This window comes from Saccharopolyspora flava, from assembly GCF_900116135.1.
GTDB lineage: Bacteria > Actinomycetota > Actinomycetes > Mycobacteriales > Pseudonocardiaceae > Saccharopolyspora > Saccharopolyspora flava.
The window spans coordinates 227,692-457,396 of sequence record NZ_FOZX01000001.1 but is presented as its reverse complement, the minus strand read 5'-3'; the positions used below and the strand labels follow the sequence as shown (position 1 = coordinate 457,396).

At 71.0% G+C, this 229,705-nt stretch carries 211 protein-coding genes and 3 riboswitches (2 of these 214 running past the window's edge); of the genes, 138 read left to right on the top strand and 73 right to left on the bottom strand.

Annotated features, from left to right (window positions below):
• The 4 genes from BM424_RS02015 to BM424_RS02000 all read left to right on the top strand — a co-directional run.
• Positions 1-1,430, top strand: partial view of a polyribonucleotide nucleotidyltransferase gene (locus BM424_RS02015; RefSeq protein ID WP_093413244.1) — the 3' portion only. It extends 811 nt beyond the left edge of the window; 1,430 of the gene's 2,241 nt are visible here — the last part of the coding sequence; the start codon falls outside the window, past its left edge; the stop codon is at positions 1,428-1,430.
• A gap of 100 nt (positions 1,431-1,530) precedes the next feature.
• The gene (locus BM424_RS02010) at positions 1,531-2,874 is read left to right on the top strand and encodes a M16 family metallopeptidase (RefSeq protein WP_093413242.1); all 1,344 of its coding nucleotides are present in this window, start codon (positions 1,531-1,533) and stop codon (positions 2,872-2,874) included.
• Positions 2,875-3,089: 215 nt separating this feature from the next.
• Positions 3,090-3,833, top strand: a complete 744-nt coding sequence (gene dapB, locus BM424_RS02005; protein ID WP_281248667.1) for a 4-hydroxy-tetrahydrodipicolinate reductase — start codon at positions 3,090-3,092, stop codon at positions 3,831-3,833.
• Between the two features lie 16 nt (positions 3,834-3,849).
• Positions 3,850-4,299: a hypothetical protein gene (locus BM424_RS02000; protein WP_093414556.1), complete on the top strand. Its 450-nt coding sequence runs from the start codon at positions 3,850-3,852 to the stop codon at positions 4,297-4,299.
• A 13-nt stretch (positions 4,300-4,312) separates the two neighbouring features.
• On the opposite strand, the gene BM424_RS01995 is transcribed toward BM424_RS02000, so the two are convergent.
• The gene (locus BM424_RS01995) at positions 4,313-5,482 is read right to left on the bottom strand and encodes an FAD-dependent monooxygenase (RefSeq protein ID WP_093413239.1); all 1,170 of its coding nucleotides are present in this window, start codon (positions 5,480-5,482) and stop codon (positions 4,313-4,315) included.
• Between the two features lie 69 nt (positions 5,483-5,551).
• On the opposite strand from BM424_RS01995, the gene BM424_RS01990 reads away from it, so the two are divergent.
• The 6 genes from BM424_RS01990 (at position 5,552) to BM424_RS01965 (ending at position 11,906) form a co-directional block, all read left to right on the top strand.
• On the top strand, positions 5,552-6,124 hold the full coding sequence (locus tag BM424_RS01990; protein ID WP_217649606.1) for a TetR/AcrR family transcriptional regulator: 573 nt from the start codon (positions 5,552-5,554) through the stop codon (positions 6,122-6,124).
• A gap of 362 nt (positions 6,125-6,486) precedes the next feature.
• A complete protein-coding gene (locus tag BM424_RS01985) occupies positions 6,487-8,307 on the top strand; it encodes a selenium-binding family protein (RefSeq protein ID WP_245775550.1) in 1,821 nt (606 codons plus the stop codon).
• Positions 8,308-8,433: 126 nt separating this feature from the next.
• On the top strand, positions 8,434-10,065 hold the full coding sequence (locus BM424_RS01980) for a hypothetical protein (protein ID WP_093414552.1): 1,632 nt from the start codon (positions 8,434-8,436) through the stop codon (positions 10,063-10,065).
• 8 nt (positions 10,066-10,073) lie between these two features.
• Positions 10,074-11,312 (top strand): YeeE/YedE family protein, encoded by a 1,239-nt coding sequence (locus BM424_RS01975; RefSeq protein WP_093413236.1) that lies wholly within the window; start codon positions 10,074-10,076, stop codon positions 11,310-11,312.
• A gap of 46 nt (positions 11,313-11,358) precedes the next feature.
• The gene (locus BM424_RS01970; RefSeq protein ID WP_093413234.1) at positions 11,359-11,550 is read left to right on the top strand and encodes a hypothetical protein; all 192 of its coding nucleotides are present in this window, start codon (positions 11,359-11,361) and stop codon (positions 11,548-11,550) included.
• Positions 11,551-11,624: 74 nt separating this feature from the next.
• Positions 11,625-11,906, top strand: coding sequence for a hypothetical protein (locus BM424_RS01965; protein ID WP_093413233.1), 282 nt, complete (start codon positions 11,625-11,627; stop codon positions 11,904-11,906).
• Between the two features lie 93 nt (positions 11,907-11,999).
• On the opposite strand, the gene BM424_RS01960 is transcribed toward BM424_RS01965, so the two are convergent.
• Together BM424_RS01960 and BM424_RS01955 are read right to left on the bottom strand one after the other, a co-directional pair.
• Positions 12,000-12,488 (bottom strand): VTT domain-containing protein, encoded by a 489-nt coding sequence (locus tag BM424_RS01960; protein WP_245775549.1) that lies wholly within the window; start codon positions 12,486-12,488, stop codon positions 12,000-12,002.
• Between the two features lie 25 nt (positions 12,489-12,513).
• Positions 12,514-13,077: a GNAT family N-acetyltransferase gene (locus BM424_RS01955; RefSeq protein WP_093413231.1), complete on the bottom strand. Its 564-nt coding sequence runs from the start codon at positions 13,075-13,077 to the stop codon at positions 12,514-12,516.
• 142 nt (positions 13,078-13,219) lie between these two features.
• On the opposite strand from BM424_RS01955, the gene BM424_RS01950 reads away from it, so the two are divergent.
• Positions 13,220-14,443, top strand: coding sequence for a winged helix-turn-helix domain-containing protein (locus BM424_RS01950; protein WP_093413230.1), 1,224 nt, complete (start codon positions 13,220-13,222; stop codon positions 14,441-14,443).
• A 225-nt stretch (positions 14,444-14,668) separates the two neighbouring features.
• Here the strand turns inward: BM424_RS01950 and BM424_RS01945 are convergent, their stop codons facing one another.
• On the bottom strand, positions 14,669-15,643 hold the full coding sequence (locus BM424_RS01945) for a DUF4097 family beta strand repeat-containing protein (protein ID WP_093413228.1): 975 nt from the start codon (positions 15,641-15,643) through the stop codon (positions 14,669-14,671).
• A 32-nt stretch (positions 15,644-15,675) separates the two neighbouring features.
• On the bottom strand, positions 15,676-16,281 hold the full coding sequence (locus BM424_RS01940; RefSeq protein ID WP_093413227.1) for a toxin-antitoxin system HicB family antitoxin: 606 nt from the start codon (positions 16,279-16,281) through the stop codon (positions 15,676-15,678).
• 135 nt (positions 16,282-16,416) lie between these two features.
• Here BM424_RS01940 and thyX point away from each other — a divergent pair, with 135 nt between their 5' ends.
• From thyX to BM424_RS01915, 5 genes are all read left to right on the top strand, one after another.
• Positions 16,417-17,169, top strand: coding sequence for an FAD-dependent thymidylate synthase (thyX, locus tag BM424_RS01935; RefSeq protein WP_093413225.1), 753 nt, complete (start codon positions 16,417-16,419; stop codon positions 17,167-17,169).
• A gap of 91 nt (positions 17,170-17,260) precedes the next feature.
• On the top strand, positions 17,261-17,887 hold the full coding sequence (locus tag BM424_RS01930; RefSeq protein WP_093413224.1) for a TIGR03085 family metal-binding protein: 627 nt from the start codon (positions 17,261-17,263) through the stop codon (positions 17,885-17,887).
• A 158-nt stretch (positions 17,888-18,045) separates the two neighbouring features.
• Positions 18,046-18,978 (top strand): 4-hydroxy-tetrahydrodipicolinate synthase, encoded by a 933-nt coding sequence (dapA, locus tag BM424_RS01925; protein WP_093413222.1) that lies wholly within the window; start codon positions 18,046-18,048, stop codon positions 18,976-18,978.
• 43 nt (positions 18,979-19,021) lie between these two features.
• Entirely contained in the window at positions 19,022-20,710 is a 1,689-nt protein-coding gene (locus tag BM424_RS01920; RefSeq protein WP_175547950.1) for a ribonuclease J, read from the top strand.
• Positions 20,711-21,091: 381 nt separating this feature from the next.
• Complete coding sequence (locus BM424_RS01915) at positions 21,092-21,280, top strand: hypothetical protein (RefSeq protein WP_093413219.1); 189 nt, start codon at positions 21,092-21,094, stop codon at positions 21,278-21,280.
• A gap of 55 nt (positions 21,281-21,335) precedes the next feature.
• On the opposite strand, the gene BM424_RS01910 is transcribed toward BM424_RS01915, so the two are convergent.
• From BM424_RS01910 to BM424_RS01890, 5 genes are all read right to left on the bottom strand, one after another.
• The gene (locus BM424_RS01910) at positions 21,336-22,160 is read right to left on the bottom strand and encodes an ESX secretion-associated protein EspG (RefSeq protein ID WP_093413218.1); all 825 of its coding nucleotides are present in this window, start codon (positions 22,158-22,160) and stop codon (positions 21,336-21,338) included.
• 3 nt (positions 22,161-22,163) lie between these two features.
• Positions 22,164-23,357 (bottom strand): hypothetical protein, encoded by a 1,194-nt coding sequence (locus tag BM424_RS01905; RefSeq protein WP_217649604.1) that lies wholly within the window; start codon positions 23,355-23,357, stop codon positions 22,164-22,166.
• A 30-nt stretch (positions 23,358-23,387) separates the two neighbouring features.
• On the bottom strand, positions 23,388-23,963 hold the full coding sequence (locus tag BM424_RS01900; protein ID WP_093413215.1) for a DUF3558 family protein: 576 nt from the start codon (positions 23,961-23,963) through the stop codon (positions 23,388-23,390).
• Positions 23,964-23,970: 7 nt separating this feature from the next.
• A complete protein-coding gene (locus BM424_RS01895; RefSeq protein WP_093413213.1) occupies positions 23,971-24,297 on the bottom strand; it encodes a hypothetical protein in 327 nt (108 codons plus the stop codon).
• Between the two features lie 333 nt (positions 24,298-24,630).
• Positions 24,631-25,611 (bottom strand): amidohydrolase family protein, encoded by a 981-nt coding sequence (locus BM424_RS01890; protein WP_093413212.1) that lies wholly within the window; start codon positions 25,609-25,611, stop codon positions 24,631-24,633.
• 69 nt (positions 25,612-25,680) lie between these two features.
• Here BM424_RS01890 and BM424_RS01885 point away from each other — a divergent pair, with 69 nt between their 5' ends.
• Positions 25,681-26,559 carry a LysR family transcriptional regulator gene (locus BM424_RS01885; protein ID WP_245775548.1) on the top strand — a complete coding sequence of 293 codons (879 nt, stop codon included), beginning with the start codon at positions 25,681-25,683 and terminating at the stop codon, positions 26,557-26,559.
• Positions 26,560-26,606: 47 nt separating this feature from the next.
• Here the strand turns inward: BM424_RS01885 and BM424_RS28675 are convergent, their stop codons facing one another.
• Positions 26,607-26,831, bottom strand: coding sequence for an HC3 family zinc finger protein (locus tag BM424_RS28675; RefSeq protein WP_093413210.1), 225 nt, complete (start codon positions 26,829-26,831; stop codon positions 26,607-26,609).
• A 163-nt stretch (positions 26,832-26,994) separates the two neighbouring features.
• On the opposite strand from BM424_RS28675, the gene BM424_RS01875 reads away from it, so the two are divergent.
• Entirely contained in the window at positions 26,995-27,831 is an 837-nt protein-coding gene (locus BM424_RS01875) for a helix-turn-helix domain-containing protein (protein WP_093413209.1), read from the top strand.
• 18 nt (positions 27,832-27,849) lie between these two features.
• Entirely contained in the window at positions 27,850-28,041 is a 192-nt protein-coding gene (locus BM424_RS01870) for a DUF397 domain-containing protein (protein WP_093413207.1), read from the top strand.
• Between the two features lie 57 nt (positions 28,042-28,098).
• Here BM424_RS01870 and BM424_RS01865 read toward each other — a convergent pair whose 3' ends face one another.
• Together BM424_RS01865 and BM424_RS01860 are read right to left on the bottom strand one after the other, a co-directional pair.
• Positions 28,099-29,673, bottom strand: a complete 1,575-nt coding sequence (locus BM424_RS01865) for an alpha/beta hydrolase (RefSeq protein WP_093413206.1) — start codon at positions 29,671-29,673, stop codon at positions 28,099-28,101.
• Positions 29,674-29,798: 125 nt separating this feature from the next.
• Positions 29,799-30,545 (bottom strand): lysophospholipid acyltransferase family protein, encoded by a 747-nt coding sequence (locus BM424_RS01860; RefSeq protein WP_093414547.1) that lies wholly within the window; start codon positions 30,543-30,545, stop codon positions 29,799-29,801.
• Positions 30,546-30,728: 183 nt separating this feature from the next.
• On the opposite strand from BM424_RS01860, the gene BM424_RS01850 reads away from it, so the two are divergent.
• Both BM424_RS01850 and BM424_RS01845 read left to right on the top strand, forming a co-directional pair.
• Positions 30,729-33,263 (top strand): FtsK/SpoIIIE family DNA translocase, encoded by a 2,535-nt coding sequence (locus BM424_RS01850; RefSeq protein ID WP_175547896.1) that lies wholly within the window; start codon positions 30,729-30,731, stop codon positions 33,261-33,263.
• 249 nt (positions 33,264-33,512) lie between these two features.
• On the top strand, positions 33,513-34,766 hold the full coding sequence (locus tag BM424_RS01845) for a sialidase family protein (RefSeq protein ID WP_245775645.1): 1,254 nt from the start codon (positions 33,513-33,515) through the stop codon (positions 34,764-34,766).
• Positions 34,767-34,973: 207 nt separating this feature from the next.
• Here the strand turns inward: BM424_RS01845 and BM424_RS01840 are convergent, their stop codons facing one another.
• From BM424_RS01840 to BM424_RS01830, 3 genes are all read right to left on the bottom strand, one after another.
• A complete protein-coding gene (locus BM424_RS01840) occupies positions 34,974-35,480 on the bottom strand; it encodes a phospholipase (protein ID WP_093413201.1) in 507 nt (168 codons plus the stop codon).
• Between the two features lie 111 nt (positions 35,481-35,591).
• Positions 35,592-36,110, bottom strand: a complete 519-nt coding sequence (locus BM424_RS01835; RefSeq protein ID WP_093413200.1) for an amino-acid N-acetyltransferase — start codon at positions 36,108-36,110, stop codon at positions 35,592-35,594.
• Positions 36,111-36,139: 29 nt separating this feature from the next.
• On the bottom strand, positions 36,140-36,640 hold the full coding sequence (locus BM424_RS01830; protein WP_245775547.1) for an amino-acid N-acetyltransferase: 501 nt from the start codon (positions 36,638-36,640) through the stop codon (positions 36,140-36,142).
• Positions 36,641-36,772: 132 nt separating this feature from the next.
• Between BM424_RS01830 and rimO the strand changes: the two genes are divergently transcribed.
• From rimO to BM424_RS01795, 7 genes are all read left to right on the top strand, one after another.
• Positions 36,773-38,203, top strand: a complete 1,431-nt coding sequence (gene rimO / locus BM424_RS01825; RefSeq protein ID WP_093413198.1) for a 30S ribosomal protein S12 methylthiotransferase RimO — start codon at positions 36,773-36,775, stop codon at positions 38,201-38,203.
• Positions 38,200-38,778 carry a CDP-diacylglycerol--glycerol-3-phosphate 3-phosphatidyltransferase gene (pgsA, locus tag BM424_RS01820; protein WP_093413197.1) on the top strand — a complete coding sequence of 193 codons (579 nt, stop codon included), beginning with the start codon at positions 38,200-38,202 and terminating at the stop codon, positions 38,776-38,778. Before rimO ends, pgsA begins: the two co-directional genes overlap by 4 nt.
• Positions 38,775-39,266: a CinA family protein gene (locus BM424_RS01815; RefSeq protein WP_093413195.1), complete on the top strand. Its 492-nt coding sequence runs from the start codon at positions 38,775-38,777 to the stop codon at positions 39,264-39,266. The genes pgsA and BM424_RS01815 overlap by 4 nt, the downstream gene beginning before the upstream one ends.
• Positions 39,267-39,471: 205 nt before the next feature.
• Complete coding sequence (locus BM424_RS01810) at positions 39,472-39,903, top strand: helix-turn-helix domain-containing protein (protein ID WP_093413194.1); 432 nt, start codon at positions 39,472-39,474, stop codon at positions 39,901-39,903.
• A 308-nt stretch (positions 39,904-40,211) separates the two neighbouring features.
• Complete coding sequence (locus BM424_RS01805) at positions 40,212-41,036, top strand: PspA/IM30 family protein (protein ID WP_093413193.1); 825 nt, start codon at positions 40,212-40,214, stop codon at positions 41,034-41,036.
• 18 nt (positions 41,037-41,054) lie between these two features.
• A complete protein-coding gene (gene pspM, locus BM424_RS01800) occupies positions 41,055-41,867 on the top strand; it encodes a phage shock envelope stress response protein PspM (RefSeq protein ID WP_093413191.1) in 813 nt (270 codons plus the stop codon).
• A 161-nt stretch (positions 41,868-42,028) separates the two neighbouring features.
• A complete protein-coding gene (locus BM424_RS01795; RefSeq protein ID WP_093413190.1) occupies positions 42,029-43,297 on the top strand; it encodes a uracil-xanthine permease family protein in 1,269 nt (422 codons plus the stop codon).
• Between the two features lie 152 nt (positions 43,298-43,449).
• On the opposite strand, the gene BM424_RS01790 is transcribed toward BM424_RS01795, so the two are convergent.
• Positions 43,450-44,229 (bottom strand): DNA-formamidopyrimidine glycosylase family protein, encoded by a 780-nt coding sequence (locus tag BM424_RS01790; protein ID WP_093413188.1) that lies wholly within the window; start codon positions 44,227-44,229, stop codon positions 43,450-43,452.
• 4 nt (positions 44,230-44,233) lie between these two features.
• Positions 44,234-45,070 (bottom strand): ParA family protein, encoded by an 837-nt coding sequence (locus tag BM424_RS01785; protein WP_093413187.1) that lies wholly within the window; start codon positions 45,068-45,070, stop codon positions 44,234-44,236.
• Between the two features lie 224 nt (positions 45,071-45,294).
• Between BM424_RS01785 and BM424_RS01780 the strand changes: the two genes are divergently transcribed.
• Together BM424_RS01780 and BM424_RS01775 are read left to right on the top strand one after the other, a co-directional pair.
• The gene (locus BM424_RS01780; RefSeq protein WP_093413185.1) at positions 45,295-46,023 is read left to right on the top strand and encodes a class I SAM-dependent methyltransferase; all 729 of its coding nucleotides are present in this window, start codon (positions 45,295-45,297) and stop codon (positions 46,021-46,023) included.
• A 292-nt stretch (positions 46,024-46,315) separates the two neighbouring features.
• Positions 46,316-46,735, top strand: coding sequence for a DUF3040 domain-containing protein (locus tag BM424_RS01775; protein ID WP_093413184.1), 420 nt, complete (start codon positions 46,316-46,318; stop codon positions 46,733-46,735).
• A gap of 88 nt (positions 46,736-46,823) precedes the next feature.
• Here the strand turns inward: BM424_RS01775 and BM424_RS01770 are convergent, their stop codons facing one another.
• From BM424_RS01770 to BM424_RS01760, 3 genes are read right to left on the bottom strand one after another with little or no spacing between them, the layout of a single operon-like run.
• Positions 46,824-49,076: a transglutaminase TgpA family protein gene (locus BM424_RS01770; protein WP_093413182.1), complete on the bottom strand. Its 2,253-nt coding sequence runs from the start codon at positions 49,074-49,076 to the stop codon at positions 46,824-46,826.
• Positions 49,073-50,320: a DUF58 domain-containing protein gene (locus BM424_RS01765; RefSeq protein WP_093413180.1), complete on the bottom strand. Its 1,248-nt coding sequence runs from the start codon at positions 50,318-50,320 to the stop codon at positions 49,073-49,075. Before BM424_RS01765 ends, BM424_RS01770 begins: the two co-directional genes overlap by 4 nt.
• Before the next feature lies 1 nt (position 50,321).
• Positions 50,322-51,353, bottom strand: a complete 1,032-nt coding sequence (locus tag BM424_RS01760) for an AAA family ATPase (RefSeq protein WP_093413179.1) — start codon at positions 51,351-51,353, stop codon at positions 50,322-50,324.
• Positions 51,354-51,862: 509 nt separating this feature from the next.
• Here BM424_RS01760 and mraZ point away from each other — a divergent pair.
• The 4 genes from mraZ (at position 51,863) to BM424_RS01740 (ending at position 56,111) form a co-directional block, all read left to right on the top strand.
• Positions 51,863-52,294 (top strand): division/cell wall cluster transcriptional repressor MraZ, encoded by a 432-nt coding sequence (mraZ, locus tag BM424_RS01755; protein ID WP_093413177.1) that lies wholly within the window; start codon positions 51,863-51,865, stop codon positions 52,292-52,294.
• Positions 52,295-52,468: 174 nt separating this feature from the next.
• The gene (rsmH, locus tag BM424_RS01750) at positions 52,469-53,503 is read left to right on the top strand and encodes a 16S rRNA (cytosine(1402)-N(4))-methyltransferase RsmH (RefSeq protein ID WP_093413176.1); all 1,035 of its coding nucleotides are present in this window, start codon (positions 52,469-52,471) and stop codon (positions 53,501-53,503) included.
• On the top strand, positions 53,500-54,270 hold the full coding sequence (ftsL, locus tag BM424_RS01745) for a cell division protein FtsL (RefSeq protein WP_093413174.1): 771 nt from the start codon (positions 53,500-53,502) through the stop codon (positions 54,268-54,270). The genes rsmH and ftsL overlap by 4 nt, the downstream gene beginning before the upstream one ends.
• Positions 54,270-56,111, top strand: coding sequence for a peptidoglycan D,D-transpeptidase FtsI family protein (locus tag BM424_RS01740; RefSeq protein WP_093413173.1), 1,842 nt, complete (start codon positions 54,270-54,272; stop codon positions 56,109-56,111). The genes ftsL and BM424_RS01740 overlap by 1 nt, the downstream gene beginning before the upstream one ends.
• A 218-nt stretch (positions 56,112-56,329) precedes the next feature.
• Here the strand turns inward: BM424_RS01740 and BM424_RS01735 are convergent, their stop codons facing one another.
• On the bottom strand, positions 56,330-57,679 hold the full coding sequence (locus BM424_RS01735; RefSeq protein ID WP_245775545.1) for an MFS transporter: 1,350 nt from the start codon (positions 57,677-57,679) through the stop codon (positions 56,330-56,332).
• 201 nt (positions 57,680-57,880) lie between these two features.
• On the opposite strand from BM424_RS01735, the gene BM424_RS01730 reads away from it, so the two are divergent.
• The 11 genes from BM424_RS01730 (at position 57,881) to BM424_RS01680 (ending at position 73,168) form a co-directional block, all read left to right on the top strand.
• Positions 57,881-59,599: an IlvD/Edd family dehydratase gene (locus tag BM424_RS01730; RefSeq protein ID WP_093413171.1), complete on the top strand. Its 1,719-nt coding sequence runs from the start codon at positions 57,881-57,883 to the stop codon at positions 59,597-59,599.
• A gap of 392 nt (positions 59,600-59,991) precedes the next feature.
• Positions 59,992-61,638 (top strand): UDP-N-acetylmuramoyl-L-alanyl-D-glutamate--2,6-diaminopimelate ligase, encoded by a 1,647-nt coding sequence (locus BM424_RS01725; RefSeq protein WP_175547949.1) that lies wholly within the window; start codon positions 59,992-59,994, stop codon positions 61,636-61,638.
• Positions 61,639-61,728: 90 nt separating this feature from the next.
• Positions 61,729-63,201: a UDP-N-acetylmuramoyl-tripeptide--D-alanyl-D-alanine ligase gene (locus tag BM424_RS01720; protein WP_093413168.1), complete on the top strand. Its 1,473-nt coding sequence runs from the start codon at positions 61,729-61,731 to the stop codon at positions 63,199-63,201.
• Positions 63,198-64,265, top strand: a complete 1,068-nt coding sequence (gene mraY / locus BM424_RS01715) for a phospho-N-acetylmuramoyl-pentapeptide-transferase (RefSeq protein WP_093413166.1) — start codon at positions 63,198-63,200, stop codon at positions 64,263-64,265. Before BM424_RS01720 ends, mraY begins: the two co-directional genes overlap by 4 nt.
• Before the next feature lie 38 nt (positions 64,266-64,303).
• Complete coding sequence (gene murD, locus BM424_RS01710; protein ID WP_139273987.1) at positions 64,304-65,701, top strand: UDP-N-acetylmuramoyl-L-alanine--D-glutamate ligase; 1,398 nt, start codon at positions 64,304-64,306, stop codon at positions 65,699-65,701.
• 5 nt (positions 65,702-65,706) lie between these two features.
• Positions 65,707-67,125 carry a putative lipid II flippase FtsW gene (gene ftsW, locus BM424_RS01705; protein WP_093414542.1) on the top strand — a complete coding sequence of 473 codons (1,419 nt, stop codon included), beginning with the start codon at positions 65,707-65,709 and terminating at the stop codon, positions 67,123-67,125.
• A gap of 53 nt (positions 67,126-67,178) precedes the next feature.
• The gene (gene murG / locus BM424_RS01700) at positions 67,179-68,270 is read left to right on the top strand and encodes an undecaprenyldiphospho-muramoylpentapeptide beta-N-acetylglucosaminyltransferase (RefSeq protein ID WP_093414541.1); all 1,092 of its coding nucleotides are present in this window, start codon (positions 67,179-67,181) and stop codon (positions 68,268-68,270) included.
• Entirely contained in the window at positions 68,267-69,724 is a 1,458-nt protein-coding gene (gene murC, locus BM424_RS01695; RefSeq protein WP_093413163.1) for a UDP-N-acetylmuramate--L-alanine ligase, read from the top strand. The genes murG and murC overlap by 4 nt, the downstream gene beginning before the upstream one ends.
• Positions 69,721-70,446 carry a cell division protein FtsQ/DivIB gene (locus tag BM424_RS01690; protein ID WP_245775544.1) on the top strand — a complete coding sequence of 242 codons (726 nt, stop codon included), beginning with the start codon at positions 69,721-69,723 and terminating at the stop codon, positions 70,444-70,446. The genes murC and BM424_RS01690 overlap by 4 nt, the downstream gene beginning before the upstream one ends.
• 59 nt (positions 70,447-70,505) lie before the next feature.
• A complete protein-coding gene (locus tag BM424_RS01685) occupies positions 70,506-71,738 on the top strand; it encodes a nitric oxide synthase oxygenase (protein ID WP_425441966.1) in 1,233 nt (410 codons plus the stop codon).
• A 401-nt stretch (positions 71,739-72,139) separates the two neighbouring features.
• Positions 72,140-73,168, top strand: coding sequence for an RNA-guided endonuclease InsQ/TnpB family protein (locus tag BM424_RS01680; RefSeq protein ID WP_245775543.1), 1,029 nt, complete (start codon positions 72,140-72,142; stop codon positions 73,166-73,168).
• A 124-nt stretch (positions 73,169-73,292) separates the two neighbouring features.
• On the opposite strand, the gene BM424_RS28285 is transcribed toward BM424_RS01680, so the two are convergent.
• A complete protein-coding gene (locus BM424_RS28285) occupies positions 73,293-73,574 on the bottom strand; it encodes a FitA-like ribbon-helix-helix domain-containing protein (RefSeq protein WP_139273986.1) in 282 nt (93 codons plus the stop codon).
• A 122-nt stretch (positions 73,575-73,696) separates the two neighbouring features.
• Between BM424_RS28285 and BM424_RS01670 the strand changes: the two genes are divergently transcribed.
• A complete protein-coding gene (locus tag BM424_RS01670; RefSeq protein ID WP_245775542.1) occupies positions 73,697-74,626 on the top strand; it encodes a helix-turn-helix transcriptional regulator in 930 nt (309 codons plus the stop codon).
• On the opposite strand, the gene BM424_RS01665 is transcribed toward BM424_RS01670, so the two are convergent.
• Positions 74,617-75,534, bottom strand: coding sequence for an SDR family oxidoreductase (locus BM424_RS01665; RefSeq protein WP_093413160.1), 918 nt, complete (start codon positions 75,532-75,534; stop codon positions 74,617-74,619). The genes BM424_RS01670 and BM424_RS01665 overlap by 10 nt on opposite strands.
• 490 nt (positions 75,535-76,024) lie before the next feature.
• Between BM424_RS01665 and ftsZ the strand changes: the two genes are divergently transcribed.
• From ftsZ to BM424_RS01605, 12 genes are all read left to right on the top strand, one after another.
• The gene (gene ftsZ, locus BM424_RS01660; RefSeq protein ID WP_093413159.1) at positions 76,025-77,485 is read left to right on the top strand and encodes a cell division protein FtsZ; all 1,461 of its coding nucleotides are present in this window, start codon (positions 76,025-76,027) and stop codon (positions 77,483-77,485) included.
• Positions 77,486-77,559: 74 nt separating this feature from the next.
• Positions 77,560-78,270 carry a peptidoglycan editing factor PgeF gene (pgeF, locus tag BM424_RS01655; protein ID WP_093414535.1) on the top strand — a complete coding sequence of 237 codons (711 nt, stop codon included), beginning with the start codon at positions 77,560-77,562 and terminating at the stop codon, positions 78,268-78,270.
• Complete coding sequence (locus BM424_RS01650) at positions 78,267-79,001, top strand: YggS family pyridoxal phosphate-dependent enzyme (RefSeq protein ID WP_093413157.1); 735 nt, start codon at positions 78,267-78,269, stop codon at positions 78,999-79,001. The genes pgeF and BM424_RS01650 overlap by 4 nt, the downstream gene beginning before the upstream one ends.
• Before the next feature lie 71 nt (positions 79,002-79,072).
• The gene (locus BM424_RS01645; RefSeq protein ID WP_093414536.1) at positions 79,073-79,729 is read left to right on the top strand and encodes a cell division protein SepF; all 657 of its coding nucleotides are present in this window, start codon (positions 79,073-79,075) and stop codon (positions 79,727-79,729) included.
• A 19-nt stretch (positions 79,730-79,748) separates the two neighbouring features.
• Positions 79,749-80,036 carry a YggT family protein gene (locus BM424_RS01640; RefSeq protein ID WP_093413156.1) on the top strand — a complete coding sequence of 96 codons (288 nt, stop codon included), beginning with the start codon at positions 79,749-79,751 and terminating at the stop codon, positions 80,034-80,036.
• Positions 80,037-80,087: 51 nt separating this feature from the next.
• A complete protein-coding gene (gene wag31, locus BM424_RS01635; protein WP_093413154.1) occupies positions 80,088-80,942 on the top strand; it encodes a DivIVA-like cell division protein Wag31 in 855 nt (284 codons plus the stop codon).
• A gap of 96 nt (positions 80,943-81,038) precedes the next feature.
• On the top strand, positions 81,039-81,470 hold the full coding sequence (locus BM424_RS01630) for a hypothetical protein (protein WP_093413153.1): 432 nt from the start codon (positions 81,039-81,041) through the stop codon (positions 81,468-81,470).
• Positions 81,471-81,724: 254 nt separating this feature from the next.
• Positions 81,725-84,877 (top strand): isoleucine--tRNA ligase, encoded by a 3,153-nt coding sequence (gene ileS / locus BM424_RS01625; protein WP_093413151.1) that lies wholly within the window; start codon positions 81,725-81,727, stop codon positions 84,875-84,877.
• A 289-nt stretch (positions 84,878-85,166) separates the two neighbouring features.
• A riboswitch (SAM riboswitch) is annotated at positions 85,167-85,282 on the top strand.
• A 34-nt stretch (positions 85,283-85,316) separates the two neighbouring features.
• Entirely contained in the window at positions 85,317-86,639 is a 1,323-nt protein-coding gene (locus tag BM424_RS01620; RefSeq protein ID WP_093413150.1) for an aminotransferase class V-fold PLP-dependent enzyme, read from the top strand.
• A 57-nt stretch (positions 86,640-86,696) separates the two neighbouring features.
• A complete protein-coding gene (lspA, locus tag BM424_RS01615) occupies positions 86,697-87,308 on the top strand; it encodes a signal peptidase II (protein WP_093413148.1) in 612 nt (203 codons plus the stop codon).
• A 41-nt stretch (positions 87,309-87,349) separates the two neighbouring features.
• Entirely contained in the window at positions 87,350-88,234 is an 885-nt protein-coding gene (locus BM424_RS01610) for an RluA family pseudouridine synthase (protein WP_093414533.1), read from the top strand.
• A gap of 246 nt (positions 88,235-88,480) precedes the next feature.
• Entirely contained in the window at positions 88,481-88,768 is a 288-nt protein-coding gene (locus BM424_RS01605; protein WP_093414532.1) for a hypothetical protein, read from the top strand.
• Here BM424_RS01605 and BM424_RS01600 read toward each other — a convergent pair.
• Positions 88,765-89,643, bottom strand: a complete 879-nt coding sequence (locus BM424_RS01600; protein ID WP_175547895.1) for an AsnC family protein — start codon at positions 89,641-89,643, stop codon at positions 88,765-88,767. The two genes, BM424_RS01605 and BM424_RS01600, sit on opposite strands and share 4 nt — an antisense overlap.
• 179 nt (positions 89,644-89,822) lie before the next feature.
• Between BM424_RS01600 and BM424_RS01595 the strand changes: the two genes are divergently transcribed.
• The 5 genes from BM424_RS01595 to BM424_RS01575 all read left to right on the top strand — a co-directional run bounded on the left by BM424_RS01595 (position 89,823) and on the right by BM424_RS01575 (position 95,252).
• On the top strand, positions 89,823-91,037 hold the full coding sequence (locus tag BM424_RS01595; RefSeq protein ID WP_093413145.1) for a cytochrome P450 family protein: 1,215 nt from the start codon (positions 89,823-89,825) through the stop codon (positions 91,035-91,037).
• A 96-nt stretch (positions 91,038-91,133) separates the two neighbouring features.
• Positions 91,134-92,378, top strand: a complete 1,245-nt coding sequence (locus BM424_RS01590) for a cytochrome P450 family protein (RefSeq protein WP_093413144.1) — start codon at positions 91,134-91,136, stop codon at positions 92,376-92,378.
• 40 nt (positions 92,379-92,418) lie between these two features.
• The gene (locus BM424_RS01585; protein ID WP_139273985.1) at positions 92,419-93,600 is read left to right on the top strand and encodes a sensor histidine kinase; all 1,182 of its coding nucleotides are present in this window, start codon (positions 92,419-92,421) and stop codon (positions 93,598-93,600) included.
• The gene (locus BM424_RS01580; protein ID WP_093413141.1) at positions 93,597-94,241 is read left to right on the top strand and encodes a response regulator; all 645 of its coding nucleotides are present in this window, start codon (positions 93,597-93,599) and stop codon (positions 94,239-94,241) included. The genes BM424_RS01585 and BM424_RS01580 overlap by 4 nt, the downstream gene beginning before the upstream one ends.
• A gap of 78 nt (positions 94,242-94,319) precedes the next feature.
• Positions 94,320-95,252, top strand: a complete 933-nt coding sequence (locus BM424_RS01575; RefSeq protein ID WP_093413139.1) for a hypothetical protein — start codon at positions 94,320-94,322, stop codon at positions 95,250-95,252.
• Between the two features lie 47 nt (positions 95,253-95,299).
• On the opposite strand, the gene BM424_RS01570 is transcribed toward BM424_RS01575, so the two are convergent.
• Positions 95,300-97,270, bottom strand: coding sequence for an arabinofuranosyltransferase (locus BM424_RS01570; protein ID WP_217649603.1), 1,971 nt, complete (start codon positions 97,268-97,270; stop codon positions 95,300-95,302).
• 194 nt (positions 97,271-97,464) lie between these two features.
• Here BM424_RS01570 and BM424_RS01565 point away from each other — a divergent pair, with 194 nt between their 5' ends.
• Positions 97,465-98,130 (top strand): DUF2567 domain-containing protein, encoded by a 666-nt coding sequence (locus tag BM424_RS01565; protein WP_245775541.1) that lies wholly within the window; start codon positions 97,465-97,467, stop codon positions 98,128-98,130.
• 60 nt (positions 98,131-98,190) lie between these two features.
• On the opposite strand, the gene BM424_RS01560 is transcribed toward BM424_RS01565, so the two are convergent.
• Positions 98,191-98,871 (bottom strand): LON peptidase substrate-binding domain-containing protein, encoded by a 681-nt coding sequence (locus BM424_RS01560; protein WP_342742579.1) that lies wholly within the window; start codon positions 98,869-98,871, stop codon positions 98,191-98,193.
• Positions 98,872-98,915: 44 nt separating this feature from the next.
• Entirely contained in the window at positions 98,916-99,566 is a 651-nt protein-coding gene (locus BM424_RS01555) for an NUDIX hydrolase (protein WP_093413135.1), read from the bottom strand.
• Positions 99,567-99,713: 147 nt separating this feature from the next.
• On the opposite strand from BM424_RS01555, the gene nadA reads away from it, so the two are divergent.
• Genes nadA through nadC form a run of 3 tightly spaced genes read left to right on the top strand, consistent with a single transcriptional unit; the run spans position 99,714 to position 103,167 of the window.
• Positions 99,714-100,727 (top strand): quinolinate synthase NadA, encoded by a 1,014-nt coding sequence (gene nadA, locus BM424_RS01550; RefSeq protein WP_093413133.1) that lies wholly within the window; start codon positions 99,714-99,716, stop codon positions 100,725-100,727.
• Complete coding sequence (locus BM424_RS01545; RefSeq protein WP_093413132.1) at positions 100,724-102,322, top strand: L-aspartate oxidase; 1,599 nt, start codon at positions 100,724-100,726, stop codon at positions 102,320-102,322. The genes nadA and BM424_RS01545 overlap by 4 nt, the downstream gene beginning before the upstream one ends.
• Complete coding sequence (gene nadC / locus BM424_RS01540; protein ID WP_093413130.1) at positions 102,319-103,167, top strand: carboxylating nicotinate-nucleotide diphosphorylase; 849 nt, start codon at positions 102,319-102,321, stop codon at positions 103,165-103,167. Before BM424_RS01545 ends, nadC begins: the two co-directional genes overlap by 4 nt.
• Before the next feature lie 200 nt (positions 103,168-103,367).
• Here the strand turns inward: nadC and BM424_RS01535 are convergent, their stop codons facing one another.
• Both BM424_RS01535 and BM424_RS01530 read right to left on the bottom strand, forming a co-directional pair.
• A complete protein-coding gene (locus tag BM424_RS01535; RefSeq protein WP_245775539.1) occupies positions 103,368-103,943 on the bottom strand; it encodes a Uma2 family endonuclease in 576 nt (191 codons plus the stop codon).
• Positions 103,944-104,080: 137 nt separating this feature from the next.
• Entirely contained in the window at positions 104,081-104,872 is a 792-nt protein-coding gene (locus tag BM424_RS01530; RefSeq protein ID WP_093413128.1) for a carbon-nitrogen hydrolase family protein, read from the bottom strand.
• A 70-nt stretch (positions 104,873-104,942) separates the two neighbouring features.
• Here BM424_RS01530 and BM424_RS01525 point away from each other — a divergent pair, with 70 nt between their 5' ends.
• Positions 104,943-105,566 carry a GntR family transcriptional regulator gene (locus BM424_RS01525; protein ID WP_093414527.1) on the top strand — a complete coding sequence of 208 codons (624 nt, stop codon included), beginning with the start codon at positions 104,943-104,945 and terminating at the stop codon, positions 105,564-105,566.
• Here the strand turns inward: BM424_RS01525 and BM424_RS01520 are convergent.
• The gene (locus BM424_RS01520) at positions 105,532-106,827 is read right to left on the bottom strand and encodes an MFS transporter (protein ID WP_093413127.1); all 1,296 of its coding nucleotides are present in this window, start codon (positions 106,825-106,827) and stop codon (positions 105,532-105,534) included. The genes BM424_RS01525 and BM424_RS01520 overlap by 35 nt on opposite strands.
• A gap of 81 nt (positions 106,828-106,908) precedes the next feature.
• Between BM424_RS01520 and BM424_RS01515 the strand changes: the two genes are divergently transcribed.
• The 7 genes from BM424_RS01515 to BM424_RS28670 all read left to right on the top strand — a co-directional run bounded on the left by BM424_RS01515 (position 106,909) and on the right by BM424_RS28670 (position 112,961).
• Positions 106,909-107,577 (top strand): DUF2848 domain-containing protein, encoded by a 669-nt coding sequence (locus tag BM424_RS01515; protein ID WP_093413125.1) that lies wholly within the window; start codon positions 106,909-106,911, stop codon positions 107,575-107,577.
• Positions 107,578-107,822: 245 nt separating this feature from the next.
• Positions 107,823-109,307: an ABC transporter substrate-binding protein gene (locus BM424_RS01510; RefSeq protein WP_245775538.1), complete on the top strand. Its 1,485-nt coding sequence runs from the start codon at positions 107,823-107,825 to the stop codon at positions 109,305-109,307.
• On the top strand, positions 109,304-110,278 hold the full coding sequence (locus tag BM424_RS01505) for an ABC transporter permease (protein ID WP_093413122.1): 975 nt from the start codon (positions 109,304-109,306) through the stop codon (positions 110,276-110,278). The genes BM424_RS01510 and BM424_RS01505 overlap by 4 nt, the downstream gene beginning before the upstream one ends.
• Positions 110,271-111,137 carry an ABC transporter permease gene (locus tag BM424_RS01500; protein ID WP_093413121.1) on the top strand — a complete coding sequence of 289 codons (867 nt, stop codon included), beginning with the start codon at positions 110,271-110,273 and terminating at the stop codon, positions 111,135-111,137. The genes BM424_RS01505 and BM424_RS01500 overlap by 8 nt, the downstream gene beginning before the upstream one ends.
• Positions 111,134-112,099, top strand: coding sequence for an ABC transporter ATP-binding protein (locus BM424_RS01495; protein ID WP_245775537.1), 966 nt, complete (start codon positions 111,134-111,136; stop codon positions 112,097-112,099). Before BM424_RS01500 ends, BM424_RS01495 begins: the two co-directional genes overlap by 4 nt.
• 14 nt (positions 112,100-112,113) lie before the next feature.
• Positions 112,114-112,734, top strand: a complete 621-nt coding sequence (locus BM424_RS01490; protein ID WP_245775536.1) for an ABC transporter ATP-binding protein — start codon at positions 112,114-112,116, stop codon at positions 112,732-112,734.
• A 68-nt stretch (positions 112,735-112,802) separates the two neighbouring features.
• Positions 112,803-112,961: a hypothetical protein gene (locus BM424_RS28670; RefSeq protein ID WP_175547894.1), complete on the top strand. Its 159-nt coding sequence runs from the start codon at positions 112,803-112,805 to the stop codon at positions 112,959-112,961.
• 193 nt (positions 112,962-113,154) lie between these two features.
• On the opposite strand, the gene BM424_RS01485 is transcribed toward BM424_RS28670, so the two are convergent.
• Positions 113,155-113,829 carry a YqeB family protein gene (locus BM424_RS01485; protein ID WP_093413118.1) on the bottom strand — a complete coding sequence of 225 codons (675 nt, stop codon included), beginning with the start codon at positions 113,827-113,829 and terminating at the stop codon, positions 113,155-113,157.
• Positions 113,830-113,902: 73 nt separating this feature from the next.
• On the bottom strand, positions 113,903-115,168 hold the full coding sequence (locus tag BM424_RS01480) for a M14 family metallopeptidase (RefSeq protein ID WP_093413116.1): 1,266 nt from the start codon (positions 115,166-115,168) through the stop codon (positions 113,903-113,905).
• A gap of 226 nt (positions 115,169-115,394) precedes the next feature.
• Between BM424_RS01480 and hisD the strand changes: the two genes are divergently transcribed.
• From hisD to BM424_RS01460, 4 genes are all read left to right on the top strand, one after another.
• A complete protein-coding gene (hisD, locus tag BM424_RS01475; RefSeq protein WP_093413115.1) occupies positions 115,395-116,705 on the top strand; it encodes a histidinol dehydrogenase in 1,311 nt (436 codons plus the stop codon).
• A 19-nt stretch (positions 116,706-116,724) separates the two neighbouring features.
• A complete protein-coding gene (locus BM424_RS01470) occupies positions 116,725-117,843 on the top strand; it encodes a histidinol-phosphate transaminase (protein ID WP_093413113.1) in 1,119 nt (372 codons plus the stop codon).
• Positions 117,840-118,460, top strand: a complete 621-nt coding sequence (gene hisB / locus BM424_RS01465) for an imidazoleglycerol-phosphate dehydratase HisB (RefSeq protein WP_093413112.1) — start codon at positions 117,840-117,842, stop codon at positions 118,458-118,460. The genes BM424_RS01470 and hisB overlap by 4 nt, the downstream gene beginning before the upstream one ends.
• A gap of 125 nt (positions 118,461-118,585) precedes the next feature.
• Entirely contained in the window at positions 118,586-119,149 is a 564-nt protein-coding gene (locus BM424_RS01460) for a phospholipase domain-containing protein (RefSeq protein WP_139273984.1), read from the top strand.
• A gap of 199 nt (positions 119,150-119,348) precedes the next feature.
• Here BM424_RS01460 and BM424_RS01455 read toward each other — a convergent pair whose 3' ends face one another.
• The gene (locus BM424_RS01455; RefSeq protein WP_093413109.1) at positions 119,349-120,713 is read right to left on the bottom strand and encodes a cation:dicarboxylate symporter family transporter; all 1,365 of its coding nucleotides are present in this window, start codon (positions 120,711-120,713) and stop codon (positions 119,349-119,351) included.
• A 156-nt stretch (positions 120,714-120,869) separates the two neighbouring features.
• Between BM424_RS01455 and BM424_RS01450 the strand changes: the two genes are divergently transcribed.
• Together BM424_RS01450 and BM424_RS01445 are read left to right on the top strand one after the other, a co-directional pair.
• A complete protein-coding gene (locus BM424_RS01450; protein ID WP_093413107.1) occupies positions 120,870-122,447 on the top strand; it encodes a sensor histidine kinase in 1,578 nt (525 codons plus the stop codon).
• Positions 122,444-123,124, top strand: coding sequence for a response regulator (locus BM424_RS01445; protein WP_093413106.1), 681 nt, complete (start codon positions 122,444-122,446; stop codon positions 123,122-123,124). Before BM424_RS01450 ends, BM424_RS01445 begins: the two co-directional genes overlap by 4 nt.
• Before the next feature lie 128 nt (positions 123,125-123,252).
• Here BM424_RS01445 and soxR read toward each other — a convergent pair whose 3' ends face one another.
• Complete coding sequence (soxR, locus tag BM424_RS01440) at positions 123,253-123,714, bottom strand: redox-sensitive transcriptional activator SoxR (protein WP_093413104.1); 462 nt, start codon at positions 123,712-123,714, stop codon at positions 123,253-123,255.
• A 144-nt stretch (positions 123,715-123,858) separates the two neighbouring features.
• Here soxR and hisH point away from each other — a divergent pair, with 144 nt between their 5' ends.
• From hisH to hisI, 5 genes are all read left to right on the top strand, one after another.
• Positions 123,859-124,488, top strand: coding sequence for an imidazole glycerol phosphate synthase subunit HisH (hisH, locus tag BM424_RS01435; RefSeq protein ID WP_093413103.1), 630 nt, complete (start codon positions 123,859-123,861; stop codon positions 124,486-124,488).
• The gene (locus BM424_RS01430; RefSeq protein WP_093413101.1) at positions 124,488-124,685 is read left to right on the top strand and encodes a hypothetical protein; all 198 of its coding nucleotides are present in this window, start codon (positions 124,488-124,490) and stop codon (positions 124,683-124,685) included. Before hisH ends, BM424_RS01430 begins: the two co-directional genes overlap by 1 nt.
• Before the next feature lie 64 nt (positions 124,686-124,749).
• Positions 124,750-125,481: a bifunctional 1-(5-phosphoribosyl)-5-((5-phosphoribosylamino)methylideneamino)imidazole-4-carboxamide isomerase/phosphoribosylanthranilate isomerase PriA gene (priA, locus tag BM424_RS01425; RefSeq protein WP_093413100.1), complete on the top strand. Its 732-nt coding sequence runs from the start codon at positions 124,750-124,752 to the stop codon at positions 125,479-125,481.
• Between the two features lie 22 nt (positions 125,482-125,503).
• Entirely contained in the window at positions 125,504-126,277 is a 774-nt protein-coding gene (hisF, locus tag BM424_RS01420) for an imidazole glycerol phosphate synthase subunit HisF (protein WP_093413099.1), read from the top strand.
• The gene (gene hisI / locus BM424_RS01415; RefSeq protein WP_093413097.1) at positions 126,274-126,621 is read left to right on the top strand and encodes a phosphoribosyl-AMP cyclohydrolase; all 348 of its coding nucleotides are present in this window, start codon (positions 126,274-126,276) and stop codon (positions 126,619-126,621) included. The genes hisF and hisI overlap by 4 nt, the downstream gene beginning before the upstream one ends.
• A gap of 15 nt (positions 126,622-126,636) precedes the next feature.
• Here hisI and BM424_RS01410 read toward each other — a convergent pair whose 3' ends face one another.
• Positions 126,637-127,242 carry a TetR/AcrR family transcriptional regulator gene (locus tag BM424_RS01410; protein ID WP_245775535.1) on the bottom strand — a complete coding sequence of 202 codons (606 nt, stop codon included), beginning with the start codon at positions 127,240-127,242 and terminating at the stop codon, positions 126,637-126,639.
• An 85-nt stretch (positions 127,243-127,327) separates the two neighbouring features.
• Between BM424_RS01410 and BM424_RS01405 the strand changes: the two genes are divergently transcribed.
• From BM424_RS01405 to lgt, 6 genes are all read left to right on the top strand, one after another.
• Entirely contained in the window at positions 127,328-128,890 is a 1,563-nt protein-coding gene (locus tag BM424_RS01405; protein ID WP_093414524.1) for an anthranilate synthase component I, read from the top strand.
• On the top strand, positions 128,874-129,473 hold the full coding sequence (locus BM424_RS01400; protein WP_245775534.1) for a Trp biosynthesis-associated membrane protein: 600 nt from the start codon (positions 128,874-128,876) through the stop codon (positions 129,471-129,473). Before BM424_RS01405 ends, BM424_RS01400 begins: the two co-directional genes overlap by 17 nt.
• Positions 129,474-129,739: 266 nt before the next feature.
• A complete protein-coding gene (gene trpC, locus BM424_RS01395; protein ID WP_093413093.1) occupies positions 129,740-130,552 on the top strand; it encodes an indole-3-glycerol phosphate synthase TrpC in 813 nt (270 codons plus the stop codon).
• 40 nt (positions 130,553-130,592) lie between these two features.
• Complete coding sequence (gene trpB, locus BM424_RS01390) at positions 130,593-131,852, top strand: tryptophan synthase subunit beta (protein ID WP_093413091.1); 1,260 nt, start codon at positions 130,593-130,595, stop codon at positions 131,850-131,852.
• The gene (trpA, locus tag BM424_RS01385; RefSeq protein ID WP_093413090.1) at positions 131,852-132,631 is read left to right on the top strand and encodes a tryptophan synthase subunit alpha; all 780 of its coding nucleotides are present in this window, start codon (positions 131,852-131,854) and stop codon (positions 132,629-132,631) included. Before trpB ends, trpA begins: the two co-directional genes overlap by 1 nt.
• Positions 132,632-132,736: 105 nt before the next feature.
• Positions 132,737-133,900: a prolipoprotein diacylglyceryl transferase gene (lgt, locus tag BM424_RS01380; protein WP_217649601.1), complete on the top strand. Its 1,164-nt coding sequence runs from the start codon at positions 132,737-132,739 to the stop codon at positions 133,898-133,900.
• 260 nt (positions 133,901-134,160) lie between these two features.
• On the opposite strand, the gene BM424_RS01375 is transcribed toward lgt, so the two are convergent.
• Positions 134,161-134,916 carry an IclR family transcriptional regulator gene (locus BM424_RS01375; RefSeq protein ID WP_093413089.1) on the bottom strand — a complete coding sequence of 252 codons (756 nt, stop codon included), beginning with the start codon at positions 134,914-134,916 and terminating at the stop codon, positions 134,161-134,163.
• Positions 134,917-134,994: 78 nt separating this feature from the next.
• On the opposite strand from BM424_RS01375, the gene asnB reads away from it, so the two are divergent.
• Positions 134,995-136,497, top strand: a complete 1,503-nt coding sequence (asnB, locus tag BM424_RS01370; protein ID WP_093413087.1) for an asparagine synthase (glutamine-hydrolyzing) — start codon at positions 134,995-134,997, stop codon at positions 136,495-136,497.
• Here asnB and BM424_RS01365 read toward each other — a convergent pair.
• The 3 genes from BM424_RS01365 to BM424_RS01355 are packed head-to-tail and all read right to left on the bottom strand — an operon-like array spanning position 136,494 to position 139,212.
• The gene (locus BM424_RS01365) at positions 136,494-137,264 is read right to left on the bottom strand and encodes an ABC transporter ATP-binding protein (protein ID WP_093413086.1); all 771 of its coding nucleotides are present in this window, start codon (positions 137,262-137,264) and stop codon (positions 136,494-136,496) included. The genes asnB and BM424_RS01365 overlap by 4 nt on opposite strands.
• A complete protein-coding gene (locus BM424_RS01360) occupies positions 137,261-138,274 on the bottom strand; it encodes a FecCD family ABC transporter permease (RefSeq protein WP_093413084.1) in 1,014 nt (337 codons plus the stop codon). Before BM424_RS01360 ends, BM424_RS01365 begins: the two co-directional genes overlap by 4 nt.
• Complete coding sequence (locus tag BM424_RS01355; RefSeq protein ID WP_093413082.1) at positions 138,271-139,212, bottom strand: ABC transporter substrate-binding protein; 942 nt, start codon at positions 139,210-139,212, stop codon at positions 138,271-138,273. The genes BM424_RS01360 and BM424_RS01355 overlap by 4 nt, the downstream gene beginning before the upstream one ends.
• A 532-nt stretch (positions 139,213-139,744) precedes the next feature.
• Between BM424_RS01355 and gltB the strand changes: the two genes are divergently transcribed.
• The 3 genes from gltB to BM424_RS01340 all read left to right on the top strand — a co-directional run bounded on the left by gltB (position 139,745) and on the right by BM424_RS01340 (position 146,667).
• The gene (gltB, locus tag BM424_RS01350; RefSeq protein ID WP_093413081.1) at positions 139,745-144,295 is read left to right on the top strand and encodes a glutamate synthase large subunit; all 4,551 of its coding nucleotides are present in this window, start codon (positions 139,745-139,747) and stop codon (positions 144,293-144,295) included.
• Positions 144,288-145,790, top strand: coding sequence for a glutamate synthase subunit beta (locus tag BM424_RS01345; protein ID WP_093413079.1), 1,503 nt, complete (start codon positions 144,288-144,290; stop codon positions 145,788-145,790). Before gltB ends, BM424_RS01345 begins: the two co-directional genes overlap by 8 nt.
• A gap of 376 nt (positions 145,791-146,166) precedes the next feature.
• Positions 146,167-146,667, top strand: coding sequence for a hypothetical protein (locus tag BM424_RS01340; RefSeq protein ID WP_093413078.1), 501 nt, complete (start codon positions 146,167-146,169; stop codon positions 146,665-146,667).
• Between the two features lie 3 nt (positions 146,668-146,670).
• Here the strand turns inward: BM424_RS01340 and BM424_RS01335 are convergent, their stop codons facing one another.
• The gene (locus BM424_RS01335; protein ID WP_093413076.1) at positions 146,671-148,965 is read right to left on the bottom strand and encodes a HelD family protein; all 2,295 of its coding nucleotides are present in this window, start codon (positions 148,963-148,965) and stop codon (positions 146,671-146,673) included.
• 215 nt (positions 148,966-149,180) lie between these two features.
• Positions 149,181-150,569, bottom strand: coding sequence for a GntT/GntP/DsdX family permease (locus BM424_RS01330; protein WP_093413074.1), 1,389 nt, complete (start codon positions 150,567-150,569; stop codon positions 149,181-149,183).
• Positions 150,570-150,739: 170 nt separating this feature from the next.
• Here BM424_RS01330 and BM424_RS01325 point away from each other — a divergent pair, with 170 nt between their 5' ends.
• Positions 150,740-151,432, top strand: coding sequence for a FadR/GntR family transcriptional regulator (locus tag BM424_RS01325; protein ID WP_093413072.1), 693 nt, complete (start codon positions 150,740-150,742; stop codon positions 151,430-151,432).
• Positions 151,433-151,496: 64 nt separating this feature from the next.
• On the opposite strand, the gene BM424_RS01320 is transcribed toward BM424_RS01325, so the two are convergent.
• Positions 151,497-152,294: a transglycosylase SLT domain-containing protein gene (locus BM424_RS01320; RefSeq protein ID WP_245775533.1), complete on the bottom strand. Its 798-nt coding sequence runs from the start codon at positions 152,292-152,294 to the stop codon at positions 151,497-151,499.
• Between the two features lie 129 nt (positions 152,295-152,423).
• Positions 152,424-154,796, bottom strand: a complete 2,373-nt coding sequence (locus BM424_RS01315) for a LuxR C-terminal-related transcriptional regulator (RefSeq protein WP_093413071.1) — start codon at positions 154,794-154,796, stop codon at positions 152,424-152,426.
• Between the two features lie 246 nt (positions 154,797-155,042).
• Between BM424_RS01315 and BM424_RS01310 the strand changes: the two genes are divergently transcribed.
• Together BM424_RS01310 and BM424_RS01305 are read left to right on the top strand one after the other, a co-directional pair.
• Positions 155,043-155,864, top strand: a complete 822-nt coding sequence (locus BM424_RS01310; RefSeq protein ID WP_093413069.1) for a bifunctional allantoicase/(S)-ureidoglycine aminohydrolase — start codon at positions 155,043-155,045, stop codon at positions 155,862-155,864.
• 127 nt (positions 155,865-155,991) lie between these two features.
• The gene (locus tag BM424_RS01305; protein WP_093413068.1) at positions 155,992-156,657 is read left to right on the top strand and encodes a DUF2461 domain-containing protein; all 666 of its coding nucleotides are present in this window, start codon (positions 155,992-155,994) and stop codon (positions 156,655-156,657) included.
• Here the strand turns inward: BM424_RS01305 and BM424_RS01300 are convergent.
• Entirely contained in the window at positions 156,635-156,919 is a 285-nt protein-coding gene (locus tag BM424_RS01300; RefSeq protein WP_245775532.1) for a VanZ family protein, read from the bottom strand. The genes BM424_RS01305 and BM424_RS01300 overlap by 23 nt on opposite strands.
• 140 nt (positions 156,920-157,059) lie before the next feature.
• Here BM424_RS01300 and pyk point away from each other — a divergent pair, with 140 nt between their 5' ends.
• Positions 157,060-158,481, top strand: a complete 1,422-nt coding sequence (gene pyk / locus BM424_RS01295; RefSeq protein WP_093413065.1) for a pyruvate kinase — start codon at positions 157,060-157,062, stop codon at positions 158,479-158,481.
• 67 nt (positions 158,482-158,548) lie between these two features.
• Positions 158,549-159,493, top strand: coding sequence for an acyl-CoA thioesterase (locus BM424_RS01290; RefSeq protein WP_093413063.1), 945 nt, complete (start codon positions 158,549-158,551; stop codon positions 159,491-159,493).
• A 175-nt stretch (positions 159,494-159,668) separates the two neighbouring features.
• On the opposite strand, the gene BM424_RS01285 is transcribed toward BM424_RS01290, so the two are convergent.
• Positions 159,669-160,172, bottom strand: a complete 504-nt coding sequence (locus tag BM424_RS01285) for an Lrp/AsnC family transcriptional regulator (RefSeq protein ID WP_093413062.1) — start codon at positions 160,170-160,172, stop codon at positions 159,669-159,671.
• 95 nt (positions 160,173-160,267) lie between these two features.
• Here BM424_RS01285 and BM424_RS01280 point away from each other — a divergent pair, with 95 nt between their 5' ends.
• The 5 genes from BM424_RS01280 (at position 160,268) to BM424_RS01260 (ending at position 164,726) form a co-directional block, all read left to right on the top strand.
• Positions 160,268-160,876, top strand: coding sequence for a LysE family translocator (locus BM424_RS01280; RefSeq protein ID WP_093414520.1), 609 nt, complete (start codon positions 160,268-160,270; stop codon positions 160,874-160,876).
• A gap of 376 nt (positions 160,877-161,252) precedes the next feature.
• Positions 161,253-162,824: a D-alanyl-D-alanine carboxypeptidase/D-alanyl-D-alanine endopeptidase gene (dacB, locus tag BM424_RS01275; RefSeq protein WP_093413060.1), complete on the top strand. Its 1,572-nt coding sequence runs from the start codon at positions 161,253-161,255 to the stop codon at positions 162,822-162,824.
• Between the two features lie 106 nt (positions 162,825-162,930).
• Complete coding sequence (locus BM424_RS01270) at positions 162,931-163,590, top strand: DedA family protein (RefSeq protein ID WP_093413059.1); 660 nt, start codon at positions 162,931-162,933, stop codon at positions 163,588-163,590.
• A gap of 213 nt (positions 163,591-163,803) precedes the next feature.
• Positions 163,804-164,181, top strand: a complete 378-nt coding sequence (locus BM424_RS01265; protein ID WP_175547892.1) for a helix-turn-helix domain-containing protein — start codon at positions 163,804-163,806, stop codon at positions 164,179-164,181.
• A 113-nt stretch (positions 164,182-164,294) separates the two neighbouring features.
• Positions 164,295-164,726: a hypothetical protein gene (locus BM424_RS01260; protein WP_093413056.1), complete on the top strand. Its 432-nt coding sequence runs from the start codon at positions 164,295-164,297 to the stop codon at positions 164,724-164,726.
• A gap of 9 nt (positions 164,727-164,735) precedes the next feature.
• Here BM424_RS01260 and BM424_RS01255 read toward each other — a convergent pair whose 3' ends face one another.
• The 3 genes from BM424_RS01255 to gcvT all read right to left on the bottom strand — a co-directional run bounded on the left by BM424_RS01255 (position 164,736) and on the right by gcvT (position 168,735).
• Positions 164,736-166,118, bottom strand: coding sequence for an amino acid permease (locus BM424_RS01255; protein ID WP_093413054.1), 1,383 nt, complete (start codon positions 166,116-166,118; stop codon positions 164,736-164,738).
• A gap of 208 nt (positions 166,119-166,326) precedes the next feature.
• On the bottom strand, positions 166,327-167,607 hold the full coding sequence (gene glyA, locus BM424_RS01250) for a serine hydroxymethyltransferase (protein ID WP_093413053.1): 1,281 nt from the start codon (positions 167,605-167,607) through the stop codon (positions 166,327-166,329).
• Between the two features lie 30 nt (positions 167,608-167,637).
• Complete coding sequence (gene gcvT / locus BM424_RS01245) at positions 167,638-168,735, bottom strand: glycine cleavage system aminomethyltransferase GcvT (protein ID WP_093413051.1); 1,098 nt, start codon at positions 168,733-168,735, stop codon at positions 167,638-167,640.
• Between the two features lie 137 nt (positions 168,736-168,872).
• Positions 168,873-168,973, bottom strand: a riboswitch (glycine riboswitch).
• A 1-nt stretch (position 168,974) separates the two neighbouring features.
• Positions 168,975-169,071: riboswitch (glycine riboswitch) on the bottom strand.
• 143 nt (positions 169,072-169,214) lie between these two features.
• On the opposite strand from gcvT, the gene BM424_RS01240 reads away from it, so the two are divergent.
• Complete coding sequence (locus tag BM424_RS01240) at positions 169,215-169,451, top strand: hypothetical protein (protein WP_139273983.1); 237 nt, start codon at positions 169,215-169,217, stop codon at positions 169,449-169,451.
• 10 nt (positions 169,452-169,461) lie between these two features.
• Here the strand turns inward: BM424_RS01240 and BM424_RS01235 are convergent, their stop codons facing one another.
• From BM424_RS01235 to BM424_RS01225, 3 genes are all read right to left on the bottom strand, one after another.
• Positions 169,462-169,776 carry a type II toxin-antitoxin system PemK/MazF family toxin gene (locus BM424_RS01235; protein WP_245775531.1) on the bottom strand — a complete coding sequence of 105 codons (315 nt, stop codon included), beginning with the start codon at positions 169,774-169,776 and terminating at the stop codon, positions 169,462-169,464.
• Between the two features lies 1 nt (position 169,777).
• Positions 169,778-170,011 (bottom strand): hypothetical protein, encoded by a 234-nt coding sequence (locus BM424_RS01230; RefSeq protein ID WP_093413047.1) that lies wholly within the window; start codon positions 170,009-170,011, stop codon positions 169,778-169,780.
• Positions 170,012-170,081: 70 nt separating this feature from the next.
• A complete protein-coding gene (locus BM424_RS01225) occupies positions 170,082-170,714 on the bottom strand; it encodes a TetR/AcrR family transcriptional regulator (RefSeq protein WP_093413045.1) in 633 nt (210 codons plus the stop codon).
• Between the two features lie 106 nt (positions 170,715-170,820).
• Here BM424_RS01225 and BM424_RS01220 point away from each other — a divergent pair, with 106 nt between their 5' ends.
• The 7 genes from BM424_RS01220 (at position 170,821) to BM424_RS01195 (ending at position 178,420) form a co-directional block, all read left to right on the top strand.
• Positions 170,821-171,999, top strand: coding sequence for an acyl-CoA dehydrogenase family protein (locus BM424_RS01220; RefSeq protein ID WP_093413044.1), 1,179 nt, complete (start codon positions 170,821-170,823; stop codon positions 171,997-171,999).
• Between the two features lie 306 nt (positions 172,000-172,305).
• A complete protein-coding gene (locus BM424_RS28665) occupies positions 172,306-172,476 on the top strand; it encodes a hypothetical protein (protein ID WP_175547891.1) in 171 nt (56 codons plus the stop codon).
• A 138-nt stretch (positions 172,477-172,614) separates the two neighbouring features.
• The gene (locus BM424_RS01215) at positions 172,615-173,796 is read left to right on the top strand and encodes a Tm-1-like ATP-binding domain-containing protein (protein ID WP_093413042.1); all 1,182 of its coding nucleotides are present in this window, start codon (positions 172,615-172,617) and stop codon (positions 173,794-173,796) included.
• 23 nt (positions 173,797-173,819) lie between these two features.
• Positions 173,820-174,650, top strand: a complete 831-nt coding sequence (locus BM424_RS01210) for a phosphoenolpyruvate hydrolase family protein (RefSeq protein WP_093413041.1) — start codon at positions 173,820-173,822, stop codon at positions 174,648-174,650.
• Between the two features lie 9 nt (positions 174,651-174,659).
• Positions 174,660-175,094, top strand: a complete 435-nt coding sequence (locus tag BM424_RS01205) for an SRPBCC family protein (RefSeq protein WP_093413039.1) — start codon at positions 174,660-174,662, stop codon at positions 175,092-175,094.
• Between the two features lie 147 nt (positions 175,095-175,241).
• Positions 175,242-176,141, top strand: a complete 900-nt coding sequence (locus BM424_RS01200; protein WP_093413037.1) for an NAD-dependent epimerase/dehydratase family protein — start codon at positions 175,242-175,244, stop codon at positions 176,139-176,141.
• Positions 176,138-178,420 (top strand): glycosyltransferase family 2 protein, encoded by a 2,283-nt coding sequence (locus BM424_RS01195; protein ID WP_093413036.1) that lies wholly within the window; start codon positions 176,138-176,140, stop codon positions 178,418-178,420. The genes BM424_RS01200 and BM424_RS01195 overlap by 4 nt, the downstream gene beginning before the upstream one ends.
• On the opposite strand, the gene BM424_RS01190 is transcribed toward BM424_RS01195, so the two are convergent.
• A complete protein-coding gene (locus BM424_RS01190; protein ID WP_245775530.1) occupies positions 178,389-178,847 on the bottom strand; it encodes a GtrA family protein in 459 nt (152 codons plus the stop codon). The genes BM424_RS01195 and BM424_RS01190 overlap by 32 nt on opposite strands.
• A gap of 142 nt (positions 178,848-178,989) precedes the next feature.
• On the opposite strand from BM424_RS01190, the gene BM424_RS01185 reads away from it, so the two are divergent.
• Positions 178,990-180,162, top strand: a complete 1,173-nt coding sequence (locus tag BM424_RS01185) for an NAD-dependent epimerase/dehydratase family protein (RefSeq protein ID WP_093413032.1) — start codon at positions 178,990-178,992, stop codon at positions 180,160-180,162.
• 339 nt (positions 180,163-180,501) lie between these two features.
• On the opposite strand, the gene BM424_RS01180 is transcribed toward BM424_RS01185, so the two are convergent.
• Positions 180,502-181,401 carry a sulfite exporter TauE/SafE family protein gene (locus BM424_RS01180; RefSeq protein ID WP_093413031.1) on the bottom strand — a complete coding sequence of 300 codons (900 nt, stop codon included), beginning with the start codon at positions 181,399-181,401 and terminating at the stop codon, positions 180,502-180,504.
• 703 nt (positions 181,402-182,104) lie between these two features.
• Here BM424_RS01180 and BM424_RS01175 point away from each other — a divergent pair.
• Positions 182,105-182,875, top strand: coding sequence for a M23 family metallopeptidase (locus BM424_RS01175; protein WP_093413029.1), 771 nt, complete (start codon positions 182,105-182,107; stop codon positions 182,873-182,875).
• Between the two features lie 109 nt (positions 182,876-182,984).
• Here BM424_RS01175 and BM424_RS28660 read toward each other — a convergent pair whose 3' ends face one another.
• From BM424_RS28660 to BM424_RS01155, 5 genes are all read right to left on the bottom strand, one after another.
• A complete protein-coding gene (locus tag BM424_RS28660) occupies positions 182,985-183,137 on the bottom strand; it encodes a hypothetical protein (protein ID WP_175547890.1) in 153 nt (50 codons plus the stop codon).
• A gap of 88 nt (positions 183,138-183,225) precedes the next feature.
• Complete coding sequence (locus BM424_RS01170) at positions 183,226-184,032, bottom strand: SigB/SigF/SigG family RNA polymerase sigma factor (RefSeq protein ID WP_093413028.1); 807 nt, start codon at positions 184,030-184,032, stop codon at positions 183,226-183,228.
• Positions 184,029-184,469 carry an ATP-binding protein gene (locus BM424_RS01165; RefSeq protein WP_093414518.1) on the bottom strand — a complete coding sequence of 147 codons (441 nt, stop codon included), beginning with the start codon at positions 184,467-184,469 and terminating at the stop codon, positions 184,029-184,031. The genes BM424_RS01170 and BM424_RS01165 overlap by 4 nt, the downstream gene beginning before the upstream one ends.
• A 100-nt stretch (positions 184,470-184,569) precedes the next feature.
• Positions 184,570-185,220 carry a vitamin K epoxide reductase family protein gene (locus tag BM424_RS01160; RefSeq protein ID WP_093413026.1) on the bottom strand — a complete coding sequence of 217 codons (651 nt, stop codon included), beginning with the start codon at positions 185,218-185,220 and terminating at the stop codon, positions 184,570-184,572.
• A complete protein-coding gene (locus BM424_RS01155) occupies positions 185,217-185,966 on the bottom strand; it encodes a DsbA family protein (protein WP_093413025.1) in 750 nt (249 codons plus the stop codon). Before BM424_RS01155 ends, BM424_RS01160 begins: the two co-directional genes overlap by 4 nt.
• 154 nt (positions 185,967-186,120) lie before the next feature.
• Between BM424_RS01155 and ligD the strand changes: the two genes are divergently transcribed.
• A complete protein-coding gene (gene ligD, locus BM424_RS01150; RefSeq protein ID WP_093414516.1) occupies positions 186,121-187,116 on the top strand; it encodes a non-homologous end-joining DNA ligase in 996 nt (331 codons plus the stop codon).
• Here ligD and BM424_RS28655 read toward each other — a convergent pair.
• On the bottom strand, positions 187,113-187,268 hold the full coding sequence (locus tag BM424_RS28655) for a hypothetical protein (protein WP_175547889.1): 156 nt from the start codon (positions 187,266-187,268) through the stop codon (positions 187,113-187,115). The two genes, ligD and BM424_RS28655, sit on opposite strands and share 4 nt — an antisense overlap.
• Positions 187,269-187,563: 295 nt before the next feature.
• On the opposite strand from BM424_RS28655, the gene BM424_RS01145 reads away from it, so the two are divergent.
• From BM424_RS01145 to BM424_RS01115, 7 genes are all read left to right on the top strand, one after another.
• Positions 187,564-188,772 (top strand): PucR family transcriptional regulator, encoded by a 1,209-nt coding sequence (locus BM424_RS01145; protein ID WP_093413023.1) that lies wholly within the window; start codon positions 187,564-187,566, stop codon positions 188,770-188,772.
• 483 nt (positions 188,773-189,255) lie between these two features.
• Positions 189,256-190,716 (top strand): dihydrolipoyl dehydrogenase, encoded by a 1,461-nt coding sequence (gene lpdA / locus BM424_RS01140; RefSeq protein WP_093413022.1) that lies wholly within the window; start codon positions 189,256-189,258, stop codon positions 190,714-190,716.
• 24 nt (positions 190,717-190,740) lie between these two features.
• Positions 190,741-191,856, top strand: a complete 1,116-nt coding sequence (pdhA, locus tag BM424_RS01135) for a pyruvate dehydrogenase (acetyl-transferring) E1 component subunit alpha (RefSeq protein WP_093413020.1) — start codon at positions 190,741-190,743, stop codon at positions 191,854-191,856.
• Between the two features lie 127 nt (positions 191,857-191,983).
• The gene (locus BM424_RS01130; protein WP_093413019.1) at positions 191,984-192,979 is read left to right on the top strand and encodes an alpha-ketoacid dehydrogenase subunit beta; all 996 of its coding nucleotides are present in this window, start codon (positions 191,984-191,986) and stop codon (positions 192,977-192,979) included.
• A 25-nt stretch (positions 192,980-193,004) separates the two neighbouring features.
• On the top strand, positions 193,005-194,258 hold the full coding sequence (locus BM424_RS01125) for a pyruvate dehydrogenase complex dihydrolipoamide acetyltransferase (protein WP_175547888.1): 1,254 nt from the start codon (positions 193,005-193,007) through the stop codon (positions 194,256-194,258).
• Between the two features lie 278 nt (positions 194,259-194,536).
• Positions 194,537-195,259 carry a DUF4232 domain-containing protein gene (locus BM424_RS01120; RefSeq protein WP_175547887.1) on the top strand — a complete coding sequence of 241 codons (723 nt, stop codon included), beginning with the start codon at positions 194,537-194,539 and terminating at the stop codon, positions 195,257-195,259.
• A gap of 42 nt (positions 195,260-195,301) precedes the next feature.
• A complete protein-coding gene (locus BM424_RS01115; RefSeq protein ID WP_093413014.1) occupies positions 195,302-197,398 on the top strand; it encodes a PLL family lectin in 2,097 nt (698 codons plus the stop codon).
• Between the two features lie 46 nt (positions 197,399-197,444).
• Here the strand turns inward: BM424_RS01115 and BM424_RS01110 are convergent, their stop codons facing one another.
• Positions 197,445-198,449, bottom strand: coding sequence for an iron-siderophore ABC transporter substrate-binding protein (locus BM424_RS01110; protein WP_093413012.1), 1,005 nt, complete (start codon positions 198,447-198,449; stop codon positions 197,445-197,447).
• A gap of 163 nt (positions 198,450-198,612) precedes the next feature.
• On the opposite strand from BM424_RS01110, the gene BM424_RS01105 reads away from it, so the two are divergent.
• The 5 genes from BM424_RS01105 (at position 198,613) to BM424_RS01085 (ending at position 204,667) form a co-directional block, all read left to right on the top strand.
• Positions 198,613-199,362 carry an EI24 domain-containing protein gene (locus BM424_RS01105; protein WP_093413011.1) on the top strand — a complete coding sequence of 250 codons (750 nt, stop codon included), beginning with the start codon at positions 198,613-198,615 and terminating at the stop codon, positions 199,360-199,362.
• Between the two features lie 34 nt (positions 199,363-199,396).
• On the top strand, positions 199,397-200,710 hold the full coding sequence (locus BM424_RS01100) for a M20 family metallopeptidase (RefSeq protein WP_093413009.1): 1,314 nt from the start codon (positions 199,397-199,399) through the stop codon (positions 200,708-200,710).
• Between the two features lie 59 nt (positions 200,711-200,769).
• Positions 200,770-201,465 (top strand): M50 family metallopeptidase, encoded by a 696-nt coding sequence (locus BM424_RS01095; protein ID WP_245775529.1) that lies wholly within the window; start codon positions 200,770-200,772, stop codon positions 201,463-201,465.
• A gap of 55 nt (positions 201,466-201,520) precedes the next feature.
• Positions 201,521-202,423 carry an oxidoreductase gene (locus BM424_RS01090; RefSeq protein WP_093413006.1) on the top strand — a complete coding sequence of 301 codons (903 nt, stop codon included), beginning with the start codon at positions 201,521-201,523 and terminating at the stop codon, positions 202,421-202,423.
• A 141-nt stretch (positions 202,424-202,564) separates the two neighbouring features.
• Positions 202,565-204,667: a putative bifunctional diguanylate cyclase/phosphodiesterase gene (locus tag BM424_RS01085; RefSeq protein ID WP_093413004.1), complete on the top strand. Its 2,103-nt coding sequence runs from the start codon at positions 202,565-202,567 to the stop codon at positions 204,665-204,667.
• 48 nt (positions 204,668-204,715) lie between these two features.
• Here BM424_RS01085 and BM424_RS01080 read toward each other — a convergent pair whose 3' ends face one another.
• On the bottom strand, positions 204,716-206,128 hold the full coding sequence (locus tag BM424_RS01080; RefSeq protein ID WP_245775528.1) for an LVIVD repeat-containing protein: 1,413 nt from the start codon (positions 206,126-206,128) through the stop codon (positions 204,716-204,718).
• Positions 206,129-206,315: 187 nt separating this feature from the next.
• Between BM424_RS01080 and BM424_RS01075 the strand changes: the two genes are divergently transcribed.
• On the top strand, positions 206,316-206,942 hold the full coding sequence (locus tag BM424_RS01075; RefSeq protein ID WP_139273982.1) for a DUF305 domain-containing protein: 627 nt from the start codon (positions 206,316-206,318) through the stop codon (positions 206,940-206,942).
• Here the strand turns inward: BM424_RS01075 and BM424_RS01070 are convergent.
• The 5 genes from BM424_RS01070 to BM424_RS01050 form a co-directional block, all read right to left on the bottom strand.
• The gene (locus BM424_RS01070; protein WP_093414514.1) at positions 206,939-207,295 is read right to left on the bottom strand and encodes a GntR family transcriptional regulator; all 357 of its coding nucleotides are present in this window, start codon (positions 207,293-207,295) and stop codon (positions 206,939-206,941) included. The genes BM424_RS01075 and BM424_RS01070 overlap by 4 nt on opposite strands.
• Before the next feature lie 232 nt (positions 207,296-207,527).
• Positions 207,528-208,514 carry a methylmalonyl Co-A mutase-associated GTPase MeaB gene (gene meaB, locus BM424_RS01065; protein ID WP_093413000.1) on the bottom strand — a complete coding sequence of 329 codons (987 nt, stop codon included), beginning with the start codon at positions 208,512-208,514 and terminating at the stop codon, positions 207,528-207,530.
• A complete protein-coding gene (scpA, locus tag BM424_RS01060) occupies positions 208,514-210,718 on the bottom strand; it encodes a methylmalonyl-CoA mutase (protein ID WP_093412999.1) in 2,205 nt (734 codons plus the stop codon). The genes meaB and scpA overlap by 1 nt, the downstream gene beginning before the upstream one ends.
• Positions 210,715-212,571 carry a methylmalonyl-CoA mutase small subunit gene (mutA, locus tag BM424_RS01055; protein ID WP_093412997.1) on the bottom strand — a complete coding sequence of 619 codons (1,857 nt, stop codon included), beginning with the start codon at positions 212,569-212,571 and terminating at the stop codon, positions 210,715-210,717. Before mutA ends, scpA begins: the two co-directional genes overlap by 4 nt.
• Before the next feature lie 326 nt (positions 212,572-212,897).
• Positions 212,898-213,095, bottom strand: coding sequence for a hypothetical protein (locus BM424_RS01050; protein WP_093412996.1), 198 nt, complete (start codon positions 213,093-213,095; stop codon positions 212,898-212,900).
• A gap of 152 nt (positions 213,096-213,247) precedes the next feature.
• Between BM424_RS01050 and BM424_RS01045 the strand changes: the two genes are divergently transcribed.
• The 3 genes from BM424_RS01045 to BM424_RS01035 all read left to right on the top strand — a co-directional run bounded on the left by BM424_RS01045 (position 213,248) and on the right by BM424_RS01035 (position 216,885).
• The gene (locus BM424_RS01045) at positions 213,248-215,758 is read left to right on the top strand and encodes a DEAD/DEAH box helicase (protein ID WP_093412994.1); all 2,511 of its coding nucleotides are present in this window, start codon (positions 213,248-213,250) and stop codon (positions 215,756-215,758) included.
• A 176-nt stretch (positions 215,759-215,934) separates the two neighbouring features.
• Positions 215,935-216,519, top strand: coding sequence for a DUF1349 domain-containing protein (locus BM424_RS01040; protein ID WP_093412993.1), 585 nt, complete (start codon positions 215,935-215,937; stop codon positions 216,517-216,519).
• A gap of 30 nt (positions 216,520-216,549) precedes the next feature.
• Positions 216,550-216,885: a YnfA family protein gene (locus BM424_RS01035; protein ID WP_093412991.1), complete on the top strand. Its 336-nt coding sequence runs from the start codon at positions 216,550-216,552 to the stop codon at positions 216,883-216,885.
• On the opposite strand, the gene BM424_RS01030 is transcribed toward BM424_RS01035, so the two are convergent.
• The 5 genes from BM424_RS01030 to BM424_RS01010 all read right to left on the bottom strand — a co-directional run bounded on the left by BM424_RS01030 (position 216,886) and on the right by BM424_RS01010 (position 223,913).
• On the bottom strand, positions 216,886-217,584 hold the full coding sequence (locus BM424_RS01030) for a copper homeostasis protein CutC (protein WP_093412990.1): 699 nt from the start codon (positions 217,582-217,584) through the stop codon (positions 216,886-216,888). It lies immediately after the preceding gene.
• A complete protein-coding gene (locus BM424_RS01025) occupies positions 217,581-219,278 on the bottom strand; it encodes a formate--tetrahydrofolate ligase (protein WP_093412988.1) in 1,698 nt (565 codons plus the stop codon). Before BM424_RS01025 ends, BM424_RS01030 begins: the two co-directional genes overlap by 4 nt.
• Before the next feature lie 25 nt (positions 219,279-219,303).
• Positions 219,304-220,140, bottom strand: a complete 837-nt coding sequence (locus BM424_RS01020; protein WP_093412987.1) for a methylenetetrahydrofolate reductase — start codon at positions 220,138-220,140, stop codon at positions 219,304-219,306.
• Between the two features lie 10 nt (positions 220,141-220,150).
• Positions 220,151-221,344 carry a glycine cleavage T C-terminal barrel domain-containing protein gene (locus BM424_RS01015; RefSeq protein ID WP_093412985.1) on the bottom strand — a complete coding sequence of 398 codons (1,194 nt, stop codon included), beginning with the start codon at positions 221,342-221,344 and terminating at the stop codon, positions 220,151-220,153.
• 133 nt (positions 221,345-221,477) lie between these two features.
• Entirely contained in the window at positions 221,478-223,913 is a 2,436-nt protein-coding gene (locus tag BM424_RS01010) for a GcvT family protein (RefSeq protein WP_093412984.1), read from the bottom strand.
• Positions 223,914-224,115: 202 nt separating this feature from the next.
• Here BM424_RS01010 and BM424_RS01005 point away from each other — a divergent pair, with 202 nt between their 5' ends.
• The 5 genes from BM424_RS01005 to BM424_RS00985 all read left to right on the top strand — a co-directional run bounded on the left by BM424_RS01005 (position 224,116) and on the right by BM424_RS00985 (position 229,639).
• Positions 224,116-225,330 carry a sarcosine oxidase subunit beta family protein gene (locus BM424_RS01005; protein WP_093412982.1) on the top strand — a complete coding sequence of 405 codons (1,215 nt, stop codon included), beginning with the start codon at positions 224,116-224,118 and terminating at the stop codon, positions 225,328-225,330.
• A gap of 16 nt (positions 225,331-225,346) precedes the next feature.
• Entirely contained in the window at positions 225,347-225,583 is a 237-nt protein-coding gene (locus BM424_RS01000; protein WP_093412981.1) for a sarcosine oxidase subunit delta, read from the top strand.
• Positions 225,583-228,288 carry a 2Fe-2S iron-sulfur cluster-binding protein gene (locus tag BM424_RS00995; protein WP_093414513.1) on the top strand — a complete coding sequence of 902 codons (2,706 nt, stop codon included), beginning with the start codon at positions 225,583-225,585 and terminating at the stop codon, positions 228,286-228,288. The genes BM424_RS01000 and BM424_RS00995 overlap by 1 nt, the downstream gene beginning before the upstream one ends.
• On the top strand, positions 228,272-228,766 hold the full coding sequence (locus BM424_RS00990; RefSeq protein ID WP_093412979.1) for a sarcosine oxidase subunit gamma: 495 nt from the start codon (positions 228,272-228,274) through the stop codon (positions 228,764-228,766). Before BM424_RS00995 ends, BM424_RS00990 begins: the two co-directional genes overlap by 17 nt.
• Before the next feature lie 114 nt (positions 228,767-228,880).
• The gene (locus tag BM424_RS00985; RefSeq protein ID WP_093412978.1) at positions 228,881-229,639 is read left to right on the top strand and encodes an IclR family transcriptional regulator; all 759 of its coding nucleotides are present in this window, start codon (positions 228,881-228,883) and stop codon (positions 229,637-229,639) included.
• On the opposite strand, the gene BM424_RS00980 is transcribed toward BM424_RS00985, so the two are convergent.
• A protein-coding gene (locus BM424_RS00980; protein ID WP_093412976.1) for a Na+/H+ antiporter crosses the window boundary here: on the bottom strand, positions 229,622-229,705 show its 3' portion. 1,482 nt of this gene lie beyond the right edge of the window; the window shows 84 of its 1,566 coding nt (coding positions 1,483-1,566); its start codon lies beyond the right edge, outside the window; its stop codon occupies positions 229,622-229,624. The genes BM424_RS00985 and BM424_RS00980 overlap by 18 nt on opposite strands.

The following is a 229,705-nucleotide window of genomic DNA, read 5'->3' as shown; positions in this document are numbered from 1 at the left end:
ACACCGCCGTCGAGTCGGCCGCCTCCACCGAGCTGGCCGAGGCGCTGAAGATCGCCGGCAAGCAGGAGCGCGAGACCCGTCTCGACGAGATCAAGGCGTCGCTGCTGGAGAAGGTCGGCACCGGCGAGGGCGAGGCCTTCGAGGGCCGCGAGAAGGAGATCGGCGCGGCGTTCCGCTCGCTGACCAAGAAGCTGGTCCGGCAGCGCATCATCCGCGACCAGGTCCGCATCGACGGCCGCAGCCTGACCGACATCCGCAGCCTGTCCGCCGAGGTCGGCGTGATCCCGCGGACCCACGGTTCGGCGCTGTTCGAGCGCGGCGAGACCCAGATCCTGGGCGTGTCCACGCTGAACATGCTGCGGCTGGAGCAGACCATCGACTCGCTCTCCCCGGAGACGACGAAGCGGTACATGCACCACTACAACTTCCCGCCGTACTCGACCGGTGAGACCGGCCGGGTGGGCAGCCCGAAGCGTCGCGAGATCGGCCACGGTGCGCTGGCCGAGCGCGCGCTGGTCCCGGTGCTGCCCTCGCGCGAGGAGTTCCCGTACGCCATCCGGCAGGTCTCCGAGGCCCTGGGCTCCAACGGTTCGACCTCGATGGGCTCGGTCTGCGCCTCGACGCTGTCCCTGCTCAACGCGGGTGTGCCGCTGAAGGCCCCGGTCGCGGGCATCGCGATGGGCCTGGTCTCCGACGAGGTCGACGGCAAGACCCACTACGTGGCGCTGACCGACATCCTCGGTGCCGAGGACGCCTTCGGCGACATGGACTTCAAGGTCGCGGGCACGAAGGACTTCGTGACCGCCCTGCAGCTGGACACCAAGCTGGACGGCATCCCGTCCGAGGTGCTGGCGCAGGCGCTGGGCCAGGCGCGCGACGCCCGGTTCACCATCCTGGAGGTCATGGCCGAGGCCATCGGCAAGCCCGACGAGATGAGCCCGCACGCCCCGCGCGTGACCTCGGTGAACATCCCGGTGGACAAGATCGGCGAGGTCATCGGCCCGAAGGGCAAGATGATCAACTCGATCACCGAGGAGACCGGCGCCGAGATCACCATCGAGGACGACGGCACCATCTACGTGGGTGCGGCCGACGGCCCGTCCGCGGAGGCGGCGATCGACAAGATCAACGCCATCGCCAACCCGCAGCTGCCGAAGGTCGGCGAGCGCTTCCTGGGCACCGTGGTCAAGACCGCGGCCTTCGGCGCGTTCGTCTCGCTGCTGCCGGGCAAGGACGGCCTGGTGCACATCTCCAAGCTGGGCAACGGCAAGCGCATCGGCAAGGTCGAGGACGTGGTCAACGTCGGCGACAAGCTGCGCGTGGAGATCGCCGACATCGACAACCGCGGCAAGATCAGCCTGATCGTGGTCAACGACGAGGAGGAGTCCTCGGAGGGCGCCGCGGCTCCGGCCGAGGCCGCGGCCGAGTGATCCGCTGAATTCCGCCGATACGGCCCGTCCCGGTCAGCCGGGGCGGGCCGTATTGTCGTGGGTGCGCGGGGTTCGCGCGCGGAGGCGACGAAACAGGGATATGAAGCAGCAGCACAAGCAGACAGCCGGACACCTGCAGCGTCCCGGGACGACCCGGGTTCTCGGGCACAACGGAGCCGCCGAAGTGCGGCGCACGGTCCTGCCGGGCGGGTTGCGGGTGGTCACCGAACCGGTCCCCGGCGTCCGCTCGGCGTCGGTGGGCATCTGGGTCGGCGTCGGGTCGCGCGACGAGACCCGCGCGCAGGCCGGGGCCGCGCACTACCTGGAGCACCTGCTGTTCAAGGGCACCGCGAAGCGGACCGCGGTGGGCATCGCGCAGGAGATCGACGCGGTCGGCGGTGAGCTCAACGCCTTCACCTCCAAGGAGCACACCTGCTACTACGCGCACGTCCTCGACGAGGACCTGCCGCTGGCGGTCGACATGCTCTGCGACGTGGTCTTCGACGCGATCAACGACGCCGCCGACGTCGACGTCGAGCGCAGCGTGGTGCTGGAGGAGATCGCGATGCGCGACGACGACCCCGAGGACCTGCTGCACGAGCTGTTCTCCACCGCCGTGCTGGGCGACAGTCCGCTGGGGCGCTCGGTGCTGGGCACCGAGGAGTCGATCACCGAGATGACCCGCAACCGGGTCCACGGCTTCTACCGGCGCAGCTACCGGATGCCGAAGATGGTCGTGGCCGTGGCGGGCAACGTCGAGCACGCCAAGGTCGTGCGGCTGGTCCGCAAGGCTCTGGGCGACCGGCTGACCGGCGACGAGCGCCCGGAGGAGCCGCGCGGCGGCCGGGCGCGGCTGCCCAAGCAGGAGCCGCTGGTGCTGCAGCCCGACGACACCGAGCAGACCCACCTGCTGCTGGGCTGCCGGGGCCTGGACCGCTACGACGAGCGGCGGTTCGCGCTCGGCGTGCTCAACGCGGCGCTGGGCGGCGGCATGAGTTCGCGGCTGTTCCAGGAGATCCGGGAGAGCCGGGGGCTGGCGTACTCGGTGTACTCGTCGAGCACGGCCTACTCGGACGCGGGCACCTTCTCGGTCTACGCGGGGTGCACGCCGGAGCGCCTGGGCGAGGTCGCGTCGGTGACGCGCTCGGTGCTGGCCGACGTCGCCGCGAACGGGCTGTCGCCGGAGGAGGTCGACCGCGGCCGCGGTCAGCTGCGCGGCGGTCTCGTCCTGGGGCTGGAGGACAGCGCGGCCCGGATGAGCCGGATCGGCAAGACCGAGCTCAACTACGGCCGCCACTACACCGTCGAGGAGACCCTCGCCAAGATCGAGGCGGTCACCCCCGAGGACGTCGCCGCGCTGGCCCGCGACCTCCTCAACCGCCCCTTCACCACCGCGGTCGTCGGGCCCTACAAGACTCCCGAGGACCTCCCGGAGGGCGTGTAGCGCACCCGGCGACAGTTTTAGCCATAATCACCCATGATCAACATCCGTTTTGTCCGGTCAGTTATGGCTAAAACTGCCTCGATGCTGGAGGGACGCGCGCACGCCGGCGCACGCGGGATGGTGTTGGTCACCGCGCGGGGTGGGGCGCCCGGCGCGCCCGGGGCGGGTGCCTAGACTCCGGGGCAGCAGCGTCGTTGCGGAGAGGTGTATCCACGGTGATCAAGGTTGGTGTGCTGGGCGCCCGCGGGCGGATGGGTTCCGAGGCCGTGCGAGCCGTCGGCGAGGCCGCCGACACCGAGGTCGTCGCCGAGGTCGACCACGACGACCCGATCGAGCGGCTCGTCGAGTCCGGCGCGCAGGTCGCCGTCGACCTCACCCACCCCGACGCCGTGCTGAACAACATCCGCTTCTGCGTCGACAACGGCATCAACGTCGTGGTCGGCACCAGCGGCCTCGGCCCCGCCGAGCTGGACTCCATCCGCTCCTGGCTGGCCGACAAGCCCGAGGTCGGCGTGATCGTGGCGCCGAACTTCGCCATCGGCGCGGTGCTGTCCATGCGGTTCGCCGAGCTGGCCGCCAAGTACTTCGACTCCGCCGAGATCGTCGAGCTGCACCACCCGAAGAAGGCCGACGCGCCCTCGGGCACCGCGGCCCGCACCGCGCACGTCATCGGCCAGGCCCGCCAGGAGGCCGGTCTCGGCGCGATGCCCGACGCCACCACCAAGGACCCCGACGGCGCGCGCGGCGCCGAGGTCGACGGCGTCCGGGTGCACGCGGTGCGGATGACCGGCCTGGTCGCGCACCAGGAGGTCCTCTTCGGCACCGAGGGCGAGACGCTGACCATCCGGCACGACTCCTACGACCGCCGCTCGTTCATGCCGGGCGTGCTGCTGGGCGTCCGCGAGGTCGGCGGCCGGCCGGGCCTGACCGTGGGGCTCGACGCGCTCATGGGGATCTGAGGTGGCCAAGCCGCTGATGACCGCGCGCACCGCGGCGTTCGTGGTCGCGCTGGTGCTGCTGGTCTACCTGGTGCTGATGGGCGGTCGCGCGATCACGATGATCGCCAGCGGCGAACCGGTGTTCATCGTGCTGGGGCTGGCGATCCTGGTGTTCCCGGTGCTGGGCGCGGTGCTGGTCGTCGACCAGCTGCGCTTCGGCGCCTCCACCGAGCGGCTGGCCCGCAGGCTCGACGACGAGGGCGCGCTGCCCGACGTCTCGCACCTGCCGCGCCGCCCGTCGGGCCGGGTCGAGCGCGAGGCGGCCGACGAGTGGTTCGACGCCAAGCAGGCCGAGCTGGAGTCCTCGCCGCAGGACTGGCGCCGCTGGTTCGCCCTCGCGCAGGCCTACGACCTGGCAGGTGACCGCAACCGCGGCCGCAAGGCCATGCGCAAGGCCATCGACCTGGAGCGCGACGACAACTCCTGAGCCGCAGGCGGATTCAGCCCAGCGCCGCGGCTTCGGCGTCGTGCTGGTGGATCCACCGCAGCGTGTCCGGGATCGCCGCGAGCCGCCGGTCGCGCTCGTCAGCGTCCGGCCCGTCGGCCAGGTGCAGCAGGACCGAGGCCACCCACGAGCTGCGCTGCACCGCGCGCGTGCGGGGGCGGCGCAGCCGTTCGTAGCGGGGCAGCGCCTCGTCCGGCGGGAAGCGGTGCAGCAGTGCGGCGAGGGTGGCCGCGTCCTCGATGGACTGGTTCGCGCCCTGACCGTGGTGCGGCAGCATCGCGTGCGCGGCGTCGCCGAGCAGCACCACGCCGCCCCGGTGCCAGCGGGGCAGCGGTTCCTGCCCGAACAGGGCCCACCGCTTGTGCAGCTCGGTCGCCGCGACCATCTCGCGCACGCCCGGGTGCCAGTCGTGGAACGGCGCGCGGAGCCGGTCGGCGGGGACGTCCTCCACCCAGCTGGAGCCGGTCCACGTCGGCGGATCGTCCACCACGGCCAGGAAGTTGATGAAGGAGCCGTCGCCGATCGGGTAGTGCAGCACGTGCGCGCCGGGCCCCATCCAGAACTGGATGGCCCCCGGATCGGGCAGCGAGAGCATCGCGTCGACGGGGATGAGTCCCCGGAAACCGCTGGTGCCCGAGTACCGCGCGGGTTCCTCGTCGGCGACCCACCGGCGCACCGTGGAGTGCACGCCGTCGGCGCCCACGACCAGATCGGCGTGCGCGGTGGAACCGTCGGCGAAAACCAGCTCGTAGCCCGAGTTCCGGGACGCGACGTCGACGAGCCGGTGGTCGAGGTGGAGCTCTCCGCAGGCCTCGGCCAGGGCGGCCTGGAGGTCCGCGCGGTGCACCCCGTAGTACGGCGCGCCGAACCGCGCTTCGTAGTCGTCTCCGGCGGTGAACGCGGCGACGCGCCGGCCTGAGCGCCAGTGCCGGTAGATCAGCTCGGCGGGCACGGCGCTGCGGGAGGCCAGCCGGTCGCGCAGGCCGAGGGCGTGCAGCACGCGCGTGCCGTTGGCCGACAGCGCCACGGCCGCGCCGACCTCCCGCAGCTCGCCGGCCCGCTCGTAGACCGCGGCGCGGATTCCCTTGCGCCGCAACGCGATCGCGAGCGTGAGCCCGCCGATCCCGGCGCCGATGATCGCCACCGATGGTGACTTCGTCGTCATGCGCACCCCCTCTTGTACCGATCGGTACAGAAATTGGACGGTAGTTGTACCGATCGGTACGGTCAAGGGGTGAGTCCCCGAGGCGACAAGCGCGCCCAGCTGCTGGCCAAGGCCGTCGACGACCTCGCCGAGCACGGCATCGCCGACCTGTCCCTCGCGCCGATGGCGGAGAGGCTGGGCACCAGCAAGCGCATGCTGATCTACTACTTCGGCAGTCGTGACGCGCTCATCGCCGAGGCGATCGCCGCGAGCCGGCCCGACGTCTCCGACCTGTTCCACGACGTCCGCGACACCGCCGACCTGGAGAAGGCGGCGTGGGTGCTGTGGGAGGCGATCACGCGCGGACGTCAGCGGAGGCCGATCCGGATCCTGTTCCAGGTGCTGAGCCTGGCTCCGACCCAGCCCGAGCGCTACGCCGCGCTCGCCGCCGACGCCGTCCGGGCGATGGTCGAGCCGCTCGTGCCCGTCTACCGCGCGCTCGGATTCGGCGAGCTGGAGGCGCGGTCGCGCGCGAGCCTGCTCATCTCGGGGCTGCGCGGGTTGTGCCAGGACCGGATCGTGACCGGTGACGACGAGCGGATCGAGGCGGCCGCCGACGTGCTGATCCGGGCCGCCGCGGCGGGGGAGAACCGGAAATCCTAAGCGCGGACCGAATTCGGCGGATACCGCCGTTCGGTCTACTGATCGCCTTTACCAGGCGATTCTCAGGAAGCTCGTGGGAGGGTTTCCCACAACGTGGTTGAAAGTTGACACTCCTCGGGACGTTCCCGACTATTACTGCCATGTCCAGGTTCGCCTGTCTGGTGGCTCGCCTGCATGTCGATCTCCGGCAGCAGGCCAGCGCGCTCTGTCACGCATAAGCGACCGCTTTCTCTCGCCGCTGCAAGGCGTTTCTCTCTCCGAGCAGTTCACGACGAAGCTCGCCCGGGAACTCGCGCATTTCCGGACGTGCTGATTCGTCGTGCCCGATTTCGGAATTCTCCACGAAAATGCGGAGCACACACATGAAGAAGAGTCTTCGAAGACTGCCCGTCGCGCTGACCGCGATAGCGCTGGCGCTCGGTGCGGTCACGTTACCGGTGCCGGACGCCTACGCCGATGTCGACGTGTCCACGCAGTCCGTGAAGGGTGCGGACGGCAAGGACTACACCGTCACCAACCACGTCGTGAAGAGCGCGCTGGACAAGTCCACATCGGACGGCAAGCCCAAGGAGTGGCTGGTCGTCTGGGCCGGTGACGAGAACATCGCCGACACCGCGGTGTCCGACGTCCGCAACCTGCCCGGCTCGCTCTCCGGCGGCACCGGCAAGGTCGCCAACGCCCTGCCCGGGCCGGACTTCCTGGCCGTCATCGACGCGACCAAGGGCTCGCCCGGCTACGGCCAGGTCGTCAACACCGTCACCGTCGGACCGCTGGTGGAGAACGAGCCGCACCACATGCAGTACGTGTGGCACAAGGGCAACACCATCTTCGCCGGTGCGCTCTTCGGCGCGGCGACCTACGCGTTCGACGTGACCTCGCTGCCCAACGTCAAGCTCAAGGGCATCAGCCTGCCCACGCAGACGCCCGGCGGATCCGTCCCCGACGCCTACTGGACGCTCAAGGACGGCACCGCCTACGGCACCTACATGGGCGGGCCGGTGGCTCCGGGCCCGTACCGCTACTCGGACGGATCGGTGCACCTGGGCAACGGTTTCGCCGGCAGCCCCGGCGAGGTCGTGCGGTTCGACCAGAACGCCAAGGTGCTCTCCGAATCCCCGGCCGCCACGCCGGGCGGGGACAACCCGAAGCTGTGCGACAACCTGCCGCGGATCGGCACGCCGACCTGCGCCAACCCGCACGGCATTCAGGCCCGCGAGGACCTCAACACGCTGGTCACCGCGGACTACACCGAGCCGCGCAACATCATCCTGGACCCGGTGAAGGCCCCGTCGCCGTACCTGCGGCGGCCCACCCTCCGGACTTGGGACATCGCCGACCGCAACCACCCGAAGCTCAAGTCGGTCTCGTACCTGCCGGACGGCCCGCGCGCCAACCCGAAGGACCCGCTGCACAACGAGAGCCGTGCCGTCATGGAGACCACGGTGACCAACCTGCCGGGCCACAAGGGAGCGTTCGCCGAAACCATGCAGGGCGGTGCGGTGTTCTACACGCCGGACATCACCGCGCCGGAACCCCACTGGCGCCAGGTGTTCGACGACGGCGCCGCGGTCGTGAACTTCGACAAGGCCAACGACCGCAACGGCGGCAGCTCCAACGGCGGCTGGATCCAGACCAGCCCGGACGACCGGTTCCTGTACCGGGCGATCCAGGGCCGGGCCGCGGGCACGTTCGGCAAGGACGACCCGGGCACCACCGGTGGTGTGTACACGCTGGACATCCAGAAGCTGGTCAACGCCGGCGACGACTTCCAGTGCACCATCGACACCATCGAGGAATCCCAGCACGGGGGCGCCGAAGCCGACTGCCCGACGGTGGCAGGCACCGCGCCGATCAACCCGGGCAAGGCCGCGGGCGGTCCGCACTGGGGCGGGTACGACAACTTCGTGCTCGGCCCGGACGGCAAGTACACCGAGACGCAGACGCCCGGTCGGCTCGCCGTGTCGAACTACTTCGTCGCGCGCTCCGGCAACGACGGCGACCACAAGGTCAACATGGTCAACCTCGGCCCGGACGGGAAGGTCTCGGTCGACGACACCTTCCGCGACGAGGTGACCGGTGAGGTCGGCATCAACTTCAACCGGCGGTCCTGGCCGCACGGGGAGTTCGGCAACGCCAAACCTCACTCCGAGCTGTTCGTGGTCTCCGACGGCGATCTGAAGTAGCGACCCGGACCAGGTCGCACGCCGCCACCGGATCTGGACCCAGCGGCGAAACCGGGGTGGCCGCCGTCCCGCGGCGGCCACCCCGCCCCGAACCCCTTGTTCTCGACGAGAGCGGACGTGGAAGACATGCACACCCACACCGGAGTGTCCAGCGTGGACCACCTCGCGCTGGTGCTGCGCGTGCTGCTGCTGGCCGGCACCGCGCTGGTCGCCGGCATCGGCCTGCTGCGCGCCGGCGCCGTGATGCGCCCGTGGACCGCCTGGGTCGCGGGCGTCGGCACCGCCGCGCTGGCCGGGTTGTCCGCCGTAGTCCTCGATATCAACGTCGGCTTCGCGATCACCCACGTGGTGCTCGCCCTCGCCGTGCCCGTCGCGCTGCGCCGGCGCGGCCCCTCCACCTTCCTCGGCTTCGCGCTGGCACTGCTGCTCATCGCCGAAGCCTCGCTCAGCCACACCTCGCTGCCCTTCTTCCTCGACACCGTCTTCGTCGCCGTCGCCGTCGTCTGGTTCGGGCTCGCGCTGGCCAAGACCTGGCGCGACGACAGCGGCCTGCGCCCCCGGCCGACCGCGCTCACCGCCGCGATCGCGCTGGCCGGAGCCGGCATCGGGCAGCTGCTGCTGTCCGGGATCGTCGACCGCAGGCTGTGGACCACCGGCTACGGGATCACCCTGTCCGCGCTGGTCATCGGGGCCGTCGCGGTGCTCGTCGTGACCCTCGCGGTGCGCGACGAGCGGCGCGTCTACCGCTTCGGCGCGATCGGAGTGCTCGCCGTCGTCCTCGCCTGGGCCGCGCTGCCCGGCATCCCCGCGCCGCACGGCCTGCCCGTCCCCGGCGTCGCGCAGCTCGCCCAGGCCGCCGGGACGCCCGTGCTGGTCACCCCGAACCGCACCGGCCGCAACCTGGTGCACTTCCCGGACAGCGCCGGGAGCGGCATCACCGTCGAGCAGGGCGACCGGATCTCCCGCGCCGTGCCGATCCCCGGCGCCACCGGTACCTGGGCCGAGGTCGACCTGCCGCCCGGCGGCAGCGACCTGCTCATCCGGCGCGGCACCGACACCGGCACCGTCGAGGTCGACACCGGCGACCTGCCCGAGCAGCCCGGCGCGACCGACCCCGAGTGCGCGAGCGCGGCCCTCGGCGGCATCACCGCGGGCGCGTCCGGCCCGATCAGCTGCCCGAACACCCGGCTGCTCGACGAGGACGCCGACGCGCTGCGCAAGCAGGTCTCCTACCTCGCCGACCTGAAGGCGCCCTCGATCTCCGTCGTGGGCGACGACACACCCCGCGGCAAGGCCGCGACCGAGGTCGTGCGCGCCGAAGCCGCCCGCCGCGGCCTGCCCATCAGCGACAACCCGGACGGGGCGTTGGTGCTGGTCTCCGGGTGGACCCAGGCGTCCCAGACTCTGGAACGCGTGGGGTACTTGTACGGAATGCACCTCGCGCCGTGGCTGTTGCACGGTCCGGTGGTGAACTCGACCGCCAGTGCGGCGCTGCCGCTGCGGTTCGACCCGCGCGACCGCAGCGCCCTCACCTACGGCATGACCCAAGCCGGCGTCTTCGGCGACCCGCCGTCGCTGTCCGGATACCGGCAGTGGGCCCGTGCCCGAGGCGAGAACCTCACCGGCGAGGTCACCATCTACGCGTCCGCCCAGGTCGACGTCATGCAGATGGGCGGACACCAGCACGGCGGCAACCTCGGCCAGTGGATCCCGGACGGGACGATCGTGGCCGTCTCCGCCCCGATCACGGAGAAGTAGGAGAGCACATGTCTGTTGTGGACGTTGAAAGACCGGCACCGCCGCCGGTGCGCACGGCACCGCCCGCGCAACGCGGAGTCGTCGCGATCGGCATCGCGATCGCCGTCGTGCTCGGGCTGGCCGTGGCCAACGCCGCAGGCTGGAAGATGACCGTGCTCTACGCCGTCGGCCTCGGGCTGGGACTGGTGCTGTTCCACTCCCGATTCGGCTTCACCTCGGCGTGGCGGCAGCTGATCACCGTCGGACAGGGCCGCGCGATCCGGGCCCACATGCTCATGCTCGGCGTCGCCGCCGTGCTGTTCGCGGGCATCCTTGGCAGCGGCTTCTCGCTGTCCGGCACACCCGAAGCGCAGCTCCAGCCCGCCGGGCTCGGCGTCGTCTTCGGCGCGTTCCTGTTCGGCGTCGGCATGCAGGTCGGCGGCTCGTGCGCCTCCGGCACCCTGTTCGCCGTCGGCAGCGGCCAGACCGCGATCATCTTCACCCTCGGCGGGTTCATCGCCGGGTCGGTGTTCACCGCGTTCATCTCGCCGTTCATCAAGACCGTGCAGAACATCGGCCCGAAGGTCTCGCTCGCCGACACCCCGCTCGGCTACGCGGGCGGCGTGCTGTTCACGCTGATCATCATCGGTGTCGTCGTCGGGGTGTCGCTGCTGGTCGAGCGTCGCCGCACGCCACCGCCGATCGAGCAGCCGCCGGTCGCCAAGGGCATCGTGCGCGCCCTGCGCGGCTCGTGGCCGCTGTGGGTCGGAGCCGTGCTGCTGGCCGTGCTCAACGCCGCGACGCTGTTCGTCTCCGGCAACTCCTGGGGCATCACCTCGGCCTTCGGGCTGTGGGGCGCGAAGATCCTCGGCTGGATCGGCATCGACGTCTCCGGCGCCCCGTTCTGGCAGGACCCGGAGAACGCCGCGAAGCTCGCCTCCTCGGTGCTCACCGACCGGATCTCGGTGATGGACTTCGGGATCATGGTCGGCGCCCTGGTCGCCGCCGCGCTGGCCGGTGCGTTCACCCTGCACCGCAAGATCCCCTGGAAGATGGCCGTCGGCGCGGTGCTCGGCGGAATCCTGATGGGCGTCGGCGCGCGGTTCGCCGGTGGCTGCAACATCGGCGCCTACTTCTCCGGCGTGGCCTCGTTCAGCCTGCACGGCTGGTTGTGGGGCGTGATGGCCATCGTCGGCACCTACGCCGGTGTCGCGCTGCGACCGCTGTTCGGACTCGGCAACCCCAAGCCCTCGGACGCCGTCTGCTGATCTTCCACCGGCCGCGGCCGGTGGTGAGGAAGAAGGAGGAACGAACATGTCCACATCCGTCCGCCGTGCCGCCGCCGCGGTGGCCATCGCCGTGAGCACCGCCCTGCTCACGGGTGGCGTCGCCAACGCCGAAGCGATCTGGGTCCTGCCCGGAGTCGACCTCGGTGCCGTGCTCACCCCGACCGTGCAGCTGCCCACGCAGCTGCTGGCCCCGGTCGTCGGCCTGCTCGCCGGCTGACCTGGCAGTACGTCCGAGCCCGCCGCGCGTCCCGCGCAGCGCGCGGCGGGACGGCTCCAACGAAGGGAACCAGCATGAACAACACCGCTTCTCGCGCCCTGACCGCATCGCTCCTGGCCGGAGCGGCCCTGTGCACCACCGCACCGGCGGCCCTGGCGGACCCGGTGGCCGCCCCGGCCCCGGCGGCCGTGGCGCAGGACGGTCCGGCCATCGTCGACGAGCCCGACACCGGCGACCTCAACGACAAGTGGACCTTCGCCCCGGTCGGGGTCCCGGTCTTCGGCCTGATCGACTCGGTCCTGGGAGTGCCGGGCCGGCTCGGCCTGCCCGCGCTGCCGAGCCTGCCGAGCTTCTGATCCCGCCGGGCTTCGAGAGCCTGACGGCGGTTCCAGACGTCCCCTCGTTCCCCACGGCGAGGGGACGTCGCCGTTTCCAGGGCCTGGGCGTGTTCAGATCCAGGGCGTCATCGCCGGGGCCGCCGCGAGGACGCCGAAGCGCGCGAAGCGGCCGACGAAACCGGTGAGCAGGAACGTGGTGACCGGCACCTTCGCCCACCCGGCGACGAACGCCACCGCCGCGAACGGCGGGAGGCTCGCCACCGCGCTGACCAGCAGCACCGCGCCCGCCCAGATCGGGCGGTCGCGGCAGTTCTCCCGGAACGACTCCAGCCACCCGCGCCAGCGGCCCCCGTTCCGGGGCTTGTCGCGCCGGCGGCGCACGATCCCCGGCAACCGGATGCTGCCCCGGGCGGCGTAGTAGTGCAGCAGCTTGCCGCCGATCTGCCCGGTCGCGATGACCAGCGCCAGCACCCACCACGGGATCTCGGGCTCCTTGAGCACCAGCCCGACCGCGAACAGCTCGACGCTGATCAGCGGGAGCAGCGCCGAGGCCACCGACACTCCGAAGGTGGTGGAGAGCAACCCGATGATGGTCAGCACGGTCGGCTCCTGGTGGGGGCAGGCGTCAGTGGTGCTCGAACTCGAAGTCCAGCGGACCGGTCAGGCGCATCTCGCGCAGCGGGCGCCCACCCGCGTCCAACGTGCGCACCGTACCGTCCGGCGCCCAGCCCGCAGCGCGGTAGAACGACAGCGACGCCGAGTCGGACTCCGGCACCCAGGCGATGCCGCGCGTGGCACCGGCCTCGGCGAACCGGCGGCCGAGCGTGCCCAGCAGCCGTCCGGCGTGCCCGCGCCGACCCCAGCGCGGCTCCACCAGCAGGGCGCTGACCAGCACCGTCGTCGACGCGTCGGCGGGCAGCGCGCCGTCGGCCGCGGCGACCTCGGACTCCGGCGCCGGACCCGCGGCGCAGAATCCCACGGTCCAGCGACCCTCGGTCGCCAGCAGCACCGTCGCCGCGCCGGAGGTGACGGCCTCGCGCCACTCCTGCTCGGCCTGCGCGCTGTCGAGCCCGGCCAGCACCGCGGGCGGGAGGATCTCGGCGTAGGCGGTCTGCCACGTCTCGACCTGGATGCGCGCGATCTCGGCGGCGTCGGACGCCACCGCTTCGCGCACGTCGGCTTCTGCCATGCGCGACAACCTAACGCGTCACCCGATCACGCCCGGCACCCAGCCCGTCACCGTCGGGCGGCAACGGGAGAGGGCTGGAACTCCGGTGCTCGTTCGGCCTGTGCTCGTTCCGCTGTCGGGGGCGGCTGGCACGATTCCTCGCGTGCAGACCATCAGCAACGACACGGCACGCCGAATCGCCTTGGCCGCGCAGGGCTTCGCCGACCCCCGGCCGCGAGGCGCGGTCACCCGGCGGCACCTGCAGCGCGCCCTGTCCCGGACCAAGCTGCTGCAGCTGGACTCGGTGAACGTCGCGGTGCGCGCCCACTACATGCCGCTGTTCAGCAGGCTCGGCGCCTACCCGGCCGAACTGGTCGACACCGCCGCGTGGTCGCACACCGCCCGGCAGCCCCGCTTGCTCGTCGAGTACTGGGCGCACGAGGCGTCGCTGATCCCGGTCGAGGACTGGCCGCTGCTGCGGTGGCGGATGCGCGAGCACGGCGGTGCCTGGCGCAAGCGCTCCCGCGAACTGCTGGAGCAGAACCCCGAGCTGGTCAACGACGTCCTCAACGCCGTCAAGGAGCTCGGCCCCATCGGTGCGGGCCGGCTGGAGCGCGAGCTCGGCGGCGGCGAGCGGCAGGGCCGCGGACCGTGGTGGAACCGCACCGACACCAAGCGGGTCTGCGAGCTGCTGTTCGCGATGGGCGAGTTGACCACCGGAACCCGCCGCGGCTTCGAGCGGCTCTACGACCTGCCGGAACGCGTGCTGCCCGCCGAGGTCCTGGCCCGCGAACCCGAGGACGCCGACGCCCTCCGCACCTTGGTGGAGCGGTCGGCCGAGGCGCTGGGCGTGGCCACCGAGACCGATCTGCGCGACTACTACCGGCTGTCGCCGGCGCAGTCGAAGCAGGCGGTCGCCGACCTCATCGAGGGCGGCGTGCTGGAACCCGTCGCCGTGCGCGGATGGCGGCAACCCGCCTACCGGCACACCGCCGCCCGCGTCCCGCGCAAGATCACCGGCCGTGCTCTGCTCTGCCCGTTCGACCCGGTGGTCTGGGAGCGTTCCCGCGCCGAGCGGCTCTTCGGCTTCCGCTACCGCATCGAGATCTACGTCCCGGAACCCCAGCGGCAGTACGGCTACTACGTCTTCCCCTTCCTGCTCGACGGTGAGCTCGTGGGTCGCGTCGACATCAAGGCCGACCGCAACGCGGGAGTGCTCCGGATTCCCGGCGCCTTCCTCGAAACCGGCCACGACGCCACCCGAGTCGCCCCCGAGCTGGCCGCCGCCCTGCGCGAGATGGCGACCTGGCTCGGACTCGACGACGTCGTGGTCGGCGAACGAGGAGACCTCATCCGCCCCCTCAACGCGGAACTGGCTGCGGGGTAGGAGGTAGTTGAGGGATCACCTTGCTTGGCGGTGCGGGTAGCAGAACCTGATCGGCTCCGTGGACTCCGTGCGCCGCTCCTTGAGTATTCGAATACGCGGCGTCCCGGCGTACTCGCCACGAAGCCGATCAGAAATCCCCCAGAGGGGAAGGCACAGCGGTGCCAGTGCCTCAGGTGGCGGAAGAGAATGCGGCTCTGCCGCATTTCTCCACTGCTCCAGGCGGTTTCAGCTCGTCGTGGTGAGGACGGCGTCTCCGCTGCCGGTGCGGCCGAAGAGCCGCAGCGTTGGCTCCGTCTCGGGTGGTTGATCGGACACGTCCAGGTCGCTGCGCGCGGTGCCGGTCGAGGAGGTCAGGTCGACCTCGGCCGCTGTGCCGCGGTGCAGCGACACCTGCAGCTCGCCGGAGCCGGTGATCAGCTCGACCTGCCCGTCGACGGCGTCGGCCACGGTGATGTCACCGCTGCCGGTGCGCACCAGCACGTCGCCGGCCACCTCGCCGAGCCAGATGTTGCCGGAGCCGCTGCCCACCGAGGACGCCGCCGCGAGGGAGGCGACCTCGATGTCACCGCGCCCGGAGCGCACGTGCGCACCGCCGCGCATGGTGCCCAGCCGCAGGTGGCCGGAGCTGCTGCGCACGGTGGCCTTGTCGGTGGCCTCCTCGACCGCGACGGCGCCCGACCCGGCCTGCACGTTGACCTTCCCGGCCGCGCCCGTCAGCGACACCTCGGCGCCACCGCTCTGCACGCTCACCTCCGAGCCCACCGGCGCGGTCACTCGCACCGCCAGCGGCACCCCGCGCAGCGGTGCCGTGGACGGAGCGCGGACGACCAGTCGGCCGCCGCTCAGGTCGATCCGGGTGCGGCGCACCGCCTCGACGAGGGGTTCTCGTGGCAGGGAGCCCAGGTCGACCCCGCGCCCGCCGCCGGGGATGTTCGCGCCGAACTGCTCGCTGACCCAGGTCAACAGGCCGGACAGCCCGTTCTGCCAGTCCTGCCCGGTTGACGACGGGTCGTGCCGGACGTCGACGTGCGTCACCGCCGTGTCGGTCAGCTCGACCACGACCGAGCCCCGGTTGGTGCCGATGTCGATGCGCAGCGGGCCGTCGGTGTCGAAGTCCTGACTGCGCAGCAGGTCGGTCAGCTCTTCCTCGGCCTCGGACCACTCCTGGTCCAGGTCCGGTTCCTCGTTGTTGTCGGTCATCTCAAGTCGCCTCTCCACCATGCGGGTCTCCGTCAGCCCTGCACCCAGCCGTGGATGCGGGAGCCGCCGCCCTCGCCGCCGGGCCACCCGCCGAAGCCGGGCCCGTCCCAGGGACCGCGTCCGTGGCCCGGGCGTCCGTGCCCGCCGTGTCCGTGCCCACCGCGCCCGCGTCGCGGGCGGTCCCACGGCCCGCCGCGGCCGCGTCCCTGCAGCGCACCCTGCACCGCCTGCGCGACGAAGGTGTTCAGCGAGACGCCCTGGGCGGACGCGGCCTGCTCGGCCTGGGACTTGATCTCCTCCATCAACCGCAGCGTGATGCGGCTGATGTCGCCGTTGTCGCCGCTGGGCGGCGGGGGAGGTGGTGGCTCGCTCTCGTGCTCGGTGGACGGCGGCGTGCCGCCACCGCTGACGACGACGCGCAGGTCGCGGCCGTCCAGTCGCAGGTCGACGACCTGCCCGTCGAGATTCGTCGTGACCTCAGCGGCGAGGTCGGACAGTGCGTTCATGATCGCCAGCCGTGCGGCCGGCTCGATCGCGCCGGACAGCACCGCCGCGGTCTGCCGCGTCTGGTCGTCGCCTGCGGCAGCGGCGGAGGTGAGGTCTTCGCGAAGCTGGTCGATGTACGGGTTCAGATCCATGACGCCACTATGCCGTCATCTGTGACGTCACGCAACGACACGATGGTGTCAACCGGCGTCAGCGGATCGCGTCGCGGCCGATGGCTACGCTGCCGGGCAGGGGAGTCGTGAGAGCAGGAAAGGGGCGCGCCCGTCGTGACCGAGATCGTGCGGCCGAAGGTGCAGCTGGTCGGCAAGACCGAGTTCTTCCCGCCGGAGGACGTGGACTGGTCCACCGACGCCGACGGAGGCCAGGCGCTGGCCGAGTTCGCCGGACGCGCGTGCTACCAGTCGTGGCACAAGCCGAACCCGGCGACGGCCACCAACGACGGCTACATCAAGCACATCCTGGAGGTCGGCCACCTGTCGGTGCTGGAGCACGGATCGGTGTCGTTCTACCTGACCGGGATGTCCCGCTCGCTGACCCACGAGCTGATCCGCCACCGGCACTTCTCCTACTCGCAGCTCTCGCAGCGCTACGTCCCGGAGCGCGACGCCGCGATGGTCGAGCCGGACGTGATCGCCGAGGACCCGGAGCTGCACGAGAAGTTCCTGCGGGCCACCGAGGCCAGCGCGCAGGCCTACGCCGAGCTGCTGGCCGCGCTGGAGGACAAGTTCGCCGACGAGCCGACGATGACGCTGCGCCGCAAGCAGGCCCGGCAGGCGGCCCGCTCGGTGCTGCCCAACGCCACCGAGACCCGCATCGTGGTCACCGGCAACTACCGCGCCTGGCGGCACTTCGTGGCGATGCGCGCCTCCGAGCACGCCGACGTGGAGATCCGGGCGCTGGCGGTGGAATGCCTCAAGCAGCTGCAGAAGGCCGCGCCGAACGTGTTCAGCGACTTCGAGATCACCACCCTCAAGGACGGCACCGAGGTCGCCTCCAGCCCGCTGGTCACCGAGGGCTGAACGCCGAAGCGTGGGCGAACTCCGGGTGCCGTTTCCGTCTCGATCCGCGAGGCGGCGGACGCCGGGCGTGATCGGCGTTTAGAGTGGGCCCATGGGTGTCGCCAGCGATGAACGCCAGCTGTTGTGCGAGCTGTTCGAGCGAGTCGGCCCGGACGCGCCGACGCTCTGCGAGGGGTGGGCGACCCGGGATCTCGCGGTGCACCTGGTGGTGCGCGAACGCCGCCCGGACGCCCTCGCGGGCAAGCTGATCAAGGCGCTGGCCGAGCGCGGCGACCGCGCCGAGCAGGAACTGCGCGAGCTGGCCTGGCCCGAGCTGGTCGACCAGGTGCGGCAGGGGCCGCCGAAGTGGAACCCGATGAGCATCGGCGGGGTCGACGAGACCGTCAACGCCGCCGAGTTCTTCGTGCACCACGAGGACGTCCGCCGCGCCCGGCCCGACTGGCAGCCGCGCCCGTCCGACGAGGCCCGCGACGAGGTCCTGTGGAAGTCGCTGAGCCGGGTCGCGCGGATGTTCTACGGCCGCAGCCCGGTGGGCGTGGTGCTGCGCCGCACCGACGGCACCGAGATCCAGGCCAAGCGCGGCCCGCGCACGGTCCGCGTCGTCGGCGACACCGCCGAGCTGCTGCTCTACGCCTTCGGCCGCAGTGAAGCGAAGGTCACCTTCGAGGGCAACGAGGCCGACGTCATGGCCATGCAGGACCTGCGCCGCTCGTTCTAGGCGAACCCCTAGCCGGAGCTGAAGAACTGCTCGTCAGGGCCCTGGAAAACCGAAAGAAACACGCTCGTTCCAGCCCGTCGGAATCACCTTTCCGGCGGGCTCGGTTCAGCCCGGTCCGGCTGTCTCCGGCGGGCGTCTGACCGGGTAGCGTCAGGGCCATGACCGACTGCCCCACCGCCATTCCGGGCCGCCCGTTCGGCCGCGTCCTGACCGCCATGGTCACGCCGTTCGACGAGGACGGGAAGGTCGACCTGAAAGTGGCGCAGGAGCTCGCCGCGTACCTGGTCGACAACGTCGGGAACGACGGGCTGGTCGTCAACGGCACCACCGGTGAGAGCCCGACCACGACCGATCAGGAGAAGGAGCAGCTGCTCCGCGCCGTGGTCGAGGCCGTGGGCGACCGGGCGACCGTCGTCGCCGGTGCCGGCACGAACAACACCGAGCACTCCGTGGAGCTGGCGCGCTCCGCGGAGAAGGCCGGTGCGCACGGCCTGCTGGTCGTGACCCCCTACTACTCCCGGCCGCCGCAGGAAGGCCTCTACCAGCACTTCTGGACGGTCGCCGACGCCACCGGGCTGCCGGTGATGCTCTACGACATCCCGCCGCGCAGCGTCGTGCCGATTCAGGTCGACACCCTCAAGCGGCTCGCCGAGCACCCGCAGATCGTGGCGGTGAAGGACTCCAAGCACGACCTGTGGGCCGGCAGCGAGGCGATGAACGACGCCGGGCTGGCCTACTACTCGGGCGAGGACCCGCTGAACCTGCCGTGGCTGTCGGTGGGTGCGGTCGGCTTCGTCAGCGTGATCGGCCACGTGGTCGGCGACCGGCTCCGCAAGATGCTCGACTCCTACGAATCCGGTGACGTGGCAGGCGCTCTGGAGGTCCACAAGGGACTCCTGCCGGTGTACCGGTCGATGAACTTCGTCGGCGGCGTCATCTTCGCCAAGACGGCGCTGCGGCTGTGCGGCTACGAGACCGGGCAGCCGCGACTGCCGCTGCCGGCCGCCACGGAGGAGCAGGTTCGTCTGATCACGAGCGACCTGTGGGATGCTGGCCTGGTATTGGTCAACCCGGACGCAGCACAGAGGTGACACAGCGTTGAGCGCACAGGCGACAGCCACCGAGCACCACCCGGTGACGCCGACTTCGTCGGCACCACCACGCCCGTTGGCCGAAGGTGGTCTCAGGGTCGTCGCGCTCGGCGGCATCGGCGAGGTCGGCCGCAACATGACGGTCTTCGAGTACGAGGGCCGGCTGCTGATCGTCGACTGCGGCGTGCTGTTCCCGGAGGACGACCAGCCGGGCGTCGATCTGATCCTGCCGGACTTCGGCGCGATCGAGGACCGGCTGGACGACATCGACGCCCTGGTGCTCACGCACGGTCACGAGGACCACATCGGCGCCGTGCCGTTCCTGCTGCGGCTGCGCCCGGACCTGCCGGTGGTCGGCTCGAAGTTCACCCTCGCGCTGCTGGCGGCCAAGTGCCGCGAGCACCGGTTGAACCCGGAGCTGATCGAGGTCGCCGAGGGGCAGCGCAGCACGCACGGCTCCTTCGACCTGGAGTTCTTCGCGGTCAACCACTCGATCCCGGACGCGCTGGCGGTCGCCATCCGCACGCCCGCCGGGGTCGTGCTGCACACCGGTGACATCAAGCTCGACCAGCTGCCGCTGGACAGCCGGCTGACCGACCTGGCCGGGTTCTCCCGCCTCGGCGACGAGGGCGTGGACCTGTTCCTGGTCGACTCCACCAACGCCGAGGTGCCCGGTTTCGTCACGCCGGAGCGCGAGATCGGCCCGGTGCTGGACCGGGTGATCGGCAAGGCGACGCAGCGGGTCATCGTGGCCTGCTTCGCCAGCCACGTGCACCGCGTGCAGCAGGTGCTCGAGGTCGCCGAGGCGCACGGTCGCAAGGTCTGCTTCGTGGGCCGGTCGATGGTGCGCAACATGGGCATCGCCGCCGAGCTGGGCATGCTCAACGTGCCGGACGGGCTGCTGGTGGACCTCGACCAGGCGCTGGAGATGCCCGAGGAGGAGGTCGCGTTCGTCTCGACGGGCTCGCAGGGCGAGCCGCTGTCGGCGCTGTCGCGGATGGCGCGGGGCGAGCACAAGCAGATCGGCATCCGCGCCGGTGACACGGTGGTGCTGGCCAGCTCGCTGATCCCGGGCAACGAGACCGCGGTGTTCGGCGTGGTCAACGGCCTGGTCCGGCTGGGCGCCCAGGTGGTGCACCAGGGCCACGCGAAGGTGCACGTGTCCGGGCACGCCTCGGCCGGTGAGCTGCTGTACCTGTACAACGCGGTGCGCCCGAGCAACGTGATGCCGGTGCACGGCGAGTGGCGTCACCTGCGCGCCAACGCCGAGCTGGCCCGGTTGACCGGGGTGCCCGCGGACCGCGTGGTCATCGCCGAGGACGGCGTGGTGGTCGACATGGTCGACGGCATCGCGAGCATCGCGGGCCGCGTCGAGGTCGGTCACGTCTACGTCGACGGCCTGTCGGTGGGCGACGTGGGCGAGTCGACGCTGTCGGACCGGTTGGTGCTGGGCGAGGGCGGTTTCATCTCGATCACGGTCGCGGTGGACGTGACGAACGGGCGCGCGGTGTCGCCGCCGACGATCTCCGGCCGGGGTTTCTCCGACGACCCGAAGGCGCTCGACGACGTGGTGCCGCTGGTGGAGATGGAGCTGGCGCGCACCGAGGCCGAGGGCATGACCGACACGCACCGGATCGCGCAGTCGGTGCGCCGCGTGGTGGGCCGCTGGGTGGCCGAGAAGTACCGCAGGCGCCCGATGATCGTGCCGAACGTGCTTCCCGTCGGATCCTGATCTTTCGCCGGAACGGGGTGGCTCGGAAATCCTTCCGGGCCACCCCGTTCGCGTTCTCGCATCACCGCGGGTGACCGCCTGACCAGGGGCGCGAAGATCCGCCTCCGTCCCTCCTGTGGATCACCCGTGACCCGGTCGTGCCGATCGGTCTCGAGGAATGCCCGATTTTCCTGTGCACCCTCGGTGTTTTCGAACACCTCACGAGTGGACCGCGTGCCACTTTGGAATGACCCACCGCGCTCCTCGCCTGGTCCGCTGCCACGGTGAATCTCGCCGGTTCGAGCTACTTCGTTCCGCTGGAAAAACCACTCGCATGATTGGGGTCTGAAGGTGCGTACTTCCGCTCGAGTTCTCGGCGCTGCCGCTGCTGCCACGGCGCTCATGGCGATCGGTGGCCCGGCGTTCGCCGACAGCACGGACAACGATGGGCTGAACCTGCTGAACGACAACAACGCGAGCGTGTTGCCGGTTCAGCTGTGCGGCAACAACGCCGCGGTACTGGGGATCACGGCGCCCATCGCGTCCCCGCAGGACAGCACCTGCGTCAACGCGCCGATCACGGACGGCTGATCCGCTGCGCAGGAGGGCCGGTCCCCGGGGTGGGACCGGCCCTCCTCCGCGTTCGTCAGACCCGCGCGGCGGGGTGGGTGAGCAGCCGGATCATCTCGGTGATGGTGCCGATGAGCTTGCGGGAGTCGGCCGGTGCCAGCGTGTACCAGTCCTGGCCGTCCCGGCCGGGTTTGCGCTGCGCCAGGTAGCAGCCGGCTTCGGTGGCGAAGAACTGCACGTTGAACGGCAGCGACCGGGTGCGCCGGACCTGCTGGTCGTAGGCCCGCACGGTGATGAGGCCTTCGAGGCTGCGCTTGGCGGTCAGCGCCCGCATCAGCGTCGCGCCCTGCGCCCCGCGCACTCCCGCGTACCCGAGGGCCGCGGACAGGGTCCGCGTCGAGTCGCCCATCCGCTTGATGACCTGCTCCAGGTGCGCGTAGGGCAGCGACACCGAGCCGTCCTCGGCGGCGGTGATCTTGCCGAGGAGGTTGACGGCGTTGCCCGCCGGGCCGCCGTGCTCGTGCCGTTTGACGCGGATTTCCCGCAGGTCGTCGGGGCTTTCGCCGTCGGCCTGGTAGGCCTGGATCGTGCTGCGGCCGTACTCGGCGAGCACCGCGTTGAAGTCCTCGCCGTCCCGCGCGTGGACCGCGACGCCGACCGCCAGCGGCGGCCGGGCGAGCAAGTGCACGGCGTCCTCGACGAACGGGTGCAGTTCGTCGCCGTCGAACAGGCCCTGCTGGATGAGCTGGCGCCGGCCGAGCTCGGCCGCCTCGCGGCGGTCGGACTCGGTGGCGTCCGGCGGCAGCCAGCCCACCCGCAGCAGCGGGTGGAGTTGCAGGTCGAATCGGGTGCAGAGGTAGTTCGCCGCGGCGGGAGGCAAGCTCAGTTCACGCCTGGCCACGAATCACCGGCCCGCGTCGGCGTCACCGAAGACGGCGGGGGCGGTGCGCTGCATGTCGTTGGTGAACACGTCGTCCTGCTCCACCAACCAGCCCGGGCGCTGGTGCTCCTGCTCGTCGTCCTCGCCCTGCTTGCCGCGACCGGCCCCGGCACCGGGAGCCCCGGCCTGACCGGGACGACCGGATCCGGCTGCACCGGCGGTGTTTCCGGTGCTGGAGGCACCGAGACCGGCCCGGCCTCCGGCACCGCGACCCACCGGCGCACCCGCGCCTTCGCCGCTGCGACGACCACTCGGGCCGCCGTTGGGGGAGGGGGCCCACCGGCCGTTGTAGGGGTTCTGCCGCTCCCACGCCCCGGTCTGCGGGTTCTGCCGGAACAGCGTCCCGTCGGGACCGCGCACGACCCCCGGCGGCAGCCCGGGACCGGACGGCGCCGGAGTCGCCCACGACGGGTTCGAGGCGGCGGGCGGAGTCGAGGGCGCGTGCACCGCAGGCGCGGCGGCCGGAGCCGAAGCCCACGCCGAGGAGGTGCTCGCCGGAGCGGAGTACCCGCCACCGGAGTACGCCGAACCACCGTCACCGGCGGCGGAATAGGTGCTCGCGGTCGGGTAGGAGGACGCGGGCGGAGCGGCCGGCGGCGGCTGGTCGGCGGGCTGGAACTCGGGCAGCCGCGCGATCACGCCCTCGGTCTGCTGGCTGTAGCGCTCCATGACCTGGTTGGCCTGCTGGTTGGTGTCCACGTAGGCCTGCTGGCGCTCTTCGTAGTCCGACATCCACCCGGTGATCGGGTTCGAGTCGAGACCCCAGTCCTCGACCCACCCCTTCTGCGGAGGATCCAGGATCGCCCCCTGCCCACTCGGCAACGGATCGTCCTGCCGAGGCAAAGCCTGAAAAGCCTCCCGCTGGTAGGAATCTTGTTCTTCCAGCGCGGCTTTCACGTCGCGGGATGTTTGGGCGGCACTCTCGGCGAGCGGTTTGATCTCGGCGATCGACGTGCGCGCGGCATCCGCAGCGGCACCGGTGTGAGCGGCCTCGGCGGCTCCCAAGGCGGCTTCGATGTCGCGAGCGACCTGGTCGAAGGCAGCGGCGACGTCGTCCCACGCCTTCACGCCCTTGCCAGTCGGCGGCGGAAGACTTTCGGCCTCAGCCGAACCGCCCATCTGCTTGCGGTATTCCTTGGCGCTACTGGCGTAGCACATCTCAAGCATCTTCGTCGTCCCCAGAACTCGTTACTTGGCTGCGGGCCAGGACGGAACCGAGCCCTCAAGAGCTTTTTGAGAGGTGGCGCAGGGATCCGTGATGTTGACCTGCGTGGTGAACGCGTGGACGACCTGGCCGTCCTTGGTTCCCAGGAACAGCGAACATGCGCCGCTCTGCTTGGGATCAGCGTCGTTCGCGCGCACGGCGGGGTGTCCGGCGATGGTCAATTCCTGGAAGTCCGGGTATTGCGACCTGCTGTCGTAGTAGGTCGTGATCGACCGGTCCGTCAGAGCGCTGAGCCGGAAGGTGTCCTTGCCGTCCGCGGAGTGCCAGGAGCACGCGGGCTCGGAGTCGCCGATCTTCGGGCCATCGTCCATCTGGCCGTTGGGCGCGAGACCAGCGGATGCGGCGACGTCGGCCGGGACGAGGCTGCACAGATCGGCTGAGGCGACGTCCTTGGGGTTGCTGATCTGCGGGCCCGCCGGCTGCGGCTGGGGCTGAGGAGTACCGGCGCCGCCGCCGGAGCAGGCGGTCATGGCAGCCATCAGCACGGCTCCGGCGGCAACCACGCCGCCACGGTTGAACGAGCTCATCTTTGCGGTCACGCCCCGATCATGCCTCTCGCCGAACGCGGTTCACGCTGTCAGCGGCGATGTCGTCATTCCGCTCGTACTCGTCGAGAACCGCCTGGTAGGCGCTGATCTTCTCATCGAGCTTCGCGCGGAGTTGAGCCGTGATCATGGACAACGAGCCGCTCTCGGCGGTCGCACGGTCCTGGATGGCTTTGCGCGCCCGGCCGGTGTAGGTGTCGTCGGCGGTCAGCTCGCCCGGCTTCACTTCGCGGGCCTGCGCGAGCAAGCTGTCGACGTCGTTCTTGATCCCTTTGAGCTGCGAAATCGCTCCTCGCAGTCCCGCAGGATCGACTACGAACCCGGCCACGGCGGTGTTCCCCCTACTTCAGGCTGACGTCTGGCTTCCGGTCCATCTTCGGTGATCACCGGTGTTGATCACAGCGTTTTGGACCGGCGCACATTATGAACGCGATCACCCTACTGAGCGACCACTTTCACCCAACCCGTCACCTGGATGTCGCAACACCCCCATCACCCGACCGGGAACCCCGCACCTCCACCACCAGCAACAACGCCGGTCACCCGATCGAATACCGCAGTTTTCGGCGGGTCGAATACCGCAGTATTCGACCCGCCGAAAACCGGAGTATTCGACCGCGGTTGGCGTGTCGTGGGGAGAGGGGCCCGCGTCGGGTGGGGGTTAGTTCAGGCCGAGGAGGGTGTCGGCGTTCTGGTGGGCGATCTTGGCCTGGTCGGCTTCGGAGAGGTGCGAGTCGGTCAGGAACGACACCGCGCCTTCGTTGCCGAGCATCGGGAAGTCGACCGCGTGGATGATCCGGTCCGCGCCGACCGTGTCCACGCAGTACCGCAACTGGGCCTGGTTGAACATGCCGCTGGGCGTGATGAACACGTTCTCGCGGAAGTACTCGCGAAAACTCCTGTCCAGCCCGGTCATCCGCGGCGGCATGGACGCGTCGAGCCGGTCCAGGTAGAAGGGGACGAACTCGCCCCAGTGCCCCAGCACGAACCGCAGCCGCGGGTACCGGTCGAGGACGCCCGCGAGCACCAGGTGCAGGAAGTGCACGGCGGTCTCCTGGTGCCAGCCCCAGCCGAAGAGCCGGAAGGCCGAGGACACGGCGGGGGAGAGCCCGTCGTAGTCGGTGTTGCTCGCCGGCGGCGGGGCCGGGTGCAGGTAGATCGGCACGTCGTGGTCGTGGGCCGCGCGCAGGATCGGGTCGAACCGCGGATCGTCGAGGAACAGCCCGTCGGTCCGGCCCATGATCATGGTGCCGACGAAGCCGAGCTCGTCGACGCAGCGGCGCAGCTCCTCGCCCGCGACGTCGGGGACCGCGGTGGGCAGGGTCGCGAACGCGGCGAAGCGGTCGGGGTGCTCGCGGACGGCCCGGGCTACGGCGTCGTTGGCGGCGCGGGTGGCGTCGGGGGCGACGTCGGCGGGCAGGAACATGTTCAGGCAGGACAGCACCTGCGTGGTGATGCCGTGGCGGTCCATGTCGGCGAGCCGCGCCTCACCGAGGTCGGGCAGCAGGTGCAGGCGTTCGGTGTGGGGGAGTCCTTCCTGGAACGCGGCTTCGTGACCGCGCGGAACGGCGCCGACGGTGTCGGAGATCGCGGCGGAGATCGCGGGGTGCGTCCAGTGCTCCTCGAGCGTGACGATGCGCATGCCTCCACCCTGCTCGGCCCGTGCCATCGGTTCCAACACTTGTTTCTGATGGAGCCATCGGTTGCACTGATGGGTGTGGAGTTGCGGCACCTGCGGTACTTCGTCGCCGTGGCCGAGGAGGGCGGGTTCAGCCGCGCGGCCCGGCGGCTGCACATCGTGCAGCCCACGCTGAGCATGCAGATCCGCGATCTGGAGGACGAGATCGGCGGGCCGCTGTTCGAGCGGGGTGCCCGTCGCACGACGCTCACCCCGGCCGGCCGGGCGCTGCTCGGCGAAGCGCGCCAGGTGCTGGCGCAGGCGGAGCGCGCTCAGGAGTCGGCCCGGCTGGCGGTGCAGGGCAAGACCGGGCGGGTGCGGATCGGCGTGGCCGGTGCCGCCGTGCTCGGCGGACTCGTGACCAGCAGGATTCGGGCGTTCTGCGCGCAGCGCCCGCAGGTGCGCATCGACCTGTGCGAGCGAGGGCCGGGCGAGCAGCGCGACGCCATCCTGGCGGGCGAGCTCGACGTCGGGTGCAGCGCGCTCCCGGCCCCGTCGGACGAGCAACGTCTGACCTCGGTCTTGGCCGGTTCGGTCTCGTTCCTGGCCGCGCTCCCGCTGGGGCACGCCCTGGCCGAGCACGACGTGCTCACGGCGTCCCAGATCGCGGGCCACGAGATGATCGAGTACGGCGTCAGCGACCCGCAGGATCGGTCCTTCGACCCGCTCCGCCGCTTCGTCCGCTCGAACTGGCCCGCCTCCGCGCGCTACCGCGCTGACAGCACGTTGAGCGTTCTCGCGCTGGTCGCGGCCGGTGTGGGGCTCGCCGTCGTCCCGGCGGGCGTGCATCTGGCCGCGGTCCCCGACGTCACCTACCGCCCTCTCGACGAACCCGACCTCTCCGTCGACTTCCACCTCCTGCACCGCATCGAAGAACCCGACCCGGCTGTCGCCGCCTTCCTCGCCGCGTGACGGACGAAAACCCGCCTCCCGCAAATGGAACTCATGGTCGTGGGGAGTTACGTCCGGCGGTCGGCGATCCGGTGCCAGCAGGTCATGCAGGTGGGTTCGGTGATCCACTCGATCTCGGTGGGAGTGCGCTGGACGAGGTGGGCTTCGACTTCGGAGCCGCAGTGGGTGGTGACCGTTGAGGTCGGGTCGGCCTCTTTCGCCTCGGTGTGGAACGCGTGACGTCCCGTTCCTATCGGGCGCCAGAACCAGTTCACCTGCGTGAATGCGCTCATCCCTGCTCCTCGTCCGTCGTCGCTGAGATTGACTTGCGTCAATGTTGGCGTGACGGGAGGGTTCGTGCCATTGCACGATCGGGCTACTTTGGACAGTGCGGTGGCGCTGTAAGGTCCAGCGGCGACAGCGGTGTTGTGCCCGGTGCGAAGAGGAAAAGGCGAGATGAACGCGAACGCGCGGCGTCGGCAGGTCGGTGCCTGGCTGGCCAAGCTCCGGCATGCGAAGGGCATGACGCTCCAGCAGGCGGCCGACGAGCTCAACTGCTCGGACTCGCGGGTGCGGCACTGGGAAGCCGGTCGGAGCGCGCCGAAGAAGGCCGATCTGGCGAAGCTCCTCGACGTGTACGAGGCGCCCGATGACGTGCGTCAGATCCTCCAGCAGACCCGCAGTGACTCCTCCAAGCAGGGCTGGTGGGACAGCTACCGGCTGCCGGACTGGTTCGCGCCCTACGTGTCCTTCGAGAGCGCCGCCAGCGAAGCGCGGAACTTCCAAGTGGCTCTGATCCCAGGTCTTCTGCAGACTCGGGACTACGCGTACGAGATCCATCGAGCGGGCCGCTATGTCACTGATCCGCGTGACATCAACAAGCGGGTCGACGGTCGCATCGAGCGTCAGCGCCGTCTGACGGAAGAACCCGTGCTCCAGTATCGCGCGGTGATCGCGGAAGAAGCGCTGCAGAGGCAGGTCGGCGGACCCGATGTGATGCGGGAGCAGATCGAGCAGCTCATCGAGCTCAGTCATCTGCCGAACGTGATTCTCCAGGTGTTGCCGCTGACGGTGGGAGCCCACGCAAGCCCGGCGGGTGGCTTCACGGTTCTCTCCTTCGACTCGCCGCACCACCAGGACGTGGGTTTCAGCGATACGCCGTTGGGTGGGCACGTCATCGAGGAGGACGATGACGTCGCGGCGCTGCGGTATTTGTTCGACGAGATCCGAGCTCTGTCGATGTCCGCGCCGGATACGGTGAAAGTACTGCAGAAAATCCTGACGCAGTACTAATACCGAGGAGGTCGGGACGTGTTCGATCTGTCCGGCGCGGAGTGGCGGAAGTCCAGCAGATCGGCCAGCGGTGGTGAGTGCGTCGAAGTCGCGTTGAACCTTCGGGATGTGACCGCGATCCGGGACTCGAAGGATCCCGGTGGGGCGGCGTTGGTGGTGCGGGATGAGGCTTGGCGGGAGTTCTTATCCCGTGTCAAAGCTGGTTTCTGACCGCGTGAGAACGGGCCGGGCTCCCCCGGGGGAGCCCGGCCCGTTCTCGTCGTCGTGTCAGCGGTGGTGGGTCTGCAGGGCTTCCTGCAGGACCGCGGGTTGGCCGTGGGTGGCCTGGGTGCCGACCTGGTCCGGGGTCGGCTGCGGGAGCGGTTCGCACGTGGTGTCCGGACCGTCGCCGTCCTGGCGGGGCGGGAGGGCGCCCGTGAGGAGGTAGTCGGCGATCTTGTCGTCCTCGCAGGCGTTCCCGCTCAGCGAGCCCGAGTGGGTGGTGCCGCCGGGCAGGCTGATGAGGCTGGCGTTCGGGAAGCGCTTGCGCGCTTCGAGGGCGCCCGGGAACGGGGTGGCCGCGTCCAGCTCCTCGCTGATGAGCAGGGCGCTGTCGACCTTGCCGCCGTCGACCTCGACGGGCTTGCCGGCCTTGGCGGGCCAGGTCAGGCACGGGGCGTTGTACCAGGCGTTGCCCCAGGTCTCGAAGGGTGCCTTCTCGTGCGTGGCCCAGTTGTCGCGGCGCCACTGCTCCCAGTCGGTCGGCCACTGCACGTCGGTGCACTGGACGCCGGTGTAGACCGCGTAGCCGTTGTCGTCTCCCGGCGTGTTGGTGTCGTCGTAGAGCGCCTTGGCCGGGGCGAAGTCGCCGTTGTTGACCCAGGCGGCGAACGCCTGCGCGCGTTCCGGCCACACCGACGTCGAGTACCCGGCCTGCAGGAACAGGTCCGTCCACTCCGCCGAGCCGATCACGCCGCCCGCCGGTTGCGCGTCGAGCTTGGCGAGCTGGTCGTAGTACTGCTTCTCCACGGCGTCCGCCGTGGTGCCCAGGTGGTAGGTGGCGTCGTTGCGGGCCACCCAGTCGAAGAAGATCTTGATGTTGCGGTCGAAGGCCACGTCCTGGTTCAGGTTCGCCTGGTACCAGACGTCGTCGACGTTGACCACGCCGTCCATCACCAGCCGCCGCATCCGCTCCGGGTGCAGGGTGCCGTAGACCTGCCCGAGGTAGGTGCCGTAGGAGAAGCCGTAGTAGTTGATCTGCTCCTGGCCCAGGGCCTTGCGGATGCTCTCCATGTCCTCGACCGAGTCGGTGGTCTTGAGGTGGTCGAGCAGCTTGCCCGCGTTGCCGCAGGCCTTCGCGTAGCCCTCGGCGCGGTCCAGCCAGGTCTTCTCCAGCTCGGGGTCGGGCACGTAGTGCGGCCGGTCGTAGCCGAAGTAGTTCGGATCGCAGGACAGCGCCGGTTCGCTGCTGCCGACGCCGCGCGGGTCGAAGCCGATCCAGTCGTAGGCGGCACCGGCGTTCTTGGGCACGTAGGAGCCGAGCACGCTCAGGTTCAGCCCGGAACCACCGGGCCCGCCCGGGTTGACCAGCATGACCCCTTGGTACTGGTCCTCGGGCACGGTGTGCTTGACGCGCGAGACGGCGAGCTTGACCTGCTCGCCCGCCGGGTCGGCGTAGTCCAGCGGGACCGAGACCGCGCCGCACTCGGCACCGGCCTTCTGCAGCGTCTCGCTCTCGCACGGGCCCCACTGGATCGGGGCCGGGGTGAATTCGGGTGCTGGTGCGGCCGACGCCGAGCCGACCGTCGGCGATAAGCCGATCAGCAGCCCGAGCGCCAGCGCGGTGGTGGCGGCTTTTCTCACGATCGTCCTCGTCTGTCCGGGTTTTCGCCGGTGATGGCGATGCAGTGTGGACAGTTAACGAGGCCGGACGAGATCGTGACGCGGGATTGGCGAGAAATGGTCGCGGCGAGCGCGTTTCGGTTCGGTTACCTGCTCAGCCAGGGGGAGGGCTTGTCGCTGACCGGGCGCGTGGGGTCCGCGTGCAGCGGGGCGTCGGGCTCGTCGACGCGCAGCCGCACCAGGCCCTCGGTGATCGCGCGCATGATGCGGTCGCGGGCACGCGCGGCGTCGCCGACCCGGTCGGCCGACAGGTCCGAGAGGTCCACCGGAGTGCCGAAGTGGACCCGCATCGTCGGCCTGCGCACGATCGCCCGCAGCCACGACGAGAACAGGATCCACAGGTCGCGGGCGCTCTCCACGCGCACCATGCCGTAGCACATGGCCTCGTGCGCACCCCACTGGCTGATCGGGACGACCTTCGCGCCCGCCGCCAGCGCCATCCGGGCCACGCCGGTCTTGCCGCGCTCGGGCCACATGTTCGGCTCCAGCGTGATCCGCCCCTCCGGGTAGACCAGAACCGGGTTCGGGTCCTCGGCGAGCGCCGCGACGACCTTGTCCAGCGCCTCGGCCGCCGTCGCCTTGCCGCGATCGGCGCGCACGTGCCGTCCCGCGCGCATGATCGAACCGAGCACCGGCGCGTCGAACAGGCCGCCCGTCGCGACGAAGCGCGGCGCGATCCGCCGATGCCGGCACGCGGCGATGAGCACCAGCGGATCCAGGTTGCCGATGTGGTTGGCCGCCATCAGCACCGGCCGTCCCCGCAGGTCATCCGGCACGTCGCCGGTGACGACGAGGCGTCCGGTCAGCGCGATCACCGCGCGGTCCACGCGCATCAGCGCGCGCCACAACCGCGGGGTGGCGCGGAACAGGTTCTCGCGATCGCTCCGGTGTGTCGGCTCCGGGCCGCTGGGCAGGGCAACCATGATGGGCAAGACTCTCACGACTCGTGCGTTCAGCGGGCGCAAACCCCCGTGGTTGTTGTGACGGGAGAGGCGGGTGCCGATACCGTGTGGGGCATGGCGAGCCGGACAACGAACGGGGGCGGGGGCTCGTCGCGCGGCAAGGCGGCGACGCAGCGTAGCGGCACCGCCGCGAAGCGTGGCAGGAGCACCGCGTCCACCAAGACCAGCAGCGGGTCCAAGAGCGGCGGGTCCAAGAGCGGCGGGCAGAGCAAGCCCCGCCCCGGGTCGACGCACGCTCCCCGCAAGACGCCCGCGAAGCGCACCCCCGCCAAGAGCAGCAGGAAGACCCCGGCCCCGCGGAAGCGGGGTGGCGGGCTCGGCGGCGTGGTCCGCGCGGTCGGCAGAACCCACGAACTCGACCCCGCCCACCGCCGCGACGGGATCGCGCTGATCTACCTCGCGCTGGCCGTCGTCGTGGCCGCCGGGGTGTGGTGGCAGGCCGGCGGGCCGGTCGGGCACTGGTTCGACTGGGCGCTGCGCTCGATCATCGGCATCGGCGCGGTCGTGCTGCCCATCGTCCTGCTGGCCACCTCGGTGATCCTGATGCGCACCGAGACCAGCCCCGAAGCCCGGCCGCGCGTGGTCATCGGGACCGTGCTGCTGGTGTTCGCCACGCTGGGAACCATCCACGTCCTGTCGGGTTCCCCGCTGGAGTCCGAAGCATGGCCCACCGCCGGCGGTGCGCTCGGATTCGTCGCCGGAGGCCCGCTGTCCTACGGCCTGACCGGGTACGTCGCCGTCCCCGTGCTGATCATCGCCGGGTTGTTCGGGCTGCTCGTGCTCACCGGGTCGTCGATGCGCGACGTGCTCGCCAAGATGCGCGGCGAGGACTACGACGACGAGGATGGCTTCGAGCCCGCGCCCAGCAAGGCCGAGCTCGAAGGCGACCCGTCGACGGTCAAGCTGCGCCGCCCGTCGCGGCGCCGCCAGGCGGCGATGTCCGAGCAGGACGAGCAGCTCTCCCTCGACGACGTGCCCGAGGAGCCCCCGGCGAAACCGGCCAAGCCGAAGGCCGCCGAGGTCCCGGCCGCCAAGCCGGAGAAGCCCGAGAAGCCCGCCAAGAAGAGCGACGCGCCGGTGATCAGCCGCGACGTCGAGGGCGACTACCAGCTGCCGCCGCTGGACGTGCTCACCGACGGCGACCCGCCGAAGAGCCGCAGCAAGGTCAACGACTCGATGATCGAGGCGATCACGGCCGTGCTGGAGCAGTTCAACATCGACGCGCAGGTCACCGGCTTCACCCGGGGTCCGACCGTCACCCGCTACGAGGTCGAGCTGGGCCCCGGCGTGAAGGTCGAGAAGATCACCGCGCTGACCAAGAACATCGCCTACGCCGCCGCCACCGACAACGTGCGGCTGCTCGCGCCGATCCCCGGCAAGTCCGCGGTGGGCATCGAGGTGCCCAACAGCGACCGGGAGATGGTGCGGCTGGGCGACGTGCTGCGCTCCTCGGAGGCGGCCAAGGACACGCACCCGCTGGTCATGGGCCTGGGCAAGGACATCGAGGGCCACATGGTCACCGCGAACCTGTCCAAGATGCCGCACCTGCTGTGCGCGGGTTCGACCGGTTCCGGTAAGTCGAGCTTCGTCAACTCGATGCTGGTGTCGCTGCTGGCGCGGGCCACCCCGCAGGAGGTCAGGATGATCCTGATCGACCCGAAGATGGTGGAGCTGACGCCCTACGAGGGCATCCCGCACCTGATCACGCCCATCATCACCCAGCCGAAGAAGGCCGCCGCCGCGCTGGCCTGGCTGGTGGAGGAGATGGAGCAGCGCTACCAGGACATGCAGGCCAACCGGGTGCGGCACATCGACGACTTCAACGCCAAGGTGCGTTCCGGGGAGATCACCGCGCCGCTGGGCAGCGAGCGCGAGTACAAGCCCTACCCGTACATCCTGGCGATCGTCGACGAGCTCGCCGACCTGATGATGACCGCGCCGCGCGACGTCGAGGACGCGATCGTGCGGATCACCCAGAAGGCGCGAGCCGCGGGCATCCACCTGGTGCTGGCCACGCAGCGGCCCTCGGTGGACGTGGTGACGGGTCTGATCAAGACCAACGTGCCGTCGCGGCTGGCGTTCGCGACCTCGTCGCTGACCGACTCGCGGGTCATCCTCGACCAGCCGGGCGCCGAGAAGCTGATCGGCATGGGTGACGCGCTGTACCTGCCGATGGGCGCCTCGCGGCCGGTGCGCGTGCAGGGCTCCTTCGTCGCCGACGACGAGATCCACCGGATCGTCGCCTACACCAAGGACCAGGCCGAGCCGGAGTACACCGACGGCGTCACCGCGGCCGGCAAGTCGGGCGACAAGAAGGAGATCGACTCCGACATCGGCGACGACCTCGACGTCCTGCTGCAGGCCGCCGAGCTCGTCGTGACCAGCCAGTTCGGGTCGACCTCGATGCTGCAGCGCAAGCTGCGGGTCGGGTTCGCCAAGGCCGGTCGTCTGATGGACCTGCTCGAATCGCGCGGCGTCGTCGGGCCCTCGGAGGGCTCCAAGGCGCGCGACGTGCTGGTCAAGCCCGAGGAGCTGGAGAACGCGCTCTACGCGATCCGCGGCGGGCCGCCGCCCGACGAGGAGGAGTGAGCTCGGGCCCGCGGCGTCGTGAACGCCGCGGGCCCGATTCTTCTCCGCGCTTTTCACGTTTGTTCATCACCATTTGTTTCGCATTGTTTCCACTGCTCCGTTTGCGACTCGTGAATTGCTCTGAACGGAATTTCCAGAGAGCTCGATTCAGATCTTTTCTGCGATAGCCTCTCCGCCGCTGACGGTTGATCCGCCCGCTTTTGAGGGGTAGTGCGCATGGTCGTGCGAAAAGTTCGCGCTTTGTTGGTCGTGCTGTTCTCGGCGGCATTGGTCGCCGCCGGATTCCAGCAGATGGCGTTGTCCGCGCCCGCTCCCGGCGATGTCGGGACGCAGGACGTGGAGAAGGGCGAGCTGCTCAGAGTCGGCGGTTCCAGCTACCCGAGGCTGGTGCGCCTGGAGCACTCGGGCGACGCCAACGGCCGCGTGCTGGCGAGCATGACGACCTACCGCGACAATGCCGGGTTCGCCACGATCCAGGAGAGCCGCGACGACGGCAAGACCTTCCAGCCGCTCGCCGAGATCCACGATCCCGCTGGTGAGGACACCAAGGGGATGTGCTGCTCGACGCTGTACGAGCTGCCGCAGCAGGTCGGCGACATGCCCGCCGGGACGCTGCTGTGGGCCGGTACCGCCGGCGTCGGCGCCGACGAGGAGGAGCGCCAGTCCAGCATCCGGGTGTGGCGCAGCGACGACCACGGCGCGACCTGGAACTTCCTGTCCGACATGGTGCAGGCGCCGGTCGGCCCGGGCGTGTGGGAGCCCGAGTTCACGGTTTCGGAGCAGGGCGATCTGGTCGCTTTCTATTCCGATGACGGCGACCCGAACCACGATCAGAAACTGGTGCAGGTGCGTTCTTCGGACGGTCGCAATTGGACCGATGCGAAGGACATGCTGAAGAACGACCAGTTCCGGGTTCGGCCGGGAATGTCGGGAGTCCGCAAGCTCCCCGACGGGACCTACGTGATGGTCTACGAGGTCTGCAATTACGACCCGGTGCACACCTGCACGATCTGGATCCGCAAATCCTCCGACGGCTGGGACTGGGGCGACCCCTACGACCTCGGCACCGAGATCGTCTCCGACACCGGCGGTCAGCCGCTCGGCACGCCCACCATCGCGCTGGCTCCGGGCCCGAACCCGAACGGCCGGCTGCTGCTGGCCTACCAGATGCTCGGCGGCGACAACGGCGGCTGGGCGCCGGGCAACGGCAAGACCGTGATGGTCAACGACGATCCGGAGAACCTCGCCGGGCCGTGGAAGGAGATCCCGGCCCCGGTGCAGATCAACTACAACCAGGGCAGCGTCTGCCGGAACTTCAGCCCGACGCTGCTGCCGACCGCCGACGGCAAGTCGATGATCCACGTGACCACGGACTTCGAGCACTACATCGGCGGTCCCTGCGAGGCGTTCTACGCCGTCGGCCCGATCGACGAGGCCGGCAACCCCGCGGCCTCCGCAGCGCGACCCGAAGCCCGCCCGATGGACACCCGAATCGGCCGCTGACGTCCGGATGTCCGGTCGCTGACGTCCGAATGTGTCGCTGACGCCCGGGTCGTCCCGGGGAAGAACGGCCCCCGCCTGGAGAGATGGTCCTCCCTCCGGGCGGGGGTCCTCCGCGTCGGGACAGTTTTAGTGAAAACTGCCCGCCGGAAATACCGGTAAATATCCGTTTTGCCCGGGACAGTTTTCACTAAAACTGTCCCCTGGTGATCACTGCTGAGCCCGGGCCTTCTCCGGAACGTCGGCCAGCTCCACGGCCTGGGCCAGGGAGGAGGCGGAGCCGCCGAACTGGCGGACGGCCTGGTAGTAGAGGTCCGCGGTGGCTTCGCAGGCGCCGTCGCCGTCGCACGCCGAGTACATGTCGTCGCGGAAGTTGTCGTCGATCTTGAGCCGGTTGTCCTCGGAGAACCGCTCCTGCAGCTTGTAGTTGCGGTAGCCGAAGTCGTGCCGGTCGCAGCTCTCCTTGAACTCCCACCCGAACGGCGCGTCGGGGGAGTAGGAGCAGCCGTCGGAGGACCAGTCGAGCTGGTCGGAGTGCGGCTGCTCGGCTCTGGTCTGGGTGAACTCGTCCAGCGAGTACTCGAACAGGTAGCTGTCGGTGGTCTTCTGCAGCTCCTCGGGCGTGAGGTCGGCGGCGAAGGCGGTTCCGCCGCTCAGCAGCAGGGCTCCGGTGGCGGCCACGGCGGCGACGAGGCCGCGACGACGGGTGCGTTCCAAGGTGGTCTCCTCAGGGTGGAACGAATGACCACCGGTGTTTATAACCGCAACCGGAGCGACTGGTGAGAAAGTTGCGAACTTGCGAACGCGAAAGGTTGATGAACGACGGGTTCACCCGGGGAGATCGAGCAGCATGCGGGTGTTGCCGAGCGTGTTGGGCTTGATGTTGGCCAGGTCCAGGAACTCGGCGACGCCGGCGTCGACCGAGCGGCGCATCTCCTCGTAGACCTCGGGGCTGACGGGGGCGCCGTCGATGGTCCGGAACCCGTGGCGGCCGAAGAACTCGGTCTCGAAGGTGAGCACGAACAGCCTGGTCAGGCCCAGGTCGGTGGCCAGCTCGATGAGCCGCTGGACGATCCGGTGCCCGATGCCGCGGCCCTTGACCACCGGGTCGATCGCCACCGTGCGGATCTCGGCGAGGTCCTCCCAGAGCACGTGCAGCGCGCCGCAGCCGACGACGCGACCGCCGTCCTCGGCGACCCAGAACTCCTGGATGTCCTCGTAGAGGGTGACCAGCTCCTTCTCCAGGAGCACCTCGCCCGCGTAGGTGTCGACCAGCGCCTTGATCGTCGGGACGTCGGCGATCCGAGCCCGCCGAATCACTATCTCCGACGGCGCATAACCATTCATGCATCCATCGTAGCGCCGGATCGGAGGCGTCACGCCAGCTGCAGCAGCATCCGGGTGTTGCCCAAGGTGTTCGGCTTGACGTGCGCCAGGTCCAGGAACTGCGCCACGCCCTCGTCCGGGGAGCGGCGGATCTCGGCGTAGACCTCGGGCGGGACCGGCGTGTCGGCGATCGGCCGGAACCCGTGGCGGCCGAAGAACTCCGTCTCGAAGGTGAGCACGAAGATCCGCGACAGCCCCAGCTCGGCGGCGTGCTCGATCAGCCGCTCCACGACCAGGCGCCCGATGCCGCGGCCCTTCGCCATCGGGTCGACGGCCACGGTGCGGATCTCGGCGAGGTCCTCCCAGAGCACGTGCAGCGCGCCGCAGCCGATGATCCGGCCCTCGTCCTCGGCGACCACGAACTCCTGGATGTCCTCGTAGAGGGTCACGAGTTCCTTGCCGAGCACCACCTTGCCCGCGTAGTGGTCGATCAACGACTTGATCGCGCGCGCGTCGCGGACTCGGGCCGGTCGCACCTCGATGACATTCACGTTAGGTAAGCCTAACCATCGCAACGGGAGGATGGTCGTCCGGACGGCCGTAATCTCGGCCACCGCTCGGCCGCACTTCCGGGTGGCAGGCTCGTTGCCGGAGGGCGACAGCAGGGACGTTAGGCTCGACCCATGTCAACCGAGCAGCAACACCACCGAGTCGCCATGGTCACGCTCGGTTGCGCGCGCAACGAGGTGGATTCCGAAGAGCTGGCGGGCAACCTGCACGGCCGGGGCTGGGACCTCGTCGAGCCCGACGAGGCCGACGTGGTCGTGGTCAACACCTGCGGTTTCGTCGAGTCCGCCAAGAAGGACTCCGTCGACACGCTGCTGGCCGCCTCCGACACCGGCGCGAAGGTCGTCGCCGTCGGCTGCATGGCCGAGCGCTACGGCACCGAGCTCGCCGAGCAGATGCCCGAAGCCGACGCCGTCCTCGGCTTCGACCACTACGACAACCTCGCCGACCGGCTCGACGACGTCCTCGCCGGCCGCGCGCTGGAGTCCCACCAGCCGCAGGACCGGCGCAAGATGCTGCCGATCAGCCCGGTGTCCCGCCCGGCCGCCGCGGCCGAGGTCGCCGTGCCCGGGCACGGCTGGGTGCCCGCCGCGCGCGAGGTCTCGCGCCGCCGGCTCGACGACTCGCCGGTCGCCGCGCTCAAGCTCGCCTCCGGCTGCGACCGCCGCTGCTCGTTCTGCGCGATCCCGTCCTTCCGCGGCTCCTTCCTCTCCCGCCCGCCGGAAGAGGTCCTGGGCGAAGGGGCCTGGCTGGCCAAGAACGGCGCCAAGGAGCTGTTCCTGGTCAGCGAGAACTCCACGTCCTACGGCAAGGACCTCTCCGACCAGCGGGCGCTGGTGACGCTGCTGCCGCGGCTGGCCGAGCTCGACGGCGTCGAGCGGGTCCGGGTGTCCTACCTGCAGCCCGCCGAGACCCGGCCCGACCTGGTGCGCACCATCGCCACCACGCCCGGTGTGGCGACCTACTTCGACCTGTCGTTCCAGCACTCCAGCGAGTCCGTGCTGCGCCGGATGCGCCGGTTCGGCTCCACCGAGTCGTTCCTGCAGCTCATCGAGCAGATCCGGGAGCTGGCGCCGGAGGCGGGCATCCGCAGCAACTTCATCGTCGGCTTCCCCGGTGAGACCGAGGAGGACTTCGCCGAGCTGCAGGACTTCCTGACCCGCGCCCGGCTGGACGCCGTCGGCGTGTTCGGCTACTCCGACGAGGACGGCACCGAGGCCGAGGGCTTCGACGGCAAGCTCGACGCCGAGGTCGTCGCCGACCGCGTCGAGAAGCTGACCGCCCTCGCCGAGGAGCTCAGCGCGCAGCGCGCCGAGGACCGCATCGGCACCGAGGTCACCGTCCTGGTCGAGCGCTTCGACGAGGACGACATCATCGGCCGCGCCGACCACCAGGGTCCCGAGGTCGACGGCGAGTGCCTGATCGTCGACACCGACGACCTGGCCGTGGGCGAGCTGGTGCGATGCGAGGTCATCGACAGCGACGGCGTCGACCTGGTGGTGCGTCCGCTGGAGAGCGCTGGAGAGAGCTCCGGGGAGCAGCCATGACGGCCGAAGGGCAGGCGCAGGTCCCCGTCCTCAACCTCGCCAACGTCCTGACCGTGTCCCGGCTGCTGCTGGTGCCGGTGTTCCTGGTCGCCCTGTTCTGGGCCGACGGCCACGACGACCTGTGGCGCTGGATCGCCACCGCCGTGTTCGTGCTGGCCTCGGTGACCGACCGGATCGACGGCGAGGTCGCCCGCAGGCGCGGGCTGGTCACCGACTTCGGCAAGATCGCCGACCCCATCGCCGACAAGGCGCTCACCGGCGCCGCGCTGGTCGGGCTGAGCCTGCTCGGCGACCTGTGGTGGTGGGCCACCTGGGTGATCATCGTCCGCGAGCTGGGCGTGACGCTGCTGCGGTTCTGGGTGATCCGGCACGGCGTCATCGCCGCCAGCCACGGCGGCAAGATCAAGACGTTGCTGCAGGCCATCGCCATCGGGCTCTACCTGATGCCGCTGGGTTCCTGGGCCGACATCCCGCGCTGGGTCGTGCTCGGCGCCGCGCTGCTGGCCACCGTGGTGACCGGCCTGGACTACGTGGTCCGCGCGCTGCGGCTGCGGGCGGCGGGTGCCCAGCGATGATCCTCGACGCCCTCGGAGTGCCGTTCGCGCAGGTCGCCGGCCTGATCGAGACGCTGCGCGGGCGCGGTGAGACGGTCGCGACCGCCGAGTCGCTGACCGCCGGGCTGGTCTCGGCGGCGCTGACCGAGGTGCCCGGGTCGAGCGCGGTGGTGCGCGGCGGGCTGGTCGTCTACGCCACCGACCTCAAGGACCGGCTGGCCGGGGTCGATCCGGGGCTGCTGGCCGAGCACGGCGCGGTCCACCCCGACGTGGCGTGCCAACTCGCCGCCGGCGCGTCGGATCGGTGCGGTGCGGACTGGGGCGTCGGGCTGACCGGTGTCGCCGGGCCCGATCCGCAGGACGGGGTCGCTCCCGGCACCGTTCACCTGGGGTTCTCCGGGCCGAACGGCGTCGAGGTGCGCACGGAGGTGCTCGGCGGGGACCGTCACGCGGTGCGCGCGGCGGCCGTTCGGGTGGCTCTGGAACACTTCGCCGGGATGCTGCGTTGAACAATTTACAAGGGGGCCGTCATGTGTCCGGCTGCGCTGTGCGCTGCGTGAACATGGCCCAACGGGGACTAGTCCGATCGATCATGAGTCGTTCGCCCTGGGCGGACTTCCGCTCGATCGTTCTCGTTCCGGCCCATCGATGAGTAACGTAGGGGGCGTTCACGCGTAGTGCACGCGGAAGGCGACGAAGGAAGGGAGGCGCGCGATGACCGTATTGTTGCGGGAGGCGGTCGGTGAACGGCTGCGCCGCGCCCGGACCGCACAGTCTCGGACGTTGCGGGACGTTTCGCGCGCTGCCCGGGTGAGCCTCGGATACCTGTCCGAGGTCGAACGGGGCCGCAAGGAGGCGTCCAGTGAGCTGCTGTCCTCGATCTGTGATGCCTTGGACCTGCCGCTGCCAGAGCTGTTGGTGACCGTGGCCGGTGACCTCGACAGGACGATGGTCGTGCCATCGGTCGTCGAGGAGCCCGCGACCGCGGACCTCGACGGCGGTCAGCTGGTGCCGAGCCTCATCGGTGCCGAGCTCTCCGACGCCGAGCAGCAGTTCGCCGAAGCCGGTGAGACCCGCGCGGGGCTGCAGCCGGTGCTCAGCCAGCGCATCAGCGCTCCGGTGCGCAAGCAGGTAGTGGCCGCCTGAACGACTAGACGACACCCGACCGCCCCGCGTGACCAGCTGGTCCGCGGGGCGGTCGGTTTTTGTTGATCACGGTTCTATGTCCGTTATGCACCCGGAGCGGCGGCGTCCGGACGTGCCTGGTTCGATCAACGCTGAGCGCTCCGGGAAATACCCGGAGATCTGCCGTGTTTGGTGGAAGCGGACACGACTACCTGACACGATGGAACCAGCCGGGGCTCTTGGTGCGTTGTACCGACGAGAGATCGGCTGGGGGCAGACGGCTCGCAGTGCCACGTGGCAGGCAAGCGGAAAGAAGGCAGGCGGAGGAGATGGCCAACCCGTTCGTGAAGGCCTGGAAGTACCTGATGGCGTCCTTCTCGTCGAAGGTCGACGAGCACGCGGACCCGAAGGTGCAGATCCAGCAGGCCATCGAAGAGGCCCAGCGGCAGCACCAGACGCTCTCCCAGCAGGCCGCCTCGGTGATCGGCAACCAGCGTCAGCTGGAGATGAAGCTCAACCGCCAGCTCGGTGAGGTCGAGAAGCTGCAGGCGTCGGCCAAGCAGGCGCTGGTCATGGCCGACCAGGCCCGCGCCGAGGGCGACGAGGCCAAGGCCCAGAAGTACGAGGAGACCGCCACCCAGCTGGCCAGCCAGCTGGTCAGCGCGGAGCAGGGCGTCGAGGACCTCAAGACGCTGCACGACCAGTCGCTGGGCGCCGCCGAGCAGGCCAAGCAGGCCGTCGAGCGCAACGCGCAGGTCCTGCAGCAGAAGATCGCCGAGCGCACCAAGCTGCTCAGCCAGCTGGAGCAGGCCAAGATGCAGGAGCAGGTCTCGGCGTCGATGAAGTCGATGACCGAGGTCGCGGCTCCCGGCAACACGCCGTCGCTGGACGAGGTCCGGGACAAGATCGAGCAGCGCTACACCACGGCTCTCGGCGAGGCCGAGCTGGCGCAGAACAGCGTGCAGGGCCGGATGATGGAGGTCGAGCAGGCCTCGATCGACGCCGCCGGCTCCAACCGCCTCGCGCAGCTGCGCGCCTCCATGGGCGGCGGCGACCAGCAGCAGGTCACCGGCGGTGCGCAGCAGCAGATCTCCGGCGGCGAGACCCCGGCGGAGACCAAGAAGCAGGAGAAGCCGCAGGCCGACCAGGCCTGACCGAGGCGGAGGCGCGCCATGTCCCGGAAGCAGGAGCTCGCGCAGCTGGGTGAGGCGGCCCTGGACACCCTGCGCGGGCCCGTGGCGACCGAGGTGCGCCGCAGGTGGGCCGGGTGGCGCGATCCGCGGGCGCGGCTGATCCGGCGGCGCCGGACGGCCAAGCGGATCGCCAACGGCAGCGCGGTCACCGCCGGTGTTTTCGGGCTCGGCGCCGTCGCCTCGTGGATGACGCCGATCCTGGACACGATCTTCTTCTGGCAGTACGCGGGGGAGACGGTCGGCGTCGGTCTCGGCGGTGTCGCCGTGGTCGGCGGTGTGGGCGCGGTGCAGGCCGGGCTGAAGTACCGGAAGTTGAAGAACACGCCGCTGCCGGAGCCCAGCGCCTCCGAGCTGCTCCCGGCGCCGGGTTCGGCGGCGCGACCGCCGATGCAGCGGTTGCGGGACGCCGAGCAGACGTTGCACTCCGCGCTGGCCGAGCTCACCTCGGCCGGTGCGGGTGCGTCGGCGGCGGAGGCCCGCGCGACGGCCGACACCGCGGCCGCGGAGCTGCGCCGGGGAGCGCAGCGGCTGGTCGCGGTGGAGTCGGCGATGCGCTACGCGCCACCGGCCGAGCAGCGGGAGTTGCGCGCGGACGTCGACCGGTTGCGGGCGGAGCTGGACGAGGGCGTGGCGAGCTACGGCGGCGTGGTCGCCGCGGCGGGCAAGGCGGTGGCCGCGAGCGGCGCCGGCGAGCAGCGGCACCAGCTGCAGGACGCGACCGACCGGCTGGCGGGTCTGGCGGCCGGGATGCGCGAGGTCTTCGGCGAAGCGGACGGGTCCGCTCAGCACTGATTTTCACGACGCGCTGCATCCGAGTCACTAGCGGTAGTCGATATTTTTAGCGACGACGGACCCGGGTGACTTGATTGCGCGATGCCGAATAGTAATCTTTCCCCAGTCATCACATGCCGTGACAGTGAATCCGCCTGATCGGGTGGCTCGGGGAGGCCGATGTGGCGTTGTGGGCCGTGCACGGCAACGGTCGACGACTGCTGCGCGATTCCGTCGTGTCCTCCGAGGAACGGCTGAGCTGGCCGCTCACGATCGGCTTCGGCGTCCAGCACCTGCTCGCGATGTTCGGCACGACGACGCTGGTGCCGCTGCTGACCGGCTTCCCGGTCGCCACCACGCTGCTGCTCTCCGGCATCGGCACCCTGCTCTTCCTGGTGATCACCCGCAACCGGGTGCCCGCCTACCTCGGCTCGTCGGTGGCGTTCGTGGTGCCGATGGGCGCCGCGGTCAGCGAGGTCGGCGCCGGCCCGGCGGCGCTGCTCGGCGGGATCATGGTGGTCGGCCTGGTGGTGCTGGCCTTCGGGGTCGCGGTCAAGGCGCTGGGCGTGCGACTGCTGGAGACCGCGATGCCGCCGGTGGTGACCGGCGCGATCGTGCTCATGATCGGGTTGAGCCTCGCCCCGCAGTCGGTGGCGTCGTTCGACCAGCAGCGGGTGCCCGCCGCGCTGACGCTGGGGACCGTCGTGCTGCTGACCGTGATCAGCCGCGGCATGGCCGGGCGGGTGGCGGTGCTCGTCGGCGTGCTGGTCGGCTGGTCCTACGCGGCGATGATGGGGCAGCTGGTGCCGGAGCGCCTCGCCCAGCTGGCGGCGGCGCCGTGGATCGGGTTCCCGGAGCTGATCACGCCGCGGATCCACGTCTCGGTGGTGCCGTTCGTGCTGCCGCTGGCGATCGTGCTGGTCGCCGAGCACGTCGCGCACCTCAAGGCCACGGCGGCGGTGTCCGGCCGCGATCTCGACCCCTACGTCGGCGACGCGCTGATCGGCGGCGGGCTCGCGACGATGCTGTCGGGTTCGGCGGGCGGTTCGGCGGTGAGCAGCTACGCGGCCAACATCGGCGTGATGGCCGCGACCCGCGTCTACTCCACGGCGTCCTGCCTGGTGGCGGCGGTGGCGGCGATCGTGCTGTCGTTCTCGCCGAAGCTCGCCGCGCTGATCAACACGGTGCCGCTGGGCGTGCTCGGCGGCGCGACGCTGGTGCTGTTCGGGATGCTCGCGCTGGTCGGGGTCCGCATCTGGCTCGACGCCCGCGTCGACTTCGCCGACCCGGTCAACCTCGCGGTGCTGGGCACGGCGGTCATCGCCGGCGTCGGCGACCTGACGCTCTCGGTCGGCGACCTGCGGATCACCGGCCTGGTCTGGGGCTCGATCGGCATAGTGATCGTCTACCCCCTCCTGCGAAACCTCGCCGACCTCCGCAACATGCCCTGACCTGGCCTTCCCTCCCGCACCATCGCCCTGTCGCGGTAGGTGCGTTCGTCACCAGGGGACAGTTTTAGCCATAACTGCCCCGACATTTCGGACATCGGACCCGGGTGGTTATGGCTAAAACTGTCCCCTGCCGAGTGCCGCGGACCCGCGGGTCAGGGTTGGCAGCGGGGGCAGTGGTAGGTGACTCGGGAGTCCGGGGGAGTGCCCTGGGAGCCTCGGCGGACCGGGTTTCCGCAGCGCAGGCAGGCCCTGCGGCCGTAGACCCAGTGCTGGTCGCCGCGGCGGAGGCTCTTGGTCGTGGTCTGCTCCGGGTGCCAGGCGTTGCGCAGCAGGAGCTCGTGGCTGAGCCGGACCGCCTCGCGGGCGTCGATCTCGGCGACCGGGGTCCACGGCGAGCGGCCGAGCAGGAAGCAGACCTCGGTCTTGTAGAGGTTGCCGACCCCCGCCATGATCCGCTGATCCATCAGCGCCAGGCCGATCTCGCGCTGCGGATCGGCGGTGAGCCCGCGCACCGCCTCGGCCTCCGAGTCCGGGCCCCAGTCCGGCGAGAGCAGGTCCGGTCCGAGGTGGCCGACGAGTTCGGGCTCCCGCGAGGTGGGGATCCAGCGCATGTCGTGCAGGGCGAAGCCGACCGCGACCCGATCGGCCGTCGCCAGCACCGCGCGGGCCTGGTGCCCGGGCCGCCGCCACCGCTCGCCGGGGGCGTAGAGGTGCCAGGCGCCGTCCATGCGCAGGTGGTTGTGCAGCGTGCGGCCGTGCTCGAAGCGGATCAGCAGGTGCTTGCCCGCCGGCCGGACCTCGGCGACGACCCGCCCGGCGAGCTCCACAGTGGACAGCCGAGGGTGCCGGAGCTCGCCGCGGACCAGTTCCCGGCCCGCCAGCGCCTCGTTCAGCCGGTGGCAGGCGAGGAAGACCGTGTCGCCCTCGGGCACCGCGTCACTCGGCTTCCTCGACGTAGTCCTCGTCGTCGTCGGCCTCCGGGCGGCGGAGGCGTCCCGCGCGCAGCGTGCGGGCGAGGATCAGGTTGAACGCCAGCGCCACCTCGCGGGCACCCGGAGTGCCCCACTGGTGGATCGGCATGCACGCGCCCTGGGCCTGCTGCACCGCGAGCCGGTCGGGCAGCGCCACCGGCATGACCAGCGGGCCGAAGATGTCGCGCAGCTCGTCGATGCGGTACTGGTGCTCGTGCGAGCGCGGCCGCACCCGGTTGACCACCACGCCCAGCGGCTGCAGGTCCGGGTTGTTGCTGCGCTCGGCCTGCACGGCCTCGAAGGCGCGCTGCACGCCGGAGACCGCGAAGATCGTCGGCTCGGTCACCAGCAGCGCCCGGTCGGCGGCGACCAGCGCCGAGCGGGTCAGCCTGCCCAGCGACGGCGGGCAGTCCAGCAGCACCAGCTGGTAGGGGAGTTCACCGTCGGCGATCAGACCGTCCAGTTCGGACAGCGCCTCGTCGAGCCGGGACAGGTGACCGCCGTCGGCGTGGTTCCCGTTGAGGTTCTCGGCGTCCTCGGAGCCGACGAGCACGTCGACCTCCTCGCCCCAGGCGCTGCCGGTGACCGCCGCGCGCACCACCTCGGGGCGGGGGTCGGCGAGGACGTCGCTCAGGCCCTTCGCCGTCTCCTCCGGCTCCAGGGCGGCCGTGGCGTTGCACTGCGGGTCGAGGTCGACCACCAGCGTCCGGACGCCGCGCCGCATGGCCGCCGAGGCGAGCCCGAGCACCACGGTCGTCTTGCCCACGCCGCCTTTGAGACTCAGCACCGCAACCGTCTGCACGCATGTAGCCTACGGAACCCGCTTCCCGAGCAGCAGTGCTGTCCAAGATTTACCCGCATCACCTCCGTCACCCCGCTCCCGAGGTCAAAAACCCCGGTTTTCGTCGGGTCAAAAACTCCGGTTTTCGACCCGACGAAAACCGGAGTTTTTGACGTGGGGGTTCGCGGGCGTGTCGTGGACCCGTCGGTGCGAGGGGTCGGCGCGGCGGCATTACGCTCTGGGGCATGAGATCGGACGCCGTCCACCAGGTGCTGGAAACCGAGATCGCCCGCGCGGCGGAGCGGCTGGGTCGACGCCCGCGCGTGCTCGACGTCGGCGGCGGCAGCGGGGTGTGGGCGGTTCCGCTGGCCGAGGCCGGGTGCGCGGTGACCGTCATCGACCCCAGCCCGAACGCCCTGGCGACGTTGCAGCGCCGCGCGGAGGACGCCGGGGTCGCCGACCGCGTGACGCCGCTGCAGGGCGACACCGAGGCGCTGGCGGCGCTGAGCCCCGACGGCGGGGCGGACCTGGTGCTGGCGCACGGCCTGCTCGAGGTCGTCGACGACGTGCAGGCGGCGGTCGCCGCGCTGGCGGACGCCACCGCTCCCGGCGGGGCCGTCTCGGTGCTGGTCGCCAACCGCTACGCGGCGGTGCTGGCCCGCGCGCTGGCCGGTCGGGTGAGCGAGGCGCTGCGGCTGCTCGACGACGCCGACGGCGTGCTCGACGCCGGGTCCGAGACCCTGCAGCGCCGCTTCGACTCCGAGGGCCTGCAGGAGACGCTGGGCGCCGGCGGCTTCACCGTCGAGCTGATCCAGGGGCAGGGCGCGCTCAGCGATCTGGTGCCGGGTTCGGTCACCGACGACAACCCGCGCACCGCCGACGCGGTGGCCGAGCTGGAGCACGCGGCGGCGACCCGCTCGCCGCTGCGCGACATCGCCACCCGGCTGCACGCGATCGCCCGCAAGCCGGCGTAGCCGCGGGCGGACCGCGCGGTTCCGGAAATTCCGCCGATCGGCCGCAGGTGTGACAAAATGATCACGGACCGCGACTACCCAGGGTGGGTCAGATGATTACCGCTGGTCGTTGATACCGTACGTGAAGATGATCAAGGTTCGGATCCGGTGACGTCCGCGATGTCGCCGGTTTCCGGTGGCCGGACCGGGTAGTCGTCGCGTCGCCGGAACCGTATCCTCGATGGTGACGCCCCCAAGCGTTCGCCGGTCGGCAAGCCCGGCGCCACCGATTACCTGTGCCGGAGGAGGAGTCATGCCACTCTCCGAGCACGAGCAGCGACAGCTCGAGCAGATCGAGCGCGCGCTCTACGCCGAGGACCCCAAATTCGCCTCCACCGTGCGCGGAGGACGGCTTCAACGCCCATCTCGACGTCGGCGGCTGCAGGGCATCGCCGTCTTCGTGCTGGGTCTTGCCCTGCTGGTCGTCGGCGCGGTGATCCCCGCCCTGCGACCGGCGGAAATCCCGGTGCTGAGCGTGGTCGGCTTCCTCGTGATGTTCGGCGGAGCCGTGATCGTCCTGTCCGCGTTGCGCGGTGGTGGCGATGAGGCCGAGGCCGAGGACAACGGCGGCGGGGGCGCGAAGCCCAAGCGCGGCGGCTCCGGCCGGTCCTCCGCGAAGGGCTCGCTCGCCCAGCGCATGGAAGAGCGCTTCCGCAAGCGCTTCGAGCAGTAGAACCGCATTCGTGAAGATCGCCGCCGGGACCCTCGAGGACCCGGCGGCGAACTTCATGCGCGCGAAACCTTAGCCGGGCTCACCAGCCTCAGCCGCGCCACGGCGGCAGCGCCGACCGGGGGAACAGCCGGGACCGCAAGTCCAGCGGCGCGTTCTCCCGCAGGCTCGTGGTGATCGTCCGCAGCGTGTCCGCGAGCGTGCCGTCGGGCTGCGCGGACGGCGCGTACCACTCCCGCTCCACGGCCGTGATCAGGCTCTTCAGCGCGTCCACTCCGGTGGCGTCGAGCTCGTGGTCGGTGACGAGCCGGTCTGCGAGCTGCCGCGCGGTGTCGGTGGCGCGCGGCCGGTGGCCCCGGTCGCGGAACTCGTCGAGCACCTCCCGCCACGCCGTGCTCGCCGCGCCCGCGCGGCCCTCGGTGATCGCCTGCAGCCGCTGACCGCGCCGGATCTCGCGCACCGCCAGCGGCGTCGCCGCGCCCGCGCACGCCAGCAGCACCACCAGCACCAGCAGCGTCACCGACCAGCCGCGATCCTCCGGTTCGCGGCGCTGCTGCGGCACGTCGCGGGCGTCCGGCTGGTCGGCGGGCACGCCCGCGGTGGGCGGCACCGGCGCACCCGGTGCCGGGGCGGGCTGCGGCTGACCCGGCACCGGCGCCGGAGCCGCCTGCGGCGGGTGCAGCGCGGTGTCCAGGAACTGCGGCAGCGCCGTGCGCCCGTCGCTCAGCGGCGTCGGGTCGAACGTCTGCCAGCCCCAGCCCGGGAAGTAGGCCTCCACCCACGCGTGCGCGTCCTCGGTGGTGATCACCTGCTCGGTGCCGTCCTGGTACCCGGCGGTGAAGCCGACCGCCACCCGCGACGGGATGCCGATCGAGCGCAGCAGCACCGCCATCGACGACGCGTACTGCTCGCAGAACCCGCGCTTGCCCCGGAACAGGAAGTCGCTCAACGCGTCCTGCCCGGTCGAGGGGGCGGTCGCCAGGTCGTAGCGGAACCCGTTGGCCGGATCGGTGAAGTACCGGTTGAGCGCCACCGCCTTGTCGAACTCGGTCGGCGCGTCGGCGGTCAGCCGCTGCGCCAGCTGCGCGACCTGCGGCGAGATGCCGGAGGCGTCGACGTAGGCGGGGTCGATCGGCATCGGCCCGCGCGCGTTGCGCAGCTCGTCCGGCGACGGGTCCGGGACGATCACCTGCTGGGTGTAGGGCCGCGTCTCCTGGTTGGTCTGGGTGAACACGATCCCGGCGGCCGGGTCGTAGCGCCAGTTCCGGCCCATGCCGGTCACCGACACCGGGGTGCCGAACACCGGCAGCCACGGGTCCCGGTAGCCGATCGGCTGGACCTCGATGCGCTCGGGCCTGCCGCGCCCGATCGTCGTGCCCTCCGGCAGCGGCAGCGGGGCACCGGCGTCCACGCCCTGGGTGAGGCCGTCGAGCTGCCATCCGGTGCGCGGGTCGAACTTGCGCAGCGTCATCGCCCGCAGGTAGCTGTCCTGCTGCAGGCCGCGGACCCGGAACAGCTCCACCACCTTGTCCCGGTTGAGCTGGCCGCGCAGCGAGGTGAACGGCTGCAGCCCGATGCCGTCGGTGCCGCCGAACTCCTCCGGTACCGACCCCGGCAACCGGCCCTCGGTGCCGACCCCGGTGAACACCGACCCGGCCAGCACCGCGATCACCCCGGCGGTGCCCGCGACGACCGCCGTGGTCCGCCCGAACAGCGCGTAGGCCACCCGGTCCGGCTCCTCGTAGCGCTGCCACCGGCGGTGATGGCCACCCGCGGCGAGCAGCAGCGCGTAGCCCGCGCCACCCAGCGCGAACGACCACCAGGGCAGCATCTTCTCGGCCAGCGACGCGGGGATCGCGAACACGCACAGCAGCACCAGCCCGGTCACCGCGGGCATGCCGATGCCCACCGCGATCAGGTCCACCAGCAGCGCCACCACGCCCAGGCCCAGGCACACCAGCGCCTGCAGCGGGGGATCGGCCGGCACCGGGGGCACGCCGGTGCGGATCAGCTCGCCGGTGCCGCCCAGCAGCCGGGACAGCTCGACGAACGCGGCCGGACCGGGCAGCACGCCCAGCACCGCGCTCGAACCGGCGAACATCGCCGTCAACGTCACCAGCAGCGCCGCCAGCTGCGCGGCGACGGTGCCGGCGGTCGGCCAGCCCAGGTGCCTGCCCAGCGCGCCCGCGCCCACCACGATCAGCACCGCGACCGCCGCCGGGAACACCCAGCGCGCATCGCCCAGCACCCCGGCGAACGACGCCGAGGCGCACAGCACCGCCACCGCGCCGGCCGCCGAGGCGACCAGCGAGGTGTCGAGGGAACCGGTCTCCTTCGCGCTCACGCCATCAGTCCCGTGCTCTCGGACCTCGTCTGCCCGCACAGCTCCCGCCACACCTCGGAGATCGGGGTCGTGGGCCCGTCGGCCACCACGACGTTCCAGCCCGCCGCGCGCAGCGTGCGCGCCGACTCCTCGACGTCCACCCCGCCGCCGTCGCCGTTCCACGAGCGCACCTGCAGCAGCACCGCGAGGCTGCGGGTCTCCTGCGGGCGGAGCTTGGTCAGCTCCGCCACGCCCGCGGTGGTGACCTCGCCGAGGACCGCGATCAGCTCGTGCCCGTCGCCGGGGTCGCGGCTGCACTGCAGGTCGCGCTGCGGGGAGGGGCGCACGGCGGCCAGCGCGTCGAGCAGCACCTCGTCGTGCGCGCCGTCGTCGCCGCCGATGCCGCGGGTCAGCGGATGTCCGTCCTCGGTGACCAGCCGGACCTGCTGGCCGTGCTGGGCGAGGTGCAGGCAGATGCTGGCGACCGCCGAGACCGCCCACTCGACGCTGCTGTTCGGGCCGTTGCCGCGGTGCGCGGCCGAGCGGCGGTCCAGCAGCACCGTGACGCCGCCGTGCCAGGGCCGCTCCTCCACCCGCACCATCAGCTCGTCGCGGCGCGCGGTGGACTTCCAGTGCACCCGGCGGATGTCGTCGCCCTGCCGGTACTGGCGGACCATCGCGTCGTCCTCGCCGTGCCCGGCGCGCATCCGCGCGGTGCCGTCCTCACCGGTGCCCAGCCCGGAATCGGCGGGCAGCCCGGCGAGCTCGACGACCTGCGGGGTCGCCACCAGCCGGGAGCGCCCGGCCAGCTCGCGCTCGAACTGGGCGAGCCCGAACGGGTCGACGATCCAGGTGCGCAGCGGTCCGATGTGGTGGATGCCGCGCAGCGCCGGGGTCACCGGGTAGCTCACCACCTGGCCGCCGTGACGCGGCACCACCGGCAGCCGGAAGCGGGGGCGGTCGCCGAGCGCGTGCGGGGTGCCGTCCTCCAGCACCAGGCCGTCGGCGGGCAGCCTGCCGCTGCCGCTGATGTGCAGCTCGACGTCGGCCCGGGACCCGACCGGCACCCGCGGCGGGTCGACCACCCGGCGCGCGGCGACGCCGAACCGGACCTGGCCGGACAGCAGCAGCGACAGCAGCGGCAAGGCGATCACGAAGGCCGAGACCCGCAGCAGGTCCCGCTCGTCGAGGACCAGCGCGCAGATCCCGGCTGCCACGCCCGCGGCCAGCAGGCAGCGGCCGCGGATGGTCAGCCCGGACAGCATGTCAGCCTCGTTCGTCGTGGGTGTCGCCGCGCGGCACCGGGATGCGCTCCAGCAGCTGCCGCACCAGGTCGGGGGCCGAGCGGCGGGCGGCGCGGGCCTCGCTGGTCAGCACCAGCCGGTGCGCCAGCACCGGGACCGACACGGCTTGCAGGTCGTCGGGGACGACGAAGTCGCGGCCGGCCAGCGCGGCCTGGGCGCGGGCGGCGCGCAGCAGTTGCAGCGTGGAGCGGGGGGAGGCGCCGAGCCGCAGCTCGGCGAGCTCGCGGGTGGCGGTGACCAGGTCGATCGCGTAGCGGCGGACGTCGGCGGAGGTGTGCACGCCGGCGACGATGCGCAGCAGCTCCTGCACCTCGGCGCTGTCGGCGACCGGCCGCAGCTGCCCGAGCGGGTCGTGCCCGCTGTGCTCGTCGACCATCGCCAGCTCGGCCTTGCGATCGGGGTAGCCGATGGAGACCCGCGCGGTGAAGCGGTCGCGCTGGGCCTCGGGCAGGGCGTAGGTGCCCTCCATCTCGATCGGGTTCTGGGTGGCGATGACCATGAACGGGGCGCCGAGCTCGTAGGTGTCGCCGTCGACGGTGACCTGCTGCTCCTCCATGCACTCCAGCAGCGCCGACTGCGTCTTCGGGGAGGCGCGGTTGATCTCGTCGCCCACCACGACGTTGGCGAACACCGGGCCGGGGCGGAACTCGAAGTTCTCGGTCTGCCGGTTGTAGATGGACACGCCGGTGATGTCGCTGGGCAGCAGGTCGGGCGTGAACTGGATGCGGCTGACCGTGCAGTCGATCGATCGCGCGAGCGCCTTGGCCAGCGAGGTCTTGCCGACCCCGGGCACGTCCTCGACCAGCAGGTGGCCCTCGGCGAGCAGGGTGACCAGCGCGATCCGGACCACCTCGGGCTTGCCGACGAGGACCTGCTCGACGTTGGCGGCGATGCGCTGGATGGTGCCGTGCACGCGGTCGATGCCGGGCGCGGCCGGGGCGGACGCGCCGGTCGTCGGACCGGACGCGCCGGTCAGCTGGGTTTTCGGCGTCACGCCACCTCCTGGATTTCGCCCTCCCGGCCGTGTCGGGCCCGCGGACCGGGGATGCCGGGAGGGACACCCGGACCGGGCCGGTGGAGCCGGGGCCGCGCTGCCCCACTTCACCCCACCACCGGAGCGCGGTCGATGCCGGGCCCCGAACGGACTGAGCATAACCGGCCGCCCGCGCAGTTGATCTACACGCGTGCTGACCGGCGGTTTTCGCCATGCCCCCGCCCATCGTGGCTGGTGCGCCGACGGTGGTGCGTGGTGGGGTGGGGGCCTGCGCGGCGCCCCGATTTCCCCCACTTCGCCCCCACGGCGCACTACCTGCGGAAACGTCGATGATCACACCGGGGTGAGCGGGGCGTTTCGTGTTGACGGTGGAGCGAAGTGGGGTACTGTGGGGCGCGGTGGGGCAAAAGGGGGTCCTGCTGCCTTCGTCGGCAGTTGAATCCCGCGTCGGTTTCCGGTGCGGAGCAGTCGTCGGCTGAGGGGATCCGGGCCGGGGGAGGTGGACCGGGATGTTTCTCGGCACCCATCACCCCAAGCTCGACGACAAGGGGCGCTTGACGCTGCCGGCGAAGTTCCGGGACGCACTGGCGGGGGGTCTGATGGTCACCAAGGGACAGGACCACTGCCTCTACGTCTTCCCGCGCGACGAGTTCGAGCAGATGGCGCGCAAGGTCGCCGAGGCTCCGTTCACCAACGAGGCGGTGCGCGCCTACCAGCGGTACCTGTTCGCCGGAACCGACGAGCAGCGTCCCGACGGCCAGGGGCGGATCTCCATCGCACCGGAGCTGCGGCGCTACGCGGAACTGAACAAGGAATGCGTGGTCATCGGTGCGATCACCCGCCTGGAGATCTGGCAGGCGGACAGGTGGCAGACCTACCTCGACGAGCACGAGGAGGGCTACGCCCAGGCGCAGGAGGAGGTGCTGCCCGGCGTGTTCTAGGCGTGACGGTCGGGTTTCGTGAGGCCTCGGTCCGCTCGGCTTTCGCCTCCTGGTGCATCTTCCCCGGCACCAGGAAGCGACGGGCGGGCGGGGACCTGACGGGATCCGGCGCCAGAGGGGGATTGACGCAACGGCGGTCGGTGCGCACTGACGGGTGCGCACCGATCGCTGGTTATGAGCAAGAACGGCACGCGGGAGGGAGGGACCGCAGTGGCCGACAAGCCGCATGAGACGGGCGGTTCCGCCCGCGACAAGCACGTGCCGGTGCTGCTGGAGCGCACGCTGGAGCTGCTGGAGCCCGCGCTGTCCCGGGACGGGGCGGTGGTCGTCGACGCCACGCTCGGCATGGGCGGGCACTCCGAGGCGATGCTGGCCGCGCACCCCGGGCTGCGCCTGATCGGGCTCGACCGGGACCCGGACGCGCTGCGCCTGGCGGGGGAGCGGCTCGCGCCCTACGCCGACCGGATCGACCTGGTGCACGCGGTCTACGACGAGTGGGACCGGGTGCTCGACGAGCTCGGACTGTCCACCGTGGACGCCGCGCTGTTCGACCTGGGCGTGTCCTCGCTGCAGCTGGACGAGGCCGGCCGCGGTTTCGCCTACGCGCAGGACGCGCCGCTGGACATGCGGATGGACTCGGGGGCGCCGCGGACCGCGGCCGACATCCTCAACACCTATCCGCACGAGGACCTCGCCCGGATCCTGCGGGTCTACGGCGAGGAGAAGTTCGCGGGCAAGATCGCCTCGGCGGTCATCCGCGAGCGCGAGAAGGAACCCTTCAGCACCAGCGCGCGGCTGGTCGAGCTGCTCTACAGCACGGTCCCGGCCGCCAGCAGGCGCACCGGCGGCCACCCGGCCAAGCGCACGTTCCAGGCGCTGCGCATCGAGGTCAACGCCGAGCTCGACGTGCTCGAGCGGGCGCTGCCCGCGGCGCTGGACTCGCTGGCGCCGGGCGGCCGGATCGCGGTCATGTCCTACCACTCGCTGGAGGACAAGATCACCAAGCGGGAGCTCGCCGACCGCGTGAAGTCCCGCACCCCGGTCGACCTGCCGGTCGAACTCCCCGGGCACGGGCCGGAATTCCGGCTGCTCACCCGGGGCGCCGAGCAGGCCGGTGCCGACGAGATCGAAACCAACCCCAGGGCGGCTTCGGTGCGGCTGCGCGCCGCCGAGCGGATCCGCGGGGGCAACGGCGAGGAGGCGACATGACTGCACCTGCACGTGCCAACGCGGCGTCACGAACCGAGGCCCAGACCGCGGAGAAGACCCGCACGACCCAGCCCTCCGGGCTGAAGTCGTCGCCGAAGAAGTCCGACAAGCGCCGGACCCGCTCGGCCGCGGCCGAGCGCGCCTACGCGCGGCGGGAGGAGCGCCGCGACCAGTCGGTGCGCCGCCCGCGCCAGATCCGGCAGGGCGCCGAGGAGCGGCGTCCCGTCGCGGCGATGCCGCGCGCCCGGCAGCTGGTGCACGATCGCGTCTCGACCCTGGCCCGGCTGCCGCTGGTCGTGGTCGTGATGGTGGTGCTGGCCACCGGCCTGGCCGCGACCCTGTGGCTGTCGATCTCGGCGGTGTCCGGCAGCTACCGGCTGCAGGAGGGCGAGACGCGGCTCAACGTGCTCAACGAGCGCAAGGAGCAGCTGCAGCGCGACGTCAGCACGATGGGTTCGACGCCGGAGATCCAGCGCCGCGCCGAGCAGGAGCTGGGCATGGTCAAGGCCCCGGCGCCCGCGCACCTGGTGCCGCAGCCGGACGGTTCGGTCGTGGTCGTGGGTGAGCCGGAGAAGGCCGTCGCCCCGCCGCCGCCCGCGCCGCCGGCTCCGCCGGTCGTGCCCGGCCAGCCGGTTCCGGGCCAGCCGACTCCGGGGCAGCCCGCGCCGCAGCAGGCGGGTGCGCCGGGTCAGGCCGGTGCTCCGGCCGCGCCCGCCCAGCCCGCTCCGCAGCAGGACCCGGCCGCGGCGCAGGCGATGGGGCGCTGATGCCGCGCAGGCCCCAGGCTCGAGGTCGCACCGCCCGCACCAACGTCGCCGGCAGCAACCGGCGGTTGTTGGTCGGGCGGTTGCTCATGGTCATCGCGTTGCTGGTGGCCGGTGTCAAGCTCGTCCAGGTCCAGGGCGTGGAGGCCGGTGCGCTGTCCAGCCAGGCCGAGAAGCAGCGGATCACCAAGGACGCGATCCCCGCCGACCGCGGGTCCATCGTGGACCGCAACTCCACCGTGCTCGCCTTCTCCAGCGAGGCGCGTCAGCTCTACGCCAACCCGCGTCAGCTCACCCGCGACTTCGACGAGCAGCACGCCAAGGACCCGAGCAAACCGACCTCGGCGCAGTACAAGCAGGAGGTCGCCCGGTTCATCGCCAAGACGCTGCCCGGGCAGATCACCGAGCAGGAAGTGCTCGACGCGCTGTTCAAGGACGCCGGGTTCACCTACTTCGGGCCGGAGATCGACCCCAGCAAGGCCAACCTGATCACCGAGAAGTACCCGCACATCGGTGCCGAGTACCGCGCGACCCGCGAGTACCCGGCGGGCAACCTGGCGGCCAACGTCATAGGAGCCGCGAACTGGCGGATGGACGACCGCAAGGTCGAGGGCCAGATCGGCCTGGAGGCCGCGATGGACGACGTCCTCGCCGGCCGCAACGGCACCAAGGTCTCCGACACCGCGATGGGCTCCAGCCTGGTCATCCCGGGCACCGAGCGGGAGCTGGAACCGGCCACGCCGGGCTCCGACGTGCAGCTGACGCTGGACTCCGACCTGCAGTACATGGTGCAGCGGGAGGTGTCGGACTACGCCGCGCGGGCGGGCGCGAAGAACGCCAGCGCCGTGGTTCTCGACGCCAAGACCGGTGAGGTCTACGCGCTGGCCAACGACAAGACCTTCGACCCGCGCGGACCGTGGGTCGGCAACCTCGGCAACCCGGCGGTGACCACCCCGTACGAGCCCGGCTCGGTGAACAAGGTGATCACCGCGGCGGGGGCGATCGAGAACGGCCTGGTCAAGCCGGATCAGGTGCTGCAGGTGCCGGGCAGCATCAAGGTCGCCGACCGCACCGTCGGCGATGCCTGGGACCACGGCACGATCGGGCTGACCTTCACCGGCGTGCTGGGCAAGTCCTCCAACGTGGGGACGCTGATGGTGGCCCAGCAGCTCGGCGAGCAGCGCTGGTACGACCTCGCGAAGGCCTTCGGGCTCGGCAAGCCGACCGGCATCGGGCTGCCCGGCGAGAGCGGCGGCAGCCTCCCGGCGCGGGAGAACTGGTCGGGCTCGACGTTCGCGAACCTGCCGATCGGGCAGGGCCTGTCGATGACGGTGCTGCAGATGGCCGGCATGTACCAGGCCATCGCCAACGACGGCGTGCGGATGCCGCCGCGCATCATCGAGGCCGAGGTGCGCCCGGACGGCACTCGCGTGGAGCGGCCGCGTCCGGAGCCGGTGCGGGTGGTGAGCCCGCAGACGGCGCACACGGTCAGGGACATGCTGCGCGCGGTGGTGCAGAACGGTCCGGGCAGTGCCAACGACGGCACGGGTTCGGCGGCGGCGCTGCCGGGCTACCAGGTGTCGGGCAAGACGGGCACGGCGCAGCAGATCGATCCGGACTGCCGCTGCTACAGCCAGTCGAAGTACTGGATCACCTTCGCCGGCATGGTTCCCGCGGACAACCCGCGTTTCGTGGTGGGCCTGATGCTCGACGCGCCGTCGGGCTCGCGCGAATCCAGCTCGGCGGCACCGCTGTTCAACAGCATCGCCTCCTTCCTCACCCAGCGGTACCAGATCCCGCTGTCCAAGGAACCCGCTCCGTTGCAGACCCTCCAGGTCCAGTGACGTTCGTGGGTGGGGACAGTTTTCATGAAAACTGTCCCCACCCACGAACCCCTCTCTCGTCGAAGTTTTCATGAAAACTGTCCCCTCCCAGGGATCTCTCCCGAGTTGAAGTTTTCATGAAAACTTCCCTCTCCTCAGGGGTGAGGGGACCGTCTGAATTGGGGTTGTGCAGGGGTTTTGCGGGGATCTCCGGTCGGGGTGGTGGTCCCGGGAGGGTGTCAGTTTTCATGAAAACTTCCTCTGTCCTGGGAGCCCGCCGTGGGTGAGGGGTTCCGGGGTGTTCGGGAGGGGTCCTGGGAGTGGGAGAGGGTGAGGAACAGGGCCGCGGCGGCGAAGCCGCAGAGGGCCAGGAGGTAGAGGCCCGCGGTGTCGGAGTGCAGCGTCGACTCGATCCAGGTCTTGGCGACCGGGGCGACGAAGCCGCCGAGGTTGCCCAGCGAGTTGATCAGGCCGATCCCGGCCGCCGCAGCGGTCCCGGTGAGGTAGGCGGCGGGGATCGTCCAGAACACCGGCTGCACCGCGATGTAGCCCGCGGCGGCCACCGACAGGCCCGCGATGGCCAGGACCGGGTTGCCGAAGGTGGCCGAGGCCGCGATGCCGACCGAGCCCAGCGCGGCGCAGCCGGCCGCGACGAAGCGCTTCGTCGGCTGGGCCAGCCGGTCCGCGGCGGTGTTGACCGCGATGTTCGCGATCAGCGCGACCGTCCACGGGATCGCGGTGATCAGGCCGACCAGCAGCCCGACCTCGCTGCCGACGGCCTCCGACACCTGCGTCGGCAGGTAGAACGTCATGCCGTAGACGCTGCACTGGATCAGGAAGTAGATCAGGCAGAAGTACAGCACCCGGGGGTTCACCAGACCTGACAGCAGCCGGTGCGGGCCGGGTTTGGCCTCGTCCTCGGCCGCCAGCGCGCTCCGCAGCGCGCCGCGCTGCTCCTCGGTGAGCCACTTCGCCTGCGCCGGGGTGTCGTCGAGGTAGAACAGCGCCCACACGCCGACCGCGCACGCGATGAGGCCTTCGACGGCGAACATCCACTGCCAGCCCAGGATTCCGGCGACGCCGTCGAGCTCCAGCAGCGCACCGGACAGCGGTGCGCCCAGCACCGAGGCCAGCGGGATGCCGAAGTAGAACAGCGCGTTCCAGCGGGCGCGGAACGCGTGCGGGACCCAGTAGGTGATGTAGAGGATCACGCCGGGGAAGAACCCGGCTTCGGCGACGCCGAGCAGGAAGCGCATCAGGTAGAACACGAACTCGCTGTTGACCAGCGACATCGCCGCCGAGATGACGCCCCAGGTGACCATGATCCGGCACATCCACCAGCGGGCGCCGACCCGCGTCATGATCAGGTTGCTGGGCACCTCGAACAGCGCGTAGCCGATGAAGAACAGCCCCGCGCCCAGGGCGTAGGCGGCGTTCGAGATCCCGGTGTGGGCCTGGAACTCCTCCTTGGCGAAGCCGATGTTGACGCGGTCGAGGAACGCGATGACGTACATCAGGAACAGGAACGGGATCAGCCGCACCATGACTCGCCGCACCGCTGATCGCAGCGCCGGGGTCTCGGGTCGCACCTGGCCTCCTCGATGAGGTTCGGCATGTCGAACGTCGTCCGTGACGCGGATCACGAGAGTAGGGGCCGCTGATCAGCGGCGTCAACGGTCGTGTTCGAAATGGCAACCGCTGTTCGAGATTGCGGATGGACTATTGCGCGGTGTCGTTCGAACTGGTTGTGTCGGTCACATCCGCTGGAGACCACAGCACGGGAGGACGCGATGAGCACGCCGCGGCGCAGCGCCAGCTGGTTCGGGGCCTACGGGCGGGCGGGCATGACCGCCCGGTCCTGGGTGAAGAACCAGGGCTACAGCGACGAGGTGTTCGACGGCAGACCGGTCATCGGCATCGGCACCACCTGGTCGGAACTGGCTCCGTGCAACGCCCATCAGCAGCGCATCGCCGAATCCGTCAAGCGCGGCGTGTGGCAGGCGGGCGGGTTCCCGCTGGAGTTCCCGAACATGGCGCTCGGCGAGACGCTGATGCGCCCGACCACGATGCTCTACCGGAACCTGCTGGCCATGCAGGCCGAGGAGACCATCCGCGCCAACCCGCTCGACGGCCTGGTGCTGCTGTCCGGCTGCGACAAGACGACGCCGGGGCTGCTGATGGCGGCCTCCAGCGTCGACCTGCCGGCCGTGATGCTCACCGGCGGTCCGATGCTCAACGGCAAGTACCGGGGCACCGACATCGGTTCCGGTACCGCCGTGTGGCAGGCCGAGGCCGACCTGGTCGCGGGCAAGATCGACCAGGAGGAGTGCTACTTCATCGAGGGCTGCATGTCCCGCTCCAACGGGCACTGCATGACGATGGGCACCGCCTCCACCATGGCCTGCATCGTCGAGGCGCTGGGCATGCAGCTGCCCTACGCCGCGTCTTGGCCGGCCGTCGACGCCCGCCGCTACGCGACCGCGCAGCAGACCGGGCAGCGGATCGTGGAGATGGTCGCCGAGGACCTCAAGCCCTCCGACGTCCTGACCCGCGAGGCGTTCCGCAACGCCATCCGCGCCAACGCCGCCATCGGCGGATCCACCAACGCCGTGGTGCACCTGATCGCGATCGCCAAGCGGGTGGGCGTGGAGCTCACCGTCGACGACTTCGACCTCGACACCCGCGAGGTGCCGACGCTGGTGAACCTGCAGCCCAGCGGCAAGTTCCTGATGGAGGACTTCTGCTACGCGGGCGGGCTCCCTGCGGTGCTCAAGGAGCTCGGCGACCTGGTCGACCGCGAGGCCATCACCGTCAACGGCAAGACCATGGGCGAGAACATCGCCGACGCCGAGGTGCACAACCGGGAGGTCATCACCTCCTTCGACGAGCCGTTCCAGGCCGTCGGCACCGGCACCGCCGTGCTGCGCGGCTCGCTGGCGCCCGGCGGTGCGGTGATCAAGCAGTCGGCGGCCTCGCCGAGGCTGCTGGTGCACCGGGGCACGGCCCGGGTCTTCGAGGACGTCGACGAGTACTACGCGGTCTGCTCCGACGACGACCTCGACGTCGACGAGAACACCGTGCTGGTGGTGCGCAACGCCGGGCCGAAGGGCTACCCCGGGATGCCGGAGGTCGCCAACGTGCCGGTGCCGAAGAAGGTGCAGGACGCCGGGTTCGACGACATCGTCCGCATCTCCGACGGCCGCATGAGCGGCACCGCCTACGGCACGGTGATCCTGCACGTCACGCCCGAGGCGGCCGCGGGCGGTCCGCTGGCCTTCGTCCGCACCGGCGACACGATCAGCATCGACGTGCCCAACCGGACGCTGGACCTGGAGATCTCCGAGGAGGAGTTCGAGCGGCGCCGCGCCGAGTGGAAGGACCCCGACAACCCCTACGAGCGGGGCTGGCAGCGCCTCTACTACGACCACGTCCTGCAGGCCTCCGACGGAGCCGACCTCGACTTCCTCGTCGGCAAGTCCGGCCGCTACGTCCCCCGAGACGGCCACTGACCCCTTCCCCGGGTCAAAACCTGCGGTATTCGACCGGTCAAAACCTGCGGTTTTCGTCGGGTCGAATACCGCGGTTTTTGACCCGACGAATACCGCAGGTTTTGACCTGGGGTGGGGTGGTGATTTTTCACGTGAGTGGATCGGGGTTCGTGAATTTCTGGCGGGACTTCGGAACGTTATAGGTCCGGAATGTCGTGGGGTGGGGGTTCGGCCGGGTTCGGTCGTGGCCCCTGCGAGCCGGGAAAACGGACACCGCGGCCTCGTCTCGTCACGCTTCGGAACGGTCGTGCACGGGGTGTCGAGACCGGCCGCGCGAACCGGGTCGCGCCCGGCCGGTCGTTGCTCGGTTCGGAGCAGTGCCGAGGCGGCCGAACGGGTGGGCGACCATGGAGATGCGTCCGCCGGTGGTACCGGTAGCCTTGCGCGACGTGCCTTCCGCGGTCGCGACCGCCCCGCCTCGACCCACCCACGTCGAGCCGGTGGCGATCAAAAAGCTCGCCGATGAGATCGGCGCGCGCGTGGTGCGCGTACCCGGTTGTCCCGCTGCTGACGTGGCGGTCACCGGGGCCACACTCCGCGCGCAACACGTGCGTTCCGGCGACGTCTTCGCCGCCCTGCCCGGCGTGCGCGTGCACGGTGCCGACTTCGCCGAGCAGGCGCTGGACGCGGGCGCGCACGCGGTGCTCACCGACGCCGAGGGGATCCTCCGCGCCGAGCTGACCGAGCACCCCGCCGTGCGCGAGGGCCGCGTCGCCCTGCTGGAGCACGACGACCCGCGCGGCGTCCTCGGCAGGGCCTCCGCGCTGATCTACGGCGACCCCTCCAGCAAGCTGCAGATCCTCGGCGTCACCGGCACGTCCGGCAAGACCACCACCAGCTACCTGCTGGAGTCCGCGCTCAACGCCGCCGGGCTCACCACCGGCCAGATCGGCACGGTGGAGACCCGCATCGCCGGCGAGCGCCTGGACAGCGCCTTCACCACCCCCGAGGCCCCCGACCTGCAGGCGCTGCTGGCCGTGATGGTCGAGCACGACGTCAGCACGGTCGCGATGGAGGTCTCCAGCCACGCGCTGGCGATGGGCCGCGTGTCGGGAACCCGCTTCGCCGTGGGCGCCTTCAGCAACCTGTCCCAGGACCACCTGGACTTCCACCGCGACCTGGAGGACTACTTCCAGGCGAAGGCGCTGCTGTTCGACGGCCGCGCCGAGCGCGAGGTTGTGTGCGTCGACGGCGACTGGGGCCGCAGGCTGGTCAAGCCCGGCACGATCACGGTCTCCACCGAGACCGGCGACGCCGACTGGACCGCCACCGACGTCACCGCCTACCCGACCGGCGAGCAGACCTTCACCGCGCACGGCCCGGACGGCCTGGAGCTGCCGATCCGGCTGCGCCTGCCCGGCCCGTTCAACGTGGCCAACGCGCTGCTGGCGATCGGCGTGCTGCACGCCGCCGGGGTGCCGAGCGAGGCCATCGAGCGAGGCCTGGCCGAGGTCGACGTGCCGGGCCGGATGGAGCGTGTCGCGCTCGGGCAGGACTTCACCGCTGTGGTGGACTACTCGCACAAGCCCGGCGCGGTCTCGGCCGTGCTGGACGCCGCGCGGGCGCAGGTCGACGGTGACGTCATCGTCGTCCTGGGCTGCGGAGGCGATCGCGACACCGCCAAGCGACCCCTGATGGGCGAGGCCGCCGCACGGCGGTCGGGGCTGCTCATCGTCACCGACGACAACCCGCGGAGCGAGGACCCGGCCGACATCCGGGCCGCGATGCTGGCGGGGGCCCAGGAGGTGCCCACCGGCGAGCGTGGTGAGGTGATCGAGATCGGCGACCGCCGCGCGGCCATCGTCGCCGCGGTCGAACGCGCCAAGCCCGGCGACATCGTGGTCGTCGCGGGCAAGGGCCACGAGACAGGACAGGAGGTGGCGGGCGTGGTGCACCCCTTCTCGGACCGGGAGGAGCTGGCCGCCGCGCTGCGCCATAGGCTTGGCCGCAACGAAGAAACCCAAGATCGTCGGGGGCGGGACACCACAGCGGGCGCGTGAGCGCCGCAACGCTGGGCAGCAGACCAGGAGGCCGGGTGCCAACCCGGCCTGCCGGGCGCGGGTGTCGCGCGAGAACACCGAGGAGGCAGGTTGATCCGGCTCAGCCTCGCTGACATCGCTTCGGCGGTGGACGGCAGGCTTCACCGTGCGGAAGGTTCGGAGATCGTCAGCGCCGGGGTCGAGTTCGACTCGCGCAAGATCACCGACGGCGGGCTGTTCGTGGCCGTGCCGGGAGAACGCGTCGACGGGCACGACTTCGCCGCGCAGGCGATCGCCGACGGCGCGACCGGCGTGCTCGCCGCGCGCGAGGTGGACGCCCCCGCAGTGCTGGTGCCCACGGCGCCGGTCGGAGAGCGGTCGGGCGCGATGGCGCTGGCGGGCGACACCGACGGCACCGGCGCCGCCGTGCTCACCGGGCTGGCGAAGCTGGCCCGCCACGTCGTGGACCGGCTCCCGCAGCTGGCCGTCGTGGGCGTGACCGGCTCGTCCGGCAAGACGTCCACCAAGGACCTGATCGCGCAGCTGCTGACCCCGATGGGGCCGACGGTCGCGCCGCCCGGCTCGTTCAACAACGAGCTCGGCCACCCCTGGACGGTGCTGCGCGCCGACGAGAGCACCCGGCACCTGGTGCTGGAGCTGTCGGCTCGCGGCGTCGGGCACATCGCGGCCCTCTGCGAGGTCGCGCCGCCGCGCATCGGCGTGGTGCTCAACGTCGGTCACGCGCACCTCGGCGAGTTCGGCTCGCAGGAGGCGGTCGCGCAGGCCAAGGGCGAGCTCGTCGAGTCACTTCCCGAGGACGGCGTCGCGGTGCTCAACGCCGACGACCCGCTGGTGGCGGCGATGGCCGAGCGGACCCGGGCGCGCGTGGTGTTCGTCGGCGAGTCCCCGAACGCGCACGTGCGCGCGGAGGACGTCGAGGTCGACGAGCAGGCGCGGCCCACGTTCACGCTGGTCACCGAGGCCGGCAAGGAGCGGGTGACGCTGCCGCTGTTCGGCGAGCACCACGTCGGCAACGCGCTGTCGGCCGCGGCCGTCGCGCTGGAGCTGGGTGCCGCGCTGCCGCAGGTCGCCGAGCGCCTGGGCGCGGTCGAGCGCGTCTCGGCCCGCCGCATGGAGGTCGCCGAGACCCCGGGCGGCGTCACCGTCGTCAACGACGCCTACAACGCCAACCCCGAGTCGGTGCGCGCCGCGCTGAAGACGCTGGCCGCGATGACCCGGGGGCGTCCCGCGCGGGCGTGGGCCGTGCTCGGGCCGATGGCCGAGCTCGGCGACGCCGACGTGGAGGCGCACGACGAGATCGGGCGGCTGGCCGTCCGGCTGAACATCGACCGGCTCGTGGTGGTCGGCGAACAGGCCCAGGCGATGCACCAGGCCGCGTCGCTGGAGGGGTCGTGGGGAGAGGAATCGGTGCTGGTTCCGGACATCGACGCGGCCGTCGCGCTGCTGCGCGCCGAGCTGCGCCCCGGTGATGTGGTCTTGACCAAGGCGTCCAACTCCGCCGGGCTGTGGCGGGTCGCGGAAGCGTTGTTCGCCGATGGCGCTAATGGAGAGCAGCAGCAGTGAAGCCGATTCTGATTTCCGCCGCGGTGGCGCTCGTCGTCTCGATCCTGTTCACGCCTTACCTGATCCGGGTGTTCTCCCGGCAGGGCTTCGGGCAGGAGATCCGCGAGGAGGTGCAGGGCCAGCACTCCGCCAAGCGCGGCACGCCGACGATGGGCGGCATGGCCATCCTGGTCGCGATGTGGTGCGGCTACCTGGTGACCCACCTGGTGATGGGCGATCAGCCCACGGCCACCGGGCTGCTGGTGCTGGGGCTGACCACGGCGCTGGGCATCGTCGGGTTCCTCGACGACTTCATCAAGATCCGCAAGCAGCGCAACCTCGGCCTGAACAAGACCGCGAAGCTGGTCGGTCAGCTGGTGGCCTCGGTGCTGTTCGCGATCCTGGCGATCCAGTTCCCCAACCGCAACGGCGTCACGCCGGCGTCGGTGGACCTGTCGTTCCTGCGGGACATCACGGTGATCTCGTTCGGCGCGGTCGGGTTCGTGATCTTCGCCTACATCGCGATCAGCGGCTGGTCCAACGCCGTGAACTTCACCGACGGCATGGACGGCCTGGCCGGTGGCACGGCGGCGATGGTGCTGGCGACCTACGTGCTGATCTCGTTCTGGCAGCTGCGCAACGACTGCTTCGGCGCCGGTCCGGCCCCGGGCTGCTACACGGTCCGCGACCCGCTGGACATCGCGGTGGTCGCCGCGGCGGCGATGGCCGCCTGCGTCGGGTTCCTGTGGTGGAACGCGGCCCCGGCGAAGATCTTCATGGGTGACACCGGTTCGCTGGCGCTGGGCGGTCTGCTGGCCGGTCTGTCGATGGCGACCCGCACCGAACTGCTGATGATCATCATCGGTGGCGTGTTCGTCGTCGAGGCGCTGTCGGTGGTGCTGCAGATCGTGGTGTTCCGGACGACCCGTCGACGGCTGTTCCGGATGGCCCCGTTCCACCACCACTTCGAGCTGGCGGGCTGGGCCGAGACCACGGTCATCATCCGCTTCTGGGTGCTGGCCGGCATCAGCTGCATGTTCGGCGTCGGCCTCTTCTACGCCGACTGGCTGGCCCTGGCCCGGTAATTTCGGACGTGACGGAGAACGAGCAGGGAGGCGGGACCGTGAGCCGGTACCGAGGGAAGCGGGTGCTGGTCGCCGGTGCCGGGGTGTCCGGGCGGTCGGCGGCCGAAGCGCTGCTGGCGGTGGGCGCCGAGGTGACGGTCACCGACGGTTCCGCCGACCGGCTCACCGCCCTGGCCTCGCTGGAATCGCAGGGCGCGCGGCTGGTTCCGGGCCTCGACGCCCCGCCGGAGGACGTCGACCTGGTGGTCACCAGCCCCGGCTGGCGGCCCACCGCGCCGCTGCTGTCGGCCGCCGCCGACGCCGGGGTCGAGGTCATCGGCGAGGTGGAACTCGCCTGGTGGCTCGACCAGGACAAGCCCGAGGGGCCGTCCACCTGGCTCGCGGTCACCGGCACCAACGGCAAGACCACCACCGTGAGCATGCTGGAGTCGATCCTGCGCGCCGCCGGTGAGGAAGTCGTGGCCTGCGGCAACGTCGGCCTGCCGGTGGTGGACGCGGTCCGCGCCGGCCACCGGGTGCTGGCGGTGGAGCTGTCCAGCTTCCAGCTGCACTGGCAGTCCGCGCTGCGCCCGAAGGCCGCCGCGGTGCTCAACCTCGCCGACGACCACCTCGACTGGCACGGCTCGCTGGAGTCCTACGGCGAGGCGAAGGCGAAGGTGTTCGCGGGCAACGAGGTCGCGGTGTTCAACGCCGACGACACCTGGTCGTCCCGGCTCGTCGGCTCCGCCGGGGGACGGCGCGTGTCGTTCACCCTCGGTGCCCCCGCCGACGGGCAGCTCGGCGTGGCCGAGGACCGGCTGCTGGACCGGGCTTTCGGCACCGACGTCGTGCTCGCCGAGCTCTCCGAGGTCCGCCCGGCGGGCCCGCACAACGTCGCCAACGCGCTCGCCGCCGCCGCGCTGGCCCGCGCGCACGGCGTCGCGGCGGAGGCCGTGGCCGAGGGGCTGCGGACCTTCGAACCCGGCGCGCACCGCTCGGTCGTCGTCGCCGAAGCCGCCGGGGTGTCCTACGTGGACGATTCCAAGGCGACCAACCCGCACGCCGCCGACGCCGCGCTGCGCGCCCACGACTCCGTCGTCTGGATCGCGGGCGGCCTGCTCAAGGGCGCCGACGTCGAGGACCTGGTGCGCGCCAACGCCGGCCGCCTCGCCGCGGTCGTGCTCATCGGCCGCGACCGCGCTGAGTTCTCCGCCGCACTCGGCCGACACGCCCCCGATGTGCCCGTGGACGAGGTCGCAGCGGGGGACGATGCGGGCATGCTCGAAGCGGTTCGCCTCGCTCATGACCACGCGCGCCCCGGTTCGGCGGTGCTGCTCGCCCCGGCCGCCGCGTCGATGGACATGTTCACCGACTACGCCCACCGCGGCCGCGCCTTCGCCGACGCGGTGCGCGCAGTGCTGTCCGAAACCCCGGCGGCGACGACCCGCGGCGGGTGATCGGGGTGGCCACCGCTGCGACGAAGACCGCCGCCCGCGAGCCCCGCAAGCGCGCCGGGGTGACCGTGCTGTCCACGCTGACGGCCTGGCTGACCCGCCCGCTGGCCTCGTTCCACCTGCTGCTGGCCGTCTTCGGCCTGCTCACGGTGTTCGGCCTGGTCATGGTGCTCTCGGCGTCCAGCGTCGACTCGTTCAACCGGGACGGCTCGTCCTACAGCGTGTTCGTCAAGCAGGTCATGTACTGCGTCGCCGGGCTCGTGCTGTTCTACATCGCGCTGCGCGTGCCGGTGCGGCTGCTGCGCCGCTACAGCCTCGGGCTGCTGGCCTTCTGCCTCGGCCTGCTGGCGCTCGTGCTGATCCCCGGCGTGGGCACCGAGCTCAACGGCGCCCGCAGCTGGTTCGTCGTCGGCGGCGTGTCCTTCCAGCCCGTCGAGTTCGCCAAGGTCGCCTTCGCGCTGTGGGGCGCGCACGTGCTGGTCACCAAGCGCGGCCTGATGACCCAGTACCGGCACCTGCTGGTGCCCGTGGTGCCCGCCGCGCTGCTGATGTTCACGCTCGTGATGCTGCAGCCCGACCTCGGCTCCACGATCACGCTGTTCGTGGTGCTGCTGGCGCTGCTGTGGTTCGCCGGTGCGCCGCTGCGGCTGTTCGGGATGATGGCGCTGGGCGGGCTCACCGGCGGCATCATGCTCGCGATGATCGCCGAGTACCGGATGGCGCGGCTGACCTCGTTCCTCGACCCGGCCTCGGACCCCTCCGGCAACGGCTACCAGGCGATGCAGGCGCTGTTCGCGCTCGCCGACGGCGGGCTGATGGGACGCGGACTCGGCCAGGGCTGGTCGAAGTGGCAGTACCTGCCCAACGTGCACAACGACTACATCTTCGCGGTCATCGGCGAGGAGCTCGGCTTCATCGGCTGCGCCGTGGTGCTCATGCTCTACGCCACCACCGCCTACGTCGGGATGCGCATCGCGTTCCGCAACACCGACCCGTTCATCCGGCTGGTCGCGGCGACCCTGACCACCTGGCTCGTCGGCCAGGCCGTGATCAACATCGGGTACGTGGTCGGCCTGCTGCCCACCACCGGGCTGCCGCTGCCGCTGATCTCCTCCGGCGGGTCCTCGGTGGTCACCAGCATGCTGGTGTTCGGGCTGCTCGCGAACTTCGCCCGGCACGAACCCGAAGCCATCGCCGCGCTACGGTCTCTGGGACCGGGGCGGGTCGGCAGGCTGCTGCGACTGCCCACCCCGGCGCCCTACCGTCCGCCGGCCAGGCGGAAGACTTCCCGGCCCGTTCCCAAGACCCGGCCCGGCGCCAAGAGCGCCGGCGCGTCCGGAACGCGCCGGAGCGGAGCACAACCCCGCGCACGAGGTGCGCGCAGCGGGCCCGGATCCCGGGCTCAGACACGAGGAGGACACCGTTGAGCGGGGACCAGACGGTCCGCATCCAGCACCTGGGTGCGCCGCAGGGCGCGGCGATGGGCATGCGCCGGCTGTCGGTGGTGGTCGCGGGAGGCGGCACCGCGGGGCACATCGAACCGGCCCTGGCGCTGGCCGACGCGGTGCGCCGCGTCCGGCCCGACGCGCAGATCACCGCGCTGGGCACCGAGCGCGGCCTGGAGAACCGGCTCGTCCCGGCCCGGGGCTACCCGCTGGAGCTGATCCCGCCGGTGCCGATGCCCCGCAAGCCCAACGCCGACCTGCTCAAGCTGCCGCTGAAGGTGCGCGAGTCGGTCCACCAGACCCGCGACGTGCTCGACAAGGTCGGGGCGCACGTGGTCGTCGGCTTCGGCGGCTACGTCTCGCTGCCCGCCTACCTCGCCGCCCGCGGCCGGCTGCCGATCGTGGTGCACGAGGCCAACGCCCGGGCCGGACTCGCCAACAAGGTCGGCGCGAAGCTCGCCGCCCGCGTCCTGGCCGCCACCCCCGACAGCGGGCTGCCGGGCGCCCAGACCATCGGCATCCCGCTGCGCGAGTCGATCACCCGCCTGGACCGCTGGAAGCTGCGGATGCAGGCGCGCCAGCACTTCGGGCTGCACCCGCACGCCCCGACCGTCCTGGTCTTCGGCGGCTCGCAGGGCGCGCAGACCCTCAACACCGCCTTCTCCGGCGCCGCCCAGGCCCTCGGCCGCGCGGGCATCGGCGTGCTGCACGCGCACGGGCCGAAGAACAGCGTCGCCGTCCAGCAGGTCATGGGCGCCCCGATCTACCGGACCGTGCCCTACCTGGAGCAGATGGACCTCGCCTACGCCGCCGCCGACCTGGTGGTGTGCCGGTCCGGCGCGATGACCGTCGCCGAGGTCTCCGCCGTCGGTCTGCCCGCGGTGTTCGTGCCGCTGCCGCACGGCAACGGCGAGCAGGCGCTCAACGCCCAGCCCGTCGTCGCCAACGGCGGAGCCCGGCTCATCGCCGACTCCGAGCTGACCCCGCAGCGCGTCATCGACGAGATCATCCCGATGGCCCTGGACCCGCAGCGCCTGCAGATGATGAGCCAGGCCACCATGGGCAGCGGTCACCGCGAGGCCGACCAGGTGCTCGCCCGCATCGTGATGGAGGTGGCGGGTCAATGACCGCCGACATGGACCGACTGCTGGAGCGGGTCCACCTCGTGGGCATCGGCGGTGCCGGGATGAGCGGCATCGCCCGCATCCTGCTCGCCCGCGGCCGCCAGGTCTCCGGATCCGACGCCCGCGACTCCCGGACCGTGATGGCGCTGCGCGCCCAGGGCGCCGGCATCGGGATCGGGCACCACGCCGAGAACCTCGACCTGCTGGAGCAGGCGCCGACGGCCGTGGTCGTCTCCACCGCGATCCGCCCGGACAACCCCGAGCTGGTCGCCGCCCAGGACCGCGGCATCACCGTGCTGCGCCGGGCCGAGGCGCTGGCCGGGCTGATGGCCGACCACCGCGTCGCCTGCGTCGCGGGCACCCACGGCAAGACCTCGACGACGTCGATGCTCACCGTCGCGCTGCAGCACTGCCGGATGGACCCGTCGTTCGCGATCGGCGGCGACCTCAACGAGTCCGGCGCCAACGCCCACCACGGCGACGGCGGCATCTTCGTCGCCGAGGCCGACGAGAGCGACGGCTCGTTCCTGGCCTTCGCGCCGTCGGTGGCGGTGGTGACCAACGTCGAACCCGACCACCTCGACCACCACGGGACCGCCGAGGCCTACACGAAGGTCTTCGAGGACTTCATCGGCCGCGTCGAACCCGGCGGCGTGCTCATCGTCTGCTCCGACGACCCGGGTGCCGAAGCCCTCGCCGCGCAGGCCGAATCCGCCGGTGTGCGGGTCCGCCGCTACGGCGCCGGCGTCACCGCCGACGGCGACGCGCGACTGGCCGGGTACCGCGCCGAGCAGGGCGTCGGCGTCGTGTCGGTCGAGCTGGTGGGCGTGGCCCCGGAGACCATCGACGTGCGGGTCGCCGTTCCCGGCGAGCACATGGCGGGCAACGCCGTCGCCGCGCTGCTGGCCGGTCTGGAGCTCGGCGCCCCGCTGGAGGGGATGCTGGAGGGCCTGGCCGCGTTCGGCGGTGTGCGGCGGCGGTTCGAGTTCAAGGGCCGCGTCAACGGCGTCCGCGTCTACGACGACTACGCCCACCACCCGACCGAGGTGGCCGCGCAGCTGCGCGCCGCCCGCCCGGTCGCCGGTGCGGGCCGCGTCGTCGTCGTGTTCCAGCCGCACCTGTTCTCCCGCACCGCGACCTTCGCCGCCGAGTTCGCCGAGGCCCTGGGCCTGGCCGACGAGGTCGTCGTGCTCGACGTCTACGGCGCCCGCGAGGACCCGCAGCCGGGCGTGACCGGCAAGCTCATCTCCGACGCGATCCCGCTGCCCGGCGAGCGCGTGCACTTCGAGCCGTCGTTCACCGACGCGGGGCCGCGCGTCGCGGGCCTCGTGCGGCCCGGCGACCTTGTGCTGACGATGGGCGCCGGGGACGTGACCATGCTCGGCCCCGAGATCCTGAGCGAGCTCGACCGCGCCGCCGGGTCCGGCGGCAACGGCAACGGGGAGGACCAGGGGTGACCGAGCGGAGCGCGGCGGAGCGAGCGCGGCGCCACCCGGTGCGCCGGAGCGCGCCGCCCGCTCCGGCCTGGCGGCGCTTCCTGCTGCCGGGCGTGCTGGCGGTGGCGACCGTCGGGTTCCTCGTCGTGTACTTCTCGCCGCTGCTGGGCGTGCGCTCGGTGCAGGTCGAGGGCAACCAGGGCCTGGACTCGCAGAAGGTGCTGCAGGCCGCCGAGGTCGCCGAGGGCACGCCGATGCTGCGGGTCGACCCGGAGAAGATCCGCGAGAACCTGCGCGCGCTGCCGAAGATCGCCGACTCGCGGACGGTGCTGGACTGGCCGTCCACGGTGCGCATCCAGGTCACCGAGCGGACCCCGGCGGCCTACTTCCGCGCCGCCGACGGCATCCGGCTGCTCGACGTCGCCGGGGTGCCGTTCGAGACCGTCGCCGCCCCGCCGCCCGGTGTGCCGGAGCTGCGGGCGCCGAAGGCCGCCGCCGACGACCCCGCCACCCGCGCCGCCCTGTCGGTGCTGGTGTCGCTGCCGGTTCCGGTGCGCGCCGAGGTGCGGGCCGTGCTCGCGCAGAGCCCCGACGACCTCAAGCTGGAGCTCACCGGCGGTCGCAGCGTCGACTGGGGCCCGCTGAAGGAGACCGAGCGCAAGGCGCAGATCCTGCCGCCGCTGCTGACCCGCCCCGGCAAGGTCTACGACGTTACGACGCCCGCGCTGCCCACGGTGGCCTGAACGGCCGTCACCGAACGGCACCGGATCAAGATCGTTCCGCTCGCGCTACCGTGTGCAGCGTGTTCAGGGTGAGTGGTGAAGCGCCGGAGGCGGTCTTCTCCGGAGGTGCCGGTGCGGCGGAGCGGACCCGCCGCTTGCGACCCGTTCCCCCTCCGCCCCCGCCCCGGGCGCCCGCGGTCGACCTCGCCGAGGCCGAGGAGTTCCTGCGGCTGTTCCACGCCGAGAACCGCGTCGACACCCCGATCCAGCAGCGGCTGGCGCGGATGCGCTACGAGGTCGACACGACCGGAACCTACCGGCACACCCCCGACGAGCTCGCCTACGGCGCGAAGGTCGCCTGGCGCAACAGCGCCCGCTGCATCGGCCGCCTGTACTGGCGCAGCCTCAAGGTCCGCGACCTGCGCGACGTGCACACCGTCTCCGGCGTGGCCGCGCACTGCGTCGAGCACCTGCGGATGGCCACCAACGGCGGCAAGATCCGCCCGGTGATCAGCGTCTTCCCGCCGGAGACCCCGCAGCGCCCGGCACCGCGGATCTGGAACGAGCAGCTCATCCGCTACGCCGGCTACCGCAACGCCGACGGCTCGGTGCTCGGCGACCCGCGCTACACCCGCTTCACCGAGGCCGTCACCGGCTTCGGCTGGCGTCCCCCGGCCGCGCGCAGCGGTTTCGACGCGCTGCCGCTGGTGGTGGAGACCCGCGAGGAGGGCGCGCACATGTTCGCGCTGCCCCCGGACGCGGTGCACGAGGTGCCCATCACGCACCCGGACCTGCCGTGGTTCGCCGAGCTCGGCCTGCGCTGGCACGGCGTCCCGGTGATCAGCAACATGCGGCTGCGCATCGGCGGGATCTCCTACCCGGCGGCCCCGTTCAACGGCTGGTATATGGGAACCGAGATCGGCGCCCGCAACTTCGGCGACACCGACCGCTACAACCTGGTCCCGGTGGTGGCGGAGCGGCTCGGCCTGGACACCTCCCGCGAGGACACCCTCTGGCGCGACCGCGCGCTGGTCGAGCTCAACCGCGCGGTGCTGCACTCCTACCACCAGGCGGGCGTGACGATCACCGACCACCACACGGAATCCCACCGTTTCCTCACGCACCTGGCCAAGGAGGAGTCGGCGGGCCGCAAGTGCCCGGTCGACTGGTCCTGGATCGTCCCCCCGATGTCGGGCTCCCAAACCCCGGTCTTCCACCGCTACTACGACACGGAAGCCCCGGGCCCCAACTACTACGGCGACGAAGACGCCACCCACCGAGCCCTCACCGGAGGCCCACCCGCCTTCGCCTGAGCTCGTTCTTACGCGGGTGCGGTATCGACCGATGGCCCGGCTACTCGGGCCTCCGGGGGGCTCAACAGCGGACAGTTTCAGTCGAGCGACCGGAGTTGTTGGCGCTCATCTGCATCCTGGAAGGTGCCACTTGTCGGTGCCTTCCAGAGGTGCGGGTGCATGCCGCGGGAGCTTCCGGCGTTCGGTCCGCGATGACGTGCGCTTCTGTGCTCGGTGGCGCCGCGTTCGGTTGCGTGGTTGTCGCCCGAAACGGTGGAACAGAAGCGGTACGGCGGGGAGCAGTGGACTCTTTTCGCTGACGGAGCGTTGCCGTGGGTCCAATAATGCTGCGACAGAACTTCGTTCGTGCCTTATGTTCTGAAAATTGTTGGGAGGCGGTTGATTGTCGATACGATCGAGGTGTGAAACTCCGCTACAGGTTCCGCCTTTATCCGACTCCTGGTCAGCAGGCGTCGTTGGCTCAGGCGTTTGGCTGTGCTCGAGTGGTCTTCAACGATGCAATCGCCGCGCGGCGGAACGCCTACATGGCCGGGGAGAAGTTCCCCTCCGTAGTGGAGTTGTCAAGAAGCCTGATCACGGAGGCGAAGCGGACCAGCGAACGGGCTTGGCTGGGTGAGGTGTCGACTGTAGTTCTCCAGCAAGCCTTGCGTGACGTGGATCGGGCGTACCGCGGCTTCTTCGACTCGATCAGTGGTAAGCGCAAGGGGCGCAAGCTGGGGGCACCGAAGTTCAGGAGCCGACGCGATCGGCGTCAGTCGATTCGCTTCACCGCCAACGCGAAGTTTTCGATCACACGTGGTGGGAAGCTGCGGTTGCCAAAGATCGGTTATGTGCCGATCAAGTTGTCCCGCCCGTTGCCTTCCGTCCCATCGAGCGTAACTGTGATCAAGGAAGCGAGCGGGAGGTACTTCGCGTCGTTCGTCGTCGAGGTCGCCCCCGAGTCGAATGATGTTGGAGAGTCCGCGATTGGCATTGATCTGGGGCTTGGCCACTTCGCCGTGCTGTCCGACGGAACCAAGATCGAAGCGCCGAGGTTCTTGCGTAAGGCTGAGGATCAACTCAAACGGGTCCAGCGGGATCTGACGAGGAAGGAGAAGGGGTCGGCTAACCGGGAGAAGGCCAGGATCAAGTTGGCGCGTGCGCATGCTCGCGTTGCCGATGCGCGCCGAGATTTCCACCACCAGCTCTCCGCACAGTTGATCGGCGAGAACCAAGCGATCGCAGTGGAGGACCTGTCGGTGTCGGGGCTGGCGCGTACTCGTTTGGCGAAGTCGGTGCTTGATCGTTCTGAGGGGTTACTGCGACGCGGTGACTGGACGGTTGTAGGTCGTGGCGTTCCTGTTCGGCCGCTTCCGCTACGCCTCGGCGATCTGCGCGCTGCTGGTGTTGGCGCTGGGCGCGATCACCGGAGTCCTGTTCGAGCTGACTAGGGGAGGACGATTCGATGCCTAGAACGACGAGTCGCTGCGTGTCGTCCAGGTCGGCATCGCGTCCCTGCAAGGCAAGTACGCCTCGAAGATGCACTACGTCATCGCCGCCGGCGCCCTCGCCGCCCTACCGACGGTCCTCGTCTTCCTCCTCGGCCAGCGCTGGCTCATCCAATCCCTCAAAACCACCGGCTTGCGCTGAGGCTCGGGGGACTTCGAAGTCGTCGAGGGAGAGATCTGCGAAGAGGGCGTGGATGCGGCTGCCGAATCCACGGTCGGCCGACGTCAGCACCTCTTTTCGAATGATCTCCAGTGCCTCGGCTCCCATCGTTCGGCCGTGTCGTGCTGCTTGAACGCGAAGGCGATCGAACGTCTCGTCGTCGAATCCGCGGGCCGTGAGTGCGGTCATGCCCCACCTCGTTCGCTCCCTGTTGTGGCGATTGCTTATCGCGCTACTGGGCACGAGCGTCTGTCGGGGGTCGGTCGTAGCGTGGGGGTGTGCGGGCGGCTCGGTTGGTGTCGTTGTTGTGCTTGTTGCAGGTTCGGGGGTGTGCGACCGGGCCTGAGCTGGCGCGTGAGCTGGAGGTCTCCGAGCGGACCGTGGCCCGGGACGTGCTGGCGCTGGCCGAGGCCGGGGTGCCGGTGTACGCCGAGCGCGGGCGGACCGGCGGGTACCGGTTGCTCGGCGGGTACCGGTCGAAGCTGACCGGGTTGCACCGGCAGGAGGCCGAGGCGCTGTTCCTGTCCGGGGTGCCCGGGGCCGCGGTCGAGATGGGTCTGGGGGAAGCGGTCGAGGCCGCGCGTCGCAAGACCGCGGCCGCGCTGGCTCCGCCGTTCCAGGACGCGCCGGAGCGGGTGGGGCAGCGGTTCCACCTCGACGCGCCCCGCTGGTTCCGGGAGGCCGAGACGCCCGCCGCGCTGCCCGAGATCGGCCGGGCCGTGTGGGGCGACCGGCGGCTCACCGCCGGCTACCGGCGCGGCGACCGGGTCGTCCGGCGCGAGCTCGAACCGCACGGCCTCGTCCTCAAAGCCGGGGTCTGGTACCTCGCGGCGCGCTGCGACGGGCGGTTCCGGACCTACCGGGTCGACCGGTTCATCCAGGTCAGCGCGGGGGAGGAGTTCGTCCGCGACGAGGGCTTCGACCTCGCCGAGTTCTGGGAGCGCACCGCCGAGGAGTTCGCGCGCTCGCTGCTCACCCTCGACGTCGACATCCGCTTGAGCCCCACCGGACTTCGCCGGCTGCGCTTCGCCATCGACGCCGCCGCGGTGGACGAAGCCGAGGCGCGGGCCGGGGAACCCGACGAGGAGGGGTGGGTGCGCACCACCTTCAAGGCCGAATCGCCGCAGGTCGCGTTCTCCCAGGTTCTCGCGCTCGGGCCGGAGGCCGAGGTCCTGGCGCCGGAAGCGCTGCGCCAGGACCTGGCTCGGGCGGCTGAGCGGTTCGCCGCGCTTTACCGGTAGTCGGCCACGTCGCCCTCGCCGCCGACCCACTCGACCTCCAGCGCGTACCGCCAGCAGTCCGGTTGCGAGCCGTCGGTGTCGGTGAAGCCGTATTCCCGGGCGAGGAAGCCGCTGGACAGCGATCGCGTGTTCCAGCGGGCGACCTCCGGATCGCTCGCCAGCGCCACGACTGCCCGGCCGATGTAGGCGGGGGATTCGGCGATCGCGAAACTCGGTGGGGCGATGGTGGATTCGCGCCAGTTGTCCTCGGTCACGCCGTACACGTCGAGCATCATCTCCGAGCGCAGCCAGCCCGGCGTCAGCGACACCGCCGTGCCGCCCAGCGGGGCCAGCTCCTCGCCCTCGGCGCGGGCCAGGCGGTGCATCGCGGTCTTGGCGATGTCGAAGAACGCGCCGCACTCGTCGCGGTAGAAGCGGTCGTTGACCTCGGCGGTGCCGTCGGTGAGCTCCACGACCAGCCCGCCGGGCCGCCTGCTCAGCAGCGCCAGCGCGAAGTGGGCGGTGATCATGTGGGCCTCGATGCCGGTGCGCAGCCGCTGCAGCCCCTTGCCGAGGTCCTGCTGCCAGATCGGCTTGTTCCAGTCCATCAGGTGCTCGCCGCCGAGGTCGTTGACCAGCACGTCCAGCCGTCCCCGTTCGGACTCGACGCGCGCCACCAGCTCCCGCACCTCGTCCGGGACGGTGTGGTCGACGCGGACCGCGATGCCCTCGCCGCCCGCGCGGGTGACGGCCTCGGCGGTGTCCTCAATGGTCTCCGGCCGGTCGTAGTCCGAGCGCCGGGTGCGGGTGCTGCGTCCCGTGCAGTACACCGTCGCGCCCGCCGCGCCGAGCTCGACGGCGATGCCGCGTCCCGCCCCTCGCGTCGCGCCCGCCACCAGGGCGACGGTGCCTCGCAGATCTCCGGTCATGGTCGCGTTCCTCCCGCTGTCTCCTCGTCGTCGGAGCCGACGGTGGCAGGTCAACCAGACATCCGCGGTCCGGATTTCCCGGCGCTGTCCGCTGCGAGAAAGGCGTTGTGGATTCGCGACTGCCTCAACCGGGTGAGCGGGCGGCCAGGTACGGTGTTCGTTGTGGTGATCACGTTCGCGACGGGGTCATCGCACGGGGAGGAACGAGAAACTGGGCTCGCTGCGGCAACGGGCGGACCCGCTGAGCGACACGGACGACGTCGGGCGGAAACGACGAGGTGCACAGCACAAAACTGCTGCTACCGAAACCGGCGTGGCTGCTGGACGCAGGGGTGAGATCACGCCTACGGTCCGGACCGGGCACGGGATCGGGTGTATCGCGATCCTCGTGCCGGCGACCAGGGGGAGCCGCATCGGCGGCACCGGCTCAGCGGCCGTCCCGGCGGTCGATGCAGAGAGCACACCAGCCACGATCAGGAAGGCGGATCCGATGACGCCCCCGCACAACTATCTCGCGGTGATCAAAGTCGTCGGCATCGGTGGCGGCGGCGTCAACGCCGTGAACCGCATGATCGAGGTCGGGCTCAAAGGTGTCGAGTTCATCGCGGTGAACACCGACGCGCAGGCCCTGCTGATGTCCGATGCCGACGTCAAGCTCGACATCGGGCGTGAGCTCACCCGCGGTCTCGGCGCCGGTGCCGCGCCGGAGGTCGGCCACAAGGCCGCCGAGGACCACGCGGAGGAGATCGAAGAGGTCCTCAAGGGCGCCGACATGGTCTTCGTGACCGCCGGTGAAGGCGGCGGCACCGGAACCGGTGGCGCCCCGGTGGTCGCCAACATCGCGCGCAAGCTCGGCGCGCTGACCATCGGTGTGGTGACCCGGCCGTTCTCCTTCGAGGGCAAGCGCCGCGCGTCCCAGGCCGAGCAGGGGATTAAGGAGCTGCGCGACTGCTGCGACACCCTGATCGTCATCCCGAACGACCGGCTGCTGCAGCTCGGCGACATCGGCGTGAGCCTGATGGACGCGTTCCGCTCGGCCGACGAGGTGCTGCTCTCGGGTGTCCAGGGCATCACCGACCTGATCACCACGCCCGGTCTGATCAACCTCGACTTCGCCGACGTCAAGAGCGTCATGTCCGGTGCGGGCAGCGCCTTGATGGGCATCGGCTCGGCGAGGGGTGATGGCAGAGCCGTCGAAGCCGCGCAGAAGGCGATCAACTCGCCGCTGCTGGAGGCCTCGATGGAAGGCGCGCACGGTGTCCTGCTGGCCATAGCGGGCGGTTCCGACCTCGGTCTGTTCGAGATCAACGAGTCGGCGTCGCTGGTCCAGGAGTCCGCGCACCCCGAGGCCAACATCATCTTCGGTACGGTCATCGACGACTCGCTCGGCGACGAGGTCCGGGTCACGGTGATCGCGGCCGGGTTCGACTCCGGCACGCCGACGCACAAGAAGCTCGAGCCGACCCGGGTCGGCGGTCGCAGCGAGGAGGCCGAGGCGCCCGCGCCGAAGGCCGACAAGCCCGCGACCGAGGCTCCGCAGCAGGCCGCGACCAGCGCCCCGGCGCAGTCGGCCCCGGCGCCGACTCCCGCCCAGCCGGCTCAGGAGAGCCAGCCGGTGCAGCAGTCCGAGCCCGCCGCCCCGGAGCGTCCGGCGACGCCGCAGGTCGAGCAGCCCGCTGCCCCGCAGCAGCAGTCGGCTCCGCAGCAGTCGAGCTACCAGCCGTCGACCCAGGCGTCGAGCCCGGTCACGCCGAGCCAGCCGCAGCAGCGGTCCTACGGCGGGGACGGCTCCTCGACCGGCCAGCAGAGCGTGTCGGTGCCGGGTCGCACCAGCGGCTACCCGACGCAGTCGACCGGTGCCGCCCGCCCGGGCGGGTTGCCGAACCGGGCCGTCCCGGTGGGCGACGACACCGATGACGACGTCGACATTCCGCCGTTCATGCGGCGCTGACGGATAGGCGAGAATCGACACCGGAGACCACGCTGTCTCCGGTGTCGATTTCTTTTCTCAGGAGGATGGACAAGGTGCGGATTCGGCGCGTGACCACCACGCGGGAGGGCGGCAGCTCCAAGGCGCCGTTCGACTCCTTCAACCTCGGCGGCAAGGTCGGTGACGCGCCGGAGGCGCTCGCGGCCAACACGCGCAAGCTGGCCGACGGCATCGGCCTGCCCGAGGACCACCTGGTGTGGATGGAGCAGATCCACGGCCGCACCGCGACCACCGTGGACGGCCCGCAGGCCGCCCCGGCGGAGGCCTCCGACGCGCTGGTCACGGCGCAGCCGGGCCTGGCGCTGGTGGCGTTGACCGCGGACTGCGTGCCGGTGCTGCTGGGCGACCCCGAGGCCGGGGTGATCTCCGCGGTCCACGCCGGGCGCGTGGGCGCGCGCGTGGGGGTGCTGCTGGAGGCGCTGAAGTCGATGCGCGAGGCCGGGGCCCGGCTGGACCGGGTGGAGGCGTTGATCGGGCCGGCCGCCTGCGGTGCCTGCTACGAGGTGCCGCCGGAGATGCAGGCCGACGTCGAGAAGCACCTGCCGGGCAGCGCCTGCAAGACCCGCAAGGGCACCACCGGGCTCGACCTGCGGGCGGGGCTGTTCGAGCAGCTCGCGCAGGTCGGCATCGCCAAGATCGGCGTCGATCCGCGCTGCACGATGGAGACCCCGGAGCTCTACAGCCACCGCCGCGACAACGGCCGGACCGGGCGCTTCGCGTCGGTGATCTGGATGGAGGAGGAGTGACCCCCGACGAGCGCCGCGCCGAGCTGGCCGAGTCCCTCGCGGAGGTCCGGGAGCGGTTGGCGAAGGCCTGCCGCGCCGCAGGCCGGTCCCCGGAGGAGGTCGAGCTGCTGGCTGTGACGAAGACCTTCCCGGCATCCGATGTGGCTCTTCTCTCCGACCTGGGTCTGTCGGCGTTCGCGGAGAACCGGGAGCAGGAGGCGCGCGGCAAGGTCGCCGAGTTCGCGGAGCTGCGCCCGCAGGCCGCGCCGCGCTGGCACATGGTCGGCCAGTTGCAGCGGAACAAGGCGCGGGCGGTGGCCCGGTGGGCCGACGTGGTCGAGTCGGTCGACAGCGAGCGGCTCGCCGAAGCGCTTGCGCGCGCAACGGCCAACGCCCTCGACGCGGGCGACCGGGAGCACCCGCTGGACGTGTTGGTGCAGGTCAGCCTGGACGGGACGACCGGCAGGGGCGGTGCTACACCCGACGACGTTCCCCGGCTCGCCGAAATGATCGCTCGAACGAGCGATCTTCGACTGCGGGGAGTGATGGCTGTAGCCCCATTGGGCGGCGATCCCGCTGTGGCGTTCGACACACTTTTGTCGATCTCCGAGCGCTTGCGAGATCATCACCCCGAAGCTGTGGAGGTGTCGGCGGGGATGTCCGGCGACCTGGAGAGTGCCGTTGCCCACGGCTCGACCAGGGTGCGTGTCGGAACCGCGCTGCTCGGTGGGCGGCGGTTAACCTCGCCGTAGCCGTCAAAAGGGGGTCGAAGGCCGGCCACCTCGTGCTCGGTGTCAGGGAGCCGCAGAGGAAGGGCATGCCGATGAGCGCTCTGCACAAGTTGAAGGCCTACTTCGGCATGGTCCCGGCCGACGAGGTGGACGAGTACGAGGACGAGATCGGCTACCGCGACCGGTACGACGACGACCGTCCCGCGTACGACGCCCGTCCGACCTACGGCGACCGGGCCGCCTACGACGACGACCGCGGCGCGCCGCGGCGCAGGCCGACGGGCACCCGCGGCGGCTTTCAGGCCGACGCGGAGACCGAGTCCTACGCCGAGGAGTTCCGGGAGTCGCCGCGACCCCGTCGGCAGTGGGCGCCGGAGACGGCGTCACGCAGCACTCTGCCCAACGACCAGCCGCGAAGCGAGAGCGTTTCGCGTCTGCGGGCGGTGACCGACACCGGCACTCAGTTCAACTTGAGCAAGATCACAACTCTGCATCCGCGCAGCTACAGCGAGGCGCGGACCATCGGCGAGCAGTACAGAGACGGCACGCCGGTGATCATGAACCTGACCGAGATGGAGGAGGCCGACGCCAAGCGCCTGGTCGACTTCGCCGCAGGTCTGGCGTTCGCGATGCGGGGTTCGATCGAGAAGGTCACCAACCGCGTGTTCTTGCTCTCACCGCCCAATGTGGACGTGGCGGCCGAGGACAAGAGGCGGCTAGCAGAGGGGGCCTTTTTCAACTACGGGTGAGTGGTGGCACAGTTGAGGCGTGAACCCGGTGCAGATCGTCCTGTTCTACGTTCTGTTCTTCTTCTGGCTCCTGCTCACGGCGCGTATCGTGGTGGAACTCGTTAGAGTGTTCGCCCGCGATTGGCGGCCCGTTGGGGGGGTTGCAATCGCGTTGGAGAGCATCTACACAGTGACCGACCCACCCGTAAAGTTGGTGCGTCGGGTGATTCCGACGGTCCGGATCGGCGGCGTCGGACTGGACCTATCGATTATGGTGCTGCTGCTGGTCGTGTTCATACTGATGCGACTGGTGCAACCGGCCGGGTGACGGGGAACCCGACCGACCCGCAGCTGCCGAAGGAGTGCGTGAGGTGATCTTGTGGGCCTGACCCCCGCCGACGTGCATAACGTCGCGTTCAGCAAACCTCCGATCGGCAAGCGGGGCTACAACGAGGACGAGGTGGATGCATTCCTCGACCTGGTTGAAGCCGAGCTTGCCCGGCTGGTTGAGGAGAACAACGACCTGCGTGGGCAGGTGGAGCAGCTGGAGAGCCAGCTGCAGTCCGCCCAGGTCGACTTGGACGACGCTCGCAGCCAGGCTGCGTCGGCGTCGGCCGCCGCTGCCTCGGCCCCAGCCGCCCCCGCGGAGGAACCGCGCCGGCTCACCCCGGTCCCGGCGCCGACCGCTGCCGAGCAGACCTCGCCCGGCGGCGACCACCACGTGCAGGCCGCCAAGGTGCTCGGCCTCGCGCAGGAGATGGCCGACCGGCTGACCGGTGAGGCCAAGGCCGAAGCCGACGGCATGCTGTCGGAGGCCCGGACCAAGTCCGAGCAGCTGCTGTCGGAGGCTCGTTCGAAGTCCGACAGCATGGTCAACGAGTCCCGGACCCGTGCCGAGACGATGCTCAACGACGCCCGCACCCGGGCGGAGACGCTGGAGCGGCAGGCGCGCGACAAGGCGGCCAGCCTGGAGCGCGACGCGCAGCGCAAGCACGCCGAGGTGATGGGCAACATCACCAACGAGAAGAACGCCCTCGAGAAGAAGATCGAGACTCTGCGCACGTTCGAGCGCGAGTACCGCACTCGACTGCAGACGTACCTGGAGTCTCAGCTGCGAGAGCTGCAGGACCGAGGCTCGGCCGCTCCGGCCGAGAGCAACGGAAGCGGAAGCCGCTCCTCCGGTCAGCAGGCCACCAGCTACAGCTTCGGGGCGAGGGCGGCCGAAGCGGGCTGATTCCCCGATCAAGACTTGGCGAACCGGCGGTGATGGGTCGTTGCCCGTCACCGCCGGTCTCTGCCGAGCGGGGGTCGGCGAGAGACGGGAACACGAGTGCTGCTGGTAGTTCTGCTGCTGGTCCTGGTGGCCGCCGCGACCCTGGTGGCCGCGGTGCTCGGCGCGGGGTCCTCGTTCGCGTGGATCTCGGTCCTGGCGAGCGTCCTCGGGGCGGTCCTGCTGGTCCTCGACCGGATCAAGGCCCGTCAGGGGAGAGCCGGACCCGCCCGAGGCGGGCGGCACCGGGCCGGTACTCAGGGGCCGGAGCCGGGGCAGGAGCGCAGCAACGCGGCCGAGGCGGCCGATCGGGACGCCGAGGTCGTGGTGATCGACGAACGTCCGCGCTACCACGTGCGGACCTGCGAATGGCTCGGCGACGCCGAGACGCTGCCGCTGAAGCTGGGCGAGGCCCGGGAGCTCGGGTTCACCCCGTGCGCCCGCTGCGCGCCCAACGCGACGATCGCCGCGGAGTCCCGCCGGAGCCGGTGAAAACCACTGGCGCGATCCCGGTACTCTGAGAGGACCAGGCGTTGATCCGGCCATCACCGGGGAGCCTCCGGAAGAACGGGTGCCCGCGGGCTCCTCAGTAGAACCGGACGGGTCCGGCCCGTCACAGCCGGCAACGAGTGGCCGACGGCGTTCGCCGTCGGCAAGCGGGGTGGTACCGCGGTGCCCGGCGTGTCCGGGAGTCGTCCCCGTCCGAGAATTGGGCGGCAACGACTCAGTGCGAGGAGCACTCCGCGATGGCATACCCCAAGGTTTCCTTCGGCGCGTCCGACGAGCGCGGCGTGGCGGCCCAGCCCGCGTTCCCGGCGATCGAACGCCAGGTGCTGGACTTCTGGGCCGACGACAAGACCTTCCGCGCGTCCGTCGAGGCGCGCGAGGCGGGCCACAACGGCTCGAACGAGTACGTCTTCTACGACGGTCCTCCGTTCGCCAACGGCCTGCCGCACTACGGGCACCTGCTGACCGGCTACGTCAAGGACGCGGTCCCGCGCTACCAGACGATGCGCGGCAAGCGCGTCGAGCGCCGGTTCGGCTGGGACACCCACGGCCTGCCCGCCGAGGTCGAGGCGGAGAAGCAGCTGGGGATCACCTCGAAGTCCGAGATCGACTCCATGGGCGTCGCCGCGTTCAACGAGGCGTGCAAGACCTCGGTGCTGCGCTACACGGCCGAGTGGGAGGACTACGTCACCCGCCAGGCGCGCTGGGTGGACTTCGAGAACGACTACAAGACGCTCGACCTGGACTACATGGAAAGCGTCATGTGGGCGTTCAAGACCCTGTGGGACAAGGGTCTGGTCTACGAGGGCTACCGGGTCCTCTGGTACTGCTGGCGCTGCGAGACGCCGCTGTCGAACACCGAGACCCGCATGGACGACGGCTACCGGCCGCGCCAGGACCCGGCGGTCACGGTCGGTCTGCGGCTGACGGCGCCGGGTTCGGAACTGGACGGCGCGCTGGCGCTGGTGTGGACGACGACCCCGTGGACGCTGCCGTCGAACCTGGCGGCCGCGGTGCACCCGGAGGTCGACTACGCGCTGGTCGCGCCCGCGCAGGGCACCGAGCGCTACCTGCTGGCCGAGGCGCGGCTGTCGGCCTACGCGCGGGAGCTGGGCGAGGAAGTCGCCGACCGCGTGGTGGCCCGCTACAAGGGCTCGGACCTGCTGGGCACCCGCTACCAGCCGCCGTTCGACTTCTTCGTCGGCCGCGACAACGCCCACCAGGTGCTGGCCGCGGACTACGTCACCACCGACGACGGCACCGGGATCGTGCACATCGCACCGGCCTTCGGTGAGGACGACAAGGTCGTCACCGACGCGGCCGACATCGTCCCGGTCGTGCCGGTCGACGCGCACGGCCGGTTCACCGCCGAGGTGCCGCCGTACCAGGGCATGCAGGTCTTCGAGGCGAACAAGCACATCGCCCGCGACCTCAAGGACCGCGGTCTGCTGCTGCGCCACGAGACCTACGACCACCAGTACCCGCACTGCTGGCGCTGCGACAACGCGCTGATCCAGCGGGCGGTGTCGTCGTGGTTCGTGGCGGTGAGCCAGTTCAAGGACCGGATGGTCGAGCTGAACAAGCAGATCAACTGGGTTCCCTCGCACATCCGCGACGGTCAGTTCGGCAAGTGGCTGGAGAACGCCCGCGACTGGAACATCTCGCGGAACCGGTACTGGGGTTCGCCGATCCCGGTGTGGGTCTCGGACGACCCCGAGCACCCGCGCACCGACGTCTACGGCTCGCTGGACGAGCTGGAACGCGACTTCGGGGTGCGGCCGACGAACCTGCACCGCCCGGAGATCGACGAGCTGACCCGGCCGAACCCGGACGACCCGACGGGCAAGTCCACGATGCGCCGGGTGCCGGAGGTGCTGGACTGCTGGTTCGAGTCGGGCTCGATGCCGTTCGCGCAGGTCCACTACCCGATGGAGAACGCGGAGTGGTTCGAGCACCACTTCCCGGGCGACTTCATCGTGGAGTACCACGGCCAGACCCGCGGCTGGTTCTACACGCTGCACGTGCTGGCGACGGCGCTGTTCGACCGGCCGGCGTTCAGCAACGTGGTGGCGCACGGCATCGTGCTGGGCCACGACGGCCTGAAGATGTCGAAGTCGAAGAAGAACTACCCGGACGTCAACGAGGTCTTCGACCGCGACGGTTCCGACGCGATGCGCTGGTTCCTGATGTCGAGCCCGATCCTGCGCGGCGGCGACCTGGTCGTCACCGAGCGGGGCATCCGGGAGGCGGTGCGCCAGGCGGTGCTGCCGCTGTGGAACTCCTGGTACTTCCTGGCGCTGTACGCCAACGCCGAGGGCGTCAGCGGTGAGTTCCGCACCGACAGCAAGCACGTGCTGGACCGCTACGTGCTGGCCAAGACCCACGAGCTGGTCGGCGACGTGCAGGCCGCGATGGACGCGCTGGACCTGGCTTCGGCGACCGCGACCGTGCGGGACTTCCTGGAGGTGCTGACCAACTGGTACGTGCGCCGCTCCCGGGACCGGTTCTGGGCGGGCGACAAGGACGCGATCGACACGCTGCACACGGTGCTGGAGGTGACCTGCCGGGTGGTGGCTCCGCTGCTGCCGCTGACCGCCGAGGCGGTGTGGCGCGGACTCACCGGCGGCCGTTCGGTGCACCTGACGGACTGGCCGCTGGTGGACGAGCTGCCTGCGGACGCCGCTCTGGTGTCGGCGATGGACCAGGTCCGCCAGGTCTGCTCGTCGGCGCTGGCGCTGCGCAAGAGCAACAAGCTGCGGGTCCGGCTGCCGCTGTCCTCGCTGGTGGTGGCCACGCCGGAGGCCGAGGCGCTGCGCCCGTTCGCCGACCTGATCACCGACGAGGTCAACGTCAAGGGCCTGGAGCTGAGCACGGACGTGGCGGCTCACGGCCGGTTCGAGATCGCGGTCAACGCGCGTGCGGCGGGTCCGCGGCTGGGCAAGGACGTGCAGAAGGTGATCAAGGCCGTCAAGTCCGGTGATTGGGAGCGTCGCGCGTCCACTGTGGTCGCCGCGGGCATCGAGCTGCAGGACGGCGAGTACACCGAGAAGCTGGTCTCGACCGACACCGGCGCGGCCGCGGCCCTGCCGGACGGCGACGGCCTGGTCGTCCTCGACACCGAGGTCACCCCGGACCTGGCGGCCGAGGGCCTGGCCCGCGACGTCGTCCGGGTGATCCAGAACGCCCGCAAGGACGCCGGTTTCGAGGTCTCGGACCGCATCGAGGTCACGGTCGAGGCCCCGGACGAGGTCGCCGCAGCGGTGAACACCCACCGCGACTTCATCGCGGGCGAAACCCTGGCGAACGAGGTCACCACGGGCACCGCAGACGACTGCGTCACGGGCACGGTCGGCGACAACGTCGAGATCAAGGTCTCAGTCACCCGAGTCTGAGAAACAACCCCAACCCCACGACGAGCCCCTTCGGACGAAGTCCGAAGGGGCTCGTCTTCTTGAAAGACGACCACCTACGAATACGTTTCGCAAGGCCGTGCAGTTTTGTACGAAATTGCCCACGTTGGGGGCGTGAGTTTCGTTGGGACGTCGGCAATTTCGTACAAAACTGCACTCCGCCCCTCACCCAAGAACCCCAACCCCCGACCAAGAACAAAACAGCAACACCTCCCACAAACCGAAACCCCCTTGCCAAACCCCAACACCCCCACTAACCTCCCGACCCGAAGGTCATGAGTGCCAGCGCGAAGCCCCGGCTTGCTGGCCGGCAACCCTCCAACCGCGGTGGGGTGCCCCGGGTGAGGACCTGGCCGGACGCGCAGCGCGTCCCGGCAAGCGCGGGCCCGCCGAGGGCCCTTGAGGCCCCGGGAGGGTCGCGATGTCTTCAGCCGTCATCGATGTTCCGAGCCAGTCCGTCGCCGTTCCCGGCGTGGTCGGATCGGGACTGCGGGTTCCGCTGGTCACCGGGGGAACCGCGGACTACGCCAATCTCGATCACGCGGCGAGCGCTCCGTGCCTGTCGGCGGTGCGCGATGCGGTCGACGAGCTGCTGCCGTACTACGCCAGCGTCCACCGGGGAGCCGGGTTCGCCTCGCAGGTGTGCACCCGCGTCTACGAGGGCGCCCGGCAGGTGCTGCTGGACTTCGTCGGCGCACGTCAGGGCGATGAGGTCGTGTTCACCCGCAACACCACCGACGCGCTGAACCTGCTGGCCTCGGCGGTGCCGCGCGGCACGTCGGTGGTCGTGTTCGACACCGTCCACCACGCCGCGCTGCTGCCCTGGCGCAACGTGCGTCGCGTCCCGGCTCCCGCGAGCCCCGCCGACGCGGTGGCCGCGCTGGACGCGGCGCTGGCCGAGTGCCCGGAGGGGCCGCGACTCGCCGTGCTCACCGGGGCTTGCAACGTCACCGGTGAGCTGTGGCCGGTCGCCGAGCTGGCCCGCGTCGCCCGCCGCCGGGGTGCCCGGACGGTGCTGGACGCCGCGCAGCTCGCGCCGCACCGGCCGGTCCGGCTCGCCGGGCTCGACGTCGACTACGTGGCCCTGTCCGGCCACAAGCTCTACGCGCCGTTCGGCGCGGGTGCCCTGGTCGGGCGGGCGGACTGGCTCAACGCCGCCGACCCGCACCTGGCGGGCGGTGGCGCGACGCGCCTGGTCACCGAGCGCGCGGTCAGCTGGACCACCGGGCCCGAGCGGCACGAGGCCGGTTCGCCGAACACCGTCGGCGTGCACGCGCTGGCCACGGCCTGCCGGACCTTCGCCACCCGCTGGGACGGCGTCGTCGAGCACGAGCGGGCGCTGCTGGGACGGCTGCGCGCGGGTCTGGCCGAGGTCCCGGGTCTGCGGGAGCTGAGCCTGTTCGGCCCGGAGCACGACCGGGTCGGCGTCGTCAGCTTCACCGTCGACGGCCAGGACCCCGGGCTGCTGGCCGCAGCCCTGTCGGCCGAGCACGCCATCGGTGTTCGCGACGGCTTGTTCTGCGCCCACCTCGGCACCCGGAACCTGCTGGCCAAGGCGGGCTCGGACGCCGAGCGCGCGCTGCGCGTGAGCCTCGGGCTCGGCACCACGACCGAGCACGTCGACCGCCTCGTCGCGGCGCTGAAGTCCCTGGTCAGCGAGGGGCCTGCGGCGCAGTACCGGAAGGTCGAGGGCCGCTGGGAGCCCGCCGAGGACCAGCGCCCGCTGCCGCCGTTCCTGCTCTGAGGTCCGACCGGCGGTCCTGGTGCTCGGCCGGTCGCCGGGGTCGGGGACAATGGCGGGGTGAGCACCGAGAACCCCCCTCCTGAGCAGGCGGCCTCCTCCTCGGAAGACGCCGAGACGACCCCGGCCTCGGACGCCCCGAAGGGCGGTTCCGGGAAGCTGCTGGCGCTGCTGTTCGGCGTGGCCGCGGTGGGCCTGGTCCTGGACGTGATCACCAAGATCGCCGTCGTCGCGCACCTGGAGGGCAACCCGCCGCTAAAGGTGCTCGGCGGCCTGTTCTACCTGGACGTGCTGCGCAACCCCGGTGCCGCGTTCTCGATGGCCACCGGCCTGACCTGGCTGCTGGCGCTGCTGGCGATCGCCGTGGTCGGCGTGATCGTGTGGCTGGCGCCGAAGCTGCGCTCGCCGGGCTGGGCCGTGGGCCTCGGACTGGTGCTCGGCGGTGCCTGCGGCAACCTCGGCGACCGGCTGTTCCGGGCGCCCGGTCCGCTGCAGGGCCACGTGGTCGACTTCCTGTCGTTCCTGGCCCCCGGCGGCCAGGTGTTCCCGGTGTTCAACGTCGCCGACAGCTGCATCACCTGCGGCGGCATCCTCGTGGTGCTGCTGTCGCTGCTGGGGCGCGACTACGACGGCACCGTCCACCGCAAGCAGAAGAAGGCCGACCAGTCGTGAGCGAACTCCGAACCCTCCCGGTGCCCGAGGGCTTGGACGGCATGCGCATCGACGCCGGCCTGTCCAAGCTGCTGGGCCTGTCCCGCAACGCCGTCGCCGGGCTCGCCGAGGCCGGTGACGTGCTGGTCGACGGCAGCCCCGCGGGCAAGTCCGACCGCCTCATGGCCGGGTCCTGGCTGGAGGTGACCCTGCCCGCCGCCGAGCAGCCGATCCAGGTGGTCGCGGTGCCGGTCGAGGGCATGAAGATCCTGCACCAGGACGACGACATCGTCGTGATCGACAAGCCGATCGGCGTCGCCGTGCACCCCAGCCCCGGCTGGGAGGGCCCGACCGTCGTCGGCGGTCTGGCCGCGGCGGGCGTGCAGATCGCCACCTCGGGCGCCGCCGAGCGCCAGGGCGTGGTGCACCGCCTCGACGCGGGCACCACCGGGGTGATGGTGGTGGCCAAGAGCGAGCACGCCTACACGGTGCTCAAGCGCGCGTTCAAGGAGCGCACGGTCGAGAAGCGCTACCACGCGGTCGTGCAGGGCCTGCCGGATCCGAGCCGGGGCACCATCGACGCCCCGATCGACCGGCATCCGCGCCACGACTACAAGTTCGCGGTGGTCACCGGCGGGAAGCCGAGCATCACCCACTACGAGGTGGTGGAGGCCTTCCGGGCGGCGTCGTTGATCGACGTGAAGCTGGAAACCGGTCGCACGCACCAGATCCGGGTGCACTTCTCGGCGATCAAGCACCCCTGCGTCGGCGACCTCACCTACGGCGCGGACCCGGTGCTGGCGCGCCGCCTGAAGATCAGCCGCCAGTGGCTGCACGCCCGCAGCCTGTCGTTCGAACACCCCTCGGGCGGCTGGGTTTCGTTCGAGAGCGAATACCCGGACGATCTGCAGCACGCCCTCGACGAGTTGCGCGAACAGGACCAATAGGAACTGTTCGTGGTTGCTTTGCGTGGCGGTGCGGGTAGCGGAACCTGAGCGCTTCCGTGGACTCCGTGCGCCGCTCCTGATGTATGTCCAATACACGGCGTCCCGGCGTACTCGCCACGAAAGCGCTCAGAACCCGCGGCGGTGCCAGCTGCTGGCGTGGTGGAAGAGAATGCGGCTTCGCCGCATGCTTCAACTGTCGGAACAGGTACCGTGGTGGGCGGATCGGCGCGCGACGAAGGGGGTCCGGTGGCACAGCAGGAGTTTCAGGGTTCGGACACGCCGACCCCACCGCGCGGGATGCCGGTCATCGACCCGCAGGCCGATCTGGACACCCCGCCGGAGGGCATGACCAGCCTGGGCGACGTGATCAGCGCCCAGGACGTCGCTCCGGCGACGCCGTCGGTCATCGGCGAGCCCGAACCGCAGCGCTCCCGCGATGACGCCGGTGACTGGCCGACGTTGCAGTACCGGAGCAAGCAGCGCGAGGACAAGCCGCGCCGCGGCCCGCTGAACTTCTTCCGCCGCGATTCCTAGAGACCGGTGATGTCCCAGAGCAGCGTGCGCTGCTGATCCCCGGGCTGCGGGGTCCAGCGCACCGCCGCGAGCTCGGTGGACTCCGGCAGCACGTAGATCGTGTGGCCGCCCGCGGTCTCGCCGGGCTGCACGCCCATCCGGTGCGGCGGGCGGGACGACATCGTCACCGGTGCCTTGGCGATCGGGGCGCCGTCCTTGGTGATCAGCTCCAGGTACATGTCGGGCAGCGACGGGAACGGCACCTGCCCGTGGTTGGTCAGCTCGGTGTGCACCACGACCGAGCGCTCACCGGCCTGCAGCTCGTGGCCGGCGGCGGTGAACAGGAAATCGGCCGGGTCGACGACCTCGACGAGCTGGATGCTGATCCGCTCACCCGACACGCCCTGCACGTCGAGCTTGGTGCCGATCGTGCCGGTGGTGGCCGGTGGTTGCGCCGGGACGGGGGCGGGCTGGTCGCCGCGCGCCCACGCCGCCGACCCGGGCGGACCCCAGGTGCTCATCGGCGGCTGCGGCGCGGCGGGGGCAGGCGGCATCGGCGGAGGTCCCGGCACGGGCGCGGGAGCGGAGTGCGGGCCGGACATGGGGTGGGGCCCGGACATCGGGTGCGGGCCGCTGTACCCGGCGGCCGGGTGCGGGCCGCCCGCGGCGTTCTGCGCGGCCCACTGCTGCGCGACGGCGAGGGCGTTGCGGATGCCCTGCTGGTCGCACTCGACGCCGACGACGAGCGGCAGTCCGGTCGTGGACAGCGCCGCGAGCCGGGCGGCGACCTCGCGCACGTCCATGCCGAGCCGGCCGGCGATGTCCGGAACCGACGCTCGGCCCACCTCTGCCACGGCGCTCAGCAGTCGTACGTCCACGGGATCAGGGCCAGTCACGTCGTGCCACGCTACCCGGTCACCCGGACGTGCGGGGCGCAGGCACGGGTTCTCGACAGGGGTGGGATGCGAGGTTCGCCGCGTTTGCGCTGAGAGCGCTTTCAGTCCGGTGTGACAGCCTGCTGTGAACGGTGTTCACTGGATTTCGGGGGTCCATCCCGACGATCCGAAGGAACTCGATGTCCACCACTGAGGCGCACACCGTACCCGTAGCGTTCGACAGCGAATTCGTCGCCAACTTGCACGACCGATACGGCGAGATCCGTTCCGCCACACCGGTTCAGCGGATGCTCACGCCGCACGGACTCCCGGTGTGGACGATCACCCGCTACGACGACGTCAAGGCCGCGCTCACCGATCCACGCCTGGCCAAGGACTTCCGCCGCAGCCGCGAGGTCATCATCGCCAAGACCGGTGGCAACGGCCGCCCGTTCAACGACGACCTCAACGAGCAGATGCTCAACCTCGACCCGCCGGACCACACGCGGCTGCGCAAGCTGGTGGTCAAGGCCTTCACCGCCCGGCGCATCGAAGGCCTGCGCCCGCGGGTCGAGCAGATCACCGCGAACCTGCTGGACGCCGTCGCCGGTTCCGAGGAGATCGACCTGCTCGACGCGCTGGCGTTCCCGCTGCCGATCCAGGTGATCTGCGAGCTGCTGGGCGTCGACGAGTCCCGCCGCGACGACTTCCGCCAGTGGACCAACACCCTGCTGGACGCCTCCGACGACGAGTCCCGCGGGCGGGCCGCCAAGGCGATGGCCGACTACCTGGTCGAACTCGTCGCCACCAAGCGCGAGCACCCGGCCGACGACCTGCTGACGGCGTTGATCGAGGTGTCGGAGGACGAGGACCGGCTCAGCGAGGCCGAGCTGATCTCGATGGTGTTCCTGCTGCTGGTGGCCGGGCACGAGACGACCGTGAACCTGATCGGCAACGGGACGCTGGCGCTGCTGCGCAACCCCGACCAGTGGGCGGCGCTGGTGGCCGACCCGCAGCTGGTGACCGGCGTCGTCGAGGAGGCGCTGCGCTTCGACGGCCCGGTCATGCACGGCACCTTCCGGCACACCACCGACGCGGTCACCTTCGGCGACGTGGAGATCCCGGCGGGCGAAATCGTGTGGGTCGGCCTGTCCTCGGCCAACCACGACCCGGAGAAGTTCCCGGAACCGGAGAAGTTCGACCTCCACCGGGACACCCAGGGGCACGTGTCGTTCGGGCACGGCATCCACTTCTGCCTCGGGGCGCAGCTGGCCCGCATGGAGGCCCAGATCGCGCTGCGGCAGCTCGCCGAGCGGTTCCCGAACCTCAGCGCCGGCGGCGAGCTCGACGACGTCGAGTGGCGCTTCTCCACCCTGATCCACGGCCTGCAGCGGCTCCCGGTCCGGTTGGGCTGACCCGAGCACCAGGATCTGCGGGGGATCGGCGAAACGACCGGCGCGGGTCGGTGTGCGAGGCGTTTACTGGAACCACGTCTCGTGGATGGGGGATCCATGGCAGCGCACACCGACCCGATTCCGTTCGACGCCGCGTTCGCGCAGGACCTGCACGCCCGCTACGCGGAACTGCGGGAGGCCGGTCCGGTGCACCGGCTGGTCAACGAGAGCGGCCTTCCCGTGTGGGTGGTGACCCGCTACGACGAAGCCCGTGCGCTGCTGGCCGATCCCCGGCTGGGCAAGGACGCGCAGACCATCTTCCGGCTGGTCATGGACCGCTTCGCACCCGGAGCCGAGCGGCCCGAGGCCGATGACGGCCGGTTCGCGGGCGCCGGGTTCGACCTGCACATGCTCAACATGGACCCGCCGGACCACACGCGGCTGCGCAAGCTGGTGGTCAAGGCCTTCACCGCCCGCCGCATCGAGGACCTGCGCCCGCGGATCGAGGAGATCACCGAGGAACTGCTGTCGGCGATGGCCCACCAGGACGAGGTGGACTTCCTGGACGCCTTCGCGTTCCCGCTGCCGATCCGGGTGATCTGCGAGCTGCTGGGCGTCGACGAGAGCCGCCGCGACGACTTCCGGCGCTGGACCAACCGGTTGCTCGACGACATCGACACCGAGGCCTCGGTGCGGGCCGCGGGCGAGATGGCGCAATATCTCACCGAACTCCTGGCGACCAAGCGCGCGCACCCGGGCGACGACCTGCTGACGGCGCTGATCGAGGTGTCGGAGGACGAGGACCGGCTCAGCGAGGCCGAGCTGATCTCGATGGTGTTCCTGCTCTTGGTAGCTGGCCACGAGACGACGGTGAACCTGATCGGCAACGGGGTCCTGGCGCTGCTGACCCACCCGGAGCAGTTCGCGCGGCTGCGCGCCGACCCGGACCTGGTGGACGCCGCGGTGGAGGAGATGCTGCGGTTCGACGGCCCGCTGATGCACAGCACGTTCCGCTTCACCACCGAACCCATCACCATCGGCGGCACCGATATCCCGGCAGGCGAGTTCGTGTGGGCGAGCCTGGCCGCGGCCGACCACGACTCGCGGCGCTTCCCCGACGGCGACGCCTTCGACATCACCCGGGACACCCGGGGCCACCTGGCCTTCGGCCACGGCATCCACTTCTGCCTCGGCGCCCCGCTGGCCCGGATGGAAGCCCAGGTCGCGCTGCGCGGGCTCCTCGCGCACTTCCCCGGCCTCGAGCTGGCCACCGCGCCGGAGGACCTGACCCGCCGCAACTCCAGCCTCATCCACGGCCTGCGGTCGCTGCCGGTGCGCCCGTCCGCGTCATCTCGTTCGTGAGGAGGAGGTGGGCTCGGCCGCACGCGCCTACCGTGAGCCCGTGTTCACCTCGTGGCGGCCCGACCACCGGCTGATGCTCGACGGGGTCGCGGCGGCCCTCGTCCTGGTCCTGGGGCTCGGTGCCTCGCTGAGCTCGTTGCGCGGCGCGCACGCGTGGCTGTGGACGACCTCGCTGGTGGCGCTGGTGGGCCTCGCCGGATGCCTGGCGGTGCGCAGGGTGCGGCCGCTCGTGGCTCTGGCGGTGGCCAGCGCGTGCATGCTCGCGCTGGTCGCGCTGCCGGACCTGCCCGGCGGTGTGCCGCCCGTGCTGCTGCCGTTCTCGGCGATCTACCCGGTGCTGCTGTACTCCGCGATCGCCTACACCGATCTCTCGGTGCTGCCCGTGGTGGGCGGCCTGGTCGGATCGGCGCTGGTCGTGGGCCGGACGGTGCTGAGCTTCCCCGGAGCCTGGGGGCCTCCCGGGGTGCTCGGGGCGGTCGCGGTCGCTTCGGTCTTCTCGGCCTGGGCTCTGGGGCGCTACCGGCGGATCCGGGTGTCCTACGTGCGCGCGCTGGAGGAGAGCGCGCAGCGCGCCGAGCAGCTGCGAGCGGAGCAGGTGCGCTCGGCCGTCGCCGCCGAGCGACGGCTCATCGCGCGCGAGATCCACGACGTGGCGGCGCATTCGCTGGCCGTGGTGCTCACCCAGGCCGACACCGCGCGGCTGGTCTTCGACCGCGATCCCGAGCGCGCGCGGGCGATGCTCGGCACGGCGCTGGACGTCGGCCGGGAGGCCATGCGGGAGATGCGCGCGATGCTCGGCGTCCTCCGTTCGGGGGACGATCCGGTGAGTCCGGCGGACGATCGCGATCTCGGCTCGCTCGTCGCGTCCTTCCGCGACGCCGGTGTCGACGTGTCCCTGCGCAGCTCCGGGACCAGGCAGGATCTCGGAACCGCCGAACGGCACGCGGTCTACCGGGTGGTGCAGGAGTCGGTCACCAACGCGCTCAAGCACGTCGGACCGCAGGTGCGGTGCCGGATCTCCCTGGAATGGGAACCGCGCCGCCTTACCGTGACCGTGACCGACGACGGCCCCGGGACCGCCGAAGACCTCACCGAGCGCGGTGGGCACGGCCTGGTCGGGATGGCCGAGCGGATGCGGCAGATCGGAGGCGGATTCGTGGTGCGCAGCGCGCCTGGTGCGGGGACGACCGTGCGGGCCGAGTTCGAGCTGGGGGAGCGGTGACCGCGATCCGCGTGGTCGTCGCCGACGACCAGGAGCTGATCCGCTCCGCGCTCGGGATCATGCTCGGCACGCACGACGACGTGGAGGTCGTGGCGGAGGTGGGGTCGGGTGCGGCCGCGGTGGAGGTCTGCCGCAGCCACCGGGTCGACGTGGTGCTGATGGACATCCGGATGCCGGGCATGGACGGCATCGCGGCGACCGAGGTGATCAGCGGCGAGCTCCCGGACACCCGGGTGCTGATCCTGACGACCTTCGACCTGGACGAGAACCTCTTCGCCGCGTTGCGGGCCGGCGCGGGCGGTTTCCTCACGAAGGACACGCCGGGTGAGGACATCGCCGAGGCCGTGCGCGAGGTCCACAGAGGACATGCGATCGTGTCGCCCCGTGCCACGCGCAGTCTGCTGGAGGTGGCGCGGAGAGCGGCTCCGCGCGAACCGGATCCGCGCTGGGAGTCGCTGACCGGGCGGGAGCGGGACGTGCTGGCGGTCATGGCGCGCGGGTCGTCCAACGCCGAGATCGGTGCCGAGCTGCACCTGGCGGAGACGACCGTGAAGACCCACGTCGCGGCGATCCTGCGCAAGCTGGAGGTCCGCGACCGGCTGCACGCGGTCATCTGGGCCTACGACACCGGCGTGGTGTGAGATCTCCTCCTCCAGGAGGAGGGAGTCGGTCCGTCGCGGTGGAGGTGCGGGGACGCCGAAGTCGCGAGCATCGTCGGTATGAGTGCACAGGAGAGGTTCGCGCAGGGTTTCGTCGGTCTCGGTGGGGTCGTGCTGGTGGTGATCGCGCTCGTGTGCGCGGCCACCGGCGCGGTGAGCCCGGTGGCCGACTCGTCCGACTACTTCGCCTCCGCGTTGACGTGGTTGCCGCAACCCGCGGTCAACCTCGTGGTCGCGGCCACCGGCGCGGTGACCACGGCGACGGCGATCGCGGCCGCGCGCGGGACGCGCGCCACCGGCCTGCTCAGGGGCGCGTCGGTGCTCGGGTTGCTGGCGCTGCTCGGGGCCGGTGCGCTCGCGGCGGTGGGCTACTTACCGTTCCTGCTGGTCTCGGCGGTGGCCGGGCATCCGGAACTGCTGCGCACCTACGCGTCGGCGGCGTTGCCGGTGCAGCTGCTGGTCGCCGCGCTGATCACGGTCTCGCTGTGGTCGTGGATCGAGCGGGCGGCGCGCGGGGAGCAGGTCCGGGCTTCGAGCGCCGGCACGTGGTGGACCTGGGTCGCCGTGGCCGTCCCGTTGGCCTACGCGGCCAGTCGGGTGCTGATGGCGATCGGCGTGCCCGGTGTGCCGATGGAGAGGTCCAGCGCCGCAGGCGGTCTCGGGCTGGCGGCTGCGGCCGTCGGCGGCGCGGTGCTGACCTGGGGTCTGATCCGCCCCTGGGGCGAGCGGTTCCCGCGCTGGGCGGCCCGGTGGGCCGGCAGACCGGTGCCGGTCGCGCTGGCCGTCGTGCCGGCGCTGGTCGCGTCGGTCTTGGTCCTGGCGGGCAGCAGACTGCTGGTGCCGCTGGTGCTCCTCGACAACCCGGCGATCCCCGACCACCCGCTGGTCTGGTTGCCGGTCGCGCTCTGGCCGCTGTGGTCGGTCGCGCTGGTGCTTGCCGCGCTGCACTACCGGCTGCGCCGGGCACCGGCCGAGGTGGTGGGTGTGCGATGAGCACCCGCACCTCGGCCGCGCCCGACCGCCTGGTCAGCGTCTCCGGATCAGCGGAGGGCGATGATCGTGTACGGGCCGACGTCGCGCTGGACGAAGGCGGGGGAGTCGAACACCGCGCGGTCGAAGTAGACGTAGTAGTCGCGGACGTTCGGGTTCTGCGGGAACGCGTCCCCCTTGAGCTGCAACGCCAGGTCGCCCTCGTGCTCCGGCGGGGTCTCCACCTCGGAGTACCGGCTGCGCGGGTTGTCGAGGACGAACACCGTGGGGCTCGCGAACTTCGAGTCCCGCAGCATCCGCAGCAGCTCGTCGGGGTTCTTGGCCTTCGTCCAGCGCTCGATCTCGGCGATGCGCTGGTCGTAGTCGGCCAGCGGGTTGGCGTAGTGCGGGGTCTCCTGCTGGAAACCCCAGTACGGCTGGAAGGACATCACCTTGTAGTCGGTGCTCAGCAGCACGTTCCGGTCGGCGGGGCGGCCGGAGAGCGCGGCGATCGCGCGGATCTCGTCGTCGAACCAGGAGCCGCGCTGCTTCGGGTCCTTCTGGCCCTTGGCGTTGTCGCCGGTCGGGTAGTAGTCGCTGTAGGCCTGCTCGGTGTAGCCCAGCAGCTTCTCGCCGATCGCCTGCTGGCTGATGCTCACCGCGCCGACGAGGCTCAGCGCGCAGGCGATGAGCGTGATCTGGACGCCGTAGCGCGGGTCGACCTTCTGCCGGAGGTAGCCGATGAGCTCCAGCAGCCCGAGCACGCCGGCGATCGGCAGGATCAGGTCCAGGACGACGTTGAGCCGGAACGCCAGCAGCGTCGTCTTGGCCAGCAGGGCCAGCGTGGACAGCGCGAACCAGCCGTAGATGGCCAGCACGACCACGAACATCGCCGCCGCGATCCGGCTGTGCCGGAAGCGCAGCAGCAGCCACACGAAGCCCACCAGGCACAGCGCGCCGAACGCGGAGGCCTCGGTCATCGGCACCGGCAGGAACGCGCCGTCCTCCGGCAGGTAGTGCTGGGCGGCGCTGCGCGGGTTGTCCAGCAGGAACTTCGTGGAGAACAGGTAGGGCAGCCACACCAGCAGCGCGATGACCAGGCTGACCAGGCCGATCGGGAGGAGGCGCAGGAACAGGCCCTTGAGCACCGGCACCGCGCGGGAGCCGCGCCGGACCTGGTCGACGGCGGTGATCAGCGCCATCAGCAGGATCATCGCCACGGCGAAGCCGAAGTGCAGGGTGTAGGTGATCGCCGCGAAGCCGACGTAGCCGCCGATGCACAGCAGCGTCCAGCGCGGTGCGCCGTCGGCCTGCCGCAGCGCGGTCCAGGTCAGCACCGCCACCGGGACCAGCCACGCGGCCGACGGCCAGGCGTAGGGCTCGACGATGCCGTGCAGCATCCCGGACAGCGCGGTCACCACCGCGGCCAGCAGGGCGAGCCTGCGGCGCAGCACCACGCTCCACAGCGTGAACGCGACGACCGTGGTGATCGCGACCCAGCACAGCGCGTAGAGCTTGTAGGCGGCCCAGCCCTCCCAGCCCAGCAGGTTCGCGAACCGGCCGCCGAGCCAGAACCAGCCGCTGGGGTAGTAGGGCGCGGTGTCGGCGTAGTTCATGTCCGACAGGCCCAGCGTGGAGGCCATCCGCGTCATGAGCTGCATGCGGAAGCCGTTGTCGGTGGAGGAACCGCCGTAGTAGAAGCGCGTCGACTGCAGCGGGATCGCCAGCGACAGCGTGCTGAAGGCGCTCAGCGCCACCCAGGTCGCGACGACCTTGCCCCAGCGGCCGATGCGCGCCGCGCGGTAACCGAAGGCCAGCAGCACGAACAGCGCGGCCAGCACCAGGGTGCTGGACAGCATCGTCAGGGCTTCGGGCGCGTAGCTGGGTTCGCTGATGCTCAGCCGCGCGGCGGCGAACTGCAGCACCATGCTCACCACGACCGCGACCGCGGAACCGCCCAGCAGCTCGGCTACCGTGGTGCGCAACGGGAGCCGAACGGCCGAGGCCTGCCGCGGCTCGTCGATCGGGCTCGGTCCGGTCAACTGGGGAGACGGCAGGATTCCCACCACTTCACTCGTCCTTCGGCGTAGCCGACATGAGGGCTCGCGCAGAATAGTTGATGTGCGCCCGGTGCCCGCCCGGCGGGTGAGGGGGACGGGCGTGGGGAAACGCTATGGTGGCCGGAAAATTTCGCAAGCCGGACCGGTGGCGGCGACGGCGAGGAGGAGGTCGGCAGGTGTCCGACAGCCCAGTGGACGGCAAGGCAGTGGACGGCGGCGCGGACGACGCGACGGGTGACGGAGCCGCTGACGGGGCCGCGCCGACGCGGGCTCTCCCCGAGCGGATCGAGCCCGGCGACGTCGCGCCGCTGCCCGTCCTGGCTCCGCCGCGGCCGAAGGTCGTGGTCAAGGCGGACCTGCTCCCGGCGATCAGCGCGATCTCGCTCATCGCGCTGCTGGGGTTGCCGGTGGGGTGGCTGTGGTCGCGCCTGGCGCCGCCGCAGGAGAGCGTGCTGGGCCAGGGCGGTTCGGTGACGCCCCTGCTGGTGGAGAGCTACCACGAGTTCGACGGCATCGCGATCTTCTCGCTGCTGGCCTTCGCGACCGGTCTGCTCACCGCCGCGGTGCTGTGGCGGTTGCGCGGCAGGCGCGGCCCGGTGCTGCTCACCGGCGCGGTGATCGGGTCTCTGGTGGCGTCCTGGCTGGGCGTGCAGATGGGCGGCTCGTTCGCCTCCGGCCTCTACCCGATGCCGCCGAACCCGCAGCTCGGCGACCTGATCACGATCGCCCCGGAGATCACCACCCGGTGGGTCCTGGTCGCGATGCCCCTGGCGCTGGCCCTCGGCTACGGCGTCGCCACCTCCTGGAACGGATTCGACGACCTCGGCCGCCGCCTCAAGTGAGCCGGCCTGCCCAGGGGCGGTGTCGTGGACGCCGTTGTCGTCCCGCGGGCAGAAACCCCGTCAGTTCAGGCTGGGCTGCTGGGCGAACTCCGCCAGCGGCGCCGGGACCGCGCGCAGCTCGCGCAGGAACTCCGCTTCGCGGAGCAGCAGCTTGCGGACGGTGCGCAGCCGGAGCAGCGGGTCGGTCTCGGCCAGCAGGTCCTGGCGGTCCTCGGTGGTGAGCACGCAGTCGTCGGCCAGCAGGTAGGACAGGTCCTCGGTGCCGGTGTCCTCGCCGGGGATCTCGCGGGAACCGTTGCGCATACCGGAGGCGTGGTAGCGCTGGTGCGCGTCCCGGGCCGCGGCGACCAGCCGCTCGCGGCGTCCGGGCGTGTCGGGTTCCGGGTCGGTGTCGGGCAGCCACTGCACGCGGGCCAGCAGGTAGGGCGCGGATTCGCGGTCGATCTGCAGCAGCCGGAACCGCCGCTCGCCGAAGGCGGTGACGTCGTAGCGGCCGCCGGGCAGCTGGCGGGCCTGGTCGAGCACCGCCGTGCAGCCGACGTCGTACATCGAGTCGACGTTGTCCTCGCCGACCTCCCAGCCCTGCCGGATGGTGATCACGCCGAACCGGCGGTCGGGCACGTCCTCGTTGAGCAGGTCCTGCACGAGCTCGCGGTAGCGCGGCTCGAAGATGTGCAGCGGGAGGTGCCCTCCCGGGAACAGCACGGACCCCAGGGGGAACAAAGGCAACGTGTCCAACACGCCCCCAAAACTACTCAAGAAAGCGCTTCAGGACTCGTTCTGCCTCAGCTCGGTGGCCGGAAGACCGCGAACGGGTCCGTGACCTGCAGGTCTCGCGAGGTGAAGCGGAACAGCGCGGGCGGTCTGCCGCCGGAGCGCCCGGCCGGGAGGGTGTGCCCGGTGGCCTCCAGGACGCCGCGCCGGGACAGCACGCGCTGCAGGTTCGTGGCCGCCACCTGGTAGCCGAGCGCGCCCGAGTAGATGCCGCGCAGCTCGGAGACGGTGAACTCGGCGGGGGCCAGCGCGAACCCGATGTTGGTGTAGGAGAGCTTGGCGCGCAGCCGGTCTCGCGCGGCCAGCACGATCTCCTCGTGGTCGAAGGCGGTCGCGGGCAGGTCGTCGACGGGGAACCAGCGGGTGTCGCCGGGGACCTCGGGGTCGACGTCGGCGGGCACCAGGCACAGGAACGCGGTGCCCACGACGCGCCGGTCGGGGACCCGGCCGGGCGCGCTGAACACCGACAGCTGCTCGACGTGGGAGAGCTTGTGCACGTCGACCTTCTCGGCGAGCTGCCGCCGGATCGATCCCTCGACGTCCTCGTCGGCCGCGAGCCAGCCGCGGGGGAGCGACCAGCGGTGCAGGTCCGGTTCCTCGGCGCGCTGCCAGAGCATCACCTGCAGCCGCTCGTCCCGGATCTGGAGGACTCCGGCGAGCACTTCGTGGCCTGCGTCTCTGCCGTCGGACGCGGGTGCGGTGTTACGATGTGGCACGTTTTCGATTCTAAGGCGAAAACCTCGGGGCCGTTGATCCGGGGTGGAAAGCGGGTTTCCGGAACATCTCGGGGGCCCGGCGAGGAGGACGAGATGGCGACTGCGACGTGGCAGCGGACCGAGGCCGGTTTCACCGGCGTCGAGCCCGACGCCGCCTGGGCCGAGGAGGTCCGGCGGCTCGCCGAGGAGCGCGACGCCGTGCTGCTGGCGCACAACTACCAGCTCCCCGAGATCCAGGACGTCGCCCACCACACCGGTGACTCGCTGGCGCTGAGCCGCATCGCGGCCAACAGCGACGCGAGCACGATCGTCTTCTGCGGCGTGCACTTCATGGCCGAGACCGCCAAGATCCTCGGCCCGGACAAGACGGTGCTCATCCCGGACGAGCGGGCCGGTTGCTCGCTGGCCGACTCGATCACCGCCGAGCAGCTGCGCGCCTGGAAGGCCGAGCACCCGGGCGCGGTCGTGGTCTCCTACGTCAACACCACCGCCGAGGTGAAGGCCGAGACCGACATCTGCTGCACCTCCTCCAACGCGGTGGATGTGGTCCGCTCGATCCCGGAGGACCGCGAGGTGCTGTTCTGCCCGGACCAGTTCCTCGGCGCGCACGTCAAGCGCGAGACCGGCCGGGAGAACCTGCACGTCTGGGCCGGTGAGTGCCACGTGCACGCCGGGATCAACGGGCCGGAGCTGGCCGAGCGCGCCGCCGCCTCGCCGGAGGCGGACCTGTTCATCCACCCCGAGTGCGGCTGCGCGACCTCGGCGCTCTACCTCGCGGGCGAGGGCACGGTGGAGCCGGAGCGGGTGAAGATCCTCTCCACCGGTGACATGCTCACCGCCGCCAAGGAGACCGGTGCGACGTCGGTGCTGGTGGCCACCGAGGTCGGGATGCTGCACCAGCTGCGGCAGGCCGCGCCGGAGATCGACTTCCGCGCGGTGAACGACCGCGCCTCCTGCCGGTACATGAAGATGATCACCCCGGCGGCGCTGCTGCGCTGCCTGCGCGAGGGCGCCGACGAGGTGCACGTGCCCACCGGCGTCGCCGACCGCGCCCGCGCCTCGGTGGAGCGGATGATCGCCATCGGCAAGCCCGGCGGTGGCGAGTGACCTGGGAGGCCGGGGCCGACCTGCTCGTCGTCGGCACCGGCGTGGCCGGGCTGACCGCCGCGCTGCGCGCCCGCGAGGCCGGGCTGCGGGTGCTGGTGGTGAGCAAGGACTCGGTGTCGGCGGGCAACACCGGCTGGGCGCAGGGCGGCATCGCCGTGGTCCGGCCCGACGAGCTCGATCCCGGCGACAGCCTGCACAAGCACGTCGAGGACACCCTCACCGCCGGGGTGGGGTTGTGCTCGCCGGAGGCGGTGCGCGCGATCCTCGCCGACGGCGCGGAGGCGATCGGCCGGCTGCGCGCGGCGGGCGCGGAGTTCGACGCCGTCGACGGTCGGTTGGCGCGCACCCGCGAGGGCGGTCACCAGGCGTTCCGCGTGATCCACGCGGGCGGTGACGCCACCGGCGCCGAGGTGCAGCGGGCGCTGGTCTCGGCGGTGCGCGGCGGCGGCATCCCGGTGCTGGAGGAGCACTGCGTGGTCGAGCTGCTGCGCGGCGAGGGCGGTGCGATCGCCGGTGCGCTGGCGATGGATTCGCGCAGCCGCCCGGGCGTCCTGCACGCGCCCGCGGTGCTGCTGGCGACCGGCGGTCTCGGGCAGCTCTACGCGGCCACGACGAACCCGGAGGTGTCCACTGCGGACGGTGTCGCGCTGGCCCTGCGGGCGGGAGCGGCGGTGGCGGACCTGGAGTTCGTGCAGTTCCACCCGACCGTGCTCTACGCGGCGGGGCAGGCGCGCGGCCGGCGTCCGCTGGTGACCGAGGCGGTGCGCGGCGAGGGCGCGGTGCTCCTCGACGTGCGCGGGGAGCGCGTGATGGACGGGGTGCACCCGCTGGGCGACCTGGCGCCGCGCGACGTGGTGTCGGCGGCGATCACCCGCCGCGCCGCCGACACCGGCGCCGAGCACGTGTTCCTGGACGCCACCGGGATTCCCGGTTTCGCCGAGCGCTTCCCGACGGTGCACGCCTCGTGCCGGGAGGCGGGGATCGATCCGAGCTCGGAGCCGATCCCGGTGGCCAGCGCGGCGCACTACTCGTGCGGCGGTGTGGTATCCGATGTGGACGGCAGGACGGCGGTGACCGGCCTGTACGCGGCGGGCGAGGTCGCCTGCACGGGCTTGCACGGCGCGAACCGGCTGGCGTCCAACAGCCTGCTGGAGGGCCTGGTCGTGGGCGGCCGGGCCGCCGCGGCGGTGGCCAAGGACCTGGGCTGCGGCCTGCTGTCGCGCTCGCCGGTGGGCGAGGTCGAGCCGCCCGCGTTCGCGGTGGTGGAACGAGACCTGCTGCAGCGCACCATGAGCCGGCACGCCGGCATCGGGCGCAGCGAGGACGGCATGGCCGAGGCGAGCGCGGTGCTGGACCGCAACTCGGTGGTGCGCCCACTGCGGACGCGCTCGGCGGTGGAGGACGCGTCGCTGACGCTGACCGCTCAAGCTCTGCTGGCCGCGGCGCGGCTGCGCGCGGAATCGCGAGGATGCCACCGCCGCACGGACTTCCCGGACACCGACGACCTGCGCTGGCGGCGCAGCGCGGTGCTCCGGCTGGACGCCTCGGGGTGGTTGTTCCACACCGGGGCGGGGATTGCGAGGACAGCGGCATGACCTTCGACTTCGACGGCGCTCGCGAGATCGTCCGCACGGCCCTGGCCGAGGACCTGCGGTACGGGCCGGACGCCACCACCGAGGCCACGGTGCCCGACGGCGCGGTCGCCGAAGCGGGCTTCAACACGCGCAAACCCGGTGTGCTGGCGGGACTTCCGCTGATCCGCCTGGTGCTCGACGAGGTGTTGGGCGCCGACGCGTACCAGGTGATCGAGGAGCGCGCCGACGGCGACCGGCTGGCGGCGGGCGACTGCGTCCTGCGGGTGAAGGCCCCGGTGCGGGGTCTGCTCACGGCCGAGCGCACGGCGCTGAACCTGCTCACGCACCTGTCCGGCATCGCCACCGCCACCTCGTGGTGGGTCGACGCGGTGGACGGTACGGGGTGCAGGATCCGCGACAGCCGCAAGACCCTGCCGGGCCTGCGTGACCTGCAGAAGTACGCGGTCCGCTGCGGTGGCGGCGTGAACCACCGGATGGCGCTGGGCGACGCGATCCTGATCAAGGACAACCACATCGTCGCCGCGGGCTCCCCGGCCGCCGCGGTCCGCGCCTGCCGCGCGCACGCCCCGGACCTGCCGATGGAGGTCGAGGTCGGCGATCTCGACGAGCTCGACGAGGTCCTCGCGGAGAACGTCTCCCTGGTCCTGCTGGACAACTTCACCCCGGACCAGTGCGCCGAAGCGGTCTCCCGCACCCGAACCCTCTCCCCGGACACGGAACTCGAAGCCTCCGGAGGCCTCACCCTCGACGTCGCCCGCGCCTACGCGAGCACAGGAGTCCACTACCTCGCGGTCGGAGCCCTCACCCACTCCTCCCCGTCCCTCGACCTCGGCCTCGACATGTGAGGGGAGCGGACATTGCCGTCTCCAGCGGGGCGTTCCGCGGCAGGGGACAGTTTTTCCTCGAATTGACCGGACAAAACAGACATGATCATGCGTCAATTAGAGGAAAAACTGTCCACTGCCCAGGGTTGAGCCACTGCTGGGGCCAACCAAGGGGTGCTCAGCGCCGTTGGCGCAATCGCGGGTAGCGCGATTCTTTCGGCTCAGAGCAGGCTTTCGAGTTCGACCTTCAACGTGACCGGTGTGGACACCGCGATGTCGGCCGTGTCCACACCGGCCGACACGTAGGCACGTGTCGTGGGATCGAGCCGGTAGCGGAACACCGTCAGTTTCCGGTCGTCCTGGGGCTCGCTCTCGATTCGCCAGAAGTGCTCGATCCCCGCAGCTGCGTACTCAGCAGGCTTGTCCGTCTGGTCAGCTGTGACCGACCCCGGGGACATCACTTCGACGACGAGAGCGACGTGCTGAGGGCGAAGCACGACGTCGTCCGGCAACGTGGCGTCGTAGAGGACGACGTCCGGTCGGCGGTTCAGCAGCGGCACGTCGCGCAGTCGGAGATCGATGTCGGTGTCGACAGCGAACTCAGGACCGGCGGCGTGCTCGAGCTCGTTGGCCAGGCGCCGCGCAATGGTCTGGTGCAGGCGGCGGGGCGCGGGAGTTACGACGATGGCTCCATCGACAATCTCGATGCGGCGGCACGCTTCTTCGGGCAGCGCCTCGTACTCCGCAGCGCTCAGCCCTCCAGGCGGCAGCACCATCCAGTCGGGCAGCGCAGTCATCGTCGGCCCCTCTCCCAACGGGTGCTGGACCAGCGTAGTCACAACACCTCTGGACTGGGAGTTTACGGGATCAGATCACCTGGAGTAGGGAAACATTACCGCATGTGATCGTGGCCCCTGTGTCGCAGTCCCTCGGGTCAGAAGCGCCGGTTGGTCAGCACCGGGACCGCCTGACGGGCGGGTTCGACGGTGGTGGGGTCGATGTCGACGACCTTGACCTCGGGTTCGGCGCCGAGTTCGGCGTGCACGACGCCGAGCGGGGTTGCGACGAGGCTGTGACCGACGCCGGTGGGGGCCTTGCCGGAGGGCTCGCGGCCGATGCTGCGCGGGTCGCCCTGGCCGCAGGCCACGATCCAGGAGGTGGAGTCCAGCGCGCGGGCGCGCACCAGCAGCTCCCACTGCTCGACCTTGCCCTCGCCCGAACCCCAGGAAGCGGGGGTGACGATCACCGAGGCGCCCTCGTCGGCGAGCTTCTGGAACAGGCCCGGGAACCGGACGTCGTAGCAGGTGGTGAAGCCGATGCCGACGCCGTCGAGGGTCACCACGACCGGCTTCGAGCCGGGGGCGACGGTGCGGGACTCGGCGAAGCCGAACGCGTCGAACAGGTGGATCTTGTCGTAGGAGGTGTCCAGGCCGCGGCCGGTGATCAGCAGCGTGTTGGTGACCCGGCCGTCGTCGGCGGGCGTGAACATCCCGGCGACCACGGCGATGCCGGCCTCGTTGGCGAGTCGGCGGACCTCGGTGGCCCACGGGCCGTCCAGCGGTTCGGCCAGCGGCCCGAGCTTCACGCCGAAGCAGGCCATCGCGGCCTCCGGGAACACCGCGAGGTCGGCGCCCTCCTCGGCGGCCCGCCGGATGCCGTCGGCGATGAGCTCCAGGTTCGCCTCCGGATCCGGACCCGACACGATCTGGCACAACGCGATCCGCATAACCACAACCATCCTTCGCTAGACCGATATGATGCTTGTATACCGACGATATGCAAGCAAGGGGTTCGTGTTGCCGTCCGGACGTGAAGTCGCTTACGCCCACCTCAAGGACACCGTCCTGAGCGACCCCAGCATGCAGGGGCAGTTCGTCAACGAACAGGCCCTCGCCGACGAGATCGGCGTGTCGCGCACGCCCATCCGCGAAGCGCTGCTGCTGCTGGCCGCCGAGGAACTGGTGCAGCTGGTGCCCAAGCGCGGGGCCTACATCGCGCCGGTCGGCGGCAGGGAGATCGGGGAGCTCTTCGAGATCCGGGTGATGATCGAGTGCTACGCCGCGCGGCGGGCCGTCGAGCTCGGCGCGGTGCCGCTGACCGAGATGCGCGAGCAGCTCGACCGGCAGCGCGAGCTCGGCGAGGACCAGGCGCGCGAGTTCATCGATCACGACCACCGCTTCCACTCGGCGCTGGTGGCGGCCGTGGGCAACGAGATGCTGTCCAAGACCTACGACGGGCTGCGCGCCCGCCAGGTCCGGGCGGGCGTCGAGGCGCTGTTCCGGTCCGACGGGCGGCGCAGGTCCGTGCTGGCCGAGCACGAGGCGATCTGCTCGGCGCTCGCCGCGGGCGACGCGGAGGCCGCGGCCGCGGCGATCACCGAGCACCTCAGCGCGACCCGGCAGGTGCTCCAGTCCGGCTGAGCGCCAGGCCCACCAGCGTCACCACGCACGTCGCCGCCAGGTAGCAGGCGGGCGCGACCCAGGTGTCGAAGTAGGCGTAGAGCGAGGTGAACAGCAGCGGCGCCAGCGCCCCGCCGATGATCCCGGCCAGGGTGTAGGCCAGCGAGGACCCGGTGGCGCGCAGCTCCGGGCTGAACTGCTCGGCGATGAACGCCGCCTGCGGCCCGTACATCAGGGCGTGCCAGATCAGGCCGACGATCACACCGATGATCAGCAGCCCGGCCGAGCCGCCGCCGACCAGCGGGAAGAAGGCGAACGGCCACACCAGTCCGCCGACCGCGCCGATCGCGTAGATCCGGCGGCGCCCGAAGCGGTCCGACAGCGCTCCCGCCAGCGGCATCCCGAACAGCTGCAGCGAGGAGCCGAGCATGACGCCGGTGACCGCCCAGCTCTTGGGCATGTCCAGCTGCTGGGTGGCGTAGGTGAGCACGAAGACGGTGAACAGCGCGTAGAGCACGTCCGGCCCGACGCGGGAGAGGATGCCGGAGATCAGCGCGCGCGGTTCGCGGGTGAGGACCTCGCGCACCGGGGCGCCCGCCTGCTCGCCCTTCTGCTGGATCTCCTGGAAGACCGGGGTCTCCTCGAGCTTGACCCGGATCCACAGGCCGAAGATCACCAGCACGGCCGACAGCAGGAACGCCACGCGCCAGCCCCAGCTCATGAACTGCTCGGAGGTGAGCCCGGCGGCCAGTCCGGCGAGAACGCCGTTGGCGAGCAGGTTGCCGGCCGGCGGGCCGATCTGGGCGGCCGAGGCCCAGAACCCGCGGTGCTTCTCGCTGCCGTACTCGCTGGACAGCAGCACGGCGCCGCCCCACTCGCCGCCGATGCCCACGCCCTGGGCGAAGCGCAGCACCACCAGCAGCGCCGCGCCGAGCGCGCCGACCTGGGAGTGGGTGGGCAGCAGTCCGATGAGGACGGTCGAGATGCCGGTGATCAGCAGGGTGATCACCAGGACCTGCTTGCGGCCGAGGACGTCGCCGAGCCGGCCGAAGACGAATCCGCCCAGCGGGCGGGAGACGTAGCCGACGGCGTAGGTGGAGAACGCCAGCAGGGTTCCCGACAGCGGGTCGTGGCTGGGGAAGAACAGCTGGCCGAACACCAGGGCCGAGGCGACGGAGTAGGCCGCGAAGTCGTACCACTCCAGGGACGTTCCGCTCAGGCTCGCCACGAAGGCCTTGATCAGGTCCTTGCGGGCGGGTCTGGCGGCTGTCGCGTTCGTCATGGGCTCCCTCGATTGTTCCAGGTGCACCGGCAAAGTGTGATACGAACTGTATACAAGAAGTATGCTGAATGGGAGGGTGCTGTGTTTCCACTTCGTTTCGACGTCGCCGGCCGGACCGTCGAGGTCGCGGTGACGACGCTGCTCAACGCCGGTTACGCCGGTCGCAGCCAGGAGGACGTGGCCGCGCACGTCGCCGAACTCGCCGAGCTCGGCGTGCCCGCACCGACCCGCACGCCCTGCCTGTACCCGGTCGCGCCGTACCTGGCGATGCAGGCCGACGTGGTCCCGGTGCAGCACGGCCGCACCTCCGGCGAGGCCGAGTGGGCGCTGGTGATCACCGACGACGACGTGCTGCTCACCGCCGCCTGCGACCACACCGACCGCGAGCTGGAGGTGCACGGGGTCGCCTGGAGCAAGCAGGCCGGGCCGGACGTCCTCGGCCGCAAGGCCTGGCGCCTCGCCGACGTCGAGGGCCACCTCGACGAGCTCACCCTCACGGCCTGGGCGGGCGGCGAGAAGATCCAGGACGGCACCCTCGCCGAACTCCTCACCCCGCGCTACTGGCTCGACGAGCTCCGCTCCCGCGACCTGGCCCGCCCGGGCACGGTCCTCATCTCGGGCACGATCCCGATGGCCTCCGAGGTCGACCAGTTCGCCGACACCTGGCGGGTCGACCTCACCGACCCCCGCACCGCCGACACCATCACGTGCTCCTACACCGTCCAGCGCATGCCCGACCCCGTCGCCTGACGTGTCCCCCGATCGAAAACCCCGGTTTTCGTCGCGCGAAAACCGGGGTTTTCGACGGGTGTCCCCGCGGTCGGGCGTGTTGGGGGACGAAGATCTCAGGGTTATTGAGAAAGTTTTGCAATAGCCCTTATGGTGCGTGTGTGCTGAAACGTCGGAGTTGGATCGTCGGGTTATCCGTGGTGGGGGTCCTCGTCGCCGGGTGTTCGGTGCCTTCGGGGCCCGGATCGGGTGCGGAGCCCGGGTCGATGCTGCTGGCCGACGGGTACGAGCCGGAGAGCCTGAACCCGCTGCTCGGCTACGGAGCCGAAGGGGCCGCGAAGTTCTACGACGGGCTGCTCGCCTTCGACGGCCGGACGCAGCTGAAGCCCGCGCTGGCGGTCGAGCCGCCGCAGGCCAACGCCGACGCCACCAGCTGGACCGTGAAGCTGCGCGAGGGCGTGACGTTCCACGACGGCACGCCCTTCGACGCCGAGGACGTCGTGGCGACCTACCGGGCCGCGATCGACCCGGCCTACGCCTCCACGGTCTCCTCCGACTACGACATGCTCGCCGACGTCCAGGCCGTCGACCCGCACACGGTGCGCTTCGACCTGAAGTTCCCCTACTCGGCCTGGCCGTCGAAGCTGGTGCTCGGCATCCTGCCGAACGAGGCTCTGACAACCCCTGCCCCGCAGGAGAACTCGTCGCTGAACACGCACCCCGTCGGCACCGGCCCGTACCGGCTCGTCGAATGGCGCCGGGGCGACCAGATGACCTGGGCCGCCAACCCCGGCTACTGGGGCGGTGCCCCGGCGGTGCACGACATCACCGTCGTGTTCGCCAAGGACGACAACACCCGCGCGCAGCGATTGGCCGCGGGCGAGTTCGACGGAACTGTGCTGCCCCCGGTGCTCGCGGAATCCGCTGCGCGCGAGGGGTTCCGGGTCGTGCACCACGAGACCGCCGACTACCGCAGCATCGCGCTGCCCAACACCCACCCCGTCGCCGGTGACCGGGCGGTGCGCACCGCGCTGAACCTCGCCGTGGACCGCGACGGCATGATCAAGGCGCTGCTCGGCGGTCACGGAAAACCCGCCCACACCCCGATCCCGCCGTCGATGGGCGCGAACCACGAGCCCGCCGCGACCTTCCCGCACGACCCGCAGCGGGCCGCGCGCCTCCTCGACGACGCGGGCTGGCGCGTCGGCCCCGACGGCATCCGCGAGCGCGACGGGATCCGCGCGAAGTTCACCGTCCTGTACTTCGCCGACGACAGCCTCCGCCGCGACCTGGCAACGGGTTTCGCCTCCGACGCCCGCGAGATCGGCATCGAGGTGGAGCTCGCCGGGGTGGACCGCTCGGCGGTCGCCGGCCGGTTGGCCACCGACGGCATCGTGCTCGGCGGCGGCAACCCGATCGACCCGGACCCGCAGGTGTACTCCAGCCTGAACTCCGCGGCCATCGGCACCGGCACCTACAACAACCCGGGTCAGTACCGCAACGCCGAGGTCGACGCCGCGCTGGACTCCGCCCGCCGCGAACTCGACCCGGCCCGCCGCGCCGAGTACTACCGGCAGGCCCAGCGCGCCTACGTCGCCGACCCGGGCCTGGTGTACCTGGCGTTCATCGACCACAGCTACGTGCTGCGCGACGGCGACCACACCGGCTACCAGGCGCCCGTCGAACCGCACACCCACGGCACCACCTGGGGTCCGTGGTGGAACATCGAGACCTGGAAACCGCGCGCATGACCCGGGCCATCGCGCGCCTGGTGCTGCGGCGCCTGGCGTTCGCCGTCCCGGTGCTGGTGATCGTCGCGCTCGGCGTGTTCCTGCTGGCCGCGGCCTCGCCGTTCGACCCGGTCGACCAGTACTTCGGGGTGCGGCTGTTCACCGCCTCGGCCGCCGACGTGGCCCGGGTGCGCGCCGAGCTCGGGCTCGACCGGCCGGTGCTGGAGCAGTTCTGGCAGTGGTTCGGCGGAGTGCTCACCGGCGACCTCGGGGTGTCGCGGTCGATGCGGCAGCCGGTCGCCCAGGTCGTGGCCGAGCGGCTGCCGTGGACCGCGCTGCTGGCGGCCACCGGACTCGCGCTCGCGGTGGTGTTCGCGCTGGTCGGCGGCACGATCGCGGCCTGGCGCCAGGGCGGCGCCGTCGACCGGCTGGTCACCGCCGTCGGCCACGCGCTGGAGGGCGTGCCGCCGTTCGTGCTGGCGCTGCTGTCGATCGCGGTGTTCTCGCTGGGCCTGGGCTGGCTGCCGGTGGCGGGCCTGACCGACGCCGGTGAGCAGGCCACCGTCGGGCAGATCGCCGAGCACCTCGTGCTGCCCGCGCTGGTGCTCGGTATCTCGCAGACCCCGTGGCTGGTGCTGCACGTCCGGCAGTCGATGCTGAGCTCGCTGGCCGAGGACCACGTCACCGGGGCGCGGGCGCGCGGGCTCGCCGAGCACGTCGTGGTGCTGCGCCACGCCCTGCCCACCGCGCTGCTGCCGTTCGTGACGCTCATCGGCGCCCGCATCCCCGAGCTGGTCACCGGGACCGTGCTGGTCGAGGAGGTCTTCTCCTGGCCGGGCCTGGCGGGAGCGGTGGTCACGGCCGCGACCGCGGTGGACTACCCGCTGCTGGCGATGGTGACGCTGGTGGCGACCGCGGCGGTGCTGCTGGGCTCGCTGCTGGCCGACGTCGCCGCGATCGCGGCCGACCCGAGGGTGGCCGCCGATGGCTGAGCTGACCTGGCGGCCCGCGGGCCGCGCCGGTGCCACCCGCGCCCGCCCGCGCACCCGGCTGCGCGCGTCGCTGGCGGTCCTGGCACTGCTGGTGCTTGGCGCCGTGCTGGTGCCGATGCTGCTGGGCGGGCCGTCGGTGAGCTACGAGGAGATCCGCCTCGCGCCGGGCCTCGCGCACCCCTTCGGTACCGACTCCAACGGCCGCGACCTGTTCGCCCAGTCGATGGCCGGGCTGCGGGTGTCGCTGCTGGTGGCCGCGTTCAGCGCGCTGGTGTCGGCGGTGCTCGGCTCGCTGGTGGGCGTGGTGGCCGGCGGTCTGGGCGGCTGGCCCGACCGGGTGCTGATGCGGCTGGTCGACACCGTGAACTCGGTGCCGCACCTGCTGCTCGGCGTCGTCATCGTCGCGCTGTACCGGGGGAGCCTGGTGGCGGTGATCTGCTCGATCGCGCTGACCCACTGGACGACCGTCGCGCGCGTCGTGCGCTCCGAGGTGCTGTCGCTGCGGCAGCGGCCGCACGTCGACGCCGCCATCGCGGGCGGTTCGTCGCGGACCCGCGTCCTGCGCAGGCACCTGCTGCCTGCGATCGTGCCGCAGGCCGCGCTCTCGGCGGTGCTGCTGGTGCCGCACGCGGTGTGGCACGAAACCGCGCTGAGCTTCCTCGGTCTGGGCCTGCCGCCGCACCTGGCCAGCATCGGCAACATCCTCGGCGACGGCCGCGACGCGGTGCTGCTGGGCGCCTGGTGGATCGTGCTGTTCCCGTCGGCGCTGCTGGTGGCCACCACGCTGGCGGTGTCCGGTCTGGCCGCGACCTGGCGGGACCGGATCGTGCCACGACGACGATCGGAGCTGTCGCTGTGACCGGCCTGCGAGCCCCCGAGGCCACGGATCTGCTGACGCTGCACCGCCTTTCGGTCCGCTTCCGGCTGCCGCGCGGGGTGCTGGTGCGCGCCGTCAGCGACGCCGTGCTGCGGCTGCGGCCCGGCCGCGTGCTGGCGTTGGTCGGCGAATCCGGTTGCGGCAAGTCGGTTCTGGCCTCGGCGCTGCTGGGACTGCTGCCGGGCAACGCCGAAACCCGCGGCGAGGCGCTGCTCGACGACGGCACCGACCTGCTGTCGGCGCCGGAACCGGTGCTGGCCGGGAGGATTCGCGGTCGCCGCATCGGACTCGTGCCGCAGTCGGCGAGCACCCACCTCACGCCGGTGCGCACCGCGCGCTCCCAGCTCGCCGAGACCGCGCAGGCGCTGCGCGGTCCCCGCGACGCCGACGAGCTCGCCCGGCACGTCGGCCTCGACCCCGCCGACCTGGACCGCTACCCGCACGAGCTCTCCGGCGGCATGGCGCAGCGGGTCGCGCTCGCGCTGGCGCTGGCCGGGGACCCGCGCATCGTCCTGGCCGACGAGCCGACCACCGGGCTGGACCGGCCGCTGGTGCACCGCACCGTCGACCTGCTGGCCGAGGCCGCGAACGACGGCCGCGCGGTCCTGCTCATCACCCACGACCTGGCCGCCGCGCGGCGCGTGGCCACCGACGTCGCCGTGATGTACGCCAGCCGCATCGTCGAGGCCGGTCCGGCCGAGGAGGTGCTGGGCGAGCCCTGGCACCCCTACACCGCCGGGCTGCTCGCGGCCCTGCCCGAAGGCGGGTTCGAGCCGATCCCCGGCCACCCGCCGTCGTTGACCGAACTCGACCGCCTCGAAGGGGAGTGGGGCTGCGTGTACTGCCAGCGCTGTCCGGACCAGCCCGGATTCGCGCCCTGCACGGGCGATCCGGAACTGCTCAACCGCGGCGAGCGGTGGATCGCCGCCCACGCGCCGTGCTGAGCGCCGAGGAGGTCGTGGCCGGCTACCGGCGCGGCAGACCGGTTCTGGACGGCGTGAGCATCGCTGTCAACGAGGGCGAGGTGCTGGGGCTGGCCGGTCCCAGCGGGTCCGGGAAGTCGACGCTGGGGCGCGTGCTGGCGCTGCTGCACCAGCCGTGGTCCGGACGGGTGTCGCTCGATGGCGGCGAAGTCACGCGCTTTCGGCACCGCACGCCCCCGGAAACGCGAAAAGCGATCGGAATCGTCTTCCAGCACCCGCGCCCCGCCGTCGACCCGCGCTTCACGCTCCGCGACATCATCGCCGAACCCCTGCTCGCACGGGGAGAATCCGGTGAGATCGCCGAACTCGCCGACGAAGTGGGGCTCACCGGAGAACTGCTCACCCGGCGCCCGCACGAGGTCAGCGACGGCCAGCTGCAGCGCGCCTGCCTCGCCCGCGCGCTGGCCCCGAGGCCCCGCTACCTCGTGTGCGACGAGATGACGGCCATGCTCGACGCCTCCACGACCGCCGCCCTCGTGCGCGTCGTGGACCGGCAAACCCGGGAAAACAACACAGGAGTGCTGGCCATCAGTCACGACGAGGCGTTGCTGACCCGATGGGCGGACCGTGTGCTTCACGTGGCCGAGTTGATATGACATCGTGGCGGAATGCGGTGCTTCGGGGAGCCGCCTTTAGAAGTACGAACGACTCTCAGGAGCAAAACGTGAGCGAGCAAGAGGGCACCACCTTCGTCCAGTGGCGAGAGCGCGTGCACACCGAATCCGACGGCGGCAACCCGCAGATGCGCCTCATCATGATGGTCGCAGCCGCGGTCGTCGTGGCCGGGATCCTGGTAGGCACCATCGTCCTGATGCTGTCCTGATTCGCGGCGGAGCCGCTGTTTCAGGTGTGGGACTCAGCTCGCACCGCCGCGGGTTCTGAGCGGCTTCGTGGCGAGTACGCCGGGACGCCTCGTATTGGCATACTCAAGGAGCGGCGCACGGAGTCCACGGAGCCGCTCAGGTTCCGCTACCCGCACCGCCAAGCAGGGCAACCACGGAAATGCCGTCTGGGGATCAGTCCACCTTGCGCCAGTGCTGCTTCTTGTGGCCGTCTCGGAGGACGATTCCCAGTTCTGCCAACTGCGTTCGCAGGAGCGCGGCCTCCTTGTGGTCGCGCCTGCGCAGCGCTCGGTCGCGCTCGGCCATGAGCGTGTTCGCCCGCAGCGACAGCTTCGGGGTCTCCTCGGTCCAGAGCTCGTAGCGGCCCGCGTAGGGGTCGGACTCGCGCCAGGCGTAGCCGTGCTCGCGGAACGCGTCGCGCAGCGCCAGCCGGTCCAGGCCCGACTTGCGGCGCGCCAGTTCGGCTCCGGAGCCGTCCAGCAGCACCAGGTGGCCGCGTTCGGTGAACACCGCGTCGACCTCGCCGGCGGGGATCTCGTGGGCGTTGCGCCCGGTCGCCAGCACCACCTGCTCGGGACCGACCGTCACCGTCAGCCGCTCCTGGGCGAGCAGGCCGGCGAAACCCAGGCCGATGAGCGCGCCCAGCGCGATGGCCACCAGCATCCCCCACGGGTCCGCGCCGGAGGCGGCGAGCGCGAACACGCCCTGGAACGGCGCCCACGGCAGGCCCGCCACCCACGCCGCCACGACCCGCAGCAGGAACCCCGCCGCCGCGCCGAGCAAGGGGCAGTAGATCCACGAGCCCCGGCGAACCAGCGCGGGCGGGTGGATCGTCGTCGCGGTGGTCATGGCGCCATTATCGCGAGAGAAAGGGCCCGGGGTGCGCACACCCCGGGCCCTCCCGATCCCCCTCCTGGTCGGGTCAGGCACCTGCCTCCCGGAGCAGGATGTCCACCGCGGCGTCGTTGCGAGCGGTCTCCCGCTCGATCACGTCACCCGGTGGGTAGAAGCCGTCGAGACCGCCGCCGTTGGACGGGTACATCTCGAAGGTGAACGCCAGGATCTTGTGCTGGCCCCACATCCAGTCGAGGCTGTCGCCGTCGGTGACGTAGAGCTCGCTGGACTGCTGCGGGGTGTAGCCGTTGGTGTCGGCCATCTCGGTGCCGACGCGGGCGAAGCGGTCGTACTCCTGCTGGGTCATGCCCTCGGTGACCTGGTCGGAGGTGTGGCCGAAGGGCCACAGCACCAGCTCGGAGTAGGTGTGGAAGTCCACCGCGGCCTTGATCTGCTGGGTGCCGCCGACCACGCGCGAGTTGATGAAGTCGCGCATCGCCGCGGCCTCCGGCGAGGACCAGGCCTCGGTGCCCCGGTAGGTCTCGTCGGCGGGGTCGTCGCTGGCGCCGCCGCAGCAGCCCCACATGAAGCCCCAGTTGCGGTTGACGTCGGTGCCCTGGTCCTGGCGGTTCTTGCGCCAGCCCTGGTACTGGCCCGACTCCACGTCGTAGGACGAGCCGTCCGGGTTGACCGACGGGATGATCCAGATCTCGCGGTTGTCGACCGACTCCTTGACCGCCGGGTCCGAGTAGTTGTCGGTGAACCGCTGGGCGATGTGCAGGCACATCTCGGTGGTCAGGTGCTCGCGCGCGTGCTGGTTGCAGTCGAAGAGGACCTCGGGCTCGTCCTCGTCGGTGGCCACGTTGTCGCTGATCTTGAGCACCGGGATGTCGCGGCCCTCGAAGGACTTGCCCGCGCTGACCTTCGCGGCGATGTCCGGGTGGTCGGCCACGGTCTTGTCGAGCTCGGCGACCATCTCGTCGTAGTTGTGGTACGCCTCGTCGCCGGGCGGGAAGTCGCCCGGCGCCTTGGGCTGCGCGCCGTTGCGGCGCTGCAGCGCGTCGGCGACCTTGGTCTGCTCGGTGAGCTGGAAACCGCGAGCGCGCAGCTGCTCGGCCTCCGCTGCCGTCGCCTCCACGCTGGCGACCTGGTCCTTGGTGACCCCGAGGACCTCCGCGCCGCTGCGGTTGATCTCCGTGCGGGACGCGCTGTCGGTGTTCGGGACCGTGTAGACGGCCCGGTCTTGAGCGGACGTGTCGGTCGGTTCTGCGGCCAGTCCGGCCTGAACCGGTGCCAGCAGGACGAGCCCGGCCGCCGCAGCGACCAGCGCTGCCTTGCGCCGTGAACTGAACATCGGAACTCCGATCGATCACTGGAGGTGACCAAGGAAGAGTCCAAGAGGTGGGGACCATTGGCAACCGCGTGGCGAACTATGGTCGCCGCTGGAGCGTTTTCCCATTTCACAGCTGGTGCCGACACGCCACCGGTGTGTTGGTGTGACCCCGGGCCGGGTTCGCGGACACCGCGGGTGGGCTGCGATTACCCTGGTCGGTGTAGTTCCCCGCCCGGAAAGGTTGCTCATGCTCACCCGCTCCGACCTGCGCGGTCGTGTTCCGTCCACCGTCGAGCTGCGCGCCACGCTGCCGCGCGCCGAGATGGACGTCGAGCACGTGCTGCATCGGGTCCGGCCGGTGATCGACGACATCCGCGACCGCGGCGTGGACGCGGTGCTCGATCACACCCAGAAGTTCGACGGGGTCCGCCCCGAGCGGGTGCGGGTGCCCGCCGAGGAGCTGGCCCGCGCGCTCGACGAGCTCGACCCGACCGTGCGGTCCGCGCTGGAGGAGTCGATCGCGCGCGCCCGCCGCGTGCACGCCGACCAGCGCCGCACCGACACCACCACCCAGGTCGTGCCCGGCGGCACCGTCACCGAGCGCTGGGTGCCGGTCGCCCGCGTCGGCCTCTACGCGCCGGGCGGGCTGGCCGTCTACCCGTCGAGCGTGGTCATGAACGTCGTGCCGGCCCAGACCGCCGGTGTCGAGTCGCTGGTGGTGTGCAGCCCGCCGCAGGCCGAGTTCGGCGGCCTGCCGCACCCGACGATCCTGGCCGCCGCGCAGCTGCTCGGCGTCGAGGAGGTGTGGGCGGTCGGCGGTGCGCAGGCCGTGGCGCTGCTGGCCTACGGCGGTCACGACACCGACGGCGCGGAGCTGCTGCCGGCCGACATGGTCACCGGCCCCGGCAACGTCTACGTCACCGCGGCCAAGCGCCACCTGCGCAGCCTCATCGGCATCGACTCCGAGGCCGGGCCCACCGAGATCGCCGTGCTGGCCGACGGCACCGCCGACCCGGTGCACGTGGCCGCGGACCTGATCAGCCAGGCCGAGCACGACACGCTCGCGGCGAGCGTGCTGGTCACCACCTCCGAGGAGCTGGCCGACGCGGTCGACGCCGAGCTGGAGCGCCAGGTCGCCCAGACCAAGCACGTCGAGCGCATCCACACCGCCCTGACCGGGCGGCAGTCGGGCTGCATCCTCGTCTCCGGCATCGACGACGGGGTGCGGGTGGTCGACGCCTACGCGGCCGAGCACCTGGAGATCCAGACCGCCGACGCCGAGGCCGTCGCCGCGCGGGTGCGCAACGCGGGCGCGATCTTCGTCGGCCCGTACGCGCCGGTCTCGCTCGGCGACTACTGCGCGGGCTCCAACCACGTGCTGCCCACCGGCGGCTGCGCCCGGCACTCCTCGGGCCTGAGCGTGCAGAGCTTCCTGCGCGGCATCCACGTGATCTCCTACAGCGAGCAGGCCCTGCGCGACGTCGCCGACCAGGTCGTCGCCCTCGCCGACGCCGAGGACCTGCCCGCCCACGGCCAGGCCGTGACCGCCCGCTTCTGATCTCTTCCGAAGGACACCCATGAGTGACGTGCTCGGCGCCGACACGACGCTGGCCGATCTGCCGCTGCGGGACGACCTGCGCGGCCGCAGCCCCTACGGGGCTCCGCAGCTGGACGTCTCCGTCCGGCTCAACACCAACGAGAACCCCTACCCGCCGCCGCCCGAGCTGGTCGCCGACGTGACCGCCGCGGTCCAGGAGGCGGCCGCCGACCTGCACCGGTACCCGGACCGCGACGCCACGGCCCTGCGCGCCGACCTCGCCGCCTACCTGACCGAGGCCACCGGGGTCGCGCTGGCGACCGAGAACGTGTGGGCCGCCAACGGGTCCAACGAGGTGCTCCAGCAGATCCTGCAGGCCTTCGGCGGGCCCGGGCGCACCGCGCTGGGCTTCGAGCCCTCCTACTCGATGCACCCGATCCTGTCGGCGGGCACCCGCACCGACTGGCTGCCCGCGCCGCGCCGCGAGGACTTCAGCCTCGACGGCGCCGAGGCGGCCCGGCTGGTCGCCGAGAAGCGGCCCGACGTGGTGTTCGTGACCAGCCCGAACAACCCCACCGGCCAGTCCATCGCGCCCGAGGACCTGCTGGCGATCCTGGAAGCCGCGCCCGGCGTGGTCGTGGTCGACGAGGCCTACGCCGAGTTCTCCGCGCAGCCCAGCGCGGTGGAGCTGATCGAGCGGTTCCCGGCCAAGGTCATCGTCAGCCGCACCATGAGCAAGGCGTTCGCCTTCGCCGGCGGACGGCTCGGCTACCTGGCCGCCGCCCCGGCGATGATCGAGGCGCTGCTGCTGGTCAGGCTGCCGTACCACCTGTCGGCGGTCACCCAGGCCGCCGCCCGCGCCGCGCTGCGGCACGCCGAGGCGACGCTGGGATCGGTGCGGGCGCTCATCGACGAGCGGGAGCGCGTCGTGGCCGCGCTGACCGAGCTCGGGTTCACCCCGGCTCCCAGCGACGCCAACTTCGTGCTGTTCGGGCGCTTCGCCGACGCGCACCGCGCCTGGCAGCGCTACCTGGACTCCGACGTGCTGATCCGCGACGTCGGCATCCCCGGCCACCTGCGGGTCACCATCGGCACGCCCGCCGAGAACGACGCGTTCCTGGCGGCGAGCAAGGACGTCTTGGAGGAGATCGCACGGTGAGCACCTTCCAGCCCGGCACGCGGGTCGGCCGCGTCGAGCGCACCACCAAGGAGTCGTCGGTGCTGGTCGAGCTCGACCTCGACGGCACCGGTCAGGTCGACGTCGACACCACGGTCCCGTTCTACGACCACATGCTCACCGCCCTGGGCACGCACGCGGCGTTCGACCTCAAGGTCAAGTCCAGCGGCGACATCCACATCGACGCCCACCACACCGTCGAGGACACCGCGATCGTGCTCGGCCAGGCGCTGCGCCAGGCGTTGGGCGACAAGAAGGGCATCCGCCGCTTCGGCGACGCCTGGATCCCCATGGACGAGACGCTCGCGCACGCCGCGGTGGACGTCTCCGGCCGCTCGTACTGCGTGATGACGGGGGAGCCGGAGGAGTACAACAGCTTCACCATCGGCGGGAACTACCCGTTCGTGCTCAACCGGCACGTGTTCGAGTCGCTGGCGTTCCACTCGCAGATCAACCTGCACACGCGGGTGATCCACGGCCGGGACCCGCACCACATCGCCGAGGCCGAGTACAAGGCGATCGCCCGCGCCCTGCGCGCCGCCGTCGAGCCGGATCCCCGCTTCGCCGGCGTCGTCCCGTCCACCAAGGGCGCTCTCTGACGGGGCATCACCGCAGGTAGTCGGGTTGCGGCGGAGCGTCACGTCGCTTCGCGGTGGGTCCGGGTTCACCTCCTGGAAACCCGAACGCCGCACGCCTGTGTCCTGGCGGGGTGACGCTGGGAGGCGTGCGTGCTTCCGGCCCCGACGTCCCGATGACCGGGCGGTTCGGCCCCGCCTCGGCGTCCCAGCCCTCGGTGGGCGGGGTCGTCGTGGACGGCCGGTCGATCGCGCTGCGGCTCGGGTACGTCGGGTCCGACTTCGCGCGCTTCGCGATCCGCGCGGGCGGCGGATCCGCGGCGCCGTGCCTGGTCGACGTGCTCGGCGAGAAGTACGTGACGATCCCGGTCGCCGCGCGGTACCGGGTCGCGGTCGAGGGGCCGAGTGACATCCGGATGGAGCTGGGCGGTTCTCTCGGTGGTTCCGCGTCCCGCGTCGACGTCCAGGCCCGCCACACCGCTCGCGGCCTGGTCCTGGAGCTCCGCAACAACGGTCTCCACGAGGTCGGTCTCGACCTGCGCGCCCGGGCGCACGCCGACCACGAGACCAGCGTCCGCCTCGCCGGCGGCGGCGCGCTGCCGCTGTTCTGGCCGGTGCCCGACGGCCACTACGACCTCGAGGTGACCTCCCCGGAAGACGACGCCTTCCACCGCCGCGTCCGAGGCAAGACCGAGCCCCACCCGGCCGACTAGCACCTCTCGCGGCGCGCGGAACTCAGCAGCGGACAGTTTTAGTCCAAATCACCCAGGGTCGATGTCCCTTTTGTCCGGACAGTTTTCGCTAAAACTGTCCACTGCCCACGCACGAGCACGACGCCACCAGCCACCCCGACCCCGGAAAAGCGCGATGCCGCCCCCGGGGTTCGGGGGCGGCATCGCGGGGAGCGGGAGGTCAGACCTTCTCGGGGGTCTTGTCGGTGGTCCCGCCTTCGCCGGAGGAGTCGGAGACGCCGTCGTCGACGAAGGTCTGCTCGTTGAACGGGGCGTTGCCGGTGAAGACCTGGCGCATCTGGTCGCGGTCCAGCTCCTTGGTCCACGAGCCGATCAGCACCGTGGCCACCGCGTTGCCCGCGAAGTTCGTCAGGGCGCGGGCCTCGGACATGAACCGGTCGATGCCCACGATCAGGCCGACGCCGTCGAGCAGCTCCGGCCGGTGCGACTGCAGGCCGCCGGCCAGGGTGGCCAGACCGGCGCCGCTGACGCCCGCCGCGCCCTTCGAGGCGATCATCATGAACAGCAGCAGGCCGACCTGCTCGCCGATCGACAGCGGGTCACCCATCGCGGTGGCGATGAACAGCGACGACATCGTCAGGTAGATCATCGTGCCGTCGAGGTTGAACGAGTAGCCGGTGGGCACCGTGATGCCCACGACCGGCTTGCTCACGCCCAGGTGCTCCATCTTCGCGATCAGCCGCGGCAGCGCGGCCTCCGACGACGACGTCGACAGGATCAGCAGGAACTCGCGGCCCAGGTAGCGCAGCAGCGAGAAGATGTTCACCCGCGCGAACAGCCACAGCACCGCGCCCAGCACGACGAAGATGAACAGCACGCACGTCGTGTAGAAGCCGAGCATGATCACCGCGAGGCCCTTGAGCGCGTCCACACCGGTCGCGCCGACCACGGCCGCGATGGCGCCGAACGCGCCGATCGGGGCCACCCACATGACCATGGCCAGGATCTTGAACACCAGGCGCTGGATATGCTCGATGCCGCGCAGGATCGGCTCGCCCTTGGAACCCATGCCCTGCAGCGCGAAACCGGCCAGCAGCGCGACCAGCAGCGTCTGCAGCACCTCGCCCTCGGTCAGGGCCGACACCAGCGTCTTCGGGATGATCCCGATCAGGAACTCGGTGGTGCTCTGCGATTCCTCACCGGCCTGCGCCGCGCCCGAGCCGCGCAGCTCTTGGGTGATGTGCAGGCCCTCGCCCGGGTGCAGCACGTTGCCGACGACGAGGCCGATGACCAGCGCGACCACCGACATGATCATGAAGTAGACGAGCGCCAGACCGCCCACCCGGCCGACCTTCGCGGCCTTGCGGACGCTGCCGACGCCGAGCACGATCGTGCAGAAGATGATCGGCGAGATCATCATCTTGATCAGGTTCACGAAGCCGGTGCCCAGCGGTTTGAGGGCCTTGCCGACGTCGGGGGCGACGAAGCCGACGACGATGCCCGCCACCACCGCGACGATCACCGCGATGTAGAGGTAATGCGTTCTGTCCCGACGTGCCGTCGGCGCAGCATCATTGCTTGCCACTGTTGAACTCCTTGCGGGGCCGGTGCCTCCGGGTCACGGACGACTCACCGTGCGTGTCCCAGGTCACGGGAAGATCTGGTCGGAGACTATGCGAGCTTTGTATCAACGCCGTCTCGCTTCTGTTCATTGTGTTCACATCGGCGACATGAGTGAGTGATGTCCAGATACCGGAACCGGTTCGCTCCCAGGTGGAGCCTGGCCCGCCAGTTGTTCGTGCTGCAGATCGTCGTGGTGGCGGTCGTGGTGCTCGCCGGAGCCGCTCTGGCCTGGTACGACGCCGACCGCCGCACCACCGAGGCCGCGCGCGGCGAGGTCGTGGCCGTGGCGCGCACGCTGGCCGATCAGCCCGCCGTGGCCGATGCCCTGGCCGGACCGGATCCGACCGCGACCCTGCAGCCGCTGGCCGAGCGGATCCGCGCCGACACCCGGGCCGACTTCATCACGATCATGTCCCCGCAGGGCATCCGCTACACCCATCCCGACCCGTCGCGCATCGGCAAGCCGTTCCGCGGCAACATCGATCCCACCCGGATGCTCGTCGAGACCTACACCGGCACCCTCGGCCCGTCGGTGCGCGCGGTCGTCCCGGTCTACCGCGATTCCCGGCTGGTGGGACTGGTGGCCGACGGCATCACCGTGCGGGTGCTCACCCACGAGCTGCGCAGGCAGCTGACCGCGCTGCTGCTGGCCGCCGGCGGCGCGCTGCTGCTCGGCGGGGCGCTGACCTACCTGGTCAACGCCCGGATCCGGCGGCACACCCACGGCATGCGCCCGGCAGAGCTGTCGCGGATGTACGAGTACCACGACGCGATCCTGCACGCGGTGCGCGAAGGACTGCTGCTGGTGGCGCCGGACGGCCGCGTGACCCTGTGCAACGATGGTGCCGCTGTGCTGCTGTCGCTGGATTCCACCGAGGTCGAGGGCGAGCGGGTGTCCGCGCTGGACCTGCCGCCGTCCCTGGTGGAGACCCTCGGGCGCCGCGCGGTCCGCGACGAGGTGCACCTCACCGACGACCGCGTGCTGCTGGTCAACATCTCCCCGGTGCGCAGCGACGGACGCGACCTGGGCACCGTCGTGACGCTGCGGGACCACACCGAGCTGCAGGCGCTCAGCGGCGAGCTCGACTCGATGCGCGGCTTCGCCGAATCGCTGCGCTCGCAGGCCCACGAGTCCGCGAACCGGCTGCACACCGTCGTCTCGCTGATCGAGCTCGGCCGCACCGAGGAGGCCGTCGGGTTCGCCACCGCCGAGCTGGACCTCGCGCAGCGGCTCACCGACCAGGTCGTCGGCGCCGTCGGCGAACCGGTGCTGGCGGCGCTGCTGCTGGGCAAGAGCGCCGAGGCGGGGGAGCGCGGCGTGGAGGTCGTGCTCGGCGAGGACACCGAGGTCGACGACGCGGCGCTGGAACACCTCGGATCCCGGGACCTGGTGACGATCCTGGGCAATCTCATCGACAACGCGGTGGAGGCGGTGACCGACGTGCCGAACCCGCGCGTGGAGGTCACGCTGCGGTCCACATCGGACGGTGTGCTGATCCGGGTCGCCGACAACGGTCCCGGCGTGCCCGCGGGCACCGGCGAGCTGTTCCGGCGCGGCTGGTCGACGAAGTCCGGGGACCGGGGGCTCGGGCTGGCGCTGGTCGGGCAGAGCGTGCGGCGGCTCGGCGGGACCGTCGACGTCGGCGGCGAGGACGGTGCGGTGTTCACCGTGCGGTTGCCGGGGGTGGCGCGGTGATCTCGGTGCTGGTGGTCGAGGACGACCCGGTGGCGGGCGAGGCGCACGAGGCCTATGTCGGCCGCGTCGAGGGCTTCAGCGTCGCCGGCCGGGTGCGGACCGGGCAGGCGGCGCTGCGGTTCGTCGAGCACACCTCGGTTGATCTGGTGCTGCTGGACCTGCGGCTGCCGGACATGGACGGGCTGCAGGTGGCTCGGGCGCTGCGCACCGCCGGGCTGCCGATCGACGTGATCGCGGTGACCTCGGCCCGGGACCTGAAGGTGGTGCGCGCGGCGGTCTCCAGCGGCGTCGTGCAGTACCTGCTCAAGCCGTTCACCTTCGCCGCGATGCGGGAGAAGCTGGAGCACTACGCGCGTTTCCGCGCCACCCTCGGCCAGGACCGCGAGGTGCAGGGCCAAGCCGAGATCGACCGCGCCTTCTCCACCCTGCGCGGCGTGGACCGCCAAGCCCTGCCCAAGGGCATGGGCGAGGAAACCCTCGCCGCCGTCATCACCGCGCTCCGCGCCATGCCCTCCGGCGGCTCCGCCGGCGCGGTCGGCGAGGCCGCCGGGGTCTCCCGCGTCACCGCCCGCCGCTACCTCGAATACCTCTCCGGCACGGGCATGGTCGAACGCCTCCCCACCTACGGCACCGTCGGCCGCCCCGAGATGACCTACACCTGGATCGGCGAGTCCTGACCCCGGTCAAATCCTGCGGTATTCGACCCGACAAATCCTGCGGTATTCGTCGGGTCGAAAACCGCGGTATTCGACCCGACGAAAACTGCGGTATTTGACCGGTCGAAAACCGCAGGATTCGACTTGAGTCATGCCTTCGGGTCGGTTGTGGGGCGGAGGAGGGGTGCGCCGGGGCCGAGTTCGGCGTAGCGGTCCTCGGGGTTGTGCAGGACGCAGGTGCGCAGGGAGAGGCAGCCGCAGCCGATGCAGCCGGTGAGGTTGTCGCGGAGCCGTTGCAGGCCGTCGATGCGGGCGTCGAGCTCGTCGCGCCAGCGCTTGGACAGCCTCGCCCAGTCGGCCTTGGTGGGGGCGTGGTCGTCGGGCAACGTGGCGAGGGCGTCGGAGATCTGCTCCAGGCTGAGACCGACCCGCTGGGCGGCGCGGATGAACGCGAGCCTGCGCAGCACGGCGCGCTGGTAGCGGCGCTGGTTGCCGGTGGTGCGGGTGGAGGTGATCAGGCCGCGCTCCTCGTAGAAGCGCAGCGCGGTCTGGGCGACGCCGCTGCGGTGCGCGACCTCCCCGATGGTCAGCAGCGCGGGTAGTTTCGTCACGTCCGCCAGGCTAGCCGAGACCTCGACATTGGTGGAGGTCCTGGTTTCGAGTTCGCTCGAAGTTCAACCCGGGACGACCGCGTTCGCCGACGGCTCCCGCACGGGTGGGGGAAAGGGGTGGCGTGAGGCCGGTAGCCTGAAGCCGTGGCACGAGTCGTCATCTTGGACTACGGATCAGGCAACCTCCGCTCCGCCGAACGCGCGCTGCAGCGCGCAGGCGCCGACGTCGAGGTGACCGCCGACCATCGTGCCGCCGTCGAGGCGCAGGGGCTGGTGGTGCCCGGCGTCGGCGCGTTCGCGGCCTGCATGGACGGGCTGCTGGGTGTCGGCGGCGACAAGATCATCGACCAGCGGCTGGCCGGTGACCGCCCGGTGCTGGGCATCTGCGTGGGCATGCAGGTGCTGTTCGACCAGGGCGTCGAGCACGGGGTGCAGGCCGACGGCTGCGGCCAGTGGCCCGGCACCGTCGAGCGGCTGCAGGCCGACGTGCTGCCGCACATGGGCTGGAACACCGTGCGGGCACCGGAGGACAGCGTGCTGTTCGCCGGGCTGGACGCCGAGACGCGCTTCTACTTCGTGCACTCCTTCGCGGTCCGCGAGTGGCAGCTGGAGAGCTCCGACTCGATCACCCCGCCCCGGGTGACCTGGGCGGAGCACGGCGAGCCCTTCGTGGCCGCCGTCGAGAACGGGGCGCTGATGGCCACCCAGTTCCACCCGGAGAAGTCCGGCGACGCCGGGGCACGTCTGCTGCGCAACTGGCTGGACGTGCTGTGATGCGGCGGCACGGGCTGTTCGGCCCGAACGCGGTCCGCGTCATCGCGCTGGTGCTCGCCGTCGGCATGGCCTCCTCGATCGGCGCTCCGTACCTCATCCAGGCCGGGGTGCCGCTGGCCGTGGTGATCGCGCTGATCGTGCTGGTGCTGGCCGTGCCGGTGCTGGCCATCGTGCGCAGCGAGAAGTCGCGCCGCTGAACTGCGGCGTTGTCCGGGGTGGCCGGGTGCTCGCGTCCCGGACGGCGTCATTAGGGTTGTGGGCGTGAGCTTCACTCTGCTTCCCGCTGTTGACGTTGCCGATGGGCAGGCCGTCCGCCTCGTGCAGGGCGCCGCCGGAACCGAGACCTCCTACGGTGATCCGCTGGAGGCCGCGCTGACCTGGCAGCGCGCGGGCGCGGAGTGGGTCCACCTGGTCGACCTCGACGCCGCCTTCGGCCGCGGCAGCAACCGCGAGCTGCTGGCCGAGGTCACCGCCAAGCTGGACGTGCGGGTCGAGCTCTCCGGCGGCATCCGCGACGACGCCTCCCTGGAGGCCGCGCTGGCCACCGGCTGCGCGCGGGTCAACCTCGGCACCGCCGCGCTGGAGAACCCGGAGTGGGCCGACCGCGTCGTCGCCGAGTACGGCGACCGCGTGGCCGTCGGCCTCGACGTGCGCATCACCGAGGAAGGCCACCGCCTGGCCGCCCGCGGATGGACCAAGGACGGCGGCGACCTGTGGGAGGTGCTGGCGCGCCTCGACGCCGCCGGCTGCCGCCGCTACGTCGTCACCGACGTCAGCAAGGACGGCACGCTGCAGGGCCCGAACACCGACCTGCTGCGCCAGGTCTGCGAGCGCACCGACGCCGCGGTCATCGCCTCCGGCGGCGTGTCCAGCGTGGACGACCTGGTGGCCCTGTCGAAGCTGGCCCCGGCCGGTCTGGAGGGCTCCATCGTCGGCAAGGCCCTCTACGCCCAGAACTTCACCCTGGAAGAAGCCCTCGCCGCCGTCCGCTGAGGCTGGCTCTACCCTGGTACGCATGGGTGTCGCCGTGCGTGTGATCCCGTGCCTGGACGTGGACCAGGGGCGGGTCGTCAAGGGAGTCAACTTCACCGACCTCCGGGATGCCGGTGATCCGGTGGAGCTCGCCTCGGCCTACGACGGCGAGGGAGCCGACGAGCTGACCTTCCTGGACGTCACGGCCTCGTCGTCGGATCGCGAGACGACCTTCGACGTGGTGCGGCGCACGGCCGAGCAGGTGTTCATCCCGCTGACCGTCGGCGGCGGGGTGCGCAGCCCCGAGGACATCGACCGGTTGTTGCGGGCCGGGGCCGACAAGGTCAGCCTGAACACCGCCGCGATCGCGCGTCCCGAGCTGCTCAACGAGTCCTCGAAGCGCTTCGGCGCCCAGTGCGTGGTGCTGTCGGTGGACGCGCGGCGGGTGCCCGAGGGCGGGCAGCCGACGCCGTCCGGGTTCGAGGTCACCACGCACGGCGGCCGCAAGGGCACCGGCATCTGCGCCGTCGAGTGGGCCCGCAAGGGCCAGGACCTGGGCGTCGGCGAGATCCTGCTGAACTCGATGGACGCCGACGGCACCAAGGCCGGGTTCGACCTGGAGATGATCCGGCAGGTGCGCGAGGTCGTCGACGTGCCGCTGATCGCCAGCGGCGGCGCCGGTGCCGTCGAGCACTTCGCGCCCGCCGTGCACGCCGGGGCCGACGCGGTGCTGGCCGCCAGCGTCTTCCACTTCGGACAGCTGCGCATCGGCGAGGTCAAGGACGCCATGCGCGCGGAAGGGATCACGGTCCGATGAGCGAGCTCGACCCGAAGATCGCCGACCGGCTCAAGCGCAACGCCGACGGCCTGGTCGCCGCGATCGCGCAGCAGCGCGGCACCGGTGAGGTGCTGATGATGGCGTGGATGGACGACGAGGCGCTGCACCGCACGCTCACCACCCGCCGCGCCACCTACTTCTCCCGCAGCCGCGGCACCTACTGGGTCAAGGGCGAGACCTCCGGCCACACCCAGCACGTGCACGAGGTCCGGCTGGACTGCGACGGCGACACGATCCTGCTCTCGGTGGACCAGCAGGGCGCCGCCTGCCACACCGGCGACCACACCTGCTTCGACGCCGACGTCCTGCTGCCCGCGGACTGACCCGGGGCCTCGCGATCAGGCGAGGTCGAGGTCGCCGATGAGGTAGCGCTGGAGGTTGGGGCCGACGGTGGCCGCGACGGTGTCGACGTCGGCCGAGGCCAGCGGCTCGATGCGGACGACGTAGCGGGCCATGCCCAGTCCGACGAGCTGGGAACCGCACAGCGCCACCCGCATCTCGCCGCGATCCACGCCCAGGGCCGCGACCAGGCGGTTGAACAGCACGTTCTGCACGAACTCGCGGAGCATCGCCACCGCCTGCTCGTTGCCGGCGACGCTGCGGATCAGGGCCGCGAACTGCCCGCCGCCGACGCCGTCCCAGGCGGTGACGAAGCGGCGGATGATCCGCTGGCCGATCTGCTCGCGCGGCCCGTCGAGGACCTCGCAGATGACCTCGGCGGGGTTGATCGGGATCTGCACCGCCGCGGTGAACAACCCCTCCTTGCCACCGAACCAGTGGTTCACCATGGCCGGGTCGACGCCCGCGTTGCCCGCGATGGCGCGGACGGTGGCCCCGTCGTAGCCCTGCTCGGCGAACACCTCGCGGGCCGAGGTCAGCAGCGCCTCCTTGGTGTCGGCGCCTTGGGGCCTGCGGCCTCGCCGCTTCGGTTCGGTCGTGCTCACCCGTCCATCCTCGCGGCACCGGCACCGGGGAGGCAAAGCGGAGGTCCCGCACCGGCGCCGAGGGCTGCGCGGCACAATGACGGGCATGGTCGGCGATGGTGAGATCGGCAGTGTGAGCCCAGGACGCGAGGAGTTCCGGAGCCTGGCGGCGGAACACCGGGTGATCCCGGTGGTGCGGCGGTTGCTGGCGGACGACGAGACCCCGCTGGGGGTCTACCGCAAGCTCGCCGGGAACCGCCCCGGCACGTTCCTGTTCGAGTCCGCCGAGAACGGTCGCTCCTGGTCGCGATGGTCCTTCGTCGGGGCCCGCAGCGCCGCCGCCCTCACCGTCCGCGACGGCGAGGCGCACTGGACCGGCACGCCGCCGGTCGGCCTGCCCTCCAGCGGCGACCCGCTGGAGGCGCTGCGCGAGACGGTCCGGCTGCTGCACACCGACCCGCTGCCCGGCCTGCCGCCGCTGACCGGCGGGATGGTCGGCTACATGGGCTACGACACCGTGCGCAGGCTGGAGCGGCTGCCCGACCTGACCGAGGACGACCTGCAGATCCCCGAGCTGGTGATGCTGCTGGCCACCGACCTGGCGGCGCTGGACCACCACGAGGGCACGATCACGCTCATCGCCAACGCGGTGAACTGGGACGACAGCCCGGAGCGGGTGGACGCGGCCTACGACGACGCGGTACGCCGCCTCGACGTGATGACCGAGCAGCTGCAGACCCCGTCGGCGCCGACGGTCGCGACGTTCGCCCGGCCCGCGGCGGACTTCCGCCGCAAGCGGCAGCCCGAGGAGCACCACGCGGCGGTGGAGAAGGCCAAGGAGGCCATCCGCGCCGGTGAGGCGTTCCAGGTGGTGGTCTCGCAGCGCTTCGAGATGGACATCGACGCCGACGCGCTCGACATCTACCGGATCCTGCGCACCACCAACCCGAGCCCGTACATGTACCTGCTGCGGCTGGACGACCCGAACGGCGGCAGCCCGTTCGACATCGTCGGGTCCAGCCCGGAATCGCTGGTCACCGTGCAGGACAGGCAGGCCACCACGCACCCGATCGCGGGCACCCGCTGGCGCGGCGCCGACGAGGACGAGGACGCGCTGCTGGAGAAGGACCTGCTCGGCGACGAGAAGGAGCGGGCCGAGCACCTGATGCTGGTCGACCTGGGCCGCAACGACCTGGGCCGGGTGTGCAGCCCGGGCTCGGTGCGGGTGGTCGACTTCTTCCGCATCGAGCGCTACAGCCACGTCATGCACATCGTCTCCACCGTCACCGGGCGGCTCGCCGACGACAAGACCGCCTTCGACGCGGTCGCGGCCTGCTTCCCGGCGGGCACGCTGTCGGGCGCGCCGAAGCCGCGCGCGCTGGAGCTGATCGAGGAGCTGGAGCCGACGCGGCGCGCCCAGTACGGCGGCGTGGTCGGCTACCTCGACTTCGCGGGCAACGCCGACACCGCCATCGCGATCCGCACCGCGCTGGTCCGCGACGGCCGCGCCTATGTGCAGGCCGGGGGCGGCATCGTGGCCGACTCGGACCCGGTGGCCGAGGACCAGGAGTGCCTGAACAAGGCCCGCGCGGTGCTCAACGCGGTGGCCACGGCCGGGACGCTGACGGCCCCCGCCGACCAGGAGGATCGCGTTGACCAGCGCGTCTGAGCCGCGCTCGAAGGGACTGCTCTGGGCGGTGCTGCTGCTGGTGCTGGCCGGGGCCGGAGCGCTGTGGGCCGCCTCGGGCCTGACCTGGGTCGAGCAGCTGTTCCGGACGCCGATGGGCACGGACACCACCAGCACCGCGACCGGTGCCGTACTCCGCCCGGAGCTCGTGCCGATGGCGCTGGCGGCGCTGGCCGCGGTGGCCGCGGTGCTGGCCACCGGAGGACTGCTGCGCCGCGTGGTGGGGCTGCTGATCGCGCTGGCCGGTGCGCTGCTGGTCTGGCGCAGCTACACCATGTTCAGGGGCAACTGGTTCGCCTACCTGCCCGATGGCGCCCCACCCGGCAGCACTTCGATCGGCTACGCCTCCACGTCGGTGATCGGCCCCGGCCTCATGGTGCTGGGCGCGGTGCTGCTGCTGGTGGCCGGTGTGCTGGTGGTGGTGCGCGCGGGCCGGATGCCCGCGATGGGTGCGCGCTACTCCGCGCCGGGCGCCGCGAAGGAGCAGAAATCCCAGGATCCGGACAGGCGGTTGTGGAACGAACTGGACGCCGGTCGCGATCCCACCGACGAAGACGATCGCTGAAGGATCTCCAGCACCATCAAAACTGTTGTTCGACGTCCTCCGGAGCGGTTCTTCCCGCGTGAGGCCAGGGCCGAAGGTCCTTGTTGCGCTGGGACTCCGGGCCCACCCCTTGGTAAGGGGGTCGATTGGTGAGGTTTAGCATCGGCCATGCGACGGCACGGCGGGAAGGGGAGTGTCGTGATCGAGCGCAATGAGTTCAACCGCGCATTCAGCAGGGTCTGGGCATTGCGGGTGAGTGTTCGGGGCACAGCCGGCGAGGTGTTCGCGTGACCGTTCTGGAAGACATCATCGAAGGCGTCCGCGAGGATCTCGCGGTCCGCGAGTCGGCGATTCCGTTCGACGAGATCAAGCAGCTGTCGGCGGCCGCCGCGCCGCCGCACGACGTGCTCGCGGCGCTGAAGTCGCAGGGCGTGGGCGTCATCGCCGAGGTCAAGCGGCGCAGCCCGTCCAAGGGCGAGCTGGCCGAGATCGCCGAGCCGGCCGATCTGGCCGCCGACTACGCCGACGCGGGTGCCCGCGTGATCAGCGTGCTCACCGAGCAGCGCCGCTTCGGCGGTTCGCTGGCCGACCTGGATTCGGTGCGCAAGCGCGTCCCGGGCACGCCGATCCTGCGCAAGGACTTCGTGGTCAGCCCGTACCAGGTGCACGAGGCCCGCGCGCACGGCGCGGACATGGTGCTGCTCATCGTGTCCGCCCTGGAGCAGAACGTGCTGGAGGCGCTGCTCGACCGGGTCGAGTCGCTGGGCATGGCCGCGCTGGTCGAGGTGCACACCGCCGAGGAGTCCGACCGGGCGCTGGAGGCGGGCGCGAAAATCATTGGCATCAACGCCCGCAACCTGCATACGCTCGAGGTCGACCGCGACGTGTTCGGCCGGATCGCTCCGGGGCTGCCGCAGGACGTCCTCAAGGTCGCCGAGTCCGGAGTGCGCGGTCCCAGCGACCTGATGGCCTACGCGGGTTCCGGCGCCGACGCCGTGCTGGTCGGCGAGGGCCTGGTGACCAGCGACAACCCGAAGTCGGCGGTGAACCAGCTGGTGACCGCCGGGTCGCACCCGGCATGTCCGCGTCCGAGCCGCTGAGGTTCGACGGCGCGGCGTGCGAAGCACAGGAGGTAAGGCAATGACCGTCGGGGCTGACGCCGCGCGCGCCCACCGCCAGGGCACCCCCGTGCCCGAGGGGCACGATCCGGACGGGCGCGGGCACTTCGGCGACTACGGCGGCCGGTTCATGCCCGAGGCGCTGATCGCGGCGCAGGACGAGCTCGCCGCCGAGTACGCCAAGGCCCAGCAGGACCCGGCGTTCCTCGCCGAGCTCGACGAGCTGCTGCGCAACTACGCGGGCCGCCCGTCGCTGCTGACCGAGGCCAAGCGCTTCGCCGAGCACGCGGGCGGGGCCCGGGTGCTGCTCAAGCGCGAGGACCTCAACCACACCGGCTCGCACAAGATCAACAACGTGCTGGGGCAGGCGCTGCTGGTCAAGCGGATGGGCAAGCGCCGCGTCATCGCCGAGACCGGCGCCGGCCAGCACGGCGTCGCCACCGCCACGGCCTGCGCGCTGCTCGGCCTCGAGTGCGTGATCTACATGGGCAAGGTCGACACCGAGCGCCAGGCCCTCAACGTGGCGCGGATGCGGCTGCTGGGCGCCGAGGTCATCCCGGTGGCCAACGGCTCGGCGACGCTCAAGGACGCCATCAACGAGGCGCTGCGCGATTGGGTCGCCAACGTCGACCACACCCACTACCTGCTGGGTACCGCCGCGGGCGCGCACCCGTTCCCGATGATGGTGCGCAACTTCCACCGCGTGATCGGCGACGAGGCCCGCGAGCAGACCCTGGAGATGACCGGCAGGCTGCCGGACGCCGTGGTGGCCTGCGTCGGCGGCGGCTCGAACGCGATCGGCATCTTCCACGGCTTCATCGACGACGCCGACGTGCGCCTGGTCGGCTTCGAACCGGCCGGTCACGGCATCGAGTCCGGCGAGCACGGCGTCACCCTCGGCGAGGGCACCCCGGGCACGCTGCACGGCGCCCGCTCCTACCTGCTGCAGGACGACGACGGGCAGGTCATCGAGGCCTACTCGATCTCGGCGGGGCTGGACTACCCGGGCGTCGGCCCGGAGCACTCCTACCTCAAGGACACCGGTCGCGCCGAGTACCGCTCGGTGACCGACGACGAGGCGATGCAGGCCTTCCAGCTGCTCTCCCGCACCGAGGGCATCATCCCGGCGATCGAGTCCGCGCACGCCCTGGCCGGGGCGATCAAGCTCGGTCAGGAGCTGGGCGAGGACGGGCTCATCGTGGTCAGCCTCTCCGGCCGGGGCGACAAGGACATGGACACCGCGGCGAAGTACTTCGGGCTCGTCGACGACGAGGAGGCGTGATGAGCCTGCGTGAGGTGTTTGCGGCGTGCCGCGGGGAATCCCGGGCGGCGCTGATCGGCTACCTGCCCGCCGGGTACCCGACCGTCGAGGGCAGCCAGGAGCTGCTCAAGGCGATGGTCGAGGGCGGCTGCGACATCGTCGAGGTCGGGCTGCCGTTCTCCGACCCGGTGATGGACGGGCCCACGATCCAGGCCGCCAGCGAGACCGCGCTGCGGGCCGGCTTCCGGGTGCGGCAGGTCTTCGACGTCGTCTCCAGCATCGCCGAGGCCGGTGGCCGGCCGGTCGTGATGACCTACTGGAACCCCGTGCACCGCTACGGCGTGAACGCCTTCGCCCGCGATCTCAAGGCCGCGGGCGGGCTCGGCGTCATCACCCCGGACCTCATCCCCGACGAGGGCGAGGACTGGATCGCCGCCACCGACGAGCACGGGCTGGACCGGATCTTCCTGGTCGCGCCCTCGTCCACCGAGGAGCGGCTGGCGCTGACCGCCAAGTCCAGCAGCGGCTTCGTCTACGCCACCTCCGTGATGGGCGTGACCGGTGCGCGCGACTCGGTCGGCTCCGCCGCGTCCGGGCTGGTGGAGCGCACCCGCGCGCACACCGACCTGCCGATCGGCGTCGGCCTGGGCGTGCGCTCGCGCGAGCAGGCCGCCGAGGTGGCGCGCTTCGCCGACGGCGTGATCGTCGGCTCGGCGTTCGTCACCCGCGCCGAGCAGGACGGCCCCGACGGCGTCCGGGAGCTCGCGGCGGACCTGGCCGCGGGTGTGCGCGGGGCCTGATCCCCGGCACCACGACTTCGCGAAGGCGCCTCGGGTTCGTCGTCCGGCCGTGATGCCGCGTGGGGGGTGCTCACCGCCCGTGGACCGGCCGATACCGTAGTGGGCGTGAATGCTGCTTCGGCGACGCCGTTCCTGGCCAACATTCCCAGCCCTCCGCAGGGGGTTTGGTACATCGGTCCGATTCCGCTGCGCGCGTACGCGCTGTGCATCATCGTCGGCATCGTGCTGGCGGTGTGGATCAGCAACCGTCGCTGGATCGCGCGCGGTGGCCGGGAGGGCACCGTCGTCGACGTGGCGGTGTGGGCGGTGCCGTTCGGCCTCATCGGCGGTCGGCTCTACCACGTGGCCACCGACTGGTACAAGTACTTCGGTCCGGACAAGAACCCGCTGGACGCGCTGAAGGTCTGGGAGGGCGGCCTCGGCATCTGGGGCGCGGTCGCGCTCGGCGCCGTGGGTGCCTGGATCGGCTGCCGCCAGCGCGGCGTGCCGCTGCCCGCGTTCGCCGACACCGTCGCGCCGGGCCTGGTGCTCGCGCAGGCCGTCGGGCGGCTCGGCAACTGGTTCAACCAGGAGCTCTACGGCGGTCCGACGACCGTGCCGTGGGGTCTGGAGATCTACCGCCGCATCGACCCGGAGACCGGGCTGGCCGACCCGATCGCGGGCGTGGCCGTCGACCCGACGCCGATCACCGTGGTGCACCCGACGTTCCTCTACGAGCTGATCTGGAACGTGGGCGTGTTCCTGCTCGTGCTGTGGGCGGACCGCAAGTTCCGGATGGGCCACGGCCGCGTGTTCGCGCTCTACGTCGCCGGGTACACGGCCGGTCGCGTGTGGATCGAGATGATGCGCAGCGACGAGGCCACCCACATCCTGGGCATCCGGATCAACGTGTTCACCTCGCTGCTGGTGTTCCTCGCCGCCGTCGTCTACCTGCTGGTCGTCCGGGGCAAGCGGGAGGACCCGGCCCTCCTCGCCGGCAAGCCCTACCCGGAGGACATCCCGTCCACCGTGGAACCCTCGGACGACTCGGACACCGAGGAGCCGAAGTCCGGAGATTCGAAGGCCACCGAGGACAAGACCACCCCGGACTCAAAGGGCTCGACGGACTCGAAGGATTCGACGGACTCGAACTTGACGGACTCGAAGGATTCGACGGACTCGAACACCGAGTCACCAAGCGAAACCGCGCCAGACGAGGACAACTCCGGCTCGACCGAGGACGAGGCCTCCTCGGCGCCCTCCGACAAGGACGTCAAGAGCCAGTCCTGACCCCGGCACCATCACGAGGCCGCGGACTCCCAACCGGAGCCCGCGGCCTCTTCGCTGTGCAGCCGAGGGCGGAGGCGCTGCAGCGGGGACAGTTTTAGCCAGAATCGCCCGGGATCTGAGGGGTGAAATCCCGGGCGATTCTGGCTAAAACTGTCCCCTGGTAACCACTCGCGCCCCGAGAACCCCCGATTTCAAGGGAAGTCGGGGACTCCGGTTTCGGTGGACGCCGGGACGTCGGGGTTGGGCGGGGAGTTGTGGACTCAGGGGGCGCCGAGGGTGTGGGAGAGGTGGTCGGCGGCGCGGGTGACCGCGGTGGCTGCGGCGGTGAGGTCGTTGGGACCGAGGCGGAGCGTCGGGCCTGAGATGTTGAGGGCGGCGATGGTGCTGCCGGTGAAGTCGCGGACCGGGGCGGCGACCGCGACCAGGCCCGGCTCGGTCTCCTCGACGGCTGTGCTGTGCCCGGCTTCGCGCTCGGTGGCCAGGCGGGCGCGGACGTCGTCGGGGGTGCGCGGGGCGCGTTCGGTGCCGGGCAGCGGGTCGGGCTGGGCCGCGAGCAGGGCGTCGACCTCCTCGTCGGGTCGCCCGAGCAGCAGGGCGCGGCCGCTGGAGGTGCAGTTGAGCGGGGACAGGCGGCCGATCCACTCGTGCGCCTGCAGCGCGTGCCCGGGACGTTCGGCGAGGACCGTGACGGCCGCGTTGCCGCTGAGCACGGTCAGGTAGGCGGCTTCGCCGACCGAGCGCATCAGTGAGCGCAGCACGGGTGCCGCCTGCCGCAGCAGGCGGCTGTCGCTGGCGGCCCCGGCCAGCGCGAACAGCTGCCAGCCCAGCCGGTACTCCAGGCTGTCCGGGTCGCGCTCCACGAACCCGCTCTCGGCGAGGGCCTTCAGCGTGCGGGAGACCTGCGTCTTCTCCTTGCCGAGCGCGTCGGCGACGCCCTGCACCCGCTGCGGCCCCGATCCCAGGGCTCGCAGCACGTCGAGCGCCCGGTGGACGCTGCTCAAGTTCTCGGTGGTCACGGCCTCACGATGTCATGATCGTGCGTATGCAGCAACAGTCGTTGCTCGATGAGCCCGCGCTGCCTACGGTCGTCTCCCATGTGTGGAATCGCCGCCCTTCACCACCCGCTGACCCGGCCCGCCGCGAACACCGGGGAGCGGATGCTCGCCGAGCTGGCGCACCGCGGCCCGGACGACCGCGATCGGCTGCCGGTCGGTGCGCACGCGTGGCTCGGGCACACCCGGCTGTCGCTGGTCGATCTCGACGGCGGGAGGCAGCCGCTCACCGCGGCCGACGGGTGGTCGCTGGTCTGCAACGGGGAGATCTACAACCACGCCGAGCTGCGCGCGGAGCTCGGCGAGCACGAGTTCCGGACGTCCTCGGACAGCGAGGCCGCGCTGGTGCTGCTGCGCCGGCGGGGTCCCGGCGCGCTGGCCGAGCTGCGGGGCATGTGGGCGCTGTGCGCGGCCGAACCCGGCGGTCGTTTCGTGGCCGCTCGCGACCGGCTCGGCATCAAGCCGCTGTACTGGGCGGAGTCGGGCGGCGTCCGGTACTTCGCTTCCGAGCTGCGCGCGTTCCCGGCCGCTGTGCGGCCCGCGGTGGAGACGTTCCCGCCGGGCTGCTGGTGGACCCCGGAGGACGGCCTGGGCCGCTTCGCCGACCCGGCACCGGACCTCGGGGAGCTGCCGAGCTGGGCGGATCTGCCGGCCGAGGTCGTCGAGAAGGCGACCCGGGAGGTGCTGGTCGACTCGGTGCGGCGGCACCTGATGGCCGACGTCGAGGTCGGCGTGTTCCTCTCCGGCGGCCTGGACTCCAGCGTGGTGGCCGCGATCGCCGCCGCGGAGTGCGCGGAGGCGGGCACGAGGCTGAAGACCTTCGCGGTCGGCACCGAGGGCTCGCCGGACCTGCTCGCGGCCCGCGCCGCGGCCGAGCACCTCGGCACCGAGCACCACGAGGCCGTCTTCGACGCGCGGCGGGCGGTGGCCGCGCTGGACGACGTGGTGGCCTCGGTGGAGTCGTTCGACGCGAGCCTGATCCGCAGCGCGGTGCCCAACTGGTTCCTCGCCGAGCTCGCCGCCGAGCACGTCAAGGCGGTGCTGACCGGGGAGGGCGCCGACGAGCTGTTCGCCGGGTACGGCTACTACCACCGCGCGCACGCCGACGACCTGCAGGACGAGCTGTCCCGCACGCTCGGCGCGCTGCACGGGCTGAACCTGCAGCGCTGCGACCGGGTCACGATGGCGCACGGCCTGGAGGCCCGCGTCCCGTTCCTCGACACCGAGGTCGTCGCGCACGCCACGTCGCTGCCGGAGGAGTTCAAGGCGCTGGAGGACGGAGTCGAAAAGGCCCACCTGCGAAGGGCTTTCACCGGATGGCTGCCCGAGGAGCTGCTGTGGCGGCGCAAGGAGCAGTTCGGCACCGGCAGCGGCGCCCAGGACCTGCTCACCCCGTACTGGGAGCAGCGCATCACCGAAGCCGAGCTCGCCGCCACCGACGCCCCGGTGCGCACCCGCGAGGAACTGGCCTACCACCGCGCATTCCGCCACCACCTCGACGGGATCCGCCCGGAAGCGGTCCTCACCCGCTTCGCCACGACCTAACGGGTCGGGGCGATCACCGGCGAGCCGTCGGGGGTGTGCAGGACGGTGACTCGGGCGGCGTAGCGCTCGGCGAGGGACGCCGGGGTGAGGACCTCGCCGGGGGTGCCCTCGGCGGCCACCGCGCCGTCGTCGAGCAGCAGCACGCGCTCGGAGTACTGGGCGGCCAGCGTCAGGTCGTGCAGCGTGGTCACGACCGTGGTGCCCAGCTCCGCGCGCAGCTCGTCGACCAGGTCGAGCAGGGTCTGCGCGTGGCCGATGTCCAGGCCGGTGGTGGGTTCGTCGAGCAGCAGGACCCCGGCGCGCTGCGCCAGCGCCCGGGCCAGCACGGTGCGCTGCCGCTCGCCGCCGGAGAGCGTGTGCAGCGCCCGTCCGGCCAGGTCCGTCAGGTCCAGGCGGGCGAGCAGTTCCTCGACGACCGCCAGGTCGCGGCGGCCTTCCCGGCCCAGCGGGCCGAGGTGCGGGGTGCGGCCGAGCAGCACGTAGTCGGTGACGGTGAGCCCCATCGGCAGCTGCGGGATCTGCGGGGCGTAGGCGAGGGTGCGGGCGCGTTCCCGGCGCGGCAGCGACGTCAGCGCGCGCCCGCCGACCCGCACCTCCCCGGTGTGCGGGAGCAGGCCGGCGATGGCCTTGAGCAGCGTGGACTTGCCCGCCCCGTTCGGCCCGATGATGCCCAGCCAGCCGCCACCGTCCACTGTGGTGGAGACGCCGGAAACGACGCGGTGGCGCCGGTATCCGGCCGCCAGGTCGCGGACCTCCAGGCGGCTCATGCCCGGCTCCGGTGCAGCAGGATCGCGAAGAACGGGGCGCCGGTGAACGCGGTGATCACGCCGATCGGGATCTCCGCCGGGGCCAGCAGGGTGCGGGCGAGCATGTCGGCCAGCACCAGGAACACCCCGCCGAACAGCAGCGACATCGGCACGATGATCCGGAACCCGCCGCCCAGCGCCAGCCGCACCAGGTGCGGCACGACGAGCCCGACGAACCCGATCAGCCCGGCCACGCTCACCGCCGCGGCGGTGGCCAGCGAGGCCGCGATCAGCACCAGCGCCCGCACCCGGCCCGGGTGCACGCCGAGCGAGGCGGCCTCCTCGTCGCCGGTGCCCAGCAGGTCCAGCAGCCGCGCGCACAAGCACAGCACCACCGCCGAGACCGCCAGGTACGGCAGCACGACGAGCACTTCCCGCCAGCCGGTGGTGCTCAGCCGCCCGAGGATCCACAGGTAGACCTGCTGCAGCGAGTCCACCCGCAGCTGCTGCAGGAACGTCTGACCGGCCGTGAGGAACGCGCCCACGGCGACCCCGGCCAGCACCAGCGTCGCGGTGTCCCGGCCCGCCGAGCGGCCCACCAGCCAGGTCAGCGCGACCCCGCCGAGGGCTCCGGCGAACGCCGCCGCCTGCACCGGGATCGACAGCCCGGCCTGCGGTGCGGCGGTGATCACCGCGGTGACGGCCAGGCCCGCACCGGCGGCGGAGCCGAGCAGGTAGGGGTCGGCGAGCGGGTTGCGGAACACTCCCTGGAACGCCGCGCCGGAGACCGCCAGCGCGGCCCCCACCAGCACGCCGAGCACGGTGCGGGGGACCCGCAGCTCCCACAGGATCGCCGCTTCGCGCTCCGACAGCGGCGACACCCCGCCGGTCAGCTGCGCGACGATCTCGGCCAGCACCCGCTGCCAGCCGAGCTCGGCCGCGCCCAGCAGCACCGACAGCAGCACGCCCACCACCAGCGCGGACACGCCGACGGCGAGGTGCCAGGGGCGAAGCCGGGTCGCTGCGATCAACCCTGCTGGGCCTTGCCGACCGCGTTGCTGATCGCGCGCACGAAGTCCACGACGCGCGGTCCCCAGCGGCTGGCGATGTCGTCGTCGAGCTCGACGACGTGGTGGCGCTGCACGGCGTCGACGGTGTTCCAGCCGGGCCGCGCGGCGATCGCGGCGGCGTTGACGCCGCAGCACTTGGTGTCGGCGGCGAAGATCAGGTTCGGGTTGGCCTGGACCACGTGCTCCTGCGAGAGCTGCGGGAACGGCCCGCCCGCCGGGTCGGCGATGTTGACCATGCCGAACTGCGAGTAGACGCTGCCGACGAAGCTCTGCGAGGTCGCGGTGTAGAGATCGGGGCTGACCTCGTGGAAGTAGGTCAGCGGCTGCGGGGGCTTGGGCGTCTTGGCCACGATGTCGGCGATGTCGGAGCGCATCTTCTGCACCATCGCGGTGGCCTGGTTGCCGTGCCCGGTGGCCTGCCCGATGACCTGGATCTGCTGGTAGGCGTCGTCCAGGCTGGCGGCCGACGGCGTCAGCAGCACCGGCACGTCGACGACCTTGAGGCCCTCGGCGAGCTGGGTGGCGTTGTCCGGGGCGATGACCAGGTCCGGCTTCTTGTCGGCCACGGCCGCCGCGTCGGCGGTGAACCCGGTCAGCTCGGTGCGCGGCGCGTTCGCCGGGTAGTTCGAGAACTTGTCGACGGCCACGACCTGATCGCCCGCGCCGAGCGCGAACAGCGTCTCGGTGGCCGACGGCGACAGCGACACGATCCGCTTGGGCTGCTGCAGCAGCGTCACCGGCTGGCCGCCGGGCAGCGACACCTTCGCCGGGAACGCCGAAGCGGGATCGTCGGGCACCACCGGTACCGGGGAGTGCTGGCGGGTCGCGCACGCCGTCATCAGGGTGAGCAGGGCGAACGCGGCCATCATCAGGGCGGCGAGACGGCGGAACCCGGTCATGTCTTCCCTCGGGTCGGAGCTGGGGCGAACGAGCACCCACCGTAGCGAGGGCGCTGAGCTGGAAAGATATCAGCAAAGATCGCCGCGGGCCGCCGCCGGAGGGAGCATCGCACCACAAGCGGTACCCAGCGGGCGACGCGGCGCGTAAATTCGACGACGGACCGTGTCCGCCGACGTGCGGTTCGCCTGCGAGAACCGCGGGCCGGTCGGAGCGGGTCGTGCGCTGTGGTCAGCCACCACGCCGGCCGTTCTCGTGGTGCGCTGGGCAGCCTGAACGCGGGCGCGTAGCCAGCGGCAGGCGTGAGAACAAGATGGTCAGCATCACGTTTGACTTGCTGCTTCCGGGTATCCTGGCTGTTAAAGTCTGCTGAACGCTCCGGTTACAGCGACGGGCGAGCGCGCCCGAAAACTCCACGGCAAACCGGATCTTTTTATCTGCGGGCCAATGCCGTCCCGTGCCCAGAAGTCGTCGAAGTCAGGTCAACGGCCGACCACCGACTTCCAAGCACGAGCATGACGAGGGAGGTCTGCAGTGGTCTTCTCCGCGATCCCAGCGGCCCAGGGCCTGTACGACCCGGCCGCCGAGCAGGATTCCTGCGGCGTGGCCATGGTCGCCGACATTCGAGGTCGGCGTTCGCACGGAATCGTTGCGGACGCGCTGACCGCCCTGGCGAACCTGGAGCATCGTGGCGCCGCGGGTGCCGAGCCCACCAGCGGCGACGGCGCGGGCATCCTGCTGCAGCTGCCCGACGCCCTGCTGCGCGCCACCGCGGGCGTCTCCCTGCCCGAGCCCACCGCCGACGGCGAGAGCCGCTACGCCGCGGGCATGGCCTTCCTGCCCGCCGACGCCGCCGAGCGCGCCCGCGTGGTGGCGCTGATCGAGCGCATCGCCGCCGAGGAGAACCTCACCGTCCTGGGCTGGCGCGACGTGCCCACCACCCCGGACAACGCGGACGTGGGCACCACGGCCCGCCGCTGCATGCCGCACTTCGCGACGCTGATGGTCGCGGGCAACGGCGGCGAATCCGGCCTGGCGCTGGACCGGCTGGCCTTCTGCCTGCGCAAGCGCGCCGAGCGCGAGGCCGCGCGGGAGGGCGCGGAGCTGTACTTCCCGTCGCTGTCGGGGCGCACGTTCGTCTACAAGGGAATGCTGACCACCGAGCAGCTGCCCGCGTTCTTCCCCGACCTCACCGACGAGCGGCTGGACAGCGCGATCGCGCTGGTGCACAGCCGGTTCTCGACCAACACGTTCCCGTCGTGGCCGCTGGCTCACCCGTTCCGCTACGTCGCGCACAACGGCGAGATCAACACGATTCGCGGCAACCGCAACCGGATGCGGGCCCGCGAGGCGCTGCTGGACTCCGACCTCATCCCGGGCGAGCTGTCCCGGCTGTACCCGATCTGCGCCGACGACGGCTCGGACTCGGCGTCGTTCGACGAGGTGCTGGAGCTGCTGCACCTGGGCGGCCGGTCGCTGCCGCACGCGGTGCTGATGATGGTCCCGGAGGCGTGGGAGAACCACTCCGAGATGGACCCCAAGCGCAAGGCCTTCTACCAGTTCCACGCGAGCCTGATGGAGCCGTGGGACGGCCCGGCCTGCGTCACCTTCACCGACGGCTCCCTGGTCGGCGCGGTGCTGGACCGCAACGGCCTGCGCCCGGCCCGCTGGTGGCAGACCGCCGACGACCGCGTGGTGCTGGCCAGCGAGGCCGGCGTGCTGGACGTCGACCCGTCCGAGGTGGTGGCCAAGGGCCGCCTGCAGCCGGGCCGGATGTTCCTGGTCGACACCGAGCGCGGGGAGATCGTCGACGACGAGCGGTTCAAGGCCGAGCTGGCCTCCGAGCACGCCTACGACGAGTGGCTGCACGCCGGTCTGCTCAACCTCGACGAGCTCGCCGACCGCGAGCACGTGGTCAGCACCCACGAGTCGGTGGTGCGCCGCGAGCTGTCGTTCGGCTACACCGAGGAGGAGCTGGCGCTGCTGCTCGCGCCGATGGCCTCCAGCGGTGCCGAGCCGCTGGGCTCGATGGGCGCCGACACCCCGCCCGCGCCGCTGTCGCAGCGCTCGCGGATGCTCTACGACTACTTCGTGCAGCAGTTCGCGCAGGTCACGAACCCGCCGCTGGACGCGATCCGCGAGGAGATCGTCACCTCGGTGGCCCGGATCATGGGCCCGGAGCAGAACCTGCTGGCGCCGTCCCCGGCGTCGTGCAGGCACATCGTGCTGCCCAACCCGGTCATCGACAACGACGAGCTGGCCAAGCTCATCCACATCAACGACGACGGCGACCTGCCCGGGTTCTCCTCGGCGGTGCTCTCCGGTCTGTACGAAGTGGACGGTGGCGGTCCGGCTCTGGCCGAGGCCATCGAACGGGTCCAGCGCGAGGCCTCGGAGGCCATCGCCGCGGGTGCGCGCGTGCTGGTGCTCTCCGACCGCGACTCCGACCACCGGATGGCGCCGATCCCGTCGCTGCTGCTGACCTCGGCGGTGCACCAGTACCTCATCCGGACCAAGGAGCGGCTGCGCGTCGCGCTGGTCGTGGAATCCGGTGACGCCCGCGAGGTCCACCACGTCGCGGCCCTGCTGGGCTACGGCGCCGCGGCGGTCAACCCGTACCTGGCGTTCGAGGCCATCGAGGACATGATCTCGACCGGCCAGATCTCCGGCGTGCGACCCAAGGTCGCCATCCGCAACTACGTGCAGGCGCTGGTCAAGGGCGTGCTCAAGGTGATGTCGAAGATGGGCATCTCCACCGTCGGCGCCTACACCGCCGCGCAGGTCTTCGAGGCCGTCGGCCTCTCCCAGGAGGTCGTCGAGAAGTACTTCCAGGGCACCACCTCCAAGCTCGGCGGCGTCGGTCTCGACGAGCTCGCCGAGGAGGTCGCGCAGCGGCACCGCCGCGCCTACCCGGACAACCCGACCGAGCGGGTGCACCGCAAGCTCGAGGTCGGCGGCGACTACTCCTACCGGCGCGAGGGCGAACTGCACCTGTTCACGCCGGAAACGGTGTTCCTGCTGCAGCACTCGACCAAGACCGGCCGGTACGACAAGTACCGCGAGTACACCGCCGAGTGCGACCGGCTGTCGGCCGAGGGCGGCACGCTGCGCGGGCTGTTCGAGCTCGACAGCGGGCGCGACCCGATCGACATCGACGAGGTCGAGCCGATCTCGGAGATCATGAAGCGGTTCTCCACCGGCGCGATGAGCTACGGCGCGATCTCCGCCGAGGCCCACGAGGTCCTGGCGATGGCGATGAACCGCATCGGCGGCAAGTCCAACTCCGGTGAGGGCGGCGAGGACGTCGACCGGCTCTACGACCCCGAGCGCCGCTCGGCGGTCAAGCAGGTCGCCTCCGGCCGCTTCGGCGTGACCAGCGAGTACCTGGTCAACGCCAGCGACGTCCAGATCAAGATGGCGCAGGGTGCCAAGCCCGGCGAGGGCGGCCAGCTGCCCGCGCACAAGGTGTACCCGTGGATCGCCAAGACCCGGCACTCCACGCCCGGCGTCGGGCTGATCTCGCCGCCGCCGCACCACGACATCTACTCGATCGAGGACCTGGCGCAGCTCATCCACGACCTCAAGAACGCCAACGAGCAGGCCCGCGTGCACGTCAAGCTGGTCAGCGAGGTCGGCGTCGGCACGGTCGCGGCGGGCGTGTCCAAGGCCCACGCCGACGTCGTGCTCATCTCCGGCCACGACGGCGGCACCGGTGCCGCGCCGCTGACCTCGCTCAAGCACGCCGGCACGCCGTGGGAGGTCGGGCTCGCCGAGACGCAGCAGACGCTGCTGCTCAACGGCCTGCGCGACCGGATCACCGTGCAGTGCGACGGCGGGTTCAAGACCGGCCGCGACGTCGTGGTCGCCGCGCTGCTGGGCGCCGAGGAGTACGGCTTCGCGACCGCGCCGCTGGTCGTCGAGGGCTGCGTGATGATGCGCGTCTGCCACCTCGACACCTGCCCGGTCGGCGTCGCCACCCAGAACCCCGACCTGCGCAAGCGGTTCACCGGCCAGGTCGAGCACGTGGTGAACTTCTTCGAGTTCGTCGCCCAGGAAGTGCGGGAGTACCTGGCGCAGCTGGGTTTCCGGACGCTGGACGAGGCCATCGGCCAGGTCTCGGCGCTCAAGCGCGACAAGGCCGTGCAGCACTGGAAGTCCCGCGGTCTGGACCTGGAGCCGGTGTTCGCCGAGCCGGAGACCCCGTACTCGCCGGTGCGCCGCCGGGTGCGCGAGCAGGACCACGGCCTCGACCGGGCCCTGGACCGCACGCTCATCCAGCTCGCCGAGGCGGCGCTGGAGGACGCCCGCCCGGTCAAGCTGCAGCTGCCGGTGCGCAACGTCAACCGCACCGTCGGCACCCTGCTGGGCGCCGAGGTCTCGCGCCGCTACGGCGGCGACGGCCTGCCCGACGACACCATCCACGTGGAGCTGGAGGGCTCGGCCGGGCAGTCGCTGGGCGCGTTCCTGCCCAGCGGCGTCACGCTCGACATGATCGGCGACGCCAACGACTACGTCGGCAAGGGCCTGTCCGGCGGGCGGATCGTCGTGCGGCCGCACCCGGACTCGGCGTTCCGCGCCGAGGACCAGGTCATCGCGGGCAACGTGATCGGCTACGGCGCCACCAGCGGTGAGATCTACCTGCGCGGCCAGGTCGGCGAGCGCTTCGCCGTCCGCAACTCGGGTGCGCAGCTGGTCTGCGAGGGCGTGGGCGACCACGCCTTCGAGTACATGACCGGTGGCCGGGCGATCGTGCTCGGCGGCACCGGGCGCAACGTCGGCGCGGGCATGTCCGGCGGCATCGCCTACGTGCTCGACCTCGACCCGGTGCGGGTGAACACCGCGATGGTCGACCTCAAGCCGTGCGGCGCCAAGGAGCTCAAGTGGCTGCACGAGGTCGTGCAGCGGCACCACGAGCTGACCGGCTCGGCGGTGGCGGCGTCGCTGCTCGGCGACTGGCCGCGTCGCTCGGCGGCGTTCACGAAGGTGATGCCGCGCGATTTCCAGCGGGTCCTGGACGCCATGCGGATGGCCAAGATCGAGGGCCGGAACGTGAACGAGGCGATCATGGAGGCTTCCCGTGGCTGACCCCAAGGGCTTTCTGAAGTACGCGCGGGCCGAGGCCCCCAAGCGCCCCGTCGACGAGCGGCTCGGCGACTGGCACGAGGTCTACGCGGCGCTGTCCTCCGAGGACCGCAACGAGCAGGTCTCCACGCAGGCCGCGCGCTGCATGGACTGCGGAATTCCGTTCTGCCACTCGGGTTCCTCGGGCTGCCCGCTGGGCAACCTGATCCCGGAGTGGAACAACATGGTCCGCCGCGGCCAGTGGGAGGCCGCGAGCGACCGGCTGCACGCCACCAACAACTTCCCGGAGTTCACCGGCAAGCTGTGCCCGGCGCCGTGCGAGGCCGGCTGCGTGCTGGCGATCTCGCCGGAGGCCGGGGGAGCGGTGGCGATCAAGCGGGTCGAGGAGACCATCGCCGAGGTCAGCTGGGAGAACGACTACGTCACGCCGCGCGCGCCGGAGGAGCACACCGGCAAGCGCGTCGCCGTGGTCGGCTCGGGCCCGGCCGGGCTGGCCGCCGCCCAGCAGCTGACCCGCGCGGGCCACGAGGTGACCGTCTACGAGCGCGACGACCGCATCGGCGGCCTGCTGCGCTACGGCATCCCCGAGTTCAAGATGGAGAAGTCCGTCCTGGACCGGCGTTTGGCGCAGATGCGCGACGAGGGCACCAAGTTCATCACCGGCTGCGAGGTCGGCGCGGACCTCACCGTCGAGGACCTGCGCGCCGGGTACGACGCGGTGGTGCTGGCGGTGGGCGCTCTGCGCGGCCGCGACGACACCACCATCCCGGGCCGCGAGCTCGGCGGCGTGCACCTGGCGATGGAGCACCTGGTGCCGGCCAACAAGGAGGTCGAGGGCGACGGCCCGTCGCCGATCTCGGCCGAGGGCAAGCACGTCATCATCCTCGGCGGCGGCGACACCGGCGCCGACTGCTACGGCACCGCGACCCGGCAGGGCGCGCTGTCGGTGACGCAGCTGGACAACTACCCGCAGCCGCCGACCGAGCGCGACGACGACCTCTCGCCGTGGCCGACCTGGCCCTACATCCTGCGCACCTACCCGGCGCACCAGGAAGCGGGGGAGCGCAAGTTCGCGGTGGCGATCGAGTCGTTCGTCGGCGACGAGGACGGCAACGTGCGCGCGGTGCGGCTGCGCCAGGTTCAGGTCCGACGTGACGAGAACGGGCGCCGCCAGGTGGTTCCGGTCTCCGACGAGGTCGAGGAGCTGCCCTGCGACCTGGCGCTGTTGGCGATCGGGTTCGAGGGCGTCGAGCACATGCCGCTGCTGGGCGGCCTGGGCATCGAGCTCACCAAGCGCGGCACGATCGGGTCCGGCTCGAACTGGGAGACCACCGCTCCGGGCGTGTTCGTCTGCGGCGACGCCCACCGCGGCGCGTCGCTGGTCGTCTGGGCCATCGCCGAGGGCCGCTCGGTCGCCCACGCCGTCGACACCCACCTCATGGGCACGTCCGAACTCCCCAACCCGGTCCACCCCACAGCCCTCCCCCTAGCGGTCTGAACCCCTCCACCCCAATCACTTTCACCCCGCACCCGACCCCACCCCGCCGTCGGGGACCGGATTACTCCGGTATTCCGCTCCCCGATTACGGCGGTATTCCGCGTTGGGTTCCCGAATACTCCGGTAATCGGGTACCCGATTACGGCGGTAATCCGTGTTGGGGACCGAATACTGCGGTATTCCGTTGACGGATTACGGCGGTATTCCGGGTCCCCGTGACCGGATTCGGGTGGTGTGTCGGGTTGTGGAGGTGGGGACGTGGGGTAGTTCACGGGAGTTTCGCGGGGAATCGGGTTCGTCGCACGGTGTTGATCTCTAGGGTCTTCTCCCGGGTCGTGAACGGCCTTTGAGTGTCCACAATGGATGGGGAGAACGCGTGGACTTCCACAAGAACCGGGGCAACCTGATCCCGCCGCTGGTCCTGATCGCGCTCGGCGTGCTCGGGACGGTCATGCTCGTCGGCGGACTGACCAGCGATGAGGGAGTGCGCATCCACGGCATCTTCTTCTTGGCGCCCATCGGCGTCATCGCGGGCCTGGTGCTGCTGATCAAGAACCTGCGGCGGCTGACGATGCGCATCGACGAGCGCGGCATCCTCATCGAGCACCCGGCCGAGAGGGTCAAGGTGGCGCTGGGCTGGCAGTACGTCGCCGGGGTCTCGGTGACGACGCTGCGCAAGCCCGGCGACGACCGGAACACCGCCTCCTACCTGGTGGTGTGGACGCAGGGCGGCCTGAACCCGGGTGTGCCGCAGGGCTGGATGTTCCAGAACGACGGCTGGACCGGCTACCGCCTGATCGACACGTCCGACCTCCGCGAGTCCAGCGCGCAGCTCACCCAGGTGTTGCAGCAGTACGCGGCGCCCGTGCTGCGCTGAGGTCTACTCGAAGGAGCGGGCCAGCGACGGCGGCAGGTCGTCGCAGTGGACGATGCCGAGGCGCTGGGTGGCGCGGGTCAGGGCCACGTAGAGGTCGTTGAGACCGCGGTCGGACTCCTCGGTCACGGCTTCCGGGCGGACCAGCAGGACCGCGTCGAACTCCAGGCCCTTGGCCTCGTCCACGGTCAGCAGCACCACCGGCGACTCCAGGTCGTCGGGCCGGGTGCCGACCACCGCCTCCGGCAGGGACTCCGCCAGCCGCGGGCCGATCTCGGTCAGCAGCTCCGGCGGCATCAGCACCGCCAGCCTGCCGTCCTCGACCTCCGCCAACTCCTCCGAAACCACTTGGGGGAGCTCGGAAACCAGGTCCTCGGTCGCGATCTGCTGCGACCACGGCGGGTTCCCGGTGGTGCGCACCGACCGCGGCGGCTCCAGGTCGGTGTCCATGTCGGACAGGACCTCGGCGGCGACGTCCATGATCTCCGCCGGGGTCCGGTAGTTCACCGTCAGCTCCGCCAGCTTCCAGCGGTCCTGCACGTACGGGCTGAGCACCGCGTCCCACGAGCTCGTGCCGCCCAGCGCGCTGGTCTGCGCCACGTCGCCGACCAGCGTCATCGACCGGCTCGGGCAGCGGCGCATCAGCACCCGCCACGCCATCTCGGAGAGCTCCTGGGCCTCGTCGACGATGACGTGACCGAACGTCCAGGTGCGGTCCTCGGCCGCGCGCTCGGCGGCGGACAGGTCGCTGCGGGTGCGGAAGCGCTCGGCCAGCAGCTCCGCGTCGAGGACGTCGGAGACCCGCAGCCGCTCCTCGTCGGCGATCTCCTCGTCCTGCTCCATGATGTGCAGCACGCCCTGGGCGTAGGCGAGCTCCTCGCGCTCCTGGCGCTCCTGCTCGGCGCGCGCGGCCGCGTCGTCCTCGCCGAGCAGCTCGGCGAGCTCGTCGAGCAGCGGGACGTCGGCCGGGGTCCACGGCGCGCCCGCCGGGCGCAGCAGCGCGTCGCGCTCGTCGTCGGCGAGGACCTTGGCGGTGGCGGTGGCCAGCCGTTCCGGCGAGCTCAGCAGCTCGTCGAGCAGCCGATGCGGCGTCATCTCCGGCCACAGCTCGTCCAGCGCGCCGGCCACGGCCGGGTCGCCGCGCAGCTCGGCGTTGATCTCGTCGAGGTCGCGCCGGTCCAGCAGCTCCAGACCCAGCCTTTCGCCGACTTGCAGCGTCAGCGACCGGTACATCTCGTCCTGGAACACCCTGCGGGCCAGGTTGTGCGGGCGGCGCGTGCGGCGGGCGCGGGTGCGCGCGGCGGTGGCGTCCTTGCGCTTGAGGAACAGCGGTTCGCGGTCGAAGGTCACCTCGACGTGGTCGCGCGGCACCTGCTGCCGGTCGCGCACGGCGGCGGTGAGCACGCCGGTCATGTCGGCCCGGCCCTTGATCTCGGCGGTGCGCGCGGATTCGGTCGCGGTGGCGGTGATCCCGGGATACAGACCGCCCACAGTGGACAGCAGCACGCCGGTCTCGCCCAGCGACGGCAGCACCTGGCCGATGTAGTGCAGGAACGTCGGGTTCGGGCCGACGACGAGCACGCCGCGCTTGGACAGCTGCTCGCGGAAGGTGTAGAGCAGGTAGGCCGCGCGGTGCAGCGCCACCGCGGTCTTGCCGGTGCCCGGACCGCCCTGCACGACCAGCACGCCGTTCATGCCCGCGCGGATGATGCGGTCCTGCTCGGCCTGGATCGTGGAGACGATGTCCTGCATCTGACCGGTGCGGCGGGCGTCCAGCCGCGCCAGCAGCGTCGCCTCACCGGCCAGGCCCAGGTCGCTGCCCTGCTCGGCGGCGTCGAGGTCGAGGATCTCGTCCTCGTAGTCCAGGACCTTGCGCCAGCTGGTCTTGAGGTGCCTGCGGCGGCGCACGCCGTCCCGCGCGGCGGCCGTGGCCAGGTAGAACGGCCGCGCGGCCGGGGCGCGCCAGTCCAGCAGCAGCGGCTCGTACTCGTTGTCCTCGTCGAACAGGCCGAGCCTGCCGACGCGGAACGTCTCGCCGCTGTCGAGGTCCAGGCGCCCGAAGCACAGGCCGTGCTCGACGGCGCTGAGCTGGGTGAGCTTGTCGGTGTACATGCGGGTGGAGATGTCGCGCTCGGTGCGCGCCTGCGGCGGTCCTCCGCTGTCGCGCAGCGTGGCCTTGAGCCGCTGGGTGGTCTCCGCTCGGAGGTCGTCGAGCTTGCCGTACAGCACGTTCAGGTAGCGCTGCTCGGCCGCGATCTCCTCGGCGCGGACGGTCTCCCGATCAACTCGGGCGTCGGACAATGAGCCACCTCAAACCAGGCGCGGACAGAACAACCGGACCCCCAAGGCCCGACCAGCCAATATACCGCGCCCCCCACCCCACGTCCGCCGCGCTCCCGCCCCCCGCTCGCCGTGCGCGCGTCAAAAACCGCGGTATTCGACCCGACGAATACCGCGGTTTTTGACCGGTCGAATACCGCAGGTTTTGACCCGATGAAACCTGCGGTTCTCGCCGTCTAGACGACGGTGGAGAGGAGGAGGATGACGGCGAAGGAGACGACCGAGAGGATCGTTTCCATGGCCGACCAGGTCTTGAGGGTCTGGCCGACCGTCATGCCGAAGTACTCCTTGACCAGCCAGAAGCCGGCGTCGTTGACGTGCGAGAGGAACAGCGAGCCGGAGCCGATGGCGAGGGCGACCAGCGCGCCCTGGGCGGGCGGCAGGCCCGCGACCAGCGGGGCGACCATGCCGGCGGCCGAGATCGTGGCCACCGTCGCCGATCCCGTCGCGACCCGGATGCCGACCGCGATCAGCCAGCCCAGCACCAGCGGCGACAGGCTCGCCCCGGCCGCCACGTCGGTGATCACGTCGTTGACGCCGGAATCGACCAGCGTCTGCTTGAAACCGCCGCCCGCGCCGACGATGAGGATGATCCCGGCGATCGCCGGCAGCGAACCGCCGACCACCTCGGAGAGCCGGTTGCGGGAGAACCGGGCGCCGCGGCCGAGCACCACGATGGCGATCAGCACCGTCAGCATCATCGCCACGACCGGCGTGCCGATGGTGTCCAGGATCGTGTAGCCGAGCGTGCCCTCGGCGAGCGTCAGGTCGGCGACCGACTTGCACAGCATCAGCACGACCGGCAGCAGCAGCATCGCCACCGCGGCGAAGAAGCTCGGCCGGTGCGCCTGCTCCTCCCGCTGCGGCGTCGAGCCCAGCAGGTGGGTGGCCGGCGGCAGGTCGACGCGCTTGGCGATGAACGAGCCGAACACCGGGCCCGCCACGATCGCGGTCGGGATCGCCACCACGACGCCCAGCGCCAGCGTCAGCCCGAGGTCGACGTGCAGCGCGTCGACGGCGGCCAGCGGACCGGGGTGCGGCGGGACGAGACCGTGCAGGATCGACAGCCCGGCCAGCGCGGGGATGCCGACCTTCAGCATCGGCTGCTCGGTCCGGGCTGCCACCATGACCACGACCGGGACCAGCAGGACGACGCCGACCTCGAAGAACATCGGCAGGCCCAGCAGCGCGGCGATGAACACCATCGCCCACGGCAGCGTCTTGTCGGTCGTGCGGCGCATGACGGTCTCGACGACCCGATCGGCGCCGCCGCTGTCGGTGAGCAGCTTGCCGAGCATCGCGCCGAGCGCGACCAGCAGGCCGACGTCGCCGACGGTCTTGCCGAGGCCTTCGGTGAAGGTGTCCACCAGGTCGCCGAAGGGCATCCCGGCCACCACGCCGAGCGTGGTCGCGCCGAGCGCCAGGGACAGGAAGGGGTGCAGCTTCGCCCAGCTGATCAGCACGACGATCACGGCGATGCCCGCGACGGCGGCGCTCAGCAGGCGGGTGTCCTGCGCCGACCAGGTCGCGGCCTGGGCGAGCGGGACGGAGAGGCTGGAAAGCATGGAGGGGCTCCTCGTTGAGCAGCTGGTGCGCGCCACAGCCTAAGCATTAAGTCATACTTTTTTCTTATCCTGACCGATTAAGTATGACTGTTACACCCGTCACCCGGGTTCGGCCCCTACTCTCGGGAACCGGTTGAGCGCGTTTTTCACCGGCGAAGGAGCGTGGGCGGATGGGCGGCGGGTTGCACGGCAAGGTGCTGGAGGTGCTCGGCCAGGAGATCGCCGAGGGCGCCCACGTGCCCGGCAGCGTGCTGCGCATCGAGCAGCTGGAGGAGCGGTTCGGCATCTCCCGCAGCGTCGCCCGCGAGGTCGTGCGCACGCTGGCCTCGATCCGGCTGGTCGTGGGCCGCAAGCGGGTCGGGATCGTGGTCCGGCCGCGCGAGGAGTGGAACAGCTTCGATCCCGCGCTGATCCGCTGGCGGCTGGCCGCCGACCGCTCCGGCGAGCTCAAGACCCTCGCCGAGCTGCGCACCGCCGTCGAGCCGGTGGCCGCCGCGGCCGCCGCCGACCGGGCCGAGGACGACCACGTCGCCCGGCTGGTGGCGCTGTCCGAGCGGATGGTGGCGACCTCGCGCGCCGGTGACCTGGACGCGTTCATGGACGCCGACGTCGAGTTCCACCGGCTGATCCTCACCGCCTCCGGCAACGAGATGTTCGCCCAGCTCCACGAGGTCGTCGAGGAGCTGCTGCGGTGGCGCGCCGGGCACGGGCTGATGCCGGTGCACCCGCGCCCGGTCGCGGTCCGGCTGCACTGCGAGATCGCCGAGTGCATCCGCGCCGGAGACCGCGTCCGCGCCGAGTGGGCCATGCGCGAACTGGTCGCCGAAGCCCTGGAGGGCACCCTCTCCGGTCTGGAGAGCTGACCGCGCGCAAGAAAATCCCCCGCGACCTCGGGGGTGGACGCGGGGGATTCGCCTGGGGGAGGGATCAGTAGCCCTGGTAGCTGCCGCCGGAGCGCAGACCCGCGATGCCCGGCACGTCGGAGAGCGAGCCGTAGCGGTCGATCGAGTAGCGGGTGGCGGCGATGATGTTGTCGACGGGGTTGTAGATGTCCTGGTGGCCCGGCAGCGCGAAGGACTCGAAGGTCGGCTCGATGGTCTGCATCAGACCGATCGACGGGGTGCCGGCCGCGGCGTTGGAGTCCCAGTTGTTCGTGGCGCCGGGATTGCCGTTGGACTCCTTCATGATGATCGTCCGGATGGCGTCCTGGTCGATCTGATCGCGGCTGACGCCGTTGGCCTCCAGGACCTTGACGGCCTCCTTGATCCAGGCGTCGATCTGGTCCTTCGGCTTCTCCTCCTGAACCGGGGCGGGGGCAGCCGCCGGAGCAGGAGCGGGGGCGGCGGCCGGGGCCGGAGCCGGGGCGGGCGCCTGGGGCAGGACGACCGGAGCGGGCGCGGGGGCGGGCGCCTGCGGAGCCGGGACGGCCAGCGGAGCGATCTCGGCGGCCTGGTGGACCGGCGCGGACTCGGTCTTCACGTCGTCGCCACCTGCGGCGGCGGTGAAGACGCCCAGCACGCCGAACGCCGCGACGGCGGCGCCGACCTGCAGCGACCGCACCTTGGGGGCGACGCGGTGCGCGCGGTCGGTGGGCTCGCCGAGGAACGTGGCGCGCAGCCGGCTGCCGAAGGGCACCGTCCTCTCCCAACGGTGCCAACCGGTCTTCCGGTCCTGCGGGGTGTCGGGGATGATCTGGTCGGGGTTCTTCGTCTCGTCGGGGGTCACGAGGAACCAGACTCCGGAACGGAGAGTCACCCTGCATGGTGGTTTCTACGGGGTCGACTACCTAGATTGAGCCATTTGGACGTCCACAAGAACGTTTTTGGCTACTCGTTGTGATAGAGGGCAAGAACGTTACAGGGCGCGACTGTCGGCTCCGTCACCCGAGCGCTGCCCCGCGACCCACCCCGCGATCTGCGCGCGGGAGGTGAAGTCGAGCTTGGTCAGGATGTTCTGCACGTGCCCCTCGACCGTCCGCTGCGCGATCACCAGGTTCTCGGCGATGTCCTTGTTGGTGCGCCCCTCGGCGACCAGATCGGCGATCTGCCGCTCCCGGCGGGTCAGCGGCATCGGGTGCACCTCGTCCTCGGCGGACTCCGCGCTCGACGCCGCGCGCCTGCCGCCGTGCCGCTTGATCTCCAGCGCGTAGTCCACCGCGTGGCCCAGCGACATCTCGCGGCCGCGCTCGTAGTGCTCGTCGAACGCCTCCGGCCCCAGGGCCGTGCGGATCTGCATCAGGTGCTGGTCGTGGTCGCCGGCGAAGCGCGCCCAGAACCCCGGCGCCGAGCGGACCGCGTCCCACAGCGCCGAGGACGTGCCCAGCAGCCGGGCCGCGCGCCCGAAGCGCTGCTGCCGGTGCGCGATCCACGCCAGCGTGTCCAGGCTGAAGGCGATGCCGAGCCGGTTGTCGAGCTCGCGCTGCAACCGCAGCGCCTCCTTCACCGAGTTCTCCGCGCGGTCGGCGCGATCCCGGCTCATCTGCACCTGCGCGGTCGCCCACTGCGCGTACGAGCGCCAGTACAGCTCGCTGTGCTCGGTGGACAGCTGGATGCACTCGGAGAGCAGCCGCAGACCGCCCTCGGCGTCGTCGCCCATGCCCTTGATCAGGCCCAGCGCGTGCAGCGACCACAGCTCCCCGGCCAGCACCTCGACCCGGCGGAACTTCTCCAGCGCCTCGCTCACCAGGTCGGCGCCGCGGCGCTGGTCGTCCTGGAAGAACGCGACGAGACCGTGCAGCAGCGTCAGGTAGGCGCGCTCGACCTCGTCGCCGCGCTGGGTGGCCAGCACGGTCGCCCGCTCCAGCTTCGGCAGCGCCTTGTCCAGGTAGCCCTGCAGCAGCGAGAACCAGGCGCTGATCCGCAGCGCCCGCGCCCGTTCCGGCAGGTCGCGCGGGGTGTTGTCGAGGACCTCGTCCAGCCAGTGCCGCGCCTCGGTGTTCAGGCCGCGGATGCCCCAGTACTGCCAGAGGTCGGTGACCAGGCGCAGCGCCGTCCCGCCGGACTCGGGGCTCTCGGCGGCGTGGCGCAGCGCGGTGCGCAGGTTGTCCTGCTCGTGCCGCAGCCGCTGCACCCAGGCCGGCTGCTCCGGCCCGATCCACTCCTCGGCGAACCGCGCGGCGAGCTCGGCGAAGAACGCGCAGTGCCGGTGGCGGACCTTGCCGGTCTCGCCGGACTCGGCGAGCTTGGCCAGGCCGTAGTCGCGCAGCGTGTGCGGCAGCCGGTAGCGGACCTCGCCGCCGCCCTCCTCGCGCATCAGCACCGACTTGTCGACCAGCGAGTGCACGGCGGTGAGGACGTCCACGCCCTTGCCCTCCCCGGCGACGTGCTCGGCGGCGGCGAGGTCGAAGCTGCCGGAGAACACCGACATCCGCGCCCAGGCCCGCCGGTCCCGCTCGTCGAGGAGGTCGTAGCTCCAGTCGATCAGCGCGCGCAGCGTCTGCTGGCGCGGGGGAGCGCCGCGACGGCCCTCGGTGAGCAGGTCGTAGCGCTCGGCGATGCGCTCCTCGAGCTGCTGCAGCGACAGCGACCGCAGCCGGACCGCGGCCAGCTCGATGGCCAGCGGGTTGCCGTCGAGGTGGTGGCACAACCGCATCAGCGCGTCCGCGTTGTCGGCGGTGACCTCGAACTCCGGCACGGCCGCCTTGGCGCGGTCGACGAACAGCCGGACCGAGGAGAACTGCTCGACGGCGTCGGCGGGCGGCAGGTGCTCCGGGTCGGGCACCTGCATCGGCGGCACCACGACGGTGGACTCGCCGGCCACGCCCAGCGACTGCCTGCTGGTGGCCAGCACGCGCACGCCCGGGCACCAGCGCATCAGCGCGTCGACCAGCAGCGCGACATCCTCGATGACGTGCTCGCAGTTGTCCAGAACCAGCAGCATCTCGCGGTTCTTGAGCTGGTCGACGATCGTCTCCAGGCTCGCGGCCGAGGACGGCCCGCCCAGGCTGAGCTGCTCGATGACGGCGTCGAGGACCAGCGCGCCGTCGTCGAGGTTCTCCAGCTCGACGAACCAGGCCTTGTCCCGGAAGGTGCGGCGCATGTTGTTCGCCACGCGCACGGCCAGCCGCGTCTTGCCGACGCCGCCCGGCCCGGTGAGGGTGACCACGCGGGCCTCGGAGAACAGCCGCTTGGTGAGGGTGATCTCACGACGCCGGCCGACGAAGCTCGTCACGTCGGCCGGGAGGTTGCCCGCGGACTCGCCCGCGCGGGCGTTGGTAGTGGAGACCACGATTCGAGCTTAGCTCGCGAAACGTCCGCTGACCTGGGATCTTGATCCGGGTGGGCGCTGTAGCTCGTTCGGGCGGACTTCGAAGATCAGCCGACGCGCGGTAGTCGCGCGCTCCACTCGGACGGGGGTTCCGGGGTGGCGATCCGGGTGCGCGGAGGGTCTGCTGGAGGGCTTCCGGAATCGGCCTCGGGTGCCTAAGCTCGACGATGAATTCAACAAAATGTTTAAGCGAGTGGGGAGCTGGAGTTGAGCGAGCCGTCGTACTTCGCGCCTGCCGGTGGGTTGCCGCCGCAGACCGATCTGCTCACCGACCGGGCGATCGTGACCGAGGCCTACACCGTGATCCCGCGCGGCGTGCTGCGCGACATCGTGACCAGCAACTTCCCCGGCTGGCAGAACACCCGCGCCTGGATCCTGGCCAAGCCCGTGACCGGGTTCGCCACCACCTTCGCCCAGAACATCGTCGAAGTCGCCCCCGGCGGCGGCAGCGATCGCCCGGAGCCGGAGGCCGGTGTCGAGTCCGTCGTGTTCCTCATGGCCGGAACGTTGCGGCTCACCGTCGACGGCGTGGTGCATGTGGTCGAGCCCGGTGGGTACGCCTACCTCGCGCCCGGCGCGACCTGGTCGCTGACCAACCCCGGCACGGGCCACGCCACGTTCAACTGGGTCCGCAAGCCCTACGAATTCGTCGACGGCATCGACGTGCCCGCCTCGTTCGTCACCCGTGAGCAGGACATCACCCCGACGCCCATGCCCGACACCGACGGCACCTGGGCCACCACCCGCTTCGTCGACCCCGACGACCTCGCCCACGACATGCACGTCAACATCGTCACCTTCCAACCCGGCGGCACCATCCCCTTCGCCGAAACCCACGTCATGGAACACGGCCTCTACGTCCTGCAAGGCAAAGCCGTCTACCGCCTCAACAACGACTGGGTCGAAGTCCAAGAAGGCGACTACATGTGGCTCCGCCCCTTCTGCCCCCAAGCCTGCTACGCAGGCGGCCCCCACCCCTTCCGCTACCTCCTCTACAAAGACGTCAACCGCCAAATCCGCCTCACCTAACCCCAACCCCGAACACCATCACCCCCAGGGACAGGGAAGTTTTCATGAAAACTGTCACCACCGTCCCGACCGTGGGTGGGGGAGGTTTTCATGAAAACTGCGCGTCGGGACGATCTAGGATCGGGGTGTGCGGTTCGAGGGTTTCGGTGACGGGGCGGTCGAGTTCTTCGAGGGACTCCAGGCGGACAACTCGAAGGCCTACTGGGCGGACAACCAGCGGCTCTACGCCGAGCACGTCCGGACGCCGATGGAGGCGCTGCTGGCCGAGCTCGAGCCCGAGTTCGGTCCCAAGTTCGGCAAGGGCAAGGTGTTCCGGCCGTTCCGCGACGTGCGGTTCGCCCGCGACAAGTCGCCGTACAAGACCCACTGCGGTGCCGTCATCGAGCAGGGACGCGGCGGTGGCGCCTACTACGTCGAGGTCGGCCCGGAGGGGATGCTCGTCGCCGGCGGCTGCTTCCACACCGAGTCCGACCAGCTCGCCCGCTTCCGGACCGCGGTGGACACCGACGTCCACGGCGAGCGGCTGCGGAAGCTCCTCGACGACCTGGCCGAGCGGGGCTGGGAGATCACCGGGACCGTGCTGCGGACCCGGCCGCGAGGCTTCGACGCCGACCACCCCAGGCTCGACCTGCTGCGGCACAAGACGCTCTACGCGGCGCGTTCCTGGGAACCCGACGACGCCCTGCACGAGCGCACCTGCCTGCAGCGGGTCCGCGAGTCCTGGGACGAGGTCCGCGAGCTCAACCAGTGGTGCGCCGATCACATCGGCGTCACCGAGAAGAAGCGGCGCTGACCCGCAGCACCGCCCAGCCGACGAGCGCGCCCGCGATGTCGACGACCGCGTCGAGGGCCTCGCAGCTGCGCCCGATCGGCAGCGCGCCCTGCAGCAGCTCCGAGAGCACCGCGTAGCCGGCCAGTGACGGCAGCAGCCACGCGGTGCGCGCGCCGGCGATCCGCGCGGTGATCGCCAGCGCGGCGAAGAGGACGAAGTGCACCACCTTGTCGGTGCCCGGAGGGGCGCTGGGCACACCCGACTCGGGGGTGAACAGCACCACCCAGCTCGCGACGACGGCGAGAACAAGCGGAAGCCGCCTGAGCTGCTTTCTGTAATGATCCAGCAACGAAATACCCGATCAGGAATGTGGAGCGTGGCTGAGTGCTGCACCCAGGTGATGAAGGACTACGCTGGCATGATGTGAGTCGACGAGCCAAGATCGTTTGTACCATGGGCCCCGCCACCTCCACTCCGGAGAAGATGGCCGAGCTCGTCAGCAGCGGAATGGACGTCGCCCGGCTGAACTTCAGCCACGGCAGCCACGCCGACCACCAGCAGGTCTACGACATGGTCCGGGCCGCGGCCAAGGAATCCGGCCGCGCCGTGGGCATCCTCGGAGACCTGCAGGGACCGAAGATCCGGCTCGGGAAGTTCGCAGCCGGACCGGTCGAGTGGCGCACCGGCGACGTCGTGCGCATCACGGTCGAAGACGTGCAGGGCACGCACGACCGGGTGTCCACCACATACAAGGGCCTGGCCGAGGACGCCAAGAAGGGCGACCGGCTGCTGGTCGACGACGGCAAGGTCGCGATGGTCGTGACCGCCGTCGAGGACAACGACGTCGTGTGCGAGGTGACCGAGGGCGGTCCCGTCTCCGACAACAAGGGAATCTCCCTGCCGGGCATGGACGTCTCCGTGCCTGCCCTGTCCGAGAAGGACATCGAGGACCTGGAGTTCGCCCTGGAGCTGGGCGTGGACTTCATCGCGCTGTCGTTCGTGCGCAGCCCCGCCGACATCGACCTGGTGCACCAGGTGATGGACCGCGTCGGCCGCCGCGCGCCGGTCATCGCGAAGCTGGAGAAGCCCGAGGCGGTGGACAACCTCGAGGCCATCGTGCTGGCCTTCGACGGCGTCATGGTCGCCCGCGGTGACCTCGGCGTGGAGCTCCCGCTCGAGCACGTCCCGCTGGTCCAGAAGAAGGCGATCCGGATCGCGCGGGAGAACGCCAAGCCGGTCATCGTCGCCACCCAGATGCTGGACTCGATGATCCAGAACTCGCGCCCGACCCGCGCCGAGACCTCCGACGTCGCCAACGCCGTTCTCGACGGCGCCGACGCCGTGATGCTCTCCGGCGAGACCAGCGTCGGTCGCTACCCGATCGAGACCGTGCAGACCATGGCCCGCATCGTCGAGGCCGTGGAGTCCGGCTCGCCCACCCCGCCGCCGCTGAGCCACGTCCCGCGCACCAAGCGCGGCGTGATCTCCTACGCGGCGCGCGACATCGGCGAGCGCCTCAACGCCAAGGCCCTGGTCGCCTTCACGCAGTCCGGCGACACCGTGCGGCGCCTCGCGCGGCTGCACACCCGGCTGCCGCTGCTGGCGTTCACTCCCGAGGAGTCGGTGCGGAGTCAGCTCGCTCTCACTTGGGGGACGGAAACGTTCTTGGTGCCTAAGGTGGACACAACGGACCAGATGGTGCGGCAGGTCGACCAGGCGATGTTGTCGCTCGGCCGGTCGCAGCGCGGCGACATGGTGGTCGTCGTCGCCGGTTCGCCCCCGGGCACGGTCGGTTCGACCAACCTCATCCGCGTGCACCGGCTGGGAGAAGAAGACCACGTCTGATCGGCCTCCGGGCGGGAGCCACGAGCTCCCGCCCGGCCGGTCAGGCGCACGAACCTAGGAGCGCGCAGTGACCGAAGCGGCCAGGGCCGCGGCAGCCGACCCGACCGGTACCCACCTGCAGGGCGAGGTCCCGCTCGACGTGAACGGCATGCCGCACGGTCAACCGGTGCTGGACAGCCTGGTGGCCCTGCTGGACCTGGAGCGCATCGAGGAGAACATCTTCCGCGGGGTCAGTCCCGCCACCTCGACCATCCGCGTGTTCGGCGGCCAGGTCGCCGGGCAGGCGCTGGTCGCGGCCGGTCGCACGGTGCCGGAGGAGCGCCGGGTGCACTCGCTGCACGCGTACTTCATCCGGCCCGGCGACCCGAGCATCCCGATCGTCTACGAGGTCGACCGCACCCGCGACGGCCGGTCGTTCACCACCCGCCGGGTGGTCGCGCTGCAGCGCGGCAAGACGATCTTCTCGCTGTCGGCGTCGTTCCAGGTCGACGAGGGCGGCATCGACCACGCCGAGGCGATGCCCGACGTCCCCGACCCCGAGTCGCTGCCGACGTTCGGCGAGCGCATCGGCGAGGTGCTGCCCAAGCTCGGCCCGGCCCAGCCGCGGCCGATCGACGTCCGCTACGTCACCGAGCCGCCGTGGGTGAGCCGCGAGAACGGCCCGCGCGAGGCTCGCAACCAGGTGTGGATGCGCGCCGACGGCGTGCTGGCGGTGCCGGACGACGACCTGCTGCACGTGTGCATCGCGGCCTTCGCCTCGGACATGACGCTGCTGGACGCGCCGCTCGCGCGGCACGGCGTCTACTGGGGCCTGGACAACGTGGTGGGCGCGAGCCTGGACCACGCGATGTGGTTCCACCGCCGGTTCCGCGCCGACGAGTGGTTCCTCTACGACTGCGCCTCGCCGAGCGCCTCCGGCGGTCGTGGCCTCGCCACCGGCCGCTTCTTCGCCCAGGACGGCACCCTCGTCGCCACCGTGGTCCAGGAAGGACTTCTCCGGGTCAACGACTGACCCCTTTCCCGACGACCTGGACCCCTCCGTTCTCGATGTGGTGGTGGGGAAGTTTTCATGAAAACTTCCCCACCACCACATCGAGAACGGGACTTCCTCAGGCGTGGGAAGGGTGTTCTTCCGAGGGATCTTCGGTTTCGTGGTGGGGCGCAGTTCTCATGAGAACTTCCCCTGGTCAGGTGCGCCTGCGGCGCTTGGGTCGGAGGTTCTTCGGGGGCGTGAGCGCCCTGGTGTGGAGCTGTTCGAGGACGATGGAGCTGGTGAAGTTCCGGACCTCGGTGCGGGCCGCGAGCCGGTCGACCAGGAACTCCTGCAGGTGCTTGGTGTCGGCGACGGCCACGTGCAGCAGGAAGTCGGCCTGGCCGCTGACGTGCAGCAGCGAGCGGGTCTCCGGCTGGGCCATGACGAACTCGCGGAACTGATCGACGATCGGGCGCGTGTGCGGCCGGACGTTGACCGCCACGACCGCTTCCAGCGCCAGTCCCGTGGCGGCCGGGTCGACGTCGATGTGCGACCCGGTGATGACTCCCTGTTCCCGCAGCCTGCGGACTCGTTGCAGGCAGCTCGACGGTGCCAGCCCGACCCGGTCGGCGAGGGCGCGGTTCGGCAGGGTCGCGTCGTTCTGCAACTCCTCCAGAATGCGCCAGTCCACCGAATCCAGTTCGACGGATTCGCTCATGACCGAACATCTTACGTGCGAGCTCGAAAACCGGCGAACCATCGGCGGAGGATGTGCGCATCCACCTCCCCGACGTTCTACCCAAGGAGCTCGCCGTGCACATCGCCTGGGGGTCGTTCCTGCTGGCGCTGCTGGTGATCGTGCTGATCCCCGGCCCCGACTTCGTCGTGGTCACCCGCAACGCCGCCAGCGGCCGGCGCTACGGCTGGCTGGCCGCGGCCGGCGTGACCTGCGGACTGCTGCTGCACGCCACCGCCGCCACGCTCGGCCTGTCCGCGCTGGTCGCGACCGTGCCCGCGGCGCTGTTCGTGGTGAAGGGCCTGGGCGTGGCCTACCTGGCGTGGATGGCGCTGCAGATGCTGCGCGGCGGCGGTGCGAGCCCGGCCGGGGCCGTGGTGGAGCAGCCGCGCTCGGGCCGGTCGGTGTTCCTGCGCGGACTGCTCACCGACGTGCTCAACCCGAAGGTCATGCTGACGTTCCTGACGCTGCTGCCGCAGGCGATGGACCCCGAAGCCGCCCCGATGCAGCAGGCCGCCCTGCTCAGCACCGTCGCGGTGTCGGCCTTCGCGGTGTGGTGGCTGATCGTGGTCCCGTCGGTCGGCAGGCTGGCCGCTCTGCTCGCGAACCCCAAGCGCCGCAAGGTCTTCGAACGCACCTGCGGCGGCGCCCTCCTCGCCATGGCCACCTCCATCGCTCTCGGCTGACCCACCCCACCCCTCCACCCGACCCCTCCCACCCCGACTACTCCGGTATTCAGGTCCCCGATTACCGCCGTATTCCGGTCCCCGATTACGGCGGTATTCCGTGTTGGGTACCCGAATACTCCGGTAATCGGGTCCCCGATTACGGCGGTAATCCGTGTTGGGGACCGAATACTGCGGTATTCCGTTGACGGATTCCGGCGGTATTCGGGGTCCGGATTACTCCGGTATTCGGGTGCCTGGTTACGGCGGTGTTCCGGGGTTGGGTGGGTGAGGCGGGATCGGGTGGGGTGGGTTTCTGGGGTGCGACTTTTGGGTTGGGTTCGTTGACCTTCCACATCGCGCTGCCTAGTCTCCGTGATCTCGGAGAGGAGCCGGCATGCGAAGACGGTGGGGGTTCGTGGTCGGGCTGGCGGTGGCGTTGCCGCTGGCGGTGGTGCCGTCGACGGGTGCCGCGCCGACCGGGGTGGACGCGCTCAAGGTCGACCTCGACGACATCCTGGCCGATCCGCGCCTCGGCGGAGTCCAGGCCGGAGTCGTGGTCCGCGACCCCGCCACCGACGAGATCCTCTACAGCAGGCAGGCCACCGACCGCGCCACCCCGGCCTCGAACGCGAAGCTGTTCACCGCCGCCGCCGCGCTGGAGGTCCTCGGCCCGGACTACCGCTTCCGCACCCAGGTGCTCAGCGACGCCGCCCAGCAGGGCGCGACCCTCGACGGCGACCTGTACCTGCGCGGCACGGGCGACCCGACGATGCTCGCCGCCGACTACGACGCGCTCGCGGCCCGGCTCGCCGAGCAGGGCGTGCGCGAGGTGCGGGGCAGGCTGCTGGCCGACGACACCTGGTTCGACGACGTGCCGCTGGGCAGCGGCTGGGCCTGGGACGACGAGCCGTACTACTACTCGGCCCCGGTGTCGGCGCTGACCGTTGCCCCGAACACCGACTTCGACGCGGGCAGCGCGATCGTGCGGGTCACGCCGACCGCGCCCGGTCAGCCGCCGGACGTCGCGCTGGACCCGGCGACCGGCGTGCTCGACGTCGACAACCGGGCCTCCACGGTCGCCGAGGGCGAGCCGGACGTCACCGTCACCCGCGATCACCGCAGCGGCCGCGTGGTGGTCACCGGCACCGTCCCGGCCGGGGCCGACCCGGTGCAGGAGTGGATCGCCGTTCCCGACGCGACCGCCTACGCCACCGACGTCTTCGCCCGCGCCCTCGCGGCCCACGGCATCACCGTCTCGGGTACCGGGGAAGCCGCCGCTCCGCAGGGCGCCCGCGAGCTGGCCGCGCGCGACTCGATGCCGCTGCGCGAGCTGCTGGTGCCGTTCCTCAAGCTCAGCAACAACGGTCACGCCGAGGTCCTGGTCAAGGCGATGGGCCGCGAGCGGGCGGGCGAGGGCAGCTGGGAAGCCGGGACCGGCGTGGTCGCCGACGCCCTGCGGGGCCTCGGCGTCGACTCCGATGCGTTGCGGCTGGTGGACGGCTCCGGGCTGTCCCGGATGGACGGCGTCACCCCGGACCAGCTCGCGCTGCTGCTCGACAACGCCGCCCAGCGCCCGTGGGCGCAGCCGTTCACCGACGCGCTGCCGGTCGCGGGCGTGGCCGGCCGGATGGTCGGCGGCACCCTGCGCAACCGGATGACCGACACCCCGGCGGCAGGCAACGTGCACGCCAAGACCGGGTCGCTGACCGGGGTCACCTCGCTGTCGGGCTACGTCACCGCGGCCGACGGTCGCGGGCTGGTGTTCTCGGTGGTGCTCAACGACTTCCTCTCCGACGCCCCGCAGGACCTGGAGGACGCGATCGCGGTCCGCCTCGCCCAGCACACCGGCGCCGACGACCAGCCGCGCGGCCACGCCCGGATCCCGCAGCCGCGCTCGGTGCGCGACGACCCGGGCACGCCGCGCGATGAGGGCGCCCTGGAGTGCTCGTGGACGAAGTCCTGCTGAAAGCGGTTGGCGTGGCGCATCAGCGCCATCCCTGAGAACGGCTCAAGGGTTGCCCGGTAGCGTGACCGCAGTCCGCCCCCCGCGCTCAAGCCGAGGAGCCCGTTCCGTGACGTTCATCAGCGACATGCTGGCCCTGATCGCCGGCCTGCCCCGGCCGCTGCTGGTGCTGGCCACCGGTGCCCTGGTGCTCGGCGAGTGCACGATCGGGCTGGGATTCCTGGTGCCGGGGGAGGCCGGGCTGCTGATCGCCTCGGCCGCGGTGACCGACCTGCGGTTCTTCCTGGTGCTGGCGGCGACCGTGGCGGTGTGCGCGGCGGTGGGCGACAACATCGGTTTCTTGCTGGGGCGCCGGTACCGGCTGAAGATGCGCGAGACGAAGCTGGTCCGCAAGCTCGGCCAGCACCACTGGGACCGCGCGGGGTCGCTGCTGCGGCGCTGGGGGATCGGTGCGGTGCTGCTGGGCAGGTTCCTGCCGGTGGTGCGGACGCTGATGCCGGCCGCGGCGGGTGCCAGCGGCATGTCCTACCCGCGGTTCGTGCTCTCGTCGCTGGTCGGCGCGGCGGCCTGGTCGGCCACGCACGTCGGCATCGGCTGGGCGGCGGGAGCGTCGGCGAAGTACGTCGAGTCGATGCTCGGCCGCGCGAGCTGGGTGCTGGCGATCGCGATCGTGCTGGTCGGAGTGGGTGTCTGGGCCTACAAGCGCCGCCGTCCGCAGGGTCAGGTCGTGACCGAGCCGCAGTCGGAGGCGATCGACACCGCCGCCTAGTGGGCGGGGTGCGCGGAGATGCGGACGCCGCGGCCGAGCGGCTGGTGCTTCGGCTGAGTGGCGTCGCAGCGAGTCTCGTTCATGTGGCTGGACTCTAATGCATGTTTCAGGGCGAATCCAATGGTGAACGTCCTGGCCTCCGATGGCAGGCGTGCCCGGCCACCTGTTCAGCGGAGTGCAGCTAGTCGCACGGGTGGGACTAGACTCGAACGCATGGCACACGCTGGCGCGAGCGACGTGACCGCGGCCGGGGACAGCGACTTCGTCGAGTACCTCGAACGGCACCTGGCCGAACGCGGATGGACCGTCCACGACTTCTGCGAGCACAGCGGTCTGAAACCGAGCGTGGTCTTCCGCTGGCGCAAGGGCTACCGGCCCGACATCGGCAACGCCCGGATCATGGCCCGCGCCCTCGGCGTCCCGCTGCTGGAAGTCCTGGTCAAGGCCGGTCGGCTGAGCCCGGAGGAAGCCGGGGCCGAGGTCCGGATCCTCCCCGAGCTCGACTCGGTGCCCACCCAGGTCCTGCTCCGCGAGATCAGCGCCCGCGTCGAACGCCTGGAGAGCGCCGCTCCCGCCGAAGCCGGCGTCTAGGAGCCGAACGTGATTGAAATTCGGAAACGGTTCCGCCAGGAAGGGTGTTGACGGGATGACAACGGGCTGGAATGGGAGTGGACTGCTGTCCTGAAGGGATGAGAGGTGACAGCATGAGCCACACCGGCACCTCGAGCGCACCGGCCCACGCCGCCGCCATCGTCGCGCCCCGCACCGGCGAGCGGCTGCACGTGGCGGTCGAGACCTCGGCGGGGGAGACCTACCTGATCGCGTTCGTCGACAGCCCCCGCGACAGCACCGGCTGCGAGCCCTGCGAGCTGTCCCCGGACGAGGCCCGCGACCTGGCCGGGGCGGTGCTCGACCTGCTCGACGCCGAGGCGGGGCAGGTCTCCTTCGCCATGCCGCGCTCCGGCCAGCAGCTCAACCTCGCGATCGAGGCCGACGGCGCCGAGACCTACATGATCACCTGGCTCGGCCGCACCACCTGCGACGCCGGCTACGAGCCCAGCGAGCTCGGCCGCACCGAGGCCGAGCAGCTGGCCCGCGCGCTCCAGGACCTCGCCGACGCCGCCGAAGGCGCCTGAGCGCGAACCTCACCCGATGCGGGGGTTCGACTCGACCGGCTCCTTCTTGCGGGAGGCGAGGTAGCCGACGAGCACCGCGACCGCCAGCACCGGCGTGATGTAGAGGGCGATGCGGGTCTCGGGGTCGAAGGCCAGCAGCACCACCACGAACAGCAGGAACGCCAGCACCACGTAGTTCGAGTACGGGGCCAGCGGCATCCGGAACCGGCCCGCGGGCAGCTCGCCCCGCGCGACCTTGCGGCGGTAGCCCAGGTGCGCCACGACGATCATGCCCCAGGTGAAGATCGCGCCGACGGTGCTCGCGCTGGTGATGTAGGTGAACGCCTGCTCGGGCACGAGGTAGTTGAGCGCGACGCCGATCAGCATCGCGCAGAACGTCACGCCGATCGCCCGCGCTGGCACCGCCCGGCCCGACAGCCGCCCCAGCCCGCGCGGCGCCTGGCCCTCCTCGGACAGGGTGCGCAGCATGCGGCCGGTGGAGTAGATGCCGCTGTTGCACGACGACAGCGCGGCCGTGGTCACCACGAAGTTGATGACACCGGCGGCGGCCGGGATGCCGATCAGGGTGAAGGCGTGCACGAACGGGCTGCCGTCGGCCGGGAACTGCTGCCACGGCACCAGGGCGGTCAGCGCGATCAGCGCGCCCACGTAGAAGATCAGGATCCGCCACATCACCGAGTTGATCGCCCGCGGCAGCACCCGCTGCGGGTCGGAGCTCTCGCTGGCGGTCTGGCCGACCATCTCCACGCCGACGAACGCGAACATCACGATCTGGAAGGCCAGCAGCGACGAGACCGCGCCGTTCGGGAACAGCCCGCCCCGGTCCCAGATGTTGCGCAGCGAGGCGGTGTCGCCGACGTCGGAGAAGCCGAACACCAGGATGGCGGCGGTCAGCACGATCAGGCCGACGATGGCCAGCACCTTGATCAGGGCGAACCAGAACTCGAACTCGCCGAAGAGCTTCACCGCGATGAGGTTGACCGCGCTGAGCACGACCAGCGCGCCCAGCGCCGGGATCCACTGCGGCAGCTCGGGGAACCAGAATTGGAAGTACTCGCCGACCGCGGTGATCTCGGCCATGCCGGTCACGATCCACACCAGCCAGTAGCCCCAGCCGGTGGCGAAGCGCGCCCACGGGCCGACGAACTCGCCCGCGTACTCGGCGAAGGACCCGCTGACCGGGCGGTACATCAGCAGCTCGCCGAGCGCCCGCATCACGAAGAAGATCATCAGACCGGCGATGGCGTAGATCAGGATCAGCCCGGGGCCGACCTGGTGGAGCGCCTTGCCGGAGCCGAGGAACAACCCGACGCCGATCGCGCCACCGATGGCGATCATGTTGATGTGCCGAGTGCCGAGGTCCCTCTTGTACTCGGCCACTGGCTGGCTCATGGGAGTGCGGCTCCTCTGTGGACGAATGCCGGAGAGGTTCGGCGCGTTCCCACCGGCGGGTTCGCGCAGATGATCCTCCCGCTGCCGACCTGCGGCAAGAGATCGGCGTCGAAGTTCGCCCGTTGAACCGCGTTCGCATCGGAGCGAGCGCGAAAAAACGCCGCGTTCCGGACTTTTCGGTCCGGAGCGCGGCGTTTCGCTCAGGCGATCAGAGGTTCGGGTACAGCGGGTGCTTGGCGGCCAGCGCCTCGACCCGGGTGCGCAGCTCGGCGCTGATCGACTCGTCGAAGTTCGGCTTGAGGGCCTGGGCGATGACCTCGGCGACCTCGGTGAACTCCTCCTTGCCGAAGCCGCGGGTGGCCAGCGCCGGGGTGCCGATCCGCAGACCCGAGGTGACCATCGGCGGGCGCGGGTCGTTGGGCACCGCGTTGCGGTTGACGGTGATGCCGATCTCGTGCAGCCGGTCCTCGGCCTGCTTGCCGTCCAGCTCGGAGTTGCGCAGGTCCACCAGCACCAGGTGCACGTCGGTGCCGCCGGAGACCAGCGAGACGCCGGCCTCGGCCGCGTCGGCGGCCAGCAGGCGCTCGGCCAGGATCTGCGCACCCTCGACCGTGCGGCGCTGGCGGTCCTTGAACTCCTCGCCGGCGGCGATCTTGAAGGCGACCGCCTTGCCCGCGATCACGTGCTCCAGCGGGCCGCCCTGCTGACCGGGGAAGACCGCGGAGTTGAACTTCTTGGTGAACTCCTCGTCGCTGGAGAGGATCACGCCACCGCGCGGGCCGCCCAGCGTCTTGTGCGTGGTCGTGGTGACCACGTGCGCGTGCGGCACCGGCGACGGGTGCAGGCCCGCGGCCACCAGGCCCGCGAAGTGCGCCATGTCGACCATCAGGTAGGCGCCGACCTCGTCGGCGATCTCCCGGAACCGCTTGAAGTCCAGCTGACGCGGGTAGGCCGACCAGCCCGCGACGATCAGCTGCGGCTTGTTCTCCCGCGCCAGGCGCGCGACCTCGTCCATGTCGACCCGGTGGTCGTCGTCGGAGACGTGGTACGGCACGACGTTGTAGAGCTTGCCGGAGAAGTTGATCCGCATGCCGTGGGTCAGGTGGCCGCCGTGGGCCAGGTCCAGGCCCATGATGGTGTCACCCGGCTTGAGCAGCGCGAACATGGCCGCGGCGTTGGCCTGCGCGCCCGAGTGCGGCTGCACGTTGGCGTAGGTGGCGCCGAAGAGGTCCTTGACCCGGTCGATGGCCAGCTGCTCGACGACGTCGACGTGCTCGCAACCGCCGTAGTAGCGCTTGCCCGGGTAGCCCTCGGCGTACTTGTTGGTGAGCACCGAGCCCTGCGCCTGCAGAACCGCCTGCGGGGCGAAGTTCTCGGAGGCGATCATCTCGAGCGTGTTCTGCTGGCGACCCAGCTCGGCGCCGACCGCCGCTGCGACCTCCGGGTCAACCGTTGCCAGGGCATCGTTGAACAGATCCGGGTTCGACATCAGTGTGTGCCTCCTGTTTCTTTCTTTCAGTCAGGCGTTGCGGCGGTAGAAGGGAAGTTCGACGACCTGCACCGCGACGTTGCGGCCGCGGATGTCGACCTGCAGGGAAGTGCCGGGCTCGCTGTGCTCCCGGTCGACGTAGGCCATCCCGATCGGGTGGCCGAGGGTCGGGGACGGGGCGCCGCTGGTGACCTCACCGACCTCGGCGCCGTCGGCGTCGAGGACCCGGTAGCCGTGGCGGGGCGCCCGCCGCTGCTCGGTGGTCAGGCCCACCAGGGTGCGCTCGGTGGGCTTCTCGGCGACCGCGGCCAGCGCGGACCTGCCGACGAAGTCGCCGTCCTTGTCCAGCTTGACGACCCGGCCGAGGTTGGCGTGGTACGGCGTGAGCTCGGCGGAGAGCTCGTTGCCGTACAGCGGCATGCCCGCCTCCAGGCGCAGCGTGTCGCGGCAGGACAGGCCGGCCGGCTGGAGGTCGTGCGCGGCACCGGACTCGGCCAGCGCCTGCCACACGGTCTCGGCGTCGCCGGGGGCGGTGAACAGCTCGAAGCCGTCCTCGCCGGTGTAGCCGGTGCGCGCCAGCAGCACGTCCTTGCCCGCGACGGTCGCGCGGTAGCCCGCGTAGTACTTCACGGTGCTCAGGTCGGTGTCGGTCAGCGGCGCCAGGATCGCCACCGCGTTCGGGCCCTGCACCGCGATCAGCGCGTAGTCGTCGGAGACGTCGGCGTGCTTCGCGTCGAACCCGGAGACCCGCTCGGCCAGCTCGGCGGAGACCACCGCGGCGTTGGCGGCGTTGGCCACGACCAGGAACTCCTGGTCGGCGAGCCGGTAGACGATGAGGTCGTCGAGCACGCCGCCGGTCTCGTTGCAGATCATGGTGTAGCGGGCGCGACCGGGGGTGATGGCGGAGGCGTTGGCGACCAGCGCGTAGTCCAGCGCCTCGGCGGCCTGCGGGCCGCTGATGAGGATCTCGCCCATGTGCGTGAGGTCGAAGAGGCCTGCGCTGCTGCGCACGGCGTTGTGCTCGGCGGTGTCGCCGCTGTAGCGCAGCGGCATCTGCCAGCCGGCGAACTCCGTGAAGGTGGCGCCGAGGGATTCGTGCACCGCGTGGAGGGGCGTTCGTCGGGGCATCTGTCCGGGCGATGGCATGGTGAAACTCCTCCTGGGTGGGCGTGCCGGTCGGCAGTCGAGGGCCGGTCAGCTCACGCGCCCAACCTTATCCGGGGCGCCTCGACCCCCGACCGGCGCGGTCTGCGCTGGTCGGGCGGGGTCTCCCCGGAGTCATTGGCCTGAGAGTTTCACCACCCGGCGAGGGTGGTTTGCACCGTGGGCGAGGAGCGCGAAGCTCCTGCTTTTCTCCGTGTTTCGCCTGGTGTCCTGCGGTAATGGTGCCTGAGAGTTTACTGGGGAGTATTGCTCCTTCGGCGCCTCGCCCGACGAGGGCGAGGTCTCTCCCGCGAGACGTCATCGGCGCGTATTCGGTTGTGCTGCTCACAGACGCTACGAAGCCCCCACACCCCAGTCAACAGGAAGACCGAGTGATCTCAACCCTTGCGCTCCGGGGCTTCCAGGTGATTCGAGAACGTAACCCTCCGGATAGGATCATTGCCGTGAGTGATGTTCTGGCGTGGTTGTCCTTGCTGCCCGAAGCCGCTCGGTTGGAGTTCGAAGCCGATTACGCGCGGGCGTTGGCCAGCGGGGATGACGATGAGATCGCCCAGACCTTCTACGGTTGGAGGTCAACGGCATTCGCGTGCGCGGATCCGGAACTTGTCGAGCATCTATCCGAGCCGCTCGTGGGGGATCACGGCCCGGTGCCGCCGCCGCGGAACCTCACGACCGGCTGAGCACGCTTCCTCACCAGGGCGCGAAAAGCCCCAGTACGCGTCGCAGTGCCTCGTCGACCTCTTCGATCTCGTCCCTTGTCAGAGTGCCTGCTTGTTGGCCGAACCGGTGCAGAGGATCGATCGCCTGGATCTGCTCCACGAGGACCCGTGTCCGTTGCTCTCCGATGCGAATCTCGGGACGGTGCACTGCGGGACGCGCGCTGGTTGACGTGGGAGCGGCGATCACCGTCGAAGTCAGGAGCGCGTCCGACTGCAAGATCACGGCGAAGCGCGGGCCGCGTTGCTCGTGGCCTCGTGCGTTCGGGTTGTCCTTCAGTCGGTACACATCACCACGCATCGCCCGCGCCCATCGCTTCGCGGGCGGCGTTGACCTCGGCGAGGTCCTCCGGGTCTTGAAGCAGTCTGGCGGATTCCTCTCGCATCTGTTCGTTGACGAGGTGTCGGTACGACACGTCCAGCGCGTAGCGGATGGCGCTGTTGCGTGAGCTGCCATCGCTCATGAGGGCAGCCAGTTTCCGTTCTGCGTCGTCGTCGAGGCGGACGGTGAAGCTGGTGGACATGCCTCAATGGTACGCGCGGTGAACCGGGTTGAGAACCAAAAGCGGTTCGCTCGATGGTGTCGATCTCGGTTCAGGGTTCGCGGGTGATGTCGGCGAGTTGGGTTGTGAGGCCGTCGATGAGGGCTGTGAGGGCTAGTTCGAAGCTGGCCGTGTCGATCTCGGCGGCCTTCTGCTGCAGCAGGTGGGCTCGGGCGAGGTGCGGGTAGCGGTCGGTGTAGACGGCGGCGTCGGCGGGGAAGCCGTGGCTGAACGAGCCCATCGCCGAGCCGATGACCAGGTACTTCGTCGAGGCGCCGATCATCGTGGCGTAGCGCTGCGGCCAGCCGGCGCGGGTGAGGCCGCCGTGGACGGCGTCGGCGACGCGCAGGGCGGACTCGCGGCGGGCCGGGCCGTAGGCGATGAACGGGACCAGGTTCGGGTGGTCGGCCAGGGCCGCGCGGTAGGAGCGGGCCCAGCTGCGCAGGCCGGTCGCCCAGTCCTGGTCGAAACCGGAGGCGTCGACCTCGCTGATCACCTCGTCGGCGATCTCGTGCAGCAGGTCGTCCTTGGTGGCGACGTGGTTGTACAGCGAGGCCGCGCGCACGTCGAGGCGTTCGGCGAGCCTGCGCATGGACAGCGCCTCCAGGCCCTCGGCGTCGATGATCTCCAGCCCGATCTTCCGGATGCGTTCCGGGGAGAGCCGGGGTGTGCTGGGTCTGGGCAACGTCTCTCTCCTCACCGGGATCCCTTGCGGCGTGCGCCGGGACGGTTCTAGGCTGCCATAAAACTAACGGTGTTAGTTACCGGCCTGCACGGAAAGGAACGACGCGATGGTCGACTTCTCGCTCTCCGAGACCGAGCGCGACATCCGCGACTGGGTGCGCAACTTCGTCCAGCGGGAGCTCATGCCGCTGGAGCCGGAGGTGCTGCGCAGAGAGCGGGCGGGGCAGCGCGGTCTGACCAAGGACGAGCTCAAGGAACTGCAGAACAAGGCCAAGGAAGCCGGGTTCTGGGGCGTGCAGACGCCCGAGGAGTACGGCGGCATGAACCTCTCGGCGGTCATGACGGCGCTGATCGAGGTCGAGCTCGGCCGCACCTACGTGCCGTTCCGCTTCGGCGGCTACGCCGACAACATCCTCTACTACGCCAACGAGGACCAGAAGCAGCGCTACCTGCTGCCCACCATCGAGGGCACCCGCAAGTCCTGCTTCGCCATCACCGAGCCCGGCGCGGGCTCCGACGCGAAGAACCTGCGCACCACGGCCGTCCGGGACGGCGACGAGTGGGTCATCAACGGCGAGAAGACCTTCATCACCGGCGGCATCGACGCCGACTTCGTGATGGTCTTCGCCGTCACCGACCGCGAGAAGGGTGCCAACGGCGGCGTCACCTGCTTCCTCGTCGACCGCGACATGGGCTGGAAGTCCGAGCCGATCGACATCATGGGCCCCGACGAGCGCCAGCCCGCCGCGCTGGTGTTCGACAACGTGCGGGTGCCGTCCGAGAACGTGCTCGGCGAGGTCGGCAACGGCTTCGGCCTGGCCATGCAGTGGATCGGCCGCGGCCGCTACCTGCTGCCGGCCGCCGCGCTCGGCGCCTGCGAGCGGCTGGTCGAGATGGGCTCGGAGTACGCCCAGCAGCGCGAGACCTTCGGCGCGCCGATCGCCGAGCGGCAGGCCATCCAGTGGATGATCGCCGACTCCGCGGTCGAGATCGAGGCGCTGCGCTGGCTGATCCTGCAGGCCGCCTGGCAGGTCGACCAGGGCATGGACTCCCGCCACGCGCAGTCCATCGCCAAGCTGTTCGGCGCCACGCACGCCAACCAGATCGTCGACCGCGTGCTGCAGATCCACGGCGGCATGGGCTACACCAAGGAGCTCCCGGTCGAGCGCTGGTACCGCGACCTGCGACTGCTGCGCATCTTCGAGGGAACCGACGAGATCCAGCGCCGCACCATCGCCCGCAACGTGCTCAAGGGCCACGCCTCGGTCAGCGGAGTCCTGGGCTAGGAGGCAGACGAGTGGTTGCTTTGCTTGGCGGTGCGGGTGGCGGAACCTGAGCGCCTTCGTGGACTCCGTGCGCCGCTCCTGATGTATGTCCAATACACGGCGTCCCGGCGTACTCGCCACGAAGGCGCTCAGAACCCGCGGCGGTGCCAGCGTCTTAGGTGGTGGAAGAGAATGCGGCTTCGCCGCATGGCCCCTTCTGTCCGGCTGGTTCGGTCTTCGCCACTCCGTTCGAGCAGGTGATCTGCCATCGGTGGGTGATTTGTCGGTACCCTGGTCGGTGACGGCCTCGATGCTTCGGGAGTGATGATGTCTCTGTTCAAGAAGGTCACCGACTTCGCGAAGAGCCCGCAGGGCAAGAAGGTGATCGACCAGGCCAAGAAGTACGCCTCCGACCCGAAGAACAAGGAAAAGATCGAGCAGGTCAAGAACAAGTTCACGGGCAAGGGCGGCTCCGGCTCGCAGGGCAGCGGCCACTGAGCGCGAGCTCTGCGGGCGGAAGTCCCGGAGACGGCCTCCGGCTTGATGCCGGGGGCCGTTTTCTGTTGCCCGGAGGCCGATCGACAGTAGAGTCCCGTCCCGGGTTGTTCTCGATGGCGAGCAGCACGGAGGTCGCGGATGGGCAGCGCGTACGTCGCGGGAACGTTCGACACCAAGGGCGATGAGCTCCACCACGTCGCCGACCTCATCGCCCGGGGCCATCCCGTCATCACCGTCGACCTGTCGACCTCCGGCGAGACCTCCCGCGCCGACGTCCAGGCCGCCGAGGTCGCCGCGCACCACCCCGACGGCGCCGAGGCCGTGTTCACCGGCGACCGCGGCTCGGCCGTGACCGCGATGGCCACCGCCTTCACCCGCTTCCTGCGCGACCGCGACGTCGACGGCGTCATCGGGCTCGGCGGCTCCGGCGGGACCGCGCTGATCACCCCCGCGATGCGGGAACTGCCGGTGGGCGTGCCGAAGGTGATGGTGTCCACTGTGGCCTCCGGCGACACCTCCGGCTACGTCGACGCCACCGACATCGCGATGTTCCCGTCGGTCACCGACGTCGCCGGGCTGAACCGGATCTCCCGCCGCATCCTCGGCAACGCCGCGCACGCGCTGCTCGGCGCGATCAGCCACCCGATGCCGCAGGCCGACGACAAACCCGCCGTCGCGCTGTCGATGTTCGGCGTCACCACGCCTTGCGTGACCGCCGCGGCCGGACGGCTCGAAGCCGAGTTCGACCCGCTGGTGTTCCACGCGACCGGCACCGGCGGGCGGGCGATGGAGAAGCTCGTCGACGACGGCCTGGTGCACGCCGTCCTGGACGTCACCACCACCGAGATCTGCGACCTCATCGCGGGCGGCGTGATGAGCGCGGGGGAGCAGCGGCTCGACGCCATCGCCCGCACCCGGGTGCCCTACGTCGGCTCCTGCGGCGCCCTGGACATGGTGAACTTCGGTGCGCGCGAGACGGTTCCGGAGCGCTACCGGGACCGCAACCTCTACGTGCACAACCCGCAGGTGACGCTGATGCGCACCACGCCAGAGGAGTGCCGGGAGATCGGCTCGTTCCTCGCCCGCAAGCTCAACGCCTGCGAGGGCCCGGTCCGCTTCCTGCTGCCGACCGGCGGGGTGTCCATGTTGGACGCGCCCGGCCAGCCCTTCCACGACCCGGAGGCCGACGCCGCGCTGTTCGAGACCCTCGAACGCGAGGTCCGGCAGACCGACGACCGGCGCCTGCTGCGGGTCGAGCACAACGTCAACGACGAGGAGTTCGTCACGGCGCTGCTCGCCGCGTTCCGTGAAATCCTGTGAGCAGTACCGACACTGGAGGGGTGATGAACGGATTCGACCGCGCGGACCTGCTCCGCGAGTTCCACGCCCAAGCCCAACGCGGCGAACCGATCGTCGGCGGCGGCGCCGGGGCCGGGCTGTCGGCCAAGTGCGAAGAGGCCGGCGGCATCGACCTGATCGTCATCTACAACTCCGGCCGCTACCGGATGGCCGGGCGCGGCTCGCTGGCCGGGCTGCTGGCCTACGGCAACGCCAACGACATCGTGGTGGAGATGGCCCGCGAGGTGCTGCCGGTCGTGCAGCGCACGCCCGTGCTGGCCGGGGTCAACGGCACCGACCCGTTCATGCTGCGCGAGCGGTTCCTGCGCGAGCTCAAGGACCTCGGGTTCGCCGGCATCCAGAACTTCCCGACCGTGGGCCTCATCGACGGCACCTTCCGGGCCAACCTGGAGGAGACCGGCATGGGCTACGGCCTGGAGGTCGAGCTGGTGGCCGCCGCCCGCGAGGCCGACCTGCTCACCACGCCGTACGTGTTCTCCGCCGACGACGCGCGGGTGATGACCGAGGCGGGCGCCGACATCATCGTCTGCCACATGGGTCTGACCACCGGCGGCGCGATCGGCGCGGAGACCGCCAAGAACCTCGACGACTGCGTCCGGCTCATCGACGAGTGGTCCCAGGCCGCCGCCGAGGTCCGCGACGACGTGCTGGTGCTCTGTCACGGCGGGCCCATCGCGATGCCCGAGGACGCGGCCTACGTCCTGTCGAAAACCCAGCGCTGCCACGGCTTCTACGGCGCCAGCAGCATGGAACGACTCCCCACAGAAAAGGCCTTGACCGAGCAGACCAAGGCGTTCACCGACATCAAGTTCTGAGGAGGAAGCATGCGCAGCTTCGCCAGCGCGGTCGTCGAAGCCCCCGTCGAGAAGGTGTGGGAGGCGGTGCGCGACTTCAACGGGTTGCCGGTGTGGCACCCGGCGATCGCCTCCAGCGAGATCGAGGACGGCCGGGACGCGGCGAGCGTCGGGTGCGTCCGGCACCTCGTGCTCGGCGACGGAGGTGAGGTGCGCGAACGGCTCGTGGCCCTCGACGACGTCGCGCGCAGCTACACCTACGAGTTCGCGGCCAGCCCGTTCCCGGTGCGCAGCTACCGCTCCACGATCCACGTGCTGCCGGTGACCAGCACCGGCCACAGCTTCGTCGAGTGGTACGCCGACTTCGACTCCGATGCCGACGTCGAGGCCGAGATGGACAAGACGTTCGCCCGAGGTGTCTACGCGACGGGTCTGAAAGGACTAGCCGCCCATCTGGCGGGTTGAGGACACCCCGCACGACCACCGCGTGAACACTGGCAAAAGTGAAGGCCTCAGGTATCCCGATCGGACGTTCCGGTTAGAGTCGGGCGCGTGCCAAGCCCTACCCCCGCTGACATCGCTCGCTCTGACCGGAACGACTCCGACCGGGTCGTGGTGACCGGAGGATCCGGCTTCGTCGGTCGCGCCGTGGTCCGCGCCTTCCTGGAGCGCGGCACGCCCGTCACCGTCGTCGACCTGCAGGCCCCGCCCGAGTCCCTCCGGGACCGGGTGACCTTCGTCGAGGGCGACCTGCGCGAGGCCGAGGTGCGGGACCGGGCCGTGGCGCCCGGCTGCGCGGGCATCGTGCACCTGGCCGCGATCACCTCGGTGCTCAAGTCCGTCGAGCAGCCCGCCGCCACCTACACCAACAACGTCGAGGTCACCCAGCACCTGCTGGAGCTGGCCCGCGAGCGCGAGGTCGGGCAGTTCCTCCTCGCCTCCACCAACGCCGTGGTCGGCGACATCGGGCACGGCACGATCTCCGAGGCGCTGCCGGTCCGCCCGCTCACGCCCTACGGCGCCACCAAGGCCGCCTGCGAGATGCTGCTGTCCGGTTACGCGGGCGCCTACGGCATGTCGACCTGCGCGCTGCGGTTCACCAACATCTACGGACCCGGCATGGGCCACAAGGACAGCTTCGTGCCGCGCCTGATGCGCGCCGCGCTGTCCGGCGAGGGCGTCGAGGTCTACGGCGACGGTGCGCAGCGCCGCGACTTCGTGCACCTCGACGACGTCGTGCAGGGCGTGCTGGCCGCCTGGGACAAGCAGTACACCGGCACGGTGGTCATCGGCTCCGGCGAGTCGATCAGCGTGCTGGAGCTCATCGAGGCCGTCCGCGCCGCCACCGAGATCGACATCCCGGTCACCCACGTGCCGGCCAAGAACGGCGAGATGCCCGCGGTGATCGTCGACGTGTCGCAGGCGCAGCGCGAGCTCGGCTACGAGCCCGCGGTGGAGCTGACCGACGGCCTGCGCACCGTCTGGGCCGACTTCACCAGCGGAGCGCGGTGACGACCGCGCTCGCGCGCGTGCTGCGCCGGCACTGGTTGCTGGCGCTGCTGGTGCTGGCCGGACTGGTGCTGCGGATCGTCACGCAGCTCGCCTACCGGCCTGCGCTGCTCTACATCGACTCGTTCCGCTACCTCGACGACGTCGGCGTGTTCTACCCCGGCGGCATCAACCCGGTCGGCTACGAGTGGTTCCTGTGGCCGCTGCTGGGCATCGGCGGCTTAGCCGGTGTCGCGGTCGTGCAGCACCTGCTCGGCCTCGGGCTGGGCATCGGCGTCTACGTCCTGCTGCGCCGCTTCGGCGTGAAGGAGTGGCTGGCCGCGCTGGCGGCGGCACCTGTGCTGCTGGACGCCTACCAGCTGCAGATCGAGCAGCTGATCATGTCCGACCTGCTGTTCCAGGTGCTGCTGCTGGTCGCGGTGTCCCTGCTGTGCTGGTGGGGGCCGCCGACGCCGAAGGTCGCCGCCGTGGCCGGTGGGGTGCTCGCGCTGTCGGTGATGGTGCGCTCCGTCGGCCTCACGCTGGTGGTGCCCGCCGTGGTGTTCGTGCTGCTCGCGGCCGGTCTGCGCCCCCGCGAGGGCTGGCGGCCGCGGCTGATCGCCACCGGCGCCTTGGTCGCCGGGTTCGGCGCCGCCGTGCTGGTCTACGCGCTCTACGGCGCGCTGGTCGCCGGCAAGTTCGGCGTCGGCGGTTCCGGCGGCGGGGGAGCGCTGTTCGGCCGCGCCGCGGTCGTCGCCGACTGCGGCGAGCTGGACCTGACCCGCGAGGAGCGGCTGGTCTGCCCCCGCGAGTCGCACGAGGTCCGCGCGAAGCGCGGCATCGACTTCTACCTGCACCTGTGGGACGTCCAGGCCAACGTCGACTCCCTGCTGCCCGAGGGCATGGACGTCAACGCCGCGCAGCGGTCGCTCACTCGCAAGGTCGTGCTGCACCAGCCGCTGGACATCGCCGCGGGCGTGGCCCGCGACTTCGTCAAGGGCTTCGCGCCGACCCGCACCCAGTCGGTCGGCGACGTGCCGCTGGACCGCTGGCAGTTCCAGCTCGAGCACCCGCTCTACGCGCCCGACTGGTACACCCGCGAGTGGACCGAGCTCTACGACGGCAGCGACCTGCACGCCGACCCCGAGCTCACCTCGTTCCTGCGCGGCTACCAGCTCGGCGGCGGCTACACGCCGGGCCTGCTCCTCGGCGGGTTGCTGCTGGTGGCCACCGCGGCCGTGCTGGGCGCGGGTCGCGCCCGCCGCAGCGGGCTGCGCGCGGTGACGCTACTGCCCGCCGGCCTGGCCACCACCGCGCTGCTGACCGCCTCGGTCATGGAGTTCTCCTGGCGCTACCAGCTGCCCGGACTCGTGCTCATCCCGCTGGCGGGCGCCCTGGGCGTCACCGCCCTCTTCGGCCGTCCCCAGGCCATCCGCATCCCGCACCGATCGACGCCCTCCGAGGAGAGCCAGATGCTGACGACCTTCCCCGACGACGTGGACTCCGCCGCCCTCGACGAGTACGCGGACCGCTACGGCGAGCACCGGTTCTCGCCGGTGGTCGTGCTCATCGCGGCCTACAACGAGGAGGAGTCGATCGGCGACGTGCTCGACTCCATCCCGTCGCGCTGCTGCGACCTGGACGTGGACGCGCTCGTGGTGGTCGACGGCGCCAAGGACCGCACCGCCGAGGTCGCGCTCTCGCACGGCGCCCGCACCTGCGTGGCCCCCACCAACCGGGGCCAGGGCGCGGCGCTGCGGCTGGGCTACCGGCTGGCGCAGCAGCGCGGCGCCCGCTACGTGATCACCACCGACGCCGACGGCCAGTACGACATCGCCGAGCTGCCGATGCTGCTGGAGCCGCTGATCGCCGACCGCGCCGACTTCGTCACCGGTTCGCGGCGGCTGGGCTCCAACGAGCGGCCGGCGCTGATCCGCCGCGTCGGCACCTACGTGTTCGCGTGGGTGGTCAGCGCGCTGACCCGGCAGCGCATCACCGACACCTCGTTCGGCTTCCGCGGGATGCGGGTCGAGGTGCCGAACTCGGTGACGCTGCAGCAGCCGCAGTACCAGTCCTCGGAGCTGCTGGTGGGCCTGCTCAGCCGCGGTTACCGGGTGCTGGAGCAGCCGATGCGGATGCTGCCGCGCAGCGCGGGCGAGAGCAAGAAGGGCTCCAGCTGGAAGTACGGCTACCGCTACGCCAAGGTCGTGCTCGGCACCTGGTGGCGGGAGCGCCGCGGCACCGGCGCCCAGGCCCCGGCCATCGAGAGCCTCAACGAGCGTCCGGCTGCGGTCGGCGAGTGAAGACCAGCTTGTCGATGAGCACGAACTTGACGACGAACATGACCGCGTAGGTCCCGATGAAGGCGCCCCACACCACGGCCACCTGAGCGGGCCGGGTGTCGGGGAACGCCGAGGTCGCCACCACCTCGGCGAGGTGGGTGGAGCCCGCGGCCAGCAGCGCGGTGCCGACCGAGATCGCGCCGTAGCGCAGCAGTTCGCCGCGCAGCGCCTCGCGGCCACCGCCGCCCCAGGTGCGCCGGTTGAGGGTGAAGTTCGGGATCGCCCCGGCCAGCCACGCCAGCACCGTCGAGACCACCGGGCTCGCGCCCAGCGAGTAGGTCAGCAGGAACACGACCTGGCTGATGCCGGTCGCCACGACCGACGCGGCTGCGAACCGACTGATCAACCGCCAGTAGCGGGCACGGCCGGTGACGGTCGGCTGCGCCACGTGTCCTCCAGGGAGATTCATGCGCAAGTGTGCTGGGCTGCACGATACCGATCGCTGTGCGTGGTCTTCTTGGCGAGCCCGATAGATGAGAGCATGCGTGATGTTCACGCTGCACTAACCGGCTGAAAAGAGGGAGACAGGCGTGCGAATCCTCGTCCTCGGAGGGGACGGCTACCTCGGTTGGCCGACCGCTCTTCACTTGTCCGACTGCGGTCACGAAGTCGCCGTGGCGGACAACTACGCCCGTCGGGGCTACGACCACGAGATGGGCGTCGAGAGCCTCGTGCCGATCGAGTCCATGCAGGTCCGCTTGAACGCCTGGAACGAGGTTTCCGGCAAGACCATCAAGCACTACTACGGCGATCTCGTCGACGAGCACTTCACCTACGAGATGATCGCCGACTTCCGGCCGGACACCATCGTGCACTTCGCCGAGCAGCGCGCGGCGCCGTACTCGATGATCGACCGCAAGCACGCGGTCTACACGCAGCACAACAACGTGGTGGGCAACCTCAACGTGCTGTTCGCGATCCAGGAGATCGACCCGGAGATCCACCTGGTCAAGCTCGGGACGATGGGCGAGTACGGCACGCCGAACATCGACATCGAGGAGGGCTGGCTGGAGGTCACCCACAACGGGCGGACCGACCGGATGCTCTACCCGAAGAAGCCCGGCTCGTTCTACCACCTGAGCAAGGTGCACGACAGCCACAACATCGAGTTCGCCTGCCGCATCTGGGGTTTGCGCGCCACCGACCTCAACCAGGGCGTGGTCTACGGGCAGGAGACGCCGCAGACGGTCCGCGACCCGCGGCTGGCGACCCGCTTCGACTACGACGCGATCTTCGGGACCGTGCTCAACCGGTTCGTCATCCAGGCCGTGCTCGGTCACCCGCTGACCGTGTACTCGCCGGGCGGGCAGACCCGCGGCATGATCGACATCCGGGACACCGTGGAGTGCATCCGGCTGGCCGCGGAGAACCCGGCCGACCGCGGTGAGTTCCGGGTGTTCAACCAGATCACCGAGAGCTACTCGGTCGGCGAGATCGCCAAGACCATCGCCAACAACTTCGACGGCCAGGTCGAGATCGAGTACGTCGACAACCCGCGCGTCGAGCAGGGCGAGCACTACTACAACGTCAAGCACACCGGTCTGGTGGAGCTGGGCCTGCAGCCGCACCTGCTGTCCAACACGCTCATCGAGTCGCTGTTCGCGGTGGCCGACAAGCACAAGGACCGCGTGGACCTGGCGGCCATGCGGCCGACCGTCAACTGGCGCAAGGCCACGAACCCGCTGCGCGGGGACGAGAAGTAGGACGGAGAAAGGGTGGCCCCGGGCTGTTCGGCCCGGGGCGCCTCACCGCGTGTCGGGGGGCTTCCACGCGGCAGGTCTGAACATTAGCTCGTTCGGATGATCACAGCGATACGGCACGTGGGTAAATCTGCAACCCACGGTGAACGCCGGTTAACCCCCGTCACGAACCACCCGAAATCCCCCGAATCACCCCACCCGAACCCCTCCCGAACCCCTCCCGCGGGTCCCGATCCCGACACCCCGGTCAAATACCGCAGGATTTGACCGGTCGAAAACCGCGGTATTCGTCGGGTCGAAAACCGCGGTATTCGACTTGAGTGGTCTGATCGGGTGAGTCGGTCAGGCGGGGGTGGGGGTGTCTTCTTCGAGGGATTCGATCTCGCGGCGTTCGGCGACGATCACGCGGATCGTGTAGGCCAGGGCCGCGACCCAAGCGACCACGATGACGCCGTAGATGGCGGTCGGGGTGGGGGCCGGGAGGTCGAAGGCCTTGATCAGGGTGCGCGCGTTGGTCAGCACGATCAGACCGCCCGCGCCGACACCGATCAGCCGCATCGGCACGATCCGCACCAGGTAGGCCGCCAGCGGGGCCGCCACCACGCCGCCCAGCAGCAGCGCGCCCACCGTCACCCAGGACAGCTGCTGGCTGGCCAGCGAGAACAGGAAGCCCAGGCTCGCCGCGACCGCGATCAGGAACTCGCTGGTGTCGACCGAACCGACGACCTTGCGCGGCTCGACCTTGCCGGTGCTCAGCAGCGTCGGGGTCGCGACCGGGCCCCAGCCGCCACCACCGGTGGCGTCGACGAAACCGGCGACCAGGCCGAGCGGGGCCAGCAGCTTCGGGCTGACGCCGGTGAGCTGGCGGCGGCGCAGCGGGCGGATCGCGAAGCGCAGCAGCACGTAGAGGCCCAGCGCGAGCAGGATGGCCGACATCCACGGCTCGGCGGCCTCGGTGGAGACGTTGCTCAGCGCGGTCGCGCCGAGGAAGGCGCCGATCGCGCCCGGCACGCCGAGGGTGAGCACGATCTTCCAGTCGACGTTGCCGAACTTCCAGTGCGAGAGGCCGGAGGCGACCGAGGTTCCGATCTCGGCCAGGTGCACCGACGCCGAGGCCAGCGCCGGGGTGAGGCCGGCGGTCAGCAGGATCGTCGTCGAGGTGACGCCGTAGGCCATGCCCAGGGAACCGTCGACGAGCTGCGCGATGAAACCGCCGATCGCGAAGATCAGGAATGCTTGCACGATGTCTCCGTGGTCCGGGGTGCGACGAGCGCGCCGGCTCGTGGCGGGGGAGAGGAAGAGGACAGGTGGGGCTGAGGACTTAGCTCGAGCGCCGACACCGTGCGGAGGTGACGCGGCGCAGGTCCACGTGGAGGCGCTGCGACAGCAGCCGCCACTGATCACCGGGCGTCATGGGGGACAGTGAAACAGATCCCGCGTTCGAGTGGCAGGGTCTCCCAGAGTGCGGGAAGCCCTACCAGGCCGTTCGAGTGGTGTTTGTGTCGAATGCCACGTTCCACCCGATTCGATCTTGCGTCGCAGGTCGCCGCGATCGTCCACTGTGGACGTCCGACCTGGATGCGGGTGATCCGTTTGCCGTTGCGGGCCACGGTGATCTAGCTCCGGGGTGTCCGGATGACCTGCGCGAACTGTTCGAATCATGAAGCGCGCCGCGGGCCCGCCGGCCCCGTCCGCGCGGCCGTCCGGGGGTCTCGGTCGTAACCGGACGGCGATCTTCGCCGATCACTGAAAGTCACCGCACAGTCGACACGAGTGGGTTAACCATCTGCTGAGCGAGTCATGAGTTGCAGCCCGCTGTGACTGTGAGCTACGTTCTGATCCGCACGTCACGGTTCGATCACGACAGGATCTCTTTCCCCGAGGAGTTCTTGCCCGCACCCCCCGACGCGGGAGTGGCCGGACCGTTCCCCGACGGAAGGCAATGATGGGCAAGCATCGCAAGGAGGACCGGCTACCCCCGACAGCCGGTCGTCCGATCCGCAACAAGGTTGTGGCGGCGGTGGTGGCCGGAGGCGCGTTCGCGGCGGTGGGCCAGCCCCTGTCCGCGAACGCCGGCTCCGAGCAGGAACGCGACGTCCAGAACCTGGCCAAGACCAAGAACCTGAGCACCGCCATCACCGGGACGCAGAACAGCCCGGCGGCGGTCCGGCTGCTGCAGGCGCAGCAGCCCGCGCGGCCCGAGGCGCAGGAGCTCGCCAAGGCCAAAGCCATCGAGGCCGAGCGCATCATCCGCGAGGAGGCCGCCCGCCAGGCGGCCATCGCCGCGGCCGAGGCCCAGCGGGCCGCCGAGGAGCAGGCGCGCAAGGCCGCCGGCTTCCACGTCCCGGCCGAGGGCACCTACACCTCCGGCTTCGGGTCCCGCTGGGGCAGCAGCCACATGGGCATCGACATCGCCAACAGCATCGGCACCCCGATCTACTCGGTGGCGCCCGGCGAGGTCATCGACGCCGGTCCGGCCAGCGGCTTCGGCCTGTGGGTCCGGGTGCAGCACGACGACGGCACGATCACCGTCTACGGCCACGTGAACACGATCGTCGCCGAGGAGGGCCAGCGGGTCGGAGCCGGCGAGCAGATCGCCACGATGGGCAACCGCGGCCAGTCCACCGGTCCGCACCTGCACTTCGAGGTCCACGAGGACGGCACCAAGATCAACCCGCTGCCGTGGCTCCGCGAGCGCGGCATCGACGTCACGTAGCGGACGGAAGGCGCCGGGCTCCCCGCGGCGCCACCCCCCAGACGACCGCCCGGGGCCCGAATCCCCCGACAGGCCCCGGGCGGTTACTCACACGTGAAGAACTGTTGCGTCACGAGCCGGAGGACCGGTCGGTCGTCTCGGGCCTGCGGCGCAGCAGGCGCGGGAGGGGGAGCGGACGGCGTTCGGTCGTCGGTTCCTCGGTCGATCGGTCCGCGTGGTCGGTGTCGCCCGCGAGCTTGGCCAGGTCGATGCGCACACCCACTGTGTCCTCCCTCGGCTGCTCTGCCTCGATCAAGAACAACGCTAGCCGACGGGATCCCGGCGGAACTCCGCTCTTCTACTCAACTTGCTCACTCGGTCGGCTGCGGAGCGTGCGCGTCGTCCTCCAGGCGCTGCCGCAGCCACGACAGGGTCCGCGACAGCAGGCGCGAGACGTGCATCTGCGAGATCCCGACCTGGTCGGCGATCTGCGTCTGGGTCATGCCCCGGAAGAACCGCATCATCAGGATCCGGCGCTCCCGCTCCGGCAGCTCCTCCAGCAGCGGCCGCACCATCTCCCGGTTCTCCACCTCGAGGAGCTCGGCGTCGTCAGTGCCGATGGCATCGCCCAGCGGGATCTCGTCGGTGTCGGTGAGCAGCTCGTCCAGCGACGCGCTGCGGTAGGCGTTGCCCGCCTCCAGACCGTGGTAGACGTCGTCGGTGCTGATGCCCAGGTGCTTGGCCAGCTCGCTGGGGGTGGGGGCGCGGCCCAGCTCCTGCGAGAGCCGGGCGATCCCGGACGAGACCGACAGGTGCAGCTCCTGCAGGCGGCGCGGCATCCGCACCGCCCAGCCGGTGTCGCGGAAGTGCCTGCGGACCTCGCCCAAGATCGTCGGCACCGCGTAGGACAGGAAGTCGACACCGCGGTCCGGGTCGAAGCGGTCGACCGCGTTGATCAGGCCCAGCACCGCGACCTGGGTGAGGTCCTCCTGCGACTCGCCGCGGTGTCTGAACCGGCGGGCGATGTGCTCGGCCACCGGCATGTGCTCGGTGACCAGCCGGTCCCGGAGCTCGGATCTGCGGGGATCCCCCTCGTCCAGCTTCGCGAGCTCGCCGAACAGCGGCGCCAGCCGGTCGTAGCGCTCGTTGCGCGCTTGAGTGGAATCCGCCCGTTTCACACCTGAGCCGTCCGTCCCTTGGTCAACTCGATCCGCACCAGGTGACTGCCGTCGGCAGTGGGATCCGACTCGACCGAGGTTGACACAGCGTCGGCCAGCGCGCTGAGCACGCGCCAGCTGAAAGTGTCCTTGCGGGGCCCGAAATCATCCTTGCTCTGCACTTCAGCGGTGACGGACAGCTGCTCGCCGGCCAGCCGGAACCGGCACACCAGGGTGGCCTCCGGCGCGGCCAGGCGGACCAGCGACGAGCACGCCTCGTCGACGGCCAGCCGCAGGTCGGCGATCGCGTCGACGTCGTGGTCGGCGCGCATCGCCAGGTCGCCCACCACGGCCCGCATCACCGACAGCTGGTCCGGTTCCGCCTTGACCCGGACCTCGACCTGATTGGGAGCGGGGGTCGCAGGTTCGACCTGCGCGACCTCGCGTTCCACGCTCATCTCGCCGACCACCTCGTCTCGCCAGCGGCGTCCCTCGCGGTGACCTGCCCTTGCGGCCCACTGGTACCCGAGATCTCCTCCCGGCAAACGCGGAGGCCGGTCAGGCACCCGTCCAGAACGACCAGAACCGCAGCAGGATCAGGGTCACGATCACCAGGTACCACACTACGACGATCACGCTGTGGAACCGGCTCAGCGCCACGCCCGCCGCGCGCCCGCCGCCGAAGTGGCCTTCCCGCAGGTTGTGCAGGGTGGTGTACCAGAACAGCGGGATGGTGACGGCCCAGACGACCATGCAGTACGGGCACAGCGCACCGATCTCGTACAGGCTCTGCACGATCAGCCAGTGGATGAACACCAGGGCCAGCGTCGTGCCGGCCTGCATGCCCAGCCAGAACCAGCGGGGCGCGCGGAACCCGGCCAGCGCCGCCACGCCCGCGGTGATGACCACCGGGAACGCGGCGACGCCGATCAGCGGGTTCGGGAAGCCGAACAGCGCCGCCTGGGCGCTGTCCATCACCGAACCGCAGGAGACGATCGGGTTGAGGCTGCACGACGGGACGTAGTCCGGGTTGGACAGCTTCTCGATCTTCTCGACCGCGAGCGCGAACGCGGCGATGAAGCCGATCGCGCCGCCCACGACGTAGAGCCAGCCCAGCCCGCGCGGTGCGGCCGAGGGCCGCGCGTCGGCGGGCTCGGTGGCGGACGCCGCGGCGCGGGCGGCGGGTTCGAGGTCGTGGGCCGGGGTCACTTCGCCAGCTCCTCGTCCAGCATCTTGCGCAGCGACTGGTCGACCTCGGCGTAGGTCTGGGCGTTGCCCTGGTCGTACTGGCGGCCGTTGATGAAGATCGTCGGCGTGCCCGGGGCGTTCACGGCCTTGGCGTCGGCGACGTCGCGGTCGATCTTGGACTGGACGTTGGGCGAGACCCGGTCCTGGTTGAAGCGGTTCACGTCCAGGCCGATCTGCTGGGCGTACTTCTCGAACTCCGCGTTGGCCTTGGCCTCGTCGCTGCTGACCGACTGGCCGGCGGCCGCCCAGTCGGCGTAGTTGTCGAACAGGGCGTGGTACATCTCCTTGTACTTGCCCTGCAGCGCCGCGGCCTCGGCGGCGCGCGCGGCCTGCTGCGCCAGCGGGTGCATCTCCAGCGGGTAGTTGCGGGTCACGAAGGTGATCCGGCCCGCGTAGTCCTTCTCGATCTTCGACATCGCCGTGGAGTAGTAGGCGTGGCAGCTGGGGCACTGGAAGTCGAGGAACTCGACCATCGTGACCTTGCCGTCGGGCGCCTCCATGAGCGCGTGGCTGTCCGGCTTGCGCAGCACCTCGGCCGCGACCGGGGCCTGGGGCGCGCCGGCCCCGCCGGAGTTGCCACCGCCGCCGCGGTTGAACAGCAGGACACCGCCGATCACCACCACGGCGACGATCACCACCACGAGCGTCAGGATCAGGTTGGTGGAGATCCCGCTCTTCTGGGTCACGGGATTGTTCTTCTTCGACATCGTGCGCAGTCACCTTCGGCGGTCGTGAGGGGAACCGACCAAAACAGTCTCGCTCATTCACCCGGTCGGGAAATTCTGCGGGGGTCACCTCACAGCGGGTTCACAGCGCGCTCTCAGCTTGTCGGCCTCGCGAGCCGGAGCGATGCTGACGCGCATGACCGACCTGGCCGGGTTGCTCGACGACGACGCTCGGGCCGCGCTGCGCGCCTGGCCGGGCGGCACCTGGCACGAGCCCGCGCTGGCGACGCTGACCCGGCACGAGTTCTCCGACGAGAACTGGATCTACGAGCGCAAGCTCGACGGGGTCCGGCTGATCGCCGGGGCCGACGGCGGCGAGCCGCAGCTGTGGTCGCGCAACCGCAAGCGCGTCGACGCCTCCTACCCGGAGATCGCCGAGGCGCTGGCCGCGCAGGGCGCGCCGAGCTTCGTGGTGGACGGCGAGGTCGTCGCCTTCGAGGGCGACCGGACCAGCTTCGCGCGGCTGCAGAAGCGGATGCACCTCACCGACCCGGCCGTCGCGCGGCGCACCGGGGTCGCGGTCTTCTACTACGTCTTCGACCTGATCGCCTTCGGCGGCGTGGACCTGACCCGGCTGCCGCTGCGCACCCGAAAGCGGTTGCTGCGCGAGTGCTTCGAGTTCGCCGACCCGCTGCGGCTGAGCGCGCACCGCAACGGCGACGGCGTGGACTTCCTCGCGCAGGCGTGCGCGCGCGGGTGGGAAGGACTGATCGCCAAGCGGGCCGATCAGCCCTACCGGTCCGGGCGCGGCCGGGACTGGCTGAAGTTCAAGTGCGTCTCCGGCCAGGAGTTCGTCATCGGCGGCTACACCGAACCGCAGGGGTCGCGGACCGGGTTCGGCGCGCTGCTCGTCGGGTACCACGACCGCGAAGGCCTGCGTTACGCGGGCAAGGTCGGTACCGGATACGACGAGCGCGCGTTGCGGGAGCTGCGCGCGGCGCTGGACGAGCGCTCGCGCGCGGACTCACCGTTCCACGACCCGGTCCGCGAACCCGGAGCTCACTGGGCCGAACCCGAGCTGGTCGCGCAGGTCGGCTTCAGCGAGTGGACCGATGACGGAAAGCTGCGGCACCCCCGGTTCTCGGGGCTGCGCAACGACAAACCGGCCGGCGAGGTCCGGCGCGAGTCCTAGTTCTGGGACTCGGCGACGATCGGGGTCCGGTTGGCCGCCGGATGGATCTCGGTCTGTTGGTTCGGAGGATTCGACACCGCGAGCAGAACGGTCAGCACGACCATCGACACCGTTCCGACAACCGACACGATCGTGCGGCTGTTGCTCTGCATGGCGCAGCTCTCCCCGAAAAACTAGTGCTGGACAGTGAAAGCGAGGGGTGCTCAGAAAGCCCTGAGCAGGCGTCCCACACCAGGTGTCGGCACGAACCGGGAGAACGTTAACGCCGTTGACACAAATTCCTGATGTGACGTGGAACATCCTGGCGGACACGGCGTTTCGGGCGATTCGTGGCGGATCAGCCGTTGCTGCACGTGATGGATCAATCACGAAGCGGAGTCGGATCGGTCTCGCCGAAATCGCCGCCGACGGCCTCGCGGCGTCGCCGGGGCCGGTATCGTCGCAGGTGTGGTAGCCGATCCTGCCGATCTCCCGAACGTGACGCACGCGCTGGCCAAGGCCGGGCTGGACGACGTCCCGGCGCTGACCGAGCGCCTGATGTCGGCGATCTTCACCGACAACCCGGAGTGGACCGACTACCGGCCGGTGCCCCGCGAGGATCTGTGGGAGGGGTGCCGGCAGTACCTCGAGCGGATCCTGCAGATCCTCTCCGGCGAGGTCGACATCTCCGATCGCGACGACGACGTCGCCGCCGCCATCGGCCGCCGCCGCGCCGAGCAGGGCGTGCCGCTGGAGGTCATGCTGCGGACCTTCCGGCTCGGCGGGCGCGTGGTGTGGGAGGCGCTGGTCGACCAGGCGCACCGCGACGGCGCCGACCCGGACGCGGTGCTGGGCGTGGCGACCTCGATCTGGCAGGTCATCGACGGGCTGTCCTCGACGCTGTCGACGTTCTACCGCAACACCGAGCTGGAGCGGCTGCGCCGCGACGACCAGCGCAGGCACGCCCTCGTGGAGGACCTGCTGGCCGGTCGCGCCCGCGACGTCGCCTTCGCCCAGCGCACCGCCAAGGAGCTCGACCTGCCCACCGGCGGCGGCTACCTGGTGGTCGTCGCCGAGATGACCGAGGACGGCGCGTTCGCGCTGCGCGGTCATGCCGAGGCGCTGTCGGCGCTGCACTTCCGCTCGGTCTGGCAGGTGCGCGCCGACTCGCTGGTCGGGCTGGTCGCGCTCGAGCAGCACCCGGCGGAGCTGGCGGTGACCGCGCTGCGCCCGCTGGCCCGGGCGCGCGTCGCGGTCTCGCCGAAGGTGCAGGGGCTGGCCGAGATCAGCCTGGCGCACCAGCTCGCGCTCACCACGCTGGGCACCTCGCCGGAGGGGGCGGCGGAGCTGGTCACGCTGGAGGAGCGGTTCCCGGAGGCGCTGCTGGTGCAGTCGCCGGACCTGGCGCAGCGGCTGCTGGAGACCCAGCTCGGCCCGGTGCTGGCGCTGCCGCTCAAGGAGCGCGACATGCTGCTGGACACCCTCACCGCGTGGCTGGAGGAGAACTGCTCCACGGCCAACGCCGCGGTCCGCCTGCACTGCCACCGCAACACGGTCCTCAACCGCCTGCACCGCATCACGACCCTGATCGGCCAGCCGCTGCACGGCCGCACCGCCTACGTCTCCCTCTCCCTGGCCCTCTCGGCCCTCCGCCTCCGCAACGGCCGCCGCGGGTGAGGCGTGGCCCGGTCGCGTCGCCGGGTTCCGTTGCCCCGGGGTGCTGGAGGGCGACAGTTTTAGCCAGAACTGTCCGGACATTTCGGGCATCCAACCCGGACAGTTCTGGCAAAAACTGTCCCCTGGCGACGAACGCCGCCACAGCGACCCCCGCACCGCGGCGGCTCCGGGGATTGTGCAGTGGGCATAGTTGGAAAATTTTGGGTTCTTTTCGCAGGTGGGAGGCGTAACCGCTGGGGCTGGGGTTTTGTGCCTGGCGGCGTCTCGTTTGTGATCGGGATCGCGGCTGCGATGTGTAACTGACGGGCGACGTGTTGTGCCCGTCACGGCGTGGCATGTGCAAGGTGCACAGTCGGTCGTCCTAAAGTCTGGGCGCCAGGGCATAGCGCCGACGTGGTCGTGCTCACGACACTGCGAGGTGTGGCTGGCCCGCACTCTCGGGCCTTCGGAAATCGGCGCGTGCGTTCAAAGGAGCACAGCGAAGTGCAGGAGTTCGACCTTCTGGTGGTGGGCGGCGGCCCCGGTGGCTACGTCGCCGCGATCCGGGCCGCGCAGCGCGGCCTCTCGGTGGCCGTGGTGGAGAAGGAGCGACCGGGAGGTGTGTGCCTGAACTGGGGCTGCATCCCCACCAAGGCCATGCTGCGGTCGGCCGAGGTCTACGAAACCGTGCTCCACGCAGCCGATTTCGGCATCAACGTCGAGGGCGTCAGCGTCGACTACGACGCGATCACCCGCCGCAAGGCCAGCGTCGTCAAGGGCCTGACCGACGGCGTCGCGGGCCTGCTCAAGGGCAACGGCGTCACCGTCATCAACGGTCACGCCCGCTTCACCGGCCCGACCACCGTCGACGTCTACGCCACCGGTGAGTCCCCGCTGGGCGCCGACGGCCCCCGCTACGCCGCCGAGCCGACCGGCGCCAAGCCGATCGACCAGGTCAAGGCCACCGACGTCATCATCGCCACCGGCTCGGTCCCCGTGCAGCTGCCTCTGCCCGGCGCGGACCTGCCCGGCGTGATCACCTCCGACGGCGCCTTCGGCCTCACCGAGGTCCCGAAGCGCATCGCCATCATCGGCGGTAGCGCCGTCGGCGCCGAGTGGGCCACGCTGTTCCACACCCTCGGCGCCGAGGTCAGCATCATCGAGATGCAGAAGACCCTCGTGCCCGCCGAGGACGCCGAGGTCGGCAAGGCGCTGGGCCGCTCGTTCACCAAGCGCGGCATCAAGGTCCTCACCGAGGCCACCGTCTCCCGCGTCGACCAGGCCGCCGACGGCCTCAAGGTCACCATCGACGGCGCCAAGCCGCAGCAGATCGACGCCGACTACGTCCTGGTGGGCGTGGGCCGCAAGCCCAACACCGCGAGCCTCGACCTCGACAAGGCCGGTGTCGCCACCACCGAGCGCGGTTTCATCACCGTCGACGACAAGCTGCGCACCAACGTCGAGCACGTCTACGCCATCGGCGACGTGACCGGCAAGGCGCTGCTCGCGCACGTCGCCTCGCATCAGGGCGTCGTCGCCGCCGAGACCGTCGCCGGGCACCACGCCGCGATCGACTACGACGTCATCCCGGCCGCGACCTTCACCCACCCCGAGATCGCGTCGGTCGGCCTCACCGAGCAGCAGGCCAAGGACGCGGGCCACGACGTGGTCGCCGCGAAGTTCCCGTTCGCCGCGCTGGGCCGCGCCCAGAGCTACGGCGACACCGAGGGCTTCATGAAGATCGTCGCTGGCCAGAAGTACGGCGAGGTCCTGGGCGTGCACATCATCGGCCACTCCGCCAGCGACCTGATCACCGAGGGCGCGCTGGCGATGGCCCTGGAGGCCACGCTCGACGAGCTCGCCGAGACCATCCACGCGCACCCGACCCTGGGCGAGGTCGGCATGGAGGCCGCGATGAACGCGCTCGGCCTGCCGGTCCACGTCGCACCGCCGAAGAAGCGCTAGAGGCAAGAGAAAAGGGGAACCGCGATGGCACAGACCGCCACCCGCAGCAAGCCGTCCACGCGCACCGGCGCGGCGAAGACGCGGCGCAGCACCTCGGCTCGAGCCGCTGAGCGCGGCCGCTTCTCGGGCGAGTCGCCGGAACTGCTGCGCGACTACTTCCACGAGATGACCCTGATCCGCCGCTTCGAGGAGCGCGCCGCCCAGGGCTACACGCAGGCCAAGATCGGCGGCTACTGCCACCTCAACCTGGGTGAGGAGGCGACGGTAGTAGGCCTGATGCGCTCGCTGCGCAAGACCGACCTGCTGTTCACCAACTACCGCGAGCACGGCTACGCCATCGCCAAGGGCATCGAGCCCGGCCGCGTCATGGCCGAGCTCTACGGCCGCACCACCGGTACCTCCAAGGGCTGGGGCGGCTCGATGCACATGTTCGACGTCGAAGCCGGTCTGCTCGGCGGCTACGGCATCGTCGGCGGCCAGATCCCGCTGGCCACCGGTGCCGCGCTGGCCATCGACTACCGCTCCGGCGACCAGGTCGTGATGTGCCAGATGGGCGACGGCACCACCAACATCGGTGCGTTCCACGAGGCGCTGAACATCGCGGCGCTGTGGAACCTGCCGGTGGTCTTCGTGGTGATCAACAACCAGCTGGGCATGGGCACCACCGTCGAGAAGTCCTCCGCGGAGTCCGAGCTGTACAAGCGCGCCTCGGCCTACCGGATGCACGGCGAGCGGGTGGACGGCAACGACGTCCTCGCCGTCCGCGACGCCGCGTCGCGGCTGGTCGAGCAGGCCCGCGAGACCGGCCGCCCGGCGCTGCTGGAGCTGGTCAGCGAGCGGCTCAAGGGCCACTCGGTGGTCGACCCGGGCAAGTACCGCAGCGAGGAGTCGATCGAGAAGGCCAAGCAGGCCGACCCGGTCGCGAACTTCCGCGCGGAGCTGATCAAGGCGGGCATCCTCGACGAGGACTCCGCGGCCGAGATCGAGACCAAGGCGCAGGCCGAGGCGGACGCCGCCGTGGCCTTCGCCGACGACAGCCCGCACCCCGAGGTCGAGACGCTCTTCGACTACACCTACGCGACGCCGGTCGCCAACGACTCGCGCCGGCTGCCCGCGGACCCGCTGTTCGTCACCAACTGATTCACGCCCCCTTGCGGTTTTTGCGACACCCCGCCACACGTATCGCAACCCGGTGACCGGAATTCCTCGACGCCACACGAGGAATTCCGGTCCCGGGCCGCTTTTCCCGCTGTCAGGAGAAATTCCCTTGGCACTCATGACCTATCGCCAAGCGCTGCACGACACCCTCCAGGAGGAGATGCGGCGCGACGAGGACGTGTTCCTCATCGGCGAGGAGATCGGAGTCTTCGAAGGCTCCTACAAGATCACCGCCGGCCTCCTCGAGGAGTTCGGCGAGAAGCGCGTGCGCGACACCCCGATCGCCGAAGAGGGCTTCGTCGGTGCGGCCGTCGGCGCCGCGATGCTGGGCCTGCGCCCGGTCGTCGAGCTGATGACGATCAACTTCTCGCTGGTCGCCCTGGACCAGATCGTCAACCACGCCGCCAAGATCTACGGCATGTTCGGCGGGCAGACCAGCGTGCCGATGGTGCTGCGCACCCCCGGCGGTGGCGGTCAGCAGCTGGGCGCCACCCACTCGCAGAACATCGAGCTGTACTACGCGTTCGTGCCGGGCCTGAAGGTCGTGGCGCCGAGCACGCCCGCCGACGCCAAGGCGCTGCTGCTGGCCTCGATCCGCGACAACGACCCGGTGCTGTTCCTGGAGAACCTCTCGCTCTACAACACCAAGGGCGAGGTCCCGGACGTCGTGGAGCCCGCCGAGATCGGCAAGGCGAAGGTGACCCGCGAGGGCACCGACATCACCATCATCGGCTACTCCCGGATGGCGATGGTCGCCCAGCAGGTCGCCGAGAAGCTGCACGACGAGCAGGGCATCAACGCCGAGGTCATCGACCTGCGCAGCCTGCGCCCGCTGGACCGCGACACCGTCGTGGAGTCGGTGCGCAAGACCGGCTGCGCCGTCGTCGCCGAGGACGACTGGCTGACCTACGGCATCGGCGCGGAGATCGCCGCCTCGATCTCCGACGGTGCCTTCGACTACCTCGACGCCCCGGTGCGGCGGGTCGCGGCGGCCGAGGTGCCGCTGCCCTACGCCAAGCCACTGGAGCGTGCCGCATTGCCGTCCGCGGAGTCGCTGACCACCGCTGTTCACCAGACCCTGGACGCGGTGGGCCGCCGCCGCTGAGTCCCGTGCTCACCCGAGGAAGACGATGACTGACATTCAGATGCCGAGGCTCTCCGACACCATGGAGGAGGGCGTGATCGCGAACTGGCACAAGCAGGTCGGTGACAAGGTCGCGCGCGGCGAAGTGGTGGCCGAGATCGAGACCGACAAGGCCCTCATGGAGCTGGAGGCCTACGACGACGGGGTCTTGGAGAAGATCCTGGTCGAGGCCGGTACGACGGTCCCGATCGGCACGCCGATCGCGGTGCTCGGCGACGGTTCCGGTGCCGCCGCCGAGGCCGCTCCGGCCGCACCGGCTCCCGCCGCTGCCGAGCCCGCGCCTGCCGAGCCCGCTCCGGCTGTGCAGGCTCCGGCCGAGCCCGCCGCTCCGGCCGCCCCGGCCGAGTCCGGTTCCAAGCCGAAGGCGTCGCCGCTGGCGAAGGCCGTCGCCAAGGAGAAGGGCGTCGACCTGAGCTCGGTGCAGGGCACCGGTCCCGGCGGGCGGATCATCCGCGCCGACATCGAGGCCGCGGCCTCGGCCGCCCCGGCCGCCGCTGCTCCGGCTGCCGCTCCGGCCGCGCAGAGCAGCGCTCCCGTCGTCGCGAGCGACGACGTGGAGGAGATCCCGCTGTCCAACATCCGGAAGGTGACCGCCAAGCGCCTGACGGAGAGCAAGCAGAACGCCCCGCACTTCTACCTGACCAGCGCGATCGACGTGACCGAGCTGCTGGAGTTCCGGGGAAGCCTCAACGAGCGGCTGCAGGCCGCCGGTGGCCCGAAGGTCAGCGTCAACGACCTGATCGTCAAGGCGGTGGCGACCTCGCTGCGCGCCAACCCGGCGGTCAACGTGTCCTTCGCCGGCGACAAGATGCTGCAGCACAAGCGCATCAACCTCGGCGTCGCGGTCGCGATCGACGGCGGTCTGGTGGTGCCGGTGGTCAAGGACGCCGACCGCAAGAGCGTCTCGGAGATCGCCACCGAGAGCCGCGAGCTGGCAGGCCGGGCCCGGGAGGGCAAGCTGAAGCTGGACGAGATGTCCGGCGGCACCTTCTCGATCTCCAACCTGGGCATGTTCGGCATCGAGCAGTTCAGCGCGGTCATCAACCCGCCGGAGGCGGCGATCCTGGCGGTCGGCGCCGCGCGCGACGAGGTCCAGGTCCGCGACGGCGAGTTCGTGGCCCGCAAGATCCTGCGCGTGACGCTGTCGGCCGACCACCGCGCGGTGGACGGCGCGGTGGGCGCGGCGTTCCTGCAGCAGTTCACCTCGCTGCTGGAGGACCCGATCCGCATCATCGCCTGATCGCCTTTCTCCGCCACGTGAGCCCGGGAGAACTCCTCCCGGGCTCACGGGCATTTTCGAGAGCGGGCGTTGCCGACCCCTGGGGGTGGTCGGCAACGCCCGCTTTTTCGCATTTCGAAAACGCTTGGCGCCTAAGTGGAATCACGCAATTCGCGTGCGCGACTAACAATCGATCATGAATTGTCGATACCGCCGATCGGGCTACGCCGCTGATTACCCCGCGCACCTGATTCGGCTGATTCAGTGATCTCTCCGCCGTTTTCAACTATTCGGCCCTGGTGAGCGAGATCCGCTTGGAAGACTCCCGCCCCGGATTCCGGCCTTCCGAGGCCGACGCGACTGGGAGGACAAGACCGAAAGTGTTGAGAACCAGGGGGAAGCGCCTCGCGGCGCTGCTCGCCGCAACAGCGGCGGTGACGGTGTCCTGCGGCCAGCAGGCTCCGCAGGCCCAGCAGGTCCAGCAACCGCCGGCGACGGTGACCGTGACCCAACCTGCTCCGCAGGAGAGCGGGACGGAAGAGACCTCGGAGCCCGCATCCGAGAGCTCCACGACGGCCGACTCCCGGGGTGAGTCGGGGACCGCGTGCCGCACCGAGGAACTTCGGGCCCGCTTCTACCCCGACGTCGCGATCGATCTGATCGGTGATCCCTCGCAGCCGGAAGGGCAGTCGCACACCGTGCTGCGCATCGCGAACATCAGCGGGCGGACGTGCACCGTGACGGGTGCTGCCCGCGTCGAGTTCACCGGCGTCAACGGTGAGGAACTGCCCGTTGATCTCGTGGAGAACCCCGCCGGTCCGTCGGCGTCCACGATCTCGCTCGGCACGCGCGACGGCGCGGCGCAGGACTTCTTCTGGAAGTACAAGACCGGCGACTGCATCGACCCGGCGAAGATCTCGATCTACCCGCCGGAGAACTCCGATCCGATCGTGCTGGATTGGAATCTCGGGGTCGTCTGCGGCGGTCCGCAGCTCGAGCACGGTCGGCTCTTCGCGAATTGACTCGCGTGCGGTCACGCGGAACACGAAGATTAGGGGGAGAACATGGCCGCCAACTGGCGACTCGCGGGAAGTCTGGAAACACTGCGCGCGCAGTTCGACGCGGCGTTCCCGCAGCGGAGCAAGGAAACCGACGGCACGATCGGCAACGCCGAGCACCAGTCCCGGGAGAGCGACCACAATCCGTGGTACGGACCGGGAATCGTGACGGCGATGGACATCACCCACGATCCTGCGCACGGCGTGGACATCAACCGGTTGACCGATGAGCTCGCGGCCAGCCGCGATCCGCGGATCAAGTACATCATCGCCAACGGTTTGATCCTGGACAGCAGACCGGGCCAGAGCCCGTGGCAGTGGACCCAGTACAACGGGAGCAACCCGCACACCAAGCATTTCCACATCTCGGTGATGGACTCGCCGGTCTGCGACGACCGCCGGCCCTGGAATCTGCCGAGCCTGGCGGGGCAGCAGGGGCACAAGCCCCAGCAGCCGAATCCTCAGCAGCCGCACCACCCGCAACCGCACCACCCGCAGCAGCCGGGGCGGCCGCCGAAGGCGCCGCAGTGGCCGTTCGGGAACATGCCGTGGGATCCGAACGTCTGCAAGACCATCTTCCGGGTCGGCCGTGACATGCACGTCTCGCCGAAGGTGATGCTCTCGGCGTTCGAGACGGGCCTCGTGGAATCGCAGATGCAGAACGTCGATCACGGGGACCGCGACTCGGTCGGCGTGTTCCAGCAGCGCCCCTCGCAGGGGTGGGGTTCGGTCGAGCAGTGCCGGGACGTCCGGCACGCCAGTCGGAAGTACTTCGAGCGCGCCATCGCCGTGGAACGGCAGAACCCGCACTACAACGCGGGGCAGATCGCCCCGGACGTGCAGCGCCCGCAGGAGGACCTGCGGGGCAAGTACCAGCAGCGCGAAGGCGACGCCAGAAAGCTCCTCGACTGGACGGCGAAGGCGGTGGAAGCCGAGGACGCTCCTCCGCAGCAGGGTCAGCCGCCGAACCAGGGTCAGCCGCCGCAGCAGGGCCAGCCGCCGAACCAGGGCCAGCCGCCGCAGCAGGGCCAGCCGCCGCAGCAGGGCCAGCCGCCGAACCAGGGACAGCCGCCGCGGCCGACTCCGCCTCCGGCGCCGGAGCCGGTGGTGCCCGCTGTGTTCGGGACCGGGATCCTGACCGGGCGGGACGGGGCGCTGTCGGCGTTCGCGACGTCGTTGTCCGGTGAGGTCGTCACCGCGTGGCAGGTCGAGCCCGGTGGTGACTGGGTCGGCTGGCTGGGCATCGGTGGTGAGCCCGCCGGGCGACCGGTGGTGGTGCGCGAACCGTCCGGCGGGATGGCGGTTTTCGTGCGCGACAACAACGGCGAGGTGATCACCTCGTCCTGCCCGAAGCAGGGTGCCAAGTGGGGTCCGTGGATCGGGCTGCGCGGCCGGATCACCGACGACCCGGTGGCGGTGCTGCGACCGGACGGGGCGATCGCGCTCTACGCGGTCGGTGAGGACGGCAGGCTGCACAGCGCCGCGCAGGCCGGTCGCGGCGGGCACTGGAACGACTGGGACGACCACGGCGGCGAGCTGATCGGCCGACCTGCGGTGGCGTTGGGGCCGAACGGGGCCGTGTCGGTGTTCGCGCGCAACGCGCGGCGCGAGGTCGTGATGTCCACCCAGGGCACCGCGGGCGCGGGCTGGTCGGACTGGACGAGCCTGGGCGGCAGCATGGCGGGGGACCCCGTGGTGGTCACCCTCGCCCACGGCGTGACGGTGCTGTTCGCCGTCGGCGACGACCAGCAGCTCTACTGCCAGGAGCGGCCTGGCGAGGGCGGGACGTGGTCGGCGCTGGGCGGCGACTTCACCGGAACCCCGGCCATCGGCCTGAACCCCAACGGGCGCCTGGAGGTCTTCGTCCGCGACACCTCCGGTGCGGTGCACACCGCTGAGCAGCAGGTCGCCCACGGCGGCTGGACCGCGTGGACGGACCTCGGCGGCGAGCTGGAGGGCGACCCGGTCGCCATCAGCCGCCCGGACGGTGCCTGCACGCTGTTCGCGATCGGCCGCGACGGCGACATGCGCACCGCGCACCAGCCGGAGCCGGACAGCCCCTGGAAGCCCTGGGCAGACTTGGTCGACACTCTCAAGGCCTGAGCGGTCCGGGGGATTCGGCCGTCGGGCCGGATCCCCCGGGGTCGGCTCAGCGGAGGGCTTCGACGAGCTTCGGGGTCAGGTTGTCCAGGACGAACGGGATGCTGGACACCGTCGCCGACCCCAGCGCCATCGTGAGGTCGTAGTCGTCGAGCAGGACGAGGGAACCGCGCTTGGCCGCCGGGAGGTTGTTGAGCAGCGGGTCGTTGCGGACCGCTTCGACGTCGTTGGCCTTGGCCGTGGTGACGACGACGACGTCGGCGTCGAGCAGCGAGACCTGCTCCTTGCTGACCTTGACGTTGAACTTGCCGCCGCTGTCCATGCCCTCGATCGCCGGCGACAGCCGCAGCCCCAGCTGCTCCAGCAGCGCCGTGCGGGCGTCCTGCTTGGTGTAGGCGGCGTAGGTTCCCGCGGAGTCGGTGCGGACCACGACGTGCGTCTTGCCCTCGAAAGCCGGGTTGGCCCTGCGGGTCTCGTCGATCCGCGCCTGGGTCTGCTCGAGCAGCCGGGCGACCTCGGCCTGCTTGCCGAGGGCCTGGCCGATGGTCTCGGCCTGCACCCGCCAGTTGACGCCGTAGTCGATGGAGTTCGGCGGCTGGGCCACCACCGGGGCGAAGGTGCTCAGCCGGTTGTACTGCTCCTGCGTCAATGCGCTCTGCACGGCCAGGGTCGCCTCGGGCGCCAGGGCGATGACGCCCTCGACATCGACCTCGCTGCCGAAGACCTTCGGCCGCTGCCCGCCGAGCATCGGCTCGACCCACGGCCCGACGCCGCTCTCCCACGGTCCCCACTGGGTCAGACCGGCCGGGATCACGCCCAGCGGCAGCAGCACGTCGTGGTCGGTGATGCCCAGGCTGACCACGCGCTGCGGGGCCGCCTGGATGTCGGCCGCGCCGTAGCGGTTGGGGATGTGCACCGGGAACCCGGGGCCGGACGGGGTGGTCCCGCTCGGACCCGTGCCGCCGCCGCTGCACGCGGCCAGGCCCGCCGCAACGAGGCCGGTCGCGCCCGCCAGGAAGCCCCGACGGCCGATCACGCTGGGGGGAGGAGTCATAGCCGAAGTCCTTCATCGTCCGGTTCGGGCGGTTCACCCGAAGCTCTAGCGCAAGAGAGGCTAACCTAACTTACCCGCCGATCAACCCCTGGTCGATCGGTGAAACTGCTCACCGGCCTTCCAGTACGGTGGATCAAGATCGCCGATCACGGGAGTCGACGCCATGAGTTCCTTCGCCACCGGAATCCGCGCCCTGGGCTCCGGTCTGGGCATCATCCTGCGCAGCCCGAGGCTGCTGCTGCTCGGCGCGATCCCGGCTCTGATCAGTTCAGCGCTGCTGCTGGGGACGCTGGGAACGCTGCTCTACTACAGCGGCGACCTGACCGCCTGGATGACGCCGTTCGCCGACGGCTGGGCCGAGTTCGCCCGCACCGGCCTGCGGATCCTGCTCGGCGTCGCGCTCGTCGGGGCCGCCGCCGTGCTCGGGTCGATCTCGTTCATCGCGCTCACCCTGCTCATAGGCGGCCCGTTCTACGAGCACATCGCGGAGAAGGCCGAGCAGCAGCTGGGGCTGGACACCTCCGACGACGGCGCCGGGTTCGCCCGCCAGCTCGGCCGCGGCGTGCGGGACTCGATCAAGCTGGTGCTCGTGGCCCTGGCCGGGGCCGTCGTGCTGCTGATCATCGGGTTCATCCCGGTCGCGGGCCCGATCGCCGGGGCCGTGCTGGGCGCGCTGTTCGGCGCCTGGGTGATCGGTCTGGAGATGGTGGGCCTGGTGTTCCAGCGGCGCGGGCTGCCCTTCGGCGAACGCCACCGCAGGCTGCGCGAGCACAAGGCGATGGCGCTGGGCTTCGGCCTGCCCGCCTACCTGCTGTGCCTGGTGCCGGTGCTGCAGCTGATCGTCATCCCGGCGGCCGTGGTGGGCGGGACGCTGCTGGCGCACCGCGTTCTGGAACCGGTTACTCCGGGGTGATGTGGGGGTTCATCCGGCGGCCTAGAGTCGGGGTGTGACACAGCCCGTTGAGCCCGATGAGTCCTACCTGCGCGCGGTCGCCGCGGCCACCGAGAAGGCCGTGGCGTCGGCCGAGCCGCTGCGCTCCGCGCACGCCGGCGCCGATGAGGCGCTGCTGAGCGAGGCCGAGCGGTGGGTCACCGGGCACCGCGACGACCTGCTGGAGCTGAGCCACGACCTGCACGCGCACCCGGAGGAGGCCTACGCCGAGCACCGCTCGGTCGCCCAGGTCGCCGAGCTGCTGCGGGGCTTCGGGCACGACGTCGAGGTCGGCGTCGGCGGGCTGGACACCGCGCTGCGCACGAGCGTCGGCAGCGGCGGTCCGCACGTGGCGGTGCTGGCCGAGTACGACGCGCTGCCCGGCATCGGGCACGGCTGCGGCCACAACATCATCTGCTCGGCCGGTGCCGGCGGGTTCCTCGCCGCCGCCTCGGTCGCCGAGCGCACCGGCGGTCGCGTCAGCCTCGTCGGCACCCCGGCCGAGGAAGGCGGGGGCGGCAAGGAACACCTCGCCCGGGCAGGGGTTTTCGACGACGTCGACGCCGTGGTGATGCTGCACCCGTTCTCGCACGACATCGCCGCGCACCCGTTCCTCGGGCGCAGGCAGGTCGAGATCGTCTTCCACGGCGTGGCCGCGCACGCCTCGGCGCAGCCGTTCATGGGCCGCAACGCCCTCGACGCGGTCGTGGCCACCTACCAGGGCGTCGCGGCGATGCGCCAGCACATGCCCTCCACCGACCGCATCCACGGCGTCATCACCGACGGCGGCAAGCGGCCCAACGTGGTCCCCGACCGGGCCGCCGCGCTGTTCTACGTGCGCTCGGCCGAACCCGGTTCGCTGCAGGACCTCGCGCGGCGGGTGGAGTCGATCGCGCACGGCGCGGCCGGGATGACCGGCTGCGGTGTCGAGATCACCTGGGACCACAACCCCGCCTACCTGCCGATCCGGCACAACGACGCCCTCGCCGCCCGATGGGCGGTGCACCAGAGCAGGCGCGGCCGCACGGCGCTGCCGCGCGGCGTGGTGCCCGACTACCTGACCGGCTCGACGGACCTGGGCAACCTCAGCTTCCGGAAGCCCGCCATCCACCCGATGATCGGCCTGGGCGATCCCGGACTGTCCCTGCACACCGAGGGTTTCGCCGCCGCGGCGGGTTCCCCGGCGGGCGACGCGGCGGTGATCGACGGCGCGATCGGGCTCGCACTGACCACAGTGGACTACCTCGCCGACGGTGACCTCCGCGACGCGGTCAGTGACGAGTTCGAGACCGCCGGAGGAGTCCTCGACGTCCCGAACTACTTCTCCTGACCGCTAGGGTTGGCCGCGAACGGGCCTCCTAGTAGTTCGGATCTGGTGTGGACGAATTGGTGCGTAACGCCACCGCGCGGTTGCTCGACTCCGGCAACGTCGCGGCGCTGATCGCCGGGGTGGTCGCGCTCGTCCTGGTGCTCAACCGCAGCACCTGGTTACCTCTGCGCAACGTCGTGACCATCGCCCACGAGGGCGGGCACGCGGTCGTCGCGCTGCTCAGCGGCCGCAAGCTCAACGGCATCAGGCTGCACTCTGACACCTCCGGGCTGACCGTCTCCACCGGTCGCGCGCACGGGCCCGGCATGGTGTTCACCCTGGTCGCGGGCTACCCGGCGGTGTCGCTGCTGGGGCTGGGCGGCGCGTGGCTGGTCACCTCGGACCGCGAGAGCTGGATGCTGTGGGGCTGCATCGCGCTGCTGGCGCTGATGCTGCTCGCGGTGCGCAACGCCTACGGCGTGCTGTCGGTGGTGGTCACCGGCGGCGTGCTCGGGGCGGTGTCGTGGCTGGCCAGCCCCTCGTGGCAGGCGCTGTGCGCGGCCTTGCTGTGCTGGTTCCTGCTCATCGGAGGCCTGCGGCCGATCGGCGAGCTGGGGCGCAAGCGGCGCCGCGGACGCGCCGGGGACTCCGACGCCGACCAGCTCGCGCGGCTCACCGGCGCGCCCGCCGGGATGTGGATGCTGCTGTGGTACCTCGTCGGCCTGGTGTCGCTGGTCGTCGGCGGGTTCTGGCTGCTGCTGATGCCGCAGGTGTAGGTGGGCGTCGGCACCATTTCTTGCCGCGCGCTCGGATTTCTAGCAGCATCGCGGCGTGACGACTGCGAATGCTTTGGGTGGCAAGTTCCCGCTGGACGCGGGCCTGACGGTCAACCGCGTCGGGTTCGGTGCGATGCAGCTGGCCGGGCCGGGGGTCTTCGGCCCGCCCGCCGACCGGGACCGGGCGCTGGCGGTCCTGCGGCGCGCCGTCGAGCTCGGCATCGACCACATCGACACCAGCGACTTCTACGGCCCGTGGGTGGTCAACGAGCTCATCGCCGAGGCGCTGCACCCCTACGAGTCGCACCTGGTGCTGGCCACCAAGATCGGCGCCTACCGCGACGACAAGGCGAACTGGCTGCCGCTGAACCACCCGGACGCGCTGCGCTCGCAGGTCCACGACAACCTGCGCCGCCTCCAGGTCGACGCCCTCGACCTGGTCTACCTGCGCGACATGGGCCCGCAGGCCGGCATCGCCTTCGCCGACCAGGTCGGCGCGCTGCACGAGCTCAAGGAGCAGGGCCTGATCCGCAACATCGGACTGTCCAACGTGGAGCTCGACCACTTCGAGGAGGCCCGGTCGATCACCACGATCGCCTCGGTGCAGAACCTCTTCAACGTCGTCAACCGCACCTCGGCAGCGCTGCTGCACGCCACCACCGAAGCCGAGGTCGCGTTCGTCCCGTTCTTCCCGCTGGGCTCCGGTTTCGCCGACAGCCGGGCGCGCGGCGACGACGCGCTCGCGGCGATCGCCGACAAGCACGGCGCCACCCAGGCCCAGGTGTCGCTGGCCTGGCTGCTGCACCACGCCTGCAACATCCTGCTCATCCCCGGCACCTCCTCGGTCGCGCACCTGGAGGAGAACACCGCGGCCGGCGCCCTGGTGCTCGACGAGGACGACACCGCGAAGCTCGACGCGTTGGTCGCCGACGGGGAAACGCTCGAAGAAGCGCACTGATCGCGGGCAGGTTGATCGATCCCGATGCGGCGGCCGTGGCTACCGGACGGCGCGCGCCCGGTACTCTGTGCGAGTGCGCGCCGTCGGGGAGGCGCGGGCAACCGATTCGCTTCGCCAGGCTGACGCTGACGGACGGGTGAGATGACCGAGGGTGATCCGGACGGGCTACCTCCGGAAACCGGGTGGCGCGACGACGTCGCGCGCCGCTGGGCCGCCGAGTTGAGCACCACCTCCTACCTGCCCCTCCCGCGCGAGGACGTCGTGAAGTCCCTGGCGGACCTGCTCGACCAGCTCGTCCTCGCGCTCGCCGATCCCGAGAAGGCCGCCGAGGTCGGGCGCGTCGTGGGCGCTCGGCTCGTCGAGATCCGGGCCACCGGCGAGGAAAGCCTGTCGGTGAGCCTGAGAGTCCTTCAGGACGCGCTGCTCTCGGACGGCGTCGAGGTCGACGCGCTGCTGTCGGTGCTCACCGAGGTCGCCGCCGGGTACGCCGCCGCAGACCGGGAGAATACCTTCGCCCAGCAGGAAACCCTGAACAAGGCGCTGCTGTCCTCCAAGCTCAAGACCGACCGGGAGCTCAAGGCCAGCGAGGCCCGCTTCAGCGAGGTGTTCACCTCCACCCCGATCGGCGTCGCCATCACCGACCTCGACGGCCGGTTCGTGCAGGTCAACCCGGCGTTCGAGCGGCTGCTCGGGTATCACGAGAACGATCTGGCGCCGATGTGCATCGACCGGCTCTTCCACCCCGAGGACGCCGAGTACCTCAGCGCCTCCTACCGAGAGCTCGTCGAGGGCGCGAGCTCCACGCGGCTCAGCGACCGCAAGCGCCTGGTGCGCGCGGACGGCGAGCCCGCCTGGTGCTACCTGGGCGTGTCGGTGCTGCACGGCGCCGACGGGACTCCCTGCGGCGTGGTCACGATGGTCGAGGACATCACCGAACTGCACCTGCTGCAGGACCGCTTCCAGCACCAGGCCCTGCACGACGCGCTCACCGGCCTGCCCAACCGGGGCTTCTTCCAGACCCGGCTGGAGGCGGCGCTGGTCAACCTGCCGCGCGACGCGCGCCTGGCGCTGTACCAGCTGGGCCTGGACGGGTTCGAGCTGATCAACGACGGGCTCGGCTACGCCGTCGGCGACCAGCTGATCCGCACCGTCGCGCGCCGGCTGGAGCACCTCGTCGAGGACGAGGAGGCGCTGGTGTCGCGGTTCGGCGGCACCGAGTTCGCGCTGCTGATCTGGGAGCAGGCCGACAGCCCGTCGGTGCCGGTGATGACGCAGCTGATCAACGAGATGCTCGCCGAGCCCGTCTACGTCGGCGGTCGCGGCATCGCGGCCACCGCCAGCATCGGCGTGGTGCAGCGGACCGTCGGGGAGGCCGACGCGGCGAACCTGCTGTGGGCCGCCGACGTCGCGCTGCGCCGCGCGGAGGCTGCGGGCAAGCGGCAGTGGGCGCTGTTCGACCCCGACCTGGCGCCGGAGGAGCGCGAGGAGAGCCAGCTCGCGGCGATCATGCCCGGCGGGCTGGAGATGGGCGAGTTCGACGTGGTCTACCGCCCGTCGATCCGGTTGTCCGGCCGCGAGCTGTGCACGATGGAAGCCGAGTTCCGCTGGGACACGGGGGATTTCGGCGTCATCGAGCACGCCGACTGCCTGCGGCTGGCGGAGCGCTCCGGGGTGACGCTGTCGATGCGCGACTGGATGCTGCAGACCGCCTGGCAGCACCTGGCCGACTGGCACGCCGACGGCCACCGGGTGGCGCTGTCGGTGTCGCTGAGCCCGAACCAGGGCCGCGACCCGGACCTGGCGGCGGTGGTGCACAAGATCCTCGACGAGTCCGAGCTGGACCCGAGCTGGCTGCGGTTGTGCCTGCCGATCGCGGCGATCAGCGAGAACGAGGAAGCCCGGGAGAACCTGCGGCACCTGCGCTCGCGCGGCATCCGCGCCTCGCTGCACGACTTCACCGGATCGCCGGGGGAGCTGCGGCTGCTGCGCGAGATGCCGGTCGACTCGGTGCGGCTCTCGCCCGACGTGATCCGCCTGGTGCACGCGGCCGAGTCGCCGGACGTGCCCGAGATCCAGGCGCTGCGCGCGCTGATCCCGCTGCTGGGCGACGTCCGGTTGTGCGTCGACCACGTCGAGACCGAGGAGCAGCTGGCGCTGTGGCGCGACGTCGGCTGCCTCGTGGCCGCGGGCCCGCTCTTCGGGCAACCGCTGCTGTCCTTCGACGTCCCGGCCGCCCTGGCCTGACACGACAGCAGGCCCCCACCGCGCGGTGAGGGCCTGCCGTCGTCTCGATCAGTTCTCGTAGACCGGCTGGGTCTGCGGGTTGAACTCCTCGTAGCGGACCTTCTTGGCCGAATCCGTGCGCGGGTCACGCAGGTCCAGCACGTCCAGGCCCTCCTGGATGCCGCTGGAGTAGATGTGGCCGTTGTAGTAGTACGCCGACCACGATCCCGCCAGCTGCAGCTGGTTCGGGTCGAACGGCGAGCGGTCGAAGTGCGCGATCTCCTGCGGCTTGGTGGAGTCGGTGAAGTCGAACACCGAGATCCCGCCCTGGTACCAGGCCTGGACCATGAAGTCCCCGCCCGCGACCGGGATCAGCGATCCGTTGTGCGCCACGCAGTTCTCGGTGTCGGCCTGCTGCCGCGGGATCTTGTAGTAGCTCTTGAACTCCAGCTTCGAGTCCGCGCCCGAGCCGGTGATGTCGTAGATGCCGTTGGCGCCGCGCACCGGGCCGGTGGCCTCGTTGCAGGTCGCCGCCCCGCCACCGCCGAGCTCGTCGGTGAACACGACCTTGGTGCCCTCGTTGTTGAAGGTGGCGCTGTGCCAGAACGCGAAGTTCTCGTCGTCGCGGACCTGGTTGATCACCCGCGGCTTCTCCCGGTCGGAGATGTCGAACAGCACGCCGTCACCCATGCACGCGCCCGCCGCGAGGTCCTTGGCGGGGAACACCGTGATGTCGTGGCAGCCGGTGGTCTCGCTGATGCCGTCCGGGGCGCCGGGGTTGCCGCCGTCCGGGAACAGCACCGGGGCGTCGACCAGCTGCGGCGAGGCCGGATCGGCCAGCGGCACCTTGATGATGGAGATCTTGTCGTGCGGCGGCTGGCAGTTCGGGAACTCCGCCTTCGGGCCGTAGGACGAGACGTAGAGGTAGACGTTCTCGCCGGTCTTGTCCGGCACGAGGGTGTGGGTGTGCGAACCGCAGTCGGTCGCGATCGCCGAGACGTAGCGCGGCTTGGCCGGGTCGCTGATGTCGAAGACCTTCATGCCCTCCCACCCGTTGGGGTCGGCGGCGTCGGTCTCCTCGCTGGTGCAGGTGTTGTTGGTGCGCGGGTAGTCCGTCGAGACGAACAGCAGGTTCCCCGACACCGACATGTCGCCCTGGCCGCCCGGGCACTGGACCTGGGTGACGATGCGGGGCTTCTTCGGGTCGGCGATGTCGTAGACGACGAAGCCGTCGTAGTTGCCGACGTAGGCGATGTCCTGCTTGAACGCGATGTCCGTGCCGTAGGCCTCCAGGGTGTTGAACGGGGCCTGCTTGGGCAGGTTCGCGAGGTGGTCGACGTTCTCGCTCTTGTCGATCTCGGAGCTCGGCGCCGTCACCTGCTGGGCGGAGTACTGCTCGGGGCCGTCGCTGGGCGGGGTCGCGGCGGTCGCGGGCGCGAGCGACAGGCTCAGCGCCAGCACGCCGATCGCGGCTCCCAGCACGCGTTTCCGGCCGGTTGAGTGAAGGAACAAAGCCGATCCACCCCCTGGTTCGGATGCCGGCGCCGCCTTCCGGGCGACCGCCGACAGCGGTTCCGGTGACCGCGTTCACCCAGTATCGTGTTGCCGGATTACGGCTGAAATAGGCTTTTTCGGCGGTTTTTTCACGGTTTTCCCAGAAGGGGCGGAAATGGCGCGGAAGTCGGTGCTGGGAATCCTGCTGGTCGCGGGCGTCGTCGCGGGGTGTTCGGCCGAGCCGGAGGCCCCGGCCGGGCCGCCGGTCGTGCAGCCGGGCGCGCCGGGCGACGAGCCCCGGGTGGTCGCCAGTGCCGCGCCGGACCGGGGCGGGGCGAGCCGGGTCGAGGTCGACTACCTGCGGAACATGATCGCCCACCACGAGCAGGCCGTGGAGATGACCGCCTTGACGCCCGAGCGCGCGCAGAACGCGAAGCTGCGCTCGCTGTCGGACCGCATCGGCGGCGCGCAGGGCCCGGAGATCGGGATGATGCGCGGCTGGCTGAGCAGCCACGGCGCCGAGCACGCCGGTCACGCCGAGCACGGGGGCCACGACCACGCGACGATGCCGGGCATGGCCACGCCCGAGCAGCTGGCCCGGCTCGCGGCCTCCCGGGGAGCCGACTACGACCGGCTGTTCCTGCAGCTGATGATCGCCCACCACGAGGGCGCGCTCACGATGGCGACCCAGCTGCTCACCACCGGCCGAGACGAGCAGGTCCACGAGATGGCCCAAGACACCCTCGTCACCCAACAGGACGAGATCACCACAATGCGAGCCCTGCAGCAGGAGATCGGCTAGGCCTTGAGGGCGGCCTGCACGATCGCGAGGGCTTCGCTCTTCGGGATGCCCAGCGCGTGGGTGATCTGCGCGTAGGTCGCCGCGGCTTCGGCGGCCCGCGCGGCGGCCTGGTCTCCCGCGTCGCTGACGAAAGTACCGGCCCGGCCGCGGGTTTCGATCAACCCGGCCTGTTCGAGCTCCCGGTAGGCCTTCGCCGCGGTGTTCGCCGCGATCCCCAGCTCGGCGGCCAGCGCCCGCACGGTCGGCAGCTTCTCACCGACCGCCAGCTCACCGGCGTTGATCTGCTCGGCGATGCTCGACCGCACCTGCTCGAAGGGCGGCACCTCGGAGTCCGGATCAACACTGATCCGCATGCGCTCACCGTCCCGATTCACCCGACACGACGTCCTGTCCCACCCAGTATCGGCTCCTCCCGACCCGAACCTTCGCCCGGGGCCACGCTGGGGTGACCCGATTACTCCGGTATTCGGGTACCCGATTACGGCGGTATTCCGCGTCCTGCACGGAAAACTCCGGTAATCCGTGACCGGAATACCGGAGCAATCGGGAACCCGAACGCGGGAGGGGCCGGTTGCGGAGGGGATTTCAGGTTTTGCGGAAGGTGTTGAGGAGGGTTTGGGCCGCTTGGCCCGGGGGGAGGGTGCCGTCGGCGACCTGGGATTCGAGGGTGGGGAGGATCGACTGGATCTCCGGGTCGTGGGTGAGGTCGGAGATGAGCTGGTCCCGGACCAGCGACCAGGTCCACTCGATCTGCTGACGGCTGCGCTTGGCCGCGAGTTCGCCGGTTTGCGAGAGGGTTTCGCGGTGTTGCTCGACCTGGTCCCAGAGGGTGTCCAGGCCCAGCGACTGCAAACCGCTGCAGGTGAGCACCGGGGGAGTCCAGGAGGAGCTGACCGGGGTGAGCAGGCGCAGCGCGCCGCGCAGTTCGCGGGCGGCCTTCTTCGCCTCGGTCGCGTGCTCGCCGTCGGCCTTGTTGACCGCGATGATGTCGGCGAGCTCCAGCACGCCCTTCTTGATGCCCTGCAGCTGGTCGCCGGTGCGGGCCAGCGACAGCAGCAGGAAGCAGTCCACCATCCCGGCCACCGTCACCTCGGACTGCCCGACGCCGACGGTCTCCACCAGCACCACGTCGTACCCGGCGGCCTCCATCAGCAGGATCGTCTCGCGCGTGGCGCGCGCGACCCCGCCGAGCGTGCCCGCCGACGGCGAGGGCCGCACGAACGCCGACGGGTCCGAGGCGAGCCGTCCCATCCGGGTCTTGTCGCCGAGGATGCTGCCGCCGCTGCGCGTCGACGACGGGTCCACCGCCAGCACCGCGACCCGATGCCCCCGCTCGGTGAGCATCGAGCCCAGCGCCTCGATGAACGTCGACTTGCCCACGCCGGGCACACCGGTGATGCCGACCCGGTGCGCCCCGCCGCTGTGCGGGAGCAGCTCGGTGAGCAGGTCCTGCGTGAGCCGGCGGTGGTCGGCGCGGGTGGACTCCACCAGGGTGATGGCCTGCGCGAGCTTGGTGCGCGAGCCGTCGAGGACGCCCTTGGCGTAGTCGTGGATGTCGATCTGTCGTGGCATCAGTGCTCGAGGCGGTCGCGGAGTTCCTGCAGGAGTCCGGAGGCGGCGTCGGCGATGACGGTGCCGGGCGGGAAGATCGCCGAGGCACCGGCCTGGCGCAGCGCGTCGAAGTCGGCGGGCGGGATGACGCCGCCGACGACGATCATGATGTCGTCCCGGCCGATCGCCGCTAGCTCCTCGCGCAGCGCGGGCACCAGGGTGAGGTGACCGGCGGCGAGGCTGGAGACCCCGACGATGTGCACGTCGGCCTCGGCGGCCTGGCGCGCGACCTCGGTGGGGGTCTGGAACAGCGGGCCCACGTCGACGTCGAAGCCGAGGTCGGCGAAGGCGGTGGCGATGACCTTCTGGCCGCGGTCGTGGCCGTCCTGGCCCATCTTGGCGACGAGGATGCGCGGCCGGCGGCCTTCGGCCTCGGCGAAGGCGTCGACCTGCTCGCGGGCCGATTCCAGCTGCTCGGACGGGCCCGATTCCTCCCGGTACACGCCGGAGATCGTACGGATCTGGCCGGAGTGGCGGCCGAAGACCTTCTCCAGCGCGTCGGAGATCTCCCCGACGGTGGCCTTGGCACGGGCGGCGTCGACGGCCAGCGCGAGCAGGTTGTGCCCGAGGTCGTTGGGGCGGTCCTCGGACAGCGAGGCCTCGGCGGCGCCGGTGAGCTTGCGCAGCGCGTCCTCGCAGGCCTGCGAGTCCCGCTCCTCCCGCAACCGGCGCAGCTTCTCCAGCTGCTGGTTGCGGACGTCGGCGTTGTCGACCTTGAGGACCTCGATCTGCTCGTCGCCGTCGTAGCGGTACTTGTTGACGCCGATGAGCGGCTGGCGGCCGGAGTCGATGCGCGCCTGGGTGCGGGCGGCGGCCTCCTCGATGCGCAGCTTGGGGATGCCCGCGTCGATGGCCTGGGCCATGCCGCCGGCGTCCTCGACCTCGGTGATGTGCGCCCAGGCGCGCTCGGCGAGGTCCTGGGTGAGGCGTTCCAGGTAGTAGCTGCCGCCCCACGGGTCGATGACCCGGGTGGTGCCGGACTCCTGCTGCAGCACCAGCTGGGTGTTGCGGGCGATGCGCGCGGAGAAGTCCGTCGGCAGCGCCAGGGCCTCGTCGAGGGCGTTGGTGTGCAGCGACTGGGTGTGGCCCTGGGTGGCGGCCATCGCCTCGACGCAGGTGCGGGCGACGTTGTTGTAGACGTCCTGGGCGGTCAGCGACCAGCCGGAGGTCTGCGAATGGGTGCGCAACGACAGCGATTTCGGGTTCTCCGGGCCGAACTGCTTGACCAGCTTCGACCAGAGCAGCCGCGCGGCGCGCAGTTTCGCGACCTCCATCGCGAAGTTCATGCCGATGCCCCAGAAGAACGACAGCCGGGGCGCGAAGGAGTCGATGTCCAGCCCGGCCTGCCTGCCCGCCCGCAGGTACTCCACGCCGTCGGCGAGGGTGTAGGCCAGCTCCAGGTCGGCCGTGGCCCCGGCCTCCTGGATGTGGTAGCCGGAGATGGAGATCGAGTTGAACTTCGGCATCTTCTGGCTGGTGTAGGAGAAGATGTCGGAGATGATCCGCATCGACGGCTGCGGCGGGTAGATGTAGGTGTTGCGGACCATGAACTCCTTGAGGATGTCGTTCTGGATGGTCCCGGCCAGCTGCTCCGGTGCAACGCCTTGTTCTTCGGCGGCGACGATGTAGAGCGCCATGACCGGCAGCACCGCGCCGTTCATGGTCATCGACACGCTCATCTTGTCCAGCGGGATGCCGTCGAAGAGCTGCCGCATGTCCAGGATCGAGTCGATCGCCACGCCCGCCATGCCCACGTCGCCGCCGACGCGCGGGTGGTCGGAGTCGTAGCCGCGGTGGGTGGCCAGGTCGAACGCGACCGACAGGCCCTTCTGCCCGGCGGCGAGGTTGCGCCGGTAGAAGGCGTTGGAGGCCTCCGCGGTGGAGAAACCCGCGTACTGGCGCACGGTCCACGGCTGGTTGACGTACATCGTCGGGTAGGGGCCGCGCAGGAACGGCGCCAGACCCGGGTAGGTCGACAGGAAGTCCAGACCGTCCACATCGGACGAGGTGTAGAGCGGCTGGACGTCGATGCCCTCCGGGGCCTCCCACGCCAGCGCGTCGGACTCCTTGCCGGTGGCCGCCAGCACCTCCGACCGCCACCGCTCCTCGTCGGCCTGCGACGGCGAATCCAGCGGGATTTCGGCGAAGTTCGGGATCTGCGTCATCGTCGGACTCCCAACTCGGCGTGCACGGACTCGAGAACGGTCAGCGCGTCGCACCCGGCGTGCACGTAGCCGTCGACGTCGGCGTGGTCGCTCGGTTTTCCTGCCAGCAGGACCAGTTTCACCCCGGCCTGCTTGAGGGCCTTCGCGGTCTCCGCCGCGCGCTCGGCGTAGAGCCCGTCGCTGGAGCACAGGCACGCCACCGGCGAACCGGTGTAGGCGGCCACCACCGCGTCGACGTCATCGGTCGGCCCGGCCTCGGTGGCGTCGAGACCACCGGCGGCGAACAGGTTGCGGGCGAACGAGGCGCGCGCGTTGTGCGCGGCCAGCGGCCCGAGCGTGGCGAGGAAGACCGACGGCCGCTGCGCCCGCCGGTCCGCGGCGTCGCGCAGCGCCTCGAAGTCCTCGGCGTAGCGGTGCACCGGCAGGCCCCCGCCGGGCTGCTGCGGCGCCGGAGTGCGCTCCAGGGGCTTCTCGTCCAGGTTCGGGAACTCGCTGACGCCGGTGATCGCGTCGGTGCGGTGGGCGATCGCGTCGCGGCGCCGCTCCCAGGTGTCGGCGATCTCCTCGCTCACCAGCCCGGAGGCCAAGGCCTCCGGCAGCCCGCCGACGGCCTCGATGCGCTGGAACCAGGACCAGGCCTTGCGGGCCAGCTCGTCGGTCAGCGACTCGACGTACCAGGAACCGCCCGCCGGGTCGATGACCTGCGCCAGGTGCGACTCCTCCAGCAGCAGCGCCTGGGTGTTGCGGGCGATCCGGCGGGAGAACTCGTCCGGCAGGCCGATCGCGGCGTCGAACGGCAGCGTCGTCACCGACTGGGCCCCGCCCACACCCGCGGCGAAGGTGGCGATGGTGCCGCGCAGCATGTTCACCCACGGGTCGCGGCGGGTCAGCATCGCCTGCGAGGTCACCGCGTGCTGCACCTGCGCCCGCGCCCGCTCGCTCACCCCGGAGGAGCGCGCGACCTGCTCCCACAGCCGCCGCGCGGCGCGGAACTTGGCGATGGTGAGGAACTGGTCGGCGGTCGCGGCGTAGCGGAACTCCAGCTGGCCCGCGGCGGCGTCCACGTCCAGGCCCGCCTCGGTCAGCCACCGCAGGTAGGTCACCCCGGCCGCCAGCGAGCAGCCCAGCTCCTCGGCGTCGGAACCCCCGGCGTCGTGGTACGGCAGCGCGTCCACGGTGATCGCCCGCAGCTGCGGGAACTCGCCCGCGCAGCGGCGGGCCAGCTCGACCGCGCCGTCGCGGTCACCGGCCTGATCGGTGCGCGCCTGCACGCCCAGCGGATCGGCGCCGAGGTTGCCGCGCAGCTCACCCGCGGGCACGCCCTGCTCGGCGGCCAGCGCCAGGAACGCCTTCGCGGCCGCCGCGGTCTCCGCACCCGCGTCCAGGCTCACCGTGATCATGTCCAGGTGCACGCCGTTGAGGGCGTCCGGCAGGTCGTCGATCGCGATCCCCGCCGCGCCCGCGCGCAGCCACAGCGACGACACGCCGTTGTGGAGGTCGGCCAGCACCTCGCGGTTGGTCTCCGCCGCGTCGGGGTGCTCGTGGCGCTGCCGCACCTCCCAGCCCTCGGCCACCCCGCCCTGCGGGCGGCTGCCGCGCACGAACGGCGCCAAACCCGGCAGCCCCGGGTCGCCCGGCGCCTCGGTGTAGAGCGGGTGGATCCGGATGCCGTCGTGGGTCGTGGAGTCCAGCACGGCCTCGACCGGGCCCGCTGGTGGCTCCTCGCCGACCAAGCCGGATCGTTTCAGCACCTTGTGGACCTGGGATTGCCACTGCTCACGGCTCGGCTCCGGGAACTCCGCCGCCAAAGGCAGGTCCGGACGGCCGCCGCTCGTCGTCGAGTGCGCCACCATAAAGAGGATGGTAAGCCGCTATTTGGGAACTGAAACCGATCATTGATGTGACACGTGTCTCGGGTTGAGTAAACAGTGTTCACCCTGCGTGGCTGGTTTCGTTTTACAGATAACTACTCTGTGGTCACCCTGCTTGGCGGTGCCAGAAGCGGAACCTCAGACGCCTTCTGGCTCCGGGATCCGAGGCTTATGTATGCCAATACACGACACGTCGGCTGTCCTCCCCTGAGAACCCGCGGCGGTGCCAGTTGCTTGCTTGGGGTAGTGAGAAAGCACCTTCGGTGCTTGCCTGACGTGGGTGGGGGCTTCGCCGTTTCTCTTCTTGCTTACGGTTGGGTTCCGCACAGGTGGTATACCCAGCCGGTTTCTTCCGTGTAGTGGAGTTCGTACTGGGTTTCGATCTTGGGGCCGTCGTGCAGGTGGATGTGCTTGAGGAGGCGGCCGGCGACCGCTTCGTGGTCGCGCAGGTCCTGGACTCTGCCGTCCAGGGGCCCGCCGACGAAGCGCACGTTCTGGGTCGACATGGTGCCGCTCCTTCCTCCCGCTGGGTGGGCCTCCTCCATGGTCGCTGATCACCCGGGTCTTCCACCAGCGACGACACCGATGTGGAGGAAGCGCGCCCCACTCGCACCCCGGGTGCCCCGCGTCCGGGGTGGCCAGGGACGATGGGGGCACGATGAAGCTCACCGACCAGCTCCCCGAGCCCACCGCGGGCGACCCCGATCCCGACGCTCTGTTCGAGGCGTTCGTCGAATGGACGCTGTCGCTGGGCATCGAGCTCTACCCGGCGCAGGAAGAAGCGCTGATGGAGGTCGTGACCGGCGCCAACGTGATCCTGTCGACCCCCACCGGGTCCGGGAAGAGCATGGTCGCCACCGGCGCCCACTTCGCCGCGCTCGCCGAGGGCAAGCGCAGCTTCTACACCGCGCCGATCAAGGCGCTGGTCTCGGAGAAGTTCTTCAGCCTCGTCGACGTCTTCGGCGCCGAGAACGTCGGCATGATGACCGGCGACTCCAGCGTCAACGCCGACGCGCCCATCATCTGCTGCACCGCCGAGATCCTGGCCAACATCGCCCTGCGCGACGGCGCCGACGCCGACGTCGACCAGGTCGTGATGGACGAGTTCCACTTCTACGCCGAACCCGACCGCGGCTGGGCCTGGCAGGTGCCGCTGCTGGAGCTGCCGCGCGCCCAGTTCGTGCTCATGTCCGCCACGCTCGGCGACGTCAGCTTCTTCGAGAAGGACCTCACGCGTCGCACCGGGCGCAGCACGGCCGTGGTCACCTCCGCCGAGCGCCCGATCCCGCTGAACTTCCGCTACGCCAAGACACCGCTGCACGAGACCATCGAAGAACTCCTCTCGGGCCAGCAGGCGCCTGTCTACGTGGTGCACTTCAACCAGGCGGCCGCGCTGGAGCAGGCGCAGGCGCTGATGAGCGTCAAGGTCGCCTCCCGCGAGCAGCGCGACGCCATCGCCGAGGCGCTCGGCGACTTCCGGTTCACCGCGGGCTTCGGCAAGACCCTGTCGCGGCTGGTGCGGCACGGCATCGGCGTGCACCACGCGGGCATGCTGCCCAAGTACCGGCGGCTCGTCGAGCAGCTGGCGCAAGCCGGACTCCTCAAGATCATCTGCGGCACGGACACGCTCGGCGTCGGCATCAACGTGCCGATCCGCACCGTGCTCATCACCGGCCTCACCAAGTACGACGGCGTGCGCACCCGCCACCTCAAGGCCCGCGAGTTCCACCAGATCGCCGGCCGCGCCGGTCGCGCCGGCTACGACACCGCCGGGTTCGTGGTGGTGCAGGCGCCCGAGCACGAGATCGAGAACGAGCGGGCGCTGGCCAAGGCGGGCGACGACCCGAAGAAGAAGCGCAAGGTGGTGCGCAAGAAGGCGCCCGAGGGCTTCGTGTCCTGGAGCGAGAAGACCTTCGACAAGCTGGTGGAGGCCGAACCCGAGCCGCTGCGCTCCAGCTTCACCGTCAGCCACTCGATGCTGCTCAACGTGATCAACCGGCCCGGTGACGCCTTCGCCGCGATGCGGCACCTGCTGGAGGACAACCACGAGGACCGGGCGAGCCAGCGCAAGCACATCCTGCGCGCGATCGCGATCTACCGGGCGCTGCGGGCCGCCGACGTCGTCGAGCAGCTCGACGCCCCCGACGAGCAGGGCCGTCGCGTGCGGGTGACGGTGGACCTGCAGTTCGACTTCGCGCTCAACCAGCCGCTGTCGCCGTTCGCGCTGGCCGCGATCGAACTGCTCGACACCGAGTCGCCGAGCTACCCGCTCGACGTGCTCAGCGTCATCGAGTCCACATTGGACAACCCGAGGCAGGTGCTCTCGCAGCAGCAGTTCAAGGCCCGCGGCGAGGCCGTTGCCCAGATGAAGGCCGACGGCATCGAGTACGACGAGCGCATGGAGCTGCTGGAGGACATCACCCACCCCAAGCCGCTCGAAGAGCTCCTCGAAGCCGCCTACGAGACCTACCGCAAGGGTCACCCGTGGGTCGGCGAGCACGAGCTGTCGCCGAAGTCGGTCGCGCGCGACATGTACGAGCGGGCGATGAACTTCGTCGAGTTCGTCAACCACTACGGCCTCGCCCGCTCCGAAGGCCTCGTGCTTCGCTACCTCGCCGACGTCTACAAGGCGCTGCGGCACACCGTGCCCGACGACGCCAAGACCGAGGAGCTCACCGACATCATCGAGTGGCTGGGCGAGCTGGTCCGCCAGGTCGACTCCAGCCTCCTCGACGAGTGGGAGAAGCTGCGCCACCCCGGCGTCGACCCCGCCCAGGCCGCACCGGCCGAGCCGGAGCGGGTCACCCGCAACACCCGGGCGTTCCGGGTGCAGGTGCGCAACGCGCTGTTCCGCCGCGTCGAACTGGCCGCGCTGCGCCGCTACGAGCAGCTCGGCGAGCTCGACGGCGAGGACGGCTGGGACGCCGACGCCTGGGCCGACGCGCTCGAGGACTACTACGACGAGCACGACGAGATCGGCACCGGCCCGGACGCGCGCGGCCCGCACCTGCTGATGATCACCGAGGAGTCCGATCGCTGGCGGGTGCGGCAGATCTTCGCCGACCCGGCGGGCGATCACGACTGGGGCATCAGCGCCGAGGTCGACCTCGCCGCCTCCGACGAGGAGGGCCACGCGGTCCTGCGGGTCACCGACGTCGGCCAGCTCTGATCGGGCCGCTCCGCGAGGAGCGTTCGAGGCCCCGCCGGGCGGATGCTCCGAGTGGTCGGCAATTCACGAGGTGTGCTCACCTCGCGGGTTCCGGCCCGGTATTGTCCGAATCTCGACGGTGCCTCGAAGGCGCGGGCCGCCAAGGCGGTTGCCCGGACCGAACGGAGCGGTGGGCAATGCAGCAAGCCGACGAACTCTCGCTGTTCGCGCACAGCGGGTGGAAGTGGCTGAACGAACCGGCGAACTGGCTGACCTACGCGGGTCTCACGGTCACCAGCGACACCGGCACGGACTTCTGGCAGACCACGCACTACGGCTTCAGCCGCGACACCGGGCACGCGCTGATGCTGCCCGTCGGCGCCCAGTTCCGGATGCGCACCAGATTCTTCGGCGACTACCGCGAGCAGCACGACCAGGCCGGGCTGATGCTGCGCCTCGACGAGCGGAACTGGATCAAGACCGGCATCGAGTACGTCGACGGCGAGCAGTTCCTCTCGGCGGTGGCGACCCGCGAGTTCTCCGACTGGAGCCGGACACCGCTGTCGGCGATGGGCGGCGAGACGGAGTCGGTGACCGTCGAGATCGAGCGCTTCGAGGACGCCGTCCAGATCCGCTGGGCCCCCGACGGCGGCGAACCCGTCCACGACCTCCGCGTCGCCTACTTCCCCCCGGACGTCCCCGCTCTCGCGGGCCCGATGTGCGCCTCCCCGGACGGAGCCGGCTTCCCCGTCCGCTTCTCGGAACTGACCTACGAGGAGTGACCCGGCCGGGGCCCGGCTAGCGTCGGGGGCATGGGTGTTGTGAAGTCCGTGCTGCTGTTCGTGCTGGCCGCGCTGACCGAGATCGGCGGTGCCTGGCTGATCTGGCAGGGGTTCCGCGAGCAGCGGGGGCTGCTGTGGATCGGCGCGGGCGTGGTGTCGCTGGGGATCTACGGGTTCGTGGCGACCTTCCAGGCCGACCCGAACTTCGGGCGGGTGCTGGCGGCCTATGGCGGGGTGTTCGTGGCCGGGTCGCTGCTGTGGGGCGTGGTGCTGGACGGGTTCCGGCCGGACCGGTGGGACGTCATCGGGGCGCTGATCTGCCTGGCCGGCGTCGGGGTGATCATGTACGCCCCGCGGACCGGCTGATCAGGAGCGCGCCGCGGCGATGAGCCGCCGCGCCTCCTCCTCGTCGAGCACCGCGTGCGGCCCGAAGTCCACCTCGCCGCCGGGGGAGGGCACCGGTTTTCGCGGGGCCGCGTGGACCTCCCCGGCGCCGCACGTCTCGACGACCCGCCGGACGTTGTGGGCGCGCACCCCGCCGCAGGCGGTGACGGTGACCCCGGCGCGCGCCATCCGCCGCAGCACCTCGGCCCCGTCCTCGGCGCGCACCGCCCCGCCCGAGCTGAGAACGCGCCGAATCCCCAGCTCGGCGGCCACGTGCGCGGCCTCGACCGGGTCCCGGCAGACGTCGACGGCGCGGTGCAGCGCGACCGGGACGGCTCCGGCCTCGGCGACGAGCTCGCCGAGCGCGTCGGTGTCCAGCGCGTCGTGCTCGTCCAGCGCGCCGACGACGACCCCGGCGGCACCGGCGGCCACCGCGCGCCGGACCTCGGCGCGCAGCACCGCGACCTCGGCGGGGGAGTGGCGGAACCCGCCCTCGCGGGGCCGGATCAGCACGTGCACCTCGCTGCGGGGGCACCGCCGCAGCACCTCGTCGAGCAGGCCCGGCCCGGGCGTGAGCCCGCCCAGCGCCCCGGCCGAGCACAGCTCGATCCGGTCGGCCCCGAGGCGGTCGGCCAGCACCGCCCCGTCGAGGCCGTCGGTGGAGATCTCGACCAGCGTCACATCAGGCCGGTGATGTTGCCGTCGGCGTCGAGGTCGATCGACTCCGCCTGCGGGTGCGAGCCCAGGCCTGGCATCGTGCGCATGTCCCCGCAGATCGGGTACACGAACCCGGCGCCGACCGACGCCCGCACCTCGCGGACCGGCAGCGTCCAGCCCGTCGGCGCGCCCAGCAGCGACGGGTCCGAGCTCAGCGACAGGTGGGTCTTGGCGATGCAGACCGGCAGGTCGCCGTAGCCGTTGGCCTCGTAGCTGTCGATGGCGCGGGAGGCCGCGGGCGCGTAGCTGACGCCGTCGGCGCCGTAGACCTTCGTCGCGATCGTCTCGATCTTGGTGCGCAGGTCCGCCTCGTCCGGGTAGAGCACCTGGAACCCGGCCGGCTCCTCGCAGGCCGCCACGACGGCCTCGGCCAGCGCGGCGCCGCCCTTGCCGCCCTCGGTGAAGTGGGTGCTGACCGCCACGTGCGCGCCCTCGGCCTCGGCGACCTGGCGGATCGCCTCGTGCTCGCTGGCGAAGTCGCCCGGGAACGCGTTGATCGCCACCACCGGGGACACGCCGTGCAACCGGATGTTGTCGATCTGCTTGCGCAGGTTGTCGGCCCCGGCCAGCACGTCGTCCGGGTTCTCCTCCAGCATCTCCGGCGGCAACGGCTTGCCCGCCACCACCTTGTACCGGCCGGAGTGCGCCTTGAGCGCGCGCACCGTCGCCACCAGCACGGCGGCGTCGGGCTTGAGACCGGAGGCGCGGCACTTGATGTTGAAGAACCGCTCGGCGCCCATGTCCGCGCCGAACCCGGCCTCGGTGATCAGGTAGTCGGTGCAGCGGCTGGCGACCAGGTCGGCGACGATCGAGGAGTTGCCGTGCGCGATGTTGCCGAACGGGCCCGCGTGCACCAGCACCGGCGTGTTCTCGGTGGTCTGCATCAGGTTCGGCTTGAGCGCGTCGCGCAGGATCACCGCCATCGCACCGGCCGCTTTGAGCTGCTCGGCGGTGATCGGCTCGCCGTCGGGGGTGTAGCCCACGACGATGCGGCCGAGCCGCTGCCGCAGGTCGGCCAGCGACGTCGACAGCGCGAGCACGGCCATCACTTCGCTGGCCGCGGTGATGTCGAAACCGGTCTGGCGCGGCGAGCCGTCCTGCTTGCCGCCGAGCCCGGAGACGATGTTGCGCAGGTCGCGGTCGTTGACGTCGAGCACCCGCCGCCAGGTGATCCGCTGCGGGTCCACGCCCAGCTCGTTGCCCTTGTGCAGGTGGTTGTCGAGCATCGCGGCCAGCAGGTTGTGCGCCGCGGTGACCGCGTGCATGTCGCCGGTGAGGTGCAGGTTCAGCGCCTCCATCGGCACGACCTGGCTGTAGCCGCCGCCCGCCGCGCCGCCCTTGATGCCGAACGTCGGGCCCATCGAGGGCTGCCGGACCGCGACCGTGGAGCGCTTGCCGATGTGGTTGAGCGCCTGCCCGAGCCCGACGGTGGTGGTCGTCTTGCCCTCGCCGAGCGGGGTGGGCGTGATGGCCGAGACCACGACGTAGCGGGCGCGCGGGCGGTCGGAGAGCTCGTCGATCGCGTCGAGCGAGATCTTCGCGACGTTGCGCCCGTAGGGCTCCAGCAGGTGTTCCCCGATGCCCAGCTGAGCTGCGACGTCCTCCATGGGGCGCAGCGGGGTGGCTCGGGAGATGTCCAGATCGGACGGGAAGGTCATGCCAGGTCCTCCTGCGAGGTGTCGGTTACGCCGGTCGGTCCGCGCGGCCGGACAGCCGGGCCGCCAGATCGTCGCGCCACCGCACCGTCCTGGTGATCTCGTTGAACGTGAACAGGTGCCAGCCCGCGATCGGCGAGTCCGGGTCGGCCAGCCGCGGTTGCAACTCCTCGAACAGCTCCTCCGGCGTGTAGCGTGCCAACATCTTCGAGACCGCGCCGTACTGCTTTCGCAGGAACCGCGTCGACTCACCCAACCCGATCTTCAGCGCGATGCGCAACAGCCGATGGGCGTCCACCACACCCGGAACCCCCACCCACACGGGCAGATCGACCCCGCGAAATCGCAGGTCATCCGCCCAATCGATGATCGTTCGCGGGTCGAACGTGATTTGCGAAACCACGTAGTCGGCGTAGCGGGCCTTGGCGGTGATGGCCCGCGCGGTGGAGTCGTCCGGGATGAACGCGTGGCGTTCGGGGTAACCGGCGATGCCGATGCGCCCGGGCAGGCGTCCCAGCCGCTCCATCGCGCGCAGCAGCTCCAGCGAGTCGGCGAACTCGCCCAGCGGGCGGGAGGCGTCCCCGGCGATGACGAACACCTCGTCCACCCCGGCGGCGTCCAGCCGGTCCAGGGCGGTCGCGAGGTGGGCGTCGTCGCGGATCGAGCGCGCCGCCAGGTGCGGCACCGCGTGGAAGCCGTCGGCGGCCAGCCGCTCGGTGCGCGCCAGCGTTGGTTCGAGGCCCTTCGACGGGGAGGCCGTCACGGTGACGGTGGTGCCGGGTGCGAGCAGGTCGACGCGGGCCTCGCCCACCGGCAGCACCTCGTAGCGCATCCGGTCGAGGGAACGTCGCAGGTCGGAGGTCATCTCGCCCCCTTCACGCGCTGCGCGCCAGGCGCTTGGGGATGTCCTTGGTGGGGTCCAGGAACGGCTTGGTGGACACCACCGCCTGCTGCTGGCCGTGCTGGGTGTGCACGACGAGCTCGGTGCCGGGCTCCTGGTAGGCGATCGGCACCATCGCGTACCCGATGTTGCCGTCCAGCCGCGGCGAGTGAGCGGCGGAGGTGACCTCGCCGATCCGCAGGCCGCGCGGGTCGTGGACGTCGAAGACGTCGATCATGGCGCCGTCGTTGAACGAGCCCACGCTCGGCCCGTCGATGCGCACGCCGACGAGCTTGCGGTGCACGCCCTCGGCGGCGATGCGGCGCAGCGCGTCCTTGCCGAGGAAGTCGGCGTCCTGGTCGAGGTCGACCATCCAGGTCTTCTCGAACCCGTAGCCCACCTCGAACGGGTTGGTGTCGGCGGTGATGTCGCAGCCCCACGACAGGATCCCGGCCTCGATGCGGCGGATGTGGCAGGGGCCGATCACCCGCATCCCGTGCGGCTCACCGGCCTGCCAGATCGCGTCCCACAGCCGCTCGCCGTCGCGGGAGGCGTGGTGCAGGTAGATCTCGTAGCCCAGCTCGGCGGTGTAGCCGGTGCGCGAGACCACGACCTGCATGCCGTCGATCTCTCGTTGCACCGCGTAGTAATAGGGGATGTCCAAAATGGATTCGCCGAACAGCTCGGCCATCACCGCGCCCGACTTCGGGCCCTGCACCTGCACCGGGCCGACGTCGGGTTCGCGGATCTCGACGTCCATGCCGAGCCCGTGAGCCAGGGCCTTGGCCCACAGCAGCACGTCGCTGTCGGCCAGCGACAGCCAGAAGTGGTTCTCGCCGAGGCGCAGCAGCACCGGGTCGTTGAGGATGCCGCCGTCGGTGCCGGTGACGAAGACGTACTTGCACTGGCCGACCTTGCACTTGGTCAGGTCCCGGGGGACGAGCATGTTGGTGAACGCGAACGCGTCCGGGCCGGTGATCTCCACCTGCCGCTCGACGCCGACGTCCCACAACGTCACGCCCTCCAGCAGCGCCCAGTACTCGCCGACCGGATCCCCGTAGTGCCGCGGGTGGTAGGTGTGGTTGTACACGCTGTACATCGCCACGCCGTGCCGCCGCGAGGCGTAGAAGAACGGCGACTTCCGGATCCGCGGGTACAACAGCACCCCGGGGCTCAAGTTCACGCTCATGGTTGCGGCTCCCAACTCCCTCGTCCGAGGACGTCCCCAACAGGACCGACACCCCCGGAGGGGACGCGATTACGGCGGTATTCAGGTGACGGATTACGGCGGTATTCCGGGTTCTGCGAGCGGGGGTGGGGGTCTAGCGGCGCATTCGGGTCATGCGGGGGTCGAAGGCGGGGTCGTCGATGACGGTGGCGGGGTGGGGTTGGTCGAAGTAGCGGATCGTGAGGTTGGTGTTGGTGTGGGTGGGGAGCCAGGCGTAGGCGAGGCTCGCGTTGAGGGTGTGGCCGTAGGCGGCGCTGGTGGTGAAGCCGACCGGGACGCCGTCGGCGAGGACCGGTTCGGAGCCCAGGAGGACCGTGCCGTCGTCGACGCGCAGGCAGCGCAGGCGGCGGGCGGGTTCTCCCTGGCGCAGGAAGGCCTCTCGGCCGACGAAGGGGCCCTTGTCGGGTTTCACCGCGAAGGCCAGCCCGGCTTCGGCCGGGGTGTGCTCGGTCCACATGTCGGTGCCCCAGGCGCGGTAGCCCTTCTCGATCCGCAGGCCGTTGAACGCGCCCCGCCCGGCGGGGAACACGCCGTGCCCGGAGGCCGCGAGCAGGTCCCACAGCCGGCGGCCGAAGTCGGCGGAGGTGTAGAGCTCCCAGCCCAGCTCGCCGACGTAGGACAGCCGCAGCGCCACCACCGGCACCTCGCCGACGTGCAGCCGCCGGGCGCGGAACAGCCCGAACGCCTCGTGCGAGACGTCGACGTCGGCCAGCGGCGCCAGCACGTCGCGGGCGCGCGGCCCCCACAGCCCGATGCAGCAGGTGCCGCCGGTGATGTCGCGGACCTGCGCGTCGGCGTCGGTGTTCTCCCGCAGCCAGGCGATGTCGCGGGGGCCGTTGCAGCCGACCTGGAAGTGGTCGCGCCCCAGCCGTGCCACGGTCACGTCGGAGCGGATGCCGCCCTCGGGGGTGAGCATCAGCGCGTAGGTCACGTAGCCGGGCGGCCGGTCGATCCGGCCGGTGGTGAGCCGGTCCAGCAGCGCCTCGGCGCCGGGCCCGGCGACCTCGGCGCGGGCCAGCGGGGTCATGTCGACCATCGCCACCCGCTCCCGCAGCGCCAGGTGCTCGGCGCCGACGATCGGTGACCAGAACCGCCCCGCCCACGGCCCGGGCTCGGCGATGTCCCTGCCCTCCAGCAGGGGCTCGTTGCAGCCGTACCAGTGCGGGCGCTCCCAGCCGTTGGCCTCCAGGAACACCGCGCCGAGCTCGCGCTGCCGGTCGTGGAACGGGCTGGTGCGCAGCGGCCGGGGCCGTTCGGGCGGCTGCTGCGGGTGGATGATGTCGTAGACCTCGCGGAAGCTCTGCGCGCTGCGCTGCGCCAGGTAGGCGGGGCTGCGGGCGAAGTCGTCGAAGCGGCGCAGGTCGGCCTGCCGCAGGTCGACGTCGGGCGTGCGCCCGGCCAGCCACTGCGCCATCGCCCGGCCGACCCCGCCCGCGTGCGTGATCCACACGGCCTCGGCGATCCAGAGGTTGTCCACTTCGGACCGGCCGAGCACCGGCATCCCGTCGGCGGTGAACAGGAACAGCCCGTTCATGCCCTCGCCGATCTCGGCGTCGCGCAGCACCGGCAGCAGCCGCCGCGCCTCCCGCCACGGACCGGCGAAGTCCGCCGGGGTGAACGGGTGCACCGAGGCCATGCCCTTCCAGCCGCCGCCCTCCGGCGGGGCCTCGGTGCCGGACGCGGCGGTGGGGGAGAGCTCGTCGGTGCTGACCGGCATCACGCGGTGCCGGTAGGAGCCGATCCCGTAGCGGTCGTGGACCTGCCGGAAGTACATCGAGTGGTCCTGGTGCCGCAGGATCGGTTGCGACACCTCGGTTTCCGACGCGACGAGCACCGGTGTGGTGACCGCGTACTGGTGGGCGAGCGGCTGCACCGGGATCGTCACCCCGGCCATCCGGCCGATCTTCGGCCCCCAGATCCCCGCGCAGCACAGCACGATCTCGGCCGCCACGTCCCCGGAAGTCGTGCGCACCGCGGTGATCCGGTTGTCGCGGAGGTCGAACCCGGTGACCTCGACGCCGCCCTCGAACCGCACGCCGAGCCGGCGGGCCTCGCGCATCATCGCCTCGGCGGCCCGCACCGGCTTGGCGATGCCGTCGGAGGCGACGTGCAGCCCGCCGAGCACGCACCCGGCGTCGATCGCCGGGATGCGCTCGCGGACCTCGCCCGGGTCGAGGAGCTCGGCGTCGATGCCCCACGCGGTGGCCAGGCCGAGCTTGCGGTGCAGGTCGTCCCAGCGCTCCGGGGTGGTGGCGACCTCGATGCCGCCGACCGGGTGGAAGCAGGGCCTGCCGTCGACCTCCAGCGAGGAGTACAGCGCCACGGTGTCGGCGGCGAGCCTGCTCAGCGTCTCGGAGGCGTTGGTCTGGAAGACCAGTCCGGGCGCGTGCGAGCTCGACCCGCCGGTGGCCGGCAGCGGTCCCTGGTCGACCACGAGCACGTCGGTGATCCCCTGGCGCGCGAGGTGGAGAGCGGTGCTGCATCCGACGATGCCGGCACCGACGAGCAGGATGTGGGCGCTCGTGACCATGGCTGCCGCCTTGTTGCGTCTACGACAACTCTCTGCGCATACCGCAACCGTGCGCCCGCCGGCGGGGGTGCGTCAAGGGAAGTGGACCACGAATTTCGCGGGCGTGGATCTTGTTGCGCGGCAACGGGAAGCCGCGCGAATTGACCGGGTGCTCCGGGCGCTCCTAGCCTGGTCTCACCTTCCGCGATGGAGGGAGGCCGCCGTGGTCGCAGCACCCGTTCCGCACCAGCCCGACAGGCTCTGGCGCGCCGCCGAGCCCGCCCGCCACTACGACGTGGTGATCGTGGGTTCCGGCGGGCACGGGCTGGCCACGGCCTACTACCTCGCGCGCGAGCACGGCATCCGCGACGTCGCGGTCCTGGAGCGCGGGTGGCTGGCGGGCGGGAACATGGCCCGCAACACCACGATCATCCGCTCCAACTACCTGTGGGACGCCAGCGCCGGGATCTACGAGCACGCCCTGAAGCTGTGGGAGGCGCTGCCGGACGAGCTCGGCTGCGAGCTGCTGCTGAGCCAGCGCGGCGTGCTCAACCTCGCCCACACCGAGCAGGAGGTGCGGGACTCGCGCCGCCGGGTCTTCGCCAACCGCGCGCACGGCATCGACGCCGAGTGGGTGACCCCGCAGGAGGTCACCGAGATCTGCCCGATCGTCGACACCGGTTGCCGCTACCCGGTTCTCGGCGCCACCTGGCAGCCGCGCGGCGGCATCGCCAAGCACGACCTGGTCGCCTGGGCGTTCGCCCGCCGGGCCGACGAGCTGGGCGTGGACCTGGTTGAGGGCTGCGAGGTCACCGGGTTCCTCACCGACGGCGACCGGGTGCGCGGCGTGCGGACCACGCGCGGCGACATCGGCGCGGAGAAGGTCGCGCTGGCCGCGGCCGGGCGCACCAGCACTCTCACCGACACCCTCGGGCTGCGGCTGCCGCTGCAGAGCCACCCGCTGCAGGCACTGGTGTCGGAGCTGCTGGAACCGGTGCACCCGTGCGTGGTGATGTCCAACCAGGTGCACGTCTACTGCAGCCAGGCGCACCGCGGCGAGCTCGTCATCGGGGCGGGCATCGACTCCCGCAACGGCTACTCCCAGCGCGGGTCGGTGCACGTCATCGAGCGGCAGCTGGCCGCGGCGCTGGAGCTGTTCCCGATCTTCGCCCGCGCGCACGTGATCCGGACCTGGGCGGGCACGGTCGACATCACCCCGGACGCCTCGCCGATCATCGGGCCGACGCCGTGGGAGGGCCTGTTCCTCAACTGCGGTTGGGGCACGGGCGGTTTCAAGGCGACCCCCGGCGTCGGACAGGTCTTCGCCGACACCATCGCGCGCGGGCGACCGCACCCGCTGGCCGAGCCGTACGGGCTGGAGCGGTTCGTCAGCGGCGCCCTCATCGACGAGCACGGCGCGGCGGCCGTCGCGCACTGATCCGGGAGGTGGCGTGATGCTTCGACTCCGGTGCCCCTGGTGCGGGGAGCGGGACGAGACCGAGTTCCGCTACGGCGGTCAGCCGGTCACCTACCCGGCCGATCCCGCCGCGCTGACCGACGCCGAGTGGGCGGAAGTGCTGTTCGTGCGGGACAACCCGTGCGGCTGGTGGCGAGAGCGGTGGGTGCACGCGGCGGGCTGCCGCCGCTGGTTCGAGCTGTGGCGCAACACCGAGACCGACGAGGTGGCGTGATGCGACTCGACACCGGCGGGCGGATCGACCGCACCCGCACCCTGCGCTTCACCTTCGACGGCGAAGCCCTCACCGGCCACCCCGGCGACACCCTCGCCTCGGCCCTGCTGGCCCACGACCGCATCGAGGTCGCCCGCTCCACCTACCGCGGGCGTCCCCGAGGCATCCTCACCGCCGACCTCACCGAACCCAACGCCCTGGTCGAGGCCGACGGAACCCCCTTCACCCAAGCCACGGAGATCGAACTCCACGAAGGCCTGGAAGCCCGCAGCATCCCCGGAGTAGCCCGCCTCGACACCCCGAACTCCCCGAACTACCACCGAAAGCACATCCACGCCGACGTCGTCATCATCGGCGGCGGCCCCACCGGCCTGGCCGCAGCCCTCGCCGCCACCCGATCCCACGCCAGAGTCCTCCTCGCCGAGCACAACCCCACCCTCACCCCGGACAACCCCACCCCCTGGCTCACCAACACCCTCACCACCCTGGTCAAAAACCGCAGTATTCGACCCGACGAATACCGCAGTTTTCGACCGGTCAAAAACTGCGGTATTCGACCCGACGAAAACCGGGGTTTTCGATCGGGGGATACCGATTCGGCTCGGTCGGGTGAGGGGTTGCGGATCTTGGTGGGGGCGACCGCGGTGGGGCGGTACGCGGGCGGGTATCTGCTGATCGCGCAGGGGGAACGGATGTGGCACGTGCGGGCGGGGGAGGTGGTGCTGGCGACCGGGGCGCACGAGCGGCCGCTGGTGTTCGCGGGCAACGACCGGCCCGGGGTGATGCTGGCGTCGGCCGTCTCCACCTACCTGCGGCGGTTCGGGGTCGTGCCCGGTCGGGAGGTCGTGGTGGCGACGACCTGCGACAGCGCCTACGCGACCGCGGCCGAGCTCGTCGCGGCGGGATGCCGGGTGCGGGCGATCGTGGACAGCCGGGACGACCCGCCGGCCGCCGACGTGCCGGTCATCGGCGGGACCTGCGTGGTCGAAACGGCCGGGCGCCGCGTGGAATCCGTGCGGTTGTCCGACGGGACGGAGATCGACTGCGATCTGCTGGCGGTCAGCGGCGGCTGGAGCCCGGTGCTGCACCTGCACGAGGGGGACCGCCGATGGGATGACGGGATCGCGGCGTTCCGGCCGGTCGGCGGCCTGGTCGCCGGGGCCGCCAACGGCACCTTCGACCTGCCCGGCTGCATCGCCGAAGGCCTCGAAGCCGGTGCCCGGGCGGCGGGAACGACCCCGCCGCCGATGCGGGACCTGCCGCCCGAACCGATCCGCCCGCCCCGCCCGGTGTGGCTGACCCCCGGCGACGACACCGAGCAGTTCGTGGACTTCCAGCGCGACGCCACCGTCGCCGACATCCGGCGCGCGATCCGGGCCGGGCTGCGCTCCGTCGAGCACATCAAGCGCCACACCACGATCGGCGTCGGCAGCGACCAGGGCAAGACCAGCTGGGTCAACGCCACCGCCATCATCGCCGCCGAGCTCGGCACCACCCCCGGCGAGGTCGGCACCCCGACCTTCCGCCCGCCCTACGTGCCGGTGCCGTTCGCGATGATGGCCGGCCGCGAACGCGGCGACCTCCACGACCCGATCCGCACCACCCCGATGCACTCCTGGCACGTGGCCCGCGGCGCGGTCTTCGAGGACGTCGGCCAGTGGCGCCGCGCCCGCTACTACCCGCGCGACGGCGAGGACATGACTACCGCCGTGCACCGCGAATGCCTCGCGGCCCGAACGGACGTCGCGATGCAGGACGTCAGCACGCTCGGTCGCATCGAGGTCGTCGGCCCCGACGCGCCCGAGTTCTGCGACCGCCTCTACACCGGCGGCGTCGCGCGGCTGCCGGTCGGCAAGGGCCGCTACGGGATCATGTGCACCACCGACGGCGTGGTCTTCGACGACGGCGTCGTGCTGCGCCTGGCCGACGACCGCTACCTGCTGAGCACCACCACCGGCGGCGCCGAGAAGGTCCTGGACCGGCTGGAGCAGTGGCTGCAGACCGAGTGGACCGACCTGGAGGTGTGCTGCACCTCGGTCACCGAGCAGTGGGCGGCGGTCGCGGTCACCGGACCCGGTTCCGGCCGGGTCGTCGAGCGGGTGGCCCCGGAGCTGGGCGAGATCGGGTTCCTGGAGTTCCGGGACATGGTGCTGTACAACGGGATTCCGGCCCGCATCGCCCGCATCTCGTTCTCCGGCGAGCTGGCCTACGAGATCAACGTCCCCTCCTGGTACGGCCTGGCGCTCTGGGAGGACATCGGCGTCACGCCCTACGGCACCGAGGCGATGCACGTGCTGCGCGCCGAGAAGGGCTACGTGATCGTCGGCCAGGACACCGACGGCACCGTCACCCCGCTGGACCTGGGGATGCCGGTGTCGCGGCGCAAGGACTTCCTCGGCAAGCGCTCCCTGACCCGCGCCGACACCGCCCGCGCGGACCGGCCGCAGCTCGTCGGGCTGCTCACCGAGGACCCCGACGAGCTGCTGCCCGAAGGCGCCTGGATCGCGGGCGGGCTCGGGCACGTCACCTCCAGCTACCGCAGCCCGATCCTCGGCCGCAGCATCGCGCTCGCGCTGGTGCGTTCCGGCCGCGACCGCATCGGCGAGCGCATCACCGTGCCGCTGGCCGACCGCGAGGTGCCGGCGCGGGTGCACGCGCCGGTGTTCTACGACCCGGAGGGAGCCCGCCGTGACGGTCGAGGTTGACCTGCGCCGCAGCCCGCTGCGGGACCGCGCCGCCGAACTCGCCGGCGTCGTCGCGGAAGAACCGTTCCTGCCCCAGCTCGACGTGCGCACCCGCGCCGCGACCGCGTTCGGCCTGCCGCTGCCGGAACCGGGACGGGTCACCGGCGACGAGCACCGGGCGGCGCTCGGCCTGGGGCCCGACGAGTACCTGCTGGTCGGCGTCACCGGCACCGAGCCCGGTCACCGCAGCGTCGTCGACGTCTCGGCCGCCCGCACCGCCCTGCGGCTGCGCGACCGGGACGTCCTGGAAACCCTCTGCTCGCTCGACCTGGACGACTTCGCGCCCGGCCGCTGCGCGCAGACGCCGGTCGCCCGCGTCCCGGTGATCCTCTGGCGGCTCGACGACGCCTGCCGGATCCTCGTCCGCAACTCCTTCGCCGGCCACGTCGCCTCAGCACTCCTGGACGCTCGCCAAGTGACCTCGGGTGTTGCACAATGAGGAACTCCACCGTCCCGCCCCGTCCGGATGTTCGCGGAGAAGATCCGGCGAGCCGATAGGGTCTCGCCCGTGGCTAGTGCGTCTGAATCACGCGGAAGCAGCTCGGGAGCCCTCGTGCAATCGGTGGACCGGGCGGTCACCGTGCTGGAACTGCTGGCCCGCAACGGCGAGGTCGGCATCACCGAGATCGCGGGTGAGCTCGGGGTGCACAAGTCCACCGCCTCCCGCCTGGTCAGCGTGCTGGAATCGCGCGGCCTGGTCGAGCAGCTCGGCGAACGCGGCAAGTACGCCATCGGCTTCGGGATCGTCCGGCTGGCCGGTGCCGCCACCGAGCGCCTGGACCTCTCGCGCATCGGCCAGTCCTACTGCGACTCGCTGGCCACCGAGCTCGGCGAGACCGTCAACATCGCCATCCGCGACTACGACGTGGCGATCAACATCAGCCAGGCCCGCGGCACCGCCTCGGTCACCGCGCACAACTGGGTCGGCCAGCGCACCCCGCTGCACGCCACCTCCAGCGGCAAGGTGCTGCTCGCGCACGCTCCCCGCGAGGACCAGGACCGCATCCTGGCCCGCAAGCTGGAGCAGTACACCGAGCAGACCGTCATCGTCGCCCGCCAGCAGCGCAAGGACTTCGAGCTCATCGTCCGCGACGGCTACGCCACCAGCTTCGAGGAGTTCGAGATCGGCCTCAACGCGGCCGCCGTCGCCGTCTACGACCACGAGGGCAACGTGGTCGCCGCGCTCAGCGCCTCCGGGCCGACCTACCGCTTCACGCGCAAGCGGGTGCGCGAGGCCGTCGGCTACCTGCGCGACGCCGCGGCCGACCTGTCCGCGCAGCTGGGGTTCATGCCGTCAGTCCCGGGTGAGTGACAGCTCCTCCAGGTCGAGCTGGTGCATGACGCGGCGCAGCACCTCGTCGTCGATCCGGCGGGCGTC

Excerpts from the sequence above, each read along its gene's own strand:
- BM424_RS01595 (WP_093413145.1), top strand. The coding sequence starts at position 89,823 with ATGTCCACCACTGAGGCGCACACCGTACCCGTAGCGTTCGACAGCGAA.
- BM424_RS01050 (WP_093412996.1), bottom strand. The coding sequence starts at position 213,095 with ATGTCGACCCAGAACGTGCGCTTCGTCGGCGGGCCCCTGGACGGCAGA.
- BM424_RS28285 (WP_139273986.1), bottom strand. The coding sequence starts at position 73,574 with ATGACCGCACTCACGGCCCGCGGATTCGACGACGAGACGTTCGATCGC.
- hisI (WP_093413097.1), top strand. The coding sequence starts at position 126,274 with ATGAGCGAGCTCGACCCGAAGATCGCCGACCGGCTCAAGCGCAACGCC.
- BM424_RS01500 (WP_093413121.1), top strand. The coding sequence starts at position 110,271 with ATGGCTGAGCTGACCTGGCGGCCCGCGGGCCGCGCCGGTGCCACCCGC.
- BM424_RS01105 (WP_093413011.1), top strand. The coding sequence starts at position 198,613 with ATGAGTTCCTTCGCCACCGGAATCCGCGCCCTGGGCTCCGGTCTGGGC.
- BM424_RS01775 (WP_093413184.1), top strand. The coding sequence starts at position 46,316 with ATGCCACTCTCCGAGCACGAGCAGCGACAGCTCGAGCAGATCGAGCGC.
- BM424_RS01885 (WP_245775548.1), top strand. The coding sequence starts at position 25,681 with ATGGGTGTGGAGTTGCGGCACCTGCGGTACTTCGTCGCCGTGGCCGAG.
- BM424_RS01850 (WP_175547896.1), top strand. The coding sequence starts at position 30,729 with ATGGCGAGCCGGACAACGAACGGGGGCGGGGGCTCGTCGCGCGGCAAG.
- BM424_RS01780 (WP_093413185.1), top strand. The coding sequence starts at position 45,295 with ATGAGATCGGACGCCGTCCACCAGGTGCTGGAAACCGAGATCGCCCGC.
- BM424_RS01955 (WP_093413231.1), bottom strand. The coding sequence starts at position 13,077 with ATGGCAGAAGCCGACGTGCGCGAAGCGGTGGCGTCCGACGCCGCCGAG.
- trpA (WP_093413090.1), top strand. The coding sequence starts at position 131,852 with ATGAGCCTGCGTGAGGTGTTTGCGGCGTGCCGCGGGGAATCCCGGGCG.
- BM424_RS01125 (WP_175547888.1), top strand. The coding sequence starts at position 193,005 with ATGACTGACATTCAGATGCCGAGGCTCTCCGACACCATGGAGGAGGGC.
- dacB (WP_093413060.1), top strand. The coding sequence starts at position 161,253 with ATGCGAAGACGGTGGGGGTTCGTGGTCGGGCTGGCGGTGGCGTTGCCG.
- hisF (WP_093413099.1), top strand. The coding sequence starts at position 125,504 with ATGGGTGTCGCCGTGCGTGTGATCCCGTGCCTGGACGTGGACCAGGGG.
- BM424_RS01085 (WP_093413004.1), top strand. The coding sequence starts at position 202,565 with ATGACCGAGGGTGATCCGGACGGGCTACCTCCGGAAACCGGGTGGCGC.
- BM424_RS01520 (WP_093413127.1), bottom strand. The coding sequence starts at position 106,827 with ATGACGAACGCGACAGCCGCCAGACCCGCCCGCAAGGACCTGATCAAG.
- BM424_RS01835 (WP_093413200.1), bottom strand. The coding sequence starts at position 36,110 with ATGAATGGTTATGCGCCGTCGGAGATAGTGATTCGGCGGGCTCGGATC.
- pgsA (WP_093413197.1), top strand. The coding sequence starts at position 38,200 with ATGACGGCCGAAGGGCAGGCGCAGGTCCCCGTCCTCAACCTCGCCAAC.
- BM424_RS01765 (WP_093413180.1), bottom strand. The coding sequence starts at position 50,320 with ATGCTGTCCGGGCTGACCATCCGCGGCCGCTGCCTGCTGGCCGCGGGC.
- gcvT (WP_093413051.1), bottom strand. The coding sequence starts at position 168,735 with ATGCCCCGACGAACGCCCCTCCACGCGGTGCACGAATCCCTCGGCGCC.
- BM424_RS02000 (WP_093414556.1), top strand. The coding sequence starts at position 3,850 with ATGACCGCGCGCACCGCGGCGTTCGTGGTCGCGCTGGTGCTGCTGGTC.
- scpA (WP_093412999.1), bottom strand. The coding sequence starts at position 210,718 with ATGACGCAGATCCCGAACTTCGCCGAAATCCCGCTGGATTCGCCGTCG.
- BM424_RS01210 (WP_093413041.1), top strand. The coding sequence starts at position 173,820 with ATGAACGGATTCGACCGCGCGGACCTGCTCCGCGAGTTCCACGCCCAA.
- BM424_RS01470 (WP_093413113.1), top strand. The coding sequence starts at position 116,725 with ATGAGTGACGTGCTCGGCGCCGACACGACGCTGGCCGATCTGCCGCTG.
- BM424_RS01975 (WP_093413236.1), top strand. The coding sequence starts at position 10,074 with ATGTCTGTTGTGGACGTTGAAAGACCGGCACCGCCGCCGGTGCGCACG.
- BM424_RS01970 (WP_093413234.1), top strand. The coding sequence starts at position 11,359 with ATGTCCACATCCGTCCGCCGTGCCGCCGCCGCGGTGGCCATCGCCGTG.
- rimO (WP_093413198.1), top strand. The coding sequence starts at position 36,773 with ATGTCAACCGAGCAGCAACACCACCGAGTCGCCATGGTCACGCTCGGT.
- BM424_RS28675 (WP_093413210.1), bottom strand. The coding sequence starts at position 26,831 with ATGAGCGCATTCACGCAGGTGAACTGGTTCTGGCGCCCGATAGGAACG.
- BM424_RS01070 (WP_093414514.1), bottom strand. The coding sequence starts at position 207,295 with ATGCGGATCAGTGTTGATCCGGACTCCGAGGTGCCGCCCTTCGAGCAG.
- BM424_RS01285 (WP_093413062.1), bottom strand. The coding sequence starts at position 160,172 with ATGAGCGAATCCGTCGAACTGGATTCGGTGGACTGGCGCATTCTGGAG.
- BM424_RS01450 (WP_093413107.1), top strand. The coding sequence starts at position 120,870 with ATGTCCAGATACCGGAACCGGTTCGCTCCCAGGTGGAGCCTGGCCCGC.
- BM424_RS01890 (WP_093413212.1), bottom strand. The coding sequence starts at position 25,611 with ATGCGCATCGTCACGCTCGAGGAGCACTGGACGCACCCCGCGATCTCC.
- BM424_RS01815 (WP_093413195.1), top strand. The coding sequence starts at position 38,775 with ATGATCCTCGACGCCCTCGGAGTGCCGTTCGCGCAGGTCGCCGGCCTG.
- BM424_RS01740 (WP_093413173.1), top strand. The coding sequence starts at position 54,270 with ATGCCGCGCAGGCCCCAGGCTCGAGGTCGCACCGCCCGCACCAACGTC.
- murG (WP_093414541.1), top strand. The coding sequence starts at position 67,179 with ATGGGCATGCGCCGGCTGTCGGTGGTGGTCGCGGGAGGCGGCACCGCG.
- asnB (WP_093413087.1), top strand. The coding sequence starts at position 134,995 with ATGTGTGGAATCGCCGCCCTTCACCACCCGCTGACCCGGCCCGCCGCG.
- BM424_RS01985 (WP_245775550.1), top strand. The coding sequence starts at position 6,487 with ATGAAGAAGAGTCTTCGAAGACTGCCCGTCGCGCTGACCGCGATAGCG.
- BM424_RS01260 (WP_093413056.1), top strand. The coding sequence starts at position 164,295 with ATGAGCCACACCGGCACCTCGAGCGCACCGGCCCACGCCGCCGCCATC.
- BM424_RS01220 (WP_093413044.1), top strand. The coding sequence starts at position 170,821 with ATGGTCGACTTCTCGCTCTCCGAGACCGAGCGCGACATCCGCGACTGG.
- ligD (WP_093414516.1), top strand. The coding sequence starts at position 186,121 with ATGACCGACCTGGCCGGGTTGCTCGACGACGACGCTCGGGCCGCGCTG.
- BM424_RS01175 (WP_093413029.1), top strand. The coding sequence starts at position 182,105 with ATGGGCAAGCATCGCAAGGAGGACCGGCTACCCCCGACAGCCGGTCGT.
- BM424_RS01730 (WP_093413171.1), top strand. The coding sequence starts at position 57,881 with ATGAGCACGCCGCGGCGCAGCGCCAGCTGGTTCGGGGCCTACGGGCGG.
- BM424_RS01265 (WP_175547892.1), top strand. The coding sequence starts at position 163,804 with ATGGCACACGCTGGCGCGAGCGACGTGACCGCGGCCGGGGACAGCGAC.
- BM424_RS01620 (WP_093413150.1), top strand. The coding sequence starts at position 85,317 with ATGTCTTCAGCCGTCATCGATGTTCCGAGCCAGTCCGTCGCCGTTCCC.
- BM424_RS01875 (WP_093413209.1), top strand. The coding sequence starts at position 26,995 with ATGAACGCGAACGCGCGGCGTCGGCAGGTCGGTGCCTGGCTGGCCAAG.
- pspM (WP_093413191.1), top strand. The coding sequence starts at position 41,055 with ATGTCCCGGAAGCAGGAGCTCGCGCAGCTGGGTGAGGCGGCCCTGGAC.
- BM424_RS01575 (WP_093413139.1), top strand. The coding sequence starts at position 94,320 with ATGAGTGCACAGGAGAGGTTCGCGCAGGGTTTCGTCGGTCTCGGTGGG.
- BM424_RS01530 (WP_093413128.1), bottom strand. The coding sequence starts at position 104,872 with ATGCGGATCGCGTTGTGCCAGATCGTGTCGGGTCCGGATCCGGAGGCG.
- rsmH (WP_093413176.1), top strand. The coding sequence starts at position 52,469 with ATGAGCAAGAACGGCACGCGGGAGGGAGGGACCGCAGTGGCCGACAAG.
- ftsL (WP_093413174.1), top strand. The coding sequence starts at position 53,500 with ATGACTGCACCTGCACGTGCCAACGCGGCGTCACGAACCGAGGCCCAG.
- dapA (WP_093413222.1), top strand. The coding sequence starts at position 18,046 with ATGACCGACTGCCCCACCGCCATTCCGGGCCGCCCGTTCGGCCGCGTC.
- BM424_RS01930 (WP_093413224.1), top strand. The coding sequence starts at position 17,261 with ATGGGTGTCGCCAGCGATGAACGCCAGCTGTTGTGCGAGCTGTTCGAG.
- BM424_RS01485 (WP_093413118.1), bottom strand. The coding sequence starts at position 113,829 with ATGACCACCGCGACGACGATCCACCCGCCCGCGCTGGTTCGCCGGGGC.
- BM424_RS01045 (WP_093412994.1), top strand. The coding sequence starts at position 213,248 with ATGAAGCTCACCGACCAGCTCCCCGAGCCCACCGCGGGCGACCCCGAT.
- BM424_RS01110 (WP_093413012.1), bottom strand. The coding sequence starts at position 198,449 with ATGACTCCTCCCCCCAGCGTGATCGGCCGTCGGGGCTTCCTGGCGGGC.
- BM424_RS01155 (WP_093413025.1), bottom strand. The coding sequence starts at position 185,966 with ATGTCGAAGAAGAACAATCCCGTGACCCAGAAGAGCGGGATCTCCACC.
- hisD (WP_093413115.1), top strand. The coding sequence starts at position 115,395 with ATGCTCACCCGCTCCGACCTGCGCGGTCGTGTTCCGTCCACCGTCGAG.
- mraZ (WP_093413177.1), top strand. The coding sequence starts at position 51,863 with ATGTTTCTCGGCACCCATCACCCCAAGCTCGACGACAAGGGGCGCTTG.
- BM424_RS01010 (WP_093412984.1), bottom strand. The coding sequence starts at position 223,913 with ATGGTCACGAGCGCCCACATCCTGCTCGTCGGTGCCGGCATCGTCGGA.
- BM424_RS01000 (WP_093412981.1), top strand. The coding sequence starts at position 225,347 with ATGCTTCGACTCCGGTGCCCCTGGTGCGGGGAGCGGGACGAGACCGAG.
- BM424_RS01995 (WP_093413239.1), bottom strand. The coding sequence starts at position 5,482 with ATGACGACGAAGTCACCATCGGTGGCGATCATCGGCGCCGGGATCGGC.
- BM424_RS01725 (WP_175547949.1), top strand. The coding sequence starts at position 59,992 with ATGCGTCCGCCGGTGGTACCGGTAGCCTTGCGCGACGTGCCTTCCGCG.
- glyA (WP_093413053.1), bottom strand. The coding sequence starts at position 167,607 with ATGTCGAACCCGGATCTGTTCAACGATGCCCTGGCAACGGTTGACCCG.
- ftsZ (WP_093413159.1), top strand. The coding sequence starts at position 76,025 with ATGACGCCCCCGCACAACTATCTCGCGGTGATCAAAGTCGTCGGCATC.
- nadC (WP_093413130.1), top strand. The coding sequence starts at position 102,319 with ATGACCTTCGACTTCGACGGCGCTCGCGAGATCGTCCGCACGGCCCTG.
- BM424_RS01355 (WP_093413082.1), bottom strand. The coding sequence starts at position 139,212 with ATGACCGGGTTCCGCCGTCTCGCCGCCCTGATGATGGCCGCGTTCGCC.
- BM424_RS01965 (WP_093413233.1), top strand. The coding sequence starts at position 11,625 with ATGAACAACACCGCTTCTCGCGCCCTGACCGCATCGCTCCTGGCCGGA.
- BM424_RS01015 (WP_093412985.1), bottom strand. The coding sequence starts at position 221,344 with ATGAGCGTGAACTTGAGCCCCGGGGTGCTGTTGTACCCGCGGATCCGG.
- BM424_RS01075 (WP_139273982.1), top strand. The coding sequence starts at position 206,316 with ATGGCGCGGAAGTCGGTGCTGGGAATCCTGCTGGTCGCGGGCGTCGTC.
- mutA (WP_093412997.1), bottom strand. The coding sequence starts at position 212,571 with ATGGTGGCGCACTCGACGACGAGCGGCGGCCGTCCGGACCTGCCTTTG.
- BM424_RS01805 (WP_093413193.1), top strand. The coding sequence starts at position 40,212 with ATGGCCAACCCGTTCGTGAAGGCCTGGAAGTACCTGATGGCGTCCTTC.
- BM424_RS01480 (WP_093413116.1), bottom strand. The coding sequence starts at position 115,168 with ATGTTCAGTTCACGGCGCAAGGCAGCGCTGGTCGCTGCGGCGGCCGGG.
- BM424_RS01915 (WP_093413219.1), top strand. The coding sequence starts at position 21,092 with ATGGCGATCGGTGGCCCGGCGTTCGCCGACAGCACGGACAACGATGGG.
- trpB (WP_093413091.1), top strand. The coding sequence starts at position 130,593 with ATGACCGTCGGGGCTGACGCCGCGCGCGCCCACCGCCAGGGCACCCCC.
- BM424_RS28655 (WP_175547889.1), bottom strand. The coding sequence starts at position 187,268 with ATGCAGAGCAACAGCCGCACGATCGTGTCGGTTGTCGGAACGGTGTCG.
- BM424_RS01665 (WP_093413160.1), bottom strand. The coding sequence starts at position 75,534 with ATGACCGGAGATCTGCGAGGCACCGTCGCCCTGGTGGCGGGCGCGACG.
- BM424_RS01205 (WP_093413039.1), top strand. The coding sequence starts at position 174,660 with ATGCGCAGCTTCGCCAGCGCGGTCGTCGAAGCCCCCGTCGAGAAGGTG.
- ileS (WP_093413151.1), top strand. The coding sequence starts at position 81,725 with ATGGCATACCCCAAGGTTTCCTTCGGCGCGTCCGACGAGCGCGGCGTG.
- nadA (WP_093413133.1), top strand. The coding sequence starts at position 99,714 with ATGGCGACTGCGACGTGGCAGCGGACCGAGGCCGGTTTCACCGGCGTC.
- BM424_RS02010 (WP_093413242.1), top strand. The coding sequence starts at position 1,531 with ATGAAGCAGCAGCACAAGCAGACAGCCGGACACCTGCAGCGTCCCGGG.
- BM424_RS01025 (WP_093412988.1), bottom strand. The coding sequence starts at position 219,278 with ATGACCTTCCCGTCCGATCTGGACATCTCCCGAGCCACCCCGCTGCGC.
- BM424_RS01330 (WP_093413074.1), bottom strand. The coding sequence starts at position 150,569 with ATGCTTTCCAGCCTCTCCGTCCCGCTCGCCCAGGCCGCGACCTGGTCG.
- BM424_RS01040 (WP_093412993.1), top strand. The coding sequence starts at position 215,935 with ATGCAGCAAGCCGACGAACTCTCGCTGTTCGCGCACAGCGGGTGGAAG.
- BM424_RS01645 (WP_093414536.1), top strand. The coding sequence starts at position 79,073 with ATGAGCGCTCTGCACAAGTTGAAGGCCTACTTCGGCATGGTCCCGGCC.
- BM424_RS01810 (WP_093413194.1), top strand. The coding sequence starts at position 39,472 with ATGACCGTATTGTTGCGGGAGGCGGTCGGTGAACGGCTGCGCCGCGCC.
- BM424_RS01510 (WP_245775538.1), top strand. The coding sequence starts at position 107,823 with ATGCTGCTGGCCGACGGGTACGAGCCGGAGAGCCTGAACCCGCTGCTC.
- pdhA (WP_093413020.1), top strand. The coding sequence starts at position 190,741 with ATGGCACAGACCGCCACCCGCAGCAAGCCGTCCACGCGCACCGGCGCG.
- meaB (WP_093413000.1), bottom strand. The coding sequence starts at position 208,514 with ATGCCACGACAGATCGACATCCACGACTACGCCAAGGGCGTCCTCGAC.
- BM424_RS01610 (WP_093414533.1), top strand. The coding sequence starts at position 87,350 with ATGCGCATCGACGCCGGCCTGTCCAAGCTGCTGGGCCTGTCCCGCAAC.
- BM424_RS01535 (WP_245775539.1), bottom strand. The coding sequence starts at position 103,943 with ATGACTGCGCTGCCCGACTGGATGGTGCTGCCGCCTGGAGGGCTGAGC.
- BM424_RS01590 (WP_093413144.1), top strand. The coding sequence starts at position 91,134 with ATGGCAGCGCACACCGACCCGATTCCGTTCGACGCCGCGTTCGCGCAG.
- BM424_RS01405 (WP_093414524.1), top strand. The coding sequence starts at position 127,328 with ATGGTCGGCGATGGTGAGATCGGCAGTGTGAGCCCAGGACGCGAGGAG.
- BM424_RS01165 (WP_093414518.1), bottom strand. The coding sequence starts at position 184,469 with ATGAGCGTGGAACGCGAGGTCGCGCAGGTCGAACCTGCGACCCCCGCT.
- BM424_RS01020 (WP_093412987.1), bottom strand. The coding sequence starts at position 220,140 with ATGACCTCCGACCTGCGACGTTCCCTCGACCGGATGCGCTACGAGGTG.
- BM424_RS28665 (WP_175547891.1), top strand. The coding sequence starts at position 172,306 with ATGTCTCTGTTCAAGAAGGTCACCGACTTCGCGAAGAGCCCGCAGGGC.
- BM424_RS01980 (WP_093414552.1), top strand. The coding sequence starts at position 8,434 with ATGCACACCCACACCGGAGTGTCCAGCGTGGACCACCTCGCGCTGGTG.
- BM424_RS01940 (WP_093413227.1), bottom strand. The coding sequence starts at position 16,281 with ATGGATCTGAACCCGTACATCGACCAGCTTCGCGAAGACCTCACCTCC.
- BM424_RS01230 (WP_093413047.1), bottom strand. The coding sequence starts at position 170,011 with ATGTCCACCAGCTTCACCGTCCGCCTCGACGACGACGCAGAACGGAAA.
- BM424_RS01325 (WP_093413072.1), top strand. The coding sequence starts at position 150,740 with ATGGGCGGCGGGTTGCACGGCAAGGTGCTGGAGGTGCTCGGCCAGGAG.
- BM424_RS01860 (WP_093414547.1), bottom strand. The coding sequence starts at position 30,545 with ATGCGCGTGGACCGCGCGGTGATCGCGCTGACCGGACGCCTCGTCGTC.
- BM424_RS01035 (WP_093412991.1), top strand. The coding sequence starts at position 216,550 with ATGGGTGTTGTGAAGTCCGTGCTGCTGTTCGTGCTGGCCGCGCTGACC.
- BM424_RS01115 (WP_093413014.1), top strand. The coding sequence starts at position 195,302 with ATGGCCGCCAACTGGCGACTCGCGGGAAGTCTGGAAACACTGCGCGCG.
- BM424_RS01945 (WP_093413228.1), bottom strand. The coding sequence starts at position 15,643 with ATGACCGACAACAACGAGGAACCGGACCTGGACCAGGAGTGGTCCGAG.
- BM424_RS00995 (WP_093414513.1), top strand. The coding sequence starts at position 225,583 with ATGCGACTCGACACCGGCGGGCGGATCGACCGCACCCGCACCCTGCGC.
- BM424_RS01255 (WP_093413054.1), bottom strand. The coding sequence starts at position 166,118 with ATGAGCCAGCCAGTGGCCGAGTACAAGAGGGACCTCGGCACTCGGCAC.
- BM424_RS01505 (WP_093413122.1), top strand. The coding sequence starts at position 109,304 with ATGACCCGGGCCATCGCGCGCCTGGTGCTGCGGCGCCTGGCGTTCGCC.
- BM424_RS01430 (WP_093413101.1), top strand. The coding sequence starts at position 124,488 with ATGCGGCGGCACGGGCTGTTCGGCCCGAACGCGGTCCGCGTCATCGCG.
- murC (WP_093413163.1), top strand. The coding sequence starts at position 68,267 with ATGACCGCCGACATGGACCGACTGCTGGAGCGGGTCCACCTCGTGGGC.
- BM424_RS01905 (WP_217649604.1), bottom strand. The coding sequence starts at position 23,357 with ATGTGCTACGCCAGTAGCGCCAAGGAATACCGCAAGCAGATGGGCGGT.
- BM424_RS01215 (WP_093413042.1), top strand. The coding sequence starts at position 172,615 with ATGGGCAGCGCGTACGTCGCGGGAACGTTCGACACCAAGGGCGATGAG.
- BM424_RS01365 (WP_093413086.1), bottom strand. The coding sequence starts at position 137,264 with ATGAGCCGCCTGGAGGTCCGCGACCTGGCGGCCGGATACCGGCGCCAC.